Source organism: Daejeonella sp., assembly GCF_030695525.1.
In the GTDB taxonomy this organism is placed as follows: Bacteria; Bacteroidota; Bacteroidia; order Sphingobacteriales; family Sphingobacteriaceae; genus Daejeonella.
Genome location: NZ_JAUYSS010000047.1, coordinates 1 through 230686, shown reverse-complemented (window position 1 = coordinate 230686; position 230686 = coordinate 1). Strand labels below are relative to the sequence as shown.

197 protein-coding genes and 2 tRNA genes (1 of these 199 cut by a window edge) are annotated in these 230686 nt (G+C 39.7%); 100 read left to right on the top strand and 99 right to left on the bottom strand.

The annotated features are described in order from the left end of the window. Positions 1-826 carry the beginning of a bifunctional alpha,alpha-trehalose-phosphate synthase (UDP-forming)/trehalose-phosphatase gene (locus Q8S11_RS11165; protein ID WP_305662175.1) on the bottom strand. It extends 1364 nt beyond the left edge of the window, so the window shows 826 of its 2190 coding nt (coding positions 1-826); the start codon lies at positions 824-826; its stop codon lies beyond the left edge, outside the window. Positions 827-1021: 195 nt separating this feature from the next. On the opposite strand from Q8S11_RS11165, the gene Q8S11_RS11160 reads away from it, so the two are divergent. The 4 genes from Q8S11_RS11160 to Q8S11_RS11145 all read left to right on the top strand — a co-directional run bounded on the left by Q8S11_RS11160 (position 1022) and on the right by Q8S11_RS11145 (position 4774). Beyond that, entirely contained in the window at positions 1022-2056 is a 1035-nt protein-coding gene (locus tag Q8S11_RS11160; RefSeq protein WP_305662174.1) for a low specificity L-threonine aldolase, read from the top strand. Between the two features lie 54 nt (positions 2057-2110). Next, a complete protein-coding gene (accC, locus tag Q8S11_RS11155; RefSeq protein ID WP_305662173.1) occupies positions 2111-3592 on the top strand; it encodes an acetyl-CoA carboxylase biotin carboxylase subunit in 1482 nt (493 codons plus the stop codon). A gap of 19 nt (positions 3593-3611) precedes the next feature. Continuing rightward, on the top strand, positions 3612-4217 hold the full coding sequence (locus tag Q8S11_RS11150) for a riboflavin synthase (RefSeq protein WP_305662172.1): 606 nt from the start codon (positions 3612-3614) through the stop codon (positions 4215-4217). 245 nt (positions 4218-4462) lie between these two features. After that, positions 4463-4774 carry a hypothetical protein gene (locus tag Q8S11_RS11145; protein WP_305662171.1) on the top strand — a complete coding sequence of 104 codons (312 nt, stop codon included), beginning with the start codon at positions 4463-4465 and terminating at the stop codon, positions 4772-4774. 63 nt (positions 4775-4837) lie between these two features. Here the strand turns inward: Q8S11_RS11145 and Q8S11_RS11140 are convergent, their stop codons facing one another. Together Q8S11_RS11140 and hscA are read right to left on the bottom strand one after the other, a co-directional pair. Then, positions 4838-5980, bottom strand: coding sequence for a CDC27 family protein (locus Q8S11_RS11140; protein WP_305662170.1), 1143 nt, complete (start codon positions 5978-5980; stop codon positions 4838-4840). A 271-nt stretch (positions 5981-6251) separates the two neighbouring features. Then, the gene (hscA, locus tag Q8S11_RS11135; RefSeq protein WP_305662169.1) at positions 6252-8102 is read right to left on the bottom strand and encodes a Fe-S protein assembly chaperone HscA; all 1851 of its coding nucleotides are present in this window, start codon (positions 8100-8102) and stop codon (positions 6252-6254) included. Positions 8103-8256: 154 nt separating this feature from the next. Here hscA and Q8S11_RS11130 point away from each other — a divergent pair, with 154 nt between their 5' ends. Then, positions 8257-8751 carry a DinB family protein gene (locus tag Q8S11_RS11130; protein WP_305662168.1) on the top strand — a complete coding sequence of 165 codons (495 nt, stop codon included), beginning with the start codon at positions 8257-8259 and terminating at the stop codon, positions 8749-8751. Between the two features lie 40 nt (positions 8752-8791). Here the strand turns inward: Q8S11_RS11130 and Q8S11_RS11125 are convergent, their stop codons facing one another. Beyond that, positions 8792-10126, bottom strand: a complete 1335-nt coding sequence (locus tag Q8S11_RS11125) for a dihydroorotase (RefSeq protein WP_305662167.1) — start codon at positions 10124-10126, stop codon at positions 8792-8794. Between the two features lie 249 nt (positions 10127-10375). On the opposite strand from Q8S11_RS11125, the gene Q8S11_RS11120 reads away from it, so the two are divergent. From Q8S11_RS11120 to Q8S11_RS11105, 4 genes are all read left to right on the top strand, one after another. Continuing rightward, positions 10376-11752 carry a DEAD/DEAH box helicase gene (locus Q8S11_RS11120; protein WP_305662166.1) on the top strand — a complete coding sequence of 459 codons (1377 nt, stop codon included), beginning with the start codon at positions 10376-10378 and terminating at the stop codon, positions 11750-11752. Between the two features lie 451 nt (positions 11753-12203). After that, on the top strand, positions 12204-12563 hold the full coding sequence (gene gldC / locus Q8S11_RS11115; protein WP_305662165.1) for a gliding motility protein GldC: 360 nt from the start codon (positions 12204-12206) through the stop codon (positions 12561-12563). An 11-nt stretch (positions 12564-12574) separates the two neighbouring features. Then, positions 12575-12985, top strand: coding sequence for a hypothetical protein (locus Q8S11_RS11110; protein ID WP_305662164.1), 411 nt, complete (start codon positions 12575-12577; stop codon positions 12983-12985). Positions 12986-13183: 198 nt separating this feature from the next. Beyond that, positions 13184-14230, top strand: coding sequence for an alkane 1-monooxygenase (locus Q8S11_RS11105; protein ID WP_305662163.1), 1047 nt, complete (start codon positions 13184-13186; stop codon positions 14228-14230). Positions 14231-14271: 41 nt separating this feature from the next. Here the strand turns inward: Q8S11_RS11105 and Q8S11_RS11100 are convergent, their stop codons facing one another. After that, positions 14272-14967 (bottom strand): NUDIX domain-containing protein, encoded by a 696-nt coding sequence (locus Q8S11_RS11100; protein ID WP_305662162.1) that lies wholly within the window; start codon positions 14965-14967, stop codon positions 14272-14274. Positions 14968-15087: 120 nt separating this feature from the next. On the opposite strand from Q8S11_RS11100, the gene pfkA reads away from it, so the two are divergent. From pfkA to Q8S11_RS11080, 4 genes are all read left to right on the top strand, one after another. After that, entirely contained in the window at positions 15088-16071 is a 984-nt protein-coding gene (gene pfkA / locus Q8S11_RS11095; protein WP_305662161.1) for a 6-phosphofructokinase, read from the top strand. Between the two features lie 3 nt (positions 16072-16074). Then, positions 16075-16923, top strand: coding sequence for a hypothetical protein (locus Q8S11_RS11090; RefSeq protein WP_305662160.1), 849 nt, complete (start codon positions 16075-16077; stop codon positions 16921-16923). A 205-nt stretch (positions 16924-17128) separates the two neighbouring features. Further along, positions 17129-18127: a type I glyceraldehyde-3-phosphate dehydrogenase gene (gene gap, locus Q8S11_RS11085; protein ID WP_305662159.1), complete on the top strand. Its 999-nt coding sequence runs from the start codon at positions 17129-17131 to the stop codon at positions 18125-18127. Between the two features lie 174 nt (positions 18128-18301). After that, entirely contained in the window at positions 18302-19270 is a 969-nt protein-coding gene (locus Q8S11_RS11080; protein WP_305662158.1) for a Gfo/Idh/MocA family protein, read from the top strand. 15 nt (positions 19271-19285) lie between these two features. Here the strand turns inward: Q8S11_RS11080 and glgB are convergent, their stop codons facing one another. The 3 genes from glgB to Q8S11_RS11065 all read right to left on the bottom strand — a co-directional run bounded on the left by glgB (position 19286) and on the right by Q8S11_RS11065 (position 26872). Then, positions 19286-21241 (bottom strand): 1,4-alpha-glucan branching protein GlgB, encoded by a 1956-nt coding sequence (gene glgB / locus Q8S11_RS11075; protein ID WP_305662157.1) that lies wholly within the window; start codon positions 21239-21241, stop codon positions 19286-19288. A gap of 48 nt (positions 21242-21289) precedes the next feature. Further along, positions 21290-23746 carry a TIM-barrel domain-containing protein gene (locus Q8S11_RS11070; RefSeq protein ID WP_305662156.1) on the bottom strand — a complete coding sequence of 819 codons (2457 nt, stop codon included), beginning with the start codon at positions 23744-23746 and terminating at the stop codon, positions 21290-21292. A 249-nt stretch (positions 23747-23995) separates the two neighbouring features. Continuing rightward, positions 23996-26872 carry a TonB-dependent receptor gene (locus tag Q8S11_RS11065; protein WP_305662155.1) on the bottom strand — a complete coding sequence of 959 codons (2877 nt, stop codon included), beginning with the start codon at positions 26870-26872 and terminating at the stop codon, positions 23996-23998. Between the two features lie 221 nt (positions 26873-27093). Here Q8S11_RS11065 and Q8S11_RS11060 point away from each other — a divergent pair, with 221 nt between their 5' ends. The 3 genes from Q8S11_RS11060 to Q8S11_RS11050 all read left to right on the top strand — a co-directional run bounded on the left by Q8S11_RS11060 (position 27094) and on the right by Q8S11_RS11050 (position 31299). Next, entirely contained in the window at positions 27094-29535 is a 2442-nt protein-coding gene (locus tag Q8S11_RS11060) for a penicillin acylase family protein (RefSeq protein ID WP_305662154.1), read from the top strand. A gap of 28 nt (positions 29536-29563) precedes the next feature. After that, entirely contained in the window at positions 29564-29914 is a 351-nt protein-coding gene (locus tag Q8S11_RS11055; protein WP_305662153.1) for a hypothetical protein, read from the top strand. Positions 29915-30312: 398 nt separating this feature from the next. Beyond that, positions 30313-31299 carry an acyl transferase gene (locus Q8S11_RS11050; protein WP_371135151.1) on the top strand — a complete coding sequence of 329 codons (987 nt, stop codon included), beginning with the start codon at positions 30313-30315 and terminating at the stop codon, positions 31297-31299. A 127-nt stretch (positions 31300-31426) separates the two neighbouring features. On the opposite strand, the gene Q8S11_RS11045 is transcribed toward Q8S11_RS11050, so the two are convergent. From Q8S11_RS11045 to Q8S11_RS11015, 7 genes are all read right to left on the bottom strand, one after another. Beyond that, on the bottom strand, positions 31427-32881 hold the full coding sequence (locus Q8S11_RS11045) for a Gfo/Idh/MocA family protein (RefSeq protein WP_305662152.1): 1455 nt from the start codon (positions 32879-32881) through the stop codon (positions 31427-31429). 190 nt (positions 32882-33071) lie between these two features. Next, positions 33072-33860: a DUF1828 domain-containing protein gene (locus tag Q8S11_RS11040; RefSeq protein WP_305662151.1), complete on the bottom strand. Its 789-nt coding sequence runs from the start codon at positions 33858-33860 to the stop codon at positions 33072-33074. Next, positions 33857-34378, bottom strand: coding sequence for a hypothetical protein (locus tag Q8S11_RS11035; protein WP_305662150.1), 522 nt, complete (start codon positions 34376-34378; stop codon positions 33857-33859). Before Q8S11_RS11035 ends, Q8S11_RS11040 begins: the two co-directional genes overlap by 4 nt. Before the next feature lie 114 nt (positions 34379-34492). Beyond that, positions 34493-35059: a gluconate 2-dehydrogenase subunit 3 family protein gene (locus tag Q8S11_RS11030; RefSeq protein ID WP_305662149.1), complete on the bottom strand. Its 567-nt coding sequence runs from the start codon at positions 35057-35059 to the stop codon at positions 34493-34495. A gap of 11 nt (positions 35060-35070) precedes the next feature. Then, positions 35071-36750 carry a GMC oxidoreductase gene (locus Q8S11_RS11025; RefSeq protein ID WP_305662148.1) on the bottom strand — a complete coding sequence of 560 codons (1680 nt, stop codon included), beginning with the start codon at positions 36748-36750 and terminating at the stop codon, positions 35071-35073. A 109-nt stretch (positions 36751-36859) separates the two neighbouring features. Next, the gene (locus tag Q8S11_RS11020) at positions 36860-37195 is read right to left on the bottom strand and encodes a hypothetical protein (RefSeq protein WP_305662147.1); all 336 of its coding nucleotides are present in this window, start codon (positions 37193-37195) and stop codon (positions 36860-36862) included. A gap of 35 nt (positions 37196-37230) precedes the next feature. Further along, the gene (locus Q8S11_RS11015; RefSeq protein ID WP_305662146.1) at positions 37231-38487 is read right to left on the bottom strand and encodes an MFS transporter; all 1257 of its coding nucleotides are present in this window, start codon (positions 38485-38487) and stop codon (positions 37231-37233) included. A 266-nt stretch (positions 38488-38753) separates the two neighbouring features. On the opposite strand from Q8S11_RS11015, the gene Q8S11_RS11010 reads away from it, so the two are divergent. The 6 genes from Q8S11_RS11010 to Q8S11_RS10985 all read left to right on the top strand — a co-directional run bounded on the left by Q8S11_RS11010 (position 38754) and on the right by Q8S11_RS10985 (position 46760). Then, the gene (locus tag Q8S11_RS11010) at positions 38754-42137 is read left to right on the top strand and encodes a ThuA domain-containing protein (RefSeq protein ID WP_305662145.1); all 3384 of its coding nucleotides are present in this window, start codon (positions 38754-38756) and stop codon (positions 42135-42137) included. 18 nt (positions 42138-42155) lie between these two features. Then, positions 42156-43328, top strand: a complete 1173-nt coding sequence (locus Q8S11_RS11005; RefSeq protein WP_305662144.1) for an aldose epimerase family protein — start codon at positions 42156-42158, stop codon at positions 43326-43328. A 93-nt stretch (positions 43329-43421) separates the two neighbouring features. Then, entirely contained in the window at positions 43422-44579 is a 1158-nt protein-coding gene (locus Q8S11_RS11000; RefSeq protein WP_305662219.1) for a Gfo/Idh/MocA family protein, read from the top strand. Positions 44580-44588: 9 nt separating this feature from the next. Then, entirely contained in the window at positions 44589-45641 is a 1053-nt protein-coding gene (locus tag Q8S11_RS10995; protein WP_305662143.1) for a sugar phosphate isomerase/epimerase, read from the top strand. Positions 45642-45679: 38 nt separating this feature from the next. Beyond that, positions 45680-46060, top strand: a complete 381-nt coding sequence (locus Q8S11_RS10990) for a c-type cytochrome (RefSeq protein WP_305662142.1) — start codon at positions 45680-45682, stop codon at positions 46058-46060. A gap of 1 nt (position 46061) precedes the next feature. Further along, complete coding sequence (locus tag Q8S11_RS10985) at positions 46062-46760, top strand: DUF1080 domain-containing protein (protein ID WP_305662141.1); 699 nt, start codon at positions 46062-46064, stop codon at positions 46758-46760. A gap of 116 nt (positions 46761-46876) precedes the next feature. Here Q8S11_RS10985 and Q8S11_RS10980 read toward each other — a convergent pair whose 3' ends face one another. Next, positions 46877-47224: a four helix bundle protein gene (locus tag Q8S11_RS10980; protein ID WP_305662140.1), complete on the bottom strand. Its 348-nt coding sequence runs from the start codon at positions 47222-47224 to the stop codon at positions 46877-46879. Positions 47225-47376: 152 nt separating this feature from the next. Next, on the bottom strand, positions 47377-48597 hold the full coding sequence (locus Q8S11_RS10975) for an alanine racemase (protein WP_305662139.1): 1221 nt from the start codon (positions 48595-48597) through the stop codon (positions 47377-47379). A gap of 189 nt (positions 48598-48786) precedes the next feature. Between Q8S11_RS10975 and Q8S11_RS10970 the strand changes: the two genes are divergently transcribed. From Q8S11_RS10970 to Q8S11_RS10960, 3 genes are all read left to right on the top strand, one after another. After that, positions 48787-49179 (top strand): hypothetical protein, encoded by a 393-nt coding sequence (locus Q8S11_RS10970; RefSeq protein ID WP_305662138.1) that lies wholly within the window; start codon positions 48787-48789, stop codon positions 49177-49179. 97 nt (positions 49180-49276) lie between these two features. After that, positions 49277-53620, top strand: coding sequence for a CusA/CzcA family heavy metal efflux RND transporter (locus Q8S11_RS10965; RefSeq protein ID WP_305662137.1), 4344 nt, complete (start codon positions 49277-49279; stop codon positions 53618-53620). Beyond that, a complete protein-coding gene (locus Q8S11_RS10960) occupies positions 53620-54777 on the top strand; it encodes an efflux RND transporter periplasmic adaptor subunit (protein ID WP_305662136.1) in 1158 nt (385 codons plus the stop codon). Before Q8S11_RS10965 ends, Q8S11_RS10960 begins: the two co-directional genes overlap by 1 nt. A gap of 23 nt (positions 54778-54800) precedes the next feature. Here the strand turns inward: Q8S11_RS10960 and Q8S11_RS10955 are convergent, their stop codons facing one another. Together Q8S11_RS10955 and tyrS are read right to left on the bottom strand one after the other, a co-directional pair. After that, entirely contained in the window at positions 54801-56627 is a 1827-nt protein-coding gene (locus Q8S11_RS10955; RefSeq protein ID WP_305662135.1) for a DNA mismatch repair protein MutS, read from the bottom strand. Between the two features lie 43 nt (positions 56628-56670). Next, entirely contained in the window at positions 56671-57954 is a 1284-nt protein-coding gene (gene tyrS / locus Q8S11_RS10950) for a tyrosine--tRNA ligase (protein ID WP_305662134.1), read from the bottom strand. Positions 57955-58089: 135 nt separating this feature from the next. On the opposite strand from tyrS, the gene Q8S11_RS10945 reads away from it, so the two are divergent. From Q8S11_RS10945 to dapA, 3 genes are all read left to right on the top strand, one after another. Further along, on the top strand, positions 58090-58767 hold the full coding sequence (locus tag Q8S11_RS10945; protein ID WP_305662133.1) for a hypothetical protein: 678 nt from the start codon (positions 58090-58092) through the stop codon (positions 58765-58767). 163 nt (positions 58768-58930) lie between these two features. Then, positions 58931-60943, top strand: coding sequence for an NAD-dependent DNA ligase LigA (gene ligA, locus Q8S11_RS10940; protein WP_305662132.1), 2013 nt, complete (start codon positions 58931-58933; stop codon positions 60941-60943). A gap of 93 nt (positions 60944-61036) precedes the next feature. Beyond that, positions 61037-61921 carry a 4-hydroxy-tetrahydrodipicolinate synthase gene (gene dapA / locus Q8S11_RS10935; RefSeq protein ID WP_305662131.1) on the top strand — a complete coding sequence of 295 codons (885 nt, stop codon included), beginning with the start codon at positions 61037-61039 and terminating at the stop codon, positions 61919-61921. A gap of 64 nt (positions 61922-61985) precedes the next feature. Here dapA and Q8S11_RS10930 read toward each other — a convergent pair whose 3' ends face one another. The 15 genes from Q8S11_RS10930 to mraZ form a co-directional block, all read right to left on the bottom strand. Beyond that, positions 61986-62186, bottom strand: a complete 201-nt coding sequence (locus Q8S11_RS10930) for a histone H1 (protein WP_305662130.1) — start codon at positions 62184-62186, stop codon at positions 61986-61988. 283 nt (positions 62187-62469) lie between these two features. Continuing rightward, positions 62470-63711 (bottom strand): pyridoxal phosphate-dependent aminotransferase family protein, encoded by a 1242-nt coding sequence (locus Q8S11_RS10925; protein ID WP_305662129.1) that lies wholly within the window; start codon positions 63709-63711, stop codon positions 62470-62472. A 320-nt stretch (positions 63712-64031) separates the two neighbouring features. Then, on the bottom strand, positions 64032-65645 hold the full coding sequence (gene ftsZ / locus Q8S11_RS10920) for a cell division protein FtsZ (protein WP_305662128.1): 1614 nt from the start codon (positions 65643-65645) through the stop codon (positions 64032-64034). A gap of 125 nt (positions 65646-65770) precedes the next feature. Then, positions 65771-67123 carry a cell division protein FtsA gene (gene ftsA, locus Q8S11_RS10915; RefSeq protein ID WP_305662127.1) on the bottom strand — a complete coding sequence of 451 codons (1353 nt, stop codon included), beginning with the start codon at positions 67121-67123 and terminating at the stop codon, positions 65771-65773. 20 nt (positions 67124-67143) lie between these two features. Further along, entirely contained in the window at positions 67144-67992 is an 849-nt protein-coding gene (locus Q8S11_RS10910; protein ID WP_305662126.1) for a cell division protein FtsQ/DivIB, read from the bottom strand. Continuing rightward, positions 67985-69340: a UDP-N-acetylmuramate--L-alanine ligase gene (gene murC, locus Q8S11_RS10905; protein ID WP_305662125.1), complete on the bottom strand. Its 1356-nt coding sequence runs from the start codon at positions 69338-69340 to the stop codon at positions 67985-67987. Before murC ends, Q8S11_RS10910 begins: the two co-directional genes overlap by 8 nt. Positions 69341-69361: 21 nt before the next feature. Next, positions 69362-70462 carry an undecaprenyldiphospho-muramoylpentapeptide beta-N-acetylglucosaminyltransferase gene (murG, locus tag Q8S11_RS10900; protein WP_305662124.1) on the bottom strand — a complete coding sequence of 367 codons (1101 nt, stop codon included), beginning with the start codon at positions 70460-70462 and terminating at the stop codon, positions 69362-69364. Between the two features lie 47 nt (positions 70463-70509). Further along, positions 70510-71673, bottom strand: coding sequence for an FtsW/RodA/SpoVE family cell cycle protein (locus Q8S11_RS10895; RefSeq protein WP_305662123.1), 1164 nt, complete (start codon positions 71671-71673; stop codon positions 70510-70512). Between the two features lie 120 nt (positions 71674-71793). Beyond that, positions 71794-73146, bottom strand: coding sequence for a UDP-N-acetylmuramoyl-L-alanine--D-glutamate ligase (gene murD / locus Q8S11_RS10890; protein ID WP_305662122.1), 1353 nt, complete (start codon positions 73144-73146; stop codon positions 71794-71796). Then, on the bottom strand, positions 73146-74387 hold the full coding sequence (mraY, locus tag Q8S11_RS10885; RefSeq protein ID WP_305662121.1) for a phospho-N-acetylmuramoyl-pentapeptide-transferase: 1242 nt from the start codon (positions 74385-74387) through the stop codon (positions 73146-73148). Before mraY ends, murD begins: the two co-directional genes overlap by 1 nt. After that, the gene (locus tag Q8S11_RS10880; protein WP_305662218.1) at positions 74387-75847 is read right to left on the bottom strand and encodes a UDP-N-acetylmuramoyl-L-alanyl-D-glutamate--2,6-diaminopimelate ligase; all 1461 of its coding nucleotides are present in this window, start codon (positions 75845-75847) and stop codon (positions 74387-74389) included. The genes mraY and Q8S11_RS10880 overlap by 1 nt, the downstream gene beginning before the upstream one ends. After that, positions 75847-77949 (bottom strand): penicillin-binding protein, encoded by a 2103-nt coding sequence (locus Q8S11_RS10875; RefSeq protein WP_305662120.1) that lies wholly within the window; start codon positions 77947-77949, stop codon positions 75847-75849. Before Q8S11_RS10875 ends, Q8S11_RS10880 begins: the two co-directional genes overlap by 1 nt. 76 nt (positions 77950-78025) lie before the next feature. After that, entirely contained in the window at positions 78026-78439 is a 414-nt protein-coding gene (locus Q8S11_RS10870; protein ID WP_305662119.1) for an FtsL-like putative cell division protein, read from the bottom strand. Between the two features lie 19 nt (positions 78440-78458). Continuing rightward, complete coding sequence (gene rsmH, locus Q8S11_RS10865) at positions 78459-79361, bottom strand: 16S rRNA (cytosine(1402)-N(4))-methyltransferase RsmH (RefSeq protein WP_305662118.1); 903 nt, start codon at positions 79359-79361, stop codon at positions 78459-78461. After that, positions 79354-79818, bottom strand: coding sequence for a division/cell wall cluster transcriptional repressor MraZ (gene mraZ / locus Q8S11_RS10860; protein ID WP_305662117.1), 465 nt, complete (start codon positions 79816-79818; stop codon positions 79354-79356). Before mraZ ends, rsmH begins: the two co-directional genes overlap by 8 nt. 501 nt (positions 79819-80319) lie before the next feature. On the opposite strand from mraZ, the gene Q8S11_RS10855 reads away from it, so the two are divergent. The 4 genes from Q8S11_RS10855 (at position 80320) to Q8S11_RS10840 (ending at position 85556) form a co-directional block, all read left to right on the top strand. Next, positions 80320-80616, top strand: coding sequence for an alcohol dehydrogenase catalytic domain-containing protein (locus tag Q8S11_RS10855; RefSeq protein ID WP_305662116.1), 297 nt, complete (start codon positions 80320-80322; stop codon positions 80614-80616). A 756-nt stretch (positions 80617-81372) separates the two neighbouring features. Then, positions 81373-83754 (top strand): TonB-dependent receptor, encoded by a 2382-nt coding sequence (locus Q8S11_RS10850; RefSeq protein ID WP_305662115.1) that lies wholly within the window; start codon positions 81373-81375, stop codon positions 83752-83754. Positions 83755-83758: 4 nt separating this feature from the next. Next, on the top strand, positions 83759-84586 hold the full coding sequence (locus tag Q8S11_RS10845; RefSeq protein WP_305662114.1) for a DUF4249 family protein: 828 nt from the start codon (positions 83759-83761) through the stop codon (positions 84584-84586). Positions 84587-85082: 496 nt separating this feature from the next. Further along, positions 85083-85556: a Crp/Fnr family transcriptional regulator gene (locus Q8S11_RS10840; RefSeq protein ID WP_305662113.1), complete on the top strand. Its 474-nt coding sequence runs from the start codon at positions 85083-85085 to the stop codon at positions 85554-85556. A gap of 1 nt (position 85557) precedes the next feature. Here the strand turns inward: Q8S11_RS10840 and Q8S11_RS17865 are convergent, their stop codons facing one another. Further along, positions 85558-85680: a GrpB family protein gene (locus tag Q8S11_RS17865; protein ID WP_371135150.1), complete on the bottom strand. Its 123-nt coding sequence runs from the start codon at positions 85678-85680 to the stop codon at positions 85558-85560. A 347-nt stretch (positions 85681-86027) separates the two neighbouring features. Continuing rightward, positions 86028-86570, bottom strand: coding sequence for a GNAT family N-acetyltransferase (locus Q8S11_RS10835; protein ID WP_305662112.1), 543 nt, complete (start codon positions 86568-86570; stop codon positions 86028-86030). A 102-nt stretch (positions 86571-86672) separates the two neighbouring features. On the opposite strand from Q8S11_RS10835, the gene Q8S11_RS10830 reads away from it, so the two are divergent. From Q8S11_RS10830 to Q8S11_RS10810, 5 genes are all read left to right on the top strand, one after another. Beyond that, positions 86673-87176: a hypothetical protein gene (locus tag Q8S11_RS10830; protein WP_305662111.1), complete on the top strand. Its 504-nt coding sequence runs from the start codon at positions 86673-86675 to the stop codon at positions 87174-87176. A 182-nt stretch (positions 87177-87358) separates the two neighbouring features. Beyond that, positions 87359-88219, top strand: coding sequence for a serine protease (locus Q8S11_RS10825; protein ID WP_305662110.1), 861 nt, complete (start codon positions 87359-87361; stop codon positions 88217-88219). Between the two features lie 409 nt (positions 88220-88628). Continuing rightward, positions 88629-89267, top strand: coding sequence for a hypothetical protein (locus Q8S11_RS10820; protein WP_305662109.1), 639 nt, complete (start codon positions 88629-88631; stop codon positions 89265-89267). Positions 89268-89526: 259 nt separating this feature from the next. Continuing rightward, on the top strand, positions 89527-89937 hold the full coding sequence (locus Q8S11_RS10815) for a DUF6326 family protein (protein ID WP_305662108.1): 411 nt from the start codon (positions 89527-89529) through the stop codon (positions 89935-89937). A 48-nt stretch (positions 89938-89985) separates the two neighbouring features. After that, entirely contained in the window at positions 89986-90486 is a 501-nt protein-coding gene (locus Q8S11_RS10810; RefSeq protein WP_305662107.1) for a hypothetical protein, read from the top strand. On the opposite strand, the gene Q8S11_RS10805 is transcribed toward Q8S11_RS10810, so the two are convergent. Then, positions 90487-90771 carry a hypothetical protein gene (locus Q8S11_RS10805; RefSeq protein ID WP_305662106.1) on the bottom strand — a complete coding sequence of 95 codons (285 nt, stop codon included), beginning with the start codon at positions 90769-90771 and terminating at the stop codon, positions 90487-90489. Between the two features lie 31 nt (positions 90772-90802). Here Q8S11_RS10805 and Q8S11_RS10800 point away from each other — a divergent pair, with 31 nt between their 5' ends. The 10 genes from Q8S11_RS10800 (at position 90803) to Q8S11_RS10755 (ending at position 98281) form a co-directional block, all read left to right on the top strand. Continuing rightward, complete coding sequence (locus Q8S11_RS10800; RefSeq protein ID WP_305662105.1) at positions 90803-92059, top strand: amidohydrolase family protein; 1257 nt, start codon at positions 90803-90805, stop codon at positions 92057-92059. Positions 92060-92277: 218 nt separating this feature from the next. Further along, the gene (locus Q8S11_RS10795) at positions 92278-93195 is read left to right on the top strand and encodes an NAD(P)-dependent alcohol dehydrogenase (protein ID WP_305662104.1); all 918 of its coding nucleotides are present in this window, start codon (positions 92278-92280) and stop codon (positions 93193-93195) included. 41 nt (positions 93196-93236) lie between these two features. Then, on the top strand, positions 93237-93881 hold the full coding sequence (locus Q8S11_RS10790; protein ID WP_305662103.1) for a hypothetical protein: 645 nt from the start codon (positions 93237-93239) through the stop codon (positions 93879-93881). A gap of 89 nt (positions 93882-93970) precedes the next feature. Continuing rightward, positions 93971-94936: an NAD(P)-dependent alcohol dehydrogenase gene (locus Q8S11_RS10785; protein ID WP_305662102.1), complete on the top strand. Its 966-nt coding sequence runs from the start codon at positions 93971-93973 to the stop codon at positions 94934-94936. Between the two features lie 95 nt (positions 94937-95031). Then, positions 95032-95652, top strand: a complete 621-nt coding sequence (locus Q8S11_RS10780; RefSeq protein WP_305662101.1) for a Crp/Fnr family transcriptional regulator — start codon at positions 95032-95034, stop codon at positions 95650-95652. Positions 95653-95851: 199 nt separating this feature from the next. Then, complete coding sequence (locus Q8S11_RS10775; RefSeq protein ID WP_305662100.1) at positions 95852-96085, top strand: hypothetical protein; 234 nt, start codon at positions 95852-95854, stop codon at positions 96083-96085. A 4-nt stretch (positions 96086-96089) separates the two neighbouring features. After that, positions 96090-96326 carry a zinc-binding dehydrogenase gene (locus Q8S11_RS10770; RefSeq protein WP_305662099.1) on the top strand — a complete coding sequence of 79 codons (237 nt, stop codon included), beginning with the start codon at positions 96090-96092 and terminating at the stop codon, positions 96324-96326. A gap of 13 nt (positions 96327-96339) precedes the next feature. Beyond that, entirely contained in the window at positions 96340-96828 is a 489-nt protein-coding gene (locus tag Q8S11_RS10765; protein ID WP_305662098.1) for a YdeI/OmpD-associated family protein, read from the top strand. Between the two features lie 53 nt (positions 96829-96881). After that, entirely contained in the window at positions 96882-97565 is a 684-nt protein-coding gene (locus Q8S11_RS10760; protein WP_305662097.1) for a hypothetical protein, read from the top strand. A 146-nt stretch (positions 97566-97711) separates the two neighbouring features. After that, positions 97712-98281: a DUF4256 domain-containing protein gene (locus tag Q8S11_RS10755; RefSeq protein ID WP_305662096.1), complete on the top strand. Its 570-nt coding sequence runs from the start codon at positions 97712-97714 to the stop codon at positions 98279-98281. Here the strand turns inward: Q8S11_RS10755 and Q8S11_RS10750 are convergent, their stop codons facing one another. Both Q8S11_RS10750 and Q8S11_RS10745 read right to left on the bottom strand, forming a co-directional pair. After that, the gene (locus tag Q8S11_RS10750; protein WP_305662095.1) at positions 98282-100834 is read right to left on the bottom strand and encodes a phosphoenolpyruvate carboxylase; all 2553 of its coding nucleotides are present in this window, start codon (positions 100832-100834) and stop codon (positions 98282-98284) included. A gap of 180 nt (positions 100835-101014) precedes the next feature. Continuing rightward, positions 101015-101827 carry an alpha/beta fold hydrolase gene (locus tag Q8S11_RS10745; RefSeq protein WP_305662094.1) on the bottom strand — a complete coding sequence of 271 codons (813 nt, stop codon included), beginning with the start codon at positions 101825-101827 and terminating at the stop codon, positions 101015-101017. 254 nt (positions 101828-102081) lie between these two features. On the opposite strand from Q8S11_RS10745, the gene Q8S11_RS10740 reads away from it, so the two are divergent. Beyond that, a complete protein-coding gene (locus Q8S11_RS10740; RefSeq protein WP_305662093.1) occupies positions 102082-102555 on the top strand; it encodes a nuclear transport factor 2 family protein in 474 nt (157 codons plus the stop codon). Between the two features lie 66 nt (positions 102556-102621). Here the strand turns inward: Q8S11_RS10740 and pgk are convergent, their stop codons facing one another. The 8 genes from pgk to Q8S11_RS10700 all read right to left on the bottom strand — a co-directional run bounded on the left by pgk (position 102622) and on the right by Q8S11_RS10700 (position 108793). Then, positions 102622-103824: a phosphoglycerate kinase gene (pgk, locus tag Q8S11_RS10735; protein WP_305662092.1), complete on the bottom strand. Its 1203-nt coding sequence runs from the start codon at positions 103822-103824 to the stop codon at positions 102622-102624. 30 nt (positions 103825-103854) lie between these two features. Continuing rightward, complete coding sequence (locus Q8S11_RS10730; protein ID WP_305662091.1) at positions 103855-104286, bottom strand: GNAT family N-acetyltransferase; 432 nt, start codon at positions 104284-104286, stop codon at positions 103855-103857. A gap of 16 nt (positions 104287-104302) precedes the next feature. Next, positions 104303-105295 carry a type I glyceraldehyde-3-phosphate dehydrogenase gene (gene gap / locus Q8S11_RS10725; RefSeq protein ID WP_305662090.1) on the bottom strand — a complete coding sequence of 331 codons (993 nt, stop codon included), beginning with the start codon at positions 105293-105295 and terminating at the stop codon, positions 104303-104305. A gap of 52 nt (positions 105296-105347) precedes the next feature. Next, positions 105348-106349, bottom strand: coding sequence for a GTPase ObgE (gene obgE / locus Q8S11_RS10720; protein WP_305662089.1), 1002 nt, complete (start codon positions 106347-106349; stop codon positions 105348-105350). A gap of 79 nt (positions 106350-106428) precedes the next feature. Beyond that, a complete protein-coding gene (locus Q8S11_RS10715) occupies positions 106429-107001 on the bottom strand; it encodes an adenylate kinase (protein ID WP_305662088.1) in 573 nt (190 codons plus the stop codon). Between the two features lie 117 nt (positions 107002-107118). Then, positions 107119-107192: transfer RNA gene (locus Q8S11_RS10710), tRNA-Arg, on the bottom strand. 115 nt (positions 107193-107307) lie between these two features. Next, positions 107308-107769 (bottom strand): redoxin domain-containing protein, encoded by a 462-nt coding sequence (locus Q8S11_RS10705; RefSeq protein ID WP_305662087.1) that lies wholly within the window; start codon positions 107767-107769, stop codon positions 107308-107310. A 106-nt stretch (positions 107770-107875) separates the two neighbouring features. Then, positions 107876-108793: an SDR family oxidoreductase gene (locus Q8S11_RS10700; RefSeq protein WP_305662086.1), complete on the bottom strand. Its 918-nt coding sequence runs from the start codon at positions 108791-108793 to the stop codon at positions 107876-107878. A gap of 444 nt (positions 108794-109237) precedes the next feature. Between Q8S11_RS10700 and atpD the strand changes: the two genes are divergently transcribed. The 13 genes from atpD (at position 109238) to leuB (ending at position 124517) form a co-directional block, all read left to right on the top strand. Further along, positions 109238-110743 carry a F0F1 ATP synthase subunit beta gene (gene atpD / locus Q8S11_RS10695; protein WP_305662085.1) on the top strand — a complete coding sequence of 502 codons (1506 nt, stop codon included), beginning with the start codon at positions 109238-109240 and terminating at the stop codon, positions 110741-110743. Between the two features lie 65 nt (positions 110744-110808). Then, the gene (gene atpC / locus Q8S11_RS10690) at positions 110809-111057 is read left to right on the top strand and encodes an ATP synthase F1 subunit epsilon (protein ID WP_305364024.1); all 249 of its coding nucleotides are present in this window, start codon (positions 110809-110811) and stop codon (positions 111055-111057) included. Positions 111058-111366: 309 nt separating this feature from the next. Next, a complete protein-coding gene (locus tag Q8S11_RS10685; RefSeq protein ID WP_305662084.1) occupies positions 111367-111504 on the top strand; it encodes a hypothetical protein in 138 nt (45 codons plus the stop codon). A gap of 111 nt (positions 111505-111615) precedes the next feature. Beyond that, a complete protein-coding gene (ilvD, locus tag Q8S11_RS10680; RefSeq protein ID WP_305662083.1) occupies positions 111616-113295 on the top strand; it encodes a dihydroxy-acid dehydratase in 1680 nt (559 codons plus the stop codon). Positions 113296-113355: 60 nt separating this feature from the next. Continuing rightward, a complete protein-coding gene (gene ilvB, locus Q8S11_RS10675; RefSeq protein WP_305662082.1) occupies positions 113356-115092 on the top strand; it encodes a biosynthetic-type acetolactate synthase large subunit in 1737 nt (578 codons plus the stop codon). A gap of 43 nt (positions 115093-115135) precedes the next feature. Continuing rightward, positions 115136-115786 (top strand): acetolactate synthase small subunit, encoded by a 651-nt coding sequence (gene ilvN, locus Q8S11_RS10670; protein ID WP_305662081.1) that lies wholly within the window; start codon positions 115136-115138, stop codon positions 115784-115786. Positions 115787-115853: 67 nt separating this feature from the next. Beyond that, positions 115854-116909: a ketol-acid reductoisomerase gene (gene ilvC, locus Q8S11_RS10665; RefSeq protein ID WP_305662080.1), complete on the top strand. Its 1056-nt coding sequence runs from the start codon at positions 115854-115856 to the stop codon at positions 116907-116909. Between the two features lie 113 nt (positions 116910-117022). Beyond that, positions 117023-118036, top strand: coding sequence for an aconitase family protein (locus tag Q8S11_RS10660; protein ID WP_305662079.1), 1014 nt, complete (start codon positions 117023-117025; stop codon positions 118034-118036). Positions 118037-118110: 74 nt separating this feature from the next. Further along, positions 118111-119619, top strand: coding sequence for a 2-isopropylmalate synthase (locus Q8S11_RS10655; protein ID WP_305662078.1), 1509 nt, complete (start codon positions 118111-118113; stop codon positions 119617-119619). Between the two features lie 106 nt (positions 119620-119725). Continuing rightward, positions 119726-121123, top strand: a complete 1398-nt coding sequence (gene leuC / locus Q8S11_RS10650) for a 3-isopropylmalate dehydratase large subunit (RefSeq protein WP_305662077.1) — start codon at positions 119726-119728, stop codon at positions 121121-121123. Between the two features lie 29 nt (positions 121124-121152). Next, positions 121153-121749, top strand: coding sequence for a 3-isopropylmalate dehydratase small subunit (gene leuD / locus Q8S11_RS10645; RefSeq protein ID WP_305662076.1), 597 nt, complete (start codon positions 121153-121155; stop codon positions 121747-121749). A gap of 15 nt (positions 121750-121764) precedes the next feature. Then, positions 121765-123282 (top strand): alpha-isopropylmalate synthase regulatory domain-containing protein, encoded by a 1518-nt coding sequence (locus tag Q8S11_RS10640; RefSeq protein ID WP_305662075.1) that lies wholly within the window; start codon positions 121765-121767, stop codon positions 123280-123282. Positions 123283-123455: 173 nt separating this feature from the next. Next, the gene (gene leuB, locus Q8S11_RS10635; protein ID WP_305662074.1) at positions 123456-124517 is read left to right on the top strand and encodes a 3-isopropylmalate dehydrogenase; all 1062 of its coding nucleotides are present in this window, start codon (positions 123456-123458) and stop codon (positions 124515-124517) included. Between the two features lie 230 nt (positions 124518-124747). Here the strand turns inward: leuB and Q8S11_RS10630 are convergent, their stop codons facing one another. The 5 genes from Q8S11_RS10630 to Q8S11_RS10610 all read right to left on the bottom strand — a co-directional run bounded on the left by Q8S11_RS10630 (position 124748) and on the right by Q8S11_RS10610 (position 128498). Beyond that, the gene (locus Q8S11_RS10630; RefSeq protein ID WP_305662073.1) at positions 124748-125146 is read right to left on the bottom strand and encodes a GxxExxY protein; all 399 of its coding nucleotides are present in this window, start codon (positions 125144-125146) and stop codon (positions 124748-124750) included. A 115-nt stretch (positions 125147-125261) separates the two neighbouring features. After that, positions 125262-126257, bottom strand: coding sequence for an ABC transporter ATP-binding protein (locus tag Q8S11_RS10625; RefSeq protein ID WP_305662072.1), 996 nt, complete (start codon positions 126255-126257; stop codon positions 125262-125264). A gap of 72 nt (positions 126258-126329) precedes the next feature. Then, on the bottom strand, positions 126330-127136 hold the full coding sequence (locus Q8S11_RS10620; protein WP_305662071.1) for a porin family protein: 807 nt from the start codon (positions 127134-127136) through the stop codon (positions 126330-126332). A gap of 26 nt (positions 127137-127162) precedes the next feature. Next, a complete protein-coding gene (locus Q8S11_RS10615) occupies positions 127163-127948 on the bottom strand; it encodes a hypothetical protein (RefSeq protein ID WP_305662070.1) in 786 nt (261 codons plus the stop codon). Beyond that, positions 127929-128498: an RNA polymerase sigma factor gene (locus tag Q8S11_RS10610; protein ID WP_305662217.1), complete on the bottom strand. Its 570-nt coding sequence runs from the start codon at positions 128496-128498 to the stop codon at positions 127929-127931. The genes Q8S11_RS10615 and Q8S11_RS10610 overlap by 20 nt, the downstream gene beginning before the upstream one ends. Positions 128499-129286: 788 nt before the next feature. Here Q8S11_RS10610 and Q8S11_RS10605 point away from each other — a divergent pair. From Q8S11_RS10605 to Q8S11_RS10595, 3 genes are read left to right on the top strand one after another with little or no spacing between them, the layout of a single operon-like run. Further along, positions 129287-130177 carry a J domain-containing protein gene (locus tag Q8S11_RS10605; RefSeq protein WP_305662069.1) on the top strand — a complete coding sequence of 297 codons (891 nt, stop codon included), beginning with the start codon at positions 129287-129289 and terminating at the stop codon, positions 130175-130177. A gap of 4 nt (positions 130178-130181) precedes the next feature. Beyond that, positions 130182-130490, top strand: coding sequence for a chaperone modulator CbpM (locus Q8S11_RS10600; RefSeq protein ID WP_305662068.1), 309 nt, complete (start codon positions 130182-130184; stop codon positions 130488-130490). Positions 130491-130506: 16 nt separating this feature from the next. After that, the gene (locus Q8S11_RS10595) at positions 130507-130869 is read left to right on the top strand and encodes a DUF1304 domain-containing protein (protein ID WP_305662067.1); all 363 of its coding nucleotides are present in this window, start codon (positions 130507-130509) and stop codon (positions 130867-130869) included. Here Q8S11_RS10595 and Q8S11_RS10590 read toward each other — a convergent pair. From Q8S11_RS10590 to ispG, 13 genes are all read right to left on the bottom strand, one after another. Beyond that, the gene (locus tag Q8S11_RS10590) at positions 130838-131995 is read right to left on the bottom strand and encodes a hypothetical protein (protein ID WP_305662066.1); all 1158 of its coding nucleotides are present in this window, start codon (positions 131993-131995) and stop codon (positions 130838-130840) included. The genes Q8S11_RS10595 and Q8S11_RS10590 overlap by 32 nt on opposite strands. 527 nt (positions 131996-132522) lie before the next feature. Further along, positions 132523-132942 carry a hypothetical protein gene (locus Q8S11_RS10585; RefSeq protein ID WP_305662065.1) on the bottom strand — a complete coding sequence of 140 codons (420 nt, stop codon included), beginning with the start codon at positions 132940-132942 and terminating at the stop codon, positions 132523-132525. Between the two features lie 307 nt (positions 132943-133249). Beyond that, positions 133250-133789, bottom strand: coding sequence for a CopD family protein (locus Q8S11_RS10580; RefSeq protein ID WP_305662064.1), 540 nt, complete (start codon positions 133787-133789; stop codon positions 133250-133252). Positions 133790-133975: 186 nt separating this feature from the next. Beyond that, a complete protein-coding gene (hemE, locus tag Q8S11_RS10575) occupies positions 133976-135007 on the bottom strand; it encodes a uroporphyrinogen decarboxylase (protein ID WP_305662216.1) in 1032 nt (343 codons plus the stop codon). Positions 135008-135021: 14 nt separating this feature from the next. Next, positions 135022-135537, bottom strand: coding sequence for a tetratricopeptide repeat protein (locus tag Q8S11_RS10570; RefSeq protein ID WP_305662063.1), 516 nt, complete (start codon positions 135535-135537; stop codon positions 135022-135024). A 2-nt stretch (positions 135538-135539) separates the two neighbouring features. Beyond that, on the bottom strand, positions 135540-136244 hold the full coding sequence (locus Q8S11_RS10565; protein ID WP_305662062.1) for a response regulator transcription factor: 705 nt from the start codon (positions 136242-136244) through the stop codon (positions 135540-135542). Further along, on the bottom strand, positions 136234-137109 hold the full coding sequence (locus Q8S11_RS10560) for a sensor histidine kinase KdpD (protein ID WP_305662061.1): 876 nt from the start codon (positions 137107-137109) through the stop codon (positions 136234-136236). Before Q8S11_RS10560 ends, Q8S11_RS10565 begins: the two co-directional genes overlap by 11 nt. Further along, on the bottom strand, positions 137109-138491 hold the full coding sequence (hemL, locus tag Q8S11_RS10555) for a glutamate-1-semialdehyde 2,1-aminomutase (RefSeq protein ID WP_305662060.1): 1383 nt from the start codon (positions 138489-138491) through the stop codon (positions 137109-137111). The genes Q8S11_RS10560 and hemL overlap by 1 nt, the downstream gene beginning before the upstream one ends. 190 nt (positions 138492-138681) lie before the next feature. Then, complete coding sequence (hemB, locus tag Q8S11_RS10550; RefSeq protein WP_305662059.1) at positions 138682-139650, bottom strand: porphobilinogen synthase; 969 nt, start codon at positions 139648-139650, stop codon at positions 138682-138684. A gap of 36 nt (positions 139651-139686) precedes the next feature. Beyond that, positions 139687-141303: a hydroxymethylbilane synthase gene (gene hemC, locus Q8S11_RS10545; protein ID WP_305662058.1), complete on the bottom strand. Its 1617-nt coding sequence runs from the start codon at positions 141301-141303 to the stop codon at positions 139687-139689. A 71-nt stretch (positions 141304-141374) separates the two neighbouring features. Continuing rightward, a complete protein-coding gene (gene hemA / locus Q8S11_RS10540; protein ID WP_305662057.1) occupies positions 141375-142601 on the bottom strand; it encodes a glutamyl-tRNA reductase in 1227 nt (408 codons plus the stop codon). Positions 142602-142754: 153 nt separating this feature from the next. Beyond that, positions 142755-143252, bottom strand: a complete 498-nt coding sequence (gene lspA / locus Q8S11_RS10535; protein ID WP_305662056.1) for a signal peptidase II — start codon at positions 143250-143252, stop codon at positions 142755-142757. Further along, entirely contained in the window at positions 143245-145305 is a 2061-nt protein-coding gene (gene ispG, locus Q8S11_RS10530; protein WP_305662055.1) for a (E)-4-hydroxy-3-methylbut-2-enyl-diphosphate synthase, read from the bottom strand. The genes lspA and ispG overlap by 8 nt, the downstream gene beginning before the upstream one ends. A 199-nt stretch (positions 145306-145504) precedes the next feature. On the opposite strand from ispG, the gene Q8S11_RS10525 reads away from it, so the two are divergent. The 3 genes from Q8S11_RS10525 (at position 145505) to Q8S11_RS10515 (ending at position 148824) form a co-directional block, all read left to right on the top strand. Beyond that, on the top strand, positions 145505-146773 hold the full coding sequence (locus tag Q8S11_RS10525) for an alpha/beta hydrolase family protein (protein WP_305662054.1): 1269 nt from the start codon (positions 145505-145507) through the stop codon (positions 146771-146773). Between the two features lie 88 nt (positions 146774-146861). Continuing rightward, positions 146862-147623, top strand: coding sequence for a hypothetical protein (locus Q8S11_RS10520; protein ID WP_305662053.1), 762 nt, complete (start codon positions 146862-146864; stop codon positions 147621-147623). 340 nt (positions 147624-147963) lie between these two features. Next, positions 147964-148824 carry a DUF1080 domain-containing protein gene (locus tag Q8S11_RS10515; RefSeq protein WP_305662052.1) on the top strand — a complete coding sequence of 287 codons (861 nt, stop codon included), beginning with the start codon at positions 147964-147966 and terminating at the stop codon, positions 148822-148824. Between the two features lie 136 nt (positions 148825-148960). Here the strand turns inward: Q8S11_RS10515 and Q8S11_RS10510 are convergent, their stop codons facing one another. Next, positions 148961-150592 (bottom strand): aminotransferase class V-fold PLP-dependent enzyme, encoded by a 1632-nt coding sequence (locus Q8S11_RS10510; RefSeq protein WP_305662051.1) that lies wholly within the window; start codon positions 150590-150592, stop codon positions 148961-148963. Positions 150593-150983: 391 nt separating this feature from the next. On the opposite strand from Q8S11_RS10510, the gene Q8S11_RS10505 reads away from it, so the two are divergent. Both Q8S11_RS10505 and Q8S11_RS10500 read left to right on the top strand, forming a co-directional pair. Further along, the gene (locus Q8S11_RS10505; RefSeq protein ID WP_305662050.1) at positions 150984-151355 is read left to right on the top strand and encodes a BlaI/MecI/CopY family transcriptional regulator; all 372 of its coding nucleotides are present in this window, start codon (positions 150984-150986) and stop codon (positions 151353-151355) included. A gap of 1 nt (position 151356) precedes the next feature. Next, the gene (locus Q8S11_RS10500) at positions 151357-153075 is read left to right on the top strand and encodes a M56 family metallopeptidase (protein WP_305662049.1); all 1719 of its coding nucleotides are present in this window, start codon (positions 151357-151359) and stop codon (positions 153073-153075) included. A 148-nt stretch (positions 153076-153223) separates the two neighbouring features. On the opposite strand, the gene Q8S11_RS10495 is transcribed toward Q8S11_RS10500, so the two are convergent. The 4 genes from Q8S11_RS10495 to Q8S11_RS10480 all read right to left on the bottom strand — a co-directional run bounded on the left by Q8S11_RS10495 (position 153224) and on the right by Q8S11_RS10480 (position 156292). Continuing rightward, a complete protein-coding gene (locus Q8S11_RS10495; protein ID WP_305662048.1) occupies positions 153224-153829 on the bottom strand; it encodes an RDD family protein in 606 nt (201 codons plus the stop codon). 68 nt (positions 153830-153897) lie between these two features. Beyond that, positions 153898-154830 (bottom strand): LiaI-LiaF-like domain-containing protein, encoded by a 933-nt coding sequence (locus Q8S11_RS10490; RefSeq protein ID WP_305662047.1) that lies wholly within the window; start codon positions 154828-154830, stop codon positions 153898-153900. 6 nt (positions 154831-154836) lie between these two features. Next, a complete protein-coding gene (locus Q8S11_RS10485; protein ID WP_305662046.1) occupies positions 154837-155409 on the bottom strand; it encodes a PspC domain-containing protein in 573 nt (190 codons plus the stop codon). Positions 155410-155590: 181 nt separating this feature from the next. Then, positions 155591-156292: an SDR family oxidoreductase gene (locus Q8S11_RS10480; protein WP_305662045.1), complete on the bottom strand. Its 702-nt coding sequence runs from the start codon at positions 156290-156292 to the stop codon at positions 155591-155593. Between the two features lie 147 nt (positions 156293-156439). Between Q8S11_RS10480 and Q8S11_RS10475 the strand changes: the two genes are divergently transcribed. The 5 genes from Q8S11_RS10475 (at position 156440) to msrA (ending at position 160810) form a co-directional block, all read left to right on the top strand. Then, positions 156440-157174, top strand: a complete 735-nt coding sequence (locus tag Q8S11_RS10475; protein ID WP_305662044.1) for an ABC transporter permease — start codon at positions 156440-156442, stop codon at positions 157172-157174. After that, positions 157171-157920, top strand: coding sequence for an ABC transporter ATP-binding protein (locus tag Q8S11_RS10470; RefSeq protein WP_305662043.1), 750 nt, complete (start codon positions 157171-157173; stop codon positions 157918-157920). Before Q8S11_RS10475 ends, Q8S11_RS10470 begins: the two co-directional genes overlap by 4 nt. 45 nt (positions 157921-157965) lie before the next feature. Then, positions 157966-158847: a class I SAM-dependent methyltransferase gene (locus Q8S11_RS10465; RefSeq protein ID WP_305662042.1), complete on the top strand. Its 882-nt coding sequence runs from the start codon at positions 157966-157968 to the stop codon at positions 158845-158847. Between the two features lie 136 nt (positions 158848-158983). Beyond that, the gene (locus tag Q8S11_RS10460) at positions 158984-160057 is read left to right on the top strand and encodes a hypothetical protein (RefSeq protein ID WP_305662041.1); all 1074 of its coding nucleotides are present in this window, start codon (positions 158984-158986) and stop codon (positions 160055-160057) included. Between the two features lie 225 nt (positions 160058-160282). Beyond that, positions 160283-160810 (top strand): peptide-methionine (S)-S-oxide reductase MsrA, encoded by a 528-nt coding sequence (gene msrA, locus Q8S11_RS10455; RefSeq protein WP_305662040.1) that lies wholly within the window; start codon positions 160283-160285, stop codon positions 160808-160810. A gap of 80 nt (positions 160811-160890) precedes the next feature. Here msrA and Q8S11_RS10450 read toward each other — a convergent pair whose 3' ends face one another. Further along, the gene (locus Q8S11_RS10450; RefSeq protein WP_305662039.1) at positions 160891-163785 is read right to left on the bottom strand and encodes a DNA gyrase/topoisomerase IV subunit A; all 2895 of its coding nucleotides are present in this window, start codon (positions 163783-163785) and stop codon (positions 160891-160893) included. 326 nt (positions 163786-164111) lie between these two features. On the opposite strand from Q8S11_RS10450, the gene Q8S11_RS10445 reads away from it, so the two are divergent. Together Q8S11_RS10445 and Q8S11_RS10440 are read left to right on the top strand one after the other, a co-directional pair. Then, on the top strand, positions 164112-164765 hold the full coding sequence (locus Q8S11_RS10445) for an RNA polymerase sigma factor (protein WP_305662038.1): 654 nt from the start codon (positions 164112-164114) through the stop codon (positions 164763-164765). Then, on the top strand, positions 164713-165972 hold the full coding sequence (locus Q8S11_RS10440) for an outer membrane beta-barrel protein (protein WP_305662037.1): 1260 nt from the start codon (positions 164713-164715) through the stop codon (positions 165970-165972). The genes Q8S11_RS10445 and Q8S11_RS10440 overlap by 53 nt, the downstream gene beginning before the upstream one ends. Here Q8S11_RS10440 and Q8S11_RS10435 read toward each other — a convergent pair whose 3' ends face one another. The 4 genes from Q8S11_RS10435 to Q8S11_RS10420 all read right to left on the bottom strand — a co-directional run bounded on the left by Q8S11_RS10435 (position 165973) and on the right by Q8S11_RS10420 (position 171527). Further along, the gene (locus Q8S11_RS10435; RefSeq protein ID WP_305662036.1) at positions 165973-167535 is read right to left on the bottom strand and encodes an OmpA family protein; all 1563 of its coding nucleotides are present in this window, start codon (positions 167533-167535) and stop codon (positions 165973-165975) included. A gap of 106 nt (positions 167536-167641) precedes the next feature. Next, on the bottom strand, positions 167642-168133 hold the full coding sequence (locus Q8S11_RS10430) for a cytidine deaminase (protein WP_305662035.1): 492 nt from the start codon (positions 168131-168133) through the stop codon (positions 167642-167644). After that, positions 168130-170010, bottom strand: a complete 1881-nt coding sequence (locus tag Q8S11_RS10425; protein ID WP_305662034.1) for a DNA topoisomerase IV subunit B — start codon at positions 170008-170010, stop codon at positions 168130-168132. Before Q8S11_RS10425 ends, Q8S11_RS10430 begins: the two co-directional genes overlap by 4 nt. An 824-nt stretch (positions 170011-170834) precedes the next feature. After that, positions 170835-171527 (bottom strand): acyl-CoA desaturase, encoded by a 693-nt coding sequence (locus Q8S11_RS10420; protein WP_305662215.1) that lies wholly within the window; start codon positions 171525-171527, stop codon positions 170835-170837. On the opposite strand from Q8S11_RS10420, the gene Q8S11_RS10415 reads away from it, so the two are divergent. Continuing rightward, a complete protein-coding gene (locus Q8S11_RS10415) occupies positions 171480-171602 on the top strand; it encodes a hypothetical protein (RefSeq protein WP_305662221.1) in 123 nt (40 codons plus the stop codon). The two genes, Q8S11_RS10420 and Q8S11_RS10415, sit on opposite strands and share 48 nt — an antisense overlap. Positions 171603-171651: 49 nt before the next feature. Here Q8S11_RS10415 and Q8S11_RS10410 read toward each other — a convergent pair whose 3' ends face one another. The 8 genes from Q8S11_RS10410 to Q8S11_RS10375 all read right to left on the bottom strand — a co-directional run bounded on the left by Q8S11_RS10410 (position 171652) and on the right by Q8S11_RS10375 (position 180969). Further along, the gene (locus Q8S11_RS10410; protein WP_305662033.1) at positions 171652-172155 is read right to left on the bottom strand and encodes a phosphoheptose isomerase; all 504 of its coding nucleotides are present in this window, start codon (positions 172153-172155) and stop codon (positions 171652-171654) included. A 286-nt stretch (positions 172156-172441) separates the two neighbouring features. Further along, entirely contained in the window at positions 172442-172873 is a 432-nt protein-coding gene (locus Q8S11_RS10405) for a hypothetical protein (protein WP_305662032.1), read from the bottom strand. Positions 172874-172962: 89 nt separating this feature from the next. Beyond that, positions 172963-173358 carry a hypothetical protein gene (locus Q8S11_RS10400; protein ID WP_305662031.1) on the bottom strand — a complete coding sequence of 132 codons (396 nt, stop codon included), beginning with the start codon at positions 173356-173358 and terminating at the stop codon, positions 172963-172965. Between the two features lie 203 nt (positions 173359-173561). Then, complete coding sequence (locus Q8S11_RS10395; RefSeq protein ID WP_305662030.1) at positions 173562-175046, bottom strand: SusD/RagB family nutrient-binding outer membrane lipoprotein; 1485 nt, start codon at positions 175044-175046, stop codon at positions 173562-173564. A 30-nt stretch (positions 175047-175076) separates the two neighbouring features. Beyond that, positions 175077-178250 (bottom strand): SusC/RagA family TonB-linked outer membrane protein, encoded by a 3174-nt coding sequence (locus tag Q8S11_RS10390; protein WP_305662029.1) that lies wholly within the window; start codon positions 178248-178250, stop codon positions 175077-175079. A gap of 365 nt (positions 178251-178615) precedes the next feature. After that, positions 178616-179659 carry a PAS domain S-box protein gene (locus Q8S11_RS10385; protein WP_305662028.1) on the bottom strand — a complete coding sequence of 348 codons (1044 nt, stop codon included), beginning with the start codon at positions 179657-179659 and terminating at the stop codon, positions 178616-178618. Positions 179660-179661: 2 nt separating this feature from the next. Further along, positions 179662-180084 carry a response regulator gene (locus tag Q8S11_RS10380; RefSeq protein ID WP_305662027.1) on the bottom strand — a complete coding sequence of 141 codons (423 nt, stop codon included), beginning with the start codon at positions 180082-180084 and terminating at the stop codon, positions 179662-179664. A gap of 9 nt (positions 180085-180093) precedes the next feature. Continuing rightward, complete coding sequence (locus tag Q8S11_RS10375; RefSeq protein ID WP_305662214.1) at positions 180094-180969, bottom strand: ATP-binding protein; 876 nt, start codon at positions 180967-180969, stop codon at positions 180094-180096. A 458-nt stretch (positions 180970-181427) separates the two neighbouring features. Here Q8S11_RS10375 and Q8S11_RS10370 point away from each other — a divergent pair. From Q8S11_RS10370 to Q8S11_RS10360, 3 genes are all read left to right on the top strand, one after another. Then, positions 181428-181501, top strand: a tRNA-Ala gene (locus Q8S11_RS10370). A 331-nt stretch (positions 181502-181832) separates the two neighbouring features. Beyond that, positions 181833-185780 carry a DUF4157 domain-containing protein gene (locus Q8S11_RS10365; protein ID WP_305662026.1) on the top strand — a complete coding sequence of 1316 codons (3948 nt, stop codon included), beginning with the start codon at positions 181833-181835 and terminating at the stop codon, positions 185778-185780. 29 nt (positions 185781-185809) lie between these two features. Next, complete coding sequence (locus Q8S11_RS10360) at positions 185810-186073, top strand: hypothetical protein (protein ID WP_305662025.1); 264 nt, start codon at positions 185810-185812, stop codon at positions 186071-186073. A 32-nt stretch (positions 186074-186105) separates the two neighbouring features. Here Q8S11_RS10360 and Q8S11_RS10355 read toward each other — a convergent pair whose 3' ends face one another. Next, positions 186106-190035: an MBG domain-containing protein gene (locus tag Q8S11_RS10355; RefSeq protein ID WP_305662024.1), complete on the bottom strand. Its 3930-nt coding sequence runs from the start codon at positions 190033-190035 to the stop codon at positions 186106-186108. Between the two features lie 570 nt (positions 190036-190605). On the opposite strand from Q8S11_RS10355, the gene Q8S11_RS10350 reads away from it, so the two are divergent. The 5 genes from Q8S11_RS10350 (at position 190606) to Q8S11_RS10330 (ending at position 197250) form a co-directional block, all read left to right on the top strand. Continuing rightward, complete coding sequence (locus Q8S11_RS10350; protein ID WP_305662023.1) at positions 190606-193827, top strand: chemotaxis protein CheB; 3222 nt, start codon at positions 190606-190608, stop codon at positions 193825-193827. Positions 193828-193837: 10 nt separating this feature from the next. Further along, positions 193838-194206 carry a PleD family two-component system response regulator gene (locus tag Q8S11_RS10345; protein WP_305662022.1) on the top strand — a complete coding sequence of 123 codons (369 nt, stop codon included), beginning with the start codon at positions 193838-193840 and terminating at the stop codon, positions 194204-194206. A gap of 257 nt (positions 194207-194463) precedes the next feature. Beyond that, positions 194464-195807, top strand: coding sequence for a Gfo/Idh/MocA family protein (locus Q8S11_RS10340; protein WP_305662021.1), 1344 nt, complete (start codon positions 194464-194466; stop codon positions 195805-195807). Between the two features lie 257 nt (positions 195808-196064). After that, entirely contained in the window at positions 196065-196502 is a 438-nt protein-coding gene (locus Q8S11_RS10335; protein WP_305662020.1) for a hypothetical protein, read from the top strand. A gap of 247 nt (positions 196503-196749) precedes the next feature. Next, positions 196750-197250 carry a DUF2911 domain-containing protein gene (locus Q8S11_RS10330; protein ID WP_305662019.1) on the top strand — a complete coding sequence of 167 codons (501 nt, stop codon included), beginning with the start codon at positions 196750-196752 and terminating at the stop codon, positions 197248-197250. A 59-nt stretch (positions 197251-197309) separates the two neighbouring features. Here Q8S11_RS10330 and Q8S11_RS10325 read toward each other — a convergent pair whose 3' ends face one another. The 5 genes from Q8S11_RS10325 to acs form a co-directional block, all read right to left on the bottom strand. Further along, complete coding sequence (locus Q8S11_RS10325) at positions 197310-198992, bottom strand: gliding motility-associated C-terminal domain-containing protein (RefSeq protein ID WP_305662018.1); 1683 nt, start codon at positions 198990-198992, stop codon at positions 197310-197312. 199 nt (positions 198993-199191) lie between these two features. Next, entirely contained in the window at positions 199192-200301 is a 1110-nt protein-coding gene (lpxB, locus tag Q8S11_RS10320; protein ID WP_305662017.1) for a lipid-A-disaccharide synthase, read from the bottom strand. Between the two features lie 219 nt (positions 200302-200520). Then, positions 200521-201294, bottom strand: a complete 774-nt coding sequence (gene surE / locus Q8S11_RS10315) for a 5'/3'-nucleotidase SurE (RefSeq protein ID WP_305662016.1) — start codon at positions 201292-201294, stop codon at positions 200521-200523. Between the two features lie 140 nt (positions 201295-201434). Further along, positions 201435-201620 (bottom strand): CsbD family protein, encoded by a 186-nt coding sequence (locus Q8S11_RS10310; protein WP_305662015.1) that lies wholly within the window; start codon positions 201618-201620, stop codon positions 201435-201437. 127 nt (positions 201621-201747) lie between these two features. Continuing rightward, a complete protein-coding gene (acs, locus tag Q8S11_RS10305) occupies positions 201748-203661 on the bottom strand; it encodes an acetate--CoA ligase (RefSeq protein ID WP_305662014.1) in 1914 nt (637 codons plus the stop codon). Positions 203662-203887: 226 nt separating this feature from the next. Between acs and rpmB the strand changes: the two genes are divergently transcribed. The 8 genes from rpmB to Q8S11_RS10265 all read left to right on the top strand — a co-directional run bounded on the left by rpmB (position 203888) and on the right by Q8S11_RS10265 (position 212557). Further along, positions 203888-204121: a 50S ribosomal protein L28 gene (gene rpmB / locus Q8S11_RS10300; protein WP_305662013.1), complete on the top strand. Its 234-nt coding sequence runs from the start codon at positions 203888-203890 to the stop codon at positions 204119-204121. Between the two features lie 92 nt (positions 204122-204213). Next, positions 204214-204396: a 50S ribosomal protein L33 gene (gene rpmG / locus Q8S11_RS10295; protein WP_026896817.1), complete on the top strand. Its 183-nt coding sequence runs from the start codon at positions 204214-204216 to the stop codon at positions 204394-204396. A 9-nt stretch (positions 204397-204405) separates the two neighbouring features. Next, a complete protein-coding gene (locus tag Q8S11_RS10290; protein ID WP_305662012.1) occupies positions 204406-204573 on the top strand; it encodes a DUF4295 domain-containing protein in 168 nt (55 codons plus the stop codon). A 103-nt stretch (positions 204574-204676) separates the two neighbouring features. Continuing rightward, positions 204677-205639 (top strand): signal recognition particle-docking protein FtsY, encoded by a 963-nt coding sequence (gene ftsY, locus Q8S11_RS10285; protein WP_305662011.1) that lies wholly within the window; start codon positions 204677-204679, stop codon positions 205637-205639. Positions 205640-205654: 15 nt separating this feature from the next. Beyond that, positions 205655-206989, top strand: coding sequence for a 30S ribosomal protein S12 methylthiotransferase RimO (rimO, locus tag Q8S11_RS10280; protein WP_305662010.1), 1335 nt, complete (start codon positions 205655-205657; stop codon positions 206987-206989). 44 nt (positions 206990-207033) lie between these two features. Continuing rightward, the gene (gene bshC / locus Q8S11_RS10275; protein WP_305662009.1) at positions 207034-208626 is read left to right on the top strand and encodes a bacillithiol biosynthesis cysteine-adding enzyme BshC; all 1593 of its coding nucleotides are present in this window, start codon (positions 207034-207036) and stop codon (positions 208624-208626) included. Positions 208627-208635: 9 nt separating this feature from the next. Continuing rightward, on the top strand, positions 208636-209721 hold the full coding sequence (locus Q8S11_RS10270; protein ID WP_305662008.1) for an Ldh family oxidoreductase: 1086 nt from the start codon (positions 208636-208638) through the stop codon (positions 209719-209721). 100 nt (positions 209722-209821) lie between these two features. After that, on the top strand, positions 209822-212557 hold the full coding sequence (locus tag Q8S11_RS10265; protein ID WP_305662007.1) for a carboxypeptidase regulatory-like domain-containing protein: 2736 nt from the start codon (positions 209822-209824) through the stop codon (positions 212555-212557). A 144-nt stretch (positions 212558-212701) separates the two neighbouring features. Here Q8S11_RS10265 and lepB read toward each other — a convergent pair whose 3' ends face one another. The 5 genes from lepB to Q8S11_RS10240 are packed head-to-tail and all read right to left on the bottom strand — an operon-like array spanning position 212702 to position 216921. Then, positions 212702-213808 carry a signal peptidase I gene (gene lepB / locus Q8S11_RS10260; RefSeq protein WP_305662006.1) on the bottom strand — a complete coding sequence of 369 codons (1107 nt, stop codon included), beginning with the start codon at positions 213806-213808 and terminating at the stop codon, positions 212702-212704. A gap of 18 nt (positions 213809-213826) precedes the next feature. Continuing rightward, on the bottom strand, positions 213827-214570 hold the full coding sequence (gene dapB, locus Q8S11_RS10255; RefSeq protein WP_305662005.1) for a 4-hydroxy-tetrahydrodipicolinate reductase: 744 nt from the start codon (positions 214568-214570) through the stop codon (positions 213827-213829). Between the two features lie 29 nt (positions 214571-214599). Beyond that, positions 214600-215220 carry a DUF5683 domain-containing protein gene (locus tag Q8S11_RS10250; protein WP_305662004.1) on the bottom strand — a complete coding sequence of 207 codons (621 nt, stop codon included), beginning with the start codon at positions 215218-215220 and terminating at the stop codon, positions 214600-214602. Then, positions 215220-216116 (bottom strand): ParB/RepB/Spo0J family partition protein, encoded by an 897-nt coding sequence (locus Q8S11_RS10245; RefSeq protein WP_305662003.1) that lies wholly within the window; start codon positions 216114-216116, stop codon positions 215220-215222. Before Q8S11_RS10245 ends, Q8S11_RS10250 begins: the two co-directional genes overlap by 1 nt. A gap of 1 nt (position 216117) precedes the next feature. Continuing rightward, the gene (locus Q8S11_RS10240) at positions 216118-216921 is read right to left on the bottom strand and encodes a ParA family protein (RefSeq protein WP_305662002.1); all 804 of its coding nucleotides are present in this window, start codon (positions 216919-216921) and stop codon (positions 216118-216120) included. 174 nt (positions 216922-217095) lie between these two features. Here Q8S11_RS10240 and Q8S11_RS10235 point away from each other — a divergent pair, with 174 nt between their 5' ends. After that, complete coding sequence (locus tag Q8S11_RS10235) at positions 217096-217617, top strand: NADPH-dependent FMN reductase (protein ID WP_305662001.1); 522 nt, start codon at positions 217096-217098, stop codon at positions 217615-217617. Positions 217618-217667: 50 nt separating this feature from the next. Here the strand turns inward: Q8S11_RS10235 and Q8S11_RS10230 are convergent, their stop codons facing one another. From Q8S11_RS10230 to leuS, 3 genes are all read right to left on the bottom strand, one after another. Beyond that, a complete protein-coding gene (locus Q8S11_RS10230; RefSeq protein ID WP_305662000.1) occupies positions 217668-218594 on the bottom strand; it encodes a cobalamin-binding protein in 927 nt (308 codons plus the stop codon). A 94-nt stretch (positions 218595-218688) separates the two neighbouring features. After that, a complete protein-coding gene (locus tag Q8S11_RS10225) occupies positions 218689-221169 on the bottom strand; it encodes a TonB-dependent receptor domain-containing protein (RefSeq protein ID WP_305661999.1) in 2481 nt (826 codons plus the stop codon). Positions 221170-221374: 205 nt separating this feature from the next. Then, positions 221375-224209, bottom strand: coding sequence for a leucine--tRNA ligase (leuS, locus tag Q8S11_RS10220; RefSeq protein ID WP_305661998.1), 2835 nt, complete (start codon positions 224207-224209; stop codon positions 221375-221377). Between the two features lie 199 nt (positions 224210-224408). On the opposite strand from leuS, the gene Q8S11_RS10215 reads away from it, so the two are divergent. Genes Q8S11_RS10215 through Q8S11_RS10190 form a run of 6 tightly spaced genes read left to right on the top strand, consistent with a single transcriptional unit; the run spans position 224409 to position 229086 of the window. Next, positions 224409-225287 (top strand): ABC transporter permease, encoded by an 879-nt coding sequence (locus Q8S11_RS10215; protein WP_305661997.1) that lies wholly within the window; start codon positions 224409-224411, stop codon positions 225285-225287. Beyond that, positions 225287-225508 (top strand): DUF3098 domain-containing protein, encoded by a 222-nt coding sequence (locus tag Q8S11_RS10210; protein ID WP_305661996.1) that lies wholly within the window; start codon positions 225287-225289, stop codon positions 225506-225508. The genes Q8S11_RS10215 and Q8S11_RS10210 overlap by 1 nt, the downstream gene beginning before the upstream one ends. Then, positions 225508-226302 carry an undecaprenyl-diphosphate phosphatase gene (locus Q8S11_RS10205; RefSeq protein ID WP_305661995.1) on the top strand — a complete coding sequence of 265 codons (795 nt, stop codon included), beginning with the start codon at positions 225508-225510 and terminating at the stop codon, positions 226300-226302. The genes Q8S11_RS10210 and Q8S11_RS10205 overlap by 1 nt, the downstream gene beginning before the upstream one ends. Continuing rightward, complete coding sequence (gene truB, locus Q8S11_RS10200) at positions 226302-227027, top strand: tRNA pseudouridine(55) synthase TruB (RefSeq protein WP_305661994.1); 726 nt, start codon at positions 226302-226304, stop codon at positions 227025-227027. Before Q8S11_RS10205 ends, truB begins: the two co-directional genes overlap by 1 nt. 34 nt (positions 227028-227061) lie before the next feature. After that, a complete protein-coding gene (locus Q8S11_RS10195) occupies positions 227062-228012 on the top strand; it encodes a bifunctional riboflavin kinase/FAD synthetase (RefSeq protein ID WP_305661993.1) in 951 nt (316 codons plus the stop codon). Between the two features lie 27 nt (positions 228013-228039). Continuing rightward, positions 228040-229086: a DUF2157 domain-containing protein gene (locus Q8S11_RS10190; RefSeq protein ID WP_305661992.1), complete on the top strand. Its 1047-nt coding sequence runs from the start codon at positions 228040-228042 to the stop codon at positions 229084-229086. 49 nt (positions 229087-229135) lie between these two features. Here Q8S11_RS10190 and Q8S11_RS10185 read toward each other — a convergent pair whose 3' ends face one another. Both Q8S11_RS10185 and Q8S11_RS10180 read right to left on the bottom strand, forming a co-directional pair. Continuing rightward, a complete protein-coding gene (locus tag Q8S11_RS10185) occupies positions 229136-229675 on the bottom strand; it encodes a YceI family protein (RefSeq protein ID WP_305661991.1) in 540 nt (179 codons plus the stop codon). Between the two features lie 328 nt (positions 229676-230003). Continuing rightward, positions 230004-230423 carry an OsmC family protein gene (locus Q8S11_RS10180; RefSeq protein WP_305661990.1) on the bottom strand — a complete coding sequence of 140 codons (420 nt, stop codon included), beginning with the start codon at positions 230421-230423 and terminating at the stop codon, positions 230004-230006. Positions 230424-230686: the final 263 nt, after the last annotated feature.

The following is a 230686-nucleotide window of genomic DNA, read 5'->3' as shown; positions in this document are numbered from 1 at the left end:
AATCTAAACGGTCTACAGATAAAATGATCCGGTTATCACCAAAATTCTCTTTTAATAAGCTGATCTGTTCCAATACACTCTCATCATTAATAAGAGAAGAATATTTATTATAATCGATCCCCATTGGAAAAGCTTCAGCTACAACCGGTCGGTCATCTACTGTCAAAATATTTGAGCTGGAATTAATCGGCAATATTCTAATTGCCGCATTCATAAAATGCTGTACATCATCATATGTATGGAATCCAACCAAATCGGCACCCAACATACCTTCCAGTAATTCTGCTCTCCAGGGAATAAGTCTGAACAACTCATAAGAAGGAAAGGGAATGTGCAGAAAAAAACCAATTGTCAAATCAGCATTCTCTGCCCTGATCATTCCGGGAAGCAATAACAACTGATAATCATGGATCCAAATCGTATCACCCGGTTCGGCAACACTTAGAATAACTTCCCTGAATTTCTGATTTACGGTTTGATAAAAATCCCAGTTCGATTGCTTGTAATTCACATAAGTTGAAGCATAATAATGGAAGATTGGCCATAATATTTCATTGGAAAAACCTTCATAGTACTCATTAATCTCCTCCTGACTTAAAAAAACAGGAAGAAGCTTCAAAACTTTCAAATTTTGAATAATATCTGCCTGCTTTTCGGGTTCATTCACCTCAATTCCGGGCCAACCGATCCAGATATTTTCACCATCTTTATAAATAGAACCTAAACCCGTGGCCAGCCCGCCCTCACTTGCAGAATAGGTATATTCACCATTCTCCTCAAAAATTTTGACCGGCAACCTGTTTGAAACGATTATAGTTTTACTCACACTGAAAATTTTAATTTAAGATTAAAAACATATTCCTGATTCCTTACATTGGATCAGATATGAAATATATTGTATTAACATGAATACGATTGGCCTGACATGACCATAAACAGCGAAAAATTGCTGATTTATAAAAGAATATGGCTTAATATAAGAAAATAATTCTGATAATAGGGATAATATCTAATTTTAGACATGAATAAACATGAAATGATTGTTGACCTGCGAAGTGATACTGTTACGCGGCCAACACCTGGAATGCTGGAGGCAATGTATAGTGCAAAGGTTGGAGATGATGTATTTGAAGAAGATGAAACTGTGAATGCATTGCAGGAGAAGACTGCAGCAATTTTTGGGGTGGAAGATGCCCTGTTTTGTCCTTCGGGAACGATGACAAACCAGATTGCGATTAAACGTTTTACCAATCCGATGGAAGAGGTGATCTGTGATGAAACCGCTCATGTTTACCGTTATGAAGGCGGTGGAATTGCCTATAATTCAATGGCTTCTGTCCGTTTGCTTTATGGCGACCGGGGCAGACTTAATGCCGATCTTATCGAACCGCATATAAATCCTGAGAATGTACATTATCCAAAAACCAGCCTGGTAGTGCTTGAAAATACTGTAAACCGCGGTGGAGGCAGTTTCTATACACTTGATCAGATTGAGCCTATCTATCATTTATGCCGCTTAAAAAACTTATACCTGCATCTTGATGGAGCCAGAATCTTTAATGCTTTAGCTGAGTCGGGGGATGATCCGAAAGAGTACGGAAGAATGTTTGATGGGATATCTGTATGTTTATCAAAAGGTCTGGGTGCCCCTGTAGGATCTGTTCTGCTAGGAAGCCGGGAAACCATTTATCATGCAAGAAGGATCCGCAAAGCATTGGGAGGTGGATGGCGACAAGCAGGGTATCTTGCAGCGGCCGGAATCTATGCCCTGGATAATCATATTGATCGCCTGAAATCTGACCATAAGAATGCTAAGATACTGGCTGAAACACTATACAGTTTACCATATGTTAGCAGTATTATGCCAGCAGACACAAATATTGTAATCTTTGAGCTCGACATAAAACATAATCCGGATGAATTTGTTGAAAAATTAAATCATTATGGAATAAAGTGCAATACTTTCGGTAAGCAAATGATCAGATTCGTTACACACCTGGATATTAGTAATGATAAGATTGGGTATACCCTTGAAATATTGAAGAAATTGCACTGATCATTTAATATCGAATTAGTCCAATTAGCATTTGCCTAAATAATACATTTGTACATGGAAAAGATCCTGATAGCCAACCGGGGAGAGATAGCCTTACGCATCATGCGTTCAGCCAGGGAAATGGGAATTAAAACCGTGGCGGTATTCTCAGAAGCCGACCGTAATGCACTTCATGTCAGATATGCTGATGAAGCATTTTGTATTGGCCCGGCTCCCTCTTCTCAATCATACCTCTCTGGAGAAAAAATTATTGAAGTCTGTCTCAAAACAGGGGCCCAGGGCATTCATCCGGGTTATGGCTTTCTTTCAGAAAATGCGGCTTTTGCCAGAATGGTAAAAGATGCGGGTTTGATACTAATTGGCCCCTCTCCTGAAGCTATGGAGATAATGGGCAATAAGTTATCGGCAAAAGCCGCAGCAATGCAATACAATATCCCGATGGTACCGGGAACAGCGGAAGCAGTAACAGATATCCAAATTGCTCAGGAAAGAGCCCGGGAAATCGGTTTTCCTATCCTGATCAAAGCAGCAGCTGGTGGCGGTGGCAAGGGGATGCGGATTGTAGAAAAGCCTGCTGATTTTATAGAACAGATGGATTTAGCTGTATCTGAAGCTAGCTCCGCATTTGGAGATGGGTCTGTTTTTATTGAGCGCTATGTCTCGTCTCCGCGGCATATAGAAATTCAGATTCTGGGTGATAATCATGGCAATATTGTTCATTTGTTTGAGCGCGACTGTTCAGTTCAAAGAAGGCACCAGAAGGTTGTTGAAGAAGCTCCATCATCTATTCTGAGTGAAGAATTGAGACAAAAAATGGGCGAAAGTGCCGTAAATGCAGCGCGATCCTGTAATTATATCGGTGCCGGGACTGTAGAATTTATTCTGGATGAGAATCTTGATTATTTCTTTCTCGAAATGAACACCCGTTTACAGGTTGAACATCCGGTTACTGAAATGATTACCGGCATCGACCTGGTGAAGGAACAGATCAAAATAGCCAGAGGCGAGAAATTAAGTTTCAAACAGGAAGATCTGAAGATAAGGGGTCATGCAATCGAGTTAAGGGTATATGCCGAAGACCCGGCAAACAATTTTCTTCCTGATATTGGACGGCTCCAAACCTATATTACCCCAAAAGGTCCGGGGGTGCGGGTAGATGATGGTTTTGAGCAGGGCATGGAGATACCTATCTATTACGATCCGATGATTGCGAAACTGGTAACTTATGGCAAGGATCGTACAGAAGCCATAGCACGGATGATCAGAGCTATAGATGAATACCATATCACCGGAATTCAAACCACTTTGGCTTTTGGAAAGTTTGTGATGCAGCATGAGGCATTTATATCGGGTAAGTTTGACACACATTTTGTAGGCAAGTACTTCCTCCCTGAATATTTGAGCACTGAAAATGAGGAGGAAGCAATGATTGCAGCTTTAATCGGGGCCGGGTGTATGATGAAAAATAGTACCAGCCTCACAAATACTAATCAGCCCCAGGTTGCATCATCCTGGCACAAAAACAGAAAATCATAAAAAACTTATAATATAAAAAATGTTTACAGGCATCATAGAAACCATAGGCATTGTATCCAAGCTGAAAAAGGATCAGGATAATTTGCAAATGATCATCGAATCTGACCTTTCAAATGAATTAAAAATAGATCAGTCTGTTGCTCATAATGGTGTCTGTTTAACTGTTGTAGCGCTCGCTGAAGGCATGCATACCGTGACAGCTATATCCGAAACATTGAAGAAGTCAAACCTGGGTAAACTTAAGGAAGGTGATTTGGTCAATCTGGAACGCTGCATGCAGATGAATGGCCGACTCGATGGGCATATTGTTCAGGGACACGTTGACCAGACAGGTATTTGTACTGAACTAATCGAAAAGAACGGCAGCTGGGAATATACGATTACTTATGATTCTGAGATCGGAAACATTACTGTCGAAAAGGGTTCAATCTGTGTTAATGGTATAAGCTTAACAGTAGTTAACTCGAAGGAGAATTCATTTTCTGTGGCGATAATACCATATACCTACGAGCATACCAATATGAAGAATCTCAGGATTGGTGATATTGTAAATCTTGAATTTGATATTATTGGAAAATATGTTGCCCGCTTAACCCGGCAGAAAGATATGAGATGGGAGATGTAAGACAAAATACGTACGTGTGGTGTCTCCAATTACATAAAATTTCTTGAGCATAGTTTAAATTGGCCACCGGGGTATACATCAAATTGCATATTATCCTTTTGTCGGGCTTCCAGTCCCTATGAAAAACAGCTGCCAGTAAAATAAACCTTGCCGGAGGAGGTATCTTCCGGCTGTTGGTAATTTTTCGAAAATTAGTGGCAGCATAATTGCTCTAAAAAAGTAATTAATTAAAATAATAGAATACTATGGATAAGTTGAAAAAATTTGAGTTGATGGAGAAAATTACGAACGAACTGGAAGATCTGAAAAACAGTCAGACTGCACTCGTTCAAAAGATAGGCAAAATTGAGATCGACAATTATGACCTTGGAAACAAAACTCTTGAGCGGATACTTCCCGTAATGCACCAGAATGTTGCTGATAATCTTGATAAAATCGCTGAGATCTTAATCAGCTTTGAAGAATCAAAAGATGTTTATGGCAAGAAGAACAATATTGAAGGACTGAAAGAACAGGAAGCGATAAGGGAAGCATTGGAAGGCGGAGCAAAAAATTAAAAAAAACTCATCATATAATTGGATCAGGCAATTTAGCCCTGATAATTATCTGATGAGTTCATATTATTTACTCAACTGAGAAATCCGGTAATTGCAATACTCAATATAAGCCTTCTGCTCTGCGGGAGGTTTTGAATTGATATAACTTCTGTAATAGCTTAAAGCGGCTTTAGGCTGTTTCAGTTTCTGATCGTAAATTATAGCGATTGTATACAGGGTCAAAGGCTTACTATCAAAGAAGAGGCTTTTCTGATAGGCTTCGAGCGACTGCCTGTTCAATTGACTTTTTTCAAGCACATCCCCTTTTTGCGCATAATATCCAGCCGTGTTTGGCGAAATTGATTCTTTAATGGTTTTATTGAGATAATCAACTGATTTATTGTAGTTCTTGAGCGCCTTATAACTCATTGCAATGAAATACAGGGTCGATTCAGTCTTCATATCATTAGCTTCCATACCTTCCAGAATATCAATTGCCTGCTGATATTTTCCAATTGAATAATATGCTTCCCCGAGCATTTTGAGAATATTTGCACTACGATCACCTCCTTTGATAATTTCAGTGCATATTTCCAGTACACCATTCCAGTCTTTCATTGCATAGGCTAATTCAGCCTTACCTCTTAGCAGAATCAGATTCGTAGAATCTGCCTGGATAGCTTTATCAAGTACTTTTGCTGCAGATTCGAACTGTTTCATATCTTTCAGAACTTTAGAATAACTGTAGGCAATATCTCCGTCGGAAGAATTAAGGCTATTCGCTTTATGAAGATAGGGTGTTGCAAAAACAAGTCCCTCAGAAGATTCGATCATATCACTCAATTGCTTATATACTGAGAAATTAGTACTATCACTTGCTAAAATCTGTTTATAATATTCCTTTGCTTTTAAAAAATTACCCTTGCGCTGACTAATACCTGCCATGCTGAAAAGGGAGGAGATTTCAGCTGGATCCTGTTCAAGAATACGCAGATAATAATTTTCTGCCTCAGATAATTTACCAGCCATCCTCAAACTGTAGCCAATTCTGGAAAGAATCCTGACATCTGAAATGGGCTCGGGATAGGTTTTCTTCAGAGTTTCTGCTGCTTCGTCATAGCGCTGATTCTGCAAAAGCTCCAGTATCAGTAAATTTTCCGAGGCTGTGTTCTGGGCAGAAATTTTAGATGAAAAAAGTAAAATTGCTAGTAAGACTATGATTCTCATGGAAAACCCTCCAAAATTGATTAATTATTCAATAGAGTTAATAGAACAAAGAATTATGAGCCAAGATTCAGGACAATAATTAAAATTTCAAACTAGCAGTATTTCATCAGACCTCTGAAATCAGACCTCTGAAATCTGCCATCAGACAACTGACAACTTTAGAGTATCAAAAATCAAGACTGAATCCTGGTTCATTTAAAATTTTGTAATCAAGGATTTGACTAATACAAAATCATCCTAAAATTTAACAAATAACTAAGAACTAAGAAAACTACTCTATCGCTTTCCCCTTCATTGCAGAAGAAATTGCAGTATTCATCAGTCTCTCAGCAAATGGCCGGGTAAATTCATTGAGCTCATCAATACTTTTATGGATCAGGTCTTTATCCCCTGAACCCAGAGCTGATTTGAGTATCCCGATTAATTTTAGTGTATCCTCTTTTTCCTGTTCAGAAACCTGTTCAGTATTTTTTTTCAAAAAGCGTTCTACAGTATAAACCATTTGATCTCCCTCGGTACGGGCTTCTATCAGCATTCTCCGGCTTACATCATCCTTAGCATTTTCAATACTGTCAATCAGCATTTTCTCTACCTGTTCATCTGTAAGCCCATAGCTAGGTTTCACTTCAACCTCCTGTTTTACACCTGAACGCAATTCAACTGCCTCAACCTTAAGGATTCCATCTGCATTTAATCTGAAATTAATATCCACCTTTGGAAAACCTGCAGGCATTGCGGGAATTCCTTTCAGGTCAAATTCGGCCAGCTTCCGGTTCTCAGTTACAAGATCCCGCTCACCCTGAAAAACAGAAATTTTCATATTGATTTGACCGTCAATGGAAGTAGTATATTGTCTTCCTGCTTTAGCGGGTACTTTTGCGTTTCTTGGGATGATCACATCCATGAGTCCTCCCATGGTTTCAATCCCCAATGAAAGTGGGGTAACATCCAACAGTAAGATATCTTTTCTATTTCCGGCGAGGATATCCGACTGTATCGCAGCACCTAATGCCACAACCTCATCCGGATTAATCTGATCATGAACCTCCTTCTCAAAAAATTCGGCAACCTTCTGTTTTACCAGTGGTGTACGGGTGGAGCCCCCAACCATAACAACTTCCTGAATATCTGCTATACTGAGGCCTGCATCTTTTAAAGCATTACGACAGCAAGTTATGGTTTGCTCAACACGGGAAAGAATTAGCTCTTCAAATTTCTGTTTTGTAATGGCACAAGGTATGTTCTCAACAACATCATTAAAGATATTCTGAGTAGTGAGTGCTTTTTTTGCCTCTTCGGCTTTCAAACGCAGCGCCTGACTAATTGAAGAATCCTTTGCCCTGTCTCCCAACTCATTCTGCTCTATCCAGTAATTGACAATTGCCCGATCAAAATCATCTCCCCCTAAAAACGTATCTCCATTGGTTGAAAGAACTTCAAAAATTCCGTTCTGTATTTTTAAAATAGAAACATCGAATGTGCCACCACCCAAATCATAGACCGCAATGATTTTTTCTTCTTCCGGATCAAGGCCGATACCATAGGCCAGACTTGCGGCTGTTGGTTCATTAACGATGCGTAATACATCCAGTCCGGCGAGTTTACCTGCATCGCGGGTTGCCTGACGCTGGCTATCATTAAAATAAGCCGGAACAGTAATCACCGCACGGTTAACTGTGGTTTTTAAAGCATGCTCAGCTCTTTCCTTTAACTCCTTCAGGATCATTCCTGACAGTTCAATCGGGGTAAAATATTTGTCTCCTGCCTTAATCTTAACCAGACTTTCACTGTCGTCGTCAATAATTTTATAGGAGAATAAATCGCTATGCTGCTGAATATCTTTAAACGAGCGACCTAGAAGCCGTTTTACTGAAAAGATTGTATTTTGAGGATCCGAAATTAAAAACTCCTTCGCTTCATTTCCAACTATAAGTCCACCCTCAGACGGGAAATGAACTACTGATGGTACGAGCACACCCTTACCCGTATCATTTATTACCTGTGGATTACCTTCAGGATTAATAAATGCGACAAGACTATTTGTTGTTCCAAGGTCAATCCCAACAATTATTTCCTCTTTCTGAACAGAACCGGTTGCAATATTAATAGAAACTTTAGCCATAATTGCTTTCAACAAGGCGCAAAGGTATGCAGTTTAGCCACAATAAGGAACTATTAGCTCCAATTTGGCATTTTATTACAATCTGATTAGTTTTTAAGAATGCATGGGGCTTTTATTATTTAAATAATCGTATTTTTAAAATAACCTATCGAATATGAAATCACTTCTATTAAATTACCTGCAATACAATCATTGGGCGAATGAGAAAATGTGCAATTATCTGTCAGGGGTTGATGAGCCTGGTATCGTTGATAATAAAAAAGCGGAATATCAGACCATCAAAAATGTAATCCTACATATTGCAGATGCTGAGCAAACCTGGCTGGCCCGCCTGAACGGAAAAAATATTCCCCATATGCATAATCTGGATGTTGCCGGAAGCTTTGCCAATATTTGTGCAACAATCAGAACCAATTCGGCAGATTTTATTGAACTGATTTCAGGAAAGGATGATGAATTCTTTCTTTCCAGTACAGAGTATATCAATTTAAAGGGAAAAACTTTTAGCCAGAACAATGCGGAAATCATCCTTCATTGCATGAATCATTCAACTTTTCACCGTGGACAAGTGATGTGTATTCTAAGGCATGTGGGCTATACCGACCAGTCGGCAAGTGATTTCATTATGTTTTTAAGAGAAAAAGGCTAAGTTTAGGCTGACAGGGTTTTAAAACCCTGTCAGCCTAAACTTATCGGTTAAACACCAACCTTTTTCCATACACCCCATCAAATATTTTGCCGTTATCGTACACCAGGTTCCCGGATATTATAGTACTTATAACTGTAGAAGCAAATGTTTGTCCCTCGAATGGGCTCCAGCCACATTTAGAAAGCACATTTGCTCTGCTCACAGTTGATCGCTTATTGAGATCAACTAATACCAGATCGGCCCAATAGCCTTCACGGATAAATCCGCGATTCTCAACCTGAAAACAGATTGCCGGACTATGAGCCATTTTTTCAACAATTTTCTCCAGAGAAATTTTACCCTGCTTGTAAAATTCCAGCATGGCTACCAATGCATGCTGCACTAATGGTCCGCCGGATGGTGCTGTGGAATAAGGCTGTGATTTTTCTTCAATGGTATGCGGTGCATGATCTGTGGCTATAACATCAATCCGATCATCCAATACCGCTTTAAATATTTCATCCCGGTCGGCAGCAGTTTTTATAGCCGGGTTCCATTTGATCCAATTTCCTTTTTTAGCATAATCGGCATCTGAAAACCACAAGTGATGAATACAGGCTTCAGAGGTAATCCTCTTTTTTTCGAGAGGAATCGAATTATCAAAAAGAGAAGTCTCTATTGCGGTAGAAATGTGTAGAATATGCAAACGGGTATTGTACTTTTTTGCAAGTCCGACAGCTAAAGAGCTTGAAATAAAACAAGCTTCAGCATTTCGGATCAGCGGATGCATTTCGGGTGTTAAATTATCTCCATATTGAAGTTTGAAACGCTCTGCATTTGCCCGGATGGTAGCCTCATCTTCACAATGAGTTGCGACCAGCATGGGTGTCCGGCTAAAGATCCCATCCAAAGTCTTTTCATTATCCACCAACATATTACCTGTTGAAGACCCCATAAAAACTTTGATTCCACAGACATTTTTGGGATCTGTTTTTAACACTTCATCAAGGTTATCATTCCCTGCTCCCATAAAGAAAGAATAATTACCTGCGGAGGTTTTCGCTGCGATTTGATATTTATCTTCAAGCAATTGTTGTGTCAGGGTATTGGGCACCGTATTGGGCATCTCCATGAAGGAGGTTATCCCGCCGGCTATTGCCGCCCTGCTCTCAGTAAAAATATCGGCTTTATGGGTTAATCCTGGCTCCCTGAAATGAACCTGATCATCAATACATCCCGGGAAAAGGTGCAAACCTTCGGCATTGATTACCTTATCCGCTGCCAAATTCAGGCTTGACCCGATCTGTTCAATGAGCCCGTCTTTAATGAAAACATCGCCAATAAATGTCCGGCCTTCGTTAACAATTGTAGCAGATTTGATGATTATTGAGGACATTATATGAGGTTTAGATTAGAAGCATATGCGAATTTCGGAATAATTTTCTTTAGTTGTTTGTCAGCATTTGGATAAATAAATATTGAATTTTAGAATTAATATATTAATGGAGCAAAGAATAAGGAACAAGGATTAAGGACATGCATCATTGATGTGAAATTGGCAGTATTTTCAGACATCAGGCAACTGACAACGGACAACTATACACTGTAAGTCCTAATCTAAATTCCAAATCCCTACCTTTGCAGAATGTCATTATCCTTCGAAGATTTCAAGCTGAACAGGCAAATACTGAATGCTGTTGCGGATGCAGGTTACACACTGCCAACACCAATACAGGAAAAAGCGATCATGCCTATCTTATCCGGACAGGATATTATGGGGATCGCACAAACCGGAACCGGTAAAACCGCTGCTTTTGTATTGCCAATTCTGATGAAGTTGAAATATGCTCAGGGAAATGATCCCAGGGCTTTGATTATCGCCCCTACCCGTGAACTGGCAATGCAGATCGAAGAAAATGTGAAAACATTTGCTAAATATACTGATCTGCGGACTGTTGTGCTTTATGGGGGATTAGGTCCTAAAACCCAGATCTCTGAATTGAAAAAGGGAGTGGATATTATCATATCAACCCCGGGCCGATTTCTGGATTTATATCTGGAAGGAAACATCAACACCCAAAATTTGAAATTTCTGGTGATGGATGAAGCCGATAAAATGATGGACATGGGATTTATTGGTTCCATACACCGTATTCTGGAAGTGGTGCCAAGAAAACGTCAGAACCTGCTGTTTTCGGCTACTATGAGTGAATTAGTCCATAAGATCTCGGGTGATTTTCTGAAACATCCCACGGTGATTGAAGTAGCAGAGCAGGCGACTCCTGCAGCAACTGTAAGCCAGGTTTTGTACAAAGTTCCAAATCTGAAAACCAAGCTAAACCTGCTTCAGCATTTGCTCAAGGATACAGAGGACTTTACCCGTCTTATTGTTTTCTGTAAAACAAAAACGGTAGCAGATAATATTTTTCATTTCCTAGAACGGCGATATGGAGTTGACCAGGTTAGGGTTATCCATGCCAATAAGGGACAAAACACCCGGATTAATTCGATCAATGCCTTTAAGGAAGGTGAAATCAGGATTCTGGTTGCAACTGATGTGGCTTCCCGCGGACTGGATGTCAGTAATGTGAGCCATGTCATCAATTTTGATGTTCCGATTATCATTGAAGATTATGTTCACCGGATCGGACGTACCGGTCGTGCTCTTCAAACGGGCGATGCGATCACTTTTTGCAGCCCTTCGGAGGAATATTACGTCGAAAAGATTGAAAAACTGATCCGGCAGACCATTCCTATATCTGAAATGCCCGAAAATGTATTCATTGATGATACACCATATGAAGAACGTCAGAATATTGCCCGGGAAATTGATCTGCAAAAACGAAGGGATGATCCCGAATTTAAAGGAGCCTTCCATGAGAAAAAGGCTAAAAATTCGAAAGGGGTAAAATCAGTAAAGGGAGAACCTACAGCAAAAGTTAGAAATAACAAACCCGGTGCTGCCCGAAGGAAGAAAAGTGTCAAATTTGACTCTGTTCACAAAAAAGACAGGAAAAAATGAAGCTGCGTTTAACTCCGCTAAATATAGTTTCATCCCTCTTACTTGTAAGCATTGTATACCTGATCCTCTTTCCGGATGAAAACGGATTTCGTCACTTAGGTAGCATTCCCTTAATTATACTGCTCATTCTTAGTTTTATCACGGATCAGGTATTCCGTAGGTTTATCTCAGAGCTAAAACGGATTTGGTTAATTGAAATTCTATTTCTCATCTTTGTGGCTGTTTTGATGGTATTGATTAAATTGTATATTTTCAGTTGACAATTGACAGTTGAGAATTGAGAATGAAGAGACCGGCTTTTAAAACCTGATAAACAATGAACTATTCGATCACAGGCAACAGGTAACGGGTAACTGTTAAAATATAAACGCAGAAAAATACAATCCCATAATTAGCACCTCATTGGGGCTGGCACAAAAATTACTTATAACTTATAACTTACAACTCAAGAATGAAAAAAGCCGAAATAAAACTTACCATAGAACTAGACGGGCAAAATGTACCTGAAAATATTCTTTGGGAATCTACAGACTCACAGAACAAGGAAGCGCTACCTGTTAAATCAATGATGCTTGCTTTATGGGATCATAACTATAAGAACTCCCTGCGTATTGACCTTTGGACCAAAGATATGCCGGTTGATGAAATGAAGCGATTTTTCTATGAGACACTACAGACTATGGGTGACAGTTTTTTACGTGCTACCGGAGAAGAAGCAATTGTAGAAGACCTTCGGGATTATTGTGCTCATTTTGCAGAAAAAATGGAGCTGACCGAAGGAAACAATCCACAATCAGCACTAAAAGGCTAATTCAAAATGCCATGACTTGGAAAAACTACATCGGAATCCTTGGTTCTCTTCTGGTTATTGCAGGTGGTATGATGCCGATGCTGCATATCCCAATTATCGGTAACTGGAATTATTGGGATCTTGATACGGTATTAGCTTCGATTGTCTATTCACTTGCAATACTTTCACTAATAGCGGCATCTGGAAATAAAAGAGGTTTGTTACGTTTTTGCGGATTGACTTTGCTATTGGTCCTTACCTTTACATTCGGGGCTGTATTTTTTAAGGTAAGCAATTATTTTAATTTCATTCCATTGAAAAAGCTGGCAGCTGTTGCAGGCAGAATGATCCAGTACCGATGGATTGGCTGGGCATTAATAGCCTCCGGTGCAATTTTGATGATACTTTTTTCAGGCAGGAATAAAAAACCTCAAATTCATTGATAATTAGTAAATTGGGTATAGAAATGAATTAAATTCTAAACCTTATCCTAAAAAAATGAATCAAATTCTGTCACACGTTTTATTAAGAGTAATATTTGCAATCCCATTTGCAGTATTAGGCATAATTCATCTGATGTCAGCTGATAAGATTCAGGGATTTATTTTTTGATATTTACTGCCAAACCCTAAAATCAAAAAATGCATACTAAAGTTAAGAGAACTGGCAGATCATTCAGAAACTGGAAATATTTTTTAAATCTGATTCCGGTTATACTGGTCATATTTGGAAATCTTTCGGGCGGATGGTTTACACTTTTGAATTTTACCTTCTCTTTTATTGTACTTGGAATTGCTGAGATATTGCTTCCGGAAGACCATACAAACGATGATTGGATAGAGGATGAACTTCCTGACACCTTAATGTTTTTATCGGTTGCAGGTCAAATTTCAGCACTTTTAAGTCTTATTTATGGAATTTCAACAGGAATTATCAGTGGTTACTGGATAATTACTGCTGCACTTTCAACGGGAGGCTCCTCAGGTACTCTGGCAATTGTTGTAGCTCATGAATTGATTCACAGAAAGCACAAGATTTGGAATTTTGCAGGTCGCTTTCTTTTATTCACAGTTTTCAACCCCTATTTCTATATACATCACCTGCGTATTCACCATAAATACGTTGGTACTGACCAGGATCCGGTAACGGCAAAATTTGGGGAGAACTATTATCATTTTGTTGGACGATCCATTAGCGGACAAATGAATCAATCCATGCAAATGGAAATACAGCGCTGTAAAATAAATAAACTTAATCCATACGGATTTAACAATTACCTGATTAGTTGTATATCAGGCTACCTTGGCATCCTGTTACTTAGTATGATTGTTTGGGGTTGGGAAGTATCCGCTGCGCTTGTGCTTCAGGCCATTTTTGCAAATCTTTTACTGGAATATACAAACTACATTGAACACTATGGTTTGAGCAGGATGGACAATGAACGCGTGAATGAAAAACATTCCTGGCAAAGTGATAAACTAATCAGTCGTTTTCTGCTCATCGACCTCAGCCGACATTCAGACCATCATTTTCATGCGTCAAAACCATTTAATCAACTTTTGTCGTATCCTGATAGTCCGGTTCTTCCCGGCGGATATGCGAGTATGATCTTACCAGCCCTGATTCCACCTTTATGGTTTAAGCTTGTAAATAATAAAATCCCGAAACATTTTTCGCAAAAACCCTGATTAAATACCCCCCCCCTGGCATTGCGGACTCCGATCCGCAATCACTTACCAAACGTAATTTCCTTCTGGAACAGTTTGGTATATTTTCGTTTATCAAATTTATAGAGTTTAGCTGCTCTGTAGGATACACCTTTCTGCTTCTCATCAAGCTCTTTGAGAATACCATAATTAAGCATCTTTTTTCTGAAATTCCGTTTATCCAGCTTCTTATTTAGTATTACTTCATAGAGATGCTGAAGCTGGGTCAGAGTAAATTTCTCAGGTAGCAATTCGAATGCGATGGGCTGATAACTAATTTTGTGTCTGATTTTTTCAAAACCTTTGGAAAAGATCTTCTCATGGTCAAAGGCCAGTTTTGGCAAATCATTTACCGGAATCCAAACTGCTTTAGATGCATAATTACTGACGGGTTTAAGCTCCTTACTTCCACTTAATCTAATCATTGCATAATAGGCAACTGTAATTACCCTTCCCTGGGGGTGCCGGTTTACATCCCCAAAGGTGTAAAACTGATCCATATAGATTCCCCTTAGCCCTGTTAGTTCATAAAGAATACGTTCAGCTGCATGGTCAATACTTTCATCCTGCTCTACAATATATCCGGGCAATGCCCACCAGTTTTTGAACGGTTCTTCATTTCGTTCAATCAGAAGAATCTTCAATTCCCCTTCATCAAAACCAAATATTACACAATCAATTGAAAAAACTGAATCGAACTTAGGCAGGATTGTTCCCAAAATGCAAAATTTAAAAACTAAATATATAAGGTTTAGTCATTAAAGTGTGAAAAAATATTCAAATATTACTTAGTGTAAAAAATACACATTATATTCGCATATATATATAGATAATCAGATTTGTCGGGAATAAGAAAAATAGGCGTATTTACTTCGGGAGGTGATGCACCCGGTATGAATGCATGCATCAGAGCGGTTGTGCGTACCTCGGTATTCATGGGGCTTGCGGTAGTAGGAATCCGAAAGGGATATCAGGGAATGTTAGAAAGTGATTTCTGGGACATGGACGCCCGCTCAGTAGGCAATATTATCCATTTGGGGGGAACCATCCTAAAAACAGCACGTTGCACAGAATTTATTACTGATGAGGGAACAGAAAAGGCATATAATAACCTGAAAGCACACGGCATTGATGCCCTTATTGCGATAGGGGGTGATGGAACAGCCAGAGGTGCAGAACGTCTTTCTACACGGTTCGGTATACCCATCATGTGTATTCCCGGAACAATAGACAATGATCTTTATGGTTCTGATTTCACCCTTGGGTTCGATACTGCAACCAATACGGTTATTGAAGCCATTGACAAGATCAGAGATACGGCTGCATCTCATAACCGGTTGTTTTTTGTAGAGGTAATGGGGCGCGATTCAGGGTGCATTGCTTTACGCTCAGGAATTGCGGGGGGAGCTGAGGCTGTTCTTTTACCAGAACGTGAAACTGCTATTGATGAACTCATCGAAAAGTTATCGCTCGATGCCAGAAACAAAAAAACATCCAGTATTGTGATAGTAGCCGAAGGAGATAAAAGTGGTGGTGCCTATCAGCTTGCTAAACGTGTTACAGAAAAATTTGATTTTTACGACGTCAAAGTCACTATATTAGGGCACTTGCAACGCGGGGGCAGTCCGAGCAGTTTTGACCGGGTTCTGGCCAGTCGCTTAGGCTTTGCAGCAGTCAAAGGGTTGATCGCTGGAAATAACCGGAAAATGGTGGGACTGCGGGGAAATTCAGTTGTGATGACACCCCTCGGGGAAGCATTAAATTTCACTCATTTTAAACTTGAGGAGGATTTAATGGAAATGGTGAATGTATTATCTATTTGATATATGATTGCAGTAGTTTATAGTGGATCAAAGCATGCCGATTGGAAACTGGCTGAAAAAGGGAAGACAATTTCAGAATTCAAGACCCCTGGAATCAATCCGTTTTTTAATGATGAAAACTATATTACACAATTCCTCAATAAGAATATCCACTTAATAAACAATGCCGAGAAAATTAAATGGGTTTATTTTTTCGGGGCAGGTGCATCATCAAATGAGCGCAGGGAAATTGTAGCGAATGCCCTAAGCCGTTTCTTCAGATTCAGTAAGGTTATTGTAGACCATGACCTGAAAGCAGCGGCACTTGCGGCAAGCGGGGATGAACCCGGAATACTGGGAATAATGGGAAGTGGTTCGAATGCTGCTTACTTTGATGGTAAAAAAATAATAGAGAATAATTACGGCCTGGGATACATATTAGGAGATGAAGGATCTTCCAACTGGTTGGGACGCAAATTGCTTAAGTCATATTTAAATGATCTTCTTCCTGATGAATTCGAATTCAAATTCAAAAAGAAATTTGACCTCGACAGAACTCAGATACTCGACAAAGTATACAGACAAGCCCAAACCTCATTATTCCTGAGCTCCTTCGCTGATTTTCTAATGGAAAATAGAGAGGATAACTTTGTGAAAGAACTGGTAATAACCGGTTTTGACACTTATTTCAAAACCTACTTTATGCCTCTTAAACTACAATACCCAAATGTTCCATTTCACATGATTGGAACAATAGCGGCGGGATTTGAGGATTACCTGCATGAAGCGGCCCAAAACAATAACTTGATAATCAGCTCCGTTATTAAAGAACCTATATATAATTTATTAAAATATTACTCGAATAAAAATTAATAATTAATCCTGAATATGCGGATATTACAACAATTAAAGCATTTTCAAAACCTGTTATTTCCAGGTGGATTCACAAACGCTAAAACAATCAAAGATGAAACTATGTTGATTATACGGTACCCGCAGGGTTATGTATATCAAATCATGATCGCCATGCCTTACGGCAGGTATGTTCATCACCATTAATAAACAAAATAATAAGCATATGAAAATTGGAATCAATGGATTTGGCCGTATTGGCCGTTTGGCTTTCAGAGCCGCAATTGAACGTGAAGGTATTGAAGTGGTTGGGATAAACGACCTTGTTGAGCCTGATTATTTGGCATATATGTTAAAATATGATTCGACCCATGGTAAGTTTAAGGGAACAATTGCTGTTGAAGATGGCCACTTAGTAGTAAATGGAAAAAAAATCAGGGTTACTGCAGAAAAAGATCCTTCAAACCTGAAATGGGATGAAGTTGGAGCTGAGTTTATTATTGAATCAACAGGTTTTTTTCTTACTCAGGAAGATGCAAAAAAACATATTCAGGCTGGTGCCAAGAAAGTTATATTTTCTGCTCCAGCAAAGGATGATACTCCAACATTTGTAATGGGCGTAAATCACAAAGATCTGAAAGCAGAACAAACAATTGTCTCCAATGCATCCTGTACCACAAACTGCCTTGCCCCTCTTGCAAAGGTATTGAATGACGAATTCGGAATCCTGGAGGGATTAATGACTACTGTTCATGCCGTAACAGCAACACAGAAAACAGTTGATGGACCATCCGCAAAGGACTGGAGAGGTGGTAGAGGTGCTTACCAGAATATCATTCCATCCTCAACAGGTGCGGCTAAAGCTGTTACTTTGGTCATTCCTGAATTAAAGGGGAAATTAACAGGCATGTCATTCCGTGTTCCGGTTGCAGATGTTTCAGTTGTAGACTTGACTGTCCGTTTGAACAAACCAGCATCATACGATCAAATCAAAAAGGCAATGAAAAAAGCCTCTGAGGGTGAATTGAAAGGAATTTTAGGATATACAGAAGAAGATGTTGTCTCTACTGATTTTATTGGAGACGCCCGTACTGCAATATTTGATGCAAAAGCAGGCATAGCCCTGAATGATAACTTCGTAAAAGTTGTGGCCTGGTATGACAATGAATGGGGTTATTCCAATAAACTGATTGACCTTGTTCAGCACATGGCTAGTGTAAAATAATATTTGAATAACTTTCTAACCTAACTTGACCCTGCTATATGTTAAAAGCAGGGTTTTTTATTTTGTGCGATACCGATTACTAATTGATATTAAGCGCCTACAGATTTTTTCAATATAAATAATTATTTTCGTAACGCTGACAGGGTTTAAAACCCTGTCAGCGTTAGGGAAAAAATGGATCAAATCGTTTGGGGTATAATCGGCTGCGGCAATGTAACTGAAGTTAAAAGTGGACCAGCATTTAACAAAGTTCCGAATTCTTCATTGGATGCTGTTATGCGCCGTGATAAAACACTGGCGGAAGACTATGCCAAAAGACACCATATAAATAAATGGTACTCTGACGCTGATGCTCTGATAAATGATCAGGACATCAATGCCATTTACATTGCTACCCCTCCCGATTCACACGAGCAATACACTATTGCCGCTTTTAAAGCCGGCAAACCAGTTTATGTTGAAAAACCAATGGCTCTGAATTCTTCTGAAGCCCAAAGAATGCTGGAAGCATCTGAAGAATACTCATGTAAGCTCAGCATCGCACATTACCGCAGAGCTCAACCCAGATTTTTAGAAATCCGTAGGCTGATTCAAAATAATACCCTGGGTGATATCTTATCCGCAGAAATCAAATTATTCCAGGCTCCTACTCCAGGTGTAGCAGATAGCTGGAGAGTAAACCCCTTGATTTCAGGTGGTGGTTTATTTCATGACCTTGCCCCTCACCAATTGGATCTGATGCTTTACTTTTTCGGCAAACCTATATCAGTAAGCGGAAGTTCATCTAACCGGGGGAAGAATTATCAGGCAGATGATTATGTGACTGCAGATATTATTTTCGGAAATCATGTGCCCTTCAATGGAATATGGGATTATACTGTTACAACAGATATGGAATGTGATCTATGTGAAATTAAAGGAACAAAAGGAATTCTACAATTCCCGATCTTTACAGATGGATGCCGGTTGACACTGGAAGGGCAAACCACAGACCTTCATTTCCCTCCAATTCAACATGTTCAACAACCTATGATTGAACAGGTTGTGAATTATTTCCTGGACAAGGGTCCAAATCCATGTTCCGCTTCAGAGGCACTAATTGTGATGGAGATGATGGATCGGGTAACCGGAAAACTCAAATAAAAAGATCCTCAATTCTTAATTAACCCTTTTCAAAACCAGACCAGCCAAAGGCGGCAGGTTCATTAGTCCTGATTGGGCTTTTCCATGCCAAAAAATCTCTTCAGATATTACATTTTGATCCTTAAATAAACCGGAGCCATATAAGTGTGAATCATCCGAATTCAATATTATCTTCCACCGGCCCTCCGCAGGAAGTCCGATACGCCAAGCCTTCCTTGGCACCGGAGTCATATTCAAAACAATCAGAAGTTCGTCAGATGAATCATTGCCCTTTCTTGAATAAACAAGAACTGAATTTTCGGCATCACCACCCTCAATCCATTCAAAACCGGCAGACTCAAAACTCTTATCATATAAGGCAGGTTCTGATCGGTATAACTTATTAAGTGCAGTAACTGTCTCTTTAATGCCCTGATGAGGAGCATATTCAAGCAAATGCCAGTCGAGCGATTGATTAAAATTCCATTCAGCAGATTGTGCAAACTCACAACCCATAAAAAGGCATTTTGTACCTGGGTGTGTAAACATGTACAGATATAAAAGCCTCAGATTGGCAAACTTCTGCCACTCATCACCAGGCATCCTGTCCAATAATGAACCCTTGCCATGAACTACCTCATCATGTGAAAAGGGAAGCATAAAATTCTCAGTAAATGCATAAACAGTACTAAAGGTTATCCCCTGGTGCTTGTATTTCCTATGGACTGGATCCTTCCCAAAATAATCGAGGGTATCATGCATCCAGCCCATCATCCATTTCATCCCAAAACCCAATCCGCCTACAAAAGTAGGCCTGCTAACACCGCTAAATGCAGTAGACTCTTCTGCAATAGTCTGAACATCAGGGAAATTGAAATAAACAGCCTCATTAAATTCCCTGATAAAAGCTATTGCCTCCAAATTTTCACGACCACCCAAATCATTGGGGGCCCATTCACCTTCCTTTCTGGAATAATCAAGGTATAACATCGATGCTACAGCATCTACACGCAAGCCATCTGCATGATAACGGTCAAGCCAGAAAATAGCATTACTTATGAGAAATGACTTAACTTCATTCCTGCCATAGTTGAATATATAAGATTTCCAGTCGGGATGAAAGCCCTTCTTCATATCTTCATGCTCATATAAATGAGTTCCATCGAAGCGATAAAGGCCATGCGCATCACCCGGAAAATGGGAAGGCACCCAATCTAGAATCACTCCTATGCCAGCAATGTGTAATTGTTCAATCAAAAACATCAGATCCTGGGGTGTTCCATATCTTGATGTGGCCGCAAAATATCCGGTAATCTGATAACCCCATGATGGATAGAACGGATGTTCCATTAAAGGCAAAAATTCTACATGGGTGAATCCTGTTTCCAAAAGGTATGGAATAAGCTTAGCTGCCATTTGGCGATAGCTTAAAAACTCATCGGGCGATTCAGGACTTCGGGCCCATGATCCAAAATGCATTTCATACACTGACATGGGTTTATTCAGGGCATTAATTGCATACCTTGATTTCATCCAATCAGCATCTTTCCACTCGTACCAGGTATCCCAGACAATGGAAGCTGTAGATGGAGGTTCCTCCCATCTTAATGCGAAGGGATCTGCTTTCTCCAGGCTCTCACCTGAATTTGACTGTATATAATACTTGTATACTTCACCCGTTCCGATTCCAGGAATAAAAATTTCCCATATACCGGATTCATCCCATCTGACCTGCATGGGATGCGAAGCTTTATTCCAGCCGTTAAAATTCCCTTCTACGAAGACCTGCCGGGCATTTGGAACCCAAACTGCAAAATAAGTACCCGAAACTCCAGCATGCTCAACAACATGAGAACCAAATTTCTCATATAATCTGTAATGCTTGCCTGATCTGAACAGGCTGATATCAAAATCTGAAAAACGGGAATACCATGAGTCTGTGGATACAGATTCTTTATTTATAGCCTGAATGGCATTAGCTTTTTTTGCCATAATAAGGTTGAAGTCAATACATGAATGTAGGAATTATTTCATTATAGATCAGGCCAGGATTTCTATTCTCCTGAAATTCTTACTTGACTTTATTCTAACCCGCTTCAGATCATCAAATTCAAGATTATCAGCAAATTCCCTTCCGTCGATCAAAACCTTCGAAGGGGTAAATGGCAAGCCGATAATTTTCAAGTCATAGGTTTCATAACGAGGGGTGTATAAACCCTCTATAGTTTGTACAATAGTCATGGATTGGAAATCACCGTTCACAACATACTTTTTCTCCAGGTAGATATTCTGCTCGAAGGCAAATGTATCGTCGTGATCCTCAAAATAAAAAGAATTCACTTCATAGTCTGAGTAATAAATCTGAAAGATCAGCTCATCAACCTCATACTCACCTACATACTGCATTAAGGGTGATTCCGGAATAACAGAGCCTGCCTTTACAAAAATCGGCATTGAATCTATAGGTGCTGATACCAGATGTTCCTGCCCGCCTTCGAAAGGTTCATGTGTCCAGTAATCATACCATTTACCAGCAGGTAAATACACATTTTTACTTGTTGCACCCTGATCACTAACCGGAGCGACTAATATTTTGTCTCCAAAAGTAAATATATCCTGAATGCTGTGAGTCAAAACATTGTCCTGTTCCTGCATGACCAATGGTCTGAGAATAGGGAAACTATGCCTGTGATGCTCCCAGAAAGCCGAGTAAATGTAAGGAAGCAATCTGTACCTGAGTTCAATAAATTTACGGTTAATATCTTCATACTCCTGTCCAAAACTCCATGGCTCGCGCTCTGCCGTATCTCCTGCTGAGTGAGCGCGCATAAACGGTGAAAATACTCCCATCTGTATCCATCGTGTAAACAACTCACCATCAGGCTCACCGCTGAACCCTCCAATATCAGTCCCGCAAAAGGAAATTCCGGAAACAGATAACCTCTGACACTGCACAATGCCAATTTTAAGATGCTCCCATGAAGCTACATTATCGCCGGTCCATACAGTAGCATAGCGCTGAACCCCTGAATAACCTGCCCTGGTTATAGTAAATGGCCTTTTATTCTTTTGCAGTTTTTTAAGGCCTTCATAAGTGGAACGTACCATCTGCATGCCATAAATATTATGGGCTTTGCGATGTGATCCATGAAAACCATCATAATAATGGCGTACATCTACCGGAAATGTACCTGATCCAAATACAGCAGGTTCATTCATATCGTTCCATACACCGGCTACACCTGCATCAACCAGCTCCTTAAACAAGCCTCCCCACCATTCCCGAACTTTAGGGTTTGTAAAATCAGGGAACTGACATCTACCTGGCCAAACATGCCCTTCCATAAAGTAATCATCACAACGCCTGCAGAAATAATTATTTTGCTTTCCTTCTTTAAAAATCCTGTAGTTTTCATCAACCCTGATTCCAGGATCTATGATAACCACTGTCTTGAACCCATCGTCAGCCAATTCCTTCATCATCCTTGCCGGATCAGGGAAATATTTTCTGTTCCAGGTAAAACAGCGATATCCATCCATGTAATCAATATCGAGATATATAGCATCACAAGGAATTTTGCGCTCCCGGAAATTACGGGCAATATCTTTTACCTTCTTTTCAGGATAGTAACTCCAACGGCACTGATGAAAACCCAATGTCCATTTTGCAGGCATTTGATGGGTTCCCGTCAGACTATGATAGCGCTTTAACACATCCATCATATGCGGTCCGTGAATATAATAATACTGCATCTCACCACCATCAGCCCAAAAACTTACTTTGTCCTTATCCTGACAGGCAAAATCAAAATGGCTTTTGAAGGTATTATCAAAAAATATACCGTAACTGATACCCTCATTAATTCCCATATAAAATGGGATGGTTCTGTAAAGCGGATCCTGCCCCTTCCCGAATGAATAAGCATCAGTATTCCAATTTATATAACGGTTGCCACGCAGATTGAAATCACTCGACTTATCCCCTAATCCGAAAAAGCTTTCTTGCTCATTACATTTTTTTGTGGCGTATACATAATATCCTCCAAAATCAACATTCTCCTCCCAATGCATGGCACTCAGATCCTGATTGACCAATTTACCATGGATATCTTCAAATGAGACTAAAAAATCGCTCTTATTTATAACACAGGCAACTGTGTTCGTTTGAACACAATAAGTATGCTCATCTTCAACACATGAGAAAACTGTAACTTTTTGCTCAGTATGGCTTAGGGCGTAGGAAAACTCTTCGAGGAATACACCCTGAGGAGCAAGTCTGATTCTTATAATTTCATCACTTACCACACGAACCTCAACCTGAGCATTTCCATCAGAAAAGAAAAAACTATTACCTTCCTGCCTGTACTCATTTACTGTTGACAGATATTTTTTTACGATGGGCTCAAGCCCCACAATCGGATTATTTACGTGCTGAATATCATCTTCCAGATCATTGACATCCAAAATCGTAGATAAGGGATCCTTACTTACTTCCATATTTTATTCTTTATTATAATATAAGTGTCTTCTCATCATAGATTAATTGAGAAGCCGGGGCAAAATTTTGCTCAAACAATCCTTGTATACTGCATCAATACAATATTGAGCCACATAGTTAGATATAAAAATCGAAACTGCCATATTTCTATACAAATAAGTCCCGTTCCACTATATGGAACGAGACTTATAAATTGGCTAGTATAAAATTTTTAGATTCCTCTTTAGAATCCGATTTAATATTTAATATTATTGATTAAACGTAAATCCGACATAATACATACCACCCATCTCAGGGTTTCCGTATGATGTTATATAGTATCTATTAAAGATATCTGATGCTCCGATCTTCACCATTCCTTTTACGGAAGGGATTTTCAGATTCACCTGCGCATCTACAGTTCCGAATGATGGAACTGCACCGGATGCAAAGGCTGATGCCCAGTAAAAAGAATCCTGCCAGCGGTAGGAAACATTCATACCTACATTCTTCGCGATACTGCGGTTACTGATTCCCAGATTATAGCGTACTTTAGGAGTGTTAAAATCATTTACATAAGTGGTTGGAAGGTCCCCAATCTGGTTGTATGAAATATTACCATTCAGATTGAATTTTCCGATTAAATAATCCATACCAAGAGCCATTCCATAGGCAGAAACATCACCGGCAGCATTAACCGGAACACCAAACTTGGTAAATGCAGTTCCATTTTGCTGGAACACCTCGATAGCTGTAATGAAATCTTTATATGTATTATAGTATCCATACGCATCAATCAATACATTACTTCCAAGCAATCCTTTATATCCAAGTTCATAAGCTTTCACACTTTCAGGTCTAACACCATTAGCATCAAATGAGTATGTCTGCAATAAAGAAGGATTTGCAGCACCTGCTGAAGCTGAAGCCAGGAAATTCCTGTAACTGACATCAGTAAATGGTTTATTGGTATACAAGTTATACTTCTGAACCATCTCAGGCAAACCACCAATCAAGCGGGTTGAACCTCCACCTACAGAAAGGTCGATATACTGATTTTGTGTAGTTGGATTACGATATCCTGTTTGGTATGACAATCGGATATTGTTGTTAGGTGCAACAGTATATACACCGGTAATTCTTGGTGTAAAACGTCCTTCAAAATTCATATTCTTATCATAACGTCCAGAAACAGCTAATTTGAATGATTCACCTAACTTTTTACCCATTTGAATAAAGGCACCGGTCTCATCAATATCAATTGTACGGTTAAGGTCATCAAATACAGTACCAGCAGAATTCAGATCATATCTTCTAAACGAGGCTCCAACCTGAAGTTCAACAGCACCTTTTAATGCATTTGTGAAATTATACATTCCTTCATAATGCCATAAGTTACTTTTATCATCAAACTTTGCTCCAAGACCTGAACTGATAGTTGTGTTCATGATTTTGTGTTTGGCAGCTGCAAACTCTGCAGAACCCGGTTCAAATCTTCCCTGATCAGCTACAGAACATGCCATTGCATGAGCCTGAGCATCAGGTAATCCGGCAGAACGGGCACCAACATAATTACCGATATATTGTGGAAACCAGGTTGTACTTGCCTTAGATGTTTCATTGATATAACTTCCCAGGATGGAAGAAATGTACGAATCTCCTGAACGTTCCTGCGTGGTATAACCACGAAGTAAAAAATCCTGTCCTTTTAACTCCAGTTTGTACTGTCCTATACTGAAATTACGGAGTGAATAACGATCAGAACCGGTATAAACAGAAGTTCCAGAACCCCAGTTAGCCTGCAAAATGGCTTGAACTGTATTACTCAGTTTATAATGTAATGAGGTCGAGGTTTTCAATGAGTTGGTATTGTAATCGACAAGATTAGCCTCATTGTAACCAGTCCTTGAAACTGCCTGATCAGGAATAATTCCCGCTCTCAAACCGAAATTGAAAGGAAGTACATTTTGAATAGTAGGTCTTAATGCAGCAGGAAAAGCACTCAAAAATCCGCCTATCTGAGCAGGTGTAGCTGTTGGAGGAAGAGATGCATTGATCATTCCAATAATATTCGGAATGGCACCACCTGTTGCTGCTGCGACACCGGCATTAGTTGCTGTTTGAACTGAATTTGCAATAATTCTCATATTTTGACTCACCTCATCACCATAGCTATTTATACCATCATAATTAGGATCAGAACTGCGGTTACCACTTTTAAAGGTTCTGGCTGTACGATCAAAATTTGAATAGTTTGCTGCCTGCCAATCATCAGCTTGCAGGAAAGAAAAAGTAGTTTTAAATGCAAATTTATTCCATGCCTTGGCAACCCTTATTCCGGCTTCTTCAAATGGTTGTGTTTCACGCAGAGGATCATTTATATGGTTTAATCCTTTCTTGAACGAAAAGCTGACACCTTCTGATGTAAATGGATCTTTAGAGGTCATTAACATCGTTCCGTTGATACCACCTGCACCGTATAAGGCGGATGAAGCACCCGGAAGAAGTTCGACATTATCAACATCCAGTTCAGAAATACCTATAATATTACCCACAGAAAAATTCAGACCCGGCGCCTGATTATCCATACCATCTATATACTGGTTAAAACGGGTGTTACCATTGGCATTAAAACCTCTGGTATTGATTGATTTAAAGGTTAAACTTTGTGCACTCATCTCAACCCCTTTCAGATTGTTCAGGGCGTCATAGAAGGTTGGTGATGCAGTTTCGCGGATGGCGGCTTGTCCGAATCGCTCAATTGAAACCGGAGATTCCAAAATCCGCTCAGGCGTTCTAGAAGCAGCAACTACAACTTCCTGTCCAAGTATAGACTGTGATTCCAAAGCAAATACCAAATCAGAAACCGATGCTCTTACTTCCTGTTCGATTGACTTATAACCAAGATAACTGATCACAATTGTGAAGGGAGTACTCTCGGTAGTACTGAAAACAAATTTACCATCTGAATTTGTTGATGTCCCAATAGATTTGCCTTTTACATTGATAGAAACTCCGGGTAAGGTTTCATTTGTTTGTTTGTCGGTAACAGTTCCCGAAATAGTTATGCTCTGAGCAAAGGCCATTGATATGGTCATTGTAAGCAGGACTAGAAAACAGGTAAAACGAGTAAAGCTTCTGTTCATAATTCTTAGATTTATATTGGTTAAATACATATTAACTATACAAAATACTGTAATATTTTAATTCAAACAAAGGATTTTGAATTTTTTTTATGCTTGCATAGCAAAATCCTTTGTTTTTACACAAGAATCGAAGAATTCCGACTTTTTTTAACTAATAATTAAGTAAACAATATTTGGAATTAACTATTAATTTTTAACATATTTAGTCTTTTAAAAATCCCATGAAAATAGTTAAAGCGACCATTTCAGTTCTTTTTACTTGTGCATTGATCTATGCACTAAATAATAAGTTTGGTGACATTCCCCCAATTGCCAGGTTCCTTGATCCATTCAATGGTTTCTGGGCTAATGCTGAGAGTAAAGACCAGGCAATGGAAAAGGATTTAACAATTGAAGGCTTGAACGCACAGGTTGAAATCCATTTTGATGATCAGATGATCCCTCATATTTTCGCCGATAATGATCATGACCTGTATTTTGCTCAGGGCTATATCACTGCGAAAGACAGATTATGGCAGATGGATTTTCAGACGCGCTTTGCTTCCGGGAGACTCTCGGAGGTTGTTGGTCCAAAAGCGATTGAACTGGATCGATACCAGCGACGTATGGGAATGAGCTTCGGTGCCGAAAATATGGTCGAAGTAATGATGAAGGATCCCGAGACCAAGGCGATTATGGATGCCTATTCATCAGGTGTAAACGCCTACATTCATTCTTTAAAACCCGCGGATTATCCAATTGAATTCAAGCTGTTGAATTATGAACCCGAAGATTGGCAACCTTTATATTCTGCCTTATTACTGAAACTCATGTCAGCGACCCTTGCTGGAGGTTCCAATGAATTCTATATGAATAATATACTGCAGAAATATGGGCCTGAGATTACAAAAAATCTTTTTCCGGATTACCCATTCAGAGAGGACCCGATTATACCAGTCGGAACGAAATGGGATTTTGATCCGGTAAACATCCCAGAAATGCCTGCCATCAGTGAAAATAAAACTACTTACAATATAAAAACAAAAGAAAAAGAAGAAGGTATTGGGAGCAATAACTGGGCACTTTCAGGAAATAAAACCGACAGCGGTTATCCATTACTTTCCAATGACCCCCATTTAGACCTTACCTTGCCTGCTATCTGGTATCAGATCCAGCTTGCAAGTTCTGATATGAATGCCTGCGGAGTTTCCATTCCTGGTTCGCCGGGCATTATCATCGGTTTCAATAAGGATGTGGCCTGGGGGGTAACCAATGTAGGTGCTGATGTTCTTGACTGGTACAATATTAAGTTTAAAGATGCTTCAAAAAAGGAATATTGGTTCGATAACAAATGGAATCCCGTAAAGCAACGAATAGAGACTATAAAGATTAGCAATGGTCAAACGGTTACCGATACGGTTTTATACACCCATCATGGACCAGTAGTTTATACCATCGAACAAAGACCTGATAATTTTTCAAAGATCAATAATATTCCGAGCGGACATGCCTTAAAATGGGTTGCGCACATCGGATCAAATGATGTCAGGACTTTCATCTCCCTTAACAAGGCAAAAAATTATGCTGATTATCGTAAAGCGCTTACTTATTTTTCTGCCCCAGCACAGAATTTTGTGTTTGCCAGTGTTGAAAATGATATCGCGATCACACCAACCGGCTATTTTCCACTGAAATGGAAGGGGCAGGGAAAGTTTTTACTGGATGGAACAGACCCTGCAAACGACTGGAAAGGACGGATTCCGGCAGAGCATAACCCGACTGTTAAAAACCCGGAACGGAATTTTGTAAGCTCAGCAAATCAGTTTCCTTCTGACCAGAGCTATCCATATTACCTTAACTGGGAATATTCTGGGTATGAACGCTCACACCGTATTAATAAAAGACTTTCGGTAATGACTCAGGCAAACGTCGATAGCCTTCAAAACTTACAGAACGATAATTACAGTATTCTTGCAGAAAACATTTTACCGACATTAGTCAGTCTGGTGGATACCGAGAAGCTTAATGCTAGTGAACGTGAAGGATTTAACATAGTCAGCAAATGGAATAAGTTCTTCGATGCGGATGAAATCGGGGCAAGCATATTTGAACTCTGGCATAAGAATCTGGAGATTCAAATCTGGCAGGATGATTTTGGAGATCCGAAAATACCAATGCGATATCCATCCCGCGACAGGAATGTTGAATTGCTACTTAATGAGCCCGATGCAGTATGGTGGGATAATGTAAAAACTGCAAAAAAAGAAAGCCGTGCTGATCTGGTCAATGCCTCATTTAAATTTGCCATCGACAGTTTGCAACGAAAATTCGGTCCTTTAGACAGAGACTGGGCATGGGCTAATTTGAAAAAGACCCACGTCCCCCATCTGGCCAAGGTGGCGGGATTCGGATCAAAATTCCTGTACAATGGCGGATCAAAAACCTCGGTTAATGCAACCAGCCAAAGCAATGGCCCTTCATGGCGGATGATCGTTGCACTTGGAAAGGATGTAAAGGCATATGGTGTTTTCCCCGGGGGCGAGTCGGGGAATCCGGGTAGCCATTATTACGATGATATGATCGATACCTGGTCGGAAGGTAAACTAAATGAACTGGTTTACCTCAAAGCAAAAGATGAGAAATCAAACCGCATCATTTCTTCCTGGAAACTAAGTAAAAAATAAACCCGCTAAAATATTAAATTCAAAAATCATGCTTGTTCTAATTATCGCTATAGTTTCACTGATCTTACAACTTTTTCTGCCCTGGTGGATCATTTCACCTATTGCATTCGGTCTTTCTTTTTTGATGGCGAAATCCGGTAAGCAGGCCTTCGGCTCTGCATTTCTGGCTATATTACTCTTATGGATAGGTATGGGATTGATTCATACTCTCCCGAATGAAAATATCCTTGCTAACCGGGTTGGAAGCATGCTAAATCTGCCGGATACTTCATTAAAATGGATAATTGTCTTATTGCTTACTGGAATTATCGGCGGACTTGCAGCAGGGTTTTCGGGACTTTCGGGATATTACGTTAAGGAAGCAGTTCGGAAAAGTTGAGACCCAATAACTATCGCGTGGAGAGTTGAGAATGAAGAATAGCCGTTGACAATTCAAAATTCATTGAAATTTTGCAGATATGATCTAATTTTTTGCTATATTGGTTTTACTTCAAAATAATATTCCCTTCAAAGAATTTCATGCAAACCTTATACCGATACAGGAGGGGTAGAACAAGGGCACGACAAGGCTTGAGCGTGACTCGAGTCCGGAAATCCCTCTGCTTTTTACTTGATCAAGGAGCAAAGAACAAGGAATAAAGATATTTATAGTTCTTTTGATAACTGGGAATAGAAAATGGGGAAACAGGGAATTTGTTCAATTGTCCATTCTCAACTCTCCATTCTCAACTGTCAACTATCAATTATCAACTAACACCTCATTTCCTATCTTTGTACGTGCAACACATAAACCCGGATCGTATTTTCTCTGTTTCTGGTTCTCTGGAATTTGAGCAGCTGGCACTTGAAATTTTTGACTACCAGTTCAGGAATTGCGAAGTTTATCGTCGCTTTGTCAGCAATCTTGGGACTGATATCCGGGAGGTAAAGAACCTTAACAGTATTCCTTTTTTACCAATAGAATTCTTCAAAAGTCAGAAAATTAGTTGTTCAATAGACGAGCCTAATATCGTTTTCAGCAGTTCAGGCACTACCGGACTAAGCCAGAGCAGGCATTTTGTACACGATATTGATTTCTATATACAAAGCTATAGGACAGCATTTAACATGTTTTATGGCGATATCAGTAAATACACTGTTCTGGCCTTGCTTCCCTCCTACCTTGAACGGGAAGGATCATCACTGATCTATATGGTCAATGACCTGATTAGCTTAAGCAAACATCAAATAAGTGGCTATTTTCTGGATGATCATGGTCTTTTAAAGCATACGCTTGAGCAACTTAAAATTTCTGAAATTCCTACCATACTGATTGGTGTGACCTATGCCCTGTTGGATTTTGCTGAAAGCTATTCCCTTGAATTTCCGGAGCTTATTGTCATGGAAACCGGGGGAATGAAAGGAAAACGACGCGAAATTCTGAGAACAGAACTGCATGATATCCTGTGTGCAGGATTTGGGGTTCCTGTAATCCATTCAGAATACGGAATGACTGAACTGCTCTCTCAGGCTTATTCCAAAGGATCAGGAATTTTTCATACTCCACCATGGATGAAAGTAAGAGTCAGGGACACCAATGATCCACTTACTCTGCTTGGAAATGAATCTACAGGGGGGCTTAATATTATCGATCTTGCAAATGTCCACTCCTGTTCGTTTATTGCTACTCAGGATCTTGGAAAATCTTATCCCGATGGTAGTTTTGAAGTCCTGGGAAGATTCGATCACAGCGATATCAGAGGATGTAATTTACTTGTGCAATGATGAGATGTGAGATATGAAATGTGAGATATGAGAAAAGAGCAAGGAGCAAAGACATTATGGCTACTTCACATTAAATGAAGCAGCCATAAAACTTACAACTTATAACTTATAACTTACAACTTTACTACTAAGCTCCCAGCGTCCATCCCTTACGATATTCCCGCTTGACAAACTGATTGGCTTCATCAAAGTTGGTAATTTTCATATTTGGACCATCCCAAAGCAGTTTTTTATATCGTCCGGGATAGGTAAACCCATTTTCTGCGGCATTTGGCTTACGGATATCAAATCCCCGGATAGCCAAATTACCCATCAAAAGGGCTTCTGTCAGAGGACCTGCAATAGAAAAGTCTGAACTAACCTCCTGCTTTCCATATCCGGCAATTGCCGCATCAACCCATTGGGTATAATGTCCTGCCTCTTGTCCCGGAACCCTTGCAAGTGTTGCAGGTACATTGATCTCAGCATTACGTGATGCTGGCAACAGTCTTGGATTTTTACCATAGGTATCACAAAGCATTTTGCCTTTGGTACCAATGAATAACACTCCATTCCCGCCATCTCCAAATATCTCGTCAGGGTCTAACTCCTGTGGGCGTGCAGGTTGAATTCCACCATCCATCCAGTGCATTTTAACCTCTGCATTATTTTGTTTGCCCGAGTTAAAAGTCATTATGACATGAGAAGATGGGGGGCAGCTTTCAGGGAAGTATCCCCGTTTAAATTGATCAACATATACACTTCCTACACTGCATTCTACGTCGGTAGGATATTTCAAGCCTAAAACCCGGAATGGTGCATCAACCAGATGACAACCCATATCCCCCAATGCTCCTGTACCATAATCCCACCATCCGCGCCAGTTAAATGGCACCAGTTTATCAACATAATTTGTCTGAGGTGCAGTACCAAGCCATAAATCCCAATCGAGTTCTTTGGGTATATCACTTTTTGTTTCAGGCCAGGCAATTCCCTGCGGCCAGACTGGCCTGTCGGTCCAGCAATACACGGTATGCACGTCGCCAATCACACCGGCATTATACCATTCTATTAGTTTACGTGTACCATCACTGGATGCACCCTGATTACCCATCTGAGTAACTACTTTATAACGGACAGCAGCTTCTGTTAGAATCCTGGCTTCATAAATATCATGAGTAAGAGGCTTCTGAACATACACATGTTTCTTCAACTGCATTGCCGCAAGGGTGGTAATTGCGTGATTGTGATCGGGGGTTGAAACCGAAACCGCATCGAAATGTTTTGATTCTTTATCAAACATCTCGCGCCAGTCTTTATAGTATTTTGCCTTTGGGAAATTTTTAACTGATCCGACAGCCCTGCGATCATCCACATCACATAAAAATCCGATTTCTGCCTTTCCTCCACTCGCAAACCCGGTAAGGTCACTCGTTCCTTTACCACCGGCACCAACACCGGCAATTACCAAACGATCGCTTGGTGCGATAAAACCCTTGCCTCCTAAAACATGGCGGGGTACAATCATAAAACCTGCAGCGGCGAAGGCGGTAGTTTTTACGAAATCTCTTCTGGACCTACCAGACTTTTTTTCTTCTTTCATAAATATTTCATTTTTGGTCTTGTTTAAGGTGGCGATTTTCACCACAAATGAAAATGCGGAAAATCAATGTTTGATTAACCACAAATGTTACTACGGAGCACTGAACTGTCCACTTTCGCCAAATCTGTGTTATCCATTCGCCCTTCATTCATTTCTTACTATGTCTTGTAATTCAAATGAGTTTAATAGTCTATGCTACTAGTTTGAGTTTATTAATATTTTCTGGTGTATGTCGTTGGCTCCAAAGGATATATTGGGCTCCTTTGTTGTCAAGTGCTGATAGATATTCGTCACTAACTTCTCTATCAATGTCATTAATAACGGCTAGTCCAATTATTTCCTTTTGGGTTTGTTGCTCTCGCACTTTTTTAATGTCATCCCAAGTGAACAAGAAATGAGGCAGATTCATTTTGTTTACAGAGTTGAATGATTTAATCACGATTTCTGTATTTCTGTAAGCAATTTGGAAGTCAAAAGTAAATTCAAGTCCTGTGCTACCCTTAGAAATAAAATAAGGTGTATAAATGAGTTCTTGTTCATCCAAATACGCTTTTACATCTTCTCTGAAAACCGAAGCTACGGTATGTTTCGCCAAATAATACATATCGGATGTTTCAGAAATGGCAGAAATTAGGTTCAGCTTTTTTTGCGGAAAATCTCTCTCGGTTGCTTCCGTGGTTAATTCTTCATTATTTATTCGTACACCATAATTAATGAGAATTCGGTCAAGTATTTCCTTTCTTTTGGGCGAACGGGTTATTTCAAGTCCACTCAATTCCAAATCTCTTAGCGTATTGCCATCATCAGAGAGAATGATTTTATTGCCTTCCTTTTTGGCGTAGATGTCCACCGTATCATTGAACAACCCAACAAAAGGGGTACTTATTTCTACCCAAGTAGATGAATTATTGGCTGTTACTAAAGTTTTTTCCTTTAGAAAAGCATAATAATCTTCCATTAATGCATTTATCCAATTCATAATATTCTCATTTGATGGTTGAAGGTAATGGTAGTTTTCAGGTTGATTTTCAGAAAGAATGCATTAAGCGTTTGTGCGTAGTCTTCTCTGCCATTTACTTCCTTCACCGGAAAGTCATCTAATTCCAAAGGTATAGCCCAAGCTAAAGGTTTATAACCGTCTACTACATAATGGATATGACCTGCGTAATCATCCAACCATTGTCCTGCAAAAGGTCGGAAAATTTCAGGTACTGTTTGAATAATATCGACTGGGTTTAAATGTCTTCCGTTATAATCAATTCTTAATAAACCGTTTTGAGTGCTATTGTCCTGATGGTGAAGACTAATTTTCAACGATTTCTTGTCACTTTCTTTAATGTCAATCAACAAATTCTGGTCTAAATCGTCCGGTGTAGAAAGTGTCAGTCGAAAACTCATGGGGAACTGAATATCCAACAAAAAGGTGCTTGTGATTTCACCATTCTGAACAACATATTTGTCAAGTCCAATAAGATATTCAGCTAAATCAACGGTCATTCTATTTTCTATTAATCTTACCTTTCAAATTTACTGTTTTTACCGTTCGTTAACCTGCTGGTAATATCGTCTTTAATGTGAGGCATAACAATGTAATAATGATAATTATTCTGCTTAAGCCCAGGCACGATCGCCTTTTTTATAGGGCAGGTTTCCATTATAGCTTCCCGGTGTTTCAACATATTTCAGAGCCTTTGTTGCTCCAACTTCAGAAGTAAAAAAGCCCAGAAGGGTTAATTCCTTCATCATTCTGAAATAATGAGCGGGATCTTCTTTTGACTTCTTTTCGGTGTAAGCCTTTTGTTCCGAATCAAGTGTACTAAGATATGAAGTACGCTCCTCCGGACTGCAGTCCATGAAGATTTTTCCGGTCTTATCCTTACATCCTTTATCCAGACTCTGTATCCCGGCTTTAAAAATTTCCTGATCAGCCTTGGTATAACAATCCTTAACCATCACATTCATAAATTCACCCACTTTAGCTTCCTTTGCTCCGGGCGTGTTGGTTTTAGGCAGTATGGTCTCGGCTATTTCATCTAGCAGCTCAGTAGTCGATTTATCAAAAAAATCCGAGGTTTGCTGATTTCCGGAATTACAACCGTATTCAAGAAAAATACTTGAACCGATAATAGTTCCTCCCAAAATCCAGCTCACTTGCTGTATTGCTTCTCTTCTGTTCATAATTTCCTGAATTAAATATTTCCTTTTTTCAGTTCGCTAAACGCATAATCCACAGCACGTGCTGTTAAAGCCATATAAGTTAGTGATGGATTCTGGCAGGCAGCCGAAGTCATTGCTGCACCATCGGTAACAAATACATTGGGCGCATCCCAAACCTGATTAAATTTATTTAGTACCGATGTTTTCGGATCGAGTCCCATACGGGCTGTACCCATTTCATGGATTCCTTGCCCCAGGGCATAACCTGTATCAAACGTTTTCACATCCTTGAGCCCGGAAGTTTCGAGCATTTCCTTCGCATCCTCCATCATATCCTTTCTCATTTTCAGCTCGTTCTCCTTGATCTCGGCATCAATTGCCAAAACATTCAAACCCCATTTATCTTTTTTGTTCTTGTCGAGAGTGACTTTATTCTCATGATAAGGTAGTGTCTCACCGAATGCTGTAATTCCCATTGTCCAGGCTCCCGGTTCGCATAAAGCATCCTTAAAATCAGCTCCAATATTCATTTCGGCTACATTGCGGCCCCAGCCTTCGCGACTTGCTCCACCCTGATACCCAAATCCCCGAATATAATCCCGTTTGTCATTGCCTATGTTCCTGAACCTTGGGATATAAATTCCCGTTGGTCTCCGTCCAAAATAGTATTTATCCTCAAAGCCCTCCATTCTACCGGATGCCCCAAGGCGGAAATGATGATCCATCAGGTTATGCCCCAATTCTCCGCTGCTGCTTCCAAGTCCGCCATCCCAGATATCTGTAGCCGAATTCATCAGAATCCAGGTCGAATTCAGGGTTGAGGCATTCAGAAAGATTATTTTCGCAAAGTATTCGTATGTTTTGTTTGTTTCTGCATCAAGTACTTCCACACCCTTTGCCTTTTTAGTATCCTTATCATAAAGTATTTTAGTTACGATTGAAAAAGGACGCAGGGTTAAATTACCTGTCGCTACTGCTGCTGGCAGGGTGGAAGACTGCGTACTAAAATATCCCCCGAAAGGGCAACCCAAAGAACATTTACTACGGTACTGGCAATTTGTACGTCCTGGAAGCGCCTTTGTTAAATTAGCTGCTCTCCCTATAACCATGTGACGGTCACCTTTATAATGTGCTTTGATACGGGCGGCTACCTCTTTCTCAACCACATTCATTTCCATACCGGGCTGAAACTCACCATCAGGAAGCTGAGCTAAACCATTTCTTGTTCCACTTATCCCGGCAAAGCGCTCCACGTGGCTATACCATTTCTCAAGATCCTTGTACCTTATTGGCCAGTCGACCGCAATACCATCTTTAGAATTGGCTTCGAAATCCATTTCACTGAGACGATAACTTTGACGCCCCCACATCAGTGATCTTCCGCCGACATGATATCCACGATACCAATCGAAACGTTTGACTTCGGTATAAGGACTATCCTGATCACTTGCCCAAAAATTAAGATTCTTTTCACTGAGCGGGTAATCTCTTTTTAATACCGGATAATCTTCAATCATCTGTTGGGTGCGTCCGCCTCTATGGGGAAATTCCCATGGACCCTTGGTCGCATTTTCATAACCCTTGACATGTTCAACGTTGCGACCACGTTCAAGCATGATAGTTTTCAGCCCTTTTTCGGTGAGTTCCTTGGCAGCCCAGCCACCACTGATTCCTGAACCGATTACTATTGCATCATACGTATTATCAGCCATATTCTTATTTATTGTTTAATATTCCTTTATTCTTGGATTAAAGAGCAAAGAACAAGAAACATACAGCTCATCGTCTTTACTCTTTGTTCCTTATTCTTTATTCTCTATTCTAAACGTCACAAATCCTGACAGCCTCCTTCAGTGATCCGGCTTTGTCAGGTTTCAACGGAATGAATTCCTGAGCAACGTAACCTTTATTCAGTAATTCCGAAGGATAAACCTTATTATTCCAGCCCTGTTCAAGACTAATTTCTGCACCGTTACACAAAGTGGACTTGAGTCCATATTTTTCCAGAACCGGCCAGTCTGAGGGCCCAAGCAGGTCGATACCCACCAGCCCGATTTCTATCGCAAGCTTGCATAACTCTTCAATCGAAAGCTCATCAAAGCACCAGCGGCAAACTGATTGATTAATATTACCTCTTAATGATTGAATATTAAGCATTTATTTGAAAATAATAAGATCTGAAAATACCCAATTCATATTTCATTAAGACTCTTATCCATACTTCTTTCAAAACTTTCCTTTGACTGACTAAAGGTAAAAAAGAACAAAACTGCAACTACTGCCGCTATGCCAGCAGCAAGCATCCATATTTTTTCCCAGTCGTGCTGAGTTTCTGATACTTTATAAGCATCGCTGACTATTCCGGCAACCCAGAACCCGATCAACATTCCTATACCATAGGTGGCCAGTGTAATTAAACCCTGGGCTGCGCTTTTATATTTTTCGCCTGCTTTTGAATTCGTGTAAATCTGTCCTGAAACAAAGAAAAAGTCATAACAAATACCATGTAATGCTATACCTACAATTAGCATGGAGCTCAGTTCATCTGCATTTCCATATGCAAACAGCGCATATCTGACAGCCCATGCGATCATCCCAACTAAAATAGTCTTTTTGAACCCGAACCTACTAAAGAAAATGGGTAAGAGCAGCAGAAATAAAACTTCTGATACCTGCCCGATGGTCATTTTACCGGTTGGGTTTTCCATTCCGATTTCAGTAAGAAACAGGTTTGCATTTTGATAATAAAATGCCAGTGGAATACATATTAATATCGAAGAAATAAAGAAAATCAGAAAATTCTTATTATTAAGCATTTTAAGGGCGTCAAATCCCAATAAAGTTGACAAAGCCACTTTTTCTCCTTTAATTACGGTTGGCGGAGTTTTTGGGAGGCTGAAACTGAAAAGTCCCAGTATCACTGAAGAAATCCCTGCCATGGCAAAGGTATTCCTTAAAAGTCCATCCGATACCCCTTCGAATGAGTCCCAGTTAAACAGGAAACTAATACACAAGCCAGCAACGATCCAGCCAATAGTACCCCAAATACGAATCGAAGAGAACTCCTTTTCGGCGCTTTTCATCTGGTTGAATGAAATTGAATTAACCAATGCAAGGGTAGGCATAAAGAGGATCATATACCCAAAAACATAAGGATAAAATCCTGAAAAGTCGGTTGAATAATACATCTGAGACATTAAAATGGCTCCAATCAGATGAAGAATACCAAGTATCCTTTCGGCATTGAAATACCTGTCGGCGATCAAACCAATTATAAAAGGGGCTATAATGGCACCAAAAGACTGAGTGGAAAATACCGCTGCAGTTTCGGAACCATTAGCGAGGAGATTCCTGCCGAGAAAGGTCCCAAGTGTAACAAACCATGAACCCCAGATAAAAAATTCGAGGAACATCATGAGTGATAATTTAATACGGGTGAACAGGTTCATAAAATGCTTGGTTGAACTAAATTAAGGAGCTGAATAAAAAATATGACCTGCGAATCAGATGACTCATAAATAAATTTAAAATATTTAAATTAAAGTGTTTAAAATACACCATGTAAATTAAACCTGCCGGTATATACCCTTAACAAAATATATCAAGGGGTATTTCAATAGTTTGTTTAAAATAAATGTATATTTTTATTTTTAATAATCATACTCAATTAAATGCCATCTTGATCGTTTAACATCCTCAGAATATAAATACAATCATGAAAAGAATTTACAGACTGTTGCCATTTTCCCTACTGATACTTGCCCTGTTTGCATTCACCAGGTGGGAACAAGCAGTTAAACCCAGAGTTCTTGTCTTTAGTAAAACCGCTGCCTACAGGCATGAATCAATTGCAGCAGGTAAAACAGCACTGATCAAACTTGGTAAGGAAAACGGATTTCTGGTCGATACTACAGAGAACGAGAATTACTTCAATGATGATTCCCTGAAAAACTATTCTGCAGTAATTTTCCTGAGTACTACCGGAAATATATTAAATAGTCCCCAGCAAATCAGTTTTGAAAGATTTATTCAGGCTGGAGGTGGTTATACCGGAATCCATGCAGCAGCCGATACAGAATACGACTGGGAATGGTATGGAAAACTGGTGGGCGGGTATTTCAAAAGTCACCCAAAGATTCAGGATGCTACGATGATTGTGAATGACCGCACACACCTCTCAACCAAACATCTTCAGGAAAAGTGGGTTCATAAAGACGAATGGTATAATTACAAAAATTTGAACCCGGACGTAAAGGTTTTGATCTCACTTGATGAAAAAAGTTATAGCGGCGGAGAGAATGGAGATTATCATCCTATTGCCTGGTACCATGAATTTGACGGTGGAAGGGCCTTTTATACCGGGATGGGACATCCCAATGAATCATTCTCAGACCAGCTTTTCCTTAAACATCTTCTTGGAGGCATCAAATACGCAATTGGCAATAATGTTGCCTTAAATTACGCAAAAGCTAAAACTCCGCAGGTTCCTGAGGAAAACAGATTTGTTAAAACTGTTCTGACCACAGGAACACTGTTTGAACCTATAGAAATGGCTATTCTTCCGAATCTGGATATTCTGCTTGTACAAAGAAGGGGGGAGATCATGCTTTATAAGGAGAAGAGTAAAAGTATCAGTCAGGTTGGTTTTTTAGATGCTTACCACAAGACCACAGTTCCAGGTGTGAATGCTGAAGAAGGAGTACTTGGAATTGCTGCTGATCCTGAGTACAGTGAGAATAATTATGTTTACATCTTTTACAGTCCATTAGATACCTCTGTCAATCGCCTCTCCCGGTTCAAATTTGTGAACGACAAGTTGGATAACTCATCCGAAAAAGTAATTCTGGAATTCTATTCTCAGAGAGAAATATGTTGTCATACCGGAGGTTCAATTGCCTTTGGTCCTGATGGACTCTTATATGTTTCGGCTGGTGATAATGCCACTCCATTTGATGTACCAAAGCAGACTTTTGTGAATAAAGGCTACGGACCTCTGGATAACCGCCCGGGGCTTGAACAATATGATGCCAGAAGATCCTCTGGAAATACCAATGACCTTCGGGGAAAAATTATGAGGATAAAGGTTAATGAGGATGGCAGTTATAGCATACCGGAAGGAAATTTATTTCCCCCAGATACACCCGGTACCAGACCAGAGATTTATGTAATGGGAAACAGAAACCCCTACCGTATTTCTATTGACAAGAAAACAGGATTTCTTTACTGGGGGGAAGTAGGTCCGGATGCGAATGCTGATAGTCCTGAAAGAGGTTCAAGAGGCTACGATGAAGTGAATCAGGCGAGAAAAGCTGGCTTTTTCGGCTGGCCATTTTTTGTAGGCAACAATTATCCTTACAGGGCATACGATTATACAACCGGAACCAGTGGTGAAGCCTTTGATCCTGATAAACCTTATAATAATTCGCCCAACAATACTGGTCTCGAATATCTCCCTCCTGTTTCACCCGCTTTTATATGGTACCCCTATGCAGCTTCAAAGGAATTTCCACAAGTAGGAACCGGAGGCAGAAATGCAATGGCCGGCCCGGTTTATCATACTGAATTATATCCGAAGGAAACACGATATCCTGATTATTACGATAATAAACTCTTTATTTACGACTGGATCAGGGGTTGGATTAAGGCCGTGACTATGAAACCTAATGGTGATTACGACAATATGGAGGCCTTTATGCCGTTGACAACTTTCTCTTCTCCTATCGATATGGAACTTGGGCCGGATGGACGGATCTATATCCTGGAATACGGTAAAGGTTGGTTCTCAAAAAACCCGGATGCAGCCATTTCAAGAATTGATTTCGTTGCCGGCAACCGCCCCCCCCAAATTAAGGAAATCATCGTAAGCAAAACAAGCGGAATACTTCCTTTTAAATTACAGGCCAAAGTTGAAGCCAGCGACCCTGATAAGGATAAAATGAATTATGTATGGGAGCTTGGCAGTGGCATTAAGAAATCAACTATAGAGCCAAGTATTGAACATACCTATACTAAAGCCGGAGAATATGCAATAAGCGTTCTGGCAATCGACAAAAATTTTGCAGGTACCAATAGCAGTCCGGTAACCATCACGGCTGGCAATGCACAACCAAAAGTCAGTATTCAGTTAAAAGGAAATCAGAGCTTTTATTTTCCCGGGAAACCTGTAGAGTATGATGTATCTGTTAGTGATGAAGGATCCATTGTTGATAAAAACACGATTTATGTAGCTAATAATTATTCCAAAGGTACTGACCTTGCAGGTGCTTCAATGGGACATCAGGTATTTACAGAAGCCCAGGCGGGGCAGGCATTGATGCTTAAATCAGATTGCCAGTCATGCCACCAGGTAAGCACAAAGTCTATTGGCCCTTCCTACACCCAGGTATCTGCAAAATACCAGAATCATCCCACTGCTGCTACTTATCTGGCGGCTAAGATCATACAAGGAGGTGGCGGAACATGGGGCGAGGTAGCCATGCCGGCTCATTCGGCTATGAGCGTAGAGGACGCAAAGAAAATAGCTCAATGGGTTTTATCACTTGAAGATAAAGCAGTAAATAAGGCTACTTTACCAATACAGGGCAGTATAATCCCTGAACAGGAAGATGAGAATAATGTTTTTAGTATTTATGCTTCCTATACAGATCAGGGACAGGCCGGACTGAAACCACTAACAGGTTCAGCAACCGTTTATTTGAGGAGCAATACATTTAGTGCAAGGGAAATCACTGAAAGAACCAGAATTGGATTGAAAGACTCAACCAATACCGGTTTTCTAATCTATCCTCAAAATAATGGATGGTTCAAACTGAACAACATTGATCTGTCAGGTATTAAGCATATAGATTTTGCTACCCTCTCAAAGGGAGGAGCTGGAAATTACAATATCGAGATTCGCATGAATTCAGAGACGGGAACCCTTATCGGGAAAAGCAGTTTTACAGATGGAGAAATTCCGGATCAGCAAATTAATACCCTTGTTCAGCTTAATCCTCCTGCCGTCAAGAAGCTTAACAACCTGTTTGTTCTGATTGTATCCGACCCAAAAAACTTAAAGCCAAGGCCACTACTTAAAAATATTAGCTTCAAGCAGGAATAAATATTTAAAAACCAGGATATGATATTGCATAGAAAACTCCAACTGCTGGGTTGTTGCCTGCTTGTTTTGATCGCATGTAATTCAACAACAGAAAAAGATTCTGAAATAGCTACTGTCAGTTCTTCTATTTATAATCTGCAATCAAAAATTGATTTTCAAAAAATCATTGATGGTAAAAACACAGATTTATTCATTATAAGGAATAAGAATAATGTTGAGGCTGCTTTTACAAATTATGGTGCAAGAATCCTGAGCTTCAGCATACCCGACCGATCAGGTAAATTAACAGATGTGGTTGTTGGCTTTGCTGGAGTTGAAGCCTATCAGAAATCTACTGAGCCATATTTCGGAGCTACAATCGGACGTTATGGCAACCGAATCGCCGGAGGAAAATTCATGCTCGATGGTAAAGTGTACTCAATCTTTATAAATAACAGTCCGAATGCCCTTCACGGCGGTAAAAAAGGATTTCAGGATGTAGTTTGGGATGTCAGGCAATTGAACGGTCAAACTTTGGAGTTTAGCTATCTATCAAAAGATATGGAAGAAGGATTTCCCGGTAATCTCCAGGTGAAAGTTATTTATTCACTATCTGATGATAATGAACTTATGATTAACTATGAAGCATCTACTGATAAGAAAACGATTGTAAATCTCACCAATCATGCATTTTTTAATTTAAATGGGGAAGGAAGTGGCAACATTCTAAACCATACCCTCAAGATTAATGCAGAGCAATATACTCCTGTTGATTCAACTCTTATTCCATTGGGAAAACTGGATTCTGTTGCTGGAAGCCCTTTTGATTTCAGACAAGCAACCAAAATAGGCGACAGAATTGAGGATGATAATATCCAGCTAAAGTATGGGAAAGGTTATGATCATAACTTTGTATTAAATTCAGGTCAAAATGGCATTATGAATTCGGCTGCAATTGTCACAGGTGAAAAATCAGGGATCGTGATGGAAATATTTACCCGGGAACCCGGCATCCAATTTTACAGCGGTAATTTTATGCAGGGCAAAAACACCTTTAAAGGGGGAAGTAAAGATGATTTCAGAACTGCCTTCTGCCTCGAAACGCAGCATTTTCCCGATTCCCCAAATCAGCCGTCATTTCCAACAACTGTTCTAAATCCCGGAGAAGTCTACAAAACAAATACTATTTATAAATTTTCAGTAATCAAATAATCCTGAATTAAATCCAGGATTTATTTCCGGCAGAAAAGAACAAAATTTTATATTTAATATCGATTTGATACGAATAATTTTTAGCCTTATATGATGAAAAGAAAATTAAGAATGGGAATGATTGGCGGCGGCAAGGATGCCTTTATCGGAGCCATTCACCGAATTGCTGCAAATATGGATGGTCTTATCGAGCTCGTTTGCGGTGCACTTAGCTCAAGTCCTGCAAAAGCCCTCGAGAGCGGCAAGACCCTCTTTCTTCCTGAAGACCGGATTTATCCGGATTATGAAGAAATGATCCTTCAGGAGAGTCGACTCCCTGCCGGAGAGCGAATGGATTTTGTAAGTATAGTCACTCCAAACCATGCCCACTTTGCTCCGGCAATGATGGCTCTGGAACATGGCTTTCATGTGGTGATCGATAAACCAATCACCTTTACACTCGAAGAAGCTAAACTGCTGAAGAAAAAAACCGAAGAAACCGGTCTCAGTTTATTGCTGACCCATACCTATGCCGGCTATCCGATGGTTAAACAAGCCAGGGAAATGGTTAAAGCAGGTGATTTGGGTAGGATCAGAAAGATAATTGTAGAATACCCACAGGGATGGTTAAGCAGATTGTCCGAAAAGGATGGAAACCCGCAGGCTGCCTGGCGTACTGACCCCGCAAGATCAGGAAAAAGCGGATGTATGGGCGATATAGGAACCCATGCCGCACATCTGGCTGAATATATCAGCGGATTAAAGATTACCAAATTATGTGCAGACCTTAGCATTGTTGTGGATGGAAGAGCTTTGGACGACGATGGAAATGTGCTTCTCAAATTTGATAATGGTTCAAATGGGGTATTGATTGCTTCCCAAATTGCAGCGGGTGAAGAAAATGCACTCCGGATCAGGGTTTATGGCGAAAAGGGCGGACTCGAATGGGCGCAGCAGGAACCCAATACCTTAATTCTGAAATGGCTGGATGCACCTGTTCAGATTTTGAGAGCGGGAGGGCATCAGTTATCAAGCTATACAACCTTTAACAGCCGTACGCCAGGAGGTCATCCCGAAGGATATCTTGAAGCATTTGCCAATCTGTACAGGAATTTTGCTTTATGCATTTCGGCAGAAAATGAAGGTATAAGGGCAGCTCCCGAAGCATACGACTACCCTTCAGTTGATGAAGGCATCAGAGGAATGGCTTTTATCAATAATGTTGTAAAAAGCAGTTTGAGTAATGAAAAATGGACAAATTTTGAAGTTTAAAAATAGATTATGACCACGATAAAAGGACCCGCAATATTTCTTGCACAATTTTTAGGAGATACTGCACCATTCAACAGCCTGGAGTCAATTTGTAAATGGGCAAAAAGCCTTGGTTTCGAAGGAGTCCAAATCCCAACCTGGGATCCGCGCTGTATTGACCTTCAAAAGGCTGCCGAGAGTAAAACCTATGCCGATGAGATCAAAGGAATTGTTAATTCCTGCGGCATGGAAATCACTGAATTATCAACCCATCTCCAGGGACAGTTAGTCGCAGTGAATCCGGCATATGATCTGCTGTTCGATGGCTTCGCTCCATCAAGTGTGCATAATAATCCAAAAGCCCGAACCGAATGGGCCGTACAACAATTAAAATATGCGGCAATTGCTTCGAAACATATGGGGATTACTGCACATGCTACATTCAGCGGATCATTATTGTGGCATACCTGGCATCCATGGCCACAGAGACCTGCCGGACTTGTTGATGCAGGATTTAAAGAACTGGCAAAGCGATGGCTGCCCATTCTTGACCATTTTGACCAGCATGGTGTGGATGTTTGTTATGAGATCCATCCCGGAGAAGACCTGTTCGACGGAGTAACTTATGAGATGTTCCTTGAGAAAGTAAATAACCATTCGAGAGCCTGCCTGCTTTATGATCCATCTCACTTTGTATTACAATGCCTTGATTATGTTCAATATATCGACCATTATCATGAACGTATCAAAGCTTTCCATGTGAAAGATGCCGAATTCAATTCAACAGGCAAGCAGGGCACCTTTGGAGGATACCAGAACTGGGCCGACAGGGCTGGCCGATACCGCTCACCCGGGGATGGTCAGGTTGATTTCAAAAGAATATTCAGTAAACTAACCCAATATGATTTTAAAGGTTGGGCAGTAATGGAATGGGAATGCTGTATCAAGCATCCTGAAGATGGGGCGCGAGAAGGAGCAGCATTTATCAAGGATCATATCATCAGGGTAACTGAAAGGGCATTTGATGATTTTGCAGGCACCGGAAGCAACGATGAGTTTAACCGAAAAATTCTCGGTATTTAATTTTAATCATTATTTTCACAAGAACTAAACAATAAATTATGAAAAAAATACTAGTTGTACTGGGATTTTGCAGCATTATCCTGGCTTGCAATAGTGCGGAAAAATCAGAAAGCACAGAAGAAGCTGTAGTTGAAACCAGCACAACAGCCAATGCAGGACCTTCAAAGGGTGAACAATTGATCAGTAGTTCAGATTGTCTGACCTGTCACAAGGTTGACACTAAGATTGTAGGCCCGTCATATGTAGATGTTGCCAATAAATATGAAGCAAGTGAAGCCAATATTGAGATGCTGGCCGGCAAAATCATCAATGGTGGATTGGGTGTATGGGGAGAAATCCCGATGGCACCACATACTGCCTTAAGTACAGATGATGCAAAGGAAATGGTCAAATACATTCTTTCTTTAAAAACTAATTAAAATGAAAAAAATCAGCCTCATCATTCTAAGTGCAATTCTACTTTCCGGCTGCGGTTCGGGTAAAAACGGCATGAACACTAAAGGATGGCAGAAATTATTTGACGGAAAAACAACAGCAGGATGGCATAGTTATGGTAAAGCTACTGCAGGAACAGACTGGAAAGTTGTTGATGGCGCATTGTACCTTGACGCTAAAAACAGACAGCCCGGACAGGGGGGTGATCTGACCACCAATGAGTCATTCGACAACTTCCACCTCAAGATGGAATGGAAAATATCCAAAAATGGAAACAGCGGAATAATATTCTATGTAAATGAAGATCTGTCAAAATACAAATCATCGTATAATACGGGTCCAGAGATGCAGGTATTGGATAATGACGGCCATGCTGATGGTAAAATTCATAAACACCGCGCCGGAGATCTTTATGATCTGATCGCCAGCAGTTCCGAACCAGTAAACCCGGTTGGTCAGTGGAATAAAGTTGAGATCATTGCCAACAATGGCAAACTCGACTTTTTCATGAACGGCAAAAACATTGTTTCTACAACGATGTGGGATGATGAATGGGAAAAAATGGTAGCCGGAAGCAAGTTCAATACTATGCCTGGGTTCAGCATCTACAAGTCCGGAAAAATCGCAATTCAGGATCATGGAGACGAGGTTTGGTACAGGAATATTGAGATTAAGAAACTTTAATTAATTGAGAGTGGAGAATTGAGAGTGGAGAGTGTAAAAGCCCGTTAAGATCAAACTTAGCGGGCTTTTTTCTATTAACTGATTCAGACCTTCTTTATACCATCTACAACAGGGTATTATTTGATCCCTTTAGCTGTCTTCACAATTTTGACTAATAGTTTTAATAGTTCATCACAATCATTGCTTAAAGTTGAAAAGATTTCCATTGATAAATATCCGGTATCATTCAATAGGCTGATCCAATAAGCGGTTTCATTGGCCTCCTTTAATGCCACGTTCATCTTATGTACAAAATCAGCCCGGGATTGGGCATGCTGTGCTTCTCTGACTAGTGCTCCAATAGCTGTCCCACTTCTAAGTAACTGTTTGGATAAAACATATTCCTTTTTATCCTCAACAAGAAGTTTATAGATTGCCACTACTCTTATGGCAAAACAATAAGATTTGGTTACAACTACACTCAAGGCTCAACAATATTTAAACTGTGCGAGTGTAGATATAAATATTAAATTTTCTGATTGAAAATTATTGAGTGGTGTCAACTAATTAGTAAATGGAGAATTGAATGCGGATTCTCAACTCTCCACTCTCAATTCTCAATTCTCCACTCTCAACTCTATTGCGATTTCCCGCGCGCCAGAATCGGCAAAATCTTTTCAACCTTACCATTCCGGATACCATACATAAAATCATATAAGTTAACCACCGGATCACAGTGAGGAACAATTACTTCGAATTTATCCCCTACTTTATAGGTTTTGTTGGGATTGATGATTTTTACAGATCCGTATTCATCTGAACCTGCATTATAATCAAAATCAGGTTCTCCTATAATTTGTCCGTGAGGTACATTTAGTGTTAAAGCCTTGGCTCCTGAATCTGTTACATATTTCCCTGCTTTGGAATCATTGATAATGGTAGCCATTACTGTCAAAGATGGAGCGAAATCATCAAATACTTTTTCATTGTTTGCCCCACCAATCACCATATACTGATGATCCATAAATAAATAACTACCAACCTGAACATCTGTAAATCCAGGAATTTCATACATCATATCATAAGTACCGGTACCTCCACCACTGAAAATCTCCATATTTAATCCGGATTTCTTCATCAGTTCGTAACTCCCAACCACGGGTTCAAAAGTTTTAAAGGCCTGTTCTTTACGCCGCTTAAAACCTTCAACATGTTGTACACCTCCATCATATGCCAGCACACCATGGAATTTCAAATTTGGTGCTTTGTCCACAAATTGTGCAAGTTCTAATGCCGTTTGTCCATTTTTTACCCCTGATCTGTTGATCACATCCAAATCCACAACAATATCTGCAATAATACCGGCAGCCCTTGCGGCATCCTGCAAATCCCTTGCATTTTGCATATTATCTACCGCCTGAATGAAGCCTTTATACTTCTTTCTTAATGCCATCGCATGGTTTATCTTCGACACAGATATATTAACACCGGTCATCAATACATTCTGAATTCCGTTAACAAGCATCACTTCCGATTCTCCGAGCTTCGCAGCACATACACCTACAGCACCTGCAGCAACCTGCATTTTTGCTATAGCCGGACACTTATGAGTTTTAACATGTGGACGAACACCTGTACCGGTACCCTGCAACCGGGTATGTACATGCTTAATGTTCTGTTCCATTTTATCTAGATCGACACATAAAGCGGGAGTGTCGAGATCCCATTTGGACTTGCCAATATCAGATGATTTGACATCAGATAAAGTCTCAGCACTTAAAGAAGGTGACCACAGGGAAGCAGCTCCTGCAAAAGCACTTGCCTGTAAAAATTTACGGCGATTGAAAGAATTAGACATTGTTCACAATTTTAAATAAGATTAATATTCTGTTTTAAATGTAAAAAAAAAATATCAGAAATAGATGGCAGCCTTGGGGAGAGCTTGTTAAAAAAACATGCCTTTGGAAAGAAAATCCATGTACCAATTTTGATACTTGCACTTCCTTAGATTATTAGCAATCTTTATAGCTCGAAATATTACTCCAATTTGAGAAAATTTGCTGTTATAACTTTTATATTTATTTACCTGGCTGCAACCACAAGCCTGGGTGAGTTGTTCAGGCTACCTGTCCTGATCTCACACTATGCAGAGCATAAAGCAGATAATAATTCCATTACTTTCTATAAGTTTCTTTATCAGCATTATCATGCCGATGATGGTAATGACCAGGATAATGATCGCGACAGCCAACTTCCCTTCAAATCTCAGGAGGCGGGTTCAAGTGCTTCTTCCTTCAGTTTTGGAATACCTCATCCGGGGAATGGTATCCTATTTACACCATTTCCAATTCTTTCCTTATTAAATAAGACCAATTATAAGGAACCTTATATACCTTCTGCCTGTCTAAGCCGCATCTGGCAACCGCCAAAATTCAGCTGATTTATTCCAATTCCTAAAAAAACAGTCATAAGGATACTCTTAAAGGTATGCCTCATTTTGTATTTGCACTCATTACGGAGTGCTGAAATTAATTTTTATGCTTAATAAGATCATTGGATTTTCTATAAAAAATAAACTCATTATAGGCTTGTTCACCATTGTATTAGTACTCTATGGGACTTATGAACTAAGCAAACTACCTATCGATGCAGTTCCTGACATTACCAATAACCAGGTACAGGTAATTACCATTGCTCCGTCTTTTGGTGCCACCGATATTGAAAGGCTTGTAACCTTCCCGGTTGAACAGGCCAATAGCAATATTTCAGGATTGAAGGAGATCAGAAGCTATAGCCGGTTTGGCTTATCACTGGTCACCATTGTTTTCAATGATGATATTGATATTTACTGGGCACGGCAGCAGGTAGCAGAACGCCTGCAACAAGTACAATCACAAATACCTGACGGCATTGGCCGTCCCGAAATGGGCCCGATCTCTACCGGTCTGGGTGAGATCTATCAATATGTGGTCAGGCCTCAAAAGGGATATGAACATAAATATTCGATCACTGAACTGCGAACCATTCAGGATTGGATCATTCGCAGGCAACTTCTGGGTGTTAAAGGCGTTGCGGAAGTTAGTAGTTTCGGCGGCAAATTAAAACAATATGAAGTTGCTATAGACCCTAATAAACTTCAATCCTATGGCATCACTATTAATGATGTTTTCAGTTCCCTTGAAAATAACAATCAGAATACTGGGGGGGCCTATATAGAAAAGCATGAAGGTGTGCTGTATATCCGCAGTGAGGGATTAATCAGAAATTCGGATGATATTGAAAATATCCGTATCAAAAACACAAAAAGTACCATTCCCCTGCTTATCAGGAATGTCGCAGAAGTACAGATTGGCCACGCAACCCGATATGGCGCGCTAACCTATAATGATGAGGGAGAAGTATCGGGTGCCATTGTGATGATGCTTAAAGGCGGAAACAGTAATGAAGTTATCGATAATATTAAAGAGCGTATTGCGCAGATCCAAAAATCTTTACCAGAAGGAGTGATCATAGAACCTTTCCTGGATCGTACCAAAATGGTGAATAATGCCATTAGTACCGTAAAAACCAACCTTCTTGAAGGTGCATTGATTGTGGTTTTCGTGCTGGTCATTTTCCTCGGTAACCTGCGGGCAGGTTTTCTGGTAGCCTCAGTCATCCCTCTTTCGATGCTTTTTGCGGTGATCATGATGAACATCTTTGGCGTTAGCGGGAACCTCATGAGTTTAGGTGCCCTGGATTTTGGTTTGATTGTAGATGGTGCAGTGATTATTGTAGAGGCAGTCATGCATCAATTGGCACATTCCGGAAAATTTATGGGATCGACCAGGCTTAGCAGGCATAACATGAATGATGAAGTAAAAAGTGCTGCATCAAAAATGATGAACAGTGCAGTATTTGGACAAATCATCATTCTGATTGTTTACCTGCCAATACTCACACTTGAGGGTATTGAGGGAAAAATGTTTAAACCTATGGCACAAACTGTTGCATTTGCATTGCTAGGTGCATTTATTCTCTCGCTTACTTATATCCCGATGATGAGTACTATCTTTTTGAGCCGCGATAAAAAAGAGAAGCTAAACTTATCTGATCGCATCATGATTCAGATTGAACGTGTTTACAAAAATGCATTAATAAAGGTTCTTGAATTTCCTAAATCTGTGATCCTAAGTACTTTATGTTTATTTCTGATTGCTCTTTTTCTGCTTTCCAGGATGGGAGGTGAATTTATTCCTTCCATTGAAGAGGGTGATTATGCGGTTGAAACGCGGGTGCTTGCTGGAAGCAATCTGAATACAACCATTGAAAATGTTCAAAAAGTGGTACACATTCTTAAATCCCGCTTCCCCGAAATTGAGAAAGTAATAACCAAAATTGGGAGTAGTGAAGTACCAACTGAACCACTTCCTATGGACATGGGGGATATGATTATTACATTAAAGGATAAAAGTGAATGGACTTCAGCCAGCTCATTTGACGAACTATCAGAAAAGATGACAAAGGCAGCACAGGAAGTCCCGGGAGTAACGACCAGCTTCCAGTTTCCTGTACAAATGAGGTTTAATGAGCTAATGACCGGCGCCCGACAGGATGTTGTCTGTAAGATCTTCGGGGAGGATCTCGACACCCTATCATTCTATGCCAAAAAAGTTGGAAATATCGTCAGTAGTGTGGAGGGAGCGACTGAATTATACGTCGAAACCGTTAGCGGAATTCCTCAGATTGTGATTGATTATAATCGCCCGGCAATTGCCCAATATGGGCTGAGCATAAAGGAGGTTAATCAGGTGGTCAATTCAGCATTCGCAGGCAAGGTAAGCGGTCAGGTATTTGAAGGGGAAAAGCGATTTGATCTGGTGGTCCGCTTACAAAGTGACAAAAGACAGGACCTCCGGAATGTCAGGGAATTACTAATTCCAGCGGCGGAGGGGATGCAGATCCCATTATACCAGTTGGCGGATGTTAGCCTCAAGGACAGTCCGAATCAGATCCAGCGTGAGGATGCCAAACGCAGGATATTAGTTGGCTTTAACGTTCAGGACAGGGATGTTGAAAGTATAGTAAATGAATTGAGTAAAAAGGTTGATGAAGCAATTAAGCTACCTCCGGGCTATACCATTACTTATGGCGGAGCATTCGAGAATCTGAATGCCGCAAAAGATCGTTTGATGATTGCAGTTCCGGTTTCACTGGCACTAATATTCCTGCTACTATATTTTGCCTTTAATTCAATCAGGCAGGGTTTGCTGATTTATACAGCCATTCCCCTTTCAGCAATCGGTGGAATATTCTTCCTGGCACTACGCGGAATGCCTTTCAGTATCAGTGCAGGTGTTGGTTTCATCGCACTCTTTGGCATCGCTGTTTTGAATGGCATTGTTCTCGTTGCCGAATTCAACCGGCTAAAAAATTCTGGTGAAACCGATATCCGTGAAATTATTCTCAAAGGCACCGGTACACGTCTTCGGCCGGTACTTATGACCGCATTTGTAGCCTCACTTGGATTCCTGCCGATGGCCTTAAGTTCAGGTGCGGGTGCTGAGGTTCAGCGGCCACTGGCAACCGTTGTGATCGGAGGCTTACTGGTTGCTACATTCCTCACTCTTTTTGTATTGCCTGTACTCTATATTCAATTCGAAAAGGGATTCAGACCCAGGAAAAAACATGCCATAGCTGCCCTATTTCTGTTCCTGCTACCTCTGGATCAGGATGCAAATGCACAGGTACCTATTAGCCTCGAAGCCGCAATAGATACTGCTCTTAAGAACAATTTAACCCTGAAAGAGGAGGTTCTGAAAGCAAATTACCGGAACCGGATGATTGGCACAGCTTACCATCTTCCTCAAGCGCAATTAATAACTGAGTATGGAAATTTTAACAGCAGCTATCAGGACTCACGACTAAGCCTGAACCAAAATATAAGCTTTCCAACCGTTTATAGCCGGCAAAAAGCTGTTTATGAAGAAGAATGGAAAAACAGCTTACTTTCAGGGGAATTGCAAACTGCCGAAGTCAGGAAAAATATAAGTCAGGTCTATTTTCTGCTCATATATCTTCAGGAAAAAGAACAATTACTCAGAAGAACCGATACTATGTTCACAGAATTCATGAGAGTCAGTTCAATCAGGTTTAAAAGCGGAGAAAGCAACATCCTGGAAAGCAGCAGTTCAATCCACCAAAAAGGTGAAATTCAGTTGCAGTTAAATCAAGTAGCTCAGGACAGGGAAACGCTCAGTATCCGGCTTGGCCAGCTTCTTAATTCCGAAACATCCTTTAAACCGGACAATCGGCCGTTCAAGCGGGAAGCACCACAAAATCCTGAAAATAATAATCCTGAAGAGCACCCCTCAATTAAAATAATGGAGCAGCAGAAGCTGATTGGTGAAGCTAATACCAAACTGGAAAAGGCAAGGCTACTCCCCGACCTTTCATTTGGATATAATAATCTGAGCATCCGTGATGGCATTAATCTGAACCACAGTCGTCGCTTCAGTTCTGTTCAGGCTGGAATTGGAATTCCAATATTCAGTAAGGCCCAAAAATCAAGAATCGGCGTCTCAAAGATCAACGAAGATATTGCTTTAACTGCCTTCGAAAGAGAGAAACAAAGTCTTAATACACACTATCTTGATGCACTGACGCGACTCAAAAAGAGCATTGCTGATGTGAGCTATTTTGAAGAAACAGGATTGAAAAATGCAGAAACAATCAAAAAAACCTTAAGCCTGCAGCTCAGTAAAGGCGAAATCAATTATCTCGAATGGACCATTTTGAGTCAGCAGGCACTTAGGGTTGAAAGTGATTATCTTGATACCGTAAAAAACCTGAATGAGATAATTATACAGCTTGAATATCTACAATCTAACACAAAATTATAATGAATAACCCTAATCAATCCTTGCTAATAAAAACGATCTGCTTAAGTGCCTTAATACTGAACAGTATATTTTTCATATCCTGCGGAACTGAGAAAACAGAAGCTCAGAAACCGGAAGAAAAAGGCGAGCAGAATCTGGTAACTCTAAGCGAAGCCCAGTTCAAAAATGCAGGTATACAAACAGGTAAAGTCGAAACAAAGGCAGTATCTGATGTACTAAAACTTAATGGCAGTATTGAGGTGCCCCCACAAAATCTGATCTCTATCAGCATTCCGCTGGGAGGTTACCTCAAATCAACAAATATGCTTCCCGGTACAATTGTTAAAAAAGGTCAGGAAATCGCTATTATTGAAGATCCGCAATACATACAATTACAACAAGAATACCTGGTAACAAAGGCAAAATTGGCCTATTCAGAACAGGAACAAAACCGACAAAAGGAATTAAACAAAGAGAAAGCGGGGAGCGACAAAGCTCTTCAAATGGCAGAAGCTGAATTTAAAAGTTTGAAAATTATATTGGCAGGATTTGCTGAAAAATTAAGGCTTATTGGTCTTGATCCTACGCGATTAAATGAAAATAACATCAGCCGGCAGATCAGGATTCGTTCTTCAATCAATGGATACGTCAGTAAGGTCAATGGAAATATAGGCAGCTATTTCAGCCCTTCGGATGTACTGATCGAATTAATCGATCCTTCTGATGTACATCTGACCCTGACCGTTTTCGAAAAAGACCTCGGCAAATTAAAACAGGGACAGACAGCAATAGCCTTTTCAAATAATAATCCCGGCAAAAAATATACAAGCAAAATTAGCCTCATTGGCAGAGATCTGTCAGCAGAAAGAACCGCTGAGATCCATTGTCATTTTGAGCTTTTTGATAAAAGCCTTGCACCGGGCATGTATATGAATGCAGAAATAACAGTTAATAATACTCAGGAGCAAGTACTTCCAGAGAAGAGTGTCGTCAGCTTTGAAGGAAAAAACTACATATTTTCAGAAAAAACGGGACGAACCTTTGAGATGACTGAAGTAAGCACGGGCAATACTGAAAATGGCTTTACCGCAATAAATACCAATCTGTCTACAAATAGAATTGTAACGCATGGGGCATACTCATTACTTATGCAATTAAAAAACCTCTCTGAAGAATAGAGAACCCGGCATCAACAGGGCATTCAATCCTGTTGATGCTGACTTTCGGGATAAATTCCAATTCTTTGAAGCAATAGAGAAGCATTAAAGGTTTTGCACTCCCCCTTTTTTAGCTTGTAATCAAACCTCATTTCATTAGCTTCCATTTGAATATCAAAGTAATAATTACGGATATAATCTGGGTAATTCTGCTCCAGCCCGGCTATTTGAAGATCATGGGTAGCCACTATACCAACTGCTTTTTGGGAGATCAACTTTTCAATTACAGCTTTTGATCCGAGATACTTATCAACCGAATTTGTTCCTCTCAACATTTCATCGATCAGAAAGTAAACCTTCCCTGAGCTGTCCAGCATCTTAATCAGAGCCTGTAATCGATCAAGTTCTGCTTTAAAAGTCGAAGTACTTTCATTCAATGAATCCCGGATACGCATATAGGTAAAAATAAGCATGTTGCTTACTTCCATTGAAGAAGCGCAAGATGGTGCACCACTCAGGGCAAGAACAGAATTAATCCCCAGAGTACGTAAAAAAGTGCTCTTACCCGCCATATTAGAGCCGGTAATGATATCAATTTTCAATTCATTATCCAGTATGTAGTCATTATCAACCCTTTGCTGCGATGGTATCAAGGGATGCCCAATGTCCTTTGCCTTTAAAGTATACAATTCCTGTTCATTGATTTCGGCGAAACACCATTCCGGATAATTTGTGTTCAAAGAGCTCAGACTGATTAAGGATTCGAAAGAAGCAAGAACATCAAAAGCCTGTTTCAGTCCCTCTTGATTCTCTTTTTTCCAATTTTCTATAGCAAATAACTGCCTGATGTTCCAGACGATTATCGCATTCAGGATAGCCCCTACACCGGTCAAACCAAAGTTCAGATGGCTGATCAGAAGGGAGAAACGTTTGATCTGGCCTGAAAGTTTCTTGTCACCCTTCCCTTTCAAATCTTCTGCTAGCTTCCTGCACATCGGAGACATCCAGTTTTCATCACTTACCGCTGAAATAGCCTCAGAAAAATGATTCAGAACCCTGCTCATCTTACCAATCATACTATCGGTTTTGAGGATCCGTGAATTATAATTCTGCATCAGGATCAAATTGAAAATAATCAGTGCTGATAATAAAATGAGAAGCGAAGGAAGAAACCAGGAGCTAATCGCCAGGATTAAAAAGATATATGGAATCCAGCGAACATACACTATTAACCAGGAGGCAGGCTTATACAGGCTTATTGTCAGGAATTTAAAAAGTTCAGCCGATTGGTCTTGAGTAGATTTATTAGCAAAAAGTAAAACCGCCTGAAAATGATGTTTCCAAATTAAATTGGAGCCCAATTCAATGACAGCCGCTTGTCTTTCCCTGATCATATCCGGGCTTGCAGATTTCATAAGCCAGCCAGCTAGTTTCGCATTTCCTCCCTGAGTAGAACACCGGTTAAGCATCCCGAAAAGGGAACCTTTACCAAAAATATCCAGATCGGATGAATAGGGATGAAGATCATCAATATATGCTGAACCCTCAGAATACATAGTTGAATTTCGATCCAGACTGTTTAATTCGTTGGAATGAACCAGACCCAGATTCCTGAAATAATCTGCCTGCTTTTGAAATCGGCTTTGTTTGGCAACAAGCCAGGCAAATCCAAGGATAAGCAACAAAACCAATAGAAAAGAAAGCCAGATCAGATCATAACTGATAGTTTGATAGAACAGAAAGACCCCTGTAATAAGCACAAAAAGACGCAAAAAGGAATAAATATTGATTTGACGTTCAAATCCTTTTATCTTTTCATCACATTCATGTTGCTTTTCATGATAATACTCTCTAACCGGTTTCAGCAACATTTATTGATATTTATATATTTAAATCCTTAAAATACTAATAAGCTTAAGAAGCAATAATGAGATAATAATTCTTCTTACCTTTTTGGGCAACCAAAAATTTACCTCTGATCAGATTTTTATTTGTCAGGATTTGTGCAGGGTCTGCGGCTTTTTCCTTATTAATTGACACACCCCCACCACTGATCATTTTACGGGCTTCTCCCTTAGACGGAAAAACCTGAGTTTTTTCAGCCAGAAGATCTGTCAAATTAATTCCTGAAGAAAATTCAGCAGCAGAGATATCAAACTGTGGAAGGCCATCAAAGACGTCGAGCACCTCTTCATCACTTAAGCCATTAATAAATTCCAGAGAGCCATTTCCAAATAAAAATTCGGAAGTTTTCAGGGCAGTGTCAAGTGCTTCTGCAGAATGACTCCTTATTGTAATTTCTTCAGCAAGTGCTTTCTGAAGGGTTCTATGATGAGGTGCAAGGTCATGCTCGCGCTCCAATTCTTCAATCTGTTCCCTCGTTTTCAGCGTAAAAATCCTGATCCAACTTTTAGCATCTGCATCTGTTGTATTTAACCAGAACTGATAAAATTTATAGGGGGAGGTTTTTGCGGGATCAAGCCAAATTGCACCGCTTTCTGTTTTACCAAACTTTGTACCATCAGCCTTTTTGATTAGCTGAGTAGTGATTGCAAAGGCATTTCCGGCCGCCTTTCTTCTGATGAGTTCAGTTCCTGTTACAATATTTCCCCATTGATCTGATCCACCCATTTGTATCTGGCAGTTCTTTTCTTTCCAGAGGTAATAAAAATCATAGCCCTGAACAAGCTGGTAACTAAACTCAGTGAATGACATTCCGGTTTCACCCTCAAGCCGCTTTTTAACTGAATCCTTAGCCATCATATAATTGACAGTCAGATGTTTACCTACATCCCGTATAAAATCAAGAAAGGTAAAATTCTTAAACCAATCATAGTTGTTTACCATTTCGGCACTGTTGGCTCCGGTATTAAAATCAAGAAACTTTCTCAATTGGTTTTCAAGACATTTTACATTATGATTTAAAACGTCTTCAGAAAGCAGATTTCGTTCGGCCGATTTACCTGAAGGATCACCCACCATTCCCGTAGCTCCGCCAACAAGTGCAAATGGCTTATGTCCGGCACGCTGAAAATGTATTAGCGTCATAATCTGAGTCAGATGCCCCACATGCAATGAATCTGCAGTAGGATCAAAACCAATATAACCGGATGTCATTTTCTTATTCAGTTCCTCTTCAGTTCCGGGCATGATATCATGCAGCATTCCCCGCCAGCGTAATTCTTCTACAAAGTTCATTTTATCTTAAGGATCGTTTGGAATGCAAATATAGCAGAATAGATAAACCTCAGCATGCCAAATTTTTCGTAGATTTATGTTCTTCGGCTATTATCCAGCCGAAACAAATCAAAACAAATCTATTTAAACAATAAAATGAATTTCCTTTCTCATTTTTACTTTGACAGGCACAGCGAAGACCCGCATCTGGTTTTGGGTGCAGTTTTGCCGGACCTCCTGAAAAATGCAAGGAAAGACTGGAACCTGCATCCAGAACGGAATGCAGAGCTGTTCAGCAGCAATTTTGAAAGTTCCATACTGAAAGGCTGGAGACGGCACATGATTGTTGACCGCCAATTTCATAACTCAGGGTTCTTCGCAGAACATACTGCATGTATTAAAAAAGCAATCATCCCTGCTTTAAAAGATTCAGTGGTACGCCCCTCATTTTTAGCACATATCTCTCTGGAACTGATGCTAGACAGCACACTGCTAACTGAGAACCACATTCAATCGGTAGACTTCTATTCTCATTTAAGACAATCGGACAGGGAAGCAATTGACAGATTTCTCAAACTGAACCGAATTGATGATACGACGCAATTTTTCAATTTTTTTGATAAGTTCATTCAATCCAACTATCTCGAGACTTATCGTGAAAGCCACAATGTCATGTATGCATTAAACAGAATTTGCATGCGGATATGGAAAGACCCGCTTAATAATAGCGAAATACTGGCACTCAGAGATATCCTGAATGAATATCACCAAAATCTGCTTGGAAACTATATGGAGATTTTTGAGGAAATAAACGGGAAATTAATTGACAGTTGACAGTTGACAATTAGGAATATGAGTTCATTGTAAAATTCTGCCAAAAATTCAATCTATACGAGAATAAACAACTCTTTTTAAGTAAAATAGTCAATCTCAACCCAATTTGTTCATTGTCAATTATCAACTGTCAATTATCAATTGAATAAATTATCTTCGCTTCATGTCACTTTTCGAAATCAAAGAACGCATTGAAAGCCTTGTCAAAGAGCTTAATGAGCATAATTACAAGTATTATGTGCTGGCACAACCTGTAATTTCTGATTTTGAATTCGACAAAAAGCTGGAGGAACTGACAACGCTTGAGAAGGAATATCCGGAATTTCTGGATTCTGAATCCCCTACCAGAAAGATTGGTGGCGACATTACCAAACAATTTCAAACCGTAAAACATAAATGGCCCATGCTTTCGCTGGGTAATACATATAATGAACAAGATCTGAAAGATTTTGATGAACGGGTACACAAGGCTATCGGCAGCAATTTTGAATATGTATGTGAACTCAAGTTCGACGGACTTTCCATCAGTCTCAGTTATGAAAACGGCCATTTAATCCGAGCTGTTACCAGAGGTGACGGAACACAGGGGGATGATGTGACCAATAATGCCAAAACCATACAAAGCATTCCCAAGGTGATCAAAGGAAGCGGATTTCCTGAATCATTCGATATCAGGGGAGAGGTTTTTATGCACCGTGCCGCATTCGACAGGCTGAATAATGAACGTATTGAAAATAATGAAATCCCTTATGCAAACCCAAGAAATTTTGCCTCCGGAACCTTGAAAATGCAGGATTCAAGTGAGGTAGCAAAACGACCTCTGGATTGTTTCTTATATTTCCTTTACGCAGATAAGCTTATTTACAAAACCCATTGGGACAGTCTGGAAGCCGTTAAAAAATTAGGTTTTCATGTATGTGAGCACAGCAAATTGTGCAGTAATATTGAAGATGTGCTTGAATTTGTCCATTACTGGGATGATAAAAGGTTCGGTTTAAGTTATGATATTGACGGGATTGTGATTAAGGTAAATAATTACAGTCAGCAGCAGGAATTGGGCTTTACCGCAAAATCACCTCGCTGGGCCATTTCCTATAAATATAAAGCCCAGGAGGTAGAAACCATACTAGAAAAAGTTACTTATCAGGTTGGCCGTACAGGTGCAGTAACCCCTGTTGCGAACCTGAAACCGGTACTGTTGGCCGGAACTACGGTCAAACGGGCAACGCTTCATAATGCCAATGAAATCATACGTCTTGACCTTCATGAGGGGGATACAGTATTGGTCGAAAAAGGCGGGGAAATCATCCCGAAGATCATTGCAGTAAACACCTCCAAACGATCCCCTAATGCCTTGAAAATTTCCTATCCGAATACTTGCCCTGAATGTGGAAGTAACCTGCAGAGAAAAGAAGGGGAAGCAGTTCACTATTGTCCAAATGATGAGGGCTGTCCGCCACAGATAGTTGGTAAAATGCAGCATTTCATCAGCCGCAAGGCGATGAATATCGAAGGTCTGGGTCATGAGACTATTGAAGCCTTTTACAGAAAGGGATTTATCGAACACATCTCCGACCTGTACCTGCTTCATGAAAAGGAAGATCAGTTAAAAGAGATTGAGCGTTTTGGGGAAAGATCGATCCGTAATATGCTTGAAGGGATTGAAAAATCGAAACAAATGCCCTTCGAAAAAGTACTTTTCGGACTTGGGATACGCTATGTTGGCGAAACCGTAGCAAAAAAAATTGCAGCGCATTTCAAAGATATTGACAGTCTGATGAATGCCAGTTATGATGAACTCATTTCCGTTGATGAGATCGGAGAAAGAATCGCCGAAAGCATTATCGAATATTTTAAAGAACCCCGCCATAAAGAACAGATCGAAGCACTGCGCATCCATGGGCTTCAGTTTGAATCAGTTCAGAACACAATTGAACTTGCAAGCAATAAGCTGGAGGGTAAATCATTCATCATTTCAGGTGTATTTGAAAAATATAGCCGCGATGAACTGAAAGAGCTGATTGAAGCAAATGGCGGAAAAATTTTAAGCAGCATCTCGGCGAAATTAAATTATTTGGTTGCAGGCGAGAACATGGGGCCTTCCAAGCTAGAGAAAGCTGTAAAGCTTCAGATTCCAATTATTTCTGACCAGGAATTAGTCGAAATGCTGCAATAATTTTGCGATAATAGCCTTTTATTCGCAAAATCATTTTAATATTGAGCCATTCAGCTTAAATTAGCAGAGTTTCTATTGGATAAATAAAGTATAATGAACAAATTTCATGGAACAGGAGTAGCCATTATTACTCCATTTAAGGCAGATCGGTCTGTTGACCATGCCGCTCTCAAAACTGTAATCGACCATTTAATTAATGGTGGTATTGAGTATATTGTTTCATTGGGTACAACCGGTGAATCAGCTACCCTCAACAGTGAAGAAAAGCGTGCGGTATGGGACACCACAATCTCCCATGTAAACTCAAGGGTGCCTGTGGTAGCCGGGATTGGAGGGAATAATACCTCCGAAGTATTGAATGATCTGAAGAAATTTGACTCAAAGGGATTTGACGCCATTCTTTCTGTTTGTCCTTATTATAATAAACCTACACAAGAAGGAATCTATCAGCATTATAAAGTAATTGCCGAAGAGAGCGTTCTGCCAATTATTCTTTACAATGTACCTGGAAGAACCGGGGTTAATATGAGTGCAGAAACCACCCTCAGGCTTGCACACGATTGTAAAAATATCATTGCGATGAAAGAGGCATCCGGCAATTTTGATCAGTTTAACAAGATCATCAAGGATAAGCCTGAAGACTTCCTGTTCATTTCTGGAGATGATGCTATTGCATTACCACTGATCTCTTTGGGCGCAGTTGGTGTTATTTCTGTGATTGGGAATGCCCTGCCCGGAATATTTTCAACAATGGTTCGAATGTGTCTGGATGGGAAATTTATTGAAGCACAGCCCCTCCATCACAGCCTGACTGAATTTACATCACTATGCTTTGCAGAAGGAAATCCGGGAGGAGTTAAATCTGCTATGAATATGATGGGAATTTGCGGGGATCATATGAGACTGCCTCTGGTCAAAATAAGCGAAGCAACCGAGAACAAAATAAAAACCCAACTGGAATTATTAAACCTGCTTTAGAAAAATTATACTTGAACAAAAAAGGCCCCGCCAAAAGCAGGGCCTTTTTGTTCGAATTGCAAAATTATTTTTTCTTAGCAGCTTTTGCCGCTTCCTTATTCTTCATAGTCTGAACCTCAAGACGAATAGCCTGAGCCAGGTTCTTTAAATCTTGCATTCCTTTTCTTACACGAGTACCGGCAGCGCTGTTAGCCTTACTGTAGAACTTCTCAGCATCCGCTTCCAGTGATTCGAACAAATTTTTTGCTTCAGTGAATTTTTTCATGTTTTTACTCTTTTAGTTTTGAGGTTAGTATTGTTTACTATTAGCTAATGTAAAATGTTTTTTTCATATAAAGAACAGTTGAATTAAATAAAACCTTGCGTTTTTAGCGTTTTTTTCCACATTTCAGACAGTTATGCACAATATTTTCACTTTTAGAAATATTAATTCCTTATAATTCAACGAATTACAAATTATACCTAAAGAAAAATGCCCTTAAAAGCTATCTAAGGGCATTTTTGTTCAAAATAAATATGGATCCACGAAATCAAACCTGAAGCAGGAATTAGACTCCGACAGAATTTTTTTCTTTGTAATGCCCCTTCTTTAATTTTTCTGCAAGCTCACTATAAGCATCCAGTGTACGATTCACATCTTCTATGCTATGCAGTGCTGTTGGAATAAGACGAAGCATAATCAAACCTTTGGGAATAACAGGATACATGACGATTGAACAGAAGATACCATAGTTCTCTCTCAGGTCCATGGTGATAGCAGTTGCTTCCTGAAGCTCACCCTGAAGAATAACAGGTGTAACCATCGTATTGGTTACACCAATATTAAATCCTCTTTGCTTCAAGCCATTTTGCAGACTGGTAGCAATAAACCATAATTTCTCTCTCAACTCGGGCTTACTCTTCAACAATTCCAGCCTTTTCCTTAAACCAATCACCATAGGCATTGGTAATGACTTCGCAAATGTTTGCGAACGCATATTATACCTAAGGAAATTGGTAATCTCTTCTGTTGAAGCGATGAATGCACCTATTCCTGCCATAGACTTCGCAAAGGTTCCGAAATATATATCCACACCATTGATACATCCCTGCTCTTCATGAGTTCCTGCACCTGTTGGTCCCATCGTTCCAAAACCGTGTGCATCATCAATTAAAAGACGGAAATTGAATTTCGATTTCAAATCTACAATTTCTTTCAGTTTTCCTTGTGCACCCGACATTCCGAATACTCCTTCTGTGATTACCAATATCGCACCACCTGTATTTGCAACCCATCTTGTTGCCCTTTCAAGCTGCTTTTCAAGGCTTTCCATATCATTGTGGGTATAAACAAAACGTTTCCCCTGATGAAGGCGAACCCCATCAATAATACAGGCATGTGATTCGGCATCATAAACGATTACATCATGTCTGTCAATCAATGCATCAATTGCAGACATGATCCCCTGATAACCATAGTTTAATAAGAAAGCATCCTGCTTACCTACAAACTCAGCCAGTTCCCTTTCCAGTGCTTCATGATGATTTGAATTTCCTGACATCATACGGGCGCCCATCGGGTAAGCTAGTCCGTATTGTGCAGTTGCATCTGTATCAGCTTTACGAACTTCGGGGTGATTGGCCAGTCCGAGGTAATTATTCAAACTCCATATGAGGTGCTCTTTACCTCTGAATATCATATGTGGACCTATTTCACCTTCTAATTTTGGGAAGGAGAAATAACCATGGGCCATTTTCTGGTGCTGGCCCAGAGGTCCCATATTTTTCGAAATTTTATCAAATAAATCCAATTGGTCTAATTTTATATTAAGCGTCTATTTGCAGCAAAGTTAATATTTAGCAAGATGATTCACAATATTAGATGTGTGATATGAGATTTGAGATCTGAGATATGAGATTTGAGATAATAGAATAGGATGCTACTGCCTGATTCAGGTCTTTTCGTGACCCTATTGGGTCCCTGATTTAACACAAAAAGACAGGAATTGACCTGTCTTTTTGTGTTAGTTATCTGTTTTCAGTTACCTGTTGTCTGTTACCTGTTGTCAGTAAATAGTACTAAATGTGAATGAAGTCTTAATCTCCCATCTCAATACTCTCTAATCAATACTCAATCAACGTTATCATGCAAAAATGAATTATTAGGCCTGATCTCCGTGATTCCCTCCTCAACACTCAGAGTAAAACGGGATATCTGAGACTCTGAAGAATGAGGAACATCAGTAAGTGACATTTGCTTACGTTTGTAAGCCGGTTCGTTCTCAAGTTCCTGTAATCCATTGGTTGTACGCAATTTCATGCTCAAATCCTTCAGGCGTAGAATTCTTTCTTTCGACTTACGCAGTTGTTCTTCTATAGATTCATCTGTTTTATTCTCGTCAGGATTAAACACTTGTTCAGGGACCTCATCCTTCTCAATTTCGGCAACCGGTTCAACTTCAACCCTGATTTTTTCAGTTTTGATCTCAAAATCAAATGAAGGTTCAACCGGTTTTGTTTCCTGAGTAACGGGAATTTCATCGCTCAAAGTGTGACGGATAAGATTAGCATCCTCAAGCCTTTCCTCCTGTACTTTTGGAGCGCTTTGAAAGTAACCTGCAAAAAGATCAACCTGACTTTCTTCCCTGGTTTTTAGTACAGGCACATTTAGCTCTTCATTTTTTAATTCAATGAAGGTATTTTCTTGAATAGGCCTGACCATTGGCGCCTGCTCGGGAGTCAGAAGTGATACTTTACGTACCTGACTCTTTTCAACCTCACGCTCCTCCCTGGTTTGAAATCCGGTAGCAATAATAGTTACTGAAATCTTTTCACCCAGTCCTTCATCTGTACAGTTACCCCAGATCAGATCGGCTGCAAGTCCGGCTTCCTGCTGAATGAAATCAGTTATAATACTCACTTCATCCATGGTCACTTCCTTATCTCCCGAACTGATATTCAGCAGGATATAACGTGCCCCTTCAATTTCATTATCTTTGAGCAAGGGTGATGCCAAAGCACCTTCAACTGCCCTTAATGCTCGATTTTCGCCTTCAGCAGCATAACTTCCCATGATGGCTACACCGCTTTCTTTCATCACAGTACGCACATCTTTAAAGTCAACGTTGATGTATCCCGGAATAGTAATAATCTCGGCAATACCCTTGGCTGCAGTTGTTAAAATATTATCAGCCTGTGCAAATGCAGAACCCAGCGTAAGGTTACCAAAAATCTCACGTAAACGATCGTTAGAAATCACCAGGTAAGAATCCACATACTTTTTAAATTCTTCCAAACCCTCTTCTGCCTGATTCTTCCTGCGCTTTCCTTCAAATGAGAATGGTGTTGTAATGATACCTACGGTTAAAATATCCATTTCCTTGGCAGCTTTGGCAATGATCGGACTTGCACCGGTACCGGTACCACCGCCCATTCCGGCAGTAATGAAAAGCATTTTAGTGTTGGTACCAAGCATCCGCTTAATATCATCGATATTTTCAATGGCAGAGTTCTTACCTACCTCAGGTATTGATCCTGCACCCATACCTTCTGTTAAGCTTGCACCTAACTGAACTTTATTGGGTATGGGACTCAGCTCCAGAGCCTGCGCATCAGTGTTACATATTATGAAATCAACACCTGTGATTCCCTGACGGTACATATGGTTTACCGCATTACCGCCGCCGCCACCAACACCAATTACTTTGATGATCGATGACTTTTCTTTTAACATTTCAAACTGCATATTCTTAATTATCAGTTGGGTAAATCTTGTTCATTTTTAGACAGTTTACACTGTAAAACTAGCCAATTTTCCACGGCGCTTTTCCAGGATCCTGCGATTGTGGGAAACTCCGCCATTGTGGAAAATTAATTTGTATAATCCTCATCTTTGATATCATCCTTAATGAATTTGGTACTTGATTGCAATATCCATTCAAACATTCCCTGTCCTTTTTTGGGTTTCTGGACAGCCTTGGTTTTTTCAACCGGAGCACCCACAGACACTACTGATTCCTCAGCCAGTTCTGCCTTCTGTATACCCTTGATCAGCAGGCCAATACCGGTTGCATACATCGGACTTTTTAATTCATCATACACATTTTTAGGAAGCACATCGTTCTTCGCCAAATGTTCGTTCGGATAACCAATACGGCTATCAAGTCCGGTTACAAATTCAACAAGCTGAGGCAAATGCTTAAGTTGAGCCCCACCACCTGTAATTACGATTCCGGCAATCAGCTTTTTCTCATATCCTGAGGATTTGATTTCATAATAAACGTGTTCGATAATTTCTTCCATTCTTGCCTGAATCACGTAAGCAAGATTTTTTACCGATATCTCTTTAGGCTCTCTGCCGCGAAGGCCCGGAACACAGATAATTTCATTTTCCTTATTTTCCTCTGCAAGTGCAGAACCAAAACGGGTTTTTAATAACTCGGCCTGATTACGCATTACCGAACATCCCTCCCGAATATCTTCTGTTACGCTATTACCTCCGAATGGAATAACCGCTGTATGACGGATGATTCCCTCATGGAATATAGCCAGGTCGGTAGTACCACCACCAATATCGACCAGTACCACTCCGGCTTCTTTTTCTTCCTCACTCAGCACCGACTCAGACGATGCAAGTGGTTCAAGGATCAGTTCCTGCGTTTCAAGTCCGGCATTCCCAACACATTTCAGAATATTTTTCACTGCACTCACATGTCCGCTAATAATGTGAAAATTGGCTTCCAGGCGAACGCCTGCCATCCCGATTGGGTCTTTAATTCCCGGTTCATTATCTACGGTAAATTCCTGAGGCAACACATGAATAATCTCCTCACCCGGAGGCATCACCAGTTTATACATGTCCTCGATTAGCTTGTCAATATCCTTTCGCTGAATTTCGGTATTCAATTCTTTACGGGTCAGAATACCCCGGTGCTGAAGACTCTTGATGTGCTGACCGGCAATCCCAACATTCACAATCTTTACATCCACATTTGATTGGGCACTGGCTTCTTCAACTGCAAGTATGATGGCCTGTACGGTTTTTTGAATATTGGAAACTACTCCACGGGTAACTCCTGCAGATTCGGCTTTACCCATACCCAAAACTTCGATTTTACCATGTTCGCTCCTGCGGCCAACGGTAACACAAATCTTAGTCGTACCGATATCCAAACCGACAACTATTGGTGAATTTTTGGCTGAAGCTGAGTTAATTTGATCCATATTCTTTGTATTAATTTTTATTAGTTCTGAGTTTCTGTTATTGTACTATCGACAACCTGCTTACTGATGTCGAGCGTGAGTCTAGTGGTATCAATGATATTCTTTTCGCAAACAATCTGATTAGCGTATTTCAGATTAATTGTTTTATAGGTATCCCATCCTACTTTGGGTATCGCCTTTTTGTAAAAGACCAGTAGGTTCCTGAATTTGGTCTCTATGGAATCCGCACTACCCAAAATAATTTTATGGCCACCAACCCTCGGGACCATTTCAATGTCGCCCTTTAGATCTACATATAACTGTTCTATCTGATTATCCCATAAAGTATCACTTCTAATAAATAGAGCAGTACGAAAAAGATCTCTGGCCATCTTTGTTTGGAGTGTATCCACCCGACCGTTGAAATCTTCCTCTATCAAGCCGCTTGCTACCAGCACCTTTGCAGTATAATTATCAGAAAGCGGTATTTTATTTCCATTGCCATCGATATAAAAATGAATATTTGCCATATTCACTACTCTCAGAACCGGCTTCCTTTGCCTGATCTGTACATGTATTACTCCGGTCATATCCACGTACACCTTTGCAAATTCGATGAAAGGATTTGCCCTCAGCGCATTCTCAAGCTTATGAATATTGATATCATTCAGATCCATTCCAACCATAGCCCCGGCATTTTCCATAAGGATATGGTCCACCTCATCCCGTTCAATGAAATTATACTGACCGGGCAGCAATACCTTTACATCCTTGCATTTTAAGTCACTTTTCTTTATCTCTATAAAACTCATCAGCGTTATCAGGCCCCCCAGGCTGACCAGCCATAGGAAACTAACTAAAATTGCTCGCCAATTAATTTTCTTAAGCATTTGTTAAAATTTCTTTCAATGGTACAATGAGGGTGTCGATATCACCGGCTCCTACTGTTAATAATAATTCAGGTTTTTGCGACCTGATATAATCCAGTGTTTGTTCTTTTGATAATATCTGCTTCGCTTCAATACTTACTTTATCCAGAATCATAGCTGAGCTAACCCCTTCTATCGGCAGTTCTCTGGCGGGATAAATATCCAGCATGATAAGTTCATCTGTCATACTTAAGACTTCCGAAAAACCCTCGGCAAAATCCCTTGTGCGGGTAAACAAATGTGGCTGGAATATTGTGGTTAGTTTTTTACCCGGATACAGCGTTTTTACAGCTTGTATACAAGCCCTTAATTCTTCCGGATGATGGGCATAATCATCAATGTAAATATGCTTCTGCCCCTTGAGAATATATTCAAAACGCCTTTTCACACCTAAAAAACTAGCCAGTGCCCTTTTAATTTTTTCAGGATCGATACCCAGATGTAAGGCTACTTCAATTGCAGCAACAGCATTTTCAATATTATGCAGGCCGGGTAAGCCGAGTTGAATATTTTCAATCACGATATTCTCATTCTTGAAATCAAAATAGAAGCTTCCGTCCTGCACTTTCACGTTGACTGCCTGAACATCCGCCAGAACATTTGCTGAATAGGTTTTTCCACCTTTAAGGTCGAGTCCCTTTTTGAAGATTAATCTGCCGCCATCTTTGATCTGAGAAACAAATTGCCTGAAAGATTCTACAAGGTGTGATCGATCACCGTAGATATCAAGATGATCGGCATCCATTGAAGTAACTATAGCAACATCTGGAAACAGGGTGAGGAATGAGCGGTCAAACTCATCAGCCTCTACCACCATGGTATTATTATCACCAAAGAGCACATTTGAATCATAATTCGTAGCGATTCCACCTAAAAACGCAGAACAATCGTAACCGCTATCCTTCAGAACATGGGAAATAATGCTGGAAGTAGTGGTTTTACCATGTGTGCCCGCAACAGCGATGGTATACATCCCTTTGCTGATGATACCCAAAACTTCAGAGCGCTTTTTAAGAGTAAAACCTCCAGACCTGAAATAATTCAATATTTTAGAATCTTTTGGAATTGCAGGAGTATAAATGATCAGGGTTTCAGGATCATTTTCCAGAAAACTAATTTTCAGATTATCTTCCTCATCCTGATAAACAACTGAAATACCCTCATTTCTCATAGCTGAAGTAAGCGGAGTAATGGTTTTATCATAACCACAGACCACACATCCGCGCCTTTTAAAATAACGGGCAAGACCGCTCATACCGATGCCACCGATACCAACTAAATAAACCCGTTTAATATTTTCCAATTCCATACTTTGTATAAAAAATCCCCCCTAATCTTTGGCAATCCTTAACACTTCTTTGGCAATCACTTCATCCGCATCAGGCAAAGCCATCTTTGCTATGTTATCAGAGAGCGCCTGGCACTTTTCTTTATTATTAATAAGTAATAAAGCAATATCAAGCAGTTCAAGTTCGGCCACTGAATCTCCAACCAGGATAGCTGCATCATTCTCAACCAAAGCGATTGCATTCTTTGTCTGATGATCTTCAGCCACATTTGGCGAAGGAACCAGGATTACTGGTTTTTTAATGGCACACAATTCGGCTATGGTTCCTGCTCCTGCCCTTGATATCACCAGGTCAGCTGCTGCATAAGCCAGATCCATACGATGCAGGAATTCAAGCACTTTAATATTCGGGTGCTCTTTCCCCTTCATTTGTTCCATTACAGCCTGATAATAATATTTACCTGTCTGCCAAATCAACTGCACATCGGCAGCCAGGATCTTATCCAATCCGGAAAACATACTCTTATTCAATGTACCTGAACCAAGGCTACCTCCGGTCATGAGGATTGTTTTTTTACGCGGCGAAAGACTCAATAATTCTGCAGCTGCAAATCGCTTATTCTCAATATCAACTGCATCCTTCCTGATTGGATTTCCAGTGATTCTTATTTTCTCTGCAGGAAAGAATTTTTCCATTCCCTTAAATGCGACACAAATGAGTTCCGCATTCTTTCCCAAAATCTTATTGGTTATTCCCGCAAAAGAATTCTGCTCCTGAATCAGATAAGGTATTTTCATTTGTGAGGCTGCATACAATAATGGCCCGGAGGCATAGCCACCAACACCTACAGCAACATCAGGCTTAAAATCTTTAATTATTGATCTTGCCTTCATCACACTTTTCAATAGTTTATAAGGCAGCATAACATTTTTAAGGATTGAGCTGCGCTGAAATCCCTGAATATCCAATCCAATAATTTTGTATCCGGCAGCAGGGACTTTCTCCATTTCCATTCGCCCATTGGCCCCAACAAAGAGAATTTCTGTACCGGGATCAATTTTTTTGAGCGCATTCGCTATTGCTACAGCCGGAAATATATGTCCACCTGTACCGCCACCGCTTATGATCACTCTTTTTCCCATTTATTATTTTCTTTGAATTAGCTTAAAAATCATAATTGATCCATCTATTATCCCATTGCAGGTATTTCACCGATAATTACTTTTTCCTTAGCCTTATTTTTCTTTTCCTCAATATCCCTGCTCACGCTCAGTATGATCCCGAAAGCAACACTGGTGAATAGAATTGATGTCCCACCCATACTGACCAGCGGCAGCGGAACCCCCGTCACCGGACCCAGTCCCACTGCCACGGCCATGTTTGCAAATGCCTGAATAGTCAGGCTGAAACTTAATCCGGCTGCCAGCAATGCCCCAAATGCCTTGGGACTTTCGGTCACAATCAACACACATCGGTATAGAAAAAGCAGGTACAGCAATACCAATCCGACTCCCCCAACCATTCCGTATTCCTCGATGATCAAGGCAAATACAAAATCTGAATAGGGATGCGGCAGGAAATTACGCTGGGTACTGTTTCCTGGCCCCTTTCCAAAAATTCCACCTGTTGCTATCGCAATTTTAGCCTGATTGGCCTGAAATGCTTTATCAGGATCAGCCTTTTCGGGATGAATAAAAGTATCTATCCTCGACATATAGGTCTTTCTTCTCGGCCCCAGCATCATCACCGCCCCAAGTAGAATCACTCCGGCAAGACATACAATGGAGATCTGCTTGATACTGATTCTACCCATGATCAATAAGAGAATACTAACACCAAATAACATTAATGCTGTTGAAAGATTAGCTAGCGCAATCAATAGGAATACCACACATACTGCGGCCATAATCGGCAAAAATGCCTTTTTAACATCCTTAATATTTTCCTGTTTCTTACTCAGAGTTCGTGCCAGAAAAGTAATCAGGGCCAGTTTTGCCAAATCCGAAGTCTGGAATGTCTGATTGATAATTGGAATAGTTACCCAGCGACTGGCCTCGTTTACACTTGCTCCAAATAACAGGGTATATGCCAATAAGGGAATCGTGATAACCATCAACACTTTAGATATTCCGGCATAATAGCGGTAATCAAGCAAATGTGAAAAATACATCAATGCAATACCCCCAACGATCATCACCAGATGTTTGATCAGAAACTGCTCTGAACCAATACCCTTCTTGTAAGCAAGCGTTCCGGTTGCACTATACACAGCCAGCAGCGACCATACTGAAAGTAAGATCACGATCAGCCAGATCCAGCGGTCGCCTTTTGTTTTGCTTATTAGTCTTTCCATTGTTTAGTTATCTGTTAGCAGTTGTCTGTTGTCAGTAATTCAGTAGTTCATTGTAAATTTCATCTCAATGCCATAATTACAATTTCAAATTCTCCACTCCTAATTCTCAATTGTCAATTGTCAAAGTTCTTTTACCGCCTTCTTAAACTGGTTCCCCCTGTCTTCGTAGTTTTTAAATAAATCAAAGCTTGCACATGCCGGGGATAGAAGTACAGTATCTCCCTTTTTAGCCAGGTGATAAGCAATCTGAACTGCCTCATTCGCCGAAAATGTATTTACAATTACTTCCACATCATCCTCAAATGCCTCATGTATTCTTTTATTATCCTTTCCCAGGCAAACGATCGATTTAACCTTCGATTTAACCAGATCTTTCAGCATATCATAATCATTGCCCTTATCCACCCCACCAAGGATAAGTACAACATCTCCGGGCATACTTTCGAGGGCATACCAGGTTGAATTCACATTTGTTGCTTTTGAATCATTAATAAAATCGATTCCCGAAATTTTGGCCACATGCTCAAGGCGGTGTTCAATATTGGTGAAACTTCCCATGCTTTCGCGAATGGTCTCGTTTCTTAATTCAAGCACTTTTGCAACTATGCCCGAAGCCATAGAGTTATAAATATTGTGCTTGCCCTGCAGAGCTAAATCGTTAATTGACATAGTCAGTAATTCTTGGTTTTTGTGGTGTAGGTTTATTATGATCTGGTCTCCCTGAAGAAAAGCACCCTTTTCAAGTGATTTTTCAATGGAGAAAGGATAGGTATTTGACTTTATCCGGCGTTTTGCCAGACCTTTTTTTATTTCCTCATCATCAGCACAATAGATGAAAACATCGTCCTGCTGCTGATTCTGAATGATTCTGAATTTGGAGTCTGAATAGTTGTCCATTTTGTAATCATACCTGTCGAGATGATCAGGTGTGATGTTTAATAAGACAGCGATATCGGCTTTGAAGCTGTACATATTATCGAGCATAAAGCTGCTGATCTCCAAAACATAATATTCAAAATTTCCGAGGGCCACCTGTTTGGCAAAGCTCTTACCAATATTTCCTGCCAGGCCAACATTCAAACCCGCATTTTGCAGAATATAATAGGTAAGCATAGTTGTAGTAGTTTTGCCATTTGATCCGGTGATGCAAATGAGCTTTGCATTGGTGTGCCTTGCCGCAAATTCAATTTCTGAGATGATTGGGGTATTCCTTTCAATCAGTTTTTTGATAATCGGAGCTTTATCCGGAATTCCGGGACTTTTGATTACCTCTGCAGCAGTAAGAATACGATCTTCAGTATGCTTATTCTCTTCGAAGGGAATTCCGGCCTGCTTCAGTTCGTCCTTATACTGATCGCCAATTGGCCCAAAGTCAGAAACAAATACGGCATAGCCATGCTTCTGAGCCAGAATAGCTGCACCTGTCCCGCTTTCACCGGCACCTAAAACAACGATATATTTCACAGCCTCCATTAACGCAGCTTTAAAGTCACAATAGTTATAATAGCCAGCATAATTCCAACGATCCAGAATCGGGTAACGATTTTAGCCTCATGATATCCCTTTTTCTGATAATGATGATGCAATGGCGACATCAGAAAGATTCGTTTTCCTTCGCCAAATTTTCGCTTCGTATACTTGAAATAGGAAACCTGCAAAATCACCGAAAGATTTTCGATTAGGAATACCCCGCATAATACCGGTATTAATAATTCCTTGCGGATCATGATCGCGAAAGCGGCAATAATTCCACCGATAGCCAAACTGCCGGTATCTCCCATAAATACCTGAGCAGGATATGAATTATACCATAAAAAGCCTACACATGCTCCAACAAAAGCGCCAGCAAAGATTACAAGTTCGGCCGAATGAGGGATATACATGATATTCAGATAATCGGCAAAAATGGTATTACCCGAAACATAGGCAAGAATAGCCAATGTAATCCCGATAATTGCAGATGTCCCTGTAGCTAACCCGTCAATACCATCTGTAAGATTGGCACCATTAGATACCGCAGTGACTATGACAATTACAAATAACAAAAAGACAACCAGTGAATATTTTTCATAGCCATCTCCAAAGACAGTCAACACCTTGGCATAATCAAATTCATTGTCCTTATAAAAGGGGACATTGGTTATGGTCGACTTTAGATCCTGAGTATAGTAAAACTGATTCCCGCGTTTTTGAACACCCAAAGGAGAACTTACCTTTGCAGGCAGGGTGACCTGTTCCCTGACCACAATATCCGGATGGAAATACATAGTCCAGCCAATGATTAATGCCAGGCCCACCTGACCCATGATTTTAAAACGACCCGCCAGTCCTTCCTTATCTTTTTTGAATACTTTGATATAATCGTCAACAAACCCTATCAAACCCATCCATACTGTGGTTCCCAGCATGAGAATAATATAGATATTATCAATTTTGGCAAAAAGTATAGTCGGCAACAGAATTCCAAGAAGAATGATTAATCCCCCCATGGTTGGTGTACCCTGTTTTTGCATCTGCCCTTCAAGACCCAGATTCCTGACCGATTCACCAACCTGCTTTGCTCTAAGCAATTTGATCAATCTACTCCCATAAACCGTTGTCAAAATTAGAGACAAGATAACGGCCATTGCAGTTCGGAATGATATAAACTGGAACAATCCTGCTCCGGGAATATCATATTCCTTATCCAGCCATGTAAACAGATAGTATAGCATTAGCTCATCAGATTTAAAAATTCCGTTAAAATTTCCTTATCATCAAAAGGGAGTTTCACTCCGCCGATATCCTGATATTTCTCATGCCCTTTACCTGCAACCAGTATAATATCCCCTGACTTTGCCAAATGGCAGGCCGTACGGATTGCTTCTTTTCTGTCGGTAATTGAGAGTGTTTTTTTCTTATTAGTCGGCATCACGCCTTCCTCCATATCCCTGATAATCTGTTCAGGGACTTCGGAGCGAGGATTGTCAGATGTCAGCACAACCTTTGTACTCCAATCGCATGCTACTTTAGCCATCAGCGGACGCTTGGCTTTATCCCGGTCGCCCCCGCATCCAATCACAGTAATTACCTGTTCAGTTCCCTTACGGATATCCTGAATAGTGCTGAGTACATTCTGCACAGCATCCGGAGTGTGGGCATAATCTACAATCCCAATAATTCCTGAAGGTGAAATAATATAATCAAAGCGGCCTTCGGCACCGCTGAGTCGGCTGAGAGAGGTCAATACTCTGGTGCGATCCTGCTCCAGCAATAATGCGGTGGCATAAACAGCAAGCAAATTATAGGCATTGAAGCTACCTACCATTTTAAACCAAACCTCCTGTCCATCGATATTCAGTAATAAACCGCTGAAATGATTCTCAATAATTCTCGCCTTAAAATCAGCTATATTCTTAAGACCATAAGTCTTACGATGCGCGCCTGTATTCTGAAGCATCACAATCCCATTTTTGTCATCAATATTGGTGAGTGCAAATGCCTGACTGGTTAATCCGTCAAAAAAACTCTTTTTAGCTTTCAGATAGGCATCAAATGTCTTGTGAAAATCAAGATGATCATGTGTGAGGTTGGTAAAGATCCCGCCCGAAAAACTCAGCCCTTCAGTTCTGTACTGGGTCATTGCATGCGAACTGACTTCCATAAAGCAATAATCACAGCCACTTTCAACCATATCATTCAGCAGGCTGTTCAAAACCACCGGATCAGGTGTAGTATGAGTTGCCGGTACCACAAAATCATTTATTTGATTTTGAACGGTAGAAAGCAATCCGGTTTTATATCCCAGATCCTGAAACAATTGGAAAAGCAAGGTGGCGATCGTGGTTTTGCCATTTGTACCGGTAACCCCAACAAGCCTTAGTTTGGCTGATGGATTATCAAAAAAATTGGATGCAATCATTCCGAGCGCTTTGGCAGAATTCTCAACGATGAAATAGCTTACCCTTTCCCTCAATATTGCAGGAAATTCTTCGCATAGCACGGCTGAAGCACCCTGATCAATAGCCCGATCTATAAAAGCATGTCCATCAGATTCAGTACCACGGACTGCTACAAATAGGACTCCGGGAGCTGCTTTTCGCGAGTCGAAGCATATCCCTGAAACTTTACTATTAGTCGAACCCGACACTTGTCTGAGTGATACTCCGTATAATATATCCTTGAGCTTCTTCATCATTCAAGTTCTAATACAATAGGAATACCCTTTTGAACAATACTACCTGCAAGTAGCGATTGCCTGACTACCTTTCCGCTTCCGCGAACCAGTACCTTCAATCCCGAATTACCGGTTACATACAGGGCATCTTTCAATCCCATTCCACTTACATCAGGTACAAAGCCCTCGGTAATCTTTACTTCCTGTGAAACTATACCCTTATTGGTGTCAAGGCTTATATAATCGGAATTAGAGGCAAATAATGCCTTGATACCGAATGCTTTATAAACGGCCTGTGTGGCTTTACGCTCTCCGGCCTTTGCTTCTGGAAGCTTCAGACTACCTGTGAATTTCTGTTCCTGCAGCGGGTCAAACATATTGATATCACTGGCGAACACCCGATCAGCAATCTCCCTGAAAACCGGCCCGGCCACAGATGCTGCATAATAAGTACCTTTACGCGGGTTATTGACCACCACTATCAGCGAATATTTAGGATTATCGGCAGGAAAGTAGCCACAGAATGAAGCCTGATACTTTTTATCAACGCGATAACCTTTATTGGCATCGGCAACCTGAGCTGTTCCTGTTTTCCCGGCAATTTTATAAAGTGGAGATGCCAGGGACTTACCCGTTCCTCTTTCAACAACCGCTTCAAGAAGCTCCTGAGCTTTTTTAATCGTCACATCAGAAACGATCTTTTCGTTAACCACCCGGGCTTTGAACTGTTCTACAGTATTCCCTAAACGTCGGATCTCACGAACAAAAATTGGCGCGATATACCTTCCATCATTAGCCACTGCATTATAAAATGCCAGCATCTGTAGCGGAGTGATCTGCATCTCATAACCATAGGCCATCTGAGGCAGGGTTTGATTCTTATTCCAGCTTCTGTTCTTTGGATTTTTGATAACTGGCTGCCCTTCACCGGGAATCTGAAGCATCAATTTCTTATTTAATCCCCAGTCATATAAATGAGCCGGAAATTTTTCCTGGTCGTTCTGATAAGCGGTATTAATTAACTTTGCTATGGCTACGTTCGAGGATTCTTCAAAGGCCCGTTTTACAGAAACAGTTCCGATACCTCCATGCGAGTCGCGGATAGTATGTCCGGGAATACGATAAGTTCCGTCTTCGGTAGCTACTAAAGTACTGGTATCGACTTTTTTATCTTCAAGCAAAGCCATGTAAGAAGCGAGCTTAAACGTAGAACCTGGATCCTGACTGGCCGCAATGGCATAATTGAACTGCTCTTTATATTCACCTTCACGAACCTTGCTAAAATTGGCAACTGCTCTGATCTCACCTGTAGCCACTTCCATCAGAATAACGCAACCATGATCCGCATCACTGGTAATCAATTGCTTTTTCAATGCCCTTTGCGCCACATCCTGCATGTTAATATCAATAGTCGAAATGATATCAGCACCTTCCTTAGGTGCAATTTCTATATCCTGATTCACAGGCATCCAAACTCCTCCTGAAATACGCTGCATCAGGCGCTTACCACTTTCTCCGTCTATATATGCACTATATGCCCCCTCAAGGCCAACCGGCTGTACGTTTTTGTTCTTATAACCGATAGTCCTGGCTGCCAGAGTCTGAAATGGCAGAATTCGCTTGTTCTGATGAACGGAGATCAGTCCGCCTTTATAACGACCCATATTAAAAATCGGGAACTTCCGAATCTCCTTTAATTCTGTATGGGTCACATTTCGCTTCAGTAAGAGGTAGCGGGCACCCTCAGTCCGGGCTTCGCGGAGTATACGTGAATATTGTTTTTTGGATTTATCACCGAAAAATGAAGAAAGTTTAGCGGCCAGCGAATCGACCTTCTCAAAAAACACATCATCCTTTTCGATACCCCCAGCCAGCATATCCATACGAACTTCATATTCAGGAACCGAAGTGGCCAGTAAACTGCCGTCAACCGAATAGATATTCCCGCGAGCTGCTTCCACATTTGCAAAACGGGTAGAAAGACTATCCGCCATAGATCGCCATTTCTCTCCTTGCACAATCTGAACATCCACGAGCTTATAAAGCACCGCAAAAGCCAGCAATACAATCATCCCAAAGGCGATGTACACACGAAGCAATATGTCGGTTCTTATGTTCATGTTATCTGTTGTCTGTTGTCTGTTGTCTGTTATCTGTTATCTGGATAGTAAATTTTCCTTAATAGTCAACTGTCAATTAATCAAATTCTCCCTCACTTATCACAATCTTCTTCGGTGGCTCATTCGGTTCAATCAAACCCAGTGTATCCACCTCTTTAGCTACTTCTGTCTGAGTGCTTTTCAGCATCAGATCAGCTTTTAATGTTTTAAAATCCCAGCTCAGTTCTTTCACTTCCTTACTTAGCTTGTCGATATCCCGGATATTATTCTCGGCAAAATGCCGGTTACCGATATAGATCATTGCCAAAAAGGCGATAAACACAATAAATGGAAGTAAATGAGTAGCCGACTCCTTAGAGATTACTCCCTCAGTAAACATCAGAGTAAAGAAATTCTTTGGAAGCTCAGCCTTTTCTGATTGCTCAGCTAAAGGTTCAGCTTCCTGATCCAAATCCTCTTCCGTTTTGTCCTGTTTAAATTGGTTATTCATTCTTCAAGCCTTTATCAGCTTAACTTTTTACAGCTATTCTCAATTTGGCGCTACGTGCCCTATTATTCAGTTTGATTTCCTCATCAGAAGCAACAATCGCCTTACGTGTGATGCTTTCAAGGGGCTTGATTTGATTTCCGAAAAAATCCTTCTCCACTTCACCCTGGAACTTACCCTTGGCAATATAATTCTTAACCAGCCTATCTTCCAGTGAATGGTAAGAAATCACAACTAGTCGACCCTCTTTCTTAAGCACATCCACCGTTTGTTCCAAAAATTCTTTCAAAGCCTCCAGTTCCTGGTTCACTTCAATGCGGAGTGCCTGAAATACCTGTGCCAGATATTTATTTTCCTTGCCTTTCGGAATAAGTTTTGAAATAGCATTTTTCAGTTCATCAACCGTATCAATCGGCTTGTTCAGTCGCTGGGTTACCAGAGTCTGAGCCAGTGTTTTAGCATTTTTGATTTCACCATAGATTCCAAAAATTCGGTGCAGCTGCTCCTCGCTATAAGTATTTACAACCTGTTTTGCCGTAAGTACCCCCGCTTGATCCATTCGCATATCCAGATCGGCATCAAAGCGAATGGAGAACCCCCGTTCTGGCTGATCAAATTGGTGAGAAGAGACACCCAGATCAGCCAGAATGCCATCCGCAGGAATGGCGCCCTGCAAACGGCAATTATTTTTGAGGTAGCGGAAGTTCTGATCAATAAAGGTTAATCGATCATCTTTTGGTAAATTCTTTTGAGCATCAGCATCCTGATCAAATGCAAGCAAACGACCTTTAGGACCCAGGTGCTTCAATATTTCGCGGGAATGTCCACCACCCCCGAAAGTCACATCAACATAAATTCCATCAGGCTTAATATTCAGCCCTTCAATACATTCCTGCAGCATCACCGGATTATGATAATCAGTCATGCGCCCTCCTTCCCATACTGCCCATCACCTCTTCTGCCAGATTGGCGAAGTTTTCAGGCTCATTATCCATCTGAGAGTCGTAAGCATCTTTTGCCCATACCTCTATTTTATTCAGTACGCATGAAAGGACTACCTCTCCGCTGATACCGGCATATTCCATTAAAGCTTTAGGGAAGAGAATACGGTTTGCCGAATCCAGAGAAAGTTCTGTAGCACCCCTGGTGAAATAGCGAATAAAATCACGACTTTTCTTTTCGTAAGCATTGAGCTTACTCAGCTCTTCGGTAATACTATCCCACTCCTTCTTAGTGTAAATAACCAGATGTTTCTCAAAGCCACGGTTGATCACAAGTCCTTCACGCTCAGCTTCGGGAAGCTGTTTCTTCAGGCTGGATGGTATCATCATCCGGCCTTTAGCATCAAGTTTACAATCAAATTCTCCTAAGAAATGCGACATTATGGCTATTTACATAAATACTCAAGTGTAAAAGTAAATAACTTACCACTTTTTACCACTATCTACCACAAAAAAAGTTTTCCACAGTTTTTGAAGATAAAAATCACCCAGCTGTCGGATAATCAGGCGATTGGCTTTTAAGAAACATGATCCATAAAAATGGATTCGGACAGATCATTGGATACAGAGTTGGGATCGGGAGGGATTTGGATATAAATGGAGGAATAGGGATATTTAGAATAGAAGGTTACATAGGGATTATAGCAGACTTCAAGCCTGACAAAAATGTCTGAACAGGGATTTAGGTGATTGAATGATTTCTATGAAAAAAACACATCAGAATCACAAAAATCAAAACAATCATGATTCAGAAATTAACAAAAGCCAGGTAAAGTTGTCTGAACTGTGATTTATGTGATGGAAATGATTAGATGAACAGGCAAAATCAACAAATATCACAATAATTAAACTAATCACAGTTCAGACCATTAACAAACAAAAATGAAAGCTTTTACAAAAACAAAATATGGTGGCCCTGAAGTACTTCAATTAGAAGAAGTAGAGAAGCCAAAGATACAAGATGATCATATCCTGGTTAAGGTTGCAGCAAACTCAGCTAACCCCGCCGACTGGCATATCCTGAGGGGCGAACCCTTTTTTGCACGATTCACTTTTGGATTATTCAAACCAAAGGATAAAATCCTGGGAGCAGATTTCGCAGGTATCGTGGAGGAAGTGGGAAACAATGTAACACATTTCAAGGTTGGGGACCGGGCCATTGATCTTGTGGTACTTTAATTACGTTATCAGGGCAGACAATCCAAGCTCCAATCAGCAAGATGATTACGCCGCGGGCTCCCATGTGTTTTCAGCTGTAGTCTCCTGATATATCAAATTTTATTTTTACCCACCTAACACCTTTAACCATTCATTTTCAAAATTGCTTTTTCTTAAAAGTAATACTAGTGACTTTGATAAATTGACCATATAGTAGCAAAATACTCAAAATCAATGCTGGTCTGTCCATCATAATCGACATTTTCAACTATCAGACTACAAATGTCCATTTCTTAACCTAAGTGTAGGCATTTAAAATTTATCGCAATTACTTGTTCATTATAGTAATGCACTTCAAAATTATGTTTTCGTCGATAGCAAATAGCGGCGATAGCACTTTTTATAATCATGATTAATATATTCATGATCACAATCTCGTTTGAATACAGCAATAATTTATGGATTAATTTCAATATGCTACTTGCAAGTACTTTTTTACTTATATGGGATTGGAACAAGCTAAAATTTATCTTTCACCTAACCCTCAAAACTATCTGAATAATAATCCTGAGTTTTCTCAGAGAAAGATTTGGGTGTGCCTGGGTTTTTTATTCTTTTTATTAGTGCTTTCCTTTCGCATATTAATGATAAACCAATAGCACAGTTTAATTGCGAAGGCCGCTATTAATCTGTACCCACAAATCATTTCTTAACTTAAGTTAATTTTATTGCTTCAGGCAATAGTTAGGTTTGCCCCATCAAAAAAAAGAATCAAAAATGGGACAAACTTTAAAAAAAATTAAACTGGTTATCATACTATTTCTTTCGGCACTGACTTTAATGGCGCAAGAAAAAGTTACAATTAGTGGTGTGATAACAGATAGAATATCTTCGGAATCTTTAATTGGAGTAAGCATTTATATCAAAGAGATAAATAGCGGAACTGTTACCAACGAATACGGTTTTTACTCTTTAACCCTGCCAAAAGGTAATTATAATTTAAAGATTGGTTATTTGGGCTATGTATCTCAAGACACTTTAATTCAATTAGAAGAAAGTGCAAAAAGGAACTTCAGCTTGTTATCAAATTCTCAATCATTAGTAGAAGTGGTAGTTAATGGGGATAAGAATATAGCAGAAATAAGAAGGCCTGAAATGAGCATCAACAAACTATCTGTAAAAGAGATTAAACAGATGCCGGTGGTATTAGGCGAAGTTGACGTTCTGAAATCAATCCTACAGTTGCCCGGCGTTACCAATGCAGGGGAGGGACAATCTGGTTTTAATGTGAGAGGTGGTAGTGCTGATCAAAATCTCGTTCTTTTGGATGAAGCAACAATTTATAATTCCTCACATTTATTTGGCTTCTTCTCAATCTTTAACGCAGATGCCATTAATGACATTAAACTTTATAAAGGCGGCATTCCTGCTCGTTTTGGGGGGCGTTTGTCTTCTGTATTAGATATCTATCAAAAGGAAGGAAATAAAAACGATCTAAATTTTAGTGGTGGCATTGGATTGGTATCGAGTAGATTAATGGTAGAAGGGCCTGTTGACAAAGGGAAAGGTTCTTTTTTGCTTGCAGGGCGAGGTTCTTACGGTCATTTGTTTTTGAAACTGACAGACATTCAAAGTTCTGCTTATTTTTATGATTTAAATACCAAAGTTAGCTATAAGATAAACCCTAAAAACAACTTGTATTTATCGGGTTATTTTGGGCGGGATGCTTTTAATCTGAATAAGGATTTCGTCAATGTCTACGGAAATTCTGTAATAAACGCCCGCTGGAACAAACTATTCACTGATAAATTGTTCTCTAACCTTTCCGTTATCTATAGTGATTATTATTACGGTTTAGAGACTGCCCTTGCAGATTTTAAGTGGGATAGTAGCGTTAAAAACCTTAATTTGAAGTACGATTTCAAACACTACTTCAACAATAATTTAAAACTCACTTACGGGCTCAATGCTCAGTATTATGATTTCAACCCGGGAACTGTAAGTCCAACAACATCAACTTCACAAATCAATAAAGAGCAACTGGCAAGAAAGTATGCTTTAGAGCCAGCAGTTTACATGGATGTTGAGCAAAATTTAACCAAAAAACTAACAGTAAACTATGGTTTGCGCTATAGCTTATTCTACCGCTTAGGGCAGCAGGAAGTGTTTACTTACGCAAACAATCAAGCCCTTAACTTTAATAATGAATTAAAAATTTACGAAAAGGCCACGCCTACCGGCTCTAAAAATTATAAGCGCAATGAAACTATAGCGAGTTTTGATAATTTGGAACCCCGTATCGGATTGTCATACGCACTTGATGATAATATTGCGATAAAGGCCAGTTACAATAGGATGTCGCAGTATTTGCACTTACTAACTAATACACAATCGCCAACTCCCCTAGATATTTGGGCACCCAGCGACCAGTTTTTAAAACCTCAAACATTAAATCAATACGCCATAGGTTATTTCCAAAACTTTAAACAAGATGACTACTCCCTGGAAATAGAAAGCTTTTATAAAAACATAAATAACAGAGTAGATTATATTGATGGAACAGAACTAATTGCAAATGAAGCAATAGAGCAAGTGGTTTTAAACGGCATAGGTAGGGCTTACGGTTTAGAACTGATGTTACGAAAGAATGTCGGGCGTTTAACTGGTTGGCTGTCTTACACTTTGTCACGGTCTGAACAGCAAACACCCGGCAGAAATCTCACAGAAACGGGAATTAATAATGGCCAGTGGTATAAATCTGCGGCAGATAAATTACACAACGTATCCATCACGACAAGTTTTAAATGGAGCGAAAGGTGGCGTATCGGCTCTATTTTCGCCTTACAATCCGGGCAACCCGTAACATTTCCGCAGGGTAAGTATCAATACCAGGGAATTGAAGTGCCCAACTTTGGCTTAAGAAATCAAGATAACCTGCCCTTGTACCATCACTTAGATGTATCAGGAACTTATACCCCAAAACGAAACAAACAAAGAGGTTGGCAGGGGGAGTGGGTTTTTAGCATATACAACATTTATAACAGACAGAATGCCGCTAATATTTCTTTTGTTCAAAACTTAGAAACAGGAAAGAATGAGGCAAAGAGACTCTCTATTTTTGGTGCAGTACCTAGCGTAACTTATAATTTCAAATTTTAAAATCATGAAAAGTAAACTATCCATATTAATACTACTTGCTGTTTTCTTAAATAGTAGTTGCGAGAAAGTAATTGATGTAAAATTAAATACAGAGTCGCCCCGCCTGGTTGTTGACGCGGCATTGAGCTGGGTTAAAGGAACCGATGGAAAAAATCAGTCGGTTATTTTAAGCACAACTACCAGTAATTTCAACAAGGAAATTCCCAAAGTATCTGGCGCAACGGTTTATGCAACCAACAGCAGCAATAAGCAATTTGATTTCATAGAAGAACCTACTATTAAGGGTAAATATACCTGTATCAATTTTCTGCCTGTAATTAACGAAACTTACGTGTTAACCATCATTTACAACGGAGAAACTTACAGAGGGCAAGAGAAATTGACTGCTGTAAATCCAATAGAAAGAGTAGAGCAAAGGTCGGACTTAGGTATAAACAGAGATGAATTTGGGATAAAAGTTCATTTTAAAGACACTCCTGATCAAGAAGATTTTTTTGTACTAAGTTATTTTACTCCTTCACTGGCTTTTCCAAGTATCGAAGTTACGAGTGATAAATTTTTTGAGGGTAGAACGACATTTGGACTTTTTAGTTATAGTAAGCTAAAGCTAAATGACCCTGTCAACATCAGGTTGAACGGTGTATCAGAAAGGTATTTTAACTATTTCAGGAAACTCGCCGGCACAGCCAATGGCGGCGGAGGAGGACCTTTTCAACCTACACCATCATCAGCCATCAGAGGGAATTTAGTCAACCAAACTAAAGAATCGAACTACTGTCTGGGTTATTTTAGCATCTCCGAGACAGATATAACAACCTATACTATTAAATAGAACGATTTTTATTTGCCGCAATTCTTTAACAGTTGAATTTTCTTATGACCAACTTAATTACGATACGAGAATACGAAACAAAGGACAAAAATGAGGTCATCAACCTAATTAGGCTAAATACACCAGATTATTTTGGAGTTGACTAAGAAGAGGACTTAAGGAAATATTTGGAAACGGACAGGGAACTTTATTATGTTTTACTATTTGAACAAAAAATTGTTGGATGTGGTGGAATTAACTTTGCAGACAACAACACAACAGGTAAAATTAGCTGGGACAAGAGGGCTTTGATATGTATAATATGGAATATAAAGAATGGACCAAAATTTCTCATTAACCTTTGTGGTTTGGCAAAAGGAATAGTAATCCAGAAAATCGATTGATGGAAAATATGTATCTCATTTAGGTGTTTTTTTAGCTAACCGCTATTCTTTTTGTAATTTTATCTTCCGACCTGCGTCTAAAACTCGCTAACAAGTGTAAGACGACAGAAACAATGGAAAATAAAATGCAAGACATACTATTTGACTTTACTGCAAAATACGTTTCGCTAACAGATGATGAGAAGACTGCAACACTGTCGGCAGAAATATTCCGCTCTGATAAGAAGGGGACTATTTTACTCAAAGAAGGACAAAAATCAAAAGATAGCTACTTTGTTATAAAAGGCTGTATTCGGACATATTATGTTTTAGATGGTGAAGAAAAAACCACTGCATTCCACAGTAAATTTCCAAAGTTAGAAACCCTATGCAGAATGATATCCGAAGAACTTTTAGCTAAACAACGAATAGACTTTGACACTTTCAAGAATTCTTCCCCTGAACAACGGTACCTGAACTTACTACAAAAAAGACCAGACCTTATTCAGCGTGTTCCACAACACCAATTAGCGAGCTATCTAGGTATGTTACCTCAATCTTTAAGCCGGCTAAGAGCAAGAATTATTGAAAAAGAGCGAACTTGTTAACTTAACTTGATGTACTGCCAACGTGTTCAATAGTACATGCAATTCCGTTTAATGCGATTTCGAGTTCTCCTTTTAAAGCTTCGAAGTCATTAATCCAACTCGATGAGTATTCTGTAAGAACCATATTTTATAAAATGTTAAACATTTAACGGGCTGTTTAGGCTATATCATATTGAAGAGGGATGTTCATTTCTTAACTTAAGTCAACCGATTCGAAATTTATCGTTTCTAATTTTGTTGAAGATTTTTGGGAAATAATTGACCCAAAATCTGATTCACCATTTTTGAAATAAATATGAAAAAATTAATACTAGAAATCACATTTTATTACTCATTACTAACGTATGCAGCATGGGAGAAAGTTAACCAACAGCGTATAAAATTAATGAGATCACGGAAGTTGAAAAAGCAGTATTCTGTGTGAGTTTAGAACTTACTCGCAACTCAGATATATTGTTTGATTAAAGTGATTTATTTTTTACGCCATTCCTTTGCAAGAATGGCATAAATCAAATCGTCTACCCACATCCCATGAAAATATAGGCTCTCGATAAAATGAGCTTCCTTTCTGAAACCTAATCGCTCAATCAATTGAATCGACGATTTATTAGTTGGATCTATAGACGCTGTTATTCTATGTTTGTTTAAGCCAGTTATTAAATAATTTACTACGACAGTCAAGGCTTCGGTGGCATATCCTTTCCCACGATAATTTCTATCTAAAGTATACCCTATTTCGACTTGTTTATTCTCTGGACTGGTATCCAAAAAATGAATTCCTATGTCTCCAATTACCTTATTATGGAGTTGCTCTATTATTACAAATTGAAACCAGCTCCCTGGTACATTGAGTAAGCTGGAAGACTTTTTAATAAAATCCTCAACCTCATCCACGGTTTTGGGAATCAAACTTAGATATTTATAGGTTTCGGGATCCGACCGATAGGCGAAAATTGATTCTTTATCGCTTATAGATACAGGCCGAATATATAGTCTTTCAGTTTTAAAATCCATTTGTGTTTAGGCTTAAACCGCAATCTTTTTGAATTCCTGTAGCACTTCTTTAATAATCATCGTCTTATAAATATAAAGCACAATTTTTAAACAAGGAATATTATGAGAACTCAACTACCAATTAGAAGCATTACATTTCTTCTTCTTTCTGTTTATACGGTCATTTCATTAGCCTCTTGTGAAAAATCTGAAATTAATGATAAAATTGACAAAGCTTTGGAGGTTAACCTATTAAAAAGTGCTGTCAAATACAATGACGTATTAGCTAAACGAGAATCTGGAACTGATCAGTCTTTTTCCATTGAAGGTCTAAAAAGAGAAGGCGATGTCTTAAAAATTAGCGTAAAAGGTGGCTGCTCATCGGACGCATTCAAAATTATCTGGGACGGTTATATTATGTTTTCATACCCAGGACAGGTAAGGCTTTTATTGAACCATGAATCTAAGAATAGTGGTTGCAGCACTACCGATAACTTCGTAGTAGTGGTTAATTTAACTAAAATTTTAGGAACACACAATCCATCAGGTTTTATCTTCCATATTGCTAATGGTTCTATTAAACAAGATAAATCGTTGAATCCAAATGGGGTTGTATCGTCTAATTAATCCGTATTATTCTAAGTATGATAAAATTATTCTCTACACTATGCATTTTATTAATTACTCTAATTTTCACAACCAGTTGCAAAAAAAATAACACCGTTCCTCCGCCACCCCCTCCTACTGGCATTATTAAAACTAATCTAATTAAGATAGAAGATGCTGTAAAAAATTCAGATCCAAGCTTTGTGAACTTACTAAATATGGTAAGGGGAAGTGTTGGCACAAATGGGCCGGGAAGCAAAGTTATCTGGAGCAAAAAAAATGACCATAAGTTAGGCTTATTTGTATCTGCTAACCATGTTTACGGGATAAGCACCTGGCTTTCACGTAGCGAGGAATTTATTAAAATATCAGAAATTAATAATGGGATATTTCTGGGTTCACGAATTCCCTCTATAAATGGAAATGTTAATCTATCAAATGAATTAGTTGCAAATTTTGGTTTTTACCATCCTCTAATTCCTTCAAACGCCAACAATGCTACTATATATCCCAGAGACGATTTTTATTTAGGCGTAATTGATAACCAGCGAATTATAGATAATGGATTGGGCAATTATCCCAAGATGGTTCAAACTTCAATTCCATTGCAGATGTACGATCCAAACAACCGGACACAAGCCCTCCAAACCTGGGCAGATGTACAGGCAGATGAAGACGTTGTCGCTGTTGGATATCCTCAGGATAAGATTAAGTACCCTAACGGCGCTGTATCGACAGGGAAAGTTTGTACTGATAAAGAGGCCGAAAGTATTATTGAATCTTTAAGGTTAAAGAATGATGCAGAAGGTCAGATTCCATACGATTCCAAAGTAGAATTTATAGCTAAAATACACGCCGTTGCAGGAATGAGTGGTGGTGGAGTATTTAATGTTGACGGACAATTACTTGGTGTTATGGTAAGAGCAACCCAGTTAAATGGTGAACCTATTCTAAGGGTGGTTAGAATGAAATTTATTAGACAAAAAATTAACGCTTTTTATAATACCTTATCTACATCTGACAAAAATAAATTCAGGCCTTTTATAAGCGGCGAATTGAATTAAAAATCAGAATCCCTAAAGCATTGTTCAACAAATTAGATTCGCCCTAAATCTGGTTATATGGAGGTTACTCCCTCCGGTCGGAATGACGGAGCAATATAATAGGGACTGGAGATTTCTCCTCGCTTTCGCTTGCTGAGTAAAACCAAAAGTCGAGATCGCTCGTCGAAATATACCATCAATAAAACCGGGATCTACTTCGACGAGTTGCCTGGTTTTTTAAAACCATCAACGTACGTAAGACGAGGAGAAGTCCCTTTTTCCAAAAAGCACGACGTCATTCCGGAGGGAGGGACCTCAGTAACCTTTTCCCGAATGATGAGTATCGAAAGCGTACTTCCTAACTTAAGTCAAGAGTTTTTGTATTTCTCCAACCTACTTTTGCTTATCGTTTAACATAAAAATAAAAGAAATGAAAAAGAAAATTTTATGGATTGGACTTGCCTTATTTTTAGCAAGTAGTTTACAGGTGAATGCACAAGATACCAAACCAGACAGTACTTACAAAAAGTTTTTTGTGGGGAGTTCATTGTTTATGTTGGGAAATTTTGACACAAAAAACAGCCCTGAGTATGTACAATTAAACTTTGGTTATAGGATAACCCCTAAAGATGTTGTTTCGTTAGATTTTAAAAGATCAGTTTATAATTTCCCAATAGGTCTCCCTTTTTCATCACCATCATTTGATAAACCAGGTGAAGATTATCCCGGACATGGACGCATCATTGCACCAACAGTAGGATACCAACGTTTTTTTTGGAAAGGTGCCTTCGCATCTGTTCATGCATTAAATGCTTTTGAAAAATATTTAGATGAGGATGATAAAAAAATCGGAAATGGATACACGTTATACTTAAACTTCCATTTGGGTTACCAGCTTAAGTTTTTTAAAAACCGGTTCTTTTTTGAACCAGCTATTGGATGTAGTTATTGGCCTGTAAGAACTAATGTTCCTGAATCTTTTAAAGCAGTAGAGAGTAAGTGGCCTAACTACTTTATTCAACCTGGGCTTAATTTTGGGTATAATTTTCATTTCAAAAATAAAAATTGAAGGCTTTATTTGCACCCAGCATAATTCCCCTGAAGATTTGCAAATCCTATAAAACTTGATCTTATTCAGCGTGTTCCAAAGCACTAATTACCGGGCTATTTAGGTATCAAACCTAAATCATCAAGCCGACAAAGAGCAAGAATTCTTTGAAAAATTAGCTATAGCCTATTTCTTAACTTAAGTGAACAAGTTGTTGTATCCTCAAATCTACTTTTGCTTAACCGGGATTTAATTTGGATTTAATTTTTAGTTGATAGTTATGAATTCACAAAAAACAACACAAAATACACTGGAAGAAATCAATGCCAGTTTGAAACTGAAGCTTGCTACGCTGTGGGCGAGCTTTATGTTTCTTTATATCTATGTTGATTATTTCGCCTTATATATGCCGGGTAAGATAGAAGATATTCTGAAAGGGAGAGTGTTTGTATTTGATATTACGCAAGGATTTCATTTGGCAGCACTCGCCTCCGTGACCATTCCGGCACTGATGATTTTCCTCTCTGTTGCCCTGCCGGCTAAAGTCAATCGCTGGGCAAATATCATTATTGCCGCGGTGTATATGGCAGGAGAGGCCTGGATGCACATGGTCTTTGGCGCTGTCGTAGAAGTCGTTCTTCTTTGTCTAATCATCCGTTATGCATGGAAGTGGTCTCGTATTGAAACATGAAAATTTGTGAACAAAAAATTAGCTTATCCTTAAACCATAAATCCATCCATGAAGTACGCACTTTTTTTAATAGCAATCCTTTTTTCCAGTTTTATAACAAACGCACAAAATAATTTACCAGAGTTTATTGATAAACCTGTATACTTTGATTCAAAAACCAAACAGATTAAAGAATTGGAGAAATCGCAATACAATACCATAGCAAAAGCAAAAGGTTTATTTAGTGCTGAGAGTGGATTTTTCTTAAACGGGATTTCATCAAACATTAAAATTCCAAAACAAGATGAATTAGTATTTATAGTTAAAGTCACACCTGGTACAGATCCAACATCCGTGTTTGATTTGGCTCAATTTGAAGTAATGAAAGATCAAAGAGTTTTTATCACCTCAAAAGCTAAAGCCACCAGTAGTACTACTTCATTTGAAAAGATAAACTATGGCGTAAAGAAAATTAAAGAAGGATATTATTATTTGACTATAAAAAATCCAAATTCAGGGGAGTATTTTTTTGGGTCCAACGACTTTATGTTTGCTTTTAGTGTAGAGTAATTATAGGGTAATGAGAAGTGCAACATTCAAGATATTCAAGATCTTTTCAGGCATTCTGCTTTTTTCATTTTTTGATGTTGTCTTGGCTATTTTGTGGCCCATACTGCAATTAGTTCCACCTGCCAGGCATGATACAGTTTTTATAAAATCAATTAATGTAATTGATGTCTTATCTGGAAATATTCTCAAACACAGAGATCTCCTTTTAAAGGATAACATTATTGTTTCTATAGATACTTCAGGTGTTTTACAGCCATCGTCTAATTCTTTAATTATTGATTGCAAGAACAAATTTTTAATTCCTGGTCTCTGGGATATGCATACGCATTCAGTTAAATATTCAGAATCGCTTCATCATCCTCTTTATATAGCCAATGGCGTTACAGGAATCAGAGACATGTCAGGCCAACTGGATAGAAAGGATAATTATTGGGCCGGAAGCCATGAAAGATTGTTTTGGAATGCGGAATTGAGTCAGAACAAAATAGTAAACCCAAGATATGTTTTGCAGAGCAGTTATCAAATGGACGGCTCAGCTTCTGTCCCCGATGGTTTCCCGGAGTTTTTTAAGCTTCAGCAGATTGAAGATGTTGATTCTCTTTTAAATTTTTATAAAAATGAAAAGGTGGATTTCATTAAAGTTTATCAACAAATCCCCGCCAAAATCTATAAGCATCTGGCTTTGAAGGCTCCAAAGTATGGAATGCACCTTGCCGGCCATAAACCAATATTTGTCAGTCTTGAAGATGCCATTTTACTAGGCCAAAAAAGTTTTGAGCACGGGCGTTTATTTCTGACTGAAGCATTTCCTGGTGCAGATAGCCTTCGGACCTCAGCCAATTGGCAACTTTTTTATTCAAAATCAAGAAAGTCAATCGTTAAAGATTATAATCCAGAAATGGCATCCAGATTAATGCTGTTGATGAGAGAGCACAACTCGTATTGGACGCCTACTCTTCAGACTCTCAAGTTCGAGGCGTATGCGCATGATTCTACATTTATTGATAATCCCAACATAAAATATATCCCATATATAATAAGAAAGTTTTTGTGGGGAAGTGATGTTAACAATAACAGAAAAAGGAATTTATCGATTGAAGGAAAAAATTTAAGTAGGGACATTTACAGTTTAGCTAAAGAACAGGTTGCGACAGCCAATGAAATAGGTGTCCCAATTATGACAGGTACCGATGTAACAGATTCGTATGTTTTTGCAGGTTTTAGCATTCACGATGAACTGGAGGATTTAACCAAAAGTGGATTGTCAAATTTACAGGCAATACAGTGCGCAACAATTATCCCTGCAAAATTCGTCGGAGAAGACAAGAAATACGGAACAATTGAAACAGGAAAAATAGCCGATTTAGTCATTCTGAATAAAAATCCCCTGGAGGAAATTGCCAATTCCAGAGAGATATTTGGTGTAGTTATGAATGGAATATATTATGACCAATCTAAAATAGAGGAGCTGAAAGTCTATTCGGAATCGATAGTTTCAACTTTTCACATAAATATAAAAGTTCTTTATAGTCTCTTAAGTAGTCCTTTAATGAGAGTGCAGCTTGCTGATTAAATAGGCAAGTTTTAGGTTCATTTCTTAACTCAAGTCAAGGAGTTATGGCATCTGGCCAATATACCTTTGCTTATCATTTAACAAAAGTAGTATTGATATGCAAAAGAAAATTTTATTGTTTACCTTAAACTTAAACAGGTTGATGATAGACGGCCATAGTCTTCTTCTGGCAGCCGGGCCTTCAGTATTGGGTAAATTTTTAAAACCACAATAATTTGATGAAGGCAGTTATTTGCACGAAGTACGGACCCCCTGAAGTTTTGCAAATTCAGGAAGTTTCTAAACCAAAACCCAAAGACAATCAAATTCTTGTCAGAATAGTTGCTACTGCGGTCAACTCCGGAGATGTAAGGGTAAGAAGTCTTGATGTAAAGGGATTTAGAAAGTTAATTATGCGCTTGGTATTTGGGATTTCAAAACCAAGAAAACCCATATTAGGAACTGTTTTTTCAGGGTTTATTGAAACTACTGGAGACAAGGTTTCTAAGTTAAAAGTAGGTGATAAAGTATTCGGCATGACAGGTTTTAATTTCGGTACATATGCAGAATATATTGTTGTTAATCAAAACAGCAACGTAATTGAAATGCCTAAAAATGCTACATACGAAGAAGCTGCTGCAATAATATTTGGTGGACAAACAGCTATTCATTTTTTAGGGAAAGCGAAGATTACCGAAAAATCAAGCCCGAAAATTTTAATTATTGGGGCAACAGGTTCAGTAGGAACGGCTGCACTACAGATTGCCAAATATCATAATGCAAATATAACAGCAGTATGCAGTTCTAAAGGTCATAAACTTGTTGCCGAATTAGGAGTTAATAACATTGTTCATTATGACAAGGAAGACTTTAAAAGACAGTCAGAAAAGTTTGATATAATCTTTGACGCAATTGGTAAATACAGTAAAAAACAATATAAAAATCTCTTGAACAAAAACGGTGTTTATGCAAGTGTTTGTTTAGGATATGCTTCCGAAAACATACAACAACTAAAGGTATTAAAAGAGTTGTTTGAAAAAGGAGATTTTAAAGCTACGATTGACAGAACTTTTACAATGGCGGAAATAGTTGAAGCACACAGATACGTTGACACACAAAGAAAAAAAGGCAATGTTGTACTAAAAATATGTGAATGATATTCACGAATAGAATTTAAATTGTTAAAAAAAACAAACACATGAAACGATTACTGAATTTAATTTTCTTCATCCCTTTTATAGCTTTCGCCCAATTTGAGGGAAGCAAGCAAGTATTTAAAAGCGCTCATCTGCCGGCAGCAATTGCCAGCCACAAAACGATCGCCATCCTGCCTTCTGATGTCTTGATCACAAACCGGAAGCAGCCGAAGAACTTCAATCCCGAGGCCGACCGTGAACAGGAGAAAAAGATGTCAACCAATATCCAGGGTAGCATATACACCTACCTGTTAAAACGTTCAATTGAATATCCGATAAGCATCCAGACAGTGGATGAGACAAATCTCCGGTTAAAAACTGCGGGAATGGAAGGCAATCTCGACAAGTTGACTAAAACCGAAATAGCTGCCGCTTTAGGCGTTGATGCTGTTCTTGGCAGCAGATTTGAAATGAGGGAGACACAGTCGGATGGCCTTGCCATTGCTACGATGATCCTTGTAAGCGGAGCTGGGGGAAGAACAGGTACCGGGAAGCTTACATTGACACTCAATAACGGCACGGATGGCGAATTACTCTGGAGATTTTACAAGTCTATGAATGAGAACGTAATTGCATCTTCAACAGATCTTGTAGAGCGAATGATGAGGAAAGTGGCCAGGAATTTCCCGTATAGAATCATCGATTAGGGATAAGCAGTTCATTGCTATCATTTGACTGAAGAAGAAGTCAGGTTCTTTGATATCTACGCCTTATATTTAATTTGAAGAAAAATAGAATGAAAGCATCAATAAGAAATAAATATGGCTCGCCAGATGTTATAAATTTGACGACATCGAGCCATATTCCCTTTCCCCAAAAAGATGAGATATTGGTAAAAGTAAAAGCTACTACAGTTAATCGATCTGATTGTGGAGTTCTTACAGGAAGACCATGGGCGATTAGATTATTCACTGGCTTATTTGAACCAAGGCTTAAAGTCACAGGTACTGATTTTTCGGGTGTGGTAGTGTCAAAAGGAGTTGACGTTAACAAATTCAATATTGGTGATGACGTGTATGGTTTCTTTGATCAGGGAATTGGTTCACATGCTTCTTATTTTTGTGTTTCAACGAAAAAAGCCATTTTAAAAAAACCAGGGAACATTACATATGAACAGGCAGCAGCAAGTTTGGAGGGTGCACATTATGCTTTTTATTTTTTAGATAAAGTAGTTTTAAAGAAAGGTGATAAAGTACTATTAAATGGTGGAACAGGAGCAATAGGTAGTGCGGCTTTACAATTCTTGAAATATCGAGGTATACATGTGACGGTTACTTGCGAAACCGATTATATCCCTGTTCTGGAATCAATGGGTGCAGATATGGTGATTGATTATACCAAAGAAGATTTTACAAAATTGAATGAAAAATTTGATTTTGTATTTGATGCAGTTGGCAAGAGTACATTTTGGAAATGCAAACCGATCATGAAACCCAATACAATTTATGTTTCTTCTGAACTTGGCCCTTACTGGCAAAACCCATTATTAGCATTATTTGCACCTTTAATGAAGGGTAAGAAAGTCAAATTTCCACTTCCTTTCTCAATTGAACGTAGTATGGCATATATCAATGAGCTGATTGAGAAAGATAAGTTCAGGCCATTAATTGACCAAAGATACCCGATAAGTGAAATCCGTGATGCTTTTGAGTATGTTATGAGTGGAAAGAAAAAGGGGAATGTAATTGTAACTTTTGATTAATTTATCACTCTATATGGTATAGAAGCTGTTTTCGAAATTTGTTTGAAAAACACTTTCATTGTATGTTTGAGTTTTTTATTTTTATTTAATGAATTTTGAAGATAAAATTGACTAAATCCAGCAAATTAAAACCTGACTTTGAGGTCTTAGAGGTAATCAACTACCTCTCAAATTCCAATGGGACTACCCAGGAGGAAAAAGACTTTTTTGCTGGAAAAATTGACGTCAAGAGAGTCAAAAAGGGCGTATTTCTGTTAAAAGAAGGACAAATAATTAGATCATCTTACCACCTCTTTAAAGGTTGCATCCGAGAATTTCACCTTAAGGACGGAGAAGAAAAGACTGTTTCGTTTTATACCTCTGGGGATAGCCTTTCGGAGGATGGAGATCCATCGAAGGAAATTCCTAGTCGTTTTAATTGGGAGTGTATGTCTGATTGTATTATTTCGATTTTCCCCTTTGCAGTGGAGAGGGAAATGCACAAACGTTTTCCCAGATTAGAATCACTTTGCAGAATTGAAACCGAAAAAAAGTTTTCAAATTATAGAAACGAGATAAGTACCTATCTTTCTTCAAGCCCTGCTGAACGATATGAAAACCTTATTAAAACTAAACCTGAGCTGTTTCAATTGGTTCCGCTTTATCATATCGCAAGTTATCTGGGAGTAAAGCCAGAATCGTTAAGCAGAATAAGAGGCAGGTTGAGATCTTCTTAATCTTCCCCTTTTTTCCTCAGAATTATCCAAGTCATTGTGCATCTGTGTAAGGGCTTTCGGCCACAATCAACCAACCTTTATCCTTCTTTCGTTATAATAATCAACATATTTTTGTTTCTTAACCTAAGTTAAGGGATTGATTTTTTTCGATTAATAATTTTATCACACAATTAGCGAGGAAAAATAGCACAAATCGAAAATGGAATTAAGCCAAAAAAATATAGCGGGTATTGCCGGGTTATCACTAGTCCTAATGGCTGTTATCGCAGGAGTTGGATATGGTTATGCAATCAATAGCTTTTATATTGCAAATGATACCATAACAACGATTCGTAGTCTTGATAAATTTATAAGTCTATTAAAACTGACGATTGCATCTTTCTCGATAATACTGATTTTAGATATTATTGTCACTAAGTTTCACAACGATTGAACATATGATGTCAGTACTTTTAAAAAGTGCATTTAGTAAATTCCCTCTCGCCCAATTTACGGCTGAAGCAAACACAAAAGATTTAGAGATTCTGGCCTCTTTGATTCAAAACAAGCAAATTAAAGTCCACATAGATAAGACCTTTCCCTATAAAAAAATACCGGAAGCCATCGGCTATATTGAGGCCATGCGTACTAAAGGGAAGGTAGCAATAATTTGGGGAGCAGTTATAGAAGATTAAAATCTCCAAAAACTTGGAAACAGAAAAACTTTTAGTAAACAGGAAGTATCTCCTTGAAAAATATCCCGGAAAAGGCGGCTGGACCTATGCTGCCATTCCCGAAGTTTTGCAGGACAAAAAATCCCCATTTGGCTGGGTAAAAGTCAGAGGCTGGATTGATAATTTTGAGATTAAGAATTACAAACTGATGCCAATGGGTAATGGCAAGCTTTTTTTACCGGTTAAAGCCGAAATCAGAAAAAAAATAGGCAAAAAAGAAGGCGATTGGGTTAATATAACATTGTATGCTGATACAAATCCAATTGAAATACCTGAAGAATTCTTAGATTGCCTTAACACAGACCCTTTGGCCTTTGAAATATTTTCATCGTATACTGATGGGCAAAAAAAGGAATTCATTGACTGGATTTATTCTGCAAAAACAGAAAGTACAAAAGTTGAACGAATTGCAGTGACATTAAACAAACTTGTAAAACAGAAGAAACTGAAGAATAATAATTAAACCCTTTTTAACCCTCAGAACCTTATATTCATATCTGAATAAGCTATTAAACCATGGATAATTTACCGGCCTATATCAGCATACTTTTTGGACTGACAACAATTCTTACTACCTGGCTATTTTATAAAGCTGCCAGCAATTCAAAACTATTCCTGTTGATTATTCTGATCTGGCTGGCAGCTCAGGCCTTCATTGCAAGTACAGGTTTTTATACTGTGACAACTGCTATGCCGCCGAGATTTCTACTATTAATTTTACCCCCATTTCTTTGCATCACCGGGCTTTTTACAACTCCAAAAGGCAGAAAATTTATTGATAGTTTAGACCTAAAGACCCTCACAATATTACATACCATTCGGATCCCGGTAGAAATTGTTCTCTTCTTCCTGTTCACTTATAAAACAATTCCTGAACTGATGACCTTTGAAGGAAGAAATTTCGATATTATGTCAGGAATCACAGCTCCTCTTATTTTCTACCTCGCATTTAAAAGAAAGCAAATAAACCGGAAAGTTATATTAATCTGGAATCTGGTCTGCCTTGGGCTTCTGGTAAATATTGTAACAAATGCAATTCTGTCTGCCCCATTCCCCTTTCAACAATTTGCCTTTGAACAGCCAAATATTGCAGTTTTATATTTTCCTTTTATCTGGTTACCATGCTGTGTGGTACCTATAGTTTTGTTTTCTCACCTGGCAGCAATCAGACAGTTGTTAAATTTTGGGAGTAAAACATAATTAATTATATTGTCAATAGGATAAAATAGTATTGTAAAATACCCAAGAGAAGGATTATCCGTGTTTTAAATCAGGTCTGATGAGGTTCTTACTGAAAAGACCTGATAGTTATTACAGGGAATTATAAGTAAATAAAGCATATTTTAATGAGAAATAACAGTTACTTATCGCAGGAAGAAACCAATGAACTGATCTTAGTATTAAAATCCCGGTTTGAAAAAAACATGAACCGGCACAAAGGCATCGAATGGGCTGATGTTCATGCAAAACTAAATTCAAATAATAATGCCCCCAAATTATGGTCGCTCAATGAAATGGAAAGAACGGGCGGTGAACCGGATGTTATTGGGCAGGATCAAAAGACAAGAGAATATATTTTTTTTGATTGCTCAGCTGAAAGTCCGAAAGACCGCCGGAGTATCTGTTATGACGAAGATGCGCTGGAATCAAGGAAAGAACATAAACCCAAAAATAGCGCGATTGGCATGGCCAAGGATATGGGCATTCTGATTTTATCGGAAGAGGAATACCGTGAGCTACAGAAACTTGGAAGGTTTGACACAAAAACATCAAGCTGGATAAAAACACCAGCAAAGATAAGGGAATTGGGCGGTGCCCTCTTCGGGGATTTTCGATACGGCACTGTGTTCTTTTATCATAACGGAGCTGAATCTTATTATGGTGCAAGGGGATTCCGTGGTTCTCTAAAGATTTAATCAGGCAGAATTCCTTTCTGCATTAATAATCCCGAAAGAACAGCGCATCACCAGTTTCTCAAATACTTTTACCTCGGGCGAATCTGAAGCTTTATTACCCTTTTCCCTGATCATGGTTAAAGCATATTGCTGAATGGTAATTAGCGGCAATTCAATGCGCTGCCTCATTCTGATTGAAAGCTGGTCAGTTTCCCTGTCGGCCATTAACTCGGATTTACCCGTCAACAGGAAGATGTACTTTTTAGTACGTTCAAACTCCTCATAAAACAAATTCCACAGAACCCCGTATTTCGGATGTTTAGACAAATAGGAAGTGAGAGGGAAAAAGCATTTACTCATTGCCATTTCACAATTACCCATAAGCGTTCTGAAATACAGTGATTGCTTGTATAGATTCATAATATCTCCCCACTTACCCTCCGAATCAAGTTTCTCAAAAGCAATTCCTACCCCAAAATACCCCGGTATATTTTGCTTTAACTGGCTCCATGCCCCTACATAAGGCACAGCTCTTAGATCATTCAGATTTAACTTGCCTGCTTTACGCTTGGACGGTCTGCTTCCTATGTTGGCTTCTGCATAATAGCGCAGCGGACTTGCAAAATTCAGGTATTCAAGGAAATCAGGATTGTTTTTCAGAAGGCTAAATGCCTGATAACTTTCTTCAGCTAATTCCTGAATCAATTCTTCTTCAGAGCTGCTCATTGTGGAACTTCTCAATGAAAACAGGGCATTACTGATTCCTGAATGCATTAATTGCTCCATATTGAATCTTGCCGAAGCTCTGGTGCCAAAATTAGAACTGATTGTTTGACCCTGAATGGTCAATTGTATCTCCTTATTGGCAATATTTTTACCCATAGAAGCATAAAACTGATGAGTTTTACCTCCGCCCCTTGCCGGCGGGCCTCCCCTTCCGTCAAAAAACACCACTTCTATTCCATGTTCTTTTGAAATCCGGGTTAGTTCTTCTTTGGCTTTATAGATGCTCCAGTTAGCCATCAAATATCCACCATCCTTTGTTCCGTCTGAGAATCCAAGCATGATTGTCTGAGCATTATTTCTGCGCTTCAAATGATTCAGATAGCTATCATTCTGGTATAAGATAGACATCACTTTAGCCGCACTCCTGAGGTCACCAATGGTTTCAAATAATGGAACAAAATCAATATTTAATTCCGCTTTTTTCCATCCGGCCATCAAACATAAAGCATACACTTCCATAACATCAAGTGCACTGGTTGTATGGCTAATAATATAGCGGTGACAACCTTCCGGTCCGTTGAAGCGTTGAATGGTTCTGATAGAAAGTAAAGTATCAAAGGTTTCTTTATCGAGATCCGTATCAACCACCAAAGAGTCAATAGCTTGCAAAAGCTGAATCTTTGACTCTTCAGAAAGATTTTTATAATTTTTGGGCAGGACCTTAGTTTTTTCGGCAATTATAGCTACCAAATCTCTGTGAACTGAGCTATCCTGTCTCACATCCAGCGAAGCAAAGAACAAACCGAATAAGTTAACCTTATCGAGTAAATTATTCACTTTGCTAAGGAATAAGCTATTGTGCTTTGCTATAAGTATATCCCTGATTTCTATCAAAGTAGCTTTTATTTCATCCTTTGACAGGTAGGCTTTATATCCGGGAATAAACAGGTTTTTGTAGAGCCGGTCTTCCAGTGAGGCCAATAAAGTATCAACACCCTGGAATGTCAATCGGCCTTTAAGCAAACGCACCTCCATGTAATAACATTTAATGATACTTTGCCTCAGTGCTTCAGCGACTTTTAAGGTAGTGTCGGCTTTTACAAATGGGTTTCCATCCCGATCACCACCCGGCCAGAATCCCATCCTGATCAATTGATTTTCTTCTGTCACCGCGTCTGGAAATTCGCTATTCAAAAAGGACAGAATATGTCCTGCCGAATGATAAAAAACATTCTCCAAAAACCAGATCAGATTAACTGCTTCATCATAGGGACTTGGTTTTTCCTTTTTAAAGAATGGCGTTTTTCCCAATTGCTGCAGATAGGTATTCACTAAAACCGTATCATCCTTTTGTAGTGCTTTTCCAAGATCATGAATAATGCCCAAAACTGCACTCGGATAAAACTGATTGGGATGGGCAGTAAGTACCAATCGAACAGAAAAGTCTTTCAGCTTTTCTGCCAGCTGCTGCTGAGAGTTGGTTTGAATGACTTCGGTTTGGAGCTGCTTCAGGGTTCCTGATCCATCCATATCGTGGGTTGAACCAAATGCGGCATCTTCCAATGCATCAAATAACACAACTTGTCTTTCAGAATATTGTATAAACCTGAATAAAAGATCTATTTGCTCTTTACTGCTGACATAGTTAGTATACTGCCGAAAAAAGGAATCAATAATTTCAGCCGGACTTTGATTATTGCGAAAACCCTCTTCACAATGCAGCAAAAATAAAGAAAGTAAAATCCCTGTTTTTTCAACCTTATGAAAGGGAAGAGAAGTAAACAAACTGTTATACATCTCAAACTTGGTTCCAACAAGATTCTTAAATTCTGCCAGGGTATTACTCATATTTGTTCATTCTAAATTTAGTGTACAGCGTAAAAACTGAATCAGGGCTGAAATTACATCAAAATGGAGGGAAATCAAAAATACGGCAGCAAAAATCTGCTATCTATGAGTAAAAGGGTGGGGTATTCAATATCTGATGAATGCGGATTCTTCACACACTATTCTGAATTCATGCAACATTTATTTTAAAAATTCATGAAGATGTTTGTTGAACTCATGAGCTTGTTCAAGATTGGAGACATGGCCGGCATGATTAATAATGCGAAGTATTGACCCCTCTATATTCTTATTCATAAATTCTGATTGTGCAAGCGGGGTAACCTGATCCTCCCTGCCGCAAATAATCAATGTTGGAATATTCACCTGACTCAGTATAGTACATGATTCTGAACGCTCAGCTAATGCTCTTAAGCCCATCGAGATTATATGCATAGAATTGGAGGAAATAACATTTCGCAATTCTTCAACAATTTCCTTTTTCTCAGTTAATGAATCTTTAAAGAAAACATTATTTACAAATCCTTTAGAGAAGTCTTCAGTTCCTTTCAAAGCTATTTCATCGATCAGTTTATAGCGCTTTGCCTTTCCTTCCGGAGTGTCTGCAATACATTGTGTATCACATAAAATCAAGGCCTCAAAACGATCAGAGTATCTTTTATAGGCATTTAATGCAATATAACCACCCATTGATAATCCGCAAACAATTGCTTTATCAATATTTAAATAATCCATAAACTGAATTAAATCATCTCCAAACAAATCAATGCTAAGAACTGATTCCTCGTCTATGGAATTTCCGAACCCTCTGAGGTCACAGGCAATCACACGATGTGAAGACTTTAAAAATTCAAGCTGTTCCTTCCACATTTGTTTACTGAAGGGAAAACCATGTAAGAAAATAAGTGGAACACTTCCTTCTCCAAGATCATCATAGGATAAATTGAAGTTATTTATTCTGGAAATTAAATTATATCCTTTAGCTAATTTTTCCATAAATTTTTCTTTAAACAGGTTAGTATCATAACTTGACATTAATGGATCAAAAATTGAGCCATTGCTTTTTTAATCCATTATTATTATTTTAATCACAAACCTAAAATGAACACTAACTTTGCCTAAATCACCTGTATAATATAATATGGCCATAATAGTGGTTTTATGTTGTGCTTATAAATTTTGTTTCAAAATGGGGATTCCGGATTAAAATAATGGTCGGATTTGACTTGCTGAAAATTTAAAAATCAATCATGAAAATAATATTCCTTTTGATCCTGCTCTTAACCAACATTAATTCTTTTGCCCAGGAGCAGCAAAACATTGGAAAAAAAGAAATTTTGTTTAAAATACAACAGTTTTTTGATGCGCTCGAAAAGCAGGATACAGTTTTGTTTAAATCTATTTTACTGTCGAATGGACAAGTCTGGGCGATCTCAGAAAAAGAAAATGCAGCAAAATATTCCATGCGCCCATTTAGTGATTTCATGAAAACACTGATAAATCCGGCAAGAATTATACAGGAAAGAATGCTTTCTTCAGAAGTAAAAATCCATTATCGGATTGCGATGGCCTGGGTACCATATACTCTGGACATCAGCGGTAAATTCTCGCATTGCGGAGTAGATCTGTTTACAATGCTTAAAACGGATGAAGGCTGGAAAATAGCGACTGCTGCCTATACTATTGAGCCAGACTGTTCTCGTTCCGGCTCAGGGCCGGAATGACAGGGGTTTTGCAAATAATAATAGCTAAGTGGCTGATTTATTTGTCATTACTGGTCTGACCCTTTGTCATTCCGGGCTTGACCCGGATATCGCCTTCACCCCCGGCAATTCCTTGCCTTCCATGTATTCCAGTAAAGCGCCTCCACCAGTAGATACATAGCTGACTTCATCCTCAAAACCAAATTTTGTAACCGCAGCGGCAGAGTCACCTCCACCTATCAATGAAAATGCGCCTTTTTTTGTAGCCTCTACTACCGCCTCGGCAACTGATTTGGTTCCGGTTTCAAACTTCTCCATCTCAAAAACCCCCATCGGGCCATTCCATAAGATAGTTTTGGAACTCTTTACAACTTCACTGAAACTTTTAACCGACTCAGGACCTATATCAAGTCCCATCCAGCCTTCCGGAATTGCATTATTTTGAGCAATTGCAGTATTGGCATCTGCAGCAAAAGCATCTGCCACCACCGAATCAAGCGGAAGAAGCAAATTGACATTTTTAGCTTTCGCCTTATTCAGTAATTCAGCAGCAAGGTCTAATTTATCATCTTCAACCAATGAATTACCTATCTCTCCACCCTGAGCCTTTGCAAAAGTATATGCCATTCCACCCCCAATGAGTAGATTATCAACTTTTTCCAGTAGTTGTTCAATCAAAAGAATCTTATCAGATACTTTTGCACCGCCCATAATTGCAGTAAACGGCCTTTCAGCATGATTCAATATTTTCTCTGCATTAGCCAATTCTCCGGCCATCAGGTAACCGAAATACTTAGCTGCCGGAAAGAATTTAGCAATGACTGCCGTAGAAGCATGCGCACGATGTGCTGTACCAAAAGCATCATTTACATATACATCAGCTAGTGCAGACAGCTTTTTTGCAAAGGCTTCATCACCTTTTTCTTCTTCTTTATAAAAACGAAGGTTTTCAAGCAATAAGACCTCTCCTGCTTTCAACTCTTTCGCCTTCGAAACAGCACTCTCACCTATGCAATCATCAGCAAACTGAATGTCCCTGTTCAATAAAATGGCAAGATGCCTGACCAAATGCCTAAGAGAATATTTCTCAGAAGGCCCGTCCTTAGGTCTGCCAAGATGCGACATCAATATGACCGAACCGCCATCGTTTAATATCTTTTCGATTGTAGGAACAGCCCCTACCATACGATTATCATCGGTTATATTGAATTTATCATCAAGCGGGACGTTAAAGTCGACGCGGATGAGTGCTTTCTTACCGGAAAAATTTAAAAAATCTACAGTATTCATATGATTAGGTATTAGTCTTATGCTTTTCTATTACTGGATCTTGAGGTACATTAGCCTGTGGGGTCCAACACCCTCTATTTCGAATTCATCAGAAATGATCTCAAATCCTATGCCCAGATAAAATCTGCAGGCATTTATTCTGGCATTACACCAGATGTAATTCACTTTTTTCCCCTTAAGGTAAACAATTGCAAAATTAAGCAATTGATTTCCGATTCCTTTTCTATGATAATCAAAAAGTGTGGCCATACCCCTCAGTTGATATCCCACACCCTCATAGGCCTCTTTAGCTTGCTTATGAAAACTTCCTATACAAATCAATTCATCATCCTTATAATAGCCCAGATGAAAGGTATCTTCGTCATCGTCTCCATCAAAACGGCAAAGTTCAGGAACCATTCCCTCTCTCAAAACGGAGCTTCGTATGTCCAGAGTACCTTCTGTACTGATAAATCTGATCATATAAGGTTGATCAACTTCAAAGTGCTGCAATTTTTATTACCAGATCAGCCAGGCGGTTTGAATAACCCGACTCATTATCATACCAGCCAACAACTTTGACCAATTCACCTACTACCGAGCTCAGTTCAGAATCAAAAATACAGGAATGTGGATTATCCACTATATCAACCGATACTATGGGATCTGAAGTATATTCCAGAATTCCTTTTAAATATCCTTGAGAGGCTGTTAAAAAAGCCTCATTTATCTCCTTAGTGCTCACCTTCTGTTTAAGGGTACAGGTAAAATCTGTCAGAGAGCCATTCAAGACCGGAACACGAATCCCAGCACCACCCAATTTACCTTCGAGATGAGGAAATATCGTAGTGATCGCTTTTGCCGCACCTGTCGTGGTTGGAATAATGGATGCTGAAGCTGCCCTTGCCCTTCTCAGATCTTTATGAGGGGCATCATGGAGGTTCTGGTCTCCGGTCATAGAATGTACGGTGGTAATATAACCTTCCACAATACCCCAATGGTCATCCAGAACTTTAATCATAGGCGCAACATTATTGGTTGTACAAGAGGCATTGGAAAGAATTGACGCCTGGAGATTAACCAAATGATCGTTCACACCCAATACAACCGTAGCAATTTCCCTGTCTGCCGAAGGAGCAGAAATAATAACCTGCCTGGCTCCTGCCTGCAAATGCAAACCTGCACCTGCTCTATCTGTAAATTTCCCGGTAGATTCAATTACAAGATCTATATCCAGATCCTTCCATGGAAGCTTCGACGGGTCTTTTTCAGCGAAAACCTGAATTTTTTGGTCATTTATTAGCAAATGATCCATATCAGCAGATACTTCCCCATCAAACCCCCGGTGTACAGAATCATATTTAAACAGATGAGCAAGGGTCTTTGTATCAGAAAGGTCATTAATCGCAATAATTTCGAGTCCTGACCTTTGTAGCAGGGCTCTCAGGGTAATCCTTCCGATTCGGCCAAATCCGTTAATTGCAATATTCATATGTACAAACGATAATGTCCAAAGTTATTCAAATGAATGAAAAAGAGCCTGATTATATTCCTGAATTGATCACCTTCCAAAGCATATCTTTCAGCTCTAGCAGCCCTTTTTGAGCAACTGAAGATATAAAAACATAAGGAATAGCAGGTAAATCCATTTTCATTTCGTTCATGAGTTCCTCATCAAGTAGATCCGATTTACTTATGGCCAGGATACGGGGTTTATGCATCAGTTCAGGATTATAATCTTCCAGTTCATTGAGCAGGATTTCATATTCTTGTTTTATGGTTCTTGCGGTATCTGCCGGGACTAAAAATAACAGTACAGAGTTCCGTTCAATATGTCTGAGGAAACGAATACCAAGTCCTTTTCCCTTAGAAGCACCCTCAATGATACCAGGGATATCAGCCATGATAAAAGAGCGATTATCGCGGTAAGAAACGATACCCAAATTTGGAACAAGGGTTGTGAAAGCATAGTCTGCAATTTCAGGTTTTGCAGCAGAAACAACAGAAAGCAAGGTTGATTTACCGGCGTTTGGAAAACCTACCAAACCTACATCAGCAAGGATTTTCAACTCGAGTACCATCCATTCTTCTTTGCCCGGTTCACCGGGTTGAGAAAAACGTGGGGTTTGTTTCGTGGAAGTTTTAAAATGCCAGTTTCCCAATCCGCCCCGGCCACCTGGGGTTAAAATCTTTGTTTCTCCATCTTTAGTGATTTCAAACAGAATTTCACCCGTTTCGGCATCCCTTGCAATTGTTCCCAATGGAACTTCCAGAATCTCATCCTTACCTGTACGGCCTGATTTCTGTCCGCTGGAACCCGGGAAACCATTTTCAGCGATAATATGTTTTCTGTATTTAAGGTGCAGTAATGTCCAGAGCTGACTGCTTCCTTTAAGTATGATATGCCCGCCGCGCCCGCCGTCTCCACCATCAGGGCCTCCTTTAGAGGTAAGGATATCACGGTGTAAATGGGATGAACCTGCTCCTCCATGTCCTGAACGACAGCATATTTTTACGTAATCAACAAAATTTGAGCTCTGAGACATAATTTTAATTTACAGAGAACAAAATCCGGGCAGAAAATTTATTGATCTCAGAAAGATGTATTAACTGGAATAACAGCGATTAATAAGTATCAACCACCGAACAAATCGAATCAAAGATCTGATCAATAGTACCAACCCCGTTAATACTGGTCAGTTTATTCTGTTCTTTATAGTAATTTGCTACAGGTGCAGTTTTGGAGTTATACTCTACAATCCGCTTGCGGATAACTTCCGGGTTTGCATCATCCGGGCGGCCTGAATCTTTTCCTCTTAGCAGTAAACGCTTTTCAAGTTCTTCAGGTTCGACAACAAGTGCTACCATTCCTGAAATTGCAGATGACTTTGTCGATAATAACTTGTCAAGAGCTTCTGCTTGTGCTACAGTACGGGGAAATCCGTCAAAAATAAAACCTCCTGCATCTTTATTAGAGTCCAGCTTATTGCTGATCATTCCGATAACAACTTCATCCGGAACTAAAACTCCCTGATCCATCAGCTTCTTAGCCTCCAGACCTAATTCCGTACCATTGGAAATTTCGGATCTCAGAATGTCACCTGTAGACAAATGAACTAATTGATACTTTTCAATTAGTTTTTCGGATTGTGTTCCTTTACCAGCTCCCGGAGGGCCAAACAATACTAAGTTCAGCATTTGAATGTTAAATTAATTTCTGTGAGCCAAATTAATTCATTTGAAACAGAAATACCTAATGAAATTTTAAAAGCCTTTTCGTAAATAAGTCGAAAAGGCTTTCAATGATGTGCGTTGTGCACCTGAAGGGAGTCGAACCCCTAACCTCCTGATCCGTAGTCAGGTGCTCTATCCAATTAAGCTACAGGTGCCTTTTTTAACGGACTGCAAAAATATGCTTTCTTTTCAAACAAACATAGTTTTTTTGAAAAAAAGCCAATCAGTTAAAAAAACAGGTCTGAAATTTATTCCGGACCTTTAAGCTATTTAGCTCAATGCAGCACGAATCGCATCAAAATCAGGCAGATCACCTGCAGATTCGAGCACCTGTGCAAAAACGATCTGATGATCCTCATCCAGGACAAAAGCAGCTCTTTTTGCCACTCCCTTCAGATTGAATACAAATTCATCATAGTAGGCACCATATGCTTTTGAAACCTCTTTATTAAAATCCGACAATAGCGGAAACTGATAATTATTTAATTCTTTAAATTTTGCCAGAGTAAAGGGAGAATCAACAGATATTGCCAAAACCTCTGCCCCTAGTCCGTCATAATAGCCGAAAGTGTCGCGCATCGTACATAGTTGAGTGGTACATACCCCTGTAAATGCCATTGGAAAGAAATGGATTACAACCTTTTTGCCTTTAAAATCACTTAGTGAAATTTCCTTAAGTTCTGAACTGTACAATTTGAAATCAGGTGCTTCTTGACCTATAGATAGTGCCATATTTTTTGGTTTAATTAAATTTTGTTTAAAGATAATATTATATATAGTATCAGGATATTCTGTAAAATTTCATGACAATTACGGGACATACTGCATACGCCCTTCTCTATTTAGACTTAGAAATCGCTTTTATCTGGGTATCCACGAAGGCAATTCCCTCTTCAAAAGATCGGGGATTGTAGCCCAGCACCCTTTTAGCCTTATCCAAAATAAAGCCCGTTTTTTTAGGGCGATTGGCAGTCTGATTTAAACTGTCGGCAGAAATTGGATTGATCAGGGATTGATCCAGCTTCCAGTAGTCTGCCACCATTTTAACCATTTCCAATATACTCAGCATGTCCTTTCCTGAGGCATTAAAAATGCCCTCAGCATTTTTCTTAGCAGCAAGCAGGCAGCATTCTGCCAGATCCTCTGCGAGAGTTGGCATTCGCCATTGATCATCTACCACATTTATAGGGCTGCCCTTTTCGAGTGCTCCTTTTGCCCAAAGAATAATATTGCTCCGGCTCATGTCATTTACGATACCATAAACAATGATGGTTCGCAAAATAACCCATCTGCAGGTTGATTTCTGCAAAAGCTGCTCTGCTTCGAGTTTCGTTTGCCCATAATAACTCAGTGGATTGGGATGATCTTCTTCAGTATACGGACCGTTTTCACCATCGAAGATAAAATCGGTAGAAAGATGTATTAATTGAATCTTATGTTGCTCACAAATTCCGATCAAACTTTTTACTGTTTCCACATTCAAAGCATAGCAATTTTCCTTATCACTTTCACAGGCATCCACATTGGTCATTGCTGCGGTATTAATAATGGTATCAGGATGATATTTTTCTACGACCCTCTGAATTTGTTTAGGATCCAGTATATCCATATCCTCATAGATGTATCCATTCTTAACCGGATGCCGGTTAGGACCCTTTGAACTTGCAATTAGTTCAACTTCAGGATCAGAAACACAAAGGTCAGTCAATTTCTGACCCAAGAGTCCATTACTGCCTGTTACAAGAATTCTTTTCATTGTCCAAATAAAACAGTATTTTCTTTAAGAAAGGAATAAAATGTAAAGCAGTGGAGAATTAAAAGTTGAGAGTGGAGAATTGACAGTTGACAATGCTATCGGGTGGAGAATTTCCGCCATTTTGAATGTCATCCCGACGCAGAAGGGATCTTTTGAATTTAAGTCCTAAACAGATAATAATTAATTTAGGGTTCGTTTTAATAAGTTTGAGATCCCTCCAGGATCGGGATGACGGTTAGCTTTAGCCTCGTTCCTGTCCTGGTTCCTGGCTCTTGATTCTTGATTCTTGATTCTCAATACTCCATACTAAATACTCAATACTAAATAAAATAAAAAAACTTCAATTAAGTATTTGATTTACGGGGATAAAGAGTATTTTTGCAGACCAAAAAATGCCCCTTAAACGGGCTAAAATTGTTGATTTAATAAAGATTTACAAAAAATATGCCAAACGCCGGAAAAATTGCACAGATTATCGGACCTGTAGTAGACGTCAGCTTCACTGAGAATGCCCAATTGCCAAAGATTTACGATGCACTTGAAATTGTAAAAGATAACGGACAAAAGATCATTCTTGAAGTTCAGCAACATCTTGGAGAAGATCGTGTTCGAGCTATTGCGATGGACTCAACAGACGGACTTGTTCGTGGGATGAAAGTAATTGATACCGGATCGGCTATTAAAATGCCAATTGGTGACAAAATCAAAGGTCGTTTATTCAACGTTGTTGGTGAAGCTATTGATGGTATTGATACAATTGATAATTCGGACGGATATCCAATTCACAATACCCCGCCAAAATTTGATGAGTTAAGTACTGAAACTGAAGTGCTTTTCACAGGTATCAAAGTGATCGACCTGCTTGAGCCTTATGCTAAAGGAGGTAAGATTGGTTTGTTTGGTGGTGCGGGTGTTGGTAAAACAGTACTGATCATGGAACTGGTAAATAATATTGCGAAAGCATATGCAGGTTTATCAGTTTTTGCCGGAGTTGGTGAGCGTACCCGTGAAGGAAATGACCTTTTACGTGAGTTCATTGAGTCGGGTGTAATTAACTATGGTGAAGCCTTCAAACATTCTATGGAAGAAGGCGGCTGGGATCTTAAATCTGTTGATAAAGAAGCATTAAAGGATTCTAAAGCAACGCTGGTATTCGGACAGATGAATGAGCCTCCTGGTGCACGTGCACGTGTAGCTTTATCCGGTCTTACAGTAGCAGAATATTTCCGTGATGGTGAAGGAGAAGGACAGGGAAAAGATATTCTTTTCTTCGTAGATAATATCTTCCGCTTCACCCAGGCTGGTTCTGAGGTTTCAGCACTTCTTGGACGTATGCCATCTGCGGTAGGTTATCAGCCAACACTGGCAACTGAGATGGGATTGATGCAGGAGAGGATTACATCCACTAAGCGTGGTTCAATTACATCTGTACAGGCGGTTTACGTTCCTGCGGATGACTTGACTGACCCTGCACCGGCAACAACATTTGCTCACCTTGATGCAACAACCGTATTATCACGTAAGATCGCCGAGCTTGGAATTTATCCGGCAGTAGATCCATTGGATTCAACTTCACGTATCCTGAACGCTGCTACACTTGGTGATGAGCATTATGGTACTGCACAACGTGTGAAAGAAATCTTACAACGTTATAAAGAATTACAGGATATTATTGCCATTCTTGGTATGGACGAATTATCTGAAGAAGATAAACTGGTAGTAGGTCGTGCCCGCCGTGTGCAGCGTTTCTTATCTCAACCTTTCTTCGTAGCTGAACAATTCACCGGATTAAAAGGTGTATTGGTTGACATCAAAGATACCATCAAAGGTTTCAATATGATTATGGACGGAGAAGTGGATGAGTATCCTGAAGCTGCGTTCAACCTGGTAGGTACTATTGAAGATGCAATCGAAAAAGGCAAAAAATTATTAGCTGAAGCAAACGCTTAAATTAGTACAGAGATATTAGTATTGAGATACTCAATACTCAATACTCAATACTCAATACTCAACCTATGAAATTAGAAATATTAACCCCTGATAAAAAAGTCTTTGAAGGCGAAGTAAGGTCTGTGACCGTACCAGGTACCATGGGTTCTTTCGAAGTACTTAAAGATCACGCACCTGTAATTTCAACTCTGGAAGATGGCAAAGTGATCATCCGTACTGATAAGGATGAAGAAACTATTTTTATCAAAGGCGGTGTCATTGAAGTACTGGATAATAATATCATGGTACTTGCCGAAGGAACACAGAATTCCTGAGCGTCAAATTAAAAAAGAAGGCCCCTCTGATCAACAGATCGAGGGGCTTTTTTTATACACACAATTTTGATTTTTTTTCGGCTCTTGCCGGATTTCAGGCAGAAATCAGACAGTTTGATCTGAATAAAATTTTCATGAACCGAAAACCCAAAACCGTTTTGGTATATTTACACAAAATTTATTAAAGCTATTTTTAAATAAATCGGAATTTAATATTGATATATTAACAATAATAATATTTTATTCTAATTTAAAAAAAATGCATTGTCTATTGATACTTAAATCCTAAGACCTTAAATTGAGATTTAAATGAAACAGGAAATTATAAACGTTTGTATAATGAATGGTGCTTTGAATCTTAATTTTAATAAACTGACTATTCCGGGTATCCTTTCCCTCATTTATATTCTGAATTATATTCTGCTCGTCCCTGCTGTTAAGGTGTAAAATCTTTTAAAATCAAATAAAAAGACCAGCGCCTTCCTTTAACAGAAAGGCTTTTTTTTTAGAAAAAATATAGTCAAAAAAAATAAAAATTAAGATACAAGAATCTGAACAATGGAACTTAATAAATACAGCAAAACAATCACGCAGGATCCAACACAACCAGCCTCCCAAGCCATGTTGTACGGAATTGGATTGACCAGAGAAGATCTGGCCAAGGCACAGGTAGGCATTGTAAGTATGGGCTATGATGGCAATACCTGCAATATGCACCTGAACGAACTTGCCGCAGTAGTCAAGAAAGGTGTCTGGAATAATAATCTTGTGGGTTTGATGTTTCATACCATTGGTATCAGTGATGGTATAACAAATGGTACAGAAGGAATGCGCTACTCTCTTGTTTCGAGAGATTTGATCGCCGACTCTATTGAAACTGTCTGCGGCGGACATTATTACGACGGACTTATTGCATTACCGGGATGTGATAAGAATATGCCGGGAGCTATCATGGCGATGGGCCGCTTGAACAGACCGGCAATCATGGTTTATGGTGGAAGTATCCATTCCGGAAATTATAAAGGACAATCGCTGAATATTGTTTCTGCATTTGAGGCATTAGGTCAGAAAATGGCAGGGAACCTTGCAGAAGAGGATTTTCAGGGAGTTATAGAACACGCATGTCCGGGTGCAGGTGCCTGTGGAGGTATGTATACTGCAAATACGATGGCTTCTGCAATTGAGGCGATGGGAATGAGTTTGCCTTACAGCTCAACCTACCTTGCATTAAGTGAAGAAAAGAAACAGGAATGCCTTGATGCAGGTAAATACATCAGGATATTGCTGGAAAAAGATATCAAACCAAGGGATATCATGACAGAAAAGGCATTTCATAATGCCATAGTAACGGTAATGGTTTTGGGTGGTTCAACCAATGCAGTTCTGCATTTGATTGCAATGGCTAAATCGGTTGGAATCAAACTTGATCTTGAATATTTCCAGAAGATTAGTGATGAGACTTCAGTTATTGCCGATTTAAAACCTAGCGGAAAATACATGATGGAAGACGTTCATGCAATTGGCGGATTACCATCAGTTTTAAAATATCTGTTACAAAAAGGATTACTCCATGGTGATTGCATGACTGTTACAGGAAAAACTCTGGCAGAAAATGTAGCCGAAGCCGCAGATCTTAATTTTGAAAATCAGGATGTGATCTATCCTTACGAAAATCCGATTAAGAAAACAGGGCATTTACAAATGCTTTACGGCAACCTTGCACCTCAGGGCTCTGTAGCAAAAATCAGCGGAAAAGAAGGCGAGTCATTCACTGGTCCGGCGCGTGTATTTGACGGAGAATTTGAATTGATCCATGGCATCAGTAGCGGTAAAGTAAAAGCAGGGGATGTGGTCGTAATCAGGAATGTCGGACCTAAAGGTGCCCCAGGCATGCCGGAAATGCTTAAGCCAACATCAGCCATCTTTGGAGCCGGCCTGGGTGCTTCAGTTGCGCTTATCACAGATGGCCGTTTCTCAGGAGGAACTCATGGTTTTGTGGTTGGACATATTACCCCGGAAGCTTTTGAAGGCGGAAATATTGGTCTGGTGAAGGATGATGATATCATTCAGATCGACGCAAACAAAAACTCCATCGATGTGATGATCACAGCCGAAGAAATGGAACACAGAAGAAAACTCTGGCAGCAGCCGGCACCTCCTGTTAAGAATGGAGTGTTATTTAAATATTTTAAACAGGTAAAGAACGCCAGCGAAGGCTGCGTTACTGACGAAGAATAATGAATTGATAAGATGAATCAATTCATCTTATCAATGATACAAACATATAAATAAATAATTATGGAAATTGAGCAGCAAGCATTGAGTAACCCTACAGGAGTTGAAACGATTGACATTTCGGGTTCTGTAGCCCTTCTCGAAGCATTGATCGCCGAAGGCACCGAAGTTATCTTCGGATACCCTGGCGGGGCAATTATGCCGATCTATGATGCATTGTACGACTACAAGGAAAAATTAAACCATATTCTGGTAAGGCATGAGCAGGGCGGGATTCACGCCGGACAAGGTTTTGCCAGAACTTCGGGTAAGGTAGGTGTGGTATTTGCAACCAGCGGCCCCGGTGCTACCAACCTGGTCACCGGATTAGCTGATGCGATGATCGACAGCACTCCTCTTGTTTGTATTACCGGACAGGTGTTCGCACATCTTCTGGGCACTGATGCATTTCAGGAGACAGATGTGATCAATATCACAACTCCTGTCACAAAATGGAATTATCAGATCACTGATGCTACAGAAATTCCGGAAGTGCTCAGCAAGGCTTTCTACATCGCGAGAAGTGGAAGACCCGGTCCGGTGTTAATCGATATCACAAAAAATGCCCAGATACAGAAATTTGATTACAGCGGTTATACCCCCTGCAATCATATCCGGAGTTACCGTCCAAAGCCGCTTGTCCGCAATGAATATATAGATAAGGCCGCAGCCCTGATCAATCAGGCTAAAAAGCCTTTTGTATTGTGGGGGCAGGGAGTAATTCTGGGTGAGGCTGAATTGGAATTCAAAGCTTTCGTTGAAAAGAGCGGAATTCCATCAGCATGGACCATTCTGGGAGCCGGAGCTATCCCAACAGATCATCCCCTGAATGTGGGAATGTTGGGGATGCATGGAAATTACGGACCTAACGTTCTTACCAATGAATGCGATGTAATGATCGCCATTGGAATGAGATTCGATGACCGTGTAACCGGCCGGCTCGACAAGTATGCTAAACAGGCGAAAATCATCCATCTGGATATCGACCCTTCAGAAATTGACAAAAACGTTCAAACTACGGTTCCTGTTTGGGGCGATTGCAAAGAGACCTTACCTGCATTAACCAAACGAATTCAGCAGAAAACCTATCCTGAATGGCTTCAGAAATTCAGGGATTTCGAGCAGAAAGAGATCGAAGCTGTAATCAATGATGAACTGCATCCGGCTTCAGGTGAACTGACCATGGGTGAAGTGATCAGTCAATTAAATGAATTAACTCATGGCGAGGCGATCATCGTTACCGATGTAGGTCAACACCAGATGGTAGCCTGCCGATACGCCAAACTGAACAAAACAAGAAGTAATGTAACCAGCGGCGGACTTGGAACTATGGGATTTGCCTTACCGGCTGCCATTGGTGCCAAATTTGGTGCACCGGAGCGAACAGTTGTTGCTGTAATCGGTGATGGGGGCTTTCAGATGACCCTTCAGGAATTAGGCACCATTATGCAAAGTGATATCGATGTGAAGATCCTGATTCTGAATAATAAATTCCTGGGAATGGTAAGACAATGGCAGGAACTTTTTAATCAGCATCGTTATTCCTTCGTCGACATAGAAAGCCCTGATTTTGTGGCACTTGCTGCTGCCTACAGAATTAAAGGAAAGAGTATTTCAGAGCGTGGGGAGATTTCCTCTTCATTAAAAGAAATGCTTGAACACAAAGGTTCTTTCCTGCTTGAAGTGATGGTTACCAAGGAGAATAATGTATTCCCGATGGTGCCGCAAGGATGCAGTGTGAGTGAGATCAGATTGAAATAATAAGCCCCACAACCTCCCCAAAGGGGAGGCTAAAGAAAATCATATGGATTCAAATAAAATTAATAGCGCACCAGCCTCCCTCTCCTCAGGAGAGGGCCGGGGTGAGGCTAAACAGGAATTCACCATTACTGTTTATACTGAGAACCAGATTGGCCTCCTTAACCGGATTGCGATTATCTTCACACGTCGCAAAATAAATATTCATAGCCTGAATACCTCGCCATCTGAGATTGAGAGTATTCACCGCTTTAATATTGTAGTTCATGAAACCGAGGATGTCGTTAGAAAACTTTCAAGGCAAATTGAAAAGCAGGTTGAGGTTCTGAAAGTGTATTTCAATACAAACGAGGATATTATCTGGCAGGAAATGGCTCTATATAAGGTACCTACAGATATTATTGCAGAAAAAGCAAGTGTGGAGCGTTTACTCCGTGAAAATGGCGCCAGAGCAGTTGTGATACGCAAGGATTATACGGTATTTGAAACTACAGGCCACCGCGAAGAAACTGATGCTTTGATCAAAATTCTGCAACCATTCGGACTCATTGAGTTTGTACGAAGTGCACGCGTAGCCATTATCAAAAACAGTGATGGCTTTAACCGCAAGCTCCGCGAATTTGAAAAAGCAGAACCTGGCGAGGAGGTAGTTGAAAATGAATACCTGAATAAAGGGCAGCGGATATTCACTATGTAAGTCAATAAAGAGACCATTATTAATCAAAATCATTAAATAAAAAACAAAAAGTAAAATCAAAAACAATATGGCAAAGATCAATTTCGGTGGAGTTACAGAAGAGGTAGTAACCCGCGAAGAATTCCCCCTAGACAAAGCTCGTGAAGTTCTGAAGGATGAAACTGTAGCAATTATCGGTTATGGTGTTCAGGGTCCCGGACAAGCATTAAACCTGCGCGACAATGGCATCAGAGTGATTATCGGACAGAGAAAAGATTCAAAAACCTGGGATAAAGCTATTGCTGACGGATGGGTTCCGGGTGAAACTCTGTTTGAAATTGAAGAAGCTGCTGAAAAAGGTACAATTATTCAATATCTGTTATCAGATGCCGGACAAATCGCACTTTGGCCAACCATCAAAAAATACCTTACTCCCGGGAAAGCGCTTTATTTTTCTCATGGATTTGGTATCACTTACAAAGAGCAAACAGGTATTATCCCTCCTGCTGATGTAGATGTGATTCTGGTTGCTCCAAAAGGATCAGGTACATCATTACGCCGCATGTTTTTAGCAGGAAAAGGTTTGAATTCATCTTTCGCGATCCATCAGGATGCAACAGGAAAAGGCAGAACACGTGCAATTGCATTAGGAATTGGTGTTGGATCAGGATATTTGTTCGAAACTGATTTCCGTAAAGAAGTTTACTCTGACTTAACTGGTGAGCGTGGAACACTGATGGGTGCAATCGCAGGTATCTTCGAAGCACAATACAATACCCTTCGCAGAAATGGACACTCTCCTTCTGAAGCATTCAACGAAACAGTTGAAGAACTTACTCAAAGTCTGATGCCACTGGTAGCAGAAAATGGTATGGACTGGATGTATGCGAATTGCTCAACCACAGCACAACGCGGTGCATTAGACTGGAAAGGACGTTTCCGTGATGCTACCCAGCCTGTATTTGATGAATTATATGAGAGTGTAGCATCGGGAAAAGAAGCTGAACGTACAATTAAATTGAACAGCCAACCGGATTACCGTGTAAAACTTGAAGCAGAACTTAAAACACTTCATGACAGTGAGATCTGGCAGGCAGGACAGGCAGTAAGAAGTTTACGCCCTGAGAATCAACCTGAGAAATAATAAGTATTAAGTTATAAGTATTAAGTAATAAGTTATAAGTACTAGGTTGTAAGTTTTAGGTTAAAAGCCGTTGGGCATAAACTTAAAACTTACAACTTATAACCTACAACTAAATGGCACAAACCCTGTTTGATAAGATCTGGAATAAACATGTTGTCAGCAGAAATGCAGGCTTTCCGGACACCTTATACATTGATGCTCATCTCATTAATAAGGTGACGAGTGCCAGGGCTTTTGAAGGTTTACGAAGACGCAATATCGCAGTTTTGAGACCCGCACAAACACTGGTTCAGAAAGATCCGGCTTATAGCCAGCATCTGCCCGCTTCAGACCTGTCGCGTTTTCAGCTTGACCTCTTCAACAGGAATTGCGGCGATTTCGGATTGGAAAACTTTGAACAACATCTTGTTGATCAGGCCAACACTTTGTATGCATTTCCGGGACAGACCATGGTGTTTGATCAGAATCATACAGGTGATTTGGGTGCTTTTGGGGTATTATCTATCAGTATTAGTGAATTATTGGTAGAACAAGTATTAGCAACACAATGCTTGCTGATAAACAAGCCAAAGCGGATGAAGGTAGAAGTGAATGGAAAATTGGCTAAAGGACTTGGACCAAAGAATATAAATCATTTCCTGTTATCAGAAATATCTGCAGCAGAGGCAAATGGGTATTTTATTGAATATTCAGGAGACACTATCCTTAATCTGGATATAGAAGGCCGGATGGCTATCTGTAATATGAGCAGGGAAATTGGTGCAATTGGCGGGCTTATAGCTCCGGATAAAATTACTTTTGAATACCTGAGCAGTCGTGGATTGATGCCGGATGGTGAAGCTGCAGAAGAGATCATTTCATTGTGGCAAAGTTTGTATTCTGATGAAGCTTGTGTTTTTGACGAGGTTCTTGAGTTCGATGCCGAAGATATTGTTCCGGGGAATTATGGTATTGGTCTTTCCAGACTAATCCAGTCTAAACCGGCAAATCAAAGATCAGAAATGATCACCCACGATGGTGCAGCAATAATTGCAGGTTATAACGATACTGATTATCTGTTAAACCATCTGGATAGTATTGAAAATTTCGAAAGCAAAACGATATATAAAGTTTACGATGGGGCATAATCCCCATATTTAAGATCAGAGCCGCTGAATTCAGGCAAAAATGGAGCAAAATTGCTCTGTTAAAGAAAAAAAATATGTTACACGACCCAAACCGCATCTATATTTTTGACACCACCTTAAGGGATGGAGAACAGGTACCCGGATGTCAGTTATCTACTGTTGAAAAGATCGAAATAGGCAAGGCCCTCGAAAAACTTGGGGTAGATATCATAGAAGCCGGCTTCCCTATCTCAAGCCCTGGTGATTTTCAAAGTGTAGTCGAACTCTCGAAGGCTGTTCGTGAGCCGGTAATTTGCGCGCTGACCCGTGCAAATAAAGGGGATATAGACTCTGCTGCTGAAGCTTTGAAATTTGCTAAGCGCCCAAGGATTCATACAGGAATTGGTTCATCAGATAACCATATTAAATATAAATTCAACAGTACAAGGGAGGCAGTTCTTGAACGTGCCATTGATGCTGTGAAGTATGCCAAAAGCTTTGTAGAAGATATTGAATTCTATGCAGAAGATGCTGGTAGAGCTGATAACGTATTTCTGGCCCAAATGGTCGAAGCTGTTATTTCGGCTGGCGCTACAGTAGTAAATATACCCGATACTAATGGATATTGCCTGCCTGAGCAGTATGGTGAAAAAATACGTTTCCTGAAAGAGAATGTTAAAAACATTGATCAGGCAATCATTTCAGTCCATTGCCACAATGATCTGGGATTGGCCACTGCAAACAGTATTGCAGGTATTCAAAATGGAGCGCGGCAGGTAGAGTGCACAATCAATGGAATCGGAGAGCGTGCAGGAAATACGGCATTGGAAGAAATTGTAATGATTCTAAAGACTCACAAAACTCTCAATTTTACTCATCAGGTAAATAGCAGGCACTTATACGAGCTTAGCGGAATGGTTAGCCGAATGATGCGTATGCCAGTTCAGCCTAATAAGGCTATTGTTGGAAAGAATGCATTTGCACATAGCTCGGGTATTCATCAGGACGGCGTGTTAAAACATCGTGAAACTTATGAAATCATCAATCCGGAAGATGTAGGTATTGATCAGTCAGAAATCATCCTTACTGCACGTAGTGGAAGACATGCCCTGAACCATCATCTTGAGCGCCTGGGATATACTATAGACCGGATCGACCTTGATCAGGTTTATAATAAATTCCTGACCATGGCTGATGGCAAAAAAGAAATAAGGGATGACGATATTCTCCTTCTAATGGGAGACAGGGCTGAATCAAATTACAAAGATGGCCTTTCAATCAAGAGTTTGCAGGTGAAATGTGGCGATCAGGAAAGTCCGGAGGCAATGATTAAATTGTTTTACAAAGGCATGGTTCATGATGCAACAGCGGCAGGAAACGGACCGGTTGATGCGACGATCAAAGCAATTGAAAAAATCATCGGAAGAAGCTTCAACATCAAAGAGTTTAATATACATGCGATACATAGTGGAAGCGATGATGTGAGCAAAGTGGATATGCTTGTTATAAATGAAGGCAAATCCTATAAAGGCTACGGATTCAGCACTGATATTGTCCGTGCTTCTGCGAATGCTTATCTGGATGCACTGAATAAGTTTGTTTAGGAGATTTGAGTTGTATGTTTTACGTTGTAAGTGATAAGTTTTAAATCGGTTAATATCTAAATACTAAATACTGGGTACTAAGTACTGAGTACTAAATAAAAAAAATATGAGCAATACATTGTTTGACAAAGTGTGGGATTCTCACGTAGTTCGTAAGATTGAAGGTGGGCCTGATGTGTTATTTATCGACCGTCACATGGTTCATGAAGTTACGAGTCCGGTGGCCTTTCTTGGTCTCAAAAACCGAGGGCTTAAAGTACTGTACCCTGAGCGCACATTTGCTACAGCGGATCATAATACCCCAACGATCAATCAGCATTTACCGGTTGCAGATCCTCTTTCGGCCAATCAGTTGAAAGCACTTGAATCTAATTCAAAAGAACATGGGATCAGTTACTGGGGTTTAGGGCATCAGAAAAACGGGATTGTGCATGTGGTTGGTCCTGAGTACGGGATCACCCAACCGGGAGCAACTATTGTTTGCGGTGATTCACATACCTCAACCCATGGTGCCTTCGGCGCAATTGCTTTTGGTATCGGTACCTCTGAAGTAGAGATGGTACTAACTACTCAGTGCATTATGCAGCCTAAGCCAATGAAGATGAGAATCAACATCAATGGTGAGCTGGGTAAAGGAGTAACACCAAAAGACGTCGCATTGTTTATCATATCACAATTGAGTACCTCGGGTGCTACCGGATACTTTGTAGAATATGCAGGTGAAGTATTTGAAAATATGAGTATGGAAGGCCGTATGACTGTTTGTAATCTGAGCATTGAAATGGGTGCCAGAGGTGGTATGATCGCACCTGATGAAACGACCATTAACTACGTGAAAGGCCGCGAATTCAGTCCGAAAGGCGAAGCATGGGACAGAGCACTGGCCTATTACAAGAGCCTGAAAACAGATGCGGATGCAGTTTTTGACAAGGAATATACATTTGATGGTTCTACCATTGAACCGATGATCACCTATGGAACTAATCCGGGAATGGGTATGGGCATTTCGAATTCAATTCCTAAAGCAGGGGAAGTTGAAGGCGGAGCTGCTACATTTGCCAAATCACTCAACTATATGGGTTTCAATGAAGGCGAGCCAATGATGGGGAAACAGGTGGATTATGTATTCATTGGTAGCTGTACTAACGGTAGGATTGAAGATTTCCGGGCTTTTGCTTCCATTGTAAAAGGAAGAAAAAAAGCTGATAATGTTACTGCATGGTTAGTTCCGGGATCACATATTGTTGAAAAGCAGATTCAGGATGAAGGATTGCTGGATATTTTCACTGAAGCTGGATTTACCCTGCGTCAGCCAGGTTGTTCTGCATGTCTGGCGATGAATGATGATAAAATCCCGGCAGGAAAATATGCTGTAAGTACCTCGAACAGGAACTTTGAAGGACGTCAGGGACCAGGTTCCAGAACCATGCTGGCAAGCCCGCTGGTTGCAGCAGCAGCTGCAGTAACCGGAGTGGTAACTGATCCGAGAACATTAATTCAATAACAGGCGATATTTCGCATAAAGACATAAAGATGGCTTACGATAAATTCAACATATTAAGAAGTTCTGCAGTTCCATTGTCAATTGAGAACGTGGATACTGATCAGATCATCCCTGCCCGCTTTTTAAAAGCAACAGAGCGCGTAGGATTCGGGGATAACCTTTTCCGCGACTGGAGATATAATTCAGACGACAGTCAGAAATCAGAATTCGTACTCAATAATCCACTTTACAGTGGTAAAATTCTGGTTGGAGGAAAGAACTTTGGTTCCGGTTCATCCAGGGAACATGCTGCCTGGGCAATTTATGATTATGGTTTCAGGTGTGTTGTATCCAGCTTCTTTGCGGATATTTTCAAAGGCAACTGCCTTAACATTGGGGTTTTACCGGTACAGGTTAGCCCTGAGTTTGCTGATAAGATATTCCAGGCAATTGAAGCAGATCCGAAAACAGAACTTGAAGTGAACTTGCCGGAGCAAACGATCAGCATTCTGTCTACGGGAGAAAAGGAATCCTTTGACATCAGCTCATACAAAAAAAGCAATATGCTCAATGGCTTTGATGACATTGATTATCTGGTAAATATGAAGCCGGAAATACAAGAATTTGCATCTAACCTGCCTATATAATACAAAAACATACAAATGGGAAAGAGGAAAATAGAAATAATGGATACAACACTCCGCGATGGTGAACAAACCTCCGGGGTGTCGTTTTCTATTTCGGAAAAACTTACCATCACCCAACTGCTCCTTGAAGAACTCAGGGTTGACCGGGTTGAGGTGGCATCAGCACGGGTGTCGGAAGGTGAGTTTGCTTCGGTTAAGGCCATTATGGATTGGGCAAACACCCATGGCCATACTGGCCAGATTGAGGTGCTTTCATTCGTAGACCATGGAGTATCAATTGAATGGATGGCTAAAGCTGGTGTTAAGGTGCAAAACCTTTTAACCAAAGGATCTTTAAACCACCTGAAACATCAGCTGAAAAAAACTCCGGAACAGCACTTTGCGGAAATTGCCGACAATTTTAAATTGGCTGCACAACATGGGATTTCAAGTAATGTTTATCTTGAAGACTGGAGCAATGGGATGCGCAATTCTCCGGAGTATGTTTTTCAGTATCTTGATTTTCTTTCAGACCAACCTGTAAAAAGGATTATGCTACCTGATACCCTTGGCGTGCTGACTCCCTCTGAAACTTTTGAATATATTTCTCAAATCAAAGCCAGGTATCCAAAAATTCATTTCGACTTTCATGCGCATAACGATTATGACCTCGCCAATGCTAATACTCTCGAGGGCATCAAAGCAGGAGCCGATGGCCTGCATTTTACAGTAAATGGCATGGGTGAGCGTGCAGGCAATGCCTCAATGGCCAGTGCGGTTGCAGCTATCAATGATTTTATGCCTGAAATTGAGATCAATATCAATGAGGAGGCAATTTATACTGTCAGTAAACTGGTAGAAACTTTTTCAGGAATCAGAATCCCATCAAACAAGCCGATCGTAGGTGATAATGTGTTCACACAAACTGCCGGTATCCATGCCGATGGAGATAGTAAAAACAACCTGTATTTTAATGACCTCCTTCCCGAACGTTTTGGGAGAAAGCGTACCTATGCCTTAGGAAAAACATCCGGCAAGGCAAATATTGAAAAGAATCTTCAGGAACTTGGTCTGAAACTGAGTGATCAGGATCTAAAAAAGGTAACACAACGTGTTATCGAACTGGGTGACATGAAAGAAACGGTAACAAAGGAAGACCTTCCATATATCATTTCTGATGTTCTGAACAGTCCCTCAACTACCGATAAGGTGATTGTTGATTCTTATGTTTTGACTCATTCCAAAGGATTAAGACCTTCGGCGACGATTTCTGTGCGCTTTGACGGAGAATTATTCGAAGAAAATGCTCAGGGCGATGGACAATTTGATGCCTTTATGAAAGCATTGGGCAAGGTCTATGAGAAAAAGAAGGCATGTCTTCCTAAATTAATCGATTATGCGGTAAGAATTGCACCGGGAAGTAATTCAGATGCTTTGTGCGAAACGATTATTACCTGGGAAACACCAACTAAAAAATTCATTACCCGTGGCCTTGATTCAGACCAGACCGTATGTGCGATCAAGGCGACTCAGAAAATGCTTAATATCATTTAGTTGGTTAATGTAGTTGGTTAGTTGGTTGGTGGTTAGTTCTTAGTAAATTCATATTAACAAGGATAATTATCATCATTTAAAGTTTTTACCATACTTAGAACCTACTACTTATAACCTATAACTTACTACTTAAAACGTATAACGTATAACTTACTACATATAACTCAAAAAAAATGAAATTAAATATCGCCCTTTTAGCCGGAGATGGAATTGGACCTGAAGTAATTGATCAGGCTGTAAAAGTATGTAATGCCATTGCAAAGAAATTCAATCATGAGATCAACTGGACATCTGCATTAACAGGTGCATGTGCTATTGATGCAGTGGGTGAACCTTACCCTGATTCAACCCATGAGGTATGTATGGCTGCTGATGCGATTCTGTTTGGTGCAATTGGTGATCCGAAATATGATAATGATCCGAAAGCCCCAGTCCGTCCGGAGCAGGGCTTATTGAAAATGCGTAAAAAACTGGGTTTGTTCGCAAACGTTCGACCAACATTTACCTTTCCTTCATTAATTGACAATTCACCTCTAAAGAGAGAACGTATTGAAGGTACAGATCTGATCATTCTTCGTGAGTTAACAGGTGGAATTTATTTTGGCGAGCGTGGCAGAAAAGACAATGGTAACACTGCGTTTGATACCTGTACCTATACCCGTGATGAGATCATCCGTCTGGCGAAATTAGGCTTTGAAATGGCGATGAAGCGCTCAAAGAAATTATGCTGTGTAGATAAAGCAAACGTTTTAGAAAGTTCACGTCTATGGCGCGAGACTGTTCAGGACATGGAAAAAGATTATCCTGAAGTTACTGTAAGTTATGAATTCGTAGATGCTGTAGCAATGCGCCTGGTTCAATGGCCAAGTTCCTATGATGTGATGATTACCGAAAATCTTTTCGGAGACATTCTAACGGATGAGGCATCAGTTATTTCAGGATCTATGGGATTAATGCCATCCGCATCGATAGGCTTACACACCTCCTTATTTGAGCCTATACATGGCTCCTACCCACAGGCTGCAGGAAAAGATATTGCCAATCCTTTGGCGACTGTTCTTTCTGCTGCAATGATGTTCGAAGATGCATTCGGATTAAAGGAAGAGGCTGAACTGATTAGGGCGGTTGTAAATAAATCACTCGAAGAAGGAATAGTAACTGAGGATATTGCGGGTAAAAATAAAGCGTATAAGACTTCTGAAGTTGGAGACTATCTAAGTAGTAGGATTAATTAAGATTAATTAGGATTAATAGGATGATAGGATTAAAGGATTGGGGATTAGGAGTAAAGGATTATAGGATTGGAGATTAAGAACCATTTTCTTTAATCCTATAATCTTATTAATCGCATCACTTTATTAATCCTATCATCCTTTAATCCTATTAATCCTACTACTTTTTTAATCCTATCATCCTCCAATCCTATTAATCCTACCCCACTTTTTAATCCTTCAATCCTATAATCCTAATTCTTCTGGTAATTTTTATTATCCGCATGATTAAGATTATACACCCGCTTAAATTCAAGTCTTTTTGCGCCAAAATTTATCAATAATCCAATAGGCAAATTATAGGCCTGACAATAATTCATCGCCTGCGCAAGGTGCACATCTTCCATTCTAATCAGGGCTTTCAGTTCCAGCATAATAAGCTCCTCTACAAAAAAATCAACTCTCCTTGTCCCAAGCTTTATTCCTTCATAATAGATGTCCATGACCATTTCTTGTTTATAACGCAGACCTGATCTTTCTAATTCAATGGCTAATGCCCGCTGATAAATAACCTCCTGAAAACCATTCCCAAGAACTCCGTGGACTTTCATCGAGCAGGCAATGATTTCATGAGTAAGCTCTTCATATTTCATCTAAATTGATTTAATAAAGAAACCTACATAATCCCACTCCACTAAAATTATAGTAACAAAAAAATCCTTCAATCCTATTAATCCTTCAACCCTATAATCCTTCAATTCTATAATCCTATTCAAATTCAAGGTAGCGTCCTATAATCACTTGCACCCCATCCCCCTTCTCATAACTCCCCGGCTTCAGATTAATCGTGATCAATTCAATCCCATTTCTCTCTAGTAAAAGGTCTTCATAGAACCCTTTAAAAAATACCTCCTTCACCACATAGCTTCTGCTACTCCACCCACTTTTCAGTTGAACCCATTCCGGATAGATCATCACCGTGTTCATTTTAGTCCGAATACCCAGAGTCCTCGCCTCTTCAGCTGGAAGTACAAAGGCATTTCCTAATAGTTTTGCAGTATAGGTATGTGAAGGATTAGCATACAGATCCTCAGGCCTTCCCGATTCAATTAGTTTACCATCTTTCAGAATAATCATCTTATTGGAAAGAGTAAGCCCATCCACAGGATCGTGTGAAACCATAATAATAGTAATGCCCAGGAGATCGCATAAATGCTTCAAATCTTTACGAAACTGATTTTTTAGCAAAGCATCCAGCTGACTAAAAGGCTCATCCAGCAGTAACACTTCGGGCTCGGTAATAATTGCCCGGGCCAGAGCCACACGCTGCTGCTCTCCGCCGCTCAGTTCTACAATCTTCTTATTGGCAAGATGTTCAATGCCAAGCAGCTTCATCATATCGGCTGCTTTTTGCTTCTTTCCCTTCAGATCCTCATTAGAAAGCATGCTTTCAATATTTTCATACACCCTGGCATAAATATTCAGATTGAAATCCTGACTCAGCATTTTCATTGAATCATGGCCAGGAATTAACTTTTCATGCGGTCCCTCAAGATGGCGGCCCTTAAAAAATACCTCTCCTGAATCTGGAGCAAGCAGGCCAAAGATTAATTTAAGTAAAGTGCTTTTCCCGCTTCCGCTTTCACCAACAATGGCAACAAAATCGCCCTTATTGATGGAAAAATCAATTTCACTAACACCTGCTTTGGTATCATTGGCATAATGAAGGCTAACTTTTTCAAGGCAAATAAGAGAATCTGACATGGAATCAAATATATAAAAAAACCCCGCCTCTTGTTCTAATAACAGATGCGGGGTTTCTATTCCTCAGGTTGTTCAGAATCCGAACATCAGTCCGAAAGAAAGGTTTTTAAAATCTGCAGGTCCCTGTCCCTCAGCAAAAACATCATTACCATAATATTTTACATAAACTCCCATACCGCCATATCCCAGCCGGGCAAAAGCTCCGTAACGGAATGGATTCAAGTTATAATCATCTTTAAACTTATCCTTTCCGTTTTCACTGCTCACCTGTTTAACCTTACCATTCAGAAGGAAACCAATTTCCGGACCGATAACGAAATTCAGCTTATCCCCTTTCTTATCATCATTTGTGCGGAATTGAAATGATAGCGGGATTCGCAAATACTGACTGGAGAAGCGGTTCTTCTTATAATCCACTGCATCTGTCACATAAGTCAGAGTAGATTTATCCTTTTGGAAAGTAATATTTTGCTTCAGACGCATATGATTCCAGTCGAGCCCAGCACCGGCATAGATCTTAAAGTGACTGTTGAAACGATAGCCCATCTGAAAAAATTCGAAACCAAAATTGCTGCTTTTCCAGGTCTCACGTTCCAGGTAAGAATTTGCAGGCGACAAGGTATAACTTCCCTTATCGGTATAGGTACTCAAACCAATATCAAAACGGGCAGCAATGAACTGAAAAGTGACTTTGGATGCTGGCTTTGAGTCATTTGCTGTACTATCATTCGAATCGCTGTCACCCATCCTGATAGTAACTGTTCTCTTGTCATTTTTTAACGTATCACGTGTAATAATCAGGACTGTATCCTTTTTATCCTGTGCAAATCCCCCTGCCGCAAACATTGATAAGATGGAGCAAATTAATAATCTTTTCATTTTTTTAATGATGTATATGGGTTAATCTATTTTCTGCTTTTAATTTTTACTAAACCTAAATTGATACCTGATACCTCCGATCCTTCATCGCTATCCTTGAACTCGATGAGTTTATCTTCACGCTTATCAACCTTTGCGATTACAAAGTTGACCAGGCTTCCTATGCTTCTGATCTTCCTCTGACTTCTGACCTCTGATTCATCCGGATTGATCTCATCCACAGAGAAATCAGTTATAGCCATCATATCCGCTTGGGTTACATCAAGCGCCGACTGATCGCCTGAATATCTGGTGGGTACCTTAACTACTTTCTTTGGCTGAACCTGACTGACCTTTTTAACAGGTTCTGAGGCAATAACAACAGGCTCTGGCGATGCGGCGAATGTAATTTCAGGCTCAGCAGTGGGAGTTTTCTCTATCAAGGAATAATCGTTCGAATTTATTCCGGAGGCATTTGCCAGACTAAAATCTGAAAGAACCGTTTTTACTGTTTGAGAGCTACTTAGCGGCTCTTTGGTTGAAAGCGCCGGCCCTTTCAACTCAGTGCGGGAGGAATCCTCCATAATCTGAGCTATTTCTGAACGCCCTTGCAGTTTGATCACTTCCTGTGGACGGAAATACCAAAAACCGACAGAGATCAATACTACAATACTGGCAGCAGCCATCCAGAATGAAGGAAAAGCTGATTTCCTCCTTTTCTGATCCATAGTACCGGTAATTTTTTCCCAAACAGCAGCCGAAGGCTCGATCTCGAGATCTCCAAAACGCTGCTGGAATAATTTATCCAGTTCTTTATCCGATATTGGATGCATAATTTAAGCCCTCCATTTTAATTATTTTATCTTTCAATATTGCTCTGGCCCTCGACAATTGTGATTTCGAAGCGCCTTCCGATATTCCTAATTCCTTTGCAATTTCCTTATGCGAATAGCCTTCAATTGCATACATATTAAAGACAATCCGATAACCATTTGAGAGTTGCTGAACCAGCTTCATCAAATCATTCAATTCCAGTTTACCCATATCAAATGTTGATTGCGGCTGATCGTAAACCTCATCAATATCCACCACATTTAAACTTCTCAGATTCTTACGATAGGTTTCGATAGCCGTGTTCACCATAATTCTTCTGATCCAACCCTCAAAAGAGCCATCACTTCTAAACTCCGAAACCTTTTGAAAAACCTTAACAAAACCCATTTGCAGAATATCCTCTGCCTCAAAAGTATCTTTCGCATATCGCATACAGACCCCCATCATTTTAGAAGAAAGTGCTTTGTAAAGGCTCTCCTGTGCTTTTCGATCACCTTTTTTGCACCCATCCAGCAAACTATCTATAGTAAATGTCCGGTCCAAATTCATACGCTTTAAAGGTAAGATGATTGGAAGTACCATTTAGTTGCATCAGGAAGAAAAAAAAATGCAAAAATTTTACTTTTAAGGAAAATGCCCATGGGTGAAGAGTTGTTGGGGCATTAAGTTAAAATTAGAGATAGAATAATTTTAGATCTTGAGCAATAAAATTTGCGCAATTAAAGAGGTTGGCAACAAGTGTTTCTATAATTTTTTGGAAAGCAAGGCCTCTGCCCATCGCTTTGTACAGTCCGGCTCTCCGCTTTAGTTTTTGCCATGACAATTGTTGTAGAGATGCTCACAAGTACTGGCAAAAAGCTGTCGCTTCGATCCGGTTTAGATGGGTAAGATAATGCTGCTATTAATGGTTGTTGAAAAGCCATACTCTCTTCTCATCCTATATGCCTCTGGCGGTATGAATACGATTCCGGCCTGCGCTCATCTGACTTTCCAGGATGTAGTGGCGGAGGTTCCCACTTTCGTGGGGATGACAAGCATTACTGGTGTGGTATGAAAAGTTTAGTGACATGAACTTAGCTATCGCCAGAGAAAAACAACTAAAGACCTGGCAACGATCCTGAAAAAATAATCTAATTGAAAAACTGAACCCGGATTGGCATGATCTCGCCGCGGATTGGTTCATTAAAAGTAGGGAGTGATCTGAACCGATTCCAGCGAAGGCTGGAATCTCCCTTTCCCCTACTCCTGATTTGTCATCCGATAACTATCATTATCCCACCACTCAACACTCCAAACTTATCCGTATTTTTATATTATAATTTTCATTAATATTATACATGGCATTCATCGACTATTATCAGGCACTCGGAATAACTAAATCTGCAACAGATAAAGATATCAAAGCGGCGTATCGAAAAATGGCCCGGAAATATCATCCTGATGTAAACCCAAATGACAAGGATGCACAAAAGAAATTTCAGGAGATTAATGAAGCAAATGAGGTATTAAGCGATCCTGAAAAGCGTAAAAAATATGACCAGTATGGTAAAGACTGGAAACATGCCGACCAGTTTCAAGCATCAGGGCAAGGCAGACCTTCCGGTGGCAGAAGTTCGGGTGAGCCAGGCTATACCGGATCATTCAGTGATCAGGACTTCTCAGATTTCTTTAGTTCTATGTTCGGAAAATCATCAGGGCAAAGCAGGCAGGCAAATTTTAAGGGACAGGATTTCAATGCTGAACTTCGTCTCAATTTAAGAGATGTCTACACTACTCAGAAACAAACCATTACCGTTAATGGTAAAAATATCCGACTAACCATCCCGGCCGGAATTGAAAACGGGCAGACGATCAAAATAAAAGGGCATGGTGGGCCAGGTATCAACGGTGGTCCAAATGGAGATCTTTTAATCACCTTCTCCATAGCCAATGATCCGGAATTCAAACGTGTGGGAAATGACCTGTATAAAAATGTAGAGATAGACCTTTACACCGCAGTGCTAGGATCGGATCTCACAATTGAGACCATGAGTGGAAAGGTCAAGTTACCCGTAAAACCTGAAACTCAAAACGGAACCAAAGTAAAACTCAAGGGAAAAGGTTTTCCGGTATATAAAAATGAAAACCAGTTTGGCGACTTATATATCACCTATACAGTAAAAATCCCTGCAAACCTCAGCGAAAAGGAAAAGGAATTGTTCAGGGAATTATCAAATCTTAGAAAATAAGGCCATGGCTAAGGCAAACTTAATTTCGGCAAGTGAATTCTGTGTTTACCATAACATTGAATACACATTCATCAGCAGTCTGAAGGAATTTGGATTGGTTGAAATTGTACAAGTTCAGCAGACCGATTATATTCCGGAAGACCAGCTGGAAAAGCTGGAACGAATGATCAGACTTCATAGGGAACTGGAGATCAATCCAGAAGGGCTTGACACCATTGACCATCTGCTTGGGCGAATGAGGCGTTTACAGGAGGAAGTGATCATGCTGAAGAACCGGCTGCGTCTTTATGAGGATAATGAGTATATTGATTAATCATAAAATTTGAGTTATGACATTAATCGCCAAACTACTAATCGCCTTTGTTGCTCTGGAGCACCTGTACATTCTATGGCTTGAAATGTTTGCCTGGACAACTGCCGGGAGAAGAACATTTAAATCGATGTCGGCGGATATGTTTGAGAAAACAAAATCTATGGCCGCAAATCAGGGACTTTATAATGGTTTCCTTGCTGCGGGACTGATCTGGTCACTCATTATACAGGATGAAACCTGGTCGAAGAATGTGGCTATGTTTTTCCTTGGCTGTGTTTTGGTTGCAGGGATTTATGGGGCAATCAGCGTGCAGAAATCAATATTTTACGTTCAGGGCATTCCTGCAATCATTGCTCTGGCAGCAGTTTTCTTCCTTTAGCTTTACGTAATCTAAGCTCCTGCTTATACATCAGGAAGGAGGAGTTAGAAAACTCAATTTTTCTTGTTCCTGCAGGCCTGCCCAAATCCATCATGGGTTCGAATCGAAAGTCCATGTAAAGATTTTGAATTAGCTTCTGCTGGTAGGAGTAACGAAGTATAAATAATTTTCTATTCTTCTCAGTATATCCGGGGTGAACAATGTGCTGGGAAACACTCTGATACAAGGGCATTCCATTGGATGAGATAAAGGAATTCCCTTTCCATAGGGTTCCCATCAAGGATCCGAACTTATGGGTATCAAAACCTGCATTAAGGTACCAGCCATATCCGCTGGAATAAGGCTGAAGATCAGTAAATGAAAGATCATTAAAAGAAATCAGGTAATTCTCTGTCCTGAGATTTTTGATCCAACCCGAAAACGGAAGCTTTAATTTAAAACCCAGAGCCGAATTAACCAAAGTTTGCAGAGGGTCATCAATGACATCAATCTGACCCCCCTGATGGAAAACAGTTAACTGAACTGGTATGGATAGGCTCAGACTTGTGTTATTAATCAGGTTAAGTTCGGCTGAAAGTCCGCCAAGAATTTGCTCCTGCACCGGACTTGGTTTATAGATCATTTTCTTCCAGTTAATGAAGGCATCCAGAAATAAATTTCTGCCATTGATGATAAATTGGGTTCCGTATTCAACAGGTTCAGTAATCTTTTTTTCAAAATCAAATATTGGCTCAAGCATGCGATGATGGATATTGCCTTCCAGGACCCCATTCACCAATGTGGTATTTCCATGCTGATATTTCAAACTGATTAAAGGACAAGTTCTATAAATTCCTTGTCCGCCAAAATCCTTACGAAGATGTACCCCTGCCGTTACCGCTAATCTGGGATGGGCATAGTAAACGAGTTGCGGCTCCAACTGTGCACCAAACAAGGTATACCCATCCTGAATTTTATTGAAATATTCATAATTACGCATGTAATTGAAATTATGAACGCTCAGGTAAAGTTCACCAGTCCGAACACTATCCGGGCGGATACGGTACTCCAGACTATCATTCAGTATCTGAGCTTCTGAGGAATAAAATAAAACAGAAAGTATGAATAAGAATAGAATTTTCTTCATTGGACAGATCCGGGGCATTTAGCGGGGGCAAATTAGTATAAAAATACAGATTTAGGATAAATGGCCGGCCATACCTAAGAATCATTTTGGAATATGAACTGAGATTATTCACAGCAGATAAAATAACCTTGCTTTAAGTTGCCGGAGTTGAATTTGATAGAATTATATAAAGGTGGCTTACCTGTCAATTTCTTCTGCTTCCATAAAAATTGAACGATCGATATTAATTGCTTGTATAATTTTCAATTTGGATTAGGTAATTGGGTTGAGAATGGGGATATTTAATAAAGTATGATAAAAATCTACAAACCAGGCTTTTGGGGAAGATTGAGAGAATTTTATAGGTTCCATAAATAAGTTTGTGGCAAGTGTAACGAAACAACAACGATAGACAATATGAATCCAATATATACAGACCTTCACATTCATACTTCTGACAATCCGCATCAACATTTATGCTGAAAATCCCCGCCTTCGCAATGCGGAAAACGTTATATCCGACTCACATTAAACCCGGGTGATACCCTTCATTCTTTTTGCTTCTCATAGCTACTTACAAACCCATCCGCCGCAATCTGCCCATAATATAGCCTTAATTTACCTCCGGAAATTTTAAAGAAAGGATCACCTATATTTTGATCACTTTGAAAATCTATCTTATAAGACAGATTATCCCCGTTTACATTAGTTTCTTCTTCAATAATGGTGTAAGTGCCATTTATAGCGGGGTTAGTGCCGTATTTTTGCTGAAATTTATTCCCATCAAATTTCAGGATATTGCCATTTCCAGGCTCATAATCAGAAGGGGAATTTGCTGGTCTGTAACCACCCTCAATATGCCTCAATTCCCAGGAACCCTCCAACTTTGACTGTAGTCTTTCTTCTTTATCACAGCTTACAAATGTGATTACCATTATGATCAATGCAACTTTCAGGGAGAGTTTCATAAACATATATTTAAACTAAAGTAAACTCGACATAATGTTTAAAAACCACATAGGAACATAGGATTTTATAGTAACCAAGCTTCATTTTAGACAGAGATAGCCTTGAGCTTCGCTTCAATCTATGTGATTTACAATCTATGTGTGTCCTTTAAAGCATAATAAATTCAATCTATGTGGTTAAAGATTAATCTTTAAATATTTCTATATCGAACTCATTTAAACTAAGACGAGAGGAAGAGACAATGTGCAACACAATGTTTTTCTGATTGCTCAGAAATATATTGGATCAAAAGATGACAGAAAAGGATTATTTACCTTTCAACCGATAATACTTGTAGATCTTAACTGCAGCCATGATGACCGCGCTGAAGAGTATCAGTCCGCTTAAGCCATAGACCCATTCAACAGCACTTTTCAAAATCACTGTAAAGACAATGGCAACCAGAAAGATCGTTGCGAGTTCGTTCCAGAATCTCAACTGCGTGGAAGTCCAGCTGAAAACACCCTGTTTTAGCTTGTTTATTATATTCTGGCAGATAAAATGATAGATCAGAAGACCAAGTACGAAGGCTAGTTTAACCAGCATCCAGTTCATGCTCAATAATGCCGGATTAAGCCAGATCATACCTATCCCGGCAATAACCGAAAGCACCATTGCAGGGGTAGTAATAATGTACCACAGTTTATGCTGCATGATCTCAAACTGCTTCTGAAGTGTGATGCGTTCCTGCTCCGGCCTTTCATTAGCCTCAACATGGTATATAAACAGACGTACAATGTAAAAGAGCCCCGCCATCCAGCTGACGACAAAAATGATATGGATTGCCTTGAGGTAGAGGTACGTCATTGGGGTATGAGGTTGGAGGTCTGAAGTCTGATGTCTGAGATATGAGCCGAACTACAGAAATTAATTATATAATACATAAACTTAAAACCAAAATCCTTATTAACCATAGTAGTATTATAATACCGGCCCTTCAGACCTCAGACTTCATACATCAGTCCTCAGACTTCAGACCTCAGACTTCATACATCAGACCTCGTACCTAAACTCCTTAACCAACTCCACCGCATACTTCACATTATCAAAAGGAATATCCGGCATAATTCCATGACCAAGGTTGAAAATAAAGCCATCTTCGCCGCGCATTCGCTCGAACAAACGATGGATCCGGTCTTTGATCACGTGCTTCTCGGCATACAGAATATGCGGATCAAGATTCCCCTGTACAGCCATTCCGGCAGGAAGTTTCTTCTTGATATCCAGCAGGTCGGCATTCCAGTCGATTGAAACCACATCCGGTTTTGCCTCAGCCATGATTGGTGCAAAAACCGAACTTCCCTTACAGAAAGATATCACCGGAACATCTTTTCTGTTCAGGCCTTCAATGATTTGCTTATTGTACCGGTGTGAAAATTCATGATAATCATCCCAAGATAATGCCAATGCCCAGCTGTCAAACAATTGCACGGCATTTACACCGGCATCGATCTGAAGATTCAGATAGTTAATAGTCACTTTGGCAATCTTAGCAAGCAAAGCATGAGCCATCTCAGGATGATTGTGCAGCATCAGCTTGGTCAGCTTGAAATCCTTCGATGATCCACCCTCTACCAGATAGCTCATCACCGTGAATGGAGCACCGGCAAAACCAATCAGGGGGATCTTTCCGTTCAGCCTTTGCTGAATGACCTTAATCGCATCCGCAACATACTGCAGCTTATCATCAACATCAGTCAGAAGCTTGTCTACATCAGCCTGACTACGCACCGGATTTGCGAATTTGGGGCCAACACCCTGGGTAAAACTAAGATCACCACCCATTGCCTCGCCTGTTACCAGAATATCTGAGAACAGGATTGCGGCGTCAATACCCAAAAGATCAACAGGCAGCATGGTAACATCTGCAGCAATCTCAGGGGTTTTGCACATCTCCAGAAAGGAGTATTTATTTTTTATTTCCCAGTATTCGGGCATGAATCTACCAGCCTGACGCATCATCCATACCGGAGGCCGTTCTGTACTTTTTGAAAATGCTGCCCTTAGGAACAGACTATCTTGAATAATTTTCTCGCTCACTATGCTTTTTTAATTTCTGTTTCAATTTTTTCTATAATGTTTTTTACCCGCGAACTGATTTTAAACGTTTGGGCCTTCTCTACGTATGCTGATGCGCGCTCATAATCTTTCTTGCGAAGATTGATATTGGCAAGATGAACCAGCACAATAGCCTTATCATTCTGATTACGCAAAGGAAACCTGGTGGCAATCTGAAAATGTTTCTCAGCTTCGTCATAATTATGACGATGGAGCTCTATATTCCCATAAATGAATTCATAAAAGCCGCGGCGATGTTTCCCCAGGCGATCAGGATCCTCGATTTCTTTGAGCAATTCTTCTGCAGCATCGTAATTTTTTGCGTGAAATTCACGGGCTGCCATCACGACGGTACCTTCCTTAAAATAGCCCCAAATCAGGAGGCCAATTCCCATCCCAATAACTGCGGCTATTTCGTAAACCTGTTTGCTGATTGTCCAGCCTAACAAAATCAATGCAATCCCTATAACCCACAATCGGGCTTTCTTAGTAAACATTTTTAGTGCTTATCAGTAAATTTATATCCAACTCCCCTGATAGAATGAAAATAGGTCGGATTTTTCTGATCAGGTTCAAAATATTTACGGAATGTCAGAATAAAATTGTCGATCGTCCTTGTTGAAGGATATACATCATAATTCCAAACAGTTTCCAGAATCTGCTCTCTTGATACAGCCTCATTGCGGCGCTCAATCAAAAGTTTTAACAGCATGGTTTCCTTCTTGGTTAGCGGAGTTATAGTACCATCATCGGTCTTTAATTCAAATGAGTTAAAGTAAATGGTCTTATCACCGATCTTATAGGAATTCAATTCCTTAAGCTCATCACCTTTCAAACTACGTTTTACTAATATCCCTACCCTTAGAATCAATTCTTCGAGATTAAATGGTTTGGTCAGATAGTCATCTGCGCCCTTTTTCAATCCAAGAACACGATCCTCACTGGTGTTCTTAGCAGTCAGGAACATAATTGGCACCTCTGTATTTTCTAGCCGGATAGTCTCAGCTACCTGAAATCCATCAATCTCCGGAATCATTACATCAAGAATGATCAGATTAAATCGTTCTTCCTTGAAAATTTTGAGGGCCTTTTTACCATCTGTAGCAGTGGATACTTTGTACCCTTCCATCTCCAGATTTAGTTTAATGGCTTCCAGAAGATGCTCTTCGTCTTCTACGAGTAGAATTCTTTGTTTAGTTAGCATTTGCGTTAAATGTTACTTCGAAAATTGTTCCCGAAGGCTGGTTATTTTTTACTTTTATCGAGGCCTGATGCTTATCAAGAACCTGTTTTACAATGAATAATCCAAGTCCGGTACCCTTTGTTTTGCGAGTATCTTCGCTTCCTACCCTGTAAAACTTCTCAAAAATACGTGATTTTTCCTGATCATTGATACCAATACCAGAATCGGCCACAATAAACTGGATCTGCTCGGCGTTGCGCTTCAGACTAACATTTACTTCAGCACAAGGGGGCGAATATTTGACCGCATTCTCTATCAGATTTGTAACTACTGAAGTTAAGGCAAATTTATCGCCAACCAAAGAAATTCCCTGCTGTACAGAAAGCTTAATGATCTGTGAGCTGCAAGTATGAACCTGAAGTCTCCCGGCTACAGAATTGACCAGTTCAGAAAGATTAAAACTCTCTTTGGGAAATGTGTAGGAGTTACTTTCAATCTTAGTTGCCAAAAGCATATTTTCAACAAGATCATCCAATCGCTCAATATCCTTTAAAGAATTGGTAATAAATGACTTTTGCTGAGCCGCATCCAGTTCCCTTTTCAGGATAGTCTGCAGGTATAACTTTATAGATGCAAGTGGTGATTTCAGTTCATGAGTAACCGATAAAAGGAAGTTCTTTTGCTGGTGATGCAGTTTTCTTTCCTGGTATAAAGCTTTTTGTAAATAATATGCACCCACAAAAAAAATTAAAAGGAATACGGCGGTTTCACCAAGCACCATACCTTTACTGTTGGGATTGGCGATGAGCAATAACCTGCCCCACCAAATCAGTTGAAATATGGCGTAAATAATGAGAAAATAAAATATCACCAATGGTCTTCTCATTACGTTGTTCTTCCTCCTCTGAACACGACGTCGAGGCTTTCAAAAATGGCCCTTTTTGCCTTTTCGAGATCTACTTTAGAATGGATAGATGATACAAATCCAACTTCATATCCAGATGGACCTAAATAAATACCGCGGTTTAGCAATTCACGATGCATGATTTTAAATTTCTCCATACTTGATGCATCGATCTCTTCTGCAGCACTGATCTTTTCCTGATCCGTAAATGCGAACCAGAAAATCGAACCAATTGTAAACACCCTGAACTTATAATTTCTTGCTGTGGCAAAACGTTGAATTGATTCAGTAAAATCCAGAGTCTTATTGTTCAAATCTTTATAAAAACCAGATTTCGAGAGTTCAGTCAACTGGGCAATTCCTGCAGCCATGGCCACAGGGTTTCCGGAAAGCGTACCAGCCTGATAAACAGGACCATCCGGAGATATCATTTCCATTATTTCTACTGATGAACCGTACATACCTACCGGCAAACCACCACCTATTATTTTACCATAAGTGATGATATCCGGCTGGATGCCATAAAAACCTGCAGCACCTTCAAAACCAATACGAAATCCCGAAATGACCTCATCGAAAATTAGGAGCGATTTATTCTTTGAACATATCGATCGAAGAAACTCTAAAAATTCTTTAGTCTGAAGCAACAGTCCGTTATTGGCAGGAACAGGTTCAATAATCACCGCAGCGATCTCCCCTTCAAATTGTTCAAATGCCTCCTTAACGGCCTGTTCATTATTCAATGGAACAACAATCGTTTCATCAGCAAAAGATTTCGGGATACCTGCGGATGAGGTTTCCCCAAATGTTACGAGGCCGGAACCTGCCTTAACCAGCAATGAATCAGAATGACCATGATAGCATCCCTCAAACTTAATGATCTTATCACGCTTGGTATAGCCACGTGCAAGACGAATTGCCGACATCACGGCTTCTGTTCCTGAACTGGTAAAGCGAATTTTACGGATATATTTATTATTCTTCAGAATGAGCTCGGCCAATTGATTTTCAAGCGCAGTAGGTGCGCCAAAGCTCATCCCGTTCTGCATTGCCTCGATCACTTTTTCACGAACCACCGGATGATTATGTCCGAGAATCAGCGGTCCCCATGAAGCACAAAAATCAATGAACTGATTCCCGTCAGCATCCCAGATATGGCAGCCATCACCCTTTTGGATAAACAAAGGTGTTCCATGAACAGATTTAAAAGCCCTTACCGGAGAGTTTACCCCTCCCGGAAAATAGGTTTTTGACTTTTCATACAACTCGGCAGACTTCTCCCTTGAAATATCAGGCTTTCCTACTGTATTTACCGGAGTCTCTTCATCCGAACCTGAAAACATCTTTTTTAGTGATCCTAACATTCTTTTTTAATTGAGAGTTGAGAATTGAGAGTTGAGAATGTTAGTACTTAGTACTAAATGTCTACTAATCAATTCTGTTTTCTGTTATCTGCTATCTGTGATTTATTACTAATTGTCAAACTTAGTACTTATCTGTCTCAATACTATGTACTCAATACTAACTCTCCATTCTCCACTCTCCACTCTCAATTCAAATCCAGCTCTTCTCCATTATCTCCCTCGCATGATACGTAATAATAATATTCGCACCGGCTCTGCTGAATGCATACATATTTTCCATGATCACCTTCTGCTCATCGATCCAGCCTTTGGCACCTGCGGCCTTTACCATCGAGTATTCTCCTGAAACATTATAACATGCCACCGGCAGGTCTGTACTCTCTCTCAGGCTCTTAATTACATCGAGGTAGGCCAATGCAGGCTTAACCATCAGAATATCCGCACCTTCCTGCTCATCCAGAGCAGATTCCCGCATCGTTTCGCGGGGATTGCGAAAATCCATCTGATATGCCTTTCTGTCGCCTTTGCCAGGCGCCGAATCAGCAGCCTCTCTGAATGGACCGTAATAAGCTGAAGCAAATTTTATGCTATAACTCATTATTGCAATATTTTCCAGATTATTTTGATCCAGCATTTCACGTATGCCAAGAATCCGGCCATCCATCATATCACTAGGCGCAACCATATCAGCACCGGCCTGTGCATGGCTCAGGGCCATTCTAGCTAAAATTTCAACCGTTTTATCATTCTGAACATAATCCTGCTGCAGAATACCGCAATGCCCGTGAGTAGTATAAGCACAGGTACAAACATCTGTGATCACATAAAGGTCATCAGCAAACTCTTTTTTTAATTCCCGGACTGCATTTGCAACAACTGAATGTTTATCATAAGATGAACTGGCATCTTCTGTTTTTTCTTCCCCTACTCCAAAAAGTAAAACTTTATTAATGCCCAGCGAAAGTGATTTTTCAACGTCTTTTATCAGCGTATCAACAGAAAAATGACTCACTCCGGGCATCGAGTCAATACCTTGCGCCACATTTTTTCCAGGCACCACAAAATACGGATAGATAAACATATCCTTCGACAGCCTGGTTTCTGAAACCATTTCGCGCAAAATGGGTGATTTCCTTAATCTTCTTGGACGGATTAACATATGATCCTTTGATTTATAAAATTTGTTCAACCGGACTTAATAATCCAGTGCAAATACAGCTTCAGCTAAGCCCATTTCATCCGGCGAAAAAGGCAATGTGTATTTCACACCCATTTCATCAAATTTCTGGCCGGTTGTTTTTCCAATACAGATAACCTGCTGATCCGGCTCCAGTAAATTCTCTGCAAAATAAGAATCCACATTCGAGGGGCTTGTAAAAATCAGCACTTCGGCAAAGGATTGGGCTACATTATCTTCACTAACTGTTTCATATACAGTCAGTTCAACTATTTTAGTGTCGTCAGACAATGCCTTTTGTATAGTCTTCAATGAGCCTTTAGCACTCGGGAACAGCACATTGCTTCCGTTTGCCAGTTTTGCAAATTCTAAGGCAATATCTTTGGTATCAATTCCTTCTTCCTCACCATTAAAGTCAGCAACCTTGCCATGCAGTCTGAGTGCATCTTCAGATCCTCTGCCCAATACCCCGAATTTGACTTTTTTGGGTAGCTGTGGATCCAGTTTTAAGAAATATTCAATGGCATTCTTACTACTGAAGAACACCCAGTCAATATTTCTCAGAATAAAGGGATCGAGATTATTAATTGATGGAAAAGTTCTGATGAGAGACCTGTCTTCGATTTCTATTTGATGCTTCTCAAGTGCATTTCTCAGGTAGCTGCTTTCCGAAAGTTCGCGGCTGATAAATACATTAGCCGGAAATTTGCGGTCGGGAGCAAATTTGGCTACAATTTTTTCTGCAAGCCCTTTGGTCGTTTTAGATTGCATGAAAAGTCGGTCAGGGAAATCTGTTCCGTCTGATGCCTTGGCTGTCCATACCTGAAACAATGAACCATCTTTGCGGCAATAACATCCCAGAGGCAATTGACATCCCCCTTCAAACATATTCAGAACCTTGCGTTCTACAGCAATCTGTTCGGCAACAATCTCATCATTGAGGGGCTGCAACAAATCAAAAAGGGAAGTATCACTTTCACGGATTTGTACAGCTAAAACCCCCTGTGCAGGTGCCGGGATCAATTCAGTTGGTTCCAGTTCTTCAACATGGAATTCCTCACTCAGATCGTAACCCAGCCTGACTACGCCGGCTTTGGCAAGCATGATCGCATCATAATTCTCATCACGTAATTTTTGAAGGCGGGTTTGAACATTGCCTCGCAAATCCTCGATCTCAAAATCAGGCCGTACAGCCAGTAACTGAGATTTACGACGGTTTGAGGAGGTTCCAACCATACCCCCAAACTTAACTGACAGTTTTTGCTGAATATCTACGCAATCCTTTAAAATCACTAATAACTCTGCGGGATCTTCACGCTCGGATACGGCTGCTATGATCAGGCCTTCCGGATTTGTAGTTGGAAGATCTTTATGCGAATGAACGGCAAGATCAATGGTTCCGTTCAGTAATTCTTCTTCAAGTTCCTTGGTAAAAAAACCCTTTCCTTCGAGCTTATCGAAACTGAGATTCAATATTTTATCACCCTGAGTCTTAATAATTTTAAGCTCTGAGTCATGCCCAATTTCTGCCAGACGATCCTTAATAAAATTAGCTTGCCATAATGCAAGCTCACTACCTCGCGTTCCAATAAGAATTTTTGATTTTTTATTATCCTCAGGCAATTGATCAGACATGTTTATAAAATTATTCCGGATTATTATTTTGAATGCCAAAAATAGCCAAAATGATTGGGATCAACTGATAATCAGCTATTTTTTATCAGTATATCCTTGGCCATAACCATCGGGACACTGATGTACTTTTTCTCCATATAATTTATTATTCGGCCTAATACTTCGCGGGAATTATCATCCATCTCTTCAATCTCATTGACAAAAATCTTGGTCAACGCATTTTCTTTAATCTCTTTAATCCTCTGAGGTACTTCGCGCATAGCGATCTCTACCCGACGCTGCTTTAAAACAGGCTTGAACTCTTCAATGTTCCGATCAATAATACGCTCTGCATGAACAAGCTCATCATACCTGTCTTTTAAATTACTGTTTGCTATTTCCTGCAGACTGTGTACCTCGATAAATGTAACCGGATTTTTCTCCAGCACTTCGGGACTGGTATCATTAGGAACAGCAAGATCTACAATTACTTTACCGGAAGTATCTCCGTTCAATAGCGACTGGTAAATCTCATTGCTAATAATTGGCTCAGTTGCACTGGTACAGGTAATAATGACGTCGAATCCTTCTTTGTAGATTTTCAGTTCTTCGAGGCTGAAAGCGTTTCCACCCAATTCTGATGAAAGTGTTTTAGCATTCTCAAGACTTCGGTTAAACACCACAAAATTTGAATACTTATGTTTTTTAAGGTATTTGGCAATGTTACGGTTTGTTTCTCCTGCCCCAACAATCAATATCTTTGCATTGGTACACATTTTCAACTCGCGGAGTTTACGATAGGCTAATGAAACGACTGAAATAGGCTTTCTTGCAATCCCGGTATGGGTATACACTTCCTTAGCAGTTTTCACAACCCGGCTCATAATCAGTCGTAAATAATCACCTGTGAATCCGGATACACGACAGGTTTCATAAGCCTTACGCAACTGAGCAAGAATTTCTTTCTCGCCGACAACCAGACTCTCGAGTGAACATGAAATCCGAAGTAAATGATTAAGAGCTTCTACATCCTCATAAATCGCAGCTTGTTTCACAAATGTATCAAGCTGATCCTCTGAGACAGGTAGATTAAGCGCTTGAATAAAATCCTTGACAAATTGATCATCCAGGTTTTGTTCTGCAGTAAATACAAATTCTACGCGATTACACGTACCCAGGTAAAAGATCTCAGGTATATCAAACTTCGTTTTAACACTTTCAATACAACTTCCCAAATACTCATTACAGATAACAAACTTACCTAAATCTTTAAGGTCGACGTACTTATGAGTAAAGGCAATAATTTTTAAATACTTCAAGTTGCTATTCCTATATAAACCAATACAAATGTAACATATAAGCGATTTTCATTATGTCACACCTTTGTAAACACATACGTTTAGAAAGATTATAAATAAACACTGCTGCTAAAAAATGGGATAGCAATGAATAAAACTACACATTCAATTGGTTTAGAATGTCAGGGATTCCTCCTTTTTGTATATGAACTGTCTGCTTAAAACTAAAAGCATTCCGGTCATTATTGAAACATCGGCAAGGTTGAAGATTCCAGTCTGAAACAAAACCAGATCCAGGTGTAAAAAATCAGTCACTGAACCATGCACAATCCGGTCGTAAAGATTTCCTGCCCCACCTCCAATTATGAAACACCATCCAACTATCTGCATGTTTGGCATATCTTTTTTGACCAGAACCATATATAAACCATAAGAAAGGAAAACAAGAGGGATTACCGATAGCAGAATCAGGCGAATGAAGTACGGCAGAGCACTCCCTGCACTTAAAAATGCACCTGTATTTTCGACTTTAGTAATCGTGAACCAATTACCGATCAGGCTAATGATCTCATAATAGTTGACTTCATTCCTGATAATAGTTTTTGAGATCTGATCAAAGCCAAGGTTCAACAGGATGATCAAAGCGATCATGACATAACTAATTCTACTCATGCTCAGGCTCCAGCCAATTACCATCTTCCCGAATGATACCAATCAATTCATCCAGTGCATTTTCAGTATTCACATTCTTTTTGACTACTTCTTTGCCTCGGTAAAGAGTAATTTTACCCGGGCCGGTACCCACATATCCATAGTCGGCATCGGCCATCTCACCCGGACCATTTACAATACAACCCATGATCCCGATCTTGAGACCCTTGAGATGATCTGTACGACTTCGTATCATTTGGGTAGTGATCTGAAGATCAAACAAGGTTCTGCCGCAACTCGGACAGGAAATATATTCGGTCTTCGAAATCCTTGAACGGGTAGCCTGCAAGATTCCGAATGAAGTTGAAAGTATAGTTTTAGCCGAAATATCAGGTGCATCTGCCCAAATTCCATCACCAAAACCATCCAACATCAATCCTCCGAGGTCGGCTGCAGAATATAATTGAAAATCAGTCACTTCTGGTAAAACTTCAGCATTTTCAGGCGCTTGAACTGAGGACTTCAAATGGTAAGTCCGTTTGATAATCACGGGCATTTCAAGCCCCAGTTCCACCAGTTTGAAAAATGCCTGTCGCTGATCCTGTAATCCACAGATTGACTGAGTTTCAAGAACAAAAACAAGGGTATTATCCAGTAGAATTTCATTGAAAATTTCTGTATCGATATCCGAACCTGAAATAGCAACCAGATTGAGTGAAGAATCCCGTACCTCTGCTGCAACATATTCCTTAAGTGAATAATAAGGATGACAATTGCTCTTATTTTCAAGTCCCTTCCAGGTTGAATAATTGTAAAGCTGTTTCAGGTTTCCCGGAAAATTAAACGAGGGAAGTTCATCCGCCAGATATACAAAATCAGTAGATTGCTCAGCCATATTGTACTTATCAAGCAGAACAGAATAAAGGTATCCCACTTCCGACAAAATTGCCGGATCTTTAAGATTCTTGTTTGAAATATCGATAACCACGCGGGGCACCTGATGCCCGCCAATAAAGGTGTTTAGTTCTGTGGTATGGCGCTTTTGGTATTCGTAAGGATTATGAGTTGCCTGTTGCCCATTTTCTGTTACCTGTTGTCTGTTATCTGTTGACTGGCTGGATTCCTCTGATAACTGGTAACTGGCAACTGATAACTGGTTACTCTCTCTCCACTTATATCTATCAGCTAAGGCAATAGCAACCGGTGCTTCAAATTCAGGATCTTCGGTTAGGGAAACACGGATAGTATCCCCAAGGCCGTCTTCAAGCAATGCTCCAATTCCTAGGGCAGATTTAATCCGGCCGTCCTCACCATCACCCGCTTCGGTAACTCCAAGATGCAATGGATAATTCATTCCCTCATTCACCATGGTTTCCACAAGAAGGCGGTAAGCCTGAACCATGACCTGCGGATTACTCGATTTCATCGAAATAACGAGGTTATAATAGTTCAAATCCTCACACATGCGCATGAATTCCATCGCGGATTCGACCATACCACGGGGAGTGTCCCCATAATGGCTCATGATCCGGTCTGAAAGTGAACCATGATTGGTCCCTATCCTCATGGCTGTCCCGTATTCTTTGCAGACCTTTACCAGAGGGGCAAATTTCTTGTATATCCTTTCCAGTTCTGCCTGATATTCAGCACCAGTGTATTCAAAATTTTCAAAACGCTTCTTATCTGCATAATTCCCAGGATTAATTCGCACCTTTTCAACAATCCTGGCAGCTTCTTCGGCAGCATTGGGCGTAAAATGTATATCGGCAATCAGTGGCACATCATAACCCCTGTACTTTAATTCCTTCTTAATGTTCGCCAGGTTTTTTGCTTCCTTAACACTTGGAGCAGTAATTCTAACATATTCGCAGCCTGCATCAACCATACGAATAGATTGCTCAACCGTACCAATGGTATCCATGGTATCTGTGGTGGTCATACTCTGGATCCTGATCGGATTAAGGGCACCCATTGGGATATGGCCGATCGTTACCTCACGGGTTAAAAATCTGGAATAGGTATTTATTGAATTACAATACTTGCCATCAAGGGCAGGAAAAGTGTTTTTAGTCATCCAGCGAAATCAAAATTTTACAAAAATACATATTATCAGGGGAATCCTCGAAATGGAAAATCGAGAAGGGATTCGAAAATTAAATTTTCCTGTAGTTGGCGCTGCAAGAGCCTGGTGAAAACAACAACCACAGGTAAATCAAATTACTATGTATAAATCTGCAAAAAAAATAATATATTCAATTTAAAACATATTAAAATTGGAAAGAAGAAATTTTTTAAAAACATCTGCAATCGGCTCTGCCGTTTTAGCTTCTTCGGGATTATTTTCCTTTCAGTCGGGTGCGGCCGCTAATACACCCACCATTCCTTCTATCAAGAATCCATTAAACCTTTATGGGTCCTTAGAACCGGTTCTTGAAGGTATCCGGGCAAACAACCCTATGGATCTGACGGTTGCAAACTGGAGAAAAAAGAATCCACGTGGCAGTTATAAACGGTGGCAAGCTGCTGCCCGGAAATGCTTGCTGGATGGATTGAACTATAATCCCGGTCCTTTAAACCTGGCACCCCAGGTGATTCACAGAGAAGACAGGGGTACACACACTTTCGAAAAAATACTTTTTAATACTACGCCCTGGCATCGGCTGGAGGCCTACCTTTTATTGCCAAAAGGAATTAAACAACCGGTTCCGGGTATCGTTGCACTGCATGAATGGGGTGGCCCAATGGGATTTGGCAAAGACCGGATTGCCAATGGCGGTAAGGATCATGAACTATTGGTGAAACATCGTAAAGAATACTACGAGGGTGCCTATTTAACAGAAGAACTGGTTAAAAGAGGTTATGCGGTTATCGTAATAGATGCACATCATTTCGGTGCCCGTGTTCCTAAAGGCATCAATGGAATACCAGATAATTTTGATCCTTTTTCACTATCAGCTGAAGAATACAATCAGTTTGATAATAAGTTCCGTGATCTTTTATATTATGGTGTCAGGCAGTTAAATTGGGCGGGGACTACCTGGGCTGGAGTTAACTACTATGACGATTCAAGATGTATTGATTATTTAGCTACCCGCCCTGAAGTGGATATGAAAAGAATCGGAGTAACCGGCTTATCCGGCGGCGGATGGAGAACCAATATACTTGCGGCACTGGATACGCGGATAAAAGCTTCTGTAAGTGTTGGATGGATGACAACCGGTGACACGCAGCAACATTATAATCTGAGTGGTGCTGTTGGATCCTTTTGCTTATTGCCAGGGGTATTGAACAGGATGGACATACCGGATCTTGCAGCCATGAGTGCCCCGAATTCCTGTATGATTGTAGTAGGCGAAGAAGATATCCTTTTCCCTGAAGAAGGAAAAATGAAGGCCAAAGCAGAAATCCAGTCCGCTTTTGACTGGGCAGGCAAAGGCGATAACACTTCATTTTATTCTCCTAAAACCACACATAATTATAATCGGGATATTCAGGAAAAAGCATTTGCCTGGCTGGAAAAGCATCTTCTAAGTGGTCGGTGATAATACCAACCCCAGGATAATCAGCATTTTCCCACATTGAATGTCGAACTATTTTTGCAGTATTGTAGTAAAAAATAAGTAAATAAATATGTCTGATACAAAAAATTTTGCACCTGGATCATATCGTTATCTTCGGGGTGTAAGGCAGTATTCTGCGGGTATAACGGCACTGGATGGTTATAGATTAGAACGTGTACGATTCAGTCGGCCGCTGCCACTAATAGAGGGCTTCTTACGCATCCAACAACATCTCGACACTTTAAGTCGTCCGCTCGCTGCATTTGGAGCCTGCGAATTACGTTCACCCGAGCCATTTACCGAACAAGGCTTTGTTGACTTTAATAACCTTTATATAGGTACTTTAAAAGAGTGGGGTATTTACGAAGAGGGAGGTGACAATCCCGTAGCTCGCTCAAATGTCATTCCAGAGTTGAATAAACCATTGAGTCCGAGTATTCATGCTTTTACTTACACAATGCCTGATGCTAAGGCAAAACCATCTTTTGTAATCGCTGGTAGTGCTGAAGCTCCAGAGGGCATGAGTGATTATCGTACTCACAGTATTAGTCTTGGTGACATATCCCAGGAGGGCTTAATGAAAAAGGGACGCTGGGTGCTTAATGAGATGGAACGCCGGATGGCTGGTCTTGGCTTTAGTTGGGCAGATTCTACGGCAACCCAGTTGTATACTATCCATAACATTCACCACATAATGGTCAACGAAATTGTAAAGCGTGGCGCAGCATTAAGTGGCATTGACTGGCATTACAATAGGCCTCCAGTCCAGGATTTAGAGTTTGAAATGGACTGTCGCGGAGTTTATGCTGAAATCGTTATAGATACAAGGTAGTCCAATTTTCCCTGTGGTCGGTGTTCTCACCGACCGCCTATAACCCCAAAAATACATAAGTCAAGTGAAAGAGCCGGCAATCGTAAGATTTTACCGGCTTTATTATTGGATTTTCCTGTGGTTGGTGTTATCACCAACCACTTAAATCCTTGGCCACCTATACTATTGTATGTGGTCGGTGTTATCACCGACCACATACAACCAAGGCCACCAATACCTTAATTTTATTATCTTAGCCTAAGTGCCGGGTGAGGGAGTGATTGGTAAGAGAGTGGTTGGTGATAACACCAACCACAGGGTAAACACAAGACACAGGTGTACCACATATAAAACAATTTTTATGAAAAAAATATTTCTAATCCTCTTCCTCGCAATTATCACTAATTCAGGATTTGCTCAAAAAGGCTGGACCAGCCTCTTCAATGGCAAAGACCTGAAAGACTGGAAAGTGAAGATCAATGGGCACCCGCTGAATGATAATTATGCCAATACCTTTCGGGTGGAAAACGGAGTAATGAAAGTTTCATACGATGGCTATTCTGAATGGAAAGACCGTTACGGGCATATATTTTATAAAAAACCATATTCAGCTTACGTTTTGGTGGTGGAATACCGTTTCACTGGCGATCAGATTCCCGGCGGACCAGGATGGGCGATCCGCAATAGTGGAGTAATGCTGCACGGGCAATCGCCAGAAAGTATGGGTCTGAATCAGGATTTTCCGATCTCACTCGAAACCCAGTTTTTAGGCGGGAACGGTAAAGATGAAAGAAGCACACTTAATTTATGTACCCCGGGGACTAACGTAATCCTTGACGGGAAGCTGTTCACTACACATTGTGTCAGTTCAAGCTCAAAAACCTATCATGGCGACCAATGGGTAAGGGCAGAGATTGTAGTTTTGGGCGACTCATTAGTTAGTCATCGCCTGGAAGGTAAGGAGGTCTTTAAATATACCAAACCAGAAATCGGGGGTGGAAGTGTTTCCAATTTCGACCCTGCTTTAAAGATCGATGGTAAAGCTTTGAAAGAAGGATACATCTCCCTTCAAAGTGAAAGTCACCCGGTTGAATTCAGAAACGTGAAGCTATACAATCTCGCAAAATACATGAATGATCCTGCAAAACTTGATAAGACACTGAGTAGCATATTGCAAAAATGGTATCTTTTAGAAAACCCTAAAAGGGGAAGCTTCAAATGATTAAATAAGTTTGAACCTGGGGCCTTATAAAGCACAAAGACAAAAGCATAAAGCCAAAAGCAAATTCAATTTTAATAATTAATCTCTGTACTGTTAGTTACAGTTAACAGGTAACTGATAACAGGCAACCAATTCTTCAATTCCCCATCGGCCTTCCTTCAGGAAATACAATTGGTATTCTATCCGGATCTTTCGTGTTTTTCTTACCGGTAAAATTTGCAGTCAGGTATTCTCCCATATCAATCTTACCGGAAATAGTATCCCCAGTAATCGTACCTGCAAAGGTATAGCTAACTGCAGGCCTTCGCCCCGGACTCAGGAATTTCACTTCATTCCCTTCAATACTTCCGGAAACTTCACGTACAGAGAAATCGGTTTTATGGATTCCTTTGAGCCAGTTTCCATCCTGCTCAAGATAAAGTATATGATCGCTTTTACTGCTGAAATAATCAATTTCCAAATCCCATTGGCCGTTTATCTTTGAACCCGGTGCCTTCATCGCTGTTTCAGCCTTCGGATTTCTCTTCTTAGAAAGCAATTCAAAGATTTTATCCCCAACAATTTTATCCTGACCCGGCTGCATTTGTGAGGCAGTAATCGAGATAGAGGCCATTCCGGGATCTGTACTTCTTCCTCCCCCAACGGTAATTCTGGGCTTAGAACTGATCAGCTCCTGAATCAGTTCTGCACTGCTCAAATGAAGCTTCCCAGGATCCCATGAAATGCTTAAAGAAGCACTGCGGTTATTAATTCCTTCAGGCTCCCGGATAGTGGTTTTTACGGACTCTATTCCGGAAACTCTTTTGGCAATAGCATTCACCCAATTCATCCAGTTCTTCTCACGTGCTGCATGATCCATTTTCACCCAGGTTTCTACTGCTGCCAGCATGCCCAATGTCTCCTCACGACCAACTTTATTATCGCGTCCCGCACCATGATGTGGTGAGCTGGCCTGCCAGGCCGACATCAGAATATTTTTAGGGCCAAGGAGGAGTCCGGCACATTGCGGACCGCAAATTGCTTTACCACCACTATAGGCAACCATTGTTGCCCCATTCTTTAGATGAACATTCGGAATAGTCAGAATTTCGGCTGCTGCATCTGCAAGAATTGGAATATTCATTGGTTTGGCCAAAGCGGCAATAACTTCCAGGCTCATTGGTCCCGGAACCAAATTGCCCCCACTAAGTTTGATCATTGCAGTCTTAGGTCCCAGGGCATCTTTTAGTTCTTCAATAGTTTCAACACGGATGATCTTTACCCCGATATTCTGTATAGCAAAATCATAGGCACTGAATGAGCCGGCAGGTATGATCACTTCTGTTTTATCTAATCCGCTCAAATCTGGAATAAGATGCAGTTTCTCAGGGTTACCACCTGCTACACAGGCTGCAGTGGCCATCTTAAGTGCTGCAGCACAACCTGAAGTCACCATTCCCCACTGAGCACCTGTTAACTCAGAAAGCCTCTTACCTACTGCATCAGCCAGTTCATCCATCTGCACAAAATGTCTTGAAGCTGAATCCATCGCCGCTCTGACTTCAGGCAGTTCAATCGAGCCACCGATAATAGTAAAAGTCCCGCGGCAGTTAATTACCGGCTCAACCCCAATCGACTGGAATATTTGTGGTCCGGGCGTTAGCGGACCATCAGGAAGCACAGGTGCAATGAACTCATTGACGGCTCCCATTGCTGATTCAGTTGATCCGGCTATGGCTCCAGCCAGCGGCAAAAAAGTAAGACCTTTGATTAATTCCCTTCTTTTCATAGATGATAGATTTATGCAGGTTTCCCTGAAAGCAATTTCATGTAATTTTCAGAGAATAACAAGAGAAGGCTTAAAGGTAAAAGCAGAAAGCTTAAAGCCAAAAAATGGTTGGTGACAACACCAACCACAGGGAAATTCAATCTCAATAATGAATCTCCTTACTAGCAAAAATAATCCAGTGATAAATTAACGGGAAACACCAATCAAAGAAGCCTTTAATATCTTCTTTATTAAGCCATTGGATGTATTTATTAGATTGATTTACAATGACTTATACTTATTATAAAATTAAAACTAACAAATTAGTTGTATAACTAATTATTTAGTTATAGCTTTATGTTACCGATTCGAATCAGGATAATTAATTGTATCAGACATTAAATGAAATTATATGGAGATAAAGGAATTAACAAAAGCAGAAGAGCAGATCATGCAGGTTTTATGGGATCTGAAAAAAGGATTCGTAAAAGACGTGGTTGACCAGCTTCCCGAACCGAAGCCGGCCTATAATACTGTTTCAACGATCATCCGAATTCTGGAAACTAAGGGTTTCATCGATCATGAAGCTTTCGGGAAAAGCCACAGGTACTTCCCCATTATCAGTATTGAAGAATATAAAAGCTTTGCGACCGAAAAACTACTGAGCGGATATTTCGACAATTCAGTCGAGAATATGTTTTCCTTCTTTGTCAAAGAGAAGAAGCTCGACCTGAAAGAAGCTGATGAGATATTAAAACTGATTGAAAAACTAAAAAACAAGTAAAATGAACATCCTGAATTATCTTTTACAGACAAACCTGTATCTGATCCTGTTCATGGGATTCTATACATTGGTACTGAAGAACGAGACTTTCTTCAGACAGAACCGTATTTACCTGAATACGAGTACATTTCTTTCATTCATCATTCCATTCATCAATTCAAACTGGTTTCAGGGCTTATTTATTACGCAAAAACTCAGGGAAACTATCGTTCCAACCCAGATGATCTACGAAATTGTCGTGGTAGGAGAAGATGAAGGAACAAATAATTGGGCAATCGGAGATATAATTTTATGGGTTTATTCTGGTGTGATGGCAATATTATTATTTCGTTTCTTAATCAGAATGGTACTGTTGAACTCCAAACTCAAACCCAAAAAGGGAGCTGCTTATTCATTCTTCAACACAATGGTTGTAGACAGGGAACTGCCTGAATCGGGAATCATCATCGATCATGAAAAAGTTCACATGAGGGAATGGCATTCAGCCGATGTTCTGTTCATTGAACTTGCCTCGATCATCAACTGGTTCAACCCGGTGGTTTATCTGTACAAAAAGGAGATCAGGCATATCCATGAATTCATTGCTGATGAGGAAGCTGCTTCAGGGATGCCCAGCAAATCAGATTATGCCTTATTGCTGTTCAGTAACACGCTTGGAATTCAGCCTGATCAGTTAAGTAATAATTTTTTTAATAATTCACTTTTAAAAAAACGTATAATCATGCTGAATAAAAATAAATCACGCAGAACCGGACTTTGGAAATATGGTTTTTCTGCCCCTCTTTTTGCCTTAATGCTGATCTTCTCAGCAGCCAGTGTTGCTAATGAAAACACTGACCTGATTGCAGGAGCTGAGAAACTGTTTAGCCCATCAATAGCTAGTAAATATCTACCTACTGTAACTATACCCGCGGATAAAACCATAGATAAAAAATCCTCTCTGGAAAATAAAGTGAAACAAATCAATTCATCCACAAAAAGTACCCAGGAAGATTTTAGCAAATTATTTAAGCATTTAATGCGAAACATGCGATATCCTGCATCTGCCAGGCAGGAAAAGATTACCGGCTATGAGGTAGTATATTTTAAAATTCAGAATGGGAAGATCTCTAATATAAAAATAGCCAAAGGCTTACAGAATGACATAAATAATGAAGTGCTTCGAACTTTCGATTTATTCAAGGAAACTGTTGAAGCAGAGGACAATGACTATGCATTGGCTATCGCTTTCCATTTAACAGGCATTGAATCTAATCCTGTGTTATTACCGTCTACTGGTAAAAACTATTTCATAGGTTCTATTTCTGTTTCGGCAATGGGAGCATCAGAAAAAGTTGAAACATCCGGACCTGATTATGCTTTATCACCGGTCATAATTAAGGATTTCGCTTCAGTGGACGCTCTACCAGAGTTTCCAGGTGGAATAAAAGGTTGGGGAGAATACCTCCAGTCAACTCTTAAATATCCTGATCAAGCAAGAAAAAACAAGATTATGGGTAGAGTAATATTAAAGTTTGTTGTTCTAAAAAACGGAAGTATTACAGACATAAGAGTTTTAAGGGGTATCGGAGGCGGCGCAGATGAAGAAGCCATAAGGGTAGTCCAGGAAAGTCCTAAATGGAAACCAGGAATGTCAAATGGAGAAGCTGTAAATGTAGCCTATACCATGCCAATATTTTTTCAACTTCCCTCGGCAGCTCCTGAGGAAAAGACCAATTAATAGACAACGGGGCTAGACTTATCAATTATGAGTTGCATCTTATAGTGAAATCTATGATGCAACTCATAGCTTTTATTAGGGATTAGAAAATTGAAAATGTTAATTCTTGTGTCTTGATTCTTGTGTCTTGGTTCTTGTGTCTTGATACTTAAATCAACCTATCCTTTATCACCAGCGTCCCTGCAATCTTATCATGCAGGCATTGTTGCTTCCTGTCAAAAAAACCCATCATGTAACCCAATCCGACGGTAGCAGTACTGATGATTTTGGATAAATTTCTGATCAGCGAGCGACCGAAGGCAATGGGGGCCCCCTTTTCATCAGATACTTTAAGTCCCATTAAAATTTTACCCCAGGTCCCCTGTCTTGCTGAGGATTCCATAATGGTACTATAAATAATCTTTGAAACCGGGATGATTGCGAGACCGGAAAGAGAAACGATGATACGCAATTGCTTCTCATCAATAAAAAGCACTACGATTGTAGCAATAAAGCAATAAATGGCAAAAATAATAAAGTAGTCAATGATTACCGCGAGAAGGCGTACATCCAGAGAAGCGAAGTATTGGGGTTCACGAACATGAGTTTTGATACCCAGAAATTCACATAATTCAGGAACATCATGGGCCTCTTTATAGTCGTCCATATCCTCTGTTTTCACAAAGGTTCCGGGTTTAATCTTCATTCCTTTTAACTGCTCAGCTGAATGAGGCCCGGTTGGTTTCCCGTTAACAACTACAATATAATCCTTCATTCTTATATGGAAAAAACTGTCATCCTGAATAAATTTCAGGATGACAGTCTATGTTCCATCAAATATATTTAATACTTTTTAACTTCAAATGAAGAAAGGCCGCCTTTCAAACTGATATTAATTTTATTAGCTGCTGTTCCATAATTGCTGGTTTCATAGGTTCCATCTGATTGTTTGATAAAACCTATAAAATCCTTGGATGATAGCCCACTATCCACAACTATCCTGCAGCCTGAACTATCCGGGACTTCTATCTCAACATTCGCAACTCCGGTTTCAACTGCAACTTCAGTCAATGGTAATCCCGAACCAAGCTTTGCCTCAAAGGAAGCTGCCCCTCCTTCAAATACCAGCTTTTTAACTTTATAGTCACTAAGATCAAAAATTGCCTCACCCGCTCCCATCTCAATTTTAATATCCCATACAGGCGTATTGTTCATTTGAATAAGAGTCCTGTTGTTCTCCATTTTATCCAGGTTCCAGCTTTGCTTTCCGTTGCGCATCCTGAAATTCAGTACTTCAGTAGAATCAATCACAGTCTTATTCAGGGTAAATCTTCCAAACTGTCGCTTTAAACTTGCTTCAAATAAATTAGATGTAGTATCAGTAAGCCTGAAACTGGTGGCCCCACCCTGAATGTTCAGACGGGCATTTTTAGATCCGTCATACGTTTCAGTAAAGGTAGTGCTGGCACCCCAGGCATTCTGCTCCTTGTCATTATCATGTTTAAAATTCAACCAACCTCTTCCTCTATCAGGCCGGGTCCCCTGATAGGCTATCAGTCCAAGAGTAAGAATAGTAATTGCACCAATCATATACGGGACTGCAGCTTTATTACCAAACCTGCTAAGGAGCATATTCGCACCGATCAGGATAAATATTACCGGCCAGAACCGCCATACTGAACTCCAGTAAAACTCAATCAGATCAAAGTTTTCCAGAAGGAAAATACTTCCTGTAAAGATGAGGATCAGACCCCATACTATTTTTTCGGTTTTCATGTTAGCTTAGTTTTGCTTTTGGTCAGTATTTGTATCCGGGTCTTCCACAGGTTCTGTAGTGCTTAATGCCTGCTCTGTACTAGCGGGGGTAGTTTGAGTAAAGCCCTCAGTTTGAGTCCAGTCTTCTTTCCAGGGCTCCTTTTTCTTCGCACTTGCCAGGGTATATAAGCCCATGGCAATTAGTATCAGAGGCCAAAGGTTATGAAACTCCACCCAGTGAGGGATGAGGTCAAACTCATTCAGGAGGAAAAATGACCCGAAAAATATAAAGATAGAACCTGCGATCAGGCGTCCATTACCGCTTCCTTTTTTCTTTTGAGGGAAAGCAGGATTTGAAAGATTCAGCGGCTCAGACACTTTATAGTCAACATTAAACTGACTGTAATCAGGCAGGTAAGGTCTTTTGGGAACGGCAATCCAAAGCACAATATAGGCCAGAATACCTGAAGCTCCTGCCATTACGGCTACTACAAAAGCGATCCTGATCCAGGTTACGTCAACATCGAAGTATTCTGCGAGACCGGTACATACACCTGCAATCATTTTTTCCTGCTCGATGCGTTGAAGTTTCTTTTCCATTTCTTAAGTTTAAATAGTTCAGCTAGTTTAATATCAAATGATCAATTATTCTTTTTCCTTAATTGATAGATCAAAACTAAGCCTTGATTCCCGGGTTCTAAATACCAAATAGGTAGGTTATCCTAAGTTCTCGGTAAAGCGCATTAAATTATCGGTAAAAAAAGACCCATAAATAAAAACATCAGGTCTTTCCATACAGTGGCCGGATAATAATCTCGTCAATATTCGCACCTGAGCTCATTTGAAGGCAATTCATTATTGTTTTAGCAATATCCTCAGATAAAATAAACCAATCTGATGGGAGGCTTGTCCCGGTCCATGAATCTGTCAGTGTAGATCCCGGCAAAACCGCAGTTACTTTTACTCCTGCAGGTCTCAGTTCTTCCCTCAGGGCCTTAGTAAGCCCAAATAGTGCCATTTTACTGATACTATATGAACCGGCCCTGCTAACGGGCTCCAAACTTGCGGTTGAACAAATATTAATGATATGCCCCTTACCTTTCCCGATCATTTTAGCTGCAAAAAACTTACTTAAAAAATGCGGGGCAAAAAAGTTGACCTGCATTTGTCGCTCCAGACATCTCTCATCTTCCTCCATAATTCCTGATGGGATATATAAGCCCGCATTATTAATCAATACATCCACATGACCTAAGCTGCTTTCAGCAAATTCAGCAAATTTTCTCAGACCTGTGCTATCTTCCATATCTGCCCGCATCCCAAAAAACTGAAGAGAATGATAGCTCTTTCTGAGTTCATCCTGAAGGGCTTGAACCTCATTTTCATCTCTGGCACAAAATATGATATTATAATTATTTGCCGCGAGTTCCATAACAATGGCTCTGCCCATTCCCTTTGTTGCACCGGTTACAATTGCATTCATGGATTAAAATTAACAAAATCAATGATGGAAGAGTATTTAATTTAAGGCATAAACTCATTTGTTTACCTTTGATTAATTATACTTCTGTCTCCGGCTGTGATAATTTTATATTAATATTGTATAATAAGTAAACCAAACAATTTTCAAATGGTATTTCACCCATTAGGTAGATATATTTTATTGTTAAAAGCAGTTTTCCGCCGACCGGAAAAATGGAACATATACCGAAATGAAATTTTTCGCGAAATGGTATCAATAGGCGTTGGCTCTTTGGGAATCATCGCAATCATTTCTGTGTTTTTGGGCGCTGTAACTACCGTACAGACTGCATTCCAGCTTGTAAGTGATTTCATTCCAAAATCAGTAATTGGTATGATCCTTAGGGATTCTTCTATTTTGGAATTAAGTCCGACTATTTCTGCCGTAGTCCTTGCCGGAAAAGTTGGATCGAGCGTGGCCTCACAAATTGGCACTATGCGCGTTACTGAGCAGATTGATGCCCTAGAAATAATGGGAATAAATTCTCCCGGTTACCTGATTTTACCTAAAATCATTGCCGCTGTGACCACAATTCCGCTACTGGTAATCATCTCCATCGGACTAAGTATCACGGGAGGATTCTTTGCCGGCACTGCATCAGGAGCTGTTACCCAACAGGATTTTATCACCGGACTTACTACAGATTTTAACTCGTTTACACTTGTTGTGTGCATGGTTAAGGCAGTAATTTTTGCATTTATAATCACATCAGTATCAGCTTATCAGGGATTTTATACTAATGGAGGGGCACTTGAAGTAGGTCAATCCAGTACCAAAGCGGTAGTAATCAGTTGTATTGCCATTCTATTTTCCGATTATGTTATCGCCCAGTTATTGCTATGATAGAGATCAAAAACATACATAAATCATTTGGTGAAAACTACGTCCTAAAGGGTATTTCTGCAGAGTTCGCAGAAGGAAAATGTAATTTGATCATTGGAGGGTCCGGCTCAGGTAAAACAACTTTACTGAAATGCATGGTGGGACTTCATGAACCCGAAGAAGGATCAGTAAATTACGATGGTCGTGATTTTACCCGAATGACCTTTGCGTCAAGAATTGAAATACGTACCGAAATCGGAATGTTGTTTCAGGGATCGGCTTTGTTCGATTCCATGAATGTAGAAGATAACATCATTTTTCCAATCAACATGTTCACTCAGCAAAGTCATAAGGAAAAACTTGATCGTGCTAATTTCTGTCTGGAAAGAGTGAATCTAGCCGGAACAAATAAATTATTCCCTGCCGAACTCTCAGGCGGGATGAAAAAGAGGGTAGGTATCGCAAGAGCCATCGCAATGAATCCCAAATATTTGTTTGTGGATGAACCCAACTCCGGACTTGATCCTAAAACTGCTATTGTGATTGACGAGCTGATCCAGGAACTTACAACAGAATATAACTCTACAACTGTAGTTGTAACTCATGATATGAATTCAGTGATGGGTATCGGTGAGAATATCCTGTTCCTTCATGAAGGGAAAAAATGGTGGGAAGGAACAAATAAGGAAATTTCATCAACTGATAATAAAGAATTGAACGAATTTGTTTTTGCCAGCAAATTTATGCAGGCATTAAAGAAAAAATAATCAACACCTTACCCGTACAAATTGGATGGGTAAAATAACATACGAATGATTCAACTCTTAAGTCCGCAAAACTGGAAAGATTACGAACTAATTGATTGCGGCAATTTTGAAAAGCTGGAGCGTTTTGGGAATGTGATTCTGATACGACCCGAACCTCAGGCAGTATGGGCGAAAAGGTATCCGGAAAGTGAATGGACCAAACAACATCACATTCGTTTTAAAGGCCGTTCAGCAACTTCAGGAGAGTGGATCAAAAAGGATCAGAAAACACCTGACCGATGGCATATAAGTTATAAGACGGAGGATATTAAGCTCCAGTTCAGATTGGCGCTCACCTCTTTTAAGCATTTAGGGATATTCCCGGAACAAGCCGTTAACTGGGATTACATCATCAAAAACGTTAAAAACTTCAAAACTCCACAGCCGAAAGTATTAAATCTATTTGCTTATACCGGCGGGGCTTCCCTCGCTGCAAGAGCTGCTGGAGCAGAAACAACACATGTCGACTCAATCAAGCAGGTAGTAAGCTGGGCGAATGAAAATCAAACTCTATCCGGACTGGAAAATATCCGCTGGACAGTTGAAGATGCCTTAAAATTTGTAAAACGTGAAGTAAAGAGAGGCCGTAAGTATAACGGAATTATTCTGGATCCCCCTGCTTACGGACATGGGCCAAATGGAGAAAAATGGAAACTGGAAGATAATATCAGGGAAATGATGGATGATGTGGTGAAATTATTGGATGATGATGAACATTTTCTTATACTGAACACCTACTCCCTTGGTTTTTCATCTGTGATTGTCGAAAATCTTATCCTGTCATCTTTCCCGGAAGTTCAAAATCTGGAAACGGGTGAGCTATACCTTCAGGCGAGTTCTGGTTATAAACTACCTCTGGGAGTATTTGGAAAATTTTGTAAATTTTAGATGAATATCCGCTGTATTTCATCCAGACATACCCTAATTTGAATTAAATGGAGTAAATCATAATAATAATTTCAATAAAGAACAGTATAATAGCATCGATACATAAAATCTTAAAAACAGCACTTACGCACAATCTATGAAAACCGTAAAATCAAGCATAAGCATTCTCTCAATTTTATTTCTGTTTATTTTTTTCACCAACTGCAGTGAATCCAACAGCAAGACAGATACCAGCACAGCACTAAAAACTGATTCGATCGCCAAGCCTGAAGCTGAAGAGTTAGCTGAAGAAGAATCATCACGGGAGAATATTGAATATGAGCCTGTAGATACTGCGCTTTATAATAAAAAAATTAAGGAATTGGCCAATGGGGATACTACAGGTAAGTGGCCGGTTAAAAAGCAGCCCTATCCCCTCCCTGGCGCTATACTGCCTTATAAAAGGGTAGTAACCTATTATGGTAACCTCTATTCTAAAAAGATGGGAGCATTAGGTGAATACGCCCCAAAAGAAATGCTGAGAATGCTGTATTCCGAGGTTGCAAAATGGGAAAAAATTGATCCAAAAACCCCTGTGCAACCTGCCCTGCATTATATTGCGGTAGTGGCCGCAGGTGATCCCGGAAAGGATGGTAAATACAGAAACCGTATGCCTGATAAGCAAATTGATTCCGTACTGACCATTTCCAGAATGAAAAAAGACATGATTGTATTCCTCGACATACAGGTTGCATTAAGTACCATCAGGGAAGAACTTCCCAGACTCGAAAAATACCTGAAAATGCCAAATGTACATCTAGGAATTGATCCGGAATTCTCTATGAAAGGTGGGATTCTGCCAGGAAAAAAGATTGGCACCTATGATGCTTCAGAAATCAATTATGTATCAGAATATCTGGCCAAATTGGTTAGAACTCACAATCTGCCACCCAAAATTTTTGTCATACACCGTTTCACCCAAAAAATGGTCACCAATTACCAGAATATCAAGTTAAGGCCTGAAACGCAGATTGTTATGCACATGGATGGATGGGGTGAACCTGAATTAAAACGAGGCACTCACCGTCACTTTATTTATTCTGAACCGGTACAGTTTACAGGATTTAAAATATTCTATAAAAACGATCTGAAAAAAGCACCGAATCGATTAATGACCCCTGAAGACCTGATGAAGCTGAGACCACAACCAAGCTATATTCAGTATCAGTAAAGATTAAACTTTTTATAATGTGAGTTCGACATAAAATCTTACCGAAGTACAGTTTAAACTGAAGATTTTATCTTGTTTTAGAAAGCATGGTCTGTGTCACTTCGCTTGTACACGCTCAGCAGCAAGGCCGGGTTAACCGTCCCTATAAAAAAATAGTAAAAACCTTCTTTTATTCTTTACAAGGCAATTATAATTCTCTCATTAAAAATTCTCAATTTTATCAATATGGAACAGGCAATTTTTGGCGGTGGATGCTTTTGGTGTACAGAAGCCGTCTTTCAGAATTTAAAAGGAGTTACTAAGGTAGTATCGGGTTATATGGGAGGGCATAAGCCTAATCCCAGCTATGAGGATATCTGTACTGGAGATACGGGACATGCTGAAATTATCCGCATTGAATATAACCCGGAAGAGATCTCATTTGAGGAACTTTTGCTCGTATTTTTTAAAACCCATGACCCTACTACTTTGAATATGCAGGGGAATGATGTTGGCAATCAATATCGCTCGGTTGTATTCTACGAAAATCAGGAGCAAAAACTTGCAGCAGAAAATATGATCGATCAATTGGAAAAAGACATGGTCTATGAACGGCCAATCGTTACTGAAGTGACACCAGTTTCCATATTCTATTCAGCAGAGGATTATCATCAGGACTATTATAACAATAATGCGAATAAAGCTTATTGTGTCCATGTAATTCAGCCGAAGCTGCATAAATTTATCAGGGAATTCAGGGATAAACTGAAATAGAGAAAAGGCTGACAGGGTTTTGATAAAGGCTGACAGGGTTTTGATAAGGCTGACAGGGTTTTGAACCCTGTCAGCCTTTATCAGAATAAACCTAACTGCCCTTTATCATCTATATCCAGATCTTCCGGATTAGTGATTTCAAAATCAATTTTCTTTACCGGTTTTATTTCTTCTTTAAGAGGTTCTTCAGGAACTATTATAGTCTCCTGATCCTCAGCAATATTATCCTCAAAAACATCCTTATTCTCCTCCTTATTTTCTACTTCCTTTAAAGATTCAGTTTCTGATAAAGGCTCTTCAACAGATGTTTCTGTATCCTCCCCCTGTTCAGTTTTTTCATCTATATCCCGGGCCTGGGAAGAAACAGGAGTGGCGGTATGAACTCCTGGCTCTTCGCTTTCATTTTCATCCGGTTCAGGATCCGGGGCAAGAATCTCTTCCTCTTCTTCATCCATTTCTGAATGGATAAGTTGAATCTCTTTTACTTCATGAGGGCTAAGCCTGTTCCCCATGGCTTTCATTCCCTTCACTTCGATGGCCTCACTCAGATCAATCTCAGATTCTTCCGCTATTTTGGTTTTACCCTTCAAAACTTCAAGTTTGATCTTCGGTTTTAAATGACCGGATATCAGAATCATTTTCGAACCCGGTTCTTCGCTGATTATACTGGTCTTCTTTCCTATTGAAGTATTTTCAAAAACAAAACGTTTGAGATATTGAAACCCAGTTTTACCTTCCAGATAAATCAGGGTAAATACCTTTTCAGTATTAAACTTCTCAATCAGCAGGAGCCGATCGTCAAAATGATTGCTCAAATCAAAACTACTCAGTTCATATACACCCTGCGGATTCAATGTAAGAATTCTGTCATCTCCATCAAATTCCCCCAAATATTTACCACGTCCATCCACATTCAAACGTTTCAGAATTTCATCATACCATATCTTACGTCCTGACAAAGTGGATATACCCTTGCTTTTAAGCAGGACTTTCTTCACGGGGTACTTTGTTACGATATTGCCCATAGAACTCCTGCCTTTAATAACCTGATCGGCAAAATCAATATCGAATTGAAGTTTCTTCAGTTTGGAATGAGGCTTAAGCTGTACATTAATAATTTCAGCTTCCCCATTTGGATTTGCGGTAAAATACAACACTTTTGATCCCTTGCCACCTTTGGTCAGGTCGTACTCCTTATCGCGGGTAACGCCAAGTACTGAGAATCGTTTGATATATGCAGTACCACTTTCCCCATCCCTGTATATCAGGTTATATACGGTACGTTCATCATTTTTCTTGAATACCTGCGCGTGGACTATCCCCTTACCCGCAAATGTTTTTTCGGCGACCTTCGAAACACTAAATTTACCATCCTCTCTGAAAACGATTACCTCATCAAGGTCAGAGCAATCACAAACAAATTCATCCTTTCGAAGTCCGGTTCCGATGAAACCATCTGCCCGGTTCATATATAATTTAACGTTTGCTAAGGCCACTTTTGAAGCCTCCACCCGGTCGAAAGCCCTGATCTCTGTCTTACGCTCTCTGCCAGAACCATATTTACTCTTTAATTTCTCAAACCAGGCAATAGCATAATCTGTAAGATGTTTGAGATGCTTATTAACTTCCTTAATATCACTTTCCAAAGCCAATAACTGTTCATCAGATTTCTTAAGGTCAAAGCGGGTAATACTGCTCATCGGTTTATCGATCAGCTTTTTATAATCTTCGGGAAGAATCTCCCGGTATAATTGGGAGAAGAATGGACTAAATAATTTATTCAAAACCTCAACAACAGCTTCAAAATTGCCGGAACCTTCATATTCCGGATTCTTGTACATACCTTCCTGAATGAATATTTTGAGCAAGGAGCTGAAAAATATTTTTTCCTTCAACTCGGCAAGTTTAATTTCCAGCTCCAGTTTGAGAAGACCTTTCGTGTGCTGGGTACTCTCAACCAGAATATCATTCACACTCATGAAATATGGCTTATCACCCTTAATTATACAGGTATTGGGAGAGATAGAAACCTCACAATCTGTAAATGCGTAGAGTGCATCAATCGTGACATCAGGTGAAATACCCGGAGCGAGATGAATAATGATCTCTACATCTTTGGCTGTATTATCCTCGATCTTCTTGATCTTGATTTTGCCCTTATCATTGGCTGAGATCACACTGTCGATCAGTCCGCCGGTAGTCGTAGTATAGGGTATTTCTGTTATAGCCAGAGTTTTTTTATCCCTTTCAATAATTTTTGCCCTAACCCTGATCCTGCCGCCCCGCATCCCCTCGTTATAATTACTGAAATCGGCCATTCCCCCCATCTGAAAATCAGGAAGAAGATCGGGACGATTCCCTTTAAGAACTTCAATAGAAGCGTCGATCAGTTCGACGAAATTATGGGGCATGATTTTAGTCGCGAGCCCAACTGCAATACCATCTGCACCCTGGGCAAGCAATAATGGAAATTTTACAGGAAGCGTAACAGGTTCCCTGTTACGGCCATCATAACTGCTCTGCCATTCGGTGGTATCGGGATTAAATACTACCTCATTTGCAAATTTAGATAGCCGGGCTTCGATATATCGTGGTGCAGCTGCAGAGTCGCCTGTTATAGGATCGCCCCAGTTACCCTGTGTATCGATAAGTAAATTCTTCTGGCCAATCTGAACCATGGCATCACCGATTGAAGCGTCTCCATGCGGATGGTACTTCATCGTATTGCCTATTACGTTGGCAGCCTTATTAAAACGCCCGTCGTCCATCTCCTTAAGGGAATGTAAAATACGACGCTGAACCGGTTTTAATCCATCGTGGATATGAGGGACGGCTCGATCCAGAATAACATAGGATGCATAATCTAAAAACCAATTTTCATATAAACCGGAAAGCGATGTTACATTATGTAAAGCTGTTTCTTCGCCTGCCGTATTGTTGTTTTCGCTGTCTGTGTTTTCTAATTCTTCACTCATCCTTATTTATGAAATTCTATTGTGGTAAATATAAGTTATCAGATGAAAATGTAAGCGCGAAGTTTTAAACAGCTCTTAATTAAAATTAATTATTTCAGGAATCACTAAGTCTGGATTGGATTAAACTCTTTATTTCCTGATTTGAACCGTCGGCCGGACACTAGCGTTTGAGGAATACTAAAATTACCGCTTCTGGAAATCGCTCTCAAAGCAAACCAACAATTAAATAGATTTATTTTATTGATATTCAATAATTTACAGCTAAATTAATACTTGAAGCAACCATTTGAACCCTTTCATCGTGTATATCTCAAATAGCTATTAAATTGAGTAATTCGATTGAACAATTACCTCATCAACTTCGCGAAGATTGCATTCGCGGAATAGCAGGTAGCCAGAAAAAATTGTATTACAATTTTTATGGCTTTGCTATGGGGATTTGTTTAAGATATGCCAGCGACAGGGATGAAGCTGTACAGATATTGAATGATGGTTTTTATAAAGTTTTAACACGGCTGGAACGGTATGATCCTTCGAAGCCATTTTTACCCTGGCTTTCGCGTATTATGACAAATACGGCGATCGACCATTACCGTGCTGAGTTGAAGCATCCTATTAGCAGTGACCTTGCTGAACTGGAAATTCAAGGAAAGGAAACCGACATCCAAAGCAAACTTAATTATGATGATCTGATCAAAATCATTCAAACCTTACCTCCGGGTTACCGAACAGTATTTAACTTATTCGCAATTGACGGATATACACATGAGGAAATAGCTGAACAGCTGGGTATTTCAGTTGGGACTTCCAAATCAAATTTATTTAAAGCAAGGCAAAAACTCAGAGCAATGCTTGATGCAAATGACCAATTAACAGAAATAAATACACAAGCACCAAACACAGGACAGAATACAGCACTAATTATCAATGAGCAATTTGAGCCAAAACAAGACAGACAAATTTTTCAGGCAGGCGCTTAAAACAGCTCCGGAGCTTTCTCCTGAAGAGAAAGACTGGAATGAAATGGAGCATCTTCTGAAAGGCAAGCCCAATAAGCGGCCTGTCTTTGGCTGGTTTTACTGGCCGGCTGGAATCGCTGCGGGTTTACTTATTATATTATCAGTATGGCTTTCAAACGACTCTGAAATCAGATTGACTGAGGATGGGAAGAATGAAATCAGCAAGGTTGAAAACCTGATTAATAAAAAACAAATTCTAAATTCTGAACAAGAAGCTGCTATTCCTTTGGCTTCATCGCCTGATCAACTTAAAACTGGTCAAACTAAGACTTCCGGCATGAACAATGCATTTGACAAAAAGGAAAGCAGAAAAGCAGTAGAGAATTTAATAGAATCTGCCCTGCTTACAAATACTAATCCAGAAGGTAGAAACCAATACTTACCTTTAAACATGGCCCTTTTTCAGGAACTACGAACCAGCAATCCTATACCTTCTGGCAAATTTACCGCAATCAATACTATCTCGTTAAAATCCAAACATAATACTGCTAAAGACAGCAGTTTCAGGAAAATGGAAAGCAGTACTGAAAAACCAGGTGGCAGACTCGCTTTAAGCATGGCTTTTAGCACTGATATGAATTCTGTAAACGGGATTGGAAACAGCAAAGCCGGACTTAGCGGGGGCTTTGGAATAAGCTATAAAATTTCGAAAGGTCTATCCGCCACTACCGGTATCTACTATTCACAAAAGAAATACACTGCCGGCAGGGATTCATACTACACGACAGAAAAGCCATTCGCAACCTGGGCAAGTTATTCGAGACAGATCGATGCAGATTGTCAAGTAATTGATATTCCAATTAACATGAATGTTTTACTCAGCAGAACTAAAAAGACAGGAATTGTAGCATCTGCAGGGCTATCATCTTACATTATGCTGTCTGAGAAATATAACTTCATCTACAATTCCACCCCAACTTACCCTTCTGCAGGAAGGGAATACACAATCAAAAATGCAAACCAACACATTTTGAGTATTGTCAATTTATCTGTTGGAGTTGAAAAGCCTATTGGCAATCAGAGCAGCATCGTGATCCAGCCATATGCTAAATTACCCTTATCCGGAATCGGACAGGGTGCAACAGAATTGAAATCTTTCGGAATTGGATTCCAGTTGAATTATTCGATAAAAAACAAGAACAAATTCTTCAACAGGCAATCGGATTGATCATTTCTTCTTTATAAAAACCAGTTCTACACGACGATTAAGCTGTCGGCCGCTATCAGTACTGTTATCAGCAACCGGCACAGTATATGACTTGCTGAGAGAGGGTATGCTGATTTTCTCACCAAGCATTTCACTAACTGCCTTAATAATTGCCCCATTCCTGCGATCAGATAGTGCATAGTTATACTCCAGACTTCCATAATTATCTGTGTGACCTGAAATATTAATCGAATACTGATTTCGCACTTGTTTATATCGGTTGATGGCAGTCCGAAGCTTGCTCATTTCTTCCGCTGTTATGTCTGATTTATCAAAATCAAAAAGAATTACAACATTAGGCATTTCAAATTCAGGCTCTGTTAGGACCACCTTCCTCTGAGCAGGAGATGGAACATCTACAGGTTTGGGAGCTGGTAATTGCCCCTGCTTAGGCTGAGCTGCAGGAGTGGGTTGTGAAGCAGGAGCGGGTGCTGATTGTACAGTGGAAACAAGCTGCTCCGCCGGTTTAGAAATATCCTTTTTGTATTCATCGGGAAGGATCTCTTCAAGCGTTTTACCCTGTAAAATCAGATTGGGGTCAATCACTTTACTCAGATCCGGGTAATCAACAAATCCTGGCTGCTGAAAATCCTTTTTCGAAGTAAGACTGCGGTCTTCAATGAATACTCCCGAATCATAGATATTGTCAGCAACATCAGCGATTACAATTTTAAGATGATACTTCTTGTAAGGGGTAACATAGGTTTGCGCAACAAGCTTTTTGGTGATCCCATCGTAACGCAGATTACGATAAAGATTAGGGTCAAGAGTCTTCAAAAGTTCAGGATCTGCCTGAATTACAGTCTGATCTCCTGGAACGGGTCCGCTCATGGTAAATATTGAACCTATACCTCTTAAAACCCTACCGGGCAATGTTCCTCTGTATGTTGATTTTAATGGTTCCTGCCTTTTAATTACAATTTGTTTATACAGGTTATTATCAATATAATGCTCCTGATTTGATTTAAAATTTACTGTATTTATACTCACAGGCACTCCGGTTCCGGGTATCAAAGCGATATTCTTAGAGCTGTTTCCATCAGAAACAATAAAGGCAAAAACATCATTATAGGGTGAATCTACATATTCAGGATATTCGTCAGAACCAAACTGATAATTAAACTGTATACTGTTATCCATGGGTACAAAATCAAATTCAATACTGCAGATGTCAAATAACTTACCACTGACAATTGCCGATAGATCAGGATCAGTTTGGGGTGATAAAATATCTCCGAAAGTGGAGCTTTGATTATGTGAATTATTATATCCCGCAACATTGTAGGAGTTACCTGTCGAAAGAATTAATCCCTTCTGTAACTGCAAAATATTACCAGTACTTGTATAGGATAAAGTAGATAATGGATAACCTTTAAATTTCACATTTCCGATTATAACCCCTTGTCCGCTAAAATTCTTTTTCACCCATTCATCCACCTTAATAGACGATAATCTGATCTGGGAGAAACTGTTCCCGGCTGATAATAACACTGCAAAAAGCAGATATATATATTTCTTCATCATTAATCGATATTAGGTTTAAAAGGAATTATCGATAATTTATATACGGAAAACCCTTTTTTATTAGCAGATGTTAAACTGAACACCTGTACTGATATACAATTTACGATTATTTTTGAAGTCTTGTTTCTGCAAAAGCAAAAGGGAGTAAACTTTTTATTCCTTCTGTTCGGATAATTGAACCATTACGGCAATAAAACAGAACAATGATTGGTTGAGATTGCTTCTTTTCGTATTCTGCCATAACCTGAAGGCAGGCTCCACATGAAGTCACCGGCTCTTTTATTTCAAAATGATCAGTTTGGGCAGTTATAGCCATGCTGATAATCCTATCTTCAGGATAAGTAGAGCCGATAGTAAATAGGGCAACCCGCTCGGCACATAATCCGGATGGATAGGCTACATTTTCCTGATTACTTCCATAAACTATCTTTCCGCTTTCTAGATGTACAGCCACCCCTACCCTGAATCCGGAATAAGGGGAATGCGAACTTGCCATGGCTTTCACAGATTCCAGACAGAGATTTCTATCGGAATTACTTAATTCATCTACTGAAGAATATTCCTCGAAAGATATGGAAAGGTTTTTTTTCTGTATCATGATACTTCGGCTAACAATGCTGCTGCTTCCTGCTCCTCTGCAATAAAATCAACCTCCACCCGAAGATTCTGAATAATGTGTTGCTGTCTGTCGGGAGTATTTTTACCCATATAATATTCCAAAAGGCTCTTAATCCCCTGTTCTTTTGATAAAATTACAGGATCAAGCCTTATATCTGTACCAATGAACAATCCAAATTCTTCCGGAGATATTTCACCCAAGCCCTTGAATCTGGTTATTTCGGGCTTATTCCCGAGCTTATGGATGGCTCGCTGCCGTTCTTCATCGCTATAGCAATAGATCGTTTCTTTCTTATTCCTAACCCTGAACAGTGGGGTCTGAAGAATGGATACATGTCCAGCCTTGACCAGATCCGGGAAGAATTGAAGGAAAAATGTCATCAGTAATAAACGAATATGCATTCCATCAACATCTGCATCTGTTGCAAATACAATGTTATTATATCGAAGATTATCCAATCCGTCTTCAATGTTCAGTGCATGCTGGAGCAGATTAAATTCCTCATTTTCATACACGACTTTTTTCGTCAAACCAAAGCAATTCAGCGGTTTACCCTTCAAACTGAATACCGCTTGTGTCATAACATCCCTTGATTTGGTAATAGAACCGCTTGCAGAATCACCTTCAGTTATAAACAGTGTTGTATCCTGTTTGCGCTCATGGTTATCATCAAAATGAATCTTACAATCCCTTAATTTCTTATTGTGTAAGGAAGCTTTTTTTGCACGCTCATTCGCCAGCTTTTTTATACCGGCAATATCCTTGCGCTCGCGTTCCGACTGGAGTATCCGTTTGAGCAATGCATCCGCATCGGATGGGTGTTTATGAAGATAATCATCCAGTTCCTTCTTGATGAAATCATTGATAAATGTTCGAACCGAAGGTCCATCCGGAGCAATATTTTGCGATCCGAGTTTGGTCTTGGTTTGCGATTCAAATACCGGCTCCTGAACCCTGATTGAAATAGCAGAAACAATAGAAGCCCTGACGTCAGAGGCATCGAATTCCTTTTTATAAAACTCACGGATGGTTTTAACCACAGCCTCCCTGAATGCCGCCTGATGGGTTCCCCCCTGTGTGGTATGCTGCCCATTGACAAATGAATAATACTCCTCGCCATATTGCTGACCATGGGTCATAGCCACCTCTATATCTTCCCCTTTGAGGTGAATAATTGGATACCTAAGGGTCTCTGTCTCAGTATTCCTTGTGAGCAGGTCATACAATCCTCTTTCCGAGAAAAACTTGGTGCCATTAAAATTGATGGTAAGCCCGGAATTAAGAAATACATAATTCCAGATCATGCTCTCTACAAATTCAGGAATATAATGGTAGTTCCTGAAAATAGTTTCGTCTGCATAAAAAACAACAGAGGTTCCGTTACGCTGGGTACTTTCAGTTTCAGGCAAGTCGTTAACCAGGATCCCCTGCTCAAACTCAGCCTTTTTTGTACGGCCATCGCGATAAGACTGAACAGTAAAACTGGAGGAAAGTGCATTTACTGCCTTGGTACCGACTCCGTTCAAACCAACCGATTTCTGAAATGCTTTGGAGTCATATTTACCCCCGGTATTGATCTTGGACACGCAATCAATCACTTTTCCAAGAGGAATTCCCCGACCGTAATCACGAATAGAAACCTTTTTATCACTAACAGTAACCTCTATCGTGCGGCCAGAGCCCATCACAAACTCGTCAATCGAGTTATCCAGTATTTCTTTGAGTAAAACGTAAATGCCATCATCGTAAGCCGAGCCATCGCCCAGTTTTCCGATGTACATCCCGGGACGTAAACGAATATGTTCTTTCCAATCGAGCGAGCGAATACTATCATCACTATAATCTATTTCAGCCATGCTTATCTATAAATAATACCTGTACAATTACAAATTTAAAATTTAGATCGGCATACAAGCTGCTTAGATTTCCACATTTAAACAAGGGAATATAGAATCCTTGAATCGCTGGTTTCCTATAAAAATTAACCTTAATCTGACAAAAAGAAGCTAGTATATTTTCATTGCATGTTTTCTGGCCGATTTTCATAAGAAATTACCCGATATTTTGATCAAAAGTGGATATTGATCTTATAAGACAGGTTTATGAACCAGATCCAATATTAGACTAAAAATGAGGACTTGGTCTTGACTTCTTCGTAACTTGTTCGTGAAAAGTCCCTTTTTGATGCACTGGAGGCAATGTTCCACGAACAAGTCACGATGATGGTATGATGTTGGCACCTTGATGTCTAGTCTCTTGTCTCATCCTGTGTCACATCCTGAAATACCTTGGAGTTTTTCTACCTGACCCAGAATGGCAATGTCATTGAGTTAAGAAGAAAAGGACAGTTCAATATTTAATAGTAGGGGAGATCCTGAATTCGTCAGGATCGGAGTGAGTACCTAAAAAAGGCCTTTTCAATGTATAAATCGCAGCTATTGATAAGACTCCAATTCCGGCCTTGAGCCGTATTCCTCTCGACACCCAAGGAGTTGTCATTCTCGCGAAAGCGAGAACCTCCTTTGTAATTAACGCGTAATTTATCCTTAAATAATGACATTGCCAGAATGGGTCAAAGTAAAACATTATTCCACACACTTTGATTCCTTCAAAACCAAAAACTATGAAACAAAAAAAGGGTTCACATTAATGGAACCCTTTTTAAACCTAATTTCTTGTGTTATACCTTCCTTAATCTGATAATACGCAGATGATGCATCAACTTTATTATAGGGTAGGAAGGATCAAATTCGTACCATTTCAGTGCAAAATTGACATTGTTTGGCTTTTTATGGTGGTTATTCTGAAATAATTCACCCAACATCAAAAAGTCTAATGGCAGTGTATTCTTGCTATGATCATCATTATCATAATTGGAATACCCATATTTATGACCGCACCAGTTCACAACAGCGCCATGGATTGGTCCCATTAGAAAATGAATTGGAAGCAATAGGTACATCCACCAGTATTCTGCAAAATACACATAGAAAGTTATATATAATGCTATAAAAGTAAGGCGGGTGATCCAAAGGTCACCGATCTTATCGATTAAAGGCCATGTTGGATAATTATCCCTGAAAGCCGGTTCCGGTTCAATCTTAAACCTGATAAAATCCAGGTAAATATTTTTAGTCTGAACCATCATACCAATCACATCTTTAAAGAAATGAGGAGAATGAGGATCCTTTTCTGTATCACTATAGGCATGGTGCATACGATGCATAATGGCATAAGCACGCGGATTAAGGAATGAAGATCCCTGAGCCAAAAAGGTAGATAAATAGAAAAATTTTTCCCAGAAAGGACTCATTTTAAACATTTTATGAGAAGAATAGCGATGCAGGAAGAATGTTTGAAAGAACAGGGACAAAAACCAATGGCAAAGAAAGAAAATCAGAATTATCATAAATCAAAAAGGCTTTGGATTGAAAGCCTGCGAAAATAAACAAATTTCTATGGTTAATTATACCAAAAATGTCACGATAACATAGGCATTAACGCCCAAAATCATCCTGAACTCTGGTAATATCAGATTCATCTGAGGGATTAGAGGCATCGGTATGCTGCCAGATCTCGGCAATAACCCCCCAGTCTTTAAGTCCGACAAGCCTGTGACGCTCTCCCTGTTTAAGCACAATTTGATCTCCTGGATGGTATTTCCTGAGCTCCCCTTCCTGATCTGTAAAACTTGAGATTACACCTACAGTACCAGAAATTACCTGCCAGATCTCGGCCCTGCGCTGATGATACTGCCATGAAAGTCGGGTTTGTGGAGCAACAATTAATACTTTCGGACTAAGTTTTCCGGAAATTTTAAGCTCGTCGACGGCAATTCCACTAAAATAAGTATCAGAAAATTTCTGAGCCTGATCCTCATTGATTACAAAGAAGCCACCCCAGGGTCTTTGTACATCCATTTGCATAATTTCAAAACCCTGAAGCTCCAGATCCTCTTTTACCTTCTTGAAAATTTGTTCTTTTTGCAGTTCATTCCCCATATCCTGCAATATTAATTCTAAAGGCTGAAATATGCAATTTGATGATTAGATAAACAGTAGTCCCCGGTAAAAGTTTTTATTCTTTGCCCATAAAGGGATCGTATGTTTTTTTAAATATTCACATGCGACTCCCACAGGCAATATCAAGAATTTAAGAGCAGGAGGTTCTGGCTTAAGCCAGAATGACAATGCATTTTTTAATAATTGAAGATCTCCTGAATTCGTCAGGATCGTAATCCTTAACTAAATGACATTGTCCTTCAGGGTCATTAGAAAAAATTCAATATTACTGGTTCATCCCAACCGTAATTTTCCAGAAACCTTCCTCTTTGAACATAACTTCCAGGACTTGATTTGAAATAGTGATTCGAACTTTAAATGGGAATTGAACCTGTTGGATTTGAACAACTTCACCTCTACCGGTTTTAGATATTTCCTGAATTTTGTTATAGCTTCCAACTGTAGCCAGTATATTTGTAATGTCCGCTCCAGCCATGTCAGGACCTTCGATACGCGGAGTACCACCGCTTGCATTAACAGCCTCAATCTGAACGGTATTCTCCTCAGCCCTAATGTCCTTTATTATACTCAACCGGGTCATGTGTTGCCCTCTTTCAAGGATGGTATAGGGCCTTTCTGCCTTTGGCTTGGGTTGTGCATTTACTGAAATAGACGCAAATGTAAAAAGAGCAAACAATGCAATTTTGAAATTCTTCATTTTTTCTGATTCTATTGGTTTGATAAATTGGTTGTTTCTAAAAAACTTTAAAATAAATCGACTCTTTCTTAAATTCTAATACCTCAGCCCTATTGGATCATCCCAACTGCCACCTTCCAAAATCCGGCTTCTTTAATTTCAACCTCAAGAAACTGACCTGAAATATTAATACGAAGCCTCACCGGAAAAACAACATCAATCAATTGAATGGTTTCACCTCTCCCGGATTTGGTAATCTGACGGATTAGGTTAAAGCTACCCTGAGTAGGAATGACTTCCACAATGTCTGCACCTGGAAGTATCGTACCTCTTACCAAAGCTGTTCCACCGCTTGCATTCAATACCTCGATCTGAACAATGTTTTCTGTACCCCTTACTTCCTTTCTAACATTTACATTAGTCATAGACTGACCCTTTTCATAGATCTGATAGGGTCTTTCTGCTTTTGCTTTCGGCTGTGACCTGACAGTTATGACTGAAATCATATTAACAATCAAGAAGATATATAAGAACTTCATAATGCTATACAGATTAAATTAAATGTAATTAAAATATATTTGATAAATCAGTAAATAATCAGGGCCGGCATGGAATTCGGAAGCTAAAACAAATGGAGCCGCTTCGTGGATTACGAAGCGGCTCCATTTGTTCTATGAAAAAAGATGCTCAGATGTTAAGATCGACTAAACTATTTCTCCCACCAAACCTTAACATTACTATTGTCACCGCCCATTGATACAATCGCAGCCTGGAGATTACTGGAATTTAAAGATTGTAAATAAGTTGGATAAGGCACCCGTGAAGGGAATATATTCTCTGCCGGAATCCCAGTACCTCTTGGTAAAACCGGATAACCGGTCCGTCGTTTTTCAAACCAGGATTGATAATCCACAAAAAAGTAAGCATAATATTTTTGCAGCATGATTTGTTCTAATTGCTGGGCGGTAGTACCGGCAGAATTATATGCTATACCCGCCGTATTCAAAAATCCAGCCGGCATACTTGCACCCCATTGAACAATGGAAGCACTTATCCCAGACTCATAATGCGCCTTCGCAGGTTTTCCTGTAATGTATCCTTTTAATGCCAACTCAGCTTTAATAAACTCTACCTCTGAGTATGTCATCATTACTCCCAAAAGTGGTGAAGTTTTTAATGCATCCGGATAACTTGAATTCCTACCCACGATATACTCTAAACTTGTTGGATAACCACTTTCTATACCCTGATAAACACTTTGTCCGTTCACCGTAACAGGGATTGCCCAAATTGCCCTTCTTGGGTCGTTTACAGCATTCATGTGATTAAGAAAGAACTTCGTGAAATAGGTACCTTCCCTCCAGTCTAAAGTACGAGCCTGGAAGTAGGGATTAAAATAAGGATAGGTACCCGGATACCTGAAAATTGCATCATCTGAATTAGCAGCAAACACCGGATTTGTGGACGGGTTAGCTAAAATTGAAGTAATTTGCTGGCTGACATTTATTTCACCCTCACGCTTAGAAATTCTAAGTAATAGCCTCAGTCTAAGAGAGTTCGCAAATTTTTTCCATTTTTGAATTCCAATATTTTTGCTTCCTGTTAATGCATTGGCATTATAAACCATATCCCCGCCGTAGGTCAGGGCTTTATTATCATCAAATAAATTATTTGCTGTTTCCAGATCTTTTAAGATCTGAACATAAATATCCTTTTGCTTATCAAAAGCTGGTGAAAAATTTCCTTCAGAAGCCTTAATTGCTTGTGAGTAGGGAACATCTCCATATAAATCAGTTAAGATTGAATAGGCCCAGCTTCTATAAACCAAAGCAATTGCTTTATAATTATTCTCTTTAAGCTGATCTGAAATCTTATAAATATCTTCTACATCGGTTAATCTATCATAAAATGCAGACCAAACCGCCTGTCCGGGATTAACAACATATCGATGTAATCCCTGTCCGCTTGTACTTGCTCGGGGAGCATCCACCTGCATTAATTCATGTGTAAAATTTCGGGAACCCTGAATAGAACTATTGACTATACGATATTGCATTTGGCCTAATAAGATTCCGGGGGTAACATCCTTAGGTCGGTTAGGATCGATATTTAAATCCTCGAAATTATCGGTACAAGATAACAGGGAAGTGAATACTATAAGTATTGCGGTAACTATTTTATTTGAAGATTTCATGTCTGTTGAATTATTAAAATCAAATTGAGATTAAAACTTAAAGGTTAGGTTAGTACCAACCAATCGGTTAGAAGGAAACTGGGTTAACTCTACTCCCGGAGTTAAAGTCCCGTTATTCAAATTCCCACCTTCCGGATCGAATCCAGGGAATTTGGTAAAGTTGAATAAATCCCTGCCCCAAATTGCAATTGATGTTTTCTGAACACCTAGTTTTCTAAGTAAATTTGCAGGCAGACCAAACTCCATCCTTACTTCCCTGATCTTTAAGAAAGATGCATCGAAGATGTTAGTTTCAGCGTTGCTGATTTGATAGTAGTTATCATAATAAGCGCTTGCCTGGGCAAGTTTTGTATTTGGAACGAACGAACCATCTGCAAGTTTTACAACACCTTTTCCAACAATACCACCATCACGACCAGGTAAGGTCACTCTTGTTTTTCCAAGGGTATTGTTTTTATGATTGGTTTGAGAATACATTTCTCCACCATATTGTCCATCCAACAGAATGCTCAGATTTATATTTTTATACCTGAATTCATTCATTAAGCTGCCCTTCCAATCGGCAAACGCATTACCCATTTTACGTGCAACCTGATCAAGTGGGGCCGGCAAACCATTGGTAGAGTTGTAAATGATCTGACCATCCGGAGAACGTTGGAAACCTCTTCCATACATGTCTCCCATTAATCCACCTACACGGGCTTCGATTGTGACATTGGTATTGTGTTGATAGATAATCTGATTAGTTAAACCTTCTGCCAGTTCTTTTACATAACTGCGGTTTCTATTCCAAAGAACTGTCGTACTCCAGGAGAATTTATCCTTTTGAATTGGCTTTCCGTTTAATTGAACTTCCCAGCCTTTACTATTGATCAAGCCCGCATTTATCAGTGCTGTAGAAAATCCTGTAACCGGATCCAATGGAATAGATAAAATCTGATTTCGGCTATTGTTATTATAGTGAGCAATATCAAATCCTATTCTATTATTTAAAAATCGCATGTCTAATCCAAACTCATAACTCGCTGTAATTTCAGGCTTTAACTCAGCATTAAATAGCTGGTTAGGGTTTGTGAATGAATTACCATAAATACGGTCATAATACCGGGCAGTTTGGTAAGGCCGGGTATCATTACCTACCTGTGCCCAGGATGCTCTGAACTTAGAAAAGGTGATTGCCTTAGGAAGTTCAAAAATCTCATCCAAAATAAAACTTGAACTGACTGAAGGATAGAAGAATGAATTATTCTTGAAAGGCAATGTACTTGACCAGTCATTTCTTCCTGTCAGATCTAAATAAATTTTCTCATCAAATGCAATTTGTGTACTTCCGTAAACACTGTTTATAGACTTCTTTGTTCTGGAAGGATCAACCACTGCCTGATCCAGGCTATTTGAAATTTGGTAAACACCCGGTTGTGCCAATTGATCTGCATATACCCCTGCAAAATCATATTGCTGAATCATAGTATTTGCACCGGCGCTCGCACTAATGGAAATTTTTGGAGAAATTTTATCCCTGAAAGAAAGCAATAAATCTGTGTTTGATTCATATGAAAACACATTCTGTTCACGATACATTCCTCTTGGATATCTCGTCATACTGAATGGTCTCTGCTGAGAACGGAATTCATTAGACATATCTACTCCTGTTCTAAGCAAAAGATCAAACTTTTTTGAAATCTCATAACTGGCAGAAACATTTCCAATCAATCCATTTTTGTTCATTTTATTTAGCATTTCATACATTGCCAAATAAGGGTTGTCAGGTCCGGGATTGAATGGATTCTTTTGAACTACATTTTCCAAACCAGGCTGCCAGTAAGGCTTAAACCATTCGGGTCTGATGTTTGGGGTGGTACCAATGATCAGGAAATACATTAATGTCTGATTATTGTACCCTGCCATGGGGAGATTATCACTCTTTTTATTTGAATAGTTTGCCCTTCCGGTAATTTTTAATTTATCAGAAACCTTTTGATTGAAAGATAAAGCCGCATTCAATCTTTCGAATCCGGTATTCGGTATAATCCATTTGTTTTTTAAATGAGTAATAGAAAGTCGGGCAGAACTCTTATCAGATCCACCGTCTATAGATAAGCTATTTGACACGGTGTTTCCTGTCTGGAAATAGCCTGAAATATAGTCGTCATGAGCCACCCATGGTGTTTTTTGTGTCGGTATATTCCCCGGAGTATTCGGATCATATTGATAATAGCTCTGGCCCTCAAATTTAGGTCCCCAGGCTCTTCCTGCTGCTACAGTTGTACTTGTATTAATTCCATCAGGGCTATCTAAATAGGAGTAATATGCACTTGTTCTTCCTTCACCATATTCAAACTGATAATCAGGCCAGCGGTTAACCTGTTCAATATTAAAGTTGGAATTAAAAGTAACTCCCAATCCATTGCCTTTGCGTTCACCGCTTTTGGTTGTAATAATGATAACTCCACCTGCTGCACGACTACCATATAAAGCTGTTGCACCAGGCCCTTTAAGTACAGTTACAGTTTCTATATCATCAGGATTGATATCTGATACACCCGATCCATAATCTACCGGGCTATCCTGAGAAAGGTGAGAATTAAATCCGGTTCCAGTTATTCTGCTGCTGATTGGAACACCATCCACAACAATTAATGCCTGGTTATTATCAAGGTTCAATGATGATTCACCTCTCAGTGTGATTCTTGATGAACCCATTGGTCCGGCACCTGTACCCTGAATATTTAAACCCGCAACCTTACCGGAAAGTGAATTTATCCAGTTATTGGTTTTGGCATCAACAACCGCATCGGCAGTAATCGTTTGAGCTGCGAACCCGAGTGATTTTTCTTCCCTCTTGATACCCAGGGCGGTAACAACTACCTCACTCAGGAACTTATTATCTTCGACAAGAGTAACAGTATATTCTCTTCTACTATCCAGAGGTATTTCAAGGCTAGTAAAACCTATGGAAGAAATAACCAGAATTCCCTGATTTTGAGGGATGCTTAGTTTAAATTCTCCGTGAACATCGGTGGTGGTACCATTTGTTGTTCCTTTCATGCGAATACTAACCCCAGGAATAGGTTCATTCTTTACATCTTTTACTTTCCCTGAAATTTGTGTCTGGGCAAAAGCTTTTTCCTGGAAATTCAGAAAGGAAAAAGTGATCAATAAAATAAGGGTTTTAGAAAAAAGGAGCAGGTATTGTCTTTTCATAAAAATTTGAACTTTAGGTGCATAAATAACTTAGCGCCAAAAGTCCATTTGGGATATTAAGCCTGCATTAGGTGAATATTTTATTTTGAAGAATAAATTGGATTTGGAAAAGCCTGATAGAAATGTTAAAATATAAGAATAATTATTATTAATTATCTAATAATCAGCATATTATAAATAAAATATGAAAAGTAAATTTCATAAATGAACTGATTTCAAATTAAATTAATGTGACATAAAAGTTTAATTAAAAATCTATGGGGGTATGGATATTTGAAGAGACATAGAAAAACAGAATGCGTTGATTCAGTTATAATGATCTTTGCCGAGAAATCGAATGATTGGATAAATGATTCGAGCGGGATTCAGAATTTATCCTTCAAATTGTCCAGATTGGGGCCTACTTCCTCTGCTTTTCTCGTGATTTCCCGCACGATCTGATCAAGTTCATGTGCTGAAATGAGAATATATCCTAAAATCTCTTCTTTTAATTCTTCTGAACTTGTGGGATGTTTTATAAGATCTATCAGACCCATGAGCCTCGCGATCGGAGCCCTAACCACATGTGACTGCATCCAGGAAATCTCACTAAGCTTCTGATTCTGCTCTTCAATTGCGTTGATGTAATTGACCCGCTCTGTAATATTATGTGCTAAGATCAATTGGGCATATCTCCCTTTAAAAAGAATGCTATTGTTCTTTATTTCTACAATAATAATTTCACCATTCTTTTTCAAATGTCTGAATTTATTTTTCAACCATCCTCCCGGATTAGAGCCAACCCATTCGATTGCTTCGTTTAGTATTGAAATATCCTCTGCCGGACGTATATCCTTAATTGTCATAGACATAAATTCGTCTAAACTATAACCGTAACTTTGTATTGCTGCATTGTTGACATCCAGAAACTGAAGTGTTTCAAAATCAAATACCCACATAGGTTCAGGATTGAGATGGAAAAGATCACTGTACCTTTTCTCTGATTCCTGCATATCCAACAAACTCTTCTTCCGTTCAATATTGTAGATGATACTTTTGTAAACAGAGGTTGGATTCAAATCATCTTTTAACAGATAATCGGATATTCCCAATGCCAAAGATTTTATACTGAAATTGACATCAGAAAAGCCGGTCAAAACCACTATCGGACAGCCCCCGCCAAGCAAAAGCATTTCCCTGATTAAATCTTCACCATCTTTATCAGGGAGGCTGAGATCTAAAAATATAATATCAAAAGGCTGTAATTCTGTGCTGGTTAAAAGTGCTTTTGTTTTATAAAAATCACGGGTATTAACAATTTGAGGTTTGATAATGTACTCCAATATATAATCCTCTACCAAAGTAAAATCACCTGGATTATCCTCAACAACTAAAATTCGATATGGTTTTTTATCTTTTAAAAAAGGCATAATCAGCGTTTGGGCAATTGCACAATGTTGATCCAGAATTCCTCTATCTTAACTATTGCATCCATAAAATCGGTAGCTCCAACAGGCTTGGTAATATAGCAATTGGCGTGATTTTGATAAGAAAGCCTGATATCCCGGTCAGAAGATGATGTTGTGAGCATAATTACCGGTAAACTTTTTAAATGTTCATTCGTTTTTATATAAGTGAGTACTTCGTGTCCGTTTTTCCTGGGGAGATTGACATCAAGCAAAACTAAATCAGGAAACCCGTCTGTACCTGCATGTTCATTTAGAAAATCAATTGCAGATTTCCCGTCCTTAATAACTGTTGTATTATTAGTGATCTTTCCCTCTTCAAATGCCTCTAAGGTAAGGAGTATATCTCCTTCATTATCTTCAACTAATAATATGTGTATTGGCTTCATTTTTATTTTTTATTTAGGGACAGTGAAATAAAAAGTGCTGCCCTTTTCCATTTCTGATTCCAGCCAGATTTTTCCACCCCAGCTTTCTACATTTTTCTTTACTATAGCCAAACCCATTCCTGTTCCGCTGTATTCGCTTCGATTGTGAAGTCTTTGAAAAATTATAAAAATACGATCAAAATACTCTGCCTCAATCCCAATTCCATTATCCTTGATAGTGAATGTCCAATGTTTCTTCTCTTCTGATACGTCCATGGCAATCATTGGTTTCTTTGAATCATTGGAATATTTTATCGCATTATCCAGCAGGCAATGAATGGTTTGGGTGAGCGGGACTGAAAAAGCAGAAATTACAGGAAGCTTCTCATGGATCAGTTTCACAGATTTTTCCTGAATAAGCTTTGAGCGTAAAAGTTTATATTGATCCAACAGTTCCTCCAGATTAACCTCATTTTTATTTTCATTCAGTTTACCTGCCCTTGAAAATTCCAACAAATCCAGGATGATTTGCTTCCTCCTGACTGCCCCTTCCGTTGCAAAATTAATATATTGTCTTGCCTTATCGTCAAGTTTATCAGAATATTTTCGATCCAATTGATGCAGGAAGCTTGTGATCATCCGCAAAGGTTCCTGTAAATCATGTGATGTGATGAATGCAAATTGCTCCAATTCCTCGTTAACTACTTCCAACTCGGCAATATTCTTTCTAAGGGATTCATTCAGTGTTTGGAGCTGATGTTCGTATTCCTTTCGATAGGAGATATCCTGCATAGCACCAACCATCCTGACTGGGGCACCGCTTTTATCCCTGATAACTATCCCTCTGTCGAGTACAAAGGCCAATGTACCATCCTCTCTCTTGAATCGGTATTCCTCCTCCCAAATTGCTTCATTGGTAGCCTAAGGCACTTTCTTAAACCAATCATTTGCCTCGACTATGCGCAGATCAATCTCTTTACCGAATGTAATACCTTTAAAGTATACAGATAGTCCATTCACCGATGGCTAAACAGTCACTTCAAACCACTTTCCCTGGCTAGCATAATTATCCTCAAAGGCAATTGATTGTCCGGTTTCTGCAGCTTGATGGTACATTCTGAAAAAATCGCTATCAATGGCATTTGAATATTCGGTCCACAAATATGTCAAAAGGATGAATATCAGAGACATAAAATATTTATTATGATCAAAGGGTAAAATCCAGATCTCTAGATATTATTTCAATAGCTATTTAAAATATTCAGTTGCCGAATATTTTTTATTTAAAACACATACTCACCATATAATCAAATTATCTATTGCAAAAAGCAATAAAAATGCTCAATTTTGCACAAGTGTAATAAGGGGGATTAGCTCATTTGGCTAGAGCGCTTCGCTGGCAGTGAAGAGGTGATCGGTTCGAATCCGATATTCTCCACATATAAGGCTTCAGGTAATTCTGAGGCCTTTTTTGTTGAATTGTAACGCAGTGTCGTATCTCTATTAAGCAAATTCCTAAGAAAGCATTTTTAATTCCTGACAAATCGGGTACTCTCGTAAACATCTTGTCTTCCTTAAGTAAAATATATTTGCTTATGGCAATACTGCATCCGGACTGTAAAGTCATAAAGAGATTAAGCTACCAAAAACCGAACTTTCTCAGCGTTCTTCTTTTTTTTCGTGAAAAAAATTTAATTTAAACTATTGAAATTTACTTTTGATTTGTTGTGCCAAAAGTTTAAGGAAAGTTTTCCAGAGATGTAATAAGAATGAATGTTCACGCTCCCCAAACATCTGAGAACAATAGCCGTGCTGCTGCCGCGATTTCCGTAAAGCAGCAAAGCAGTGGGGAAGAGCTTGCAGAGGTTAGTCAGGATAAACTATTGGGGACAGCTCCTTTGGTACAGCGACTGAGAACTTACCAGGACATGGCCAATAATAGTCAGCAGGTAAAGCAACTCCGGTCATATCAGCAGATGGCTGACCAAAATAAATCAGGGGTCGCACAACGCACAGAAAATCCTGCTCCACAACAATCCAGCCTCAATCAGCAGAATAACAACACCGGATTACCAGATCAGCTTAAATCAGGAATTGAAAATCTTTCAGGGTATTCTTTGGACGACGTCAAGGTTCACTATAATTCTGATAAGCCCGCAACTTTACAAGCTCATGCATATGCTCAGGGAACTGATATCCATGTAGCCTCCGGGCAGGACAGACATTTACCTCATGAAGCCTGGCATGTGGTACAACAAAAACAAGGGCGTGTAAAACCTACCTTGCAATTGAAGGGTAAAGAGGATGAAACAGAAGAATTCTTTGATTTAGCAGAAACGGGAGAAGAAGAGGGTATCAAAGCAGAAAAAAAAGTAGAACCGAAATCTGCAGCACACAGAAAAAAGTTAGATGAACTTAAAAAAAGTGGCGCCCATATGGGTGAGGAATCCCAAATAAAGTTCCAAGGAGAACTGACTGTGGCCGCCAGATTGAATCGGTTTTTTGGAAATGAAAGCAGCTACTCTCAGATCCTTCGTCTGTCCGATGAATTCAATAAATCACAGGATGTGGCAGAGAAACAAGCACTACTTAAAGAATTAAAACCTCTAGCAAGAACATGGCTCGAACGGCATGCCCAGGCCCAGGCGTCCGGAGAAAAAGAAGACGAAAACGAAAAGGCAAAAAGAGTTTCCATTTACAGGTTTTTGAATCAGACAACAAGCAATTACCCGGAAATCATTAATAAATACAGGGGTCTTCAAACCAGCCTGGAAAACTTTGTTAGCAACCCGGTAACAAACAGAAAAATCTTCCATAAGTCAGTAGGTGATTATCGGACTTTACTGGAGCTTGTTAAAACATACAAAAGCACTTATCCTCCTTCGGTAAACCTGTTATACACATCCGAATTGGATGATATTAATGCTGCTGAGCATGGACTTATAAAGTCTGGCTCTAAAGAGGGTTCTGATTTTGACACTAACTTAGGATTTTCAGTTCTAAAGCCGGCAGCCAACTTCAATCTTATTTCAGGCAAATACTGGTTTTCAGGTGAGCTAAAAATATCCCTTGCAGGCATAATTTCCACAAATGGAACAGTTAAAATAGAATTCAATAGTGACGACACCTTTAACAATATCACAGTAGATGGGAAATCCGCCAAATTTGAAATGGATGGAGTGATATTTGAAATGTCAAAATTCAGTTATACTTACAAGGAAAATACATTTAATGCAGCGGAAGCTACAGGCTCAGTAGAAGTTCTCGGTCGCAAAATTTCATTAAAAGCATTCGACACTTCAATTAAGCAAGGGCAAGCCGATTTTAACAGGCTGGAGGGGAAAATCAACGGAATAATTGACACACAAATGGGCATACAGGTTATCGACCCTACGATCAAATATTTCAAAGGACAAGCGATAGAGGTGAAGGGAGAGCTGGATCTGACCATAGGTAATCTTGCCAATGCCAAAGGCAGGGTAACTGTTCGGGTAGATACTAAAAATACTATTGAGAACATTAAGATTAAGAATGGCAGAAGCGAAGCTAACATTGGCGGCCTGAACCTAAAACTAAATGGCATAGCCTATAATTACAGTGCAAAGAAATTCTCTGTTCAAGAGGCCCGGGGAGGTATTAACATTTTTGACAATCCTGTTGCACTTACAGTGTCGGGCATTTCGATCACTGAAAGTGGCTTTGATTACGATAAAATTGAAGGCGAGCTTCCTGATGTCGATTATAGTTTTTTTAGTCTGAAGAAAACAAGTATTGCCTATTCTAAAAAATTAAGTGCATTTGAAGGCGAAACCACTTATCAGTTCAACACGAAGGAATCACCGGTTGGATTCGAAAATTTCCAAACGGGTGGGGATGTGAAAATCCACTGGAATCCAGAAGGTGAAAAGTATTATTCCATAGATCAGGGCAACTTAAAATTCGAATTATTAGGACAAAAGGTTGAGGCCAAAAAATTCAACTTCAGCTCAAAAGAACAAAAAATCAATGCTGAGGAACTTAGTTTGAGTGTGGGCATCAAGGATCTCAATAAAACCTTTACGGGAAAGAATATTGCTATCAGCAAATCGGGTATTGCTTTTGAAGAACTAAAAACAGATGCTTCGGGAAATGAATTCAATGTAAAAGTATTTACGCTCAAACCCAAGGAATATAAAATTGCAAAAGGTAAGGACGGTAGTTTAAAAGTGATGGTACATGGTTCAATGAACCTCAATTTGCCTGAATATCTTGGGATTAAAAGTACAGGAGAAATTGAAGGTGATGTGGGCTTAAGTTTCAATGAATCTGTTAGTCCGGATTACCAGATTACTTCGGGTAAAGCAGAGATAAAAATGCCTAACCCTCTGAATAAAATTAGTGAGATACTCGGAGATAATTGGTCGAGTTCCAGATACGAATTGAGTGCCACTATTCCGGTTTTTCCTGCCGTTTCAGCCATTTTTGGTATATATATTGAATATGGCGGAAAATTTGCAAAAGAGCTTGCAGCAATCATTGAACTAGACAATGAAAAAAAATCAATTATGCTTAATGCCAAAACGAATTTCACTGCCAATGTTGAAGGAGGAGTATTTGGGGGTATTCAGGGAGGAAGCCAGCTTCTAATTGCTTTAGCTTTACTTTTAAGGGCGGCAGGTAAGTTCGATATGAATACCGAAATTGGCTACCAGAAAGGCTTCCCATTAGAGGAAGAGCCTGCTTCAAAGAATTTGAAAGATGATGATTCCGGATTTACCTATGATATACAAGGGGAAGCAAAAGTTGGGGCTTATTTGGATATTGTGGCTACAGCCCTCTATTTCTTCCGAAAACAGTTTAGTCTGACATTAGGTGAAAAATCTCTTGGTAAATTCGAATTCTCAAATAAAAAACGGACGGATCCGGATATGGGAAAAAATGCTCTGGCCGATAAAGAAATGTTGGATAAACACGTTGATCCATCTGTAAAAGAAGAGGCCAAAGGACTTACTATTGAACAATTATTAGATTTAGACTACAATCATAGATTCGCGGAAAAGGAAAAGCAAGAAGCTATTGACGTAATCAAAACTGCAGAAACCGGAAGAACAGCCGCATACCAAAAAGATAATCAACTGCCCGGTGAATCTAAAAAGTTCAATAATGTAGCCCTTGCTAATTTGCAGTTTTACAATCAGTTCATTGACAATAGATGTAATTGGGATGAAATTTACAAGGTATTAGATTCATTAGGTGATTCACTTAAACCCGAGAGTGAACTGATGTCACAAGTAGATAAAGGAGAAAAATATCTTAAGGAACAAATTTTGAGTAATGTTAAAATTCTGGGAAGCAGTTCCAATATTGCTCAGGCCTTTGTTACGCATTACAATGAAAAAGTGAAGGCATTCGCTGAGGCCTATCCAAAAGATATAATCTCTTCCTATCATGCTTTACTATTAGAAAAAAGCAAGGTGCTCGAAGCTGTTGAGAAAATAAAAAAGGAGCACTTGCACAGTAAATTTTGGGGGGATGATTCGCTACAATCAAAAACTATTAAAACCGGTGCATGGTTTGGGGCAAGTGACTACGAAAAATTTGCCACTGCATACCTTGAATTTAGAAAGGTTATGTTGACGAACAAAACTGTTTTTGAAAGTGTGTCCGAAACTGGTAAGCAAACAGCTTTCAAATTGGTGCAGGATCATCAAAGACAAATTGAAAAAGGTAGTAAGTAGAATTACACAGCATTTTATTAATGAAAAATATGGAAAATCAAACGGATCAACAACACTTGGGCTTTTCAGCAATTGGTGAAAAAATTACTGATCATGGATTTTCGTTAAATAGTGATTCTGAAATAACAAACGAAGAAATAATTGATATCAAAGCACCACGAACCGATTGTACAATACTGTGGTGGAATGGACAATATCAAAAACCAAATATTGATGTCACAAAAGGCAGAATCTATGTTACACTAGGTGTAAATGTACAAAAGATTCAGCTTAGGCAAATGAGAAAGCGCTAGAGGGTGCGAAAGCAAGCAAAATCAATCTTATTCTATTGTTCGTAAAGCACAGTGATAAAGCCCTTTAATATGTCTTTTTTATTACCAAGATCGAGCACGTAATAATATGTTCCCTTTGGCAGCATGGCACCACTTGAAGTACCCTGCCAATTATTGGAATAGTTTTTCTGGTTATAAACCAGCTTGCCAGTTCGATCCATTATCCATAATTCATTCCCGGGAAACTGCTCAATGTTCCTGGCAATGAAAGAATCATTTATTCCATCTGAGTTTGGAGTTATTAAATTGGTGCAGCTAACCAACACCCTATCTGCTACGATAATATTAATGTGACTTTCACTGATACAGCCACCCTCATTTATTACCTGTACACTATATTCCCCACTCTCTTCGGCATTTATTTTTAAATAATCATTCTGCGCACCCTCTATTCTTTGTTTGTTAAAATACCATTGAAATTTACCGCTGCCGTTTGAGGATAAGACAGATGAAGTTCCCCTTAGCAGAGTAAGTCCTTTATCTGAGGTAATGCGGATAGCTGTTTTAGGTATAATTTTAAAAGTATAATTATAAATTGCAGAATCAATCCCTCCATTAAGTATGCCGCCATCATCTTTTAGAATAATCCGGAGATCGACACTTTTAATCTGCTTATTTGGGATTCTATAGCTTAACAGAGAAGTGCCATTGACCGGCTGCGTAATCTCAAAATAATTTTTTGTCCCCAGTCCATTTACTTTCACATAAATCTTTACGTTCTGGTCATTTTCCGGCCCCGCAGTAATTTCTTCTAATTGAATTGAACCTTCAGAACAAATTACTTCAATTGGAATTTTTCGCATTTGAGGACTTTCATTCACATTGATAAGTAATGGACTTATTATTTTCTCCACTGTTTCACCAAATACACCCTCAGACCTAACTCTGACAGAATACTGATGCTTTTCTTCATAATCCAGTGGACGTGTAGTAACGATGGAATTCCCTTCCATTTTAAATAAATTGTTATCGGTATCTCCATCACCCTTTACCAGTGTAAAGATCAATGGCTGACTGCCTGGTTTGTTTTGCTGCAAGCGTACTGCCGGTGTACCGGTGGGCATATTTTCATGTAAGTCGATGTATTGGTAATCAAATTCTGCTTCATCACTTGCCTGCACAGTCAAAATTCCAGGTTGATAAGAGATTATATAGTTTTTTGCTTCGGCTCCCATCAGGTTAATAGGGTAGGTTCCAATTAGTGATTTAGTTGTTGAAACACAAGTTAATTCAGGCTTTTTAAGTAAGTCAGCCGGACTATCCCCATTTACAAACCCTTCATAACTACAGGTAAAGATTGGATTAGGGTTGCCTGCAATTTTTGTCTGATCGTTCGCCCTAATCAGCAATGGAGCCTTATGTACAAGCATAGTCATATCTTGCATCTTGATCTGATAATTAGTACCTAAAGTCAAAGATCCTATTGAGATAGCATATTCACCGATCGTATCCCCCGGGGATTTTAACAGACCACCGCTAAATTTATCACCACTTACAAGACTACCAGCAATTATGTCAAATTTTATTTCAGGCTGCACACTGCCATAAGTCATTACCTGGCCTGTTTTGGGCCTGATAACGATAGGCCTGGGTTGGATCGGTAGTGACTGCACTACTGTTGCAGGCAGGTAATCATCGTCTCCATTCTGAACAGCAATGACCCTCGTGCTTCCAGCCTTCAAAACCCTTGCTGAGTCAGCAAAAATTAAAAGGAGGGTCGGATCTTCAGCATAATATGTTATTGGGAGGCCGGATGATGAATATAATGGTCCAAGTTTAAACACCGAATCACCGTATGTTTTTTCAGTCAATGGCATAAAAATCAGATTTTGCGCTTGTTTAGATTTAGTGGTAAAACTCCAGGATATCAGAGATGAAGACCCCTGTTTAAATAGATTTTTGGATATATCCTGTACAATTCCATTATCAATATAAACATTGAACAGGGTAGCAGGTGGTAAGTCTTTAACAGCAAGAATTAAGGACTTTTGATCCTCAGACAAAAGTATCTCTTTACTTGTCGCTGCTTCAGCAATATTGTACTTTTGGAAGATCTTATCCCCATCATGAATACTTATTGATCCTGAATTAGACAGGATGATCTCCTCATCAAAAGTAATATGTATATCGACTGTACGGTCTACACCTTCCGACAAATTTACCGGACTTGTGCTTACTATCTTAGGGCTTATATTGTCCTTAACAATAATAGTGCTTTCTTGTATCCTGCTTCCAATATTATTGCTCGCCTGTAAGATGATCTTATGAGACCCCAGTTGGGATTTGGACGGGGTGCCATATAACAGTGTATTTTCTATGATTTTTTTGATATTGTGATTGTGATAATCAGCAAGCAGGAGATCCCCATCTCTATTAAAGCAGATACCTGAAGGGTTTTTAAAAATGGAAGCATTTGCCCCTATATTAGAATCTCGTGTATTACTGATTTTAATGGTACTTACCTCTCCAATTGTACTGATTTTCCGAATCGAATGATTGAGTTGATCGGCCACATACAAATTCTCTTGCGGGTCAAAAACCAGTGCCGTAGGATATCTGAATGTCGCTTGTGAAGCTTCCCCATCACGATTCGAAAATTCACCATTCCCTGCGAAAGTACTTACTTCCCCAGTGGGACTGATTTTTCGGATTCGATTATTAACCTGATCTGCCACGTATACATATCCCGCGCCGTCAACAGCGATTCCTGTTGGGGCATTAAACCTCGCAGTTTTACCATTACCATCAGCATAACCAAGTTTACCGCTTCCCGCAAGGGTTGAAACAATTCCCTCAGGACTGATGACCCTGATCAGGTTATTCCCACGATCTGCTACATAAATGAAGCCTTTATTGTCAATACAAATACCCGCCGGACTTTTAAAGCTTGCATCACTCCCTTTGCCGTCAGCAGCCCCTGCCTTCTTGCTGCCGGCAAGAGTAATTACCTGGCCTGCAGGACTGATTTTACGGATGGAGTGATTATTCTGATCTGAAATGTAAAGGTTTCCTTGCTGATCAACAGCAATACCTGAGGGGGTATCAAATCTGGCCTCAATACCCTTCCCATCTCTAAACCCTGCGGAAAGGATGCCCGCTATGGTTGATACCTCCCCTTCCGGACTGATTTTTCGTATCCGGTTGTCAACCTGATCTGCGACATATATTGTTCCCATTGAATTTGATGCAAGGGCATACGGTGCCGAGAAACGGGCCATGATTCCCTTACCATCAGATGAACCTACATGCTCGCCTCCTGCAAATAATCTTGCCATGGGTTCGGAACTAATATTCAGCCAGGCAGGTATACTAATAGCACTGATTTTTGTTTCCTGCCCTTTCACAGGTTCAGTTTTAACAATACTAAAATATTCAGTATCATAATCTACCTCAGTTGTTGGCAAAGTGGTAAATCTCGGTGAATTAAAGGTGTCAAACTCCTTTTCAGGGCTATAACTTATACCTTCCTCATTTATTGCATAAGCTTTGACACGATAAACTTTATTTTGTGGAAGGCCGGTTAGCAGGATATGGTATGTTCCTCCGCCTGATCCATACGTAATCTTTGTTTCCTCATGATTTACATTCGATATTAGACTGTAAATGATACCTTTTTCTTGTATCAATGCACCACTATCGCCGATGATACTGACCTCAATGTTTATAGAATCCCTTCCGACAGTTGTTATCTTCGGATCTGAAACTATCGGTTTAGCCAATGTGGAAAATGATGATATATTGCCATGCACCACTTCAAATGTGGTATTTCCAAGGCCAGGAGCTGAAAAAATATTTATGACAAACAATAATGGAAAGAATACCGGATTCAGAAACATTCGCCCTGCATTACTTGCCCGGGTGAAATACTTGATGAACCTATCGGCCCTAATCACCTTTCCCATATCCTTTGCTAAAACGATCATAAAATAATTCCTGCTGGTCAAATCACCAATAAAATCCCGGGTAGTAACCCCATTTATAGGTCTTTTACCTCCTCCAAAATAAAAGGTTCCAGTTTTGAAAAATTATGACAAAAGAAAGACTGCAAGAATTTTGGAATGAAACATCCTGTTAATCTGATTAGGACGAATCGAACACCCTCACAGATAAAGTTCGCTTGCTCAGGACAAGGATTCCAGGGTAATGAAAAAAGCAGCCTGGCTTTATTTATGCTTAGGTCAGGATGCTAAATAAGCCCGGCATAAGCCCGGCAAACCAATGTTTCAATAGGTTAATCATTTAAACTGACAATCAAACCATAACTGACAATCAAACTATAATTGTCAGCAAGAATCAAATCAAATACATCTAAAATACACTGAATTCAAACTTGCATATATGCAATAAAATTCTTATTTTTAATTAATATTCTGTTTACTGGTACAGGATACTCTAAACCCTAACGTCTCTCTCAATTTTTACCATTTGGTAGTTTATGACATTTTGCGTATTTCACTAGGGTTCTATCACATTATTTAATAATTTCCTGCCTTATGAGTTCGACTATCCCTCATCACATTATTGCCATTGGTGCATCTGCTGGCGGGATGGAAGAGATCAATTTATTCTTTGACCACACACCTTTAGACGGTGTAGCTTATGTTATCATCCAGCACTTGTCTCGCGATTTTAAAAGCCGGATGGTTGAATTATTATCAAGACATAGCAAGCTTGTAGTAAAAGAAGCCGAGCATGGCATGACTGTTATTCGAAATGAAGTCTATTTAATTCCGCATGATAAGTTCATGACCATCCAGAATGGTATTTTAGCAATGAGCGAAAAGGAAAATATAAAAGGTCCTCATTTAACAATCAATACTTTTTTTAATTCACTAGCTGCAGACTGTGGTAAAAAAGCCATAGGAGTTATTCTTTCAGGATTAGGAAGTGATGGGACTGATGGTATAAAATCCATTAAAAAAGCCGGAGGTATGGTCATTGCCCGCAGCCCCGCAAATTCTGAATTTAGCAGCATGCCTTCCAGTGCCATTTCAACCGGATTGGTAGATTTCATTCTGGATCCAGCCCTTATGCCTGCTGCAATAGAGGATTATGTAAAAAATACTGCTGATCAGTTAACAGATAGTCAAGAAGACGAGAAAAATTTAAATGCAATTATCGAGCTGATTAAAGAAACTTCCCCTCTTGATTTTACTGACTATAAACAAACAACCATACTCAGAAGGACCAAAAGAAGAGCAAGCTATGGCAATTTTACTAGCTTAGGTAGCTATCTCAAATTCCTAAAGGGATCACCCGAGGAAGTGGAATCGCTAACTAAAGAATTTCTGATCAGTGTGACTGCCTTCTTTAGGGACAGGGAAGCTTTTGACTTTATTCAGAAGATAGTACTTCCGGAAATCCTAAAAAATCTTCCTCCAGATGAAGAATTAAAGATTTGGGTCGCCGGTTGTGCAACCGGAGAAGAAGTTTATTCCATGGCTATTTTAGTTGAGGAACTTCTTACAGGTAAATATGAAGATACGGTAGTCAAAATATTTGCAACTGATATTGATAGCGCGGCCCTGCTTTATGCAGGAAAAGGAATATATAATGACAGTATCACTAAGGATGTATCTGCTGAAAGAATAGAGAAATATTTCAGTAAGGAGGGTGATAAATTCAGAATCATCCCGCGTATCCGAAAGAAGGTCATTTTTGCGCAGCATGATCTGGTTAAAAATCCTCCTTATTGCAATATGCATTTTATCAGTTGTCGCAACCTGCTCATCTACATGACTCCGATCCTGCAAAAGAAAATTTTAACCATGCTTCTTTTCGGACTTAAAAAGGATGGTTATTTATTTTTAGGTTCCAGTGAAAACCCAATTCCCATTATAAAAAATCTGGAGGTAGTTCATAAAAAATGGAAAATATATAAAAATCTGAAAGTGAAACGGGGAATTAATTTCGAGGCCTTTTCCCTGCCTGATCTATTGGATAACAAACGTACCAGCCCTTCCCCTTATGTAGCAGAAGATATTGAAAAGAGCACAAATTCAGCTATGTGTGAAGCGATGCATACCAATCTGGCAAATGATCGGGATTATCTGGCTATATGCATTGATGAAAACAATCAGGTGCAAAGTTCATATGGGGATACTTCAACTTATTTGCTTCAAAAACATTTTACATCAAACCTGCCTGTGCTTTTACCCAAACCTCTTGCAATCGCCTATAAAATATTGTTTACCAAGGCCTTAAAAGAGGATAAAAAAGCAGAAGTCAATGGTATCAGGATAAAAAAAGAACAGGAAGTAATTAATGTTAACCTTTCTGTTAGTCCACTAAAGCTTAATAATAAACAAAAATTCTTTCTGGTTGTTTTCAGCAAGGATCAAACGGCCGATACAAAAGTGAATCCTGTTTTTGATGAGAGCATTTATCTCGACCAATATACCAGAAGTCTGGAAGATGAGCTGAAGGAATTAAAGGACCAACTGCATACTTTATACGAAAGGCTGGATGCGTCAAATGAAAATATGCAATCCTTTAATGAGGAGTTGATTTCTGCCAATGAAGAAATGCAAAGCACCAATGAAGAGATGCAATCGGTGAATGAAGAATTACATACCATTAACTCAGATTATCAGTTAAAAAATAAAGAATTACTTGAAATTAACGATGACCTGAACAACTATTTCCGGAGTAATATTAATGGTCAGCTATTCGTTAACAATGATCTTGAGTTAATGAAATTTTCGCCCGGTACTGTAAAGCAAATTAACTTACTCGAGTCAGATATCGGCAGGCCGCTTAGTAATATTTCTACCAACATCAAGTTTGAAACTATTACCGACGATGTGAAGCAGGTTTTACAGAAAGGAACGATCCTTACGAAAGAAGTTGAAACCCTGAATGGCAAATGGTATCAAATTATGACTATGCCTTATTTTGAGCAAGCCAATAACAGAAACAATGGCGCAATCATTACTTTCAATGATATCACTGAACTCAAAAAAACACAAGCTGAAATTGATATAAAGAATAAAACCCTGATCAGAATTAACAGCGACCTGGATCATTTTATTCATGCTGCATCCCATGATCTTTTAGCACCCTTGTGTAATATTGAAAGCAGTATTGATATCATGAACAAAATACCCCTGTCGGATGCCAAACTGCATAATTTTTTGGATATCATCAATAATTCTGTGAAGAAATTCAGGGAATTAATTACTGATATAGCTACCATTGCTAAGATAGAAAATGACATGAACACGAGGGAGATAGTGGATCTTGCCGAGATTATCGAAAATGTAGAATGGAGTTTAGAAGATAAGATCAAAGCATCCGGCGCAATATTTAAAAAAAAACTCGGTGTCAGGAAAATACCATTTTCCAAAAAGAACCTGAGAAGTATCCTGTTTAACCTGATTTCAAATGCTATAAAATTCAGGCGTGAAGAAGCACCTTTAATTACAATTCTTACCAGGAAAGAAGCTGATAAGATCATTATATCTGTAAAAGATAATGGGCAGGGAATTCCTAAAGCTGGTATAGACAAAATTTTCAGTATGTATGGCCGATTAAAACAAGATATTGAAGGCCAGGGAATTGGTTTGTATCTCGCAAAAAAAATAATAAATGCTGCAGGAGGAGAAATTATTGTTGAAAGTGAGCCCGATGTCGGTTCTGAATTTTTGATACATATCAAAGCTGAAACTGAAAACCAGGAACCTAATATCAATAGCAGTATTGAAGTATTGCAATGAATAAATATTTATGAAGGAGAAGATTCTAATCGTGGATGACAACAAGGATACTCTGGAAATCATTTCCTTGATTTTAACCGACTCTGGATATGAAATAAAATGCCAAAACCATGGTAACCGGATATTTGAGGTAATAAATGAATTCCAACCTGACTTACTTTTAATGGATATTATGCTTGGGCTTACAGATGGCATGGCCATATGCCAGGAAATTAAAAAAAATATTCAGTACAATCATTTACCTGTCATCATTGTCTCCGGCACATACGATCTGGAACAATCCCTTGATCTACCGGGTGCCCCAAATGATTATCTGGCAAAACCTTTTGATATTGAAGCTTTACTCAATAAAGTTAAAAAGCATTTGAAAGCTAATTAACCCATAATTTATTCACAAACAGTAAATTTCTTATCTCTTTTTTATAGCTTTAATCATCAGATGATTAGAGAAATACTGTTTCCGGTAAAAAGGATTTGCTCATCGACCCCGAAGGCGGTCGGATGTTTATAGTGATGGAGATTCCCAATAATTCGACCCCGAAGGTGGTCGAATGTGTTCGAAATTTTCACATTAGGGATCAAGCCTGCATTTTTCAAAAAAAAAAACATATTACCTGAAAGCAAACAACAACAGCTATGTATAATTCCAGAAGAAAATTCCTTCAAAATACCATGCTACTTGGTGCCGGAATCAGCATGCCACAAATCCTGAGTGCTTCAGATTTTGGCCTCTTTACCCGAACAATTAAAGCCTCCGATCAGATCAATTTCGGGCTTATTGGCTGTAAAGGTATGGGCTGGTCGAACATGAATGCACATCTCAAAATTCCACGGGTGAATTGCATTGCACTTGCCGATGTAGATCAAAGTGTGCTTGACCAGCGTACAGAAGATGTATTTAAGTTACGTGGCAAGCGGCCCAAACAGTACAGGGATTATCGCAAATTACTGGAAGACCCCGGAATTGATGTGGTCATTATCGGCACTCCCGACCACTGGCATTGCCTCAACATGGTCGACGCTGTTTCGGCAGGCAAACATGTATATGTTGAAAAACCGATAGCCAATACCATTGAAGAATGTCAGATTATGGTGAAAGCGCAGCAGCGATATGGCAAAATTGTTCAGGTTGGACAATGGCAGCGTTCCGGATCTCAATATGCCGAGGCCATTGACTATGTTAAATCAGGTAAACTGGGACAGATCAGGCTGGTTAAATGCTGGGCCTATCAGGGTTGGATGAAACCGGTCCCTAAATTATCCAACGGTCCAGTGCCCGCAGGAGTTGACTATACCATGTGGTTAGGTCCGGCACCCAAACGCGACTTTAATCAGAACCGCTTTCACTTCAATTTCAGATGGTTTTGGGATTATGCCGGAGGATTAATGACCGACTGGGGTGTTCATGAAATCGATATTGCCTTATTTGCAATGGGTGTCAAAGCCCCGAAATCAGTCATGGCTTCGGGTGGAAAATTTGCTTATCCGGATGATGCTTCTGAAACACCCGATACCCTGCAAACAGTTTATGAGTATGATGGATTCAACATGCTCTGGGAACATGCCACGGGCATAGATGGTGGCAATTATGGTTCTACCGAAGGTATTGCTTTCATCGGAAACAATGCCACCCTGGTAGTAAACAGGGGCGGATGGAAAGTAATTCCGGAAACCGAAAATAAAGATGGCAAACGTGTTCCCAAAGTAGAAGAAGTAGCGCACCGCAAGCCTGAAAGGAATGCACATGAAGCGCATGCAATTAATTTTATAGACGCCATTACAACTAATGACACCACACGCTTAACATGTGGAATCGAAACCGGAAGTATAGCTGCAATCAATGCCCAAATGGGTAATATTGCCTATAAAACAGGCAAAAAGGTATATTGGAATGATTCAAAAAAGGAATTTACTGATGCTGATGCCAACCAATTGATGAAAGCAAACTATTATAATGGCTGGCAGGTTCCAAAGGTGTAATTGAACAATACATTAAATAGATTAACGTGAACTCGACATAATAATTAAAAACCACATAGAAACATAGCATTTTATGGCCGCCAACCTTCATTTCAGACACAGATAGCCTTGAAGCTACGCTTCAATCTATGTTTCCTTTAAAGCATAATATATTCAATCTATGTGGTTAGATATTGATCTTTAGATATTTATATATCGAACTCATATTAGTTTAACAAAGACATAAATAAATTACCTTAAAAATAAAATTAAATACAATGAAGAAACTAATTCTCTTAATGCTGTTAGGAACTATCTTATCCGCTTGTAATCAAGAAAATAAAACTGAGTCCAGTAAAATGGAGAGCAAATTAAAAGACACGCTCGACTCAACTCAAAAACTATCCGGCAGCCTTAACATTGACATCGTACAAACCTCTCCAAATCAGGCCAGAGTGCTCCTGGAAAATGAACACGTAAGAATGGTAGAATATTCCGTAAAGCCCGGAGAAAAGGATGTTTGGCATACACATCCTCCAAGATCCTCTTATGTTGTTTCGGGTGGAAAAGTCAAGGTTTATTCTGAAAATGGCGAACCAAAAATTTCGGAGGTTAAAACAGGAACTGCATCATGGGCTGGCCAGGGAGCAAAACATTATGTAGAGAATATTGGCAGCACGGATATAAAAATCATATTAACTGAAATTAAATATTAGGATTATAGGATGGTAGGATTATAGGATGATAGGATGATGGATTAATAAGTTTAAACATCTTCCGTCAGAATCGGTCTAAATACCTCTTTGGTAGTCATTTATATAATTACACAGTTAATTGAGCACTCTTTAATCCTCTAATCTTATAATCCTATAAATCCTAGCTCAGTTAGTAATTCTTGTAATAATATTATTCAAATTCATTATTACAAGCTACCTTATCTATATTTGTTAAAAACCCTTAAACATGAAAAAAATATTTGTTCTACTATTAATGACAGGTCTTTTCAGCGGATTCACTGCATGCGCACAAAGGCCAAGCCCACCGGCTAAAGTTTCAGAAACTACGAGTGCAGGTGTAAAAATCAGCATTGATTACAGTCAGCCAGGAGTAAAAGGCCGTACAATTGGTAAAGAAATAGCTCCCTATGGTAAAGTTTGGCGGACCGGTGCCAATGAGGCTACAGTTTTTGAAGTAAGCAAAGCTGTAAAAGTTGAAGGTAAATCACTTCCGGCAGGAAAATACAGTCTGTACACTATTCCGGGAGAAAACCAATGGACAGTTATGATTAACAAATCATGGAACCAGTCGGGTACAGAATACGATCAGGCAAAAGATGCACTGCGTTTTACTGTAAAACCTGTTAAATCCAAAAGTTTTACTGAGCGTATGACCTTTACGATTGCAAAATCAGGACTTGTTTCTTTGGCCTGGGGCGACCACCAGATCAATTTCAACGTAAAATAATTTAAAAGAATCCCCTTTTCCTGTGCAATGATTTTCAGACTCAGAAAAAGGGGATTCTTTTACCTTACCAGAGTAACATATCCGGATCGTGTATACGGCTGTGAATTTCGGATGCCTTCGAATATCCAGTAATAAACTCCTGTAGGAACCTGTACACTATCCTTTATTCCGGTCCAGTACTCTTCGATATCAGGAGTAGTAAATACCACATCCCCCCAGCGGTTAAAAATTCTGAAACTTTTAACTTTTATTTCTTTATTGAGTAATACAGTTAGTTCATCATTAACCCTATCTCCATTGGGTGAAAAAATATTGGGGATTGCCATTTCGGGGACGAATATCTCAACTGGAGCAGGTGTGACACTGACACAGCCCCCATTGCTGCTGGTTTTAATATAATAGATCCCGCTTTTAAAAATTCTTTCGGGATTACGAATTGGAATTGTAGTTTCACTATCCATCCAATAGCTGTAACTAAGGTCGGGCGCGGGTGTGTAAGCGGTCGTCAGGTCTACAGTCTCGGGATAATCTGCCTGCAATACCCGGTTTAAAGTAACCCTGGGCACCTGTACGATAGTCACCAGGGTGGGCCTGATCCTGATACATCCCGAAGAACTCATCCCTTTGACATAATACACTCCAGACACAGAAACTCTATTGGGATTAGGCAATGGTATACTTGCCTGGCTGTTCCTCCAATAAGTGTAAGTCAGGTCGGAACTATTACCAACCTTCAATGAAATATCAGTAAGGTCAACACTGATACATCTCGGAACAGGATCATGGATATTCATGTCCATTCCATTTATTACTGTGTATAGAGTCTGAGTACATCCCAGTCCGGGATATGGAACAAGCTCAATACCAATTTTTGTACCTACAGCAGGTACAGGCGAGATCACCAGATTATCGCTCTGACCAAGATCTTCCCTGGTATCTGCATTAAACCAACGGTAGCCAAAAAAGCCTGGAAGTGCTTTAAGAGTAATTGAATTGGTTTCCGGACAGGTTATATTACCCGTAACCGGGATGGAACAATTCTCATTAAAATCGATGTAAGCATAACCGAAATGTCCGCCCCGGGAGCAATCAAAGGTGGTAAACTCCAGTCGAATAGTTTTCCCAAGATAGCTCGACAAATTGACGAGTACCGATGCCCAATCTTTATACAGAACCCTCGAATCACGATCTGAAACTCTAAATCCGGGCAAGCCACCTTGTGATACAAATTCAAAGGATCCACAGTCAGTTGAACTATCCGACATGGGGTCAAAAACCCGGGCTGTAAATTTAGGCTGTTCGTCGGGGTCGTGGCCGGGGTTCTGAAATACCACCGCATAGCTGAATATAATTGAATAAGATTCTACATTCGATGGAACATTGATCGTATAACTAATCCTGTCTACTCCCCTTCCAGTCAGGTCATTTCCCAATTGCACCACATAATTACTGCCGTTTGGAGCGTCAAGAGAAAAATCTCCAAAAGCATCTTGCCCGGTACCTCTTCCTATGATAGTATGCTGCCCGGGAATCGGTCCGGAAAAGTTCATGAAGACTCTCGGAGGCCTGACAGCATCAGGAAATCGTTCGCCGGTTCCTGAAATTTCACCAATATAACATTGCCAGTTTTCAAAACTACCGTTCTCAAAACCGATGTTCCGCGGACATTCTGTAACTAACTGCGCATTCCCGCGACCTGCAGCAAAGCACATTAAGAAAAGCAACAGTAGCCTCCGAAACATAAAAATTATTAAAAAAACACAAACGAAATATTGCCGGTAATCACCGGAAATAAATAATAAATATTTAATTTAAGAATATTTCTTTTATCCTTTACTATCTAATTATCCGTATAATACATACTGATAAAAGAGGAATTTGGTTGTGCTCCGGAAACATTTTTTTTGCGGGAACAGAAACAGAAGAAAGATTAAGGATTGATCAGGTATTCAGATAGCCAAAGATGAGTGCAGCAGCTCTGCCTGATGCTCCTGGCTCGCCCATACGAATCGCAAGTTCATCATAGTTGATCAGCATTTCTGTTCGATATATCGGATCATAAAGGATCAGGTCGAGTTCATCACCGATTCTCTGGGGGGTACATTCTTCCTGAATCAGTTCCTTTACAATAGTCTGATCCATAACCAGATTGACCAGGGAAATGTATTTAATCTTAACCAGCATACGAGCGATTGCAATCGATAGCGGATTACCTTTATAAACAACCACCTGCGGGATTTTCAGGAGAGCCGTTTCCAGAGTTGCAGTACCCGAAGTAACGATAGCTGCCTTAGAATTAAGCAAGAGATTATAGGTTTCATTAAAAATGACTGCGATTTTTCTGCCCTCCAGATACCCAGAATAATCTGCTTCATCAAACGAAGGAGCACCGGCTATTACAAACTGATAATTTGGAAAGCGATCTGCAGTTCTGACCATTTGGGGCAAGACCCTTTCGAGTTCCTGCTTTCTGCTCCCCGGAAGAAGGGCAATAATGGGTCTGACGTCTAGATTGTTAGTAATCTTAAATAACTCGTCCGGAGGATTAGAGGCTATTGCATCCAAAATGGGGTTTCCGACATAATCGACATCCATTCCCCATTTTTTATAGAAGTCTACCTCAAATGGCAGGATACAGAACATGTGGTCGACAAATTTCTTAATCTTCAACACCCGCTTCTGATTCCATGCCCATACTTTGGGAGAGATGTAATAAAAAACTTTGATACCATTGTTCTTCGCAAATTCGGCAATCTTCATATTAAAGCCGGGAAAGTCGATCAAAATGACCACATCAGGCTGAAAACTGAGAATATCCTGCTTTGCGGTTTTAATGTTTTTGAAGATGGTATTCAAGTTGGCAATCACTTCAACGAAGCCCATAAATGCCATTTCTGAATAGTGCATGGCTAATCCGGGAGATACAGCCATCATCAGATCGCCGCCAAAATACCTGAATTCAGCTTCGGGATCTTCGAGTTTAAGGGCCTTCATCAGGTTGGATCCATGCAGATCTCCCGAGGCTTCACCGGCAATTAGGTAATATTTCATGAACGGGTATAAACTCAATAAACAAATTCTACAGAATATTTTATGATCAATGTCGCCAATTATGAAGATTCGGGGATAAATTATGAGTCGAGATCTTTTCTCTTATCGCATCGATCCCATCTCATACCTCAGACTTCAGACCTCAGATCTCAGACTTCATACCTCAGAGCTCATATCTCATTTCTCATATCTCATATCTCATATCTCATATCTAACCCCTCACACCCCCAAATCCCAGGTATTCAGAACCGGAATAGCATGATGTGCAGTCATATCGAATTGCACCGGAACAACAGAGACGAAGCCTTGATCAAGTGCCCATACATCGGTATCTTCACCATGATCATTATTTTGGAACACTCCGGTCAACCAGTAATAACTGCGTCTGTTTGGGTCGGTACGTTCATCAAACTCTTCAGCCCATTTAGCATTGGCCTGTCTGCATATTTTAATTCCTTTTATGGCCGAACCCCGGGGGAAATTAACGTTCAGTAAAGTCCCTAAACCCAATCCATGCTTCAAAACCTGATGGGTTATCTTCTCAACATATGTTTTACAATGGCTGAAGTCAGCATTATGGTCAAAATCGTCGAGTGAAAAGCCGATGGAAGGAATACTCTCAATTGCACCTTCAACGGCTGCCGACATGGTTCCGGAGTAGAGTACATTGATTGAGTTGTTCAATCCATGGTTAATTCCGGAAACACAGAGATCAGGTTTTTTACCTTTAAATACTTTATTGACCGCCAGTTTAACGCAATCAACAGGAGTTCCGGAGCATTTGTACATCTCAACACCTTCGTACAATTCAATTTTATCCAGACGCAATGGTTTGGCAATGGTAATGGCATGACCTGTACCTGATTGTGGACCATCAGGGGCAACAACCACAACATTTCCTATGCCTTGCATTACTTCGATCAAGGCCTTTATACCGGGAGCTGTAATTCCGTCGTCATTTACGACCAATATGGTGGGTTTAGTTTTTTTCATCGGAGCGAAATTACGAAATTTTCCTGTGCCTGGATGCTTGCCTGGTTACTTACAATACCAAAAAATTGGTTGGTGATAACACCAACCAAAGGCGAGGGGAATAAAAAAAGCCCCTGATTACTCAGGGGCTTGACTTTAAATTATAAGCTTTTCAGCCAGTCAATAAGGCCTTCACGTGTCTTGCCTGTTTTTTGCTGGAGCCTTCCGTAAAGCTCTTCATCTTTACCTTCTTCATATTTGAGATCATCATCAGTCATATCAGCATATGCTTGTTTGACTTTACCTTTCATCTCAGTCCATTTTCCTTTTAATTCTAACTTGTCCATAGGTTTGGGTTTATGTAATGAACATATTAAACAAAAATGGAGCCAAATTTCCTGTGGTTGGTGTTATCACCAACCACCTTATTTCCAACTACCTGGTATGGTGAGAACACCAACCAGAGGGGGAAACTTACAGATCAGCAGCACCGTTCTTGATTTCTTCCACAACAGAAGGATCAAGAAGGGTTGAAGTATCGCCCAGGTTTGCAGTTTCACCTTCAGCGATTTTTCTCAGGATTCTGCGCATAATCTTTCCGGATCTTGTTTTCGGCAGGCCTGAGACAAACTGAACTTTATCAGGTTTAGCTATCGCTCCGATGATACGGGCCACAGTTTGAAGTATATCCTTTCTGGTTAGTTCGTGATCGTGTGTAGAGGTTCCAAGGATGACATAGGCATAAATACCCTGGCCTTTGATATCATGAGGATAACCCACAACAGCACTTTCAATCACATCAGCGTGCATATTAATTGCGTTTTCAACTTCTGCAGTACCAATACGGTGACCGGATACATTGATTACATCATCCACACGGCCGGTAATACGATAGTATCCGTCCTCATCCCTCAAACAGCCGTCACCGGTAAAATACATATTCTTATACGTTGAGAAATAAGTCAGACGGCAACGTTCATGATCTCCATAGGTTGTGCGGATAATTCCGGGCCATGGGAACTTGATACATAAGTTTCCGCTCACATCATTACCTGTTAATTCTACACCCTGCTCATCAACAAGGCAAGGCTGAACTCCTGGTAAAGGCAGTGTAGCATATCCCGGCTTTGTTGGGGTGATGCCGGCGATTGGTGAGATCATAATTCCGCTGTTTTCGGTTTGCCACCAGGTATCCACAATCGGACATTTTCCCTTTCCGATTTTATCATTATACCAGTGCCATGCTTCCTCATTGATTGGTTCACCAACTGAACCAAGCTTAGTCAGCGAACTCAGATCCTTCCCTTTTAATGGTTCATCCCCGAAACTCATCAGTGAGCGGATCGCTGTTGGAGCTGTATAAAGAATATTAACTTTGTATTTATCTACTATTTCCCAGAAACGACCTGCATCTGGCCAGGTTGGTACACCTTCAAACATGAGGGTTGTTGCCCCTTGTGATAATGGTCCGTACACGATATAAGAGTGACCGGTAATCCAGCCTATATCTGCCGTACAGAAATGAACTTCGTCCGGCTGATACTGGAATACGGTTCTGAATGTGTATCCGGTATAAACCATATAACCACCGCAGGTATGTACAACACCCTTTGGTTTGCCGGTTGAACCGGAGGTATATAATATGAATAATGGATCTTCAGCGTCCATTGGCTCGGCCGGACAATCCGGATTACCCTGTGTTTCTACTTTTTTAATTTCATCTTCCCACCATACATCACGTCCTTTAATCATAGATACCGGAGTACGGGTACGGGTTAAAACTATTATTCTCTGAACTGATGTACACTGTACAATAGCATCATCAATGATGTTTTTAAGTGGAATATCCTTATTACCTCTGAAACCACCATCAGCAGTGATGACCAGATTACACTGGGCATCATTGATACGATCTGCGATCGACTGAGCAGAAAAACCTCCGAATACTACTGAATGAATTGCACCAATCCGTGCACATGCCATTATCGCAATTGCAAGTTCAGGAACCATCGGCATATAGATGCATATCCGGTCACCTTTCTTAGCGCCATTGTTTTTCAGCGCATTGGCAAACTGAACTACTTTAAAATGCAGTTCTCTATAAGTAAATGATCTGTAATGCTCTTCAGGATCATTGGGTTCCCAAAGCATTGCAATTTTATCTGCACTATTCTCAAGATGACGATCAAGGCAATTCTCCGTTATATTTAACTTCGCACCACTAAACCATTTCACATTGGGTTCTGTGAAGTTCCAATCCAGAACTCTGTCCCATTTTTTCTGCCAGTAAAAGGTATCAGCCACCTCAGCCCAGAAATTCTCTGGTTCTGCGACACTGTAGTCATAAACGCGCTTGTAATCGTCAAAGGAATTAATACGAAGATTCATTTTTTTATTGTTGTTCAGTAAATTAAATATCAGAGTACAATTATATCATATTCAGACCTGTTAGCCTAATATAGATGCAAAAAAATTACATAAATACATGAAGCAAGGCTACTTTTAAAAGGAATGACTAAATTTATTGATAAAGTATTGCGTATCTGATTTTTTCTCCCGATATTTGCAAACTCTTTAAAGATTTGAATTTAACTAATAGATACACTTAATAGTCATGTCGAGAATTTGTGATTTAACAGGAAAAATGGCGATGAACGGTTTCAACGTTTCTAACTCAAACGTAAAAACCAAACGTAAATTTTATCCTAACCTGCATGTAAAGAAGTTTTACATCCCAGAAGAAGACAGATGGATTACCTTGAAGGTTTCAACTTCAGCGATCAAAACCATCAGTAAAAATGGCATCACTGCTGTTATTAACAAATTCATTAAAAAAGGATACATATAAGAAGTTATAAGTATTAAGTTATAAGTTTTATTAGCATATCGCACAAAACTTAGAACTTAAAACTTAGAACTTAAAACTTAAAACTTAATACAATGGCTAAGAAAGGCAACAGAGTTCAGGTTATTTTAGAATGTACCGAGCATAAGGAAACAGGCATGGCTGGAATGTCCCGTTACGTTACCACCAAGAATAAGAAGAACACTACAGAGCGTTTGGAATTGAAGAAATTCAATCCTGTTCTAAGAAAAGTAACTGTTCATAAAGAAATTAAATAACATACAGAAATGGCAAAGAAAGTAGTTGCAACCCTGAAAACAGGTGCTGGTAAAGAATATTCAAAAGTAATCACAATGAATAAGTCACCAAAAACCGGTGCTTACTCCTTCAAAGAAATTATCGTTCATAACGATCATGTGAAAGACGCTATTGCAGGAATTAATACTGTTAAGTAATTTTCATATAGTATTTATAGAAGCCGCCCGCGAATAATCGTCGGGTGGCTTTTTTCATTATATAATTGTTATCCGCCCCGGCAGATTTCTTAAATTTGGCAACATGGGATTATTTGATTTTTTCAAGAAGAAAGAAAGCAACATAGAGGAACAGGTAGAACTGGACAAGAGCCTGGAGAAGACTAAGGAAGGGCTCTTCTCAAAGATCACCAAGGCTGTAGTCGGAAAATCAACTGTTGATGATGATGTGCTCGACGAACTTGAAGAAATTCTGGTCAATTCGGATGTGGGTGTTCAAACAACCTTAAAGATTATTGAGCGCATCCAGGCCCGTGTGGCCCGCGATAAATACATCAATACTTCAGAACTGAACGAACTTTTGCGTTCTGAAATCCAAAGCCTTTTATCAGAAAACAACAGTAACGATTTCAGAAATTTCGAATATGGTGATCATAAACCTTATGTCATCATGGTTGTTGGGGTAAATGGTGTTGGCAAGACAACCACTATCGGGAAGCTGGCACATAAATTAAAATTAGCCGGGAACCAGGTGGTTTTGGGTGCAGCAGATACATTCAGAGCTGCAGCAGTTGACCAGTTGAAACTCTGGGCAGAACGGGTAAATGTACGGATTGTGGCTCAGCCAATGGGTTCAGATCCCGCATCTGTTGCGTTTGACACGCTGCAATCAGCTGTTGCCAATGGCGACGATGTGGCTATTATTGATACCGCCGGCCGCCTGCATAATAAAGTGGCTCTGATGAACGAGCTAACCAAAATCAAACAGGTGATGCAGAAAATTGTTCCGGGAGCGCCACATGAGATTCTTCTTGTACTCGACGCCTCAACCGGGCAAAATGCAATTGAACAATGCAAACAGTTCACGCAGGCAACTGAGGTAAACGCATTAGCACTTACCAAATTAGACGGCACTGCAAAAGGCGGAGTCGTGATCGGGATATCTGATCAGTTTAAAATTCCGGTGAAATACATCGGTGTGGGTGAAGGGATAGATCATCTGCAATTATTTAATAAGAAAGAGTTTGTCGACTCACTTTTTAAATAATCAGAGAAGCAAATAATGAAGACTAAAATCAGCACAAAACCAGCCCCTGTAAAACCAAGGGTCAATGTTATAACACTAGGTTGTTCGAAAAATATTCATGATTCTGAAGTCTTGATGGGCCAGCTAAGAGGCAATCAGATGGATGTTGTTCACGAATCAGAAACGCTTCAACAGGATGACATCATCGTGATCAATACCTGCGGCTTTATTGATAATGCGAAACAAGAATCAATAGATACTATCCTGCAATACAGCGAATTAAAAGAGCAGGGAAAAATTTCTAAACTTATCGTAACCGGATGCCTTTCTGAGCGATACAAACCGGAGCTTGAAGCCGAAATCAAAAATGTAGACTCCTATTTCGGAACCAACGATCTTCAAAAACTCCTGAGTTCAGTAGGTGCCGATTACAAGCATGAGCTTTTGGGAGAACGACTGCTGACAACCCCATCACATTTTGCCTATTTTAAAATAGCCGAAGGATGCAACAGGCCCTGCTCCTTTTGTGCAATTCCGCTAATGAGAGGGAAACATGTTTCCAAACCGATTGAGGATTTAGTAAAGGAGGCCAAATTCCTCGCAAAAAATGGCACCAAAGAACTGATCTTAATTGCTCAGGACCTGACTTATTACGGTCTTGACCTCTATAGCAAACGAAATCTTGCTGATCTGCTCCGCAACCTGTCGGATGTAGATGGAATTGAGTGGATCAGACTTCAATATGCCTATCCTTCAGGTTTCCCGATGGATATCCTGGAGGTGATGAAGGAGCGTTCCAATATCTGTAATTACCTGGATATGCCACTGCAGCACATCAGTGATTCGATGCTGAGTTCAATGCGTCGCGGAATTACAAGGCAAAAAACCATAGATCTTGTGAATTCCATTCGTGATAAAGTGCCTGATATCGCGCTTCGTACAACCCTGATCTGTGGGTATCCTGGCGAAACGGAAAAAGACTTTGAAGAAATGAAAGAATGGGTTACTGAAACCCGCTTCGACCGCTTAGGTTGTTTCACCTATTCGCATGAAGAAAAAACTCATGCCCATGAACTTATTGATGATGTTCCGGAAGAGGTAAAACAGGAACGGGTGGAAACGATCATGGGTATTCAGCAGGAAATTTCATTCGATATCAATCAGGATAAAGTTGGTCAAACCTATAAGGTGCTGATCGATAAAAAAGAGGGCAATTATTTAACAGGAAGAACCGAATATGATTCGCCTGAAGTAGATAATGAGGTTTTAATTGATACCAGAATTAGCTATGCCACTCCGGGAAGCTTTGTTCAGGTAAAGATCGACCGTGCCGAAGATTTCGATCTGTATGGTCAGATTGTCAAAATTTAGATCAGCAAAGAGGAATTCATTAATTTCCCCTAATTTCGTTTTCGATGAAGGCAACTTATATTGAATACAGTGAAACCAGGAGCTTTTCGGAAGCACTGATCCGCTATCTGAATAATGAAACGGAATTGAGTTCCTTCCAATCATATAGTCCGAACCTTCAGGGATTCGCTGAATTATTGGCCTCAAAAAAAAATAATCCAAACAGGGAAATTCTTGTTGAAGTTTTAAAGGAACAATACGCTAAATTATCACAACCCTGTAATGAGCAGGTAAGCACAAACATTAGTCTGCTGCTCCAAAAAAACACCTACACTGTTTGTACAGGCCACCAGTTAAATATTTTTACAGGTCCCTTATATTTCATTTTTAAGATCGTAACTGCCATCAATCTGGCAAAGGAACTAAAATCTCAATTTCCGGATAAAAACTTTGTACCTGTATACTGGATGGCTACAGAAGATCATGATTTTGCCGAGATCAATCATACCTATATCTCAGGAAAGAAGATCAGCTGGGACTTGGAAGCCACGGGTGCCACCGGCAGATTAGCTACAAATGGGATAGAAAAAACAGTCCAGGAATATCTCGCTATTCTGGGTATTTCAGATAATGCTGATGCATTGGGTAACCTAATCAGGACTGCCTATACAGGCAATAAAAATCTGGCCGATGCGAGCAGGCATTTGGTCAACACCCTCTTTGAAGAGTACGGCCTGATTATTTTGGATGCAGATGACAGAAGGTTAAAAATGAAATTTTCAGGTATAATTGCTGAAGACATTACCGGACAACACAGCTTCAGAACCATCACAGACACCAATAAAAAACTCGCAGAAAAGGGTATTGAAGCCCAGGTGAATCCAAGAGAGATTAATTTCTTCTACCTGCTGGATGGTTTAAGGGAACGTATTGTCTTCGAAAATGAGCTTTACCGCGTATTAAATACAGAGATCAGTTTTAGTAAAGAAGAGCTGTTAAAAGTAATTAAGGATTATCCTGAACGCTTTAGTCCGAATGTGGTAATGCGCCCGCTTTATGAAGAAGTAATCCTTCCTAACCTGGCCTATATCGGTGGAGGAGCAGAGATTATTTACTGGCTGCAACTGAAACAAAATTTTGATTATTACGGCGTTGATTTTCCGGTTCTTCTTCTGCGGAATTCTGCGATATTCGCTTCCCTGAACCTTGAAACGAAGCTACACCGCCTGGACCTTAACATAAAGGACATTTTTAAAAATACTGAAGAGCTTAAAAAGGAATGGGTATTCAACCATACTGAGCATAGCCTTAGTTTACATGATGAATGGCAGGAACTCAGTTCCATTTTTGAAAAAATAAAATTGCGGACCTATAAGATTGATCCGAGTCTTGGGCCAAGTTCTGAGGCTGTTAAGGCCAGGTTACAAAAGGCAGTTAAAAATCTGGAAGCAAAACTAATTAAAGCTGAGAAAAGGAATTTTGTGGATGCCCTTTCCCAGATCGATATGATCAAATCCAAACTTTTTCCAAATGCTGGCCTGCAGGAGCGGTCTGAAAATTTCGGTTTGTACTATGTGAAGTATGGTAAGGCTTTTATAAAAACCCTTGTTGAGAACTTCAAACCTCTTGACCTGAAATTCACGATATTAGAAGAGTAGATTAGATAAATGACCTATCATACCTTTACCGAAAGTAAGCTACGGGACTTTACAAAATCCATTTTCATAAAAATGGGATGTAGCTCAGAGCATGCAGAATTGGCCGCTGACGTACTCCTCAAAGCAGACCTTCGCGGTATTGACTCACATGGCGTGGCCAGATTAACCGGTTATGTTCGCTTGTGGGAAAAAGGACGCATCAATCCAAGGCCGGAAATTAAAATAGTCCATGAAACCCCAACAACAGCCACTATTGATGGAGATGCCGGTTTAGGTCTTGTGGTAGCTCCTTTTGCAATGGAAGTGGCTATTGAAAAAGCAGAGAAATATGGTTCCGGCTGGGTTTCGGTCAGGAACTCCAATCATTTTGGGATTGCTGCCTATCATACCATGATGGCTGTTGACAAGGATATGATTGGTTTTGCAATGACCAATGCGAGTCCGCTGGTTGCACCTACCTTTTCCAATGAGCGGATGCTTGGTACTAATCCGATGTGCTATGCCTTTCCCGCCGGCAAATATCCACCTGTCATTGTAGATATGGCAACCTCTGCAGCTGCCAATGGCAAACTGGAGATCGCCCAGCGCACCGGAAAACCTGTTCCTGAAGGCTGGATCCAGGATGCGAAAGGACATCCATCTATCGATCCACATGAATTAAAAAGAGGTGGCGCCTTATTGCCTCTGGGAAGCGACAGGGACCACGGTAGCCATAAAGGCTTTGGACTAAGCGCAACAGTAGATATTCTCTCTGCAGTGCTCTCAGGTGCCAATTATGGCCCCTGGGCACCCCCCTTTGTTGCATTTATGGAGCCATCCGACAATCCGGTTGGGAAGGGATTAGGTCATTTTTTAGGTGCGATGAGGGTTGATGGTTTCAGACCGGTTGATGAATTCAAAACACATCTTGACAATTGGATAGAGCGTTTCAGCTCGGCAGAACCAATCAGTAAAAATCAGAAAGTGATTATTCCGGGTGACCCAGAGCTGATTGCAGAAAAAGAGCGGCAGAGCAATGGTATTCCTCTTATTGAAGAAGTTTGCAATGATCTGAATGGTCTTGCAGACAAGTTGGGGATCAGCAGACTAAGTTAATCTTATCCTGAAATTCAATTTCAAGCCTTAAACTTATTAAAATATGTTAAACATTCAGGGATGTATGGTTAAAAAGTTCATTTAATCTATATTCGCATATATGATTCAATTCAAGATGAAAGTTTGCCGTTCATTATTTATCGTTCTCCTGTTTTTGTTGCAGGCCGGTCAATTGTATGCTCAGGACACGATAAGTTTAAAGACTATAGTAGACCGATCCCAAAAGCTGATTGAAGATTATCCATCAGAAAAAGTTTATCTGCATTTCGACAAGCCATATTATGCTGTCGGAGATACTATCTGGTTTAAAGCCTATGTTGCTACAGGACAGGATTTACCCTCAGACCTGAGTAAGGTTCTGTATGTGGATATTATCTCTGAGAATGATACCCTTATCAGGTCAATGAAACTACCAGTGGTTAATACTTCTGCTTACGGCAGTATTACACTTGATCCAACAATCTACAAATCAAGCAATTATAGAATAAGAGCTTATACTTACTGGATGTTAAATTTCAGTGATGAATACTTTTTTACTAAAACTATCACAGTTGGAAATGCAATAAACAGAAATATCATTACAACTATTTCCCTCCGTGGCGAGAATCCGGATACTTCACCATTAATCAATGCCAAAATAGTATTCAAAGACCCTGATGGCAAACCATTTGCCAATAAAAGATTAAGCTGGAGTCTTATCTCCAGATTTGAGACCATTGCCCGAGGCAGGGAAACTACCAATGCCGATGGAATGGTCACTTTAAAATTAAGCGCCGGACAGAAAGCAGCTTTAGATACCGGAATACTTGAAACAGTGCTTGAAGCAGAGACCACTAAACTGATAAGTTCTAAATTCCCTTTGAAAAATTCATTTGCCGGAGCAGATTTACAATTCTTTCCGGAAGGAGGGGATTTACTTGAAAATGTAAGCACTAAAGTAGCATTCAAAGCTCTTCAGGAAAAGGGACTTGGACTCGATGTTAAGGGAGAAATTGTTGACAATACAGGAAAAGTGATCAGTAGCATACAGTCACAGCATCTGGGAATGGGATCATTTACACTTTTGCCCGAAACCGGTAAAAGTTATAAAGCCAACCTCAATTTTTCTAACGGATTAAAGAAAACTATTCCACTGCCTGAAATAAAACCTTCAGGAATTTCTCTGGCAGTTTTGAACTCCACGCCAACAAATATCATTTTGCAGCTTTCAGCTACACAGTCATTTTTTGACAAAAACCATGATAAAAACTTTTACCTTATTGCCAGAAGCAAGGGTGTAATCTGCTTTGCAGCCCAGACTAACTTAGCCACAATTAATATTGGAGCATCTCTACCAAAAAACAAGTTTCCTACCGGAATCGTACAAATTACCCTGTTCACAAATAAAGGTGAACCATTAACCGAGCGATTGATATTTGTAAATCACACAGATGTTTCAAGCATCAGTATAAACACGGATAAAAAGGTTTATGGCTCGAGACAGCCGGTAAAAATGAACATCAATGCAAAAAGCAATAATGTACCGGTTGAAGGAAATTTTTCCCTTTCGGTAATCAATGAAACCAAAGTTCCTCATTCTGAAGATGAAGAGACAACAATTCTGAGCTCCTTTCTGCTATCCTCAGAATTAACAGGATATATTGAAAAACCAAATTATTATTTCAACCAGACCAATGACAAAAAGTTGGCAGATCTTGATTTGCTAATGCTAACCCAGGGATACAGAAAATTCTCATATGAAGATATCATCAAGGACCGGGAACCCGTAATTAGTGTTCTTCCTGAACAGGGAATTGAATTTTCGGGAATATTGCGTACCTCAAACGGAATGCCGGTTTCCAAAGGTAGTTTGAAACTGGTGGTTCCTGAGAGCCGGTTCTATGCTGAAACCGCAACTAATCTGAAAGGTGAGTTCAAATTTGAAAAAGTGATGATTACCGATTCTGCAGAAGCTACCATCAGTGCCAGAAGTTCAACTGCAGCCCAGAACATGATGATCATGCTGAATGGAACAGCATTTCCAACAAATGGCAAAAATATCAATGCAGCGGATGAAGAACTCAATATTGACAGCGCTTTGGCTACTTACCTCGATAATAGTAAAAGACAATATTTTCTGGCGACACAAATGCTTCAGGAAGTAGTAGTAACGGCCACTGCGACAAAAAAAGCAAGCCATATGGATCACCCTGCCCTTTCCGGACTTGGTGCCCAGGCTGATCATGTGATTGATGGCGAGCGTTTTAAGGGCTGCACGATCTTACTAAACTGTCTTCAAACTGCAACCGCCGGACTTACTTTTAACAATAATAATTTTTACGTGACCAGGGTCTATAATTCGGGGCTTAGGGTACCTGTGCAGATTTTTTTCAATGGGATGCCTGTCGATGCCAATTATCTGAACAATATCAATCCGGCGGATGTTGACAATATTGAGGTGTTTTTAAGGGATGAATTGGGTATGGTGAACCGGATGTACAATACCAATGGAGTATTGGTGATAAACTCGAAAGTCACCCCTAAGGGGACCCCTGTAAGTGCTGAGGAACTCAGGAAATTATTCCCGCAGAATAATGTTCTGACTTTCAACCCTCATGGATATATTAAAAAGAGAGAGTTCTATTCTCCCAAATATCTTAGTCCCGAAAGCCGTACTACCGGTTCCGACTTACGCAGTACAATTTACTGGAACCCCAGAATCTTTACAGACAAAGCGGGCAATATGGCAGTTGAATTTTATAATGGAGATAATAAAGGAACCTACAAAGCAATCGTTGAAGGCACAGACATTGATGGAAATCTCTCCAGGTATATTTACAGGTATAAGGTTGAGTAAGGAACTTTGTACTCATTTTACAAAATTTGATCTATACTAGCGGAGTTCGCTCAGCTGCTGAAAGGCAGTTATCGGGATAAAAGCCGATCTAAAACAAAAAAAGCCCTGCAACTAATCGCAGAGCTTTAAAATAGATTTAAAATTTTAATGAATTCCACCCAATAATCTGCTCCAGCGCACTTTATCGAAGAAAGTGCCTTTAGTATTCCAGCTCATCCATACAAACAAAGCCTTTCCCACAATGTGGTCATCAGGTACAAAACCCCAATAACGTGAATCCAGGGAATTATCCCGGTTATCACCCATCATCCAGTAATAATTCATTTTAAAAGTATAGCTGTCTGTCTTTTTGCCGTTTATCAGGATGTCATTTCCAACTCTTTCAATGGTATTTCCTTCATAAACTGAAATTACACGCTCATAAATTGAATAATTGTTAGCATCCAGTTTTACAGTCCAGCCTTGTTTTGGTACAATTAAAGGGCCGAAATTGTCGGCATTCCATTTAATTGAAGGATTATGTGGAAATATCTGGGAATCAAATTCATTCAATGGCCTGACATAAAGGTTCACACTCTTCACATTCGACCATCCTTTAATAATTTCTGCATCTTTCTCTGTCATATTAAAAATATACTCATCGGCAGACGAGCGTTGAGCTTCAATATTCAGATCTTCTATAGCCTGAGGGTTAAAATCAGTCCCATCAGATTTTACATAATAATATTTTTCACCAAAAACAGGAGCTTCAGCAGGCTTATTGTTCAGATAAACCCTGGCATCTTTAATTTGTACGGTATCCCCTCCTATAGCCATACAACGTTTAATATAATTCTCGCGTTTATCAACTGGTCGCGACAAGGGAGGATCTGCATCCATTGGAAAGTTAAACACAACTACATCGTTCCTTTTTACCTCTCCAAGTCCGGGCAGCCGGCGATAATCCCACTTAAGGCCTTCCCAATAAGCTTTGGTTCCGGTTATCGGCATGGTATGATGAGCAAAAGGAAATGATACCGGTGTGATAGGCATTCTTGCTCCATAATTCACCTTACTCACAAAAAGATAATCTCCTACAAGCAGTGTTTTCTCCATCGATCCTGTTGGAATAACATAGGCCTCTATAAAAAGTCCCCTGATCAGGGTAGCTGCCACTACTGCAAACAGAATGGCATCAAACCACTCTCTGCCGGCACTTTTCTTGATCCGTGCTTTCTTATCTTTCGATTTATTCTTATTGGTTAAACTCATGTCCTATTGGTAATCAATTTAAATGCTAAAATCAAACATATCAGTGATATTAAAAAATCCGGTTTTGTCTTCAAGCCATTCTGCAGCCATTACAGCTCCCAGAGCAAATCCGGCCCGGCTATGAGCCTTATGCTTGAAAACAATATCATCCACTTCTGAACTGTAAATCACAGTATGAGTGCCGGGGACATCCTCTATGCGATGTGATTCGATCAGTAACTGATCAGGTTTCGGTATTAATTCCTCTCCTGAACCAATCAACTCATTCACCCATTCATTCTTGCGGCCAAGTTCCGAAATAATACCTTCTGCAATAGTCATAGCGGTACCACTGGGTGAATCGAGTTTTTCTGTATGATGAATCTCTTCTACCTGAACCTCGTATTGAGGATACCTGTTCATGATCTTTGCAAGCACTTTATTCATGAAAAAGAACACATTCACTCCAATACTGAAATTAGATGCATATAAAAGGGTATTGTTACTCTCTTCACACTTATTCTTAACTTCCTGTAAACGACCATACCACCCTGTGGTACCCACCACAACGGGAACATGTGCTGCAAAACAAATTTCAATATTGCTCAGGGCAGAATCGGGTGTACTAAAATCTATGGCCACATCTGCCTTTTCTAAATTGGTTACACTTAAGTCCTCTAAATTATTAATATTGACTTTCAGAACAACTTCATGGCCTCTTTCAATCGCAAATTGTTCAATGATACGGCCCATTTTACCATATCCAAGAATAGCTATCTTCATTTATTTTAAATTAAATAATTTTATAATGCTCATAAACTCAGTTTTAACTTTAGCCCTACCGAAGGAGAAAAAACTGAGGCATGAACAGGCACCTGACCTACAGAAGGTTGTACTTTCAGGGACAATTCATCTGAGATATCAAACCTGAAAAACTTTGCATCAACATAAGCATCAATGATTGTTATAGCATAAAATCCCAGCCCGGCTAACACAGAAAGATCACGATCACGTCTGTAAGCATCCTTAATCTGAATAATCCCCTCATTGGTATACCCTGCGAAGAGGGGATTTTGTGTTTTTTGAGGGTTCAGTTCACGAAACTGTGCCTCCTTCAAAAAGACTTGATAGTTACGCTGATTAAACTCAAAAACAAGGCCAATGCCAATAAAACCACCATAAACCAGTGGTACTTTCCACCAGCGCTTATTGTATATCTGGCCGAGTCCCGGCAACATCAATGATTTCATCGCCGCACGACGTGGCATTGCTTCAATGGCAAGACGGGCAGAATCTTTCAGGGCTGGCTCTTTCTTAACCTGTACTTTACTACTGTCTGATTTAGCAGGTGGAGCATCTTTAACCTGAGAAAGCGCATCCCTTTGCGTTAAAAAACACATAAGGATGAGCCCTAAAAGGATCTTTAGTTTCATTACCAGTCTAACATTTCCAGAATCCGGTTCAGATCATCATCAGACATAAACCCAATTTCTATTGAGCCTTTCCCTTTTTCACTCAGTTTTAGCTTAACATTGGTACTAAACTTTGAGGCGAGATCATCCTGAATTTTCATGTATTGAAATGACATTCCAACTGCCTTCACTGGTTTTTTTCCTTCACCGATACTTTGTAACTGCCGAACTAATTCTTCCACCTTACGCACCGAAAGTCCGCGATTGATTATCTCCTGAAAAAGATATAGTTGTTTGTCTACATCCTCTACCGAAATAAGAGCACGAGCATGCCCCATAGAGATCTCTTTATCTCGGATAGAAGCCTGAATAGCAGGAGGAAGTTTTAATAAACGCAGGTAATTGGTTACGGTAGAGCGGTTCTTGCTCACTCGTTCGCCGAGCTGCTCCTGCTTCAGATTACATTCATCAATCATTCGCTGAAAACTCAATGCGACTTCAATGGCATTCAGGTTTTCACGTTGAATATTTTCGATGAGCGCCATTTCCAGCATTTGCTGATCATTGGCAGTACGAACATATGCCGGAATCTCGGTCAAGCCAGCAAGCCTGGATGCCCGCAAACGACGTTCACCTGAAATAAGCTGATAAGAATTCTGTCCTGATTGTCTGACAGTAATTGGCTGAATCAAGCCCTGCAATTTGATCGACTCTGCAAGTTCCTGCAAGGCTTCAGGATCAAAATCAGTACGGGGTTGAAATGGATTAACCTGAACCTGACTGATCTTTACAGAGCTGATAGAGCCCAGGGAGGAACTTTCATTGCTTACCTGCTGTCTGTCATTTTCCGGCAAATCCGAATCATCCAAAAGAGCTCTTAATCCCCTTCCTAATCCTGTTTTCTTTTGGTAGATCATATTATACTAAAGCTTGTTTTAAAGCCTCCTCATTCGAAACCAATCCATTTTTTCGGATGATTTCACGGGCTAAATTAAGGTAATTGATTGCACCTTTACAGTTTGCATCATGCATAATCACCGAGATTCCATAACTTGGAGCTTCACTTAAACGGGTATTCCGCTGGATGATTGTATCGAAGACCAGTTCCTGGAAATGGGTCTTTACTTCCTCAACAACCTGATTTGACAAACGGAGCCTGACATCATACATAGTCAGCAATATACCTTCGATCTGAAGATTAGGATTTAAACGACTCTGAACAATCTTTATGGTGTTCAGCAATTTACCCAGTCCTTCAAGAGCAAAATACTCACACTGAACCGGAATAATTACTGAATCGGCTGCCGTTAAGGCATTGATTGTAATTAAACCAAGTGAAGGGGAACAGTCGATGATTATGAAATCATAATTATCACGGATCTTATCCAGAACCGCTTTCATTTTATATTCCCTGTTTGTTAAATTAATCATTTCAATCTCAGCACCTACCAGATCAATATGGGCAGGTAAAAGATCAAGGTTTGGAGTATCGGTATTTTGAATAGCCTCCAATGGATCTATCTCGTTAATTATGCACTCATATATGCTGGCCTTAATTGTACGAGGGTCAAATCCTATTCCTGATGTTGAATTTGCCTGCGGATCCGCATCAACCAAAAGAGTACGGTATTCAAGTACAGCTAAACTCGCTGCAAGATTTATGGCTGAAGTAGTTTTTCCCACGCCCCCTTTTTGATTTGCTAATGCGATAATTTTGCTCATTTTTAAAAAATAATTACAAATACGTGATATTAAAAAGCTTAAACAATAAATTCCAAACAGTTCAAAACACTACTTTTGGTTGTATAAATAAGACTTTTTAATAAATTCTAAGATACAAACTTAAAACTAATTACACCGCGGGGCGATTTTCGTTTTGCACATCTTATCCACAAAATGACAACAATAATTTCCGGTACTAATCGTGAAGGAAGTAATTCACTTAAAGTCGCCGAATATTACCTTAGGCAATTGTCTGAAAGAGGTTTCGACTCAGAAATTTTCTCACTTTCTGAGCTTCCCCGCGATCTGATCAGTTCCGATCTTTATGGAAAACGCAGCGAAGCCTTTCAAAGTATTCAGGACAAAATTACTGCAAGCAGCAAATTCATCTTTGTCATACCTGAGTATAATGGAAGCTTTCCCGGAGTTTTAAAGACTTTTATTGATGCTTCTGCTTTTCCTGAAAGTTTTTTTGGAAAAAAGGCCGCGCTCGTCGGACTCTCAAGCGGCAAATATGGTAACATACGGGGTATTGATCATTTTACCGGAATCTGCCATTATATCAATATGCATGTCCTGCCATTACGTATCCATATACCAAACATCAGGAAAGAACTTGATGAAAACGGGAACCTTTATAACGAAGACACCATAAAATTTACTAATCAGCAGATTGATCGGTTTATAGCATTTTAAACGCTGACAGGGTTTAAAACCCTGTCAGCGTTGCCAGAACCCTGTCAGCGTTAAATATTAAACCTTATCCATCCCTTTCCTTCATATCCAAAAGCAAACTGCTTTGGGCTAATGATCTCGGCCATAATCTCAATACTGTCAGTTATCCTCGGTCCTGATCTGTTAAAATACTGATTGCCATCGACGATATAAAATCTGTTCTCCTGAATCGCCTTTAACGCCCGCCATCCGGGTAGTTCCAGCAAAAGATTGATCTCCCTTAATGTTCTCTCAACCGAAAACCCACAAGGCATCAGAACGATTATATCGGGATCTTGATTCTGAATATCCTCAAAACTTACATAGCCCGAATGCTTTCCTTTCTCTGAAAGCACCGGAACACCGCTTGCAATTTCAATGATTTCAGGTGTCCAGTTTCCGGCGATCATCAGGGGTGAAAGCCATTCTATACAGGCAACTTTGGGTTTCTCAGTACTGAATTTGAGTTTATGGCGAATGATATTAATCCGCTCTTCTGATAATTCCAGGAAATCTGCCCCGGCTGCTCCCACTCCAAGCTGATCAGCCAGGTTTTGGATGTCCCGGTAAATATCAGCTAATCCATGAGGCTCCAAAGAAATCAACTGACAGTCCTTTTCAAGCAGATTCTTCATCGCAAATTCCACATCCTTTGTACTTACAGCACAAACATCACATTGAGCCTGGGTAATAATAACATCAGGTGCCAGGCTTTTTATCAGTTCTTTGTCTATAGTATAAATTGAAAGTGAATCAGAGAGAATTTCTTTAACCTGCCTGTCTATTTCTTCACTATCGGATCCCGGAAGAAATTTTGCTGAAGAACATACCGGCAGATCCAGAACACTTTCAGGATAATCACATTCATGCGATCGGCCAATAAGCTGCTCCTCTAATCCAAGCGCACAAATAATTTCTGTGGCTGCCGGCAACAGGGAAATAATTTTTCTATCCTGCATCTATTCTCAATTTTGGCAAATGTACAATTATTAAAAAATAATGCCCCGGTCTTGAGGCCGGGGCATTATTTTTATTCTATAATCTTACTGGATATTATTGAGTCCCGTTATTCTGTTCTCCCTGCTTAAGATCATCATTCGTTACACCACGTTTTTTTCGTGGAGCCTGCATGGTCAATTTTCCAAATCGATAACTGAAGCTCGTTCCAAACGAGCGGAAAGGAACTGAGAAATTACTGGTTTGAACAAAATCTGCTCCGGTAATATTCTGACGGAAATTCTTGTTCTCATTGAATGGATCAATGATAGTCAAACCGATACTTCCTTTCTTTTTCATGATTTCTTTCTTCAAACCAAGATTCCACATATTGAAAGATGGATTTTTACCCTGGGAAGTACGGCGCGGAGAATTAGTGATTAGGAATGTCTCGAATGTAAGTCCCTTAGGAAAAACATAGGAACCCATCAGAAAGGCATTATAGATCAGCTGCGTATTGGTATTACTAACAGTAAATCCACTATTTGCATTAATATCATAGGTAAATACATTGAAGTTGCCTCTGAATGTCAGAGGCTTTACCGGATTAATTTGTCCGAAAAAATTAAACCCAACTGAATTATTACTTCCAACATTTCTGAAAGTTGTTCTTGAACCTGTAGCAGTATTTCCTGTTGCGGGATCGGTAACTGAAACAGGGATTACAAAGCTTTCAATAATATCATTGGTACGGCGGTAATAAACCGAAGCATTCATCACAGAGCTTTTTACGAATTTGGAATAATTAAATTCAATATTATGCGACAACTCAGGCTGCAGCGCAGGGTTTCCCTGCGACTGGTTGAAGATGTCTGCACTGTTCAGGAATGGATTCAGGTAAAACAAACTCGGCCTTTGCAAACGCTGGTTATAACTTAACTTAACCGTTGAAAAGTTTTTGAACGTTCTTGAAACTACAAAACTTGGAACCAGATTAGAATAACTGCTGTTAAATGGGGATGCCGCAGCACCCACAGATCTCGCATCACCCTTGATCTCAGTCCCTTCATAACGCGCACCAGCCCTGATACCGAATTTCTTAGCCAGTGTAAAAGCAAATGTGGCATAAGCCGAGTATACATCCTGATTGTAATCATAGATATAGGTACGGGATGAGATTGGTGTGAATATATTTGTAGTCGAATTAAAGTTGCGGGTTTGATTATCACTTACAATATCCCTGAGAATACCTTTCAATCCTGTTTCGAAAGTCACCTTTTTAAAGGGATGGGTATAATCTATCTGAATTGTATTTTCTGTATTATCCGCATTATTATCTCCGTATTCATCAATTATGGTATTTGAAAAGTCGGTTGTATAGTCACTATTCTGTTTACTGTTTGTGAACTGATAGGCAAATGAGATCTGTTGATCCTTCTTCTTAAACTTGTGAAGATAGTCACTGCTCCAGTCAATCCCATTCATTTGCATCTGGTTATTACTCAAACGGGTAAAATTAGCCATAGCCCCATTGAAACTATTCTGGTTTAGATTGCTGCCGTTCGCACTATTACTGAACCCATTCAAACGTAAATTTGAACTAATCGAATTGAAACTGTTGAAATCATAATCAGCTCCGATTGAACCATTCATTGCCAGTCTGTCTGTTCTGCTGTCACCTGCCTGACTTATAATTTGTGTACCTGCCGTATTAGTTCGATTAAATGAGATATTACTGGTTTGAGGCCAGGAGTAGAAACCTCCCCCATTGGCAGTTAGAGCTAAACGGCCTGTTTTTGCGTTCAGATTGACATTACCGCTGTTCTGTCTTGTTCCTACCCCACCATTTACCGAGCCACTTACCCCGGCCAGATTATTCTTTTTTGTAATGATATTGATTATCCCTGAAGTACCTTCTGCATCATATTTTGCGGAAGGAGAAGTGATTACCTCAACATTCTTGATCTGGTCAGCCGGAATTGCCTTCAGGGCATCAGCCATATTATTGGCCATAGAGCCTGAGGGTTTCCCATTTATCAATACCCTAACATTCTGACTTCCTCTAAGGGATACATTTCCTTCAAAATCGACCGAAAGCAACGGTACTTTACGCAGCACATCGGTAGCATTTCCACCGGCGATGGCAACATCCTGTTCTGCATTGTATACCAGTTTGTCAATCTTGTTTTCAATGATAGGTGCGGTACCTGTTACCACAACTTCATTCAACATATTCTGATTTGGAGAAAGAAAAATCCTGCCAAGATTTAAATCAGGTTTAGCCAGTGTAGTTTTCACCGAATCGATTAATTTAGTCTGATAACCCAGAAAAGCAATGGTTATACGATAAACACCCGCCGAAATATTTTCTATTTTGAAGGAACCTTTTTCATCAGTCAATGCACCATTGGTTGTTTTTTCAGAACCTGCACGGCCTAAAGAGATTGTAGCATAATCAATCGGAGTGCGGGTTATCGAATCGAGAATAATACCCGATATTCTGCCCGTTACGCTCGGAGCTGCTGCGCCACCCATTCCCTGTGCCTGAACAACCGAAACACCGGAAAGCAATAATAGTATTGTAAATAAACGTTTCATTTAATTGGTTTAGAATTTAGTCGCGAAAGTACATCTATTGTTACAGCAACAAGGCTGCAAATTGTTGACCCAAAGTAAAATCTAAGACACAAGAAAAATCCAATGGTTTAACAGGGTCAGAAATAGTCTGTTAAAAAGAGGTAGGGTTCGGGAATAACCATGATAGAGCTGATTTAAATCCGCATATCTATCATGGTTATAAAATTTATACTACAAGATTAATTATTTTACCTTTCACGAAAATAATTTTCTTAATGTTCTTGCCTTCGAGATATTTTTTCAAATCTTCATTAGCATGTATAATTTCTTCAACCTCTGCCTGTGAAAGGCTCAGGGAGATATTAAGATTCATTCGGGTCTTACCATTTACTGAGACCGGATAGGAAAATTCATTCTCAACCAAATATTCCGGATTGAACTGCGGATAAGCTGCAACTGATAATTTACCAGGGGCATTTCCCAGTAAACTCCATAACTCCTCGGTTATATGAGGTGCATAAGGAGCAAGTACAATCACAAGATCCTGAAGGATTTTCCTTTTATTGCATTTCAGATCAGTCAGCTCATTCACACAGATCATGAAACTGGAGACTGATGTATTAAATGAAAATCGCTCTATATCTTCTTCAACTTTGCGAATGATCTTATGAAGTGCTTTGTACTCAGCTTTTGATGGTTCTTCATCTGAAACATTGAAATTAAACTCATCATCATGGAAAAGTTTCCAGAATTTACGTAAGAATTTAAAAACCCCTTCAATTCCGTTCGTATTCCATGGCTTACTTTGTTCCAGCGGACCAAGGAACATTTCATACATCCTCAGGGTATCAGCTCCAAAGCGCTCAATGATATCATCGGGGCTAACCACATTGAATTTGGATTTAGACATTTTTTCAACCTCAACCCCGCAGATATACTTGCCGTTTTCGAGAATGAATTCAGCATTTGCAAACTCAGGTCTGAATGCTTTAAATTTTTCAAGATCCAGAATCTCATTCATCACAATATTTACATCTACATGAAGTGCTGATGTAGTGTACTGAGATTTTAAACCATTGGATACGAATTTATTAGTTCCGCGGCCCTCTTCATCAATTATCCGGTAAACAAAATTAGACCGTCCCTGAATCATCCCCTGATTAATCAGCTTTTTGAAAGGCTCCTCTTCAACCACATATCCAAGATCTTTCAAAAATTTATTCCAGAAGCGGCTGTAAAGTAAGTGTCCGGTAGCGTGTTCGGAGCCGCCGATATACAAATCAACATCCTTCCAGTAAGAGATTGCCTCAGCCGGAGCGAAGGTATCCTGTTTACGATCCTCCTGTGAGGCCATATACCGATACCAGTACCAGCTTGAACCTGCCCAACCGGGCATGGTGCTGAGCTCATATTCGAGATCATCCTTATATTTCCAGTTGTCTGCCCTTCCCAACGGCGGTTCTCCGCTTTCTGTTGGCAGATATTTATCTACTTCCGGTAAAACCAGTGGAAGATCTTCCCTGTCAATCAGGTAAGGAAGTCCGTCTTTGAAATACACTGGAACAGGTTCTCCCCAGTAACGCTGGCGTCCAAATATCGCATCGCGCAAGCGGAAATTCACTTTGGCTTTACCCGCACCTAATTCTTCAAGTTTAGTAATAAGTGTAGTTGTAGCCTCTTTGTATTTCAGTCCGTTGATTATGCCTGAATTGATATAATGTCCTTCCTTGGTAGAATCAGCCTCTTTATCGAGATTAGTCTGGGCATCTGATATTGCAACAATTGGCAATCCAAACTTAGTCGCAAACAGCCAGTCGCGCTGATCACCAGAAGGCACTGCCATTACAGCACCGGTTCCATATCCTGCCAATACATAATCAGCTATCCAGATAGGAATTGGCTCATTTGTTATGGGATGCCTGGCATAGCTTCCGGTAAATGCACCGGAAACCGTTTTTGTATCGGCCATACGATCAAGCTCAGTTTTCTTTTTAGTCTGGTCGATATAGTTAAGAATCTCAGTTTCCTGTTCAGGAGTGGTTAGTCCGGCAACGTATTCATGCTCTGGTGCGATTACAAGGAAAGTTGCCCCATAAATGGTGTCAACACGGGTTGTGAATACTTCTATAAAAGCCTCACCCCGGCCCTCTCCGAAGGAGAGGGAGCCCGGATAGGAGCCGGGGGTGAGGCCAAATCTCACCAGCGCACCCACACTCTTCCCAATCCAGTTCCTTTGCATCTCTTTTAAAGGATCCGGCCAGTCAATTCCATCCAGTCCCTGCAGCAAACGATCAGCATAAGCAGTAATACGCATACTCCATTGCATCATTTTCTTCTGCTCAACAGGATATCCACCCCGCTCAGAATAACCATCTTTCACCTCATCATTGGCTAAAACAGTCCCTAATGCCGGGCACCAGTTCACAGTACTTTCACGCAGATAGGTAAGTCTGTATTTCAGCAACTCTGTTTGCTTTTCAGTATCCGGCAATTCCTTCCACTCTTCAGCAGAAAATATGCAGACATCGTCATCACATACTGCTTTTAAACCGGCAGTTCCTGAATTTTCAAATATTTTGATCAACTCATCAATGCTTTCTGCCTTATTACTTTCAAGGTTATACCATGAATTAAAAAGCTGCATAAAGATCCATTGGGTCCATTTATAATAATCCGGATCGCTGGTACGTACTTCACGACTCCAGTCAAATGAAAAACCCAGATTATCAAGCTGTTCCCGATAGCGGTTTATGTTTGTTTCAGTAGTAATTGCAGGATGTTGTCCGGTTTGAATCGCATATTGCTCTGCAGGTAAACCAAATGAATCATATCCCATAGGATGCAAAACATTAAATCCTTTCAGACGTTTGTATCTCGCAAAGATATCGGAGGCAATGTATCCGAGCGGGTGCCCCACATGTAATCCCGCACCCGATGGGTATGGAAACATATCCAAAACATAATATTTTGGTTTTGCAGAACTGTTATCGACTTTAAAAGTCTGATTTTCGGCCCAGAATTTTTGCCACCTCTTCTCTATATCTCTGAATTGATAATCCATTGTAAAATTGATAAGTTGCGAAAATACTAAAATCTACGATTTTTTGAACCAGGAGCTCCCTTTAAAAACCTCAATTAACTTACATAAATGCCTGTAGATAAAATTTTAACAAAGTTTAACTTCAAATCCAGGCATTTCAGCGCTTATTATGTAGGTTTATGATCTGAATTCTTTATTTTCGCAACATATCATTTCGCTCATGGAAGAATTTGAAAAAAGTACATCATCCGGAAAAACTAAAACCATTTATGTTTCTACTGTGATCAGTATTGCTTTAGTTCTGTTAATGACAGGGCTGCTTGGCCTGATTCTAGTACATGCGAAAAACCTTTCCAAATATGTGAAAGAGAATATTGTACTCAATATTATTGTTAACGACGGTGCCAAAGAAGTAGATATTACAGCATTACAGAAACAATTGGACGCAAATCCCTATGTCTTAAAAACACAGTATGTAAGCAAGGAACTTGCTGCCCGAAATTTAACCAAAGACCTCGGTGAAGATTTTGTTGACTTCCTTGGCTACAACCCGCTATTATCGTCAATAGATATCTATATGAAAGCTGATTATGCCAATAATGAGAGCATTGAAGCATTTTCAGCCCAATTGAGTAAAAACCCACTGGTAAAAGAAGTCATTTATCAAAAGTCTCTCGTAGATATGGTCAATCAGAATATCAGGGGAATTGGCCTGGTTATTCTCGCCTTCGCAACAATCCTGCTGATAATAGCAGTAGCACTGATTAATAATACCATCCGGCTTGCAATCTATTCGCAGCGGTTCCTGATTAAAAGCATGCAACTGGTTGGAGCAACACAAAACTTTATCCGCAAGCCTTTCCTTACCTATGGAATTCTTCACGGGCTATTTGCAGGACTTATTGCAGTAATTCTATTATTGCTTACGCTGTATTTAGCGCAGCAACAGGTTCCGGAAATGATTATTCTGCGCAACTGGTTTGAATTCGGAATTGTATTCCTGGCCGTAATCGGGATTGGTATACTGATCTCCGGACTAAGCACCTACTTTGCAGTGAGCAAGTTTCTTCGTTTAAAAATTTATGAACTATACAAATAATGGCACAGAAAAACACCCCGCTCAAGGAAAGCCCACAAGAGGGTTTCGTGTTCGGTAAGAACAATTATAGATTGATGTTACTCAGTATCATTATAGTCGTATTTGGCTTTTTACTCATGATCGGGGAAACTGATATTTATGAATTCAGGAAAATCGTCCTGGCCCCAATCGTTGTACTGGCTGGCTTTGCCATCGGTTTTATTGCAATCCTTAAAAAATAATGACTCTATATCAGGCCATTCTTCTGGCTATTATTGAAGGCCTGACTGAATTTTTACCGGTTTCTTCCACAGGCCATATGATACTTGGCTCTTCGCTGATGGGTATTCAGTCCAACAACTTTGTCAAGTTATTTACCGTTGCTATTCAGCTTGGTGCCATACTTTCAGTTATAGTACTTTACTTCAAACGGTTCTTCCAAAGCATCGGATTCTATTTCAAGCTACTTGTCGCATTTCTTCCTGCAGTATTTTTCGGATTATTACTGAGTGATAAAATCGATCAACTGCTTGAGAGTCCCCTTGCAGTCGCTATCGCCCTGCTTATTGGCGGTATTATTCTACTTTTCGTTGATAAGTGGTTTAAAAATGGCACAATCGATAATACGGATGATATAAGTTATAGCACAGCATTTAAAATTGGATTGTTTCAATGTATCTCCATGATTCCAGGGGTTTCAAGATCTGCATCAACAATTGTAGGAGGAATGTCCCAGAAATTATCACGGAAGACCGCTGCCGAATTTTCATTCTTTCTGGCAGTACCAACCATGTTTGGTGCAACTGCCAAGAAGCTGTTCGATTTCTATCAGGATGGATTTGTAATCAGCCAGGAACAGGTAAACTTATTACTTATCGGCAATATCGTAGCTTTTATAGTAGCCATGCTGGCGATCAGATATTTCATTACTTTCCTTCAAACCAGGGGATTCAGGATTTTCGGCTGGTACCGCATCATTGTGGGAGGCATTATTTTGATCCTTCTTCTTGCAGGTTATGATCTTCAAGTGATCTGATGAGCGAAAAAACAGAAAAAATATTCCCGGAATTTAATTTTGCTGAAGGTGAATTACTGCTCATCAACAAACCCTATAAATGGACCAGCTTTGATGTTGTAGGTAAGATTCGCAATTCATTTAAACCTTTAAAATTAAAAGTAGGCCATGCGGGCACACTTGATCCTCTTGCAACCGGATTACTGATCATCTGTACAGGGAAGATGACTAAGAAGATTGATCAGTTTCAAGCTCAGCAAAAGGAATATACCGGAACAATGATACTTGGTGCAAATACTCCTTCCTACGACCTTGAAACCGAAATCGACGAAACCTTCGATATCAGCCAGCTTGACGAAGGGAGTTTAAGGGCAAATACACATCAATTTACCGGTGAACTGGATCAATTCCCTCCGGCACATTCAGCCGTCAAAGTAGACGGTGAACGACTTTACATGAAAGCCCGTAGAGGAGAAAGTGTAGAACTAAAAACACGAAAAGTCAGTATCAGCCAATTTGAAATTACCCGTATTGAACTGCCTGAGATAGATTTCAGGGTTATTTGCAGTAAAGGTACTTATATCCGGTCGCTGGTGCATGATTTTGGGAGATCCCTAAATAATGCTGCACACTTAAAATCACTTCGCCGCACCAAAAGCGGAGATTATGATGTCGAAAATGCATTTGAAGTAATGGAGCTGGTGAACCATATCAGGCAGCTGAAAGAAGAGGCTAAGTTAAAATAATAATTATTCTTAGTTTTGCGCTCTCTCCCAGAAGATGAAGATTTACAATCACATTGACGAATTCAAAAAAATCCATAATGCCGTAGTTACTATTGGCACTTTTGATGGAGTGCATATCGGGCATCAGAAGATCATCAGCCGTTTACAGGAAGTCGCAAAGAAGAATGGAGGAGAAACAGTCATTCTAACCTTTTTTCCGCATCCGCGGATGATCCTTCATCCCGAAGATCTGAATATTAAGCTGATCAGTACAATGGATGAAAAAGCTGAAAAGCTTGCAGCACTTGGTATAGATCACCTGATCATTACGCCCTTCACGCGGGATTTTTCAAACCTGACACCCCAGGAATATATCCAGGAAATACTGGTTAAAAAGATAGGTACACGTCATATTATTATCGGATATGACCATCGTTTTGGGAAGGATCGTAAAGGAGGAATGAAAGAACTTCAATCCTTTTCTTCGGATTTTGGCTTTGATGTTGAAGAAATCCCTGAACAAGATATAAATGATGTTGCAGTAAGCTCAACTAAAATCAGAAATGCCATATTAAGCGGAGATGCTAAAACTGCAAAGGATTTTCTTGGATACGCATTTCAATTGAACGGAAAAGTAATCAAGGGCGACCAACTGGGTCGCGTTCTTGGATTTCCGACTGCAAACTTATTTATTGAAGAAAACTATAAACTTATCCCTTCGGATGGTATTTACGCAGTAAGTATTGAGTTCAATACTGAAGAATCTAGTCGCAAAACAGCGAAGGGCATGGCCTATATCGGTCACCGGCCCACCATCAATGGAATGAGCCGTAATATTGAAGTAAATATTTTTGATTTCGATGAGGATATCTACGGACAGATTATTCGTGTAAATTTTTTGGAGCACTTGCGTGGGGATAAAAAATTCAATTCACTCGCAGATCTCAAAAAACAATTAACCCGGGACGAAAAAGCAGCCCGAAAAATCCTCTTGCGAGCAGAATAATAGTTCTAACTTGTCAAAAAAAACGTTTTGGCAAAACTAAATATTGATAAACAGGAAGCCGAATTTCTTGGAAAGACCATACGTAACTGGGAAGACAATGGCTTAATTGACAAGCTAACCTCCGAAAAATTACAGTCTTCCTATGAAGTCAAAGGATTCGACTGGCGACGACTTGCCCAGTATTCCTTTTGGGTTGCTTTGGCCTGCGGAATGATTGCAATAGCTTCATTAATTATTGATGATGCGGTGCTCAAATGGCTCGAAAAACTTTACGATACTCCTGACATACTAATCAGCATCATCTCTGCTATCCTGGCTTCCTTACTCTTTCTTGAAGGCAATAAACGAAAGAAAAAATATCCTGAGCGGGTTTTCAGTAATGAATCCATCATCTTTTTTGGTATACTATTAACAGCAAGTTCAATTGCATTCCTTGGAAAAACCTTTGATAACGGGAAAGGGCACTTTTCAATTTTATTTCTTTTATCTGTACTTGTTTATGCCGCACTGGCCTGGAAATTCAGTTCCCACCTGATATGGGCATTTGCACTGGTGTCATTGGGGAGCTGGTTTGGTACTGAAACGGGATATCAAACCGATTGGAGTTTTTATTTTCTTGGGATGAACTATCCTCTGCGCTTTGTATTGTTTGGAATTTCACTCGTGCTGTTCAGTTTCCTGATGCTTCGCTTTAGCAAGCTGAATATATTCAGGGAGCTAACCTATATCATCGGACTCCTTTACCTATTTATCTCCTTATGGCTTCTATCTATATTTGGAAACTTCGGAAGTCTGGAGGACTGGCTGCAGATAAAACAGATCGAGCTTTTTTACTGGGGTATGATTTCACTGTTGTTTTCCATTGGCTTTACTATTTACGGCATTCGCTTCAGAGATCATATTGCCCGCGAATTCGGAATCAGCTTCCTGCTAATCAACCTTTATAGCCGCTACTTTGAATATCTATGGGATATTACAGATAAAACCATATTCTTTGGAATCATGGCACTGTCCTTCTGGCTTATCGGACGAAAAGCAGAAAAAATCTGGAATCTGGAGTTTTTAAAGAAATAAAAAAGGCCGTCCTCCGAGCGGGGACAGCCTTTAACAGATATATATTTGGTTAGACCTGCTTTGCAAATTGTACATTAATCTGCAGCTTAATCTCATCTCCTACAACAATCGCTCCAGCTTCTGTAATACCATCCCAGGTTAATCCAAATTCTTTACGGCTAATCTTGCCTGAAACTTCAAATCCTGCTTTATCATTACCATAAAAATCAGTAGCTCTGCCACCAAACTCTACATTTAGTTTTACAGGTTTGCTAACATTCTTTAAAGTCAGGTCGCCCAATAGTTCATAATCTTCACCAACTTTTTTAAAGGAAGTTGATTTGAATGAAATTTTTGGAAATTGCTCTGCATCGAAAAAATCTGCAGATTTAAGGTGTCCATCACGCTGCTCCTGATTGGTATCAATACTGTCTACATCCAACGTAAATTCAATAGCTGCATCCTGAAAGTCTTCATTTTCTGACTCCATATTGCCTGCAAAGGATTTAAACGTACCTGTAACGGTCGAAATTACAAGATGTTTTACCTTGAAATGCACTTCTGAGTGCGTTGGATCGATAATCCACTTAGTTTTTACTGCTGTTTCCATATTTTATATTTTTTAGTTTTTTCTAGTTATACAACAAAGATAAAATATTAGATGTTTAAACATGTAATTTCAACGTCATAAGATAATGGAGAGTGGAGAGTGGAGAATTGAGAAAAGAAGAAATTTATTCTTCAACACAAATTTCAATCAACAAATAGACAAATTGACTCATAGACAAATCAATTTGCTAATTATTTGGCTTTTGGGAATGGGGAATAGGAAACGGAAAATGGAGAGAAATTGTACTTCATACTCAAATTTCAATCGACAAATCGACAAATCGACAAATCAACTCATCGACAAATCCATTTGCTCATTTGCTAATTTGCTAATTACTAATCTCCAGAGAATAAGTTATCTCCACCCCTCCGGCAACCAGCATATCATGAACAGAACAGTATTTTTTTACCGCAAGCTCTGCGGCTCTTTCTGCTTTAGCAGGATCGATATCACCTTTGAGCTGAAACAATAAGTGGATTTTTGTAAAGATATTGGGTATTTGTTCCCTTCGCTCTGCTTCAACATCGACCGAAAAATCATCGATTACCTGCTTTTGCTTTTTAAGAATCATGACAAGATCCAATGAACTGCAGGAAGCTAATGCCATAAGCACCATTTCCATAGGTCGTACACCAAGTGCCTGGCCACCGATTTCCGGAGAACCATCAATATGTACTTTTACTGTTGAGGAAGGAGCTGATGCTTCAAAATGAACCGCGTCATTTACTCTTTTTAAGGCTACTTTCACTGCTTTAAAGTTTTTACAAAGTTAGGGATTTTGCAAGGCATATCCAATCTGAAAGAACCCGTGTAAACTCAGCGCACAATGGACTGATAAATTTTAACAATAGGCTCCAGCTTTAGCTGGAGTCTAAAGTTTGGCTAATTACGAGCGTAAAACAAGTTAGACAGTGAATGTATTGGGTTATTTTTTGCACTTTGCTGTTTCTGTTCCATTGCAACGAAGTCGGAGAAATTGATTCTAACTGAATCAGTCCAGCTTATGGCCTT

Excerpts from the sequence above, each read along its gene's own strand:
- acs (WP_305662014.1), bottom strand. The coding sequence starts at position 203,661 with ATGAATCTTCGTATTAATTCCTTTGACGATTACAAGCGCGTTTATGAC.
- mraY (WP_305662121.1), bottom strand. The coding sequence starts at position 74,387 with ATGCTATACTATCTGTTTACATGGCTGGATAAGGAATATGATATTCCC.
- Q8S11_RS10965 (WP_305662137.1), top strand. The coding sequence starts at position 49,277 with ATGCTTAATAAGATCATTGGATTTTCTATAAAAAATAAACTCATTATA.
- dapA (WP_305662131.1), top strand. The coding sequence starts at position 61,037 with ATGAACAAATTTCATGGAACAGGAGTAGCCATTATTACTCCATTTAAG.
- Q8S11_RS11150 (WP_305662172.1), top strand. The coding sequence starts at position 3,612 with ATGTTTACAGGCATCATAGAAACCATAGGCATTGTATCCAAGCTGAAA.
- Q8S11_RS10750 (WP_305662095.1), bottom strand. The coding sequence starts at position 100,834 with ATGAGTAATACCCTGGCAGAATTTAAGAATCTTGTTGGAACCAAGTTT.
- Q8S11_RS11060 (WP_305662154.1), top strand. The coding sequence starts at position 27,094 with ATGAAAATAGTTAAAGCGACCATTTCAGTTCTTTTTACTTGTGCATTG.
- obgE (WP_305662089.1), bottom strand. The coding sequence starts at position 106,349 with ATGTCTCAGAGCTCAAATTTTGTTGATTACGTAAAAATATGCTGTCGT.
- Q8S11_RS10270 (WP_305662008.1), top strand. The coding sequence starts at position 208,636 with ATGACCTATCATACCTTTACCGAAAGTAAGCTACGGGACTTTACAAAA.
- Q8S11_RS10990 (WP_305662142.1), top strand. The coding sequence starts at position 45,680 with ATGAAAAAAATACTAGTTGTACTGGGATTTTGCAGCATTATCCTGGCT.
- Q8S11_RS10605 (WP_305662069.1), top strand. The coding sequence starts at position 129,287 with ATGGCATTCATCGACTATTATCAGGCACTCGGAATAACTAAATCTGCA.
- Q8S11_RS11035 (WP_305662150.1), bottom strand. The coding sequence starts at position 34,378 with ATGACCGTTGATTTAGCTGAATATCTTATTGGACTTGACAAATATGTT.
- Q8S11_RS10795 (WP_305662104.1), top strand. The coding sequence starts at position 92,278 with ATGAAGGCAGTTATTTGCACGAAGTACGGACCCCCTGAAGTTTTGCAA.
- Q8S11_RS17865 (WP_371135150.1), bottom strand. The coding sequence starts at position 85,680 with ATGGTTCTTACAGAATACTCATCGAGTTGGATTAATGACTTCGAAGCT.
- Q8S11_RS10790 (WP_305662103.1), top strand. The coding sequence starts at position 93,237 with ATGAAACGATTACTGAATTTAATTTTCTTCATCCCTTTTATAGCTTTC.
- Q8S11_RS10185 (WP_305661991.1), bottom strand. The coding sequence starts at position 229,675 with ATGGAAACAGCAGTAAAAACTAAGTGGATTATCGATCCAACGCACTCA.
- Q8S11_RS10380 (WP_305662027.1), bottom strand. The coding sequence starts at position 180,084 with ATGAAGCCAATACACATATTATTAGTTGAAGATAATGAAGGAGATATA.
- murC (WP_305662125.1), bottom strand. The coding sequence starts at position 69,340 with ATGGAATTGGAAAATATTAAACGGGTTTATTTAGTTGGTATCGGTGGC.
- Q8S11_RS10760 (WP_305662097.1), top strand. The coding sequence starts at position 96,882 with ATGGATAATTTACCGGCCTATATCAGCATACTTTTTGGACTGACAACA.
- Q8S11_RS10745 (WP_305662094.1), bottom strand. The coding sequence starts at position 101,827 with ATGGAAAAATTAGCTAAAGGATATAATTTAATTTCCAGAATAAATAAC.
- ilvN (WP_305662081.1), top strand. The coding sequence starts at position 115,136 with ATGGATTCAAATAAAATTAATAGCGCACCAGCCTCCCTCTCCTCAGGA.
- Q8S11_RS10985 (WP_305662141.1), top strand. The coding sequence starts at position 46,062 with ATGAAAAAAATCAGCCTCATCATTCTAAGTGCAATTCTACTTTCCGGC.
- ispG (WP_305662055.1), bottom strand. The coding sequence starts at position 145,305 with ATGACTAAAAACACTTTTCCTGCCCTTGATGGCAAGTATTGTAATTCA.
- lspA (WP_305662056.1), bottom strand. The coding sequence starts at position 143,252 with ATGAGTAGAATTAGTTATGTCATGATCGCTTTGATCATCCTGTTGAAC.
- Q8S11_RS10310 (WP_305662015.1), bottom strand. The coding sequence starts at position 201,620 with ATGGACAAGTTAGAATTAAAAGGAAAATGGACTGAGATGAAAGGTAAA.
- msrA (WP_305662040.1), top strand. The coding sequence starts at position 160,283 with ATGGAACAGGCAATTTTTGGCGGTGGATGCTTTTGGTGTACAGAAGCC.
- Q8S11_RS11010 (WP_305662145.1), top strand. The coding sequence starts at position 38,754 with ATGAAAAGAATTTACAGACTGTTGCCATTTTCCCTACTGATACTTGCC.
- Q8S11_RS10845 (WP_305662114.1), top strand. The coding sequence starts at position 83,759 with ATGAAAAGTAAACTATCCATATTAATACTACTTGCTGTTTTCTTAAAT.
- Q8S11_RS10875 (WP_305662120.1), bottom strand. The coding sequence starts at position 77,949 with ATGAACATAAGAACCGACATATTGCTTCGTGTGTACATCGCCTTTGGG.
- Q8S11_RS10955 (WP_305662135.1), bottom strand. The coding sequence starts at position 56,627 with ATGTTGCTGAAACCGGTTAGAGAGTATTATCATGAAAAGCAACATGAA.
- Q8S11_RS10395 (WP_305662030.1), bottom strand. The coding sequence starts at position 175,046 with ATGAAATCTTCAAATAAAATAGTTACCGCAATACTTATAGTATTCACT.
- Q8S11_RS11105 (WP_305662163.1), top strand. The coding sequence starts at position 13,184 with ATGCATACTAAAGTTAAGAGAACTGGCAGATCATTCAGAAACTGGAAA.
- Q8S11_RS10365 (WP_305662026.1), top strand. The coding sequence starts at position 181,833 with ATGAATGTTCACGCTCCCCAAACATCTGAGAACAATAGCCGTGCTGCT.
- Q8S11_RS10785 (WP_305662102.1), top strand. The coding sequence starts at position 93,971 with ATGAAAGCATCAATAAGAAATAAATATGGCTCGCCAGATGTTATAAAT.
- Q8S11_RS10595 (WP_305662067.1), top strand. The coding sequence starts at position 130,507 with ATGACATTAATCGCCAAACTACTAATCGCCTTTGTTGCTCTGGAGCAC.
- Q8S11_RS10195 (WP_305661993.1), top strand. The coding sequence starts at position 227,062 with ATGAAGATTTACAATCACATTGACGAATTCAAAAAAATCCATAATGCC.
- Q8S11_RS10405 (WP_305662032.1), bottom strand. The coding sequence starts at position 172,873 with ATGAAGAATTTCAAAATTGCATTGTTTGCTCTTTTTACATTTGCGTCT.
- Q8S11_RS10430 (WP_305662035.1), bottom strand. The coding sequence starts at position 168,133 with ATGATACAGAAAAAAAACCTTTCCATATCTTTCGAGGAATATTCTTCA.
- Q8S11_RS10705 (WP_305662087.1), bottom strand. The coding sequence starts at position 107,769 with ATGGCACTATCTATAGGTCAAGAAGCACCTGATTTCAAATTGTACAGT.
- Q8S11_RS10610 (WP_305662217.1), bottom strand. The coding sequence starts at position 128,498 with ATGAATTTGGACCGGACATTTACTATAGATAGTTTGCTGGATGGGTGC.
- Q8S11_RS10895 (WP_305662123.1), bottom strand. The coding sequence starts at position 71,673 with ATGGAAAGACTAATAAGCAAAACAAAAGGCGACCGCTGGATCTGGCTG.
- accC (WP_305662173.1), top strand. The coding sequence starts at position 2,111 with ATGGAAAAGATCCTGATAGCCAACCGGGGAGAGATAGCCTTACGCATC.
- Q8S11_RS10210 (WP_305661996.1), top strand. The coding sequence starts at position 225,287 with ATGGCACAGAAAAACACCCCGCTCAAGGAAAGCCCACAAGAGGGTTTC.
- Q8S11_RS10590 (WP_305662066.1), bottom strand. The coding sequence starts at position 131,995 with ATGAAGAAAATTCTATTCTTATTCATACTTTCTGTTTTATTTTATTCC.
- rimO (WP_305662010.1), top strand. The coding sequence starts at position 205,655 with ATGAAGACTAAAATCAGCACAAAACCAGCCCCTGTAAAACCAAGGGTC.
- ftsA (WP_305662127.1), bottom strand. The coding sequence starts at position 67,123 with ATGGATCAAATTAACTCAGCTTCAGCCAAAAATTCACCAATAGTTGTC.
- Q8S11_RS10740 (WP_305662093.1), top strand. The coding sequence starts at position 102,082 with ATGAAAATAATATTCCTTTTGATCCTGCTCTTAACCAACATTAATTCT.
- lpxB (WP_305662017.1), bottom strand. The coding sequence starts at position 200,301 with ATGAAATATTACCTAATTGCCGGTGAAGCCTCGGGAGATCTGCATGGA.
- Q8S11_RS10775 (WP_305662100.1), top strand. The coding sequence starts at position 95,852 with ATGGAATTAAGCCAAAAAAATATAGCGGGTATTGCCGGGTTATCACTA.
- Q8S11_RS10685 (WP_305662084.1), top strand. The coding sequence starts at position 111,367 with ATGAAACAGGAAATTATAAACGTTTGTATAATGAATGGTGCTTTGAAT.
- Q8S11_RS10830 (WP_305662111.1), top strand. The coding sequence starts at position 86,673 with ATGAGAACTCAACTACCAATTAGAAGCATTACATTTCTTCTTCTTTCT.
- Q8S11_RS10250 (WP_305662004.1), bottom strand. The coding sequence starts at position 215,220 with ATGAAACTAAAGATCCTTTTAGGGCTCATCCTTATGTGTTTTTTAACG.
- Q8S11_RS11070 (WP_305662156.1), bottom strand. The coding sequence starts at position 23,746 with ATGGAAGTAAGTAAGGATCCCTTATCTACGATTTTGGATGTCAATGAT.
- Q8S11_RS10440 (WP_305662037.1), top strand. The coding sequence starts at position 164,713 with ATGAGCAATTTGAGCCAAAACAAGACAGACAAATTTTTCAGGCAGGCG.
- lepB (WP_305662006.1), bottom strand. The coding sequence starts at position 213,808 with ATGAGTTTAACCAATAAGAATAAATCGAAAGATAAGAAAGCACGGATC.
- dapB (WP_305662005.1), bottom strand. The coding sequence starts at position 214,570 with ATGAAGATAGCTATTCTTGGATATGGTAAAATGGGCCGTATCATTGAA.
- Q8S11_RS10810 (WP_305662107.1), top strand. The coding sequence starts at position 89,986 with ATGAAGTACGCACTTTTTTTAATAGCAATCCTTTTTTCCAGTTTTATA.
- gldC (WP_305662165.1), top strand. The coding sequence starts at position 12,204 with ATGAAAAAAGCCGAAATAAAACTTACCATAGAACTAGACGGGCAAAAT.
- leuS (WP_305661998.1), bottom strand. The coding sequence starts at position 224,209 with ATGGATTATCAATTCAGAGATATAGAGAAGAGGTGGCAAAAATTCTGG.
- Q8S11_RS10465 (WP_305662042.1), top strand. The coding sequence starts at position 157,966 with ATGATTCAACTCTTAAGTCCGCAAAACTGGAAAGATTACGAACTAATT.
- Q8S11_RS11080 (WP_305662158.1), top strand. The coding sequence starts at position 18,302 with ATGGATCAAATCGTTTGGGGTATAATCGGCTGCGGCAATGTAACTGAA.
- Q8S11_RS10330 (WP_305662019.1), top strand. The coding sequence starts at position 196,750 with ATGAAAAAAATATTTGTTCTACTATTAATGACAGGTCTTTTCAGCGGA.
- Q8S11_RS10660 (WP_305662079.1), top strand. The coding sequence starts at position 117,023 with ATGGCACAAACCCTGTTTGATAAGATCTGGAATAAACATGTTGTCAGC.
- Q8S11_RS10840 (WP_305662113.1), top strand. The coding sequence starts at position 85,083 with ATGGAAAATAAAATGCAAGACATACTATTTGACTTTACTGCAAAATAC.
- murG (WP_305662124.1), bottom strand. The coding sequence starts at position 70,462 with ATGGGAAAAAGAGTGATCATAAGCGGTGGCGGTACAGGTGGACATATA.
- pgk (WP_305662092.1), bottom strand. The coding sequence starts at position 103,824 with ATGAATACTGTAGATTTTTTAAATTTTTCCGGTAAGAAAGCACTCATC.
- Q8S11_RS10565 (WP_305662062.1), bottom strand. The coding sequence starts at position 136,244 with ATGCTAACTAAACAAAGAATTCTACTCGTAGAAGACGAAGAGCATCTT.
- Q8S11_RS10510 (WP_305662051.1), bottom strand. The coding sequence starts at position 150,592 with ATGAAAAGAAGGGAATTAATCAAAGGTCTTACTTTTTTGCCGCTGGCT.
- Q8S11_RS10625 (WP_305662072.1), bottom strand. The coding sequence starts at position 126,257 with ATGTCAGATTCTCTTATTTGCCTTGAAAAAGTTAGCCTTCATTATGCC.
- Q8S11_RS10350 (WP_305662023.1), top strand. The coding sequence starts at position 190,606 with ATGAGTTCGACTATCCCTCATCACATTATTGCCATTGGTGCATCTGCT.
- Q8S11_RS10620 (WP_305662071.1), bottom strand. The coding sequence starts at position 127,136 with ATGAAAAGATTATTAATTTGCTCCATCTTATCAATGTTTGCGGCAGGG.
- rpmG (WP_026896817.1), top strand. The coding sequence starts at position 204,214 with ATGGCTAAGAAAGGCAACAGAGTTCAGGTTATTTTAGAATGTACCGAG.
- Q8S11_RS11040 (WP_305662151.1), bottom strand. The coding sequence starts at position 33,860 with ATGAATTGGATAAATGCATTAATGGAAGATTATTATGCTTTTCTAAAG.
- Q8S11_RS10325 (WP_305662018.1), bottom strand. The coding sequence starts at position 198,992 with ATGTTTCGGAGGCTACTGTTGCTTTTCTTAATGTGCTTTGCTGCAGGT.
- ilvB (WP_305662082.1), top strand. The coding sequence starts at position 113,356 with ATGGAAATTGAGCAGCAAGCATTGAGTAACCCTACAGGAGTTGAAACG.
- Q8S11_RS10930 (WP_305662130.1), bottom strand. The coding sequence starts at position 62,186 with ATGAAAAAATTCACTGAAGCAAAAAATTTGTTCGAATCACTGGAAGCG.
- Q8S11_RS10265 (WP_305662007.1), top strand. The coding sequence starts at position 209,822 with ATGATTCAATTCAAGATGAAAGTTTGCCGTTCATTATTTATCGTTCTC.
- glgB (WP_305662157.1), bottom strand. The coding sequence starts at position 21,241 with ATGGCAAAAAAAGCTAATGCCATTCAGGCTATAAATAAAGAATCTGTA.
- Q8S11_RS10580 (WP_305662064.1), bottom strand. The coding sequence starts at position 133,789 with ATGACGTACCTCTACCTCAAGGCAATCCATATCATTTTTGTCGTCAGC.
- Q8S11_RS10800 (WP_305662105.1), top strand. The coding sequence starts at position 90,803 with ATGCATACGCATTCAGTTAAATATTCAGAATCGCTTCATCATCCTCTT.
- gap (WP_305662159.1), top strand. The coding sequence starts at position 17,129 with ATGAAAATTGGAATCAATGGATTTGGCCGTATTGGCCGTTTGGCTTTC.
- Q8S11_RS10700 (WP_305662086.1), bottom strand. The coding sequence starts at position 108,793 with ATGAAAAGAATTCTTGTAACAGGCAGTAATGGACTCTTGGGTCAGAAA.
- Q8S11_RS10520 (WP_305662053.1), top strand. The coding sequence starts at position 146,862 with ATGTCTGATACAAAAAATTTTGCACCTGGATCATATCGTTATCTTCGG.
- gap (WP_305662090.1), bottom strand. The coding sequence starts at position 105,295 with ATGAATATTGCAATTAACGGATTTGGCCGAATCGGAAGGATTACCCTG.
- surE (WP_305662016.1), bottom strand. The coding sequence starts at position 201,294 with ATGAAAAAAACTAAACCCACCATATTGGTCGTAAATGACGACGGAATT.
- ilvD (WP_305662083.1), top strand. The coding sequence starts at position 111,616 with ATGGAACTTAATAAATACAGCAAAACAATCACGCAGGATCCAACACAA.
- Q8S11_RS11020 (WP_305662147.1), bottom strand. The coding sequence starts at position 37,195 with ATGCTTAATATTCAATCATTAAGAGGTAATATTAATCAATCAGTTTGC.
- Q8S11_RS10570 (WP_305662063.1), bottom strand. The coding sequence starts at position 135,537 with ATGTTTACTAAGAAAGCCCGATTGTGGGTTATAGGGATTGCATTGATT.
- Q8S11_RS10815 (WP_305662108.1), top strand. The coding sequence starts at position 89,527 with ATGAATTCACAAAAAACAACACAAAATACACTGGAAGAAATCAATGCC.
- Q8S11_RS11045 (WP_305662152.1), bottom strand. The coding sequence starts at position 32,881 with ATGAAAGAAGAAAAAAAGTCTGGTAGGTCCAGAAGAGATTTCGTAAAA.
- murD (WP_305662122.1), bottom strand. The coding sequence starts at position 73,146 with ATGGAGGCTGTGAAATATATCGTTGTTTTAGGTGCCGGTGAAAGCGGG.
- truB (WP_305661994.1), top strand. The coding sequence starts at position 226,302 with ATGAGCGAAAAAACAGAAAAAATATTCCCGGAATTTAATTTTGCTGAA.
- Q8S11_RS11065 (WP_305662155.1), bottom strand. The coding sequence starts at position 26,872 with ATGAACAGAAGCTTTACTCGTTTTACCTGTTTTCTAGTCCTGCTTACA.
- Q8S11_RS11140 (WP_305662170.1), bottom strand. The coding sequence starts at position 5,980 with ATGAGAATCATAGTCTTACTAGCAATTTTACTTTTTTCATCTAAAATT.
- Q8S11_RS10995 (WP_305662143.1), top strand. The coding sequence starts at position 44,589 with ATGACCACGATAAAAGGACCCGCAATATTTCTTGCACAATTTTTAGGA.
- Q8S11_RS10960 (WP_305662136.1), top strand. The coding sequence starts at position 53,620 with ATGAATAACCCTAATCAATCCTTGCTAATAAAAACGATCTGCTTAAGT.
- bshC (WP_305662009.1), top strand. The coding sequence starts at position 207,034 with ATGAAGGCAACTTATATTGAATACAGTGAAACCAGGAGCTTTTCGGAA.
- Q8S11_RS11090 (WP_305662160.1), top strand. The coding sequence starts at position 16,075 with ATGATTGCAGTAGTTTATAGTGGATCAAAGCATGCCGATTGGAAACTG.
- ftsY (WP_305662011.1), top strand. The coding sequence starts at position 204,677 with ATGGGATTATTTGATTTTTTCAAGAAGAAAGAAAGCAACATAGAGGAA.
- Q8S11_RS10385 (WP_305662028.1), bottom strand. The coding sequence starts at position 179,659 with ATGCCTTTTTTAAAAGATAAAAAACCATATCGAATTTTAGTTGTTGAG.
- Q8S11_RS10880 (WP_305662218.1), bottom strand. The coding sequence starts at position 75,847 with ATGAAGAAGCTCAAGGATATATTATACGGAGTATCACTCAGACAAGTG.
- Q8S11_RS10870 (WP_305662119.1), bottom strand. The coding sequence starts at position 78,439 with ATGAATAACCAATTTAAACAGGACAAAACGGAAGAGGATTTGGATCAG.
- Q8S11_RS10475 (WP_305662044.1), top strand. The coding sequence starts at position 156,440 with ATGGTATTTCACCCATTAGGTAGATATATTTTATTGTTAAAAGCAGTT.
- Q8S11_RS10630 (WP_305662073.1), bottom strand. The coding sequence starts at position 125,146 with ATGAAATATGAAGAGCTTACTCATGAAATCATTGCCTGCTCGATGAAA.
- Q8S11_RS10975 (WP_305662139.1), bottom strand. The coding sequence starts at position 48,597 with ATGTCTAATTCTTTCAATCGCCGTAAATTTTTACAGGCAAGTGCTTTT.
- Q8S11_RS10490 (WP_305662047.1), bottom strand. The coding sequence starts at position 154,830 with ATGAAAACCGAAAAAATAGTATGGGGTCTGATCCTCATCTTTACAGGA.
- Q8S11_RS10290 (WP_305662012.1), top strand. The coding sequence starts at position 204,406 with ATGGCAAAGAAAGTAGTTGCAACCCTGAAAACAGGTGCTGGTAAAGAA.
- Q8S11_RS10340 (WP_305662021.1), top strand. The coding sequence starts at position 194,464 with ATGTATAATTCCAGAAGAAAATTCCTTCAAAATACCATGCTACTTGGT.
- Q8S11_RS10820 (WP_305662109.1), top strand. The coding sequence starts at position 88,629 with ATGAAAAAGAAAATTTTATGGATTGGACTTGCCTTATTTTTAGCAAGT.
- leuD (WP_305662076.1), top strand. The coding sequence starts at position 121,153 with ATGGCTTACGATAAATTCAACATATTAAGAAGTTCTGCAGTTCCATTG.
- Q8S11_RS10335 (WP_305662020.1), top strand. The coding sequence starts at position 196,065 with ATGAAGAAACTAATTCTCTTAATGCTGTTAGGAACTATCTTATCCGCT.
- Q8S11_RS10485 (WP_305662046.1), bottom strand. The coding sequence starts at position 155,409 with ATGGAAAAGAAACTTCAACGCATCGAGCAGGAAAAAATGATTGCAGGT.
- Q8S11_RS10205 (WP_305661995.1), top strand. The coding sequence starts at position 225,508 with ATGACTCTATATCAGGCCATTCTTCTGGCTATTATTGAAGGCCTGACT.
- Q8S11_RS10600 (WP_305662068.1), top strand. The coding sequence starts at position 130,182 with ATGGCTAAGGCAAACTTAATTTCGGCAAGTGAATTCTGTGTTTACCAT.
- Q8S11_RS10730 (WP_305662091.1), bottom strand. The coding sequence starts at position 104,286 with ATGATCAGATTTATCAGTACAGAAGGTACTCTGGACATACGAAGCTCC.
- ilvC (WP_305662080.1), top strand. The coding sequence starts at position 115,854 with ATGGCAAAGATCAATTTCGGTGGAGTTACAGAAGAGGTAGTAACCCGC.
- Q8S11_RS10615 (WP_305662070.1), bottom strand. The coding sequence starts at position 127,948 with ATGCATCCAATATCGGATAAAGAACTGGATAAATTATTCCAGCAGCGT.
- Q8S11_RS11130 (WP_305662168.1), top strand. The coding sequence starts at position 8,257 with ATGAAATCACTTCTATTAAATTACCTGCAATACAATCATTGGGCGAAT.
- Q8S11_RS10655 (WP_305662078.1), top strand. The coding sequence starts at position 118,111 with ATGTTACACGACCCAAACCGCATCTATATTTTTGACACCACCTTAAGG.
- Q8S11_RS11110 (WP_305662164.1), top strand. The coding sequence starts at position 12,575 with ATGACTTGGAAAAACTACATCGGAATCCTTGGTTCTCTTCTGGTTATT.
- Q8S11_RS10500 (WP_305662049.1), top strand. The coding sequence starts at position 151,357 with ATGAACATCCTGAATTATCTTTTACAGACAAACCTGTATCTGATCCTG.
- Q8S11_RS11000 (WP_305662219.1), top strand. The coding sequence starts at position 43,422 with ATGAAAAGAAAATTAAGAATGGGAATGATTGGCGGCGGCAAGGATGCC.
- Q8S11_RS10415 (WP_305662221.1), top strand. The coding sequence starts at position 171,480 with ATGAGAAGAATAGCGATGCAGGAAGAATGTTTGAAAGAACAGGGACAA.
- Q8S11_RS10410 (WP_305662033.1), bottom strand. The coding sequence starts at position 172,155 with ATGGGGAATGAACTGCAAAAAGAACAAATTTTCAAGAAGGTAAAAGAG.
- Q8S11_RS10215 (WP_305661997.1), top strand. The coding sequence starts at position 224,409 with ATGGAAGAATTTGAAAAAAGTACATCATCCGGAAAAACTAAAACCATT.
- Q8S11_RS10640 (WP_305662075.1), top strand. The coding sequence starts at position 121,765 with ATGGGAAAGAGGAAAATAGAAATAATGGATACAACACTCCGCGATGGT.
- Q8S11_RS11125 (WP_305662167.1), bottom strand. The coding sequence starts at position 10,126 with ATGTCCTCAATAATCATCAAATCTGCTACAATTGTTAACGAAGGCCGG.
- Q8S11_RS10435 (WP_305662036.1), bottom strand. The coding sequence starts at position 167,535 with ATGATGAAGAAATATATATATCTGCTTTTTGCAGTGTTATTATCAGCC.
- rpmB (WP_305662013.1), top strand. The coding sequence starts at position 203,888 with ATGTCGAGAATTTGTGATTTAACAGGAAAAATGGCGATGAACGGTTTC.
- Q8S11_RS10230 (WP_305662000.1), bottom strand. The coding sequence starts at position 218,594 with ATGCAGGATAGAAAAATTATTTCCCTGTTGCCGGCAGCCACAGAAATT.
- rsmH (WP_305662118.1), bottom strand. The coding sequence starts at position 79,361 with ATGACTGATTATCATAATCCGGTGATGCTGCAGGAATGTATTGAAGGG.
- Q8S11_RS10390 (WP_305662029.1), bottom strand. The coding sequence starts at position 178,250 with ATGAAAAGACAATACCTGCTCCTTTTTTCTAAAACCCTTATTTTATTG.
- Q8S11_RS10345 (WP_305662022.1), top strand. The coding sequence starts at position 193,838 with ATGAAGGAGAAGATTCTAATCGTGGATGACAACAAGGATACTCTGGAA.
- Q8S11_RS11005 (WP_305662144.1), top strand. The coding sequence starts at position 42,156 with ATGATATTGCATAGAAAACTCCAACTGCTGGGTTGTTGCCTGCTTGTT.
- Q8S11_RS10850 (WP_305662115.1), top strand. The coding sequence starts at position 81,373 with ATGGGACAAACTTTAAAAAAAATTAAACTGGTTATCATACTATTTCTT.
- Q8S11_RS10400 (WP_305662031.1), bottom strand. The coding sequence starts at position 173,358 with ATGATTTCAGTCATAACTGTCAGGTCACAGCCGAAAGCAAAAGCAGAA.
- Q8S11_RS10360 (WP_305662025.1), top strand. The coding sequence starts at position 185,810 with ATGGAAAATCAAACGGATCAACAACACTTGGGCTTTTCAGCAATTGGT.
- Q8S11_RS10450 (WP_305662039.1), bottom strand. The coding sequence starts at position 163,785 with ATGAGTGAAGAATTAGAAAACACAGACAGCGAAAACAACAATACGGCA.
- Q8S11_RS10495 (WP_305662048.1), bottom strand. The coding sequence starts at position 153,829 with ATGAAGGATTATATTGTAGTTGTTAACGGGAAACCAACCGGGCCTCAT.
- Q8S11_RS10560 (WP_305662061.1), bottom strand. The coding sequence starts at position 137,109 with ATGAGAAGACCATTGGTGATATTTTATTTTCTCATTATTTACGCCATA.
- Q8S11_RS10235 (WP_305662001.1), top strand. The coding sequence starts at position 217,096 with ATGACAACAATAATTTCCGGTACTAATCGTGAAGGAAGTAATTCACTT.
- hscA (WP_305662169.1), bottom strand. The coding sequence starts at position 8,102 with ATGGCTAAAGTTTCTATTAATATTGCAACCGGTTCTGTTCAGAAAGAG.
- ligA (WP_305662132.1), top strand. The coding sequence starts at position 58,931 with ATGTCACTTTTCGAAATCAAAGAACGCATTGAAAGCCTTGTCAAAGAG.
- Q8S11_RS10835 (WP_305662112.1), bottom strand. The coding sequence starts at position 86,570 with ATGGATTTTAAAACTGAAAGACTATATATTCGGCCTGTATCTATAAGC.
- hemB (WP_305662059.1), bottom strand. The coding sequence starts at position 139,650 with ATGTTAATCCGTCCAAGAAGATTAAGGAAATCACCCATTTTGCGCGAA.
- hemC (WP_305662058.1), bottom strand. The coding sequence starts at position 141,303 with ATGTCTGATCAATTGCCTGAGGATAATAAAAAATCAAAAATTCTTATT.
- Q8S11_RS11025 (WP_305662148.1), bottom strand. The coding sequence starts at position 36,750 with ATGGCTGATAATACGTATGATGCAATAGTAATCGGTTCAGGAATCAGT.
- leuB (WP_305662074.1), top strand. The coding sequence starts at position 123,456 with ATGAAATTAAATATCGCCCTTTTAGCCGGAGATGGAATTGGACCTGAA.
- Q8S11_RS10470 (WP_305662043.1), top strand. The coding sequence starts at position 157,171 with ATGATAGAGATCAAAAACATACATAAATCATTTGGTGAAAACTACGTC.
- Q8S11_RS10225 (WP_305661999.1), bottom strand. The coding sequence starts at position 221,169 with ATGAAACGTTTATTTACAATACTATTATTGCTTTCCGGTGTTTCGGTT.
- Q8S11_RS11030 (WP_305662149.1), bottom strand. The coding sequence starts at position 35,059 with ATGAACAGAAGAGAAGCAATACAGCAAGTGAGCTGGATTTTGGGAGGA.
- ftsZ (WP_305662128.1), bottom strand. The coding sequence starts at position 65,645 with ATGCAGTTTGAAATGTTAAAAGAAAAGTCATCGATCATCAAAGTAATT.
- atpC (WP_305364024.1), top strand. The coding sequence starts at position 110,809 with ATGAAATTAGAAATATTAACCCCTGATAAAAAAGTCTTTGAAGGCGAA.
- Q8S11_RS11055 (WP_305662153.1), top strand. The coding sequence starts at position 29,564 with ATGCTTGTTCTAATTATCGCTATAGTTTCACTGATCTTACAACTTTTT.
- Q8S11_RS10585 (WP_305662065.1), bottom strand. The coding sequence starts at position 132,942 with ATGAAACTCTCCCTGAAAGTTGCATTGATCATAATGGTAATCACATTT.
- Q8S11_RS10770 (WP_305662099.1), top strand. The coding sequence starts at position 96,090 with ATGATGTCAGTACTTTTAAAAAGTGCATTTAGTAAATTCCCTCTCGCC.
- Q8S11_RS10240 (WP_305662002.1), bottom strand. The coding sequence starts at position 216,921 with ATGAGCAAAATTATCGCATTAGCAAATCAAAAAGGGGGCGTGGGAAAA.
- Q8S11_RS10505 (WP_305662050.1), top strand. The coding sequence starts at position 150,984 with ATGGAGATAAAGGAATTAACAAAAGCAGAAGAGCAGATCATGCAGGTT.
- Q8S11_RS10755 (WP_305662096.1), top strand. The coding sequence starts at position 97,712 with ATGAGAAATAACAGTTACTTATCGCAGGAAGAAACCAATGAACTGATC.
- Q8S11_RS11145 (WP_305662171.1), top strand. The coding sequence starts at position 4,463 with ATGGATAAGTTGAAAAAATTTGAGTTGATGGAGAAAATTACGAACGAA.
- Q8S11_RS11120 (WP_305662166.1), top strand. The coding sequence starts at position 10,376 with ATGTCATTATCCTTCGAAGATTTCAAGCTGAACAGGCAAATACTGAAT.
- Q8S11_RS11015 (WP_305662146.1), bottom strand. The coding sequence starts at position 38,487 with ATGAACCTGTTCACCCGTATTAAATTATCACTCATGATGTTCCTCGAA.
- mraZ (WP_305662117.1), bottom strand. The coding sequence starts at position 79,818 with ATGTCGCATTTCTTAGGAGAATTTGATTGTAAACTTGATGCTAAAGGC.
- Q8S11_RS10245 (WP_305662003.1), bottom strand. The coding sequence starts at position 216,116 with ATGATCTACCAAAAGAAAACAGGATTAGGAAGGGGATTAAGAGCTCTT.
- Q8S11_RS11160 (WP_305662174.1), top strand. The coding sequence starts at position 1,022 with ATGAATAAACATGAAATGATTGTTGACCTGCGAAGTGATACTGTTACG.
- Q8S11_RS10855 (WP_305662116.1), top strand. The coding sequence starts at position 80,320 with ATGAAAGCTTTTACAAAAACAAAATATGGTGGCCCTGAAGTACTTCAA.
- tyrS (WP_305662134.1), bottom strand. The coding sequence starts at position 57,954 with ATGAACTTTGTAGAAGAATTACGCTGGCGGGGAATGCTGCATGATATC.
- Q8S11_RS10715 (WP_305662088.1), bottom strand. The coding sequence starts at position 107,001 with ATGCTGAACTTAGTATTGTTTGGCCCTCCGGGAGCTGGTAAAGGAACA.
- leuC (WP_305662077.1), top strand. The coding sequence starts at position 119,726 with ATGAGCAATACATTGTTTGACAAAGTGTGGGATTCTCACGTAGTTCGT.
- hemL (WP_305662060.1), bottom strand. The coding sequence starts at position 138,491 with ATGTTAGGATCACTAAAAAAGATGTTTTCAGGTTCGGATGAAGAGACT.
- Q8S11_RS10460 (WP_305662041.1), top strand. The coding sequence starts at position 158,984 with ATGAAAACCGTAAAATCAAGCATAAGCATTCTCTCAATTTTATTTCTG.
- Q8S11_RS10480 (WP_305662045.1), bottom strand. The coding sequence starts at position 156,292 with ATGAATGCAATTGTAACCGGTGCAACAAAGGGAATGGGCAGAGCCATT.
- Q8S11_RS10425 (WP_305662034.1), bottom strand. The coding sequence starts at position 170,010 with ATGGCTGAAATAGATTATAGTGATGATAGTATTCGCTCGCTCGATTGG.
- Q8S11_RS10515 (WP_305662052.1), top strand. The coding sequence starts at position 147,964 with ATGAAAAAAATATTTCTAATCCTCTTCCTCGCAATTATCACTAATTCA.
- Q8S11_RS10945 (WP_305662133.1), top strand. The coding sequence starts at position 58,090 with ATGAATTTCCTTTCTCATTTTTACTTTGACAGGCACAGCGAAGACCCG.
- Q8S11_RS10910 (WP_305662126.1), bottom strand. The coding sequence starts at position 67,992 with ATGCTTAAGAAAATTAATTGGCGAGCAATTTTAGTTAGTTTCCTATGG.
- atpD (WP_305662085.1), top strand. The coding sequence starts at position 109,238 with ATGCCAAACGCCGGAAAAATTGCACAGATTATCGGACCTGTAGTAGAC.
- Q8S11_RS10355 (WP_305662024.1), bottom strand. The coding sequence starts at position 190,035 with ATGATCGTTTTAGCAAAGGATATGGGAAAGGTGATTAGGGCCGATAGG.